Here is a 228550-nt window from a genome sequence, read left to right on the forward strand (position 1 = left end):
GGGCGTCCATGTCGCCGTGGAAGATGTGCAGGTCGGTGCCGCAGATACCGACGTAGGCGGGGGCGAGTACCACCTCGCCCGGGCCCGGCTCCACGCTCAATGCGGGAGCCGTGTCCAGGGTGCGGGCAGCCGTGTAGCGGACGGCGAGGGTCATCGTGTTCTCCAAATTCCTCTCGGCACGAGCGCCGTACGTCAGCCGCGGACGGGGAGGCGGTAGAAGGCGGTCGCGGTGCCGGCGAGGAGCGCGTCGATCTCGCTCTCCCCGCAGTCGGTGAGCAGTTCGTCCACGGTGGCGGCCCAGCGGTTCCAGCCGCCCGCGAGGTTGGCGACCGGCCAGTCGGAGCCGAACATCAGCCGGTCCGGGCCGAAGGACGTGAGCAACTCGTCCCAGACCGGGCGGATGTCGGAGGTGGTCCAGCTGTCGTGGTCGGCCTCGGTGATCAGTCCCGACAGCTTGCAGACCACGTGCTCGTGCGCGGCCAGCCGTCGTACCTGTTCTCGCCACGTCGCGAGTCCGCGCCCTGCGATGTCCGGCTTGCCCGCGTGGTTCAGCACCTGAGGCAGGTCGGGGAAGCGTTCGGCCAGCCGGATCGCCTGGTCGAGCTGGTGGCTGCGGACCAGGACGTCGTAGGAGAGCCCCCGGTCCCTCGCCGCCGCCAACCCTCGTTCGACATCGGGGCGTTGCAGCCAGGCCGGTTCCGTCTCGCCCTGGACGAGGTGGCGCAGGGAACGCAGACAGGTGCCGCCCGGTCCGGCGAGCAGTCGGTCGAGCGTGTCGCCGATCGCCGGCGATGTGAGGTCGGCCCAGCCGACCACCGCCTCGATCAGTGGCTCCCGCTCCGCGAGGGCGAGCAGGTCCTCCGTCTCGGGCACCTCCGGCACGCACTGCACGGCCACCGTGCCGTGGAGGTGACGGCCCGCGACGGGGCGGGTCGCGGTGGAGCGCAGGTCGTCGGGGGTGAAGGTGCGGCGGATCGACGTCAGGTCGGGGTCGTCGAGCCAGGGCTGCGGGCGCTGGTCGAGGTCCCACAGATGGTGGTGCGCGTCGATGAGAACGGGGGTGGGGGCGGAGGTCATGGCGGTTCCAAGTCGGGTCGGTCCGGCGCGGTCCGTGTCAGACGGTGGCGTCCTCGTCGGGCGGGCCGAGGTGCCAGATCTCGGTCAGTTCCGTCCACTGGCGGGAGTCGCCCCGGTCGGGCCAGGGCTCCTGGCAGGGGTCGGTGAGCTTCCACCACTCCCGCGTCTCGGGGTCGGCTTCGAGGACAGCCATGTCGCCCTCGAAGTCGTCGCCGTGGTACTCGAGGTAGCCGAACAGCACGTCACCGTGGAGGAAGATGCCGAAGTTGCGGATGTTCGCCCGGTGCAGGGCGGCCTCCACCCCGGGCCAGACGGCGGAGTGCAGTTCGAGGTACCTCTCCCGGTGCTCGGGCCTGAGCCTGATGGTCTGGGCGATGCGCTTCACGCCGTGCTCTCCTCCGTGCCGGGGGCGGGCTCGCCCGCGTCGGTGTCGAACGGGGTGCGGTAGCTGGGGGTGTTGGCGCGCAGGTCCAGTCGCAGGACGAGCTTGATCCGGGTGGACGCGGGGAGCCGGACGGTCAGGAAGGGGCTGTCGCAGGACAGCTCTTCCTCGGTGACGACCGGCTCGGTGTGGCCGTAGTCGTACATGTCGCCGATCCAGCCGTCGTCCCGGCAGGTGGTGTACCGGACGGACGTGATGGTGTGCTCGGCGAAGGCGCCGGCCTGGACGATCACCGTGCGCTCGGTCTCGGGGGAGAGGTTCACCAGTTCGACGGTGGTCGCCTCCGGGTCGATGGAGGTGACCAGCGCGGCGACCTCCGGCGGCAGACCGGCGCGGCGGGCCTCGGCGTCGTGGTAGCGCAGCCGGGCCTGCTGCAGGCCGCCGTTGTAGAGCACCTGGGGGCCGCCCCAGGTCAGCTGGACGAGGGCTTCGGTGGCCACGGGGTTCGACTGCTGCCAGACGTGGATGTCGGCCTCGGGCACGTCCAGGTCGCGGTAGCGGTCGACGCGGCGCAGGCGGTGGCGGATCTGGGCCTGGGCGGTGGCGAGGATGCGCTCGGGGTAGTCGGGGTCGTCGCCGGCGAGGAAGGCGAACCACGCCTTCTCGTGGCCGGACTCCTCCTTGGCGCGGAACGGCCGCAGGGTGCGCCAGTCGATCGCCTCGGCCTCGCGCAGGTTCTCCAGTCGCTCGCGGTCGGCGTCGGAGGCCGTGTGGTGCCACAGGGCCACCGGTACGGGCGGGGTGGTCGGGTTGTAGTCGAACCAGCCGGTGTCGTTGTGCCGGAACGGCACGTGGAGCGTGGGGATGTCGGCATCCGGGCCGAGTTCGACCGCCCACTTGGCGGGCAGGCTGGAGTCCGCCTCGGTGTGCGGCATCACCTTGCCGCGGGCGATGAGCGAGTCGAGCGTGGTGCGGACCATGGACAGGAAGTCGTCGTCCCCGGTGACCGTCGCCGCCGCGAGCGCCGCCACACAGGCCGCGGTTCCGACGCTGTGCCAGCCGTGGGGCCAGGACCAGCCGTAGTGGCCGCCGTACCAGCGGCCTTCGAGGAGGCCGCCGACGACTCCGTCCGGGCTGACGTTGTCGGGGATGACACCGCCGTTCGCCTCGGTGCGCTCCCGCCACGCGCCGACGTACTCGACGATCCAGTCGCGGTAGCGCTCGTCGCCGGTCAGGATCCAGGCGTTGAGGACCAGACCGGTGGCGCCGAGGTTGAGCGCGGTGTCTCCGACGCCCATCCGGTCGCGCATCTGCGCGCCGAGACGCGGGTCGGAGGAGAGCGGGAACGGCCCGCCCTGCGCCTCGGGGATCCACTCGAGCGGGTACCCGTAGGTGTCGGCCTCCTTCTGGAGCCAGGGGTAGACGTCGCCGTCGAAGAGGCCCGTGCGGTCGGGGTCGCTGCCGTTGTGCGGGCGGGTGATGATGCGGTGCTCGGGGTCGTAGTTGCCCTTGGCCGGGTCGACGTACAACTCGGCGAAGCGCAGGGCGCGTTCCGACCAGCGCTTGGGGTCGGCCATGCACAGGAAGAAGAGCAGCAGCAGGCTCTCGCCCTGGTGGAACCAGTCGTAGCCGCGCTCGAACTCGTCACGCAGCATGCCGAGTTCGGTGAGCTGCTTGGTCACGCCCTCCCAGTGCTTCTCGCTGGCGGGCAGCAGGTCGTCGGCGCCGCCGAGGAGGTAGAGCTGGGGCCAGTTGAAGAACACCTCGTAGAAGTCGTCCACACCGTCGCGGGTGGTCAGCTCCCCGGTGTAGTTCAGTCGTCCGTCCGGGCCGGTGAAGTCGCGGGCGAAGCGCCGCCAGGCGTGGTCGAGCAGGTCGAACAGCGCACGCTGCGACACGGCCCAGCCGGGCGGTTCGAGTACCGGCACCCCCGCCTCGATCTCGGGTTGCGGGACGGGCTGCCCGGAGACCGGGGTGTCCGCGTTCGAGGTGGGGCCGGAAGAGGTGAAGGGCATGGGACGGAGCTCCGTTCGCGGGGTGGCGGGGTGCGTGCGCCGGGGACGACGGTCGGGCGGACGACGCCGGATCGGGTATCAGGCTCGGGGCCGGCAGGCCGGGGCCTACTCCTTGGTGGCGCCGGCGAGCATCCCGCTGACCAGGAAACGCTGGGCGAAGAGGAAGACGACCAGTACGGGCGTGATGGCCACGAGCGTCGCCAGCGCCAGCTGCGGCCGCTCGATCGCGAGGGCGCCGACGGCGGGATTGAAGGACGGCACATTGCTGAGCAGGGTCCCGACCCCCACCTGGATGGGCATCTGGCCGCTCTCGGGCAGCATCACATAGGGCAGGAAGTAGTTGGTCCAGTTGGCGACGAAGCTGAAGAACCCGACGAGTGCGACGACCGGTGTCGCCAGCGGCAGCGCGATGTGCCGGAAGACGCCGAACTCCGAGCAGCCGTCCATCCGTGCCGCCGCCAGCAGGTCCTTCGGTACCGCGGTGGTGAAGTAGATGTACGTCAGATACACGCCGAACGGGTAGAACGAGTACGGCAGGATGATCGACCACATCGTGCCGATCAGACCGACCGCGTTGATCTCCAGGAACAGCGGCACCACCAGCGTGGCGGTCGGCATGAGCATCACGACCAGGGTCGAGACGAGCAGGGTGTGCCGTCCGCGGAACTCGGTCATGGCCAGCGCGTAGCCCGCCGGGACGGCCACACCGAGGGTGATGACCAGCGAGATCAGCGCGTACAGCGTCGAGTTGCCGAGCCACTGCAGGACGGCGTTGTCCTGGAACGCGGTGAGGGCGTCCCAGTTCGCCTTGAAGGTGTGCCAGGAGCCGAAGGAGAGCGGGCTGCCGTGGACGAGCTGCTGATCGGTCTTGGTCGCCGCGAGGACGAGCCACAGTACCGGCAGCACGAAGAACACCAGGAAGACGAGCAGGACGGAGCCGGTCAGCAGACGGGGCACGAGGCGGCGCGGGGAACTAGTCGGCATCGAAGAACCCCGATCGTGCGACGAAGACGGCGGCGGCCGACACACTGACGACCAGGAGCTCCACGGAGACCGCGGCGGCGCCGTTGACGTTGTTCATCTGGAAGGCGAAGTCGTACGTCAGCTGGTTCAGCGAGTAGTCGCGTCCGGCCACGCCCACACTGGCGAGGGACAGCAGCTGCGGCTCCACGAAGAGCTGCGCACCGCCCGCGAAGGCCAGGATCACCATGTACACGATCCACTTGCGGAGCATGGGGATCTGGATGTGCCAGGCGGTCTGCCAGGCGCCCGCGCCGTCGATGCGCGCGGCTTCCATGACGTCGGTGGGGATGTTGTTGAGCGCGCCGTAGATGACGACGATCCAGCCGCCCGCGCCGGTCCAGAACGCGATGACCGTGAACAGCAGGGGCAGGTTGCCGGGCGCGATCACCTCGCCGAAGGTGCCGTACCCCAGCATGCCCAGGAGCGAACTGACCGGGCTCACCGTCGGGTCGAGCATGAACAGCCACACCAGCACACTCGCGGCGCCGGCGAGCGCTCCGGGGATGTAGAAGAGGAAGCGCAGGGACTTGCTGAGGGCGCCGGAGGCGAGGCGGTGCAGCAGCAGCGCCAGGCTCACCACGAACACCACGAGGGAGACCAGCCAGAACAGCAGGTACAGCGCGACATGGCCGACGGCGTCCATGAAGCGGAAGTCCTGTGCGGTGGTGACGAAGTTGCTGAAGCCGGTGAACGTGCCCCCGGCGTCGGTGAACGCGAAGTAGACGGCGTACCCGGTCGGCAGGATGCCGAACGCGATCAGGAGCAGTACGTAGGTCGCGACGAAGGCGATGCCGGCCCGGCTCTGCCGGTCGGTGCCGCTGGGGCGCCGACCGGCAGAGCCGGACGGGGAGTGGCTGAGGGTCACTGCTCGACCTTGTATCCGTTGGACTTGGCGTGCTTGACGATGGAGTCCTGCCAGGCTGGCAGCATCGAGACGATGGACTTGCCCTGGGTCAGGCCCGGCTTGACGGTGGCCGCCCAGATCGCCTCCTGGCTGAACTGGCCCGAGCCCCACTCCGGCCACACCTGGGAGGCGGCGGCGGTGAGCGCGCTCAGGTCGCTGGCGAAGTAGCCGGAGGCGTCCTGCTGCTTCAGCCATGCCTCGGCCGCCGGCGCGTAGGCCGGGAAGCCGGGCGACTTCTCCGCCTGGTAGGCGTTGTCGGTGGTGACCCACTTCAGGAAGTCGGTGGCTGCCTTGAGGTGGGTGGAGTGCTGGGACAGCAGCCAGGTGCCGCCGCCGACGTTGCCGGTGGACGTCTCGGAGTCGCCCTGCCACTGCGGCATGGGCGCCGCCCCGATCTGCTGGGCGGGGACCTTGAGGGTGTCCTTGAAGACCGCGCCGCCGTACCAGGCCGGGCCCGGCATGAGCAGGACCTTGTCGGCCTTGTTCTTGCCGAAGTCGGTGCTGAAGACGCCGCTGATGGACATGGACTTGTTCTTGATGAGTACATCCAGGAGCTTGGCCATCTTGGTGCAGGCCTCGCTGGTGGTGTTCACCGACACGGACTTGGGGCCGGTGATGTGGTTGGCGCCGCACTTGCTCGCCCACAGATAGATCTCGGGGGTGAAGGAGTCACCCGCGTCACCGACGAGATAGCCCGGCTGCTCCTTGGCCACCTTCGTGCCGAGCTTCTGGTACTCCTCCCACGTCGTCGGCACCGTGTAGCCGAACTTCTTCATCAGCGGGGCGTTGTACCAGAGCACCGCCTGGGAGAGGTCGTTGCGCAGACAGTAGACGGTGCCGTCGACCGTGCAGACGTCGTTGGCGCCCTTGGCGAACTTCCCCAGGGTCGACTCGGGGATCAGGCCCTTGTTGAGCGGAGCGGCGAAGCCCGCGTCGACCGCCCAGGAGGTCTCGTTGTTCTGGGAGCTGAACACGACGTCCGGCCAGCCCTTGCCGGTGCGGTTGAACAACTGGACCTTCGTCTGGAGGTAGTTGGACCCGTTGGCGTTGCCGTCGTAGCTGACGATGTCCAGCTTCACCTCCGGGTGCAGCTGCTGGTACAGCTTCGCGGCGTCCATCCGGGTCGCGTCCACCCAGACGGTCAACGCCCCGTCCTTCTGCGGCGCCTGGGCGAAGCCGTCCTTGGTGGTCTTGCCGGCGGTGCCGCCGCCACAGGCCGTCACGGTCAGCAGCACCGTGACCGCGCATCCGGCCAGCGATGCCGCTCGCTTCCTGCCGAGGGCTCTCTTCGGGCGGGACGAGGACTGGTTGACCGTCATGAGTGACTCCACTGGGTGTGCGGGTGCCCCGAGCAGAGGGGGCAGGCGGCGCGAGCAGACGGGCGAGTGGCGCGAGCCGGGACGGGTGGGTGGCCCGGAAACGCGACGGAAACGGAAGAGGCGGTGTGCTGCAATCAGCGTGGAAAAAATTAGCCGCCTTATCGAGCGGCACGTCAAGGGTGCGTGCAGCGCTTCTTTGCTTGATTTCCGGAGGCGGGCGAGCAGTTGCGCCATCTATGACCGATAAAGGCTCTTTACGCGCACGGGTGTCCATGGTTCTCTCCAAGGATCTTGGCCAGAATGAGTACGACTTATCTCTCCTGTGCGCTACGATGATGCGGCTCCACCGCGATCAGTCGCGTGAGCAGACGTCACCCGGGAGGCAGCACAGATGGACGACACGCCAGCGATCGAAGCGGCCCTGCCGGCTCAAGTCCCTGCCGCCGCGCCCGCGCGGGTGGTCGGCCCGGACGAGCGGCGTGACTACCGCCCCGGGTACGAGATCGTGGCGGAGCGGATCCTCGCGTACATCGCCGAGGAGCGACTGGTGCCGGGTGACCGGCTGCCCACGGAGATCGACCTCGCCCGGACGCTGGACACCAGCAGGGCGGTGGTGCGGGAAGCCGTCAAGATCCTTTCGGCGCTGGGTCGGGTGCGGGCGCACAAGGGGCGGGGTCTGTTCGTCGCGGACGACGAGGGCATGCTCATCACCAGCCGGTGGGGAGGCTTCTTCCGCCCCGTCGACATCGACCACGTACTGATGCTGTTCGAGTTCCGCAGGGTTCAGGAGATGGCCGCCAGCAGCCTGGCGGCCACCCGCGCCACCCCGTCGGAACTGCGCAGCATCGAAGTCGCCATGGAGCAGTGCCGGCACGGGTTCGCCCAGGGCCAGGTCGATGTGTTCAACCAGGCTGACGAGGACTTCCATATGGCTGTGTCGGCGGCCTCGCACAACACGTTCCTCGTCAGCGCCGTGCGGGACGCCCGACGCCTGCAGCGCCAGTCCAGCGCCATCGGTATCCACGACTCGTTCGGGGAGAACACCGAGGCGGCCATCGAGGAGCACGGGGCGATCTACCGGGCCATCCGTGACGGCCGCCCCGAGGAAGCGGCGCAGGCCACCGCGGCACACCTCGACCGAACCCTGGAGGACTACCGGCGCGAGATCCAGCGCCGTCTGTTCGGCTGACGTCGTCTGTTCTGTTCGGCCGACGCCGCCCGTCGGTGCGCTGTGCGCGCCCTGTCCCGGCCGCCGCACGTCTCGGGAAAACGCGGACGATCCGTTGACTTCCGTGCGGCCGGGCCTCTAACTTCGGCGTCGATCGGTTCGACAAACCGATAATCGTTCGATATATCGACCAACCGTCGTTCCGTCCTCGGTCGTCGCGTGTCCCAAAGGACCCGTTGCCCAGGCGTCCAGGGGGCCTCCGCCATGCAGCCAACCCCCGCACACCGCGGGTGAGGGGCGTCAGCCCGCTGGGACGCGGCGCGCCCGACGCGAAGGCCGTGTTTCTTCCACGTTCTCCCTCCCGCGTTCTCCTCGCGGTGTCCACCCCACGCTCCCCGCACCTGATGACCTCCAGCCAAGGACTGCATCGTGGACCTCACCAGAAGACAACTCGGCCGGCTCGCCGCGGTCGGTACCGGCGCCCTCCTCCTCCCGGGCCTGCTCCCGTCGAGCACGGCGGCGGCAGACTCGTTTCCGTCCGCGAAGTGGGGTGACCAGGGCGACGGCACCTACGCCAACCCGATCGTCCCCGCCGACCTCAGCGACTGGGACTGCATCCGGGTCGGCGACGACTACTACGGCATCACCAGCACGTTCGGGTACTCGCCCGGCATGGCCGTCCTGCACTCGAAGGACCTGGTCAACTGGCGCCCGATCGGCGGCTCGGTCAACGACGTCACCCGCATCGGACCGGAGCTGAACTGGGACCGGATGAACCGCTACGGCCGCGGCGTGTGGGCCGGGGCCATCCGCTTCCACGCGGGGCGGTACTGGGTGTACTTCAACACGCCCGACGAGGGCTTCTTCATGACGTCGGCCCCGTCGCCGGAAGGGCCCTGGGAGCCGCTGCACTCGATGTGGCGGACCTCCGGCTGGAACGACGTGTGCCCCTTCTGGGACGACGACGGCCAGGGCTACCTGGTCACCACGCACTACTCGGACAGCTACAAGATCCACCTGTACAAGCTGTCCGAGGACGGCAAGTCGCTGATCGGCCCGGCCCCGGTGATCCACCAGTCGAACCGCAGCGAGGCCAGCAAGCTGTACAAGATCGACGGTGTCTACTACCACCTGTTCAGCGAGGTGAAGCCCGAAGGCCGGGTTCTCATGATGAACCGCGGCTCCAGCCTCTTCGGCCCCTTCGAGACCCGGCAGCTGCTGCATGTCAACACCTCGGTCGACCGCGAGCCCAACCAGGGCGGGCTGGTGCAGACCCCGGGTGGCGACTGGTACTTCGTGACCCACCACGGCCACGGCGACTGGGAGGGGCGCGTGCTGTCCCTGCTGCCGGTGACCTGGGTGGACGGCTGGCCGATCATCGGCACGGTCGGCTCGGACGGCATCGGCAAGATGGCGTGGACGGGCCAGTTGCCCGCCATCGGCACTCCCGGCCTTCCCGTCGACGCGCTGCCCGCCGTCGTGACCAGCGACACGTTCACCGACACCCGCCTCAAGCCGCAGTGGGAGTGGTACTACCAACCCCGCGCGGGCTACTGGTCGTTGACCGAGCGCCCCGGCTATCTGCGGCTGAAGGCGTTCGCACCGCTGGCCGGGGACAACCTGATGAAGGTGGGCAACACCCTCACCCAACGAGTGCTGCGCACCGCGGGCGGCGCCACGGTGACCGTCCGTCTCGAACTTGCCGGCCTCGCCGACGGTCAGCACGCAGGGCTGTGCCACTACGCCGCCACCTACGCCGGACTGGGTGTCCGACGCTCAGGGACCACCACCACGATCGAGCACAACGCGGGCGGCACCCTGACCAGCGGCGCGGCCATCACGCAGAACGCCGTGTGGCTGCGCACCACATGGGACGTGAACGGGGTCAGCCGCTTCTCCTACAGCCTCGACGGGAGCACGTTCACCCAGGTCGGTGGCACCTACCAGCTCACCTGGGGCGGCTACCGCGGCGACCGGATCGGCCTCTACACCTACAACGCGGGCGGCACCGGTCACATCGACGTGGACTCGGTGCAGTACACCATCGCCCCCGCGCGGACGTACACCTGTGTCAGCGTACGCAGCGGCAAGGTGGCCGAAGTCTCCGGTGGGTCCGGCGCGGACGGCGCCGCCGTGATCCAGTGGACCGACACCGGCGCGACGAACCAGCAGTGGGCCTTCCAGTCCACGGCCGACGGCTACCACACCATCACCTGCGTCCGCAGCGGCAAGGTGCTCGACGTGGCCGGATCCTCCACGGCGGACGGCGCGCGGGTCGTACAGGCGACCCCCGACGGCAGGACCAGCCAGCAGTGGCAGCTGCGCCCGCTGTCCGGCGGTGTGTTCCAGGTGGTCAACCGCAACAGCGGCAAGGTGCTCGACGTCAGCTCCGGGAGCTCGGCCGACGGCGCCGCGCTGATCCAGTACACCAACCGGGGCAGCACCAACCAGCAGTGGAGGTTCCGCCGGGTCACCGGCTAGACGCACACGGATCCCGCCCGCCGGCTGATGCGAGCCGGTGCGGCCACGGCCCGGCTCGACGGCTCCTTCGCCGTGGGGCCGGGCCGTCGTGCGTGGAGCACGGGCGCCTCTATTGCTGCTAGCGTGCAGTTGCACATCAGTGGCAATAGTGTCGGAGGATGTTGGACATGGCGGTGTACACGCTCCCGGAGCTTCCCTACGACTACGCGGCGCTCGAACCGGTCATCAACCCGCAGATCATCGAGCTGCACCACGACAAGCACCACGCGGCGTACGTCAAGGGCGCGAACGACACGCTGGAGCAGCTGGCGGAGGCGCGGGACAAGGAGCAGTGGGGTTCGATCAACGGCCTGGAGAAGAACCTGGCCTTCCACCTCTCCGGCCACATCCTGCACTCCATCTACTGGCACAACATGACCGGTGACGGCGGCGGCGAGCCCCTGGAGAAGGACGGCGTGGGCGAGCTGGCGGACGCCATCGCCGAGTCCTTCGGCTCGTTCGCGGCCTTCAAGGCGCAGCTGACCAAGGCGTCGGCGACGACGCAGGGTTCCGGCTGGGGCGTACTCGCGTACGAACCGCTCAGCGGTCGCCTCATCGTCGAGCAGGTCTACGACCACCAGGGCAACGTCGGCCAGGGTTCCACCCCCATCCTGGTCTTCGACGCCTGGGAGCACGCCTTCTACCTCCAGTACAAGAACCAGAAGGTCGACTTCATCGACGCCATGTGGGCCGTCGTCAACTGGCAGGACGTGGCGCGCCGTTACGCCGCCGCCAAGGAGCGCGGCGACAGTCTGCTGCTCGCCCCCTGAACGTGATGGCGCATGACGCCGCGACCGTGGCGGCGTCCGCACCGACGTCCTGCTCGTGATCGTCTTCTCAACCTTCACCGGCAGGCGGTAGGAGGAAGGGCTCCCGCGAGGACGTGACTCGCGGGAGCCCTTCTGTCACCCGGCCGCCGGCAGGACATGGTCGCCGACCTTGTCGGTGCTCAGGCACAGCGAGCACACGACGGCGTCACGGGCCTGACACGCGGCCAGATCGGGCCGCTGTCAGGGCTGATGACAGACGTGGCAGTCGTAGGTCACGCCGCTCGGGTTGCCGTCCCCGTCGAGCATCGGCTCGTCGATACCGTCGGCGGTAGGGCGCGGCCCGGATCTCGGGGATCAGCCGCGCTCGGCGTGGAGGACGGTTCGCGTGCGCACACGGCCTCGCGTCCATGACACATGACGTTGGGCAGCGGTCGTAATCCCTGAACGCGCCCCGGGTGAACCCGATGTTCCGGAAGGCTCTCGGGCCTGTCCCTTCCGCACCGGCGCGCCGTGCCCGCTTCACCCGGCCGTCATCGCACAACCATCCACCGTTTCCGGGTGTCTTGGAGGTGAGTCACACCCGTGCGAGGCGTCTCGATGTCGCTCGCGCCTTGAGGAGGAGCAGTGGGAATCCGCCGACCTGCCGTATCGACCGCCGTGGCCGCCGCCCTGATCGGGTCGTTCGGCGTGCCGCTCGTCGCGGGCACCGCGTCTGCGAAGGACGGCGTCGTGACCGTGCGCGAGGACTTCAACGGCGACGGCTACCAGGATGTCGCAGTCGCCGCCCCGGGCGCGAGCGTCGGCGGCCATGCCCGCGCCGGCTACATCGCGGTCAGCTACGGCTCCCCGCAGGGCCTCGACCCCAAGCGCACCAGGGTCATCACCCAGGACACCACCCACGTGCCCGGCGCCTCCGGCGACAACCACGTCTTCGGCTACGCGATGGTCTCCCGCGACCTGGACGGCGACGGCCTGACCGACCTGGCCGTGGTCGCCCGCGACTACCGGCCGGAGAGCAACGTCAACGGGTCGGTGACCGTCCTGTGGGGCCGGAAGACCGGCCTGTCCGGCGACGGTGCCGTCCGCGTCGGCGCACCGGCGAACGCCCAGGTCGGCGACGACCTCACCGCCGGCGACTTCGACGGCGACGGGTACACGGACCTGTTCATGGGCAACGGGGACGAGTACGACTTCCACGACGTCCTCTACGGCCCCTTCGGCCGCAACGGCGCCCCCACCCGCACACAGCAGGTGCAGGTGTACAGCACCGACAACTCCATCAACTCCACGGCCACGGGTGACTTCGACGGCGACGGCGTCGAGGACCTCGCGACGTTCTACGTCTACGAGAACCACGCCGAGGGCGGCAAGCTGTGGCTCGGCTCCAAGGCCGGCCTGTCCACGGTCCCGCAGCGGCTGAACTCCGCGGCCGGCACCGCCGTCGCCGACTTCGACCGCGACGGCTACGCCGACCTCGCCACCCGCGTCTTCATCAACGGCGACACCGAGGGCACCGAGGAGGACCCGGGCACCGTCAAGATCTACTACGGTTCCGCGTCCGGCCCCAGCCAGACCCGTACGCAGACGATCACCCAGAACACGGCGGGTGTGCCCGGTGTGAGCGAGAAGGGCGACCAGTTCGGCGGACGGTTGCACGCGGGCGACGCGAACGGCGACGGATACCCCGACCTGGCCGTCGGCGTCCCCGGCGAGGCGATCGGCTCCAAGGCCGGGGCCGGTGCCGTGGTGCTGCTCAAGGGCGCCAAGGGCGGGCTCACCGGCAAGGGCGCGCAGGCGTTCCACCAGGACACGACGGGAGTTCCGGGTGCCGCGGAGTCCGGCGACGTGTTCGGCGCGGCGCTGCGACTGCTCGACATGACGGGTGACGGCAAGGCGGACCTGGTCGCGGGCGCGCCGGGCGAGAATCTGGGCAGCGTCGTGAACGGCGGCGCGGTGTGGCTGCTGCCTGGCACGGCCTCCGGCGTGACCGCCTCCAAGTCGGTCGCGGAGAACCCGACGGACATCGGGGCCCCGGCGCCGAGGGCGTTGTTCGGCGCGAACCTGAGCGGCGACAACGGGGCGGGAGTCGTGATCCGGTAGCGGAGGCGCGCTGCCGAGGAGCATTGCCGAGGAGCGGACCTACGAGACGGGGACGGACCTACGAGATGGGGGGCACCGGACGCACGCTCAGTACTGTGACGTCGCATGACCGACACGGACACCGGCACTGACAGCCGCAGCGACACCGGCACCGGGATCGAGATCACCGCGGACCTGGTCCGCGACCTGCTGCAGGAACAGCATCCGGACCTCGCGGGCCTGGCCGTCCGTGAGGTGGCGGGCGGCTGGGGCAACCAGATGTGGCGCCTCGGGGACGAGTTGGCCGTTCGCATGCAGCGCATGGACCCCACTCCGGAGCTTCAGCTGAAGGAGCGGCGGTGGCTGCCGGTGCTGGCCCCGCGCCTGCCGCTCCCGGTGCCGCGCCCGGTCCGGTTCGGCGCACCGTCCGAGCGCTTCCCCAAGCACTGGACCGTGATGACGTGGGTTCCCGGCGAGCCGCTGGACCATGGCACGATCAGCCGTGGCGACCACGCGGCCGACCGGCTTGCGGCCTTCCTCCGGGCGCTCCATGTGGAGGCGCCCGCAGAGGCGCCGGTCTCCGCGGACTTCGGTGCCCACCCCAGGAACTGCACGGACGGCTTCGAGCACTTCTTCGAGGCCGTCGTCCCCGACGACATCGCCCCCGACGTCCGGGCTGTCTGGGACGACGCCGTCGCGGCCCACGCGTGGGAGGGCCCGCCGGTGTGGGTGCACGGCGACCTCCACCCCGCGAACGTCGTCGTCTCGGACGGAACGCTCACGGGCGTCGTCGACTTCGGCGCCCTGTCCGCCGGCGATCCGGCATGGGACCTCGCCGCCGCATGGGTCCTGCTCCCCGCGGGCACGGCCTCACGTTTCTTCGACACGTACGCGGAGGCGGACGAGGCGGCGATCCGCCGCGCCCGCGGGCTGGCCGCCATGAAAAGCCTGTTCCTGATGCTCATGGGCCAGAACGGAGACCGCGGCCTCCCCGGCGGCAAGCCCCACTGGGGACCCGCGGGCCGAGCGGCACTGGACCGTGTCCTGAAGGGCGTGTGACGTGGTGCGACCTCCTGCGTGGTCCTCCCACCCCTCCGGCAACCGAAGTTAATTGCCAGTAACACAAGTTGATGGTGTGTCAGGCGAGAAGGGGGGTAGCCGCGAAACGGAATCGCTCCCAACGGTTCTGTTCCACTCGATCACCGCCTTGGAAGGACGACGCATGCGCAGATCACGGAGAGTGCTGATCCGGCTGGCCACGGGTTTGATGGCCCTCGCGGTGCTGGGAGGTGTGGCGACGCCGGCTTCCGCGGACGAACCGGCCTCGTCGCAGACGGGAACGCGGCAGTACGGCGCGGACGACGACTACTTCGCCGTCTGGTCCCGTGCCGACGCGTTGAAGCTCCGGCAGGACAAGACCAACACCGCCCCTCGTGTGTCGCCCGACTTCCCGGTGATGACCGACAAGGTGTGGGTGTGGGACACCTGGCCGCTCACCAAGCTCGACACGCGGACCGCCACCTACAAGGGCTGGCACGTCATCTTCTCGCTGACGGCACCGCGCTCCGTGCCGTTCGGCGACCGGCACTGGTACGCGAAGATCGGCTACTTCTACTCGCGTGACGCCAAGAGCTGGAAGTACGGCGGTGACCTGTTCCGGCCCGGCACCTCGTTCGGCTCCCGTGAGTGGGCCGGCTCGGCGGCACTCGTCGGCGACAAGGTGTACTCCTTCTACACCGCGTCCGGGCGCGACAACGGTGGGGTCGACCCCAACGACGCCCTGCAGCGTCTGGCCCAGGCGACCGGCAAGATCCACGCGGACAGGAACCGCGTGTGGTTCAGCGGCTTCCGGGACCACCGCATCATCGCCGAGGCCGACGGCAAGCTGTACCAGACCCTGGAACAGTCCCAGGCGGGCCCGATCATCTACGCCTTCCGTGACCCGTTCGTCTTCCGGGACCCCCGGGACCGCAAGATCCACCTCTTGTTCGAGGGCAACACGGGCGGTGTCGCCGGCACGTACCGGTGCACCAAGCGCGACATAGGTGACGTCCCGGCCGGCCATGAGGTGCCGGAGGACGCGAAGTACTACACGGGCAACATCGGGCTCGCCACGGCTGCCGGCGGAAGCATGAACACATGGCGACTGCAACCCCCGCTGCTGTCGGCCAACTGTGTGAACCAGCAGACGGAACGGCCCCACCTGGTCATCCGTAACGGCAAGTACTACCTGTTCACCATCAGCCACAAATTCACGTTCGCGCCGGGCCTGAGCGGCTGGGACGGCCTCTACGGCTTCGTCGGTTCGTCCCTGCGCAGCGACTACAAGCCGCTCAACGGCAGCGCACTGGTCCTGGGCAACCCGGAGGACGCCCCGACGCAGCAGTACTCGCACTACGTGATGCCCAACGGCCTGGTGGAGAGCTTCATCGACACGGTCCCGACCGCCGACGGCGGGACCCGCTTCGGAGGCACCCTGGCCCGCACGCTCCTGGTGTCCCTGAAGGGCGACAGGACCAAGCTCATCAAGCAGTTGGACTACGGCTTCATCCCGTGACCGACCCACAGTCGAACAACCCGCCGTGGGGCCAGGCCACATCATGGCCCCACGGCGGGGGTGTCCCGAAGTCGCCGAGTCGTACGGGCAGCCGAGGTCCACGGTGCGGGGCCCGGCTGGAACAGGCTGCACATCGGCGTGAATCCGCCCAGTCGGAACTCGCCGCCCTCACCGCGTCCACCACGGACACCGTCCACAAGGCACTCGCCCGGTTGCGGAAGGAAAAGATCATCACCACGGGCTCCCGACAGACCGACGTCCTGGACATGCGCCGTCTGCGCGCAGCGGCCCGCCGAGTGTGCGACGGCGCGCATCGCCGCGCACCACAACATCTCCGTGCGCCACCTGCACACCGTCCGTCCGACGGCACCGGCAGCACCCTGGAACAGTGGATCATGATGGAGCGGTTCGGGGCAGCATGGGCAGTCGGGCTGCCGGTCACCGATGCCGGTGGCGCCGCTCCTGGAGCTTCCTCATCTGCTCCTCGATGCGATGAGCACGCCCTTGGTCCTTGCGCCGAGACTTGCCGCTCTGCCCGGTCTGGCTCATGTGGCGCAGCTTGTCAGCCATGTCTTTGGCCCGCTGCATCATCCCTTCAGAACCCATGACCACACCTCCCCGCATCATGTTTTGTCCTTCCGTCCAGACTGCCATCCGGTCAAGGACCTCGCATCTGGCAGGCAGGCACACGCCCGCTCCAGCTGGGCCAAGAGCTGCAGCACCGAACTCGACGACCAGCTCGTCGAACGGCCATGGGACGGCCGCGCGGGAGTGGGAGGGCCGGTATCTGCGCGTATCGGCCCTCCCGCCGCTTTATGCGTTCAGGCGGGCGAAGTTCTGGTCAGCCGGCGAGTGACAGTGGCGCCGGAGCGGTCGACGGCCGCCTTGCCCGTAGCGAAGATCGCGCCTTTCTGCTGGGGGCGAGCAGAACCTCGCGCCGCGAGCGGTCTTCGTCAGCGCGCTTCCGCAGGCATGCCGCTTACGATGCCCGGCGACAGACCGGCTGACTTGCGATCATTGACGTCCGCAACCTGGGTCACCCGTTGCGGCGACGGCAGGCCAGCCATGCCACGACGGCGACGCCGGCCGCGGCCAGCAGCAGGTTGCGGTTGTCCCGTACCAGTTGCGTGCCCCGGGCCGTCTTGTGTCGCATCGGTTCTGGTGCCTTGTCCTGCCAGATCTGGCCGGCCTGGGCCACCTTGGCCCGGGCCTGCTCGGTGGCCTGGGCGGCCTTGTCCTTGACCTGGTCGGGCATCTTGTCGTGCGCATGGTGGGCCAGTTCGGCGGCTTTGGCCTTCAGCTCCCCGGCCTTGAGGGCGGTTTGCGACTTCAGCTCGCCAGCCTTCGCGGTGGCCTGTTCCCTGACTTCGGCGGCCTTGTCGTGGGCGCGTGTTTTGACGTCGGTCTTGGCCGCCAGCGCCTCGACCGTCTGCCCGAGCTCTTCGCGGGTCTGCTCGACCTGCTCGCGCAGCTCCTCGGGGCTGGTAGCGGTGGGCTCGTCGTGGGGCGGCTGGGTCATCGCTGGGCACTCTCCTTGATCTCGGCCACGTCGGCCTTCACGTTCTCGATCGTCTGCTCGGGTGTGGGCGGCGCGGCCTGCTCGACCTGCTTCTTCCCACTCATAGCCATGGTCCCGGTGATCACACCCAGGACTGCGGTGACAATCAGCGCCGCCGCCCACACCGGCAGCGGCACCGCCAGTGCCGCGATCGCGGTCGCGACCAGCGCCTGCAGCGTCAGGAAACCGACGACGCCGGCGCCCCCGAACAGCCCACCGCCCTTGCCGTAGCGTTTTCCTTTCTCCTTCATCTCCGCCTGCGCCAGCCTCAGTTCGCCGCGCACCAGCTCGGTCAGCTGCTGCGAGGCGCGCTGCACCAGCTCGCCCACCGGCTCCTGCCCTGAGCGGTCCGTAGCGCGGGTGTCGTGCGACTGCGTGTTCGTCACGGCGGTCACCTCCCGTCGGTGTTAGGTCCTGCCGGCCGGGCTGCATCACGCCCCCGGCCCTTCGATGAGCGCGCGAGTACCCCGAACAGGCGAGTTCAGGGTGGGCGGCACAACGATGTGGTGATCATGGTCAATCGGACGGTGCTGGCGCATCGGCTGTTCACGGGGATCTTCCGGCGTCATCTCGCGTGCCTGGTTCCGGAGTTGGCGGTGCCGTGGCAGGCCGGAGTCGAGGGTCGCCGTCATGCTGTGCGATGCGGAGCCACGAAGCGGGCCGCGGGGGCCGGCGCCCGCCACCAGCTGGTGTTCGTCGACCGGCTGCTGGCCACACTGAGCCATCTGCGGCACGCCCTGCCGCACGCGGTGCTGTGACTGCTGTTCGGTGTCGACCGCTCCACCGTCACCCGCGCGATCGCAGAAGTACGCACGCTTCTGGCCGAGCGGGGGTGCGCGGTCCCCGACCGCCCCGGCCTGCGATTGCGGACGCTGCCGGATGTGTTCGCCTACGCCCAGGCCGAGGGCGTCGAGCTGCGCCTGGACGCCACCGAGATCCAGGTCCGCCGGCCACCGGCCGGACGTGGTGGCCGGCGCGTTCGTCCCGGGGAAGAAGAAACGGCCGCCCGCAATGAAGGCATCACGATCACACCGCCCAGAAAACCGCGTCCGGGAGCACTGCCCGGCAGAGTCCAGCAGGGGGAACGCGACCGCCACCGGCACTCCTCCGACCGCATCACCGTCGAACACGCCCTCGCCGACCACAAACGCTGGAAGCAACTGATCCGCTTCACCCACCGCCGCGACCGCCTGCCCGACACCTACCGCGCCATCGCCGACCTCGTATCCGACCGCGCCATCGCGAGCACGTATCCGACCGCACCATCAACGCCTGAAGACAAGCCGCGACCAGGCCAAACACGCCTCACCCGCTATCACGCACCAACTCGTTAGAGTGGTGGTGTGTCCTCAGGAAATGATGTGGTCGCACGGAATGTGCGGCTTCTGAGAGAGCAGAGGGGTCTCTCTCTCGCCGAGCTGGCCCGTCGGGCCGGGCTCGCCAAGCAGACGTTGTCCAAACTGGAGCAGGGTGCGGGCAATCCCACCGTGGACACCTTGTTTTCGATCTCGACGGCGTTGGGCGTGCCGGTGACCCGGCTGGTGGCGGAACGGGAGCAGGTGATGACGGTCCAGCGTGGTGCTGACGTCGTCTGGAACGAACGCGACGGGTACGCCTCCCGGGCCCTCGACCACGTCTACGGCTCCGGCGTCATCGAGAACTACCTGCTGCGCATCAAGGAACGAGGCGGTGCGAACCAGTCCGTCGCGTCGCACCAGGTGGGCACGCTGGAGCACCTCTACGTCATCAGCGGCCGGGTGCGGGTCGGGCCCGCCGACAGTCCGGTGGAGCTGTCCGCGGGTGACTTCGTGCGCTACCCGGCCGACCGGCCACACGTGTTCGAGGCCCTGGAGGGGGAGAGCCTGGTGCACGTCGTCGTCAGCGTGCCCCGCGCGCACCCGGGGACGTCGACCTCCCAGCGCACCCACTCAGACGCTCCGCGCTGACCGGCCCCGCTTCGCTCAGACCAGGGCCGTGCTCCGCTGTGCCCTGGTGAGCGCCGCGACGGCCCGCGTTGCCTCGTAGGCCACGCGGCGCAGCGCGGGGGCGAAGCGGGCCCGGTCGAAGCGGTGCTCGGCACCCGCGACGGAGAACGCGGCGACCGGCCGGCCGGCGGGCCCCATGATCGGTACGGCGACGCAGGTGAGGCCGTGGGCGGCTTCCTGACGGTCGTAGGCGATGCCGGTGCGCCGAATGTGGCCCAGCTCGGCACGGAAGGTGGCGGGGTCGGTGATGGTGTACTCGGTGAGCTGCGGCAGCCCCGCCAGGATGGCGGCCTCCGTGGCGTCGTGGTCGAAGGCCAGCAGTGCCTTGCCGACGGCGGTGCAGTAGGCGGGCAGTCGGGCACCGATGCGGGAGGGGGAGCGGGTCGCGCGGTGCCCATGGATCTTGTTGACGTACACGATGTCCGTGTCGTGCATCACCGCGAGGTGCACGGTCTCCTGAGTCAGCACGTACAGGTCCGCGAGGTGCGGCAGCAACCTTTCCCGCAGCTGAAGGGAGACCGGGCCGTACACCCGGGCGCCGATGTCGAAGAGCCGGGTGCCGAGCCGGTAGTCGCTGCCGACGCGCTCGACCATGTCGTTGCGCTGGAGTATGCCGAGCAGCCGGAAGGCCGTCGACTTGGTGAGGCCGCTGCGGCGGGCCAGTTCGCTCACGCCGACCTCCCCGTCCTGGTCGGCGAGCGACTTGAGGAGGACGAGCGCCTTGTCCACTGCGGTCTGTTGGTCGGACAGGACCGTGGCAGGGGCGTTGGCGGGTGCGGGGGCAGGGCGCTCGGACGTGGGGGAGTGAACAGACATGGGGGGCTCCCGGACTGTGCAGACGTTGCTATCAAAATGGACGCGCGTCCAACATAGAAGACCGTTTTGGGCTTGTAAACGGGCCGGAGGAAGCACGATCGGACATCTCGGCGTGCCGCACCCTGGCACGCCGACTGGGCTGGGCGCCCCCACCCGGCGTCTCCTGTGGCGGTGCCGGATTCGGCTCGCCCGCCCGAGCCCGCCCGAACGTCCCCTCGACCACGAACGAACAGAACGGAAAGCCGCCGTGCGACCGAGCCGATCGCTCCGCCGCCTCGACCCGACCCACGCCGAGGAGTTCCACCGATGACATCGACGCCAGCGCGGCCGATGGATCGTCTCGCCCGCGTTCCGCACCCATCGGTCGACGTGAGCGCGCACTTCGACCTGGACAACGGGCTCGTCGACCGCACCATCTTCAGCGACCCGTCCCTGTACCAGCAGGAACTGCGCCGCGTCTTCGCACCGAGTTGGCTGTTCCTCGCCCACGAGAGCCAGTTCAAGCGCCCTGGCGACTTCTTCACCACGTACATGGGCGAGGACCCGGTCATCGTCGCCCTGGGCCGCGACCGCAAAATTCGCGCCTTCCTCAACGCCTGCCGTCACCGCGGTATGCGGGTCTGCCGCGCCGACGCGGGCGCCACCAAGGCGTTCACGTGCAGCTACCACGGCTGGTCGTACGACACCTCGGGCAAGCTCGTCAACGTACCCAACCAGGGCGACTATCCGGACCACTTCGAGCAGGACCGCTGGGGTCTGGTCGAGGTCGCGCGGCTCGACACCTACAAGGGCCTGATCTTCGCCACCTGGAACCCCGAGGCGCCCCCGCTCTCCGAGGCGCTCGGCGGCATGACCTGGTACATGGACGCCATGCTCGACCGCGACCCGGAGGGAACCGAGGTCGTCGGCGGTGTCCACAAGTGGGTGCTGGAGGGCAACTGGAAGCTCGCCGCCGAGCAGTTCGCCTCCGACTGGTACCACGTCAACATCTCGCACGCCTCCGCGCTGATGGTCATGTCCCCGAACGGCAAGGGCCCCAAGGACGAGATCGTGCAGACCCCGGGCCGGCAGTACACCGATCCGCTCGGACACGGCCACGGCTTCCCTACCCACCCCAAGAGCCGTTTCGACGACCGGGTCGTGCACGAGTGGTACGACTACGACGCGCTGCGCGAACGGCTGGGCGACGCCCGGGTCGAGGGGCCGATGACGACCGGCCACGCCACCGTCTTCCCCAACTTCTCCTACCTTCCCGTCAACGGCTCCATCCGGGTCTGGCACCCCAAGGGGCCGGACCGGATGGAGGTCTGGGCCTGGACCCTCGTCGACAGGTCGATGTCGGACGAGGTCAAGGACGCCCAACGGCTCTACAACCTGCGGACGTTCGGACCCACCGGCATCTTCGAGCAGGACGACGGCGAGAACTGGTCGGAGTGCCAGGCCACCGCCCACGGCTTCATGTCCGGTTCCATGACCCTCAACTACCAGATGGGACTGGACCTTCAGGACAAGGACGGCGTCCACCCCGGCACCACCGGGCGCCTCTACTCCGACGGCGCCGCCCGCGGCTTCTACACCCGCTGGCGCGACCTGATGAACACCCCCGCCTGGCACGAAAGGCCCGGGAAGGACACCACCTCATGAGCGACACCACCACCGGCATCCAGGTCGCCTCCGTCGGCGACATCGAGGACGGCGAGGGGCTGCGCGTGCCCGCCGCGACCACCGGACACGGCGCCGACATCGCCGTCTTCCACGACGGTGGCGCCTACTACGCCCTCGACGACACCTGCTCCCACGGGCAGGCGTCGCTGGCGGAGGGCTGGGTGGAGAACGGCGAGGTCGAATGCCCGCTGCACGCCGCCCGCTTCTGCCTGAAGTCCGGCGAGCCGCAGTGCATGCCCGCCACCCTCCCCGTCGCCGCCCACCGCGTCGAGGTCCGCGACGACGCCATCTGGGTGTATCCCGGTCAGGGGGCCACCGGATGAACACGCCCCGCCGGATCGCCGTCGTCGGCGCCGGCCTCGCGGCTGTCTCCGCCTGCGACGCCCTGCGCGCCCACGGCTACGACGGCGACCTGGCGCTGTACTCCGCCGAGCACGGCCTGCCGTACGACCGCCCACCGCTCAGCAAGGACGTCCTGCTCGGCAAGGTCCGCCGCGAGGACGTGCTGCTGCGCCCCGAGCAGTGGTACGACGACCAGCGCGTCGGGCTCCGTGAAGGCGCCGTCGTCCAGGCGATCCGTCCGCAGCCGGGGGGCGTCGAACTGGCCGGCGGCGTGATCGAGACGGCCGACCGGATCGTGCTGGCCACCGGCGGCACGCCCCGCACACTGCCCGTACCCGGCGGTGCGGACCCGGAGATCTGCCTGCTCCGCACCTGGGAGGACTCCCAGCGGCTGCGTGAACGGCTGCTGCCCGGCGCCCGGGTGGCCGTCGTCGGCGCCGGGCTGATCGGCGCCGAGACCGCCGCCGTGGCCGTGACGCTCGGCTGCCGGGTCACCCTCGTCGACCCGGTCGGCGTGCCGCTCACCGCGGTGGTCGGCGACGCCGTCGCGACCGCGCTGCACGACCGCCACCGCGCCGAGGGCATCGACGTGATCACCTCGGCCGTCGAACGCGTCGAGCGCCGACGGGGGCGGTTCCTGCTCGGCCTGGCCGGGTACGGCGGAGCGGTGGCGGTCGACACGATCGTCGTCGGCATCGGCATCCACCCCGCCACGCAACTGGCTCAGGCGGCCGGACTGCGGGTGGACAACGGCATCCTCGTCGACATGAACCGGCGCACCTCGAACCCCGCCGTCTACGCCATCGGCGACGTCGCCCGCGGAGTCGGCCGACGGACACGCCACGAACACTGGGAGGCCGCCCAGCGGGACGGCGAGGCCGCCGGGCGCGGCATCCTCTCCCTACCCGGTACGGACGCGGGCGCGCCCTGGTTCTGGTCCGACCGGTACGGCACCCGGCTGGAGGCGATCGGCACCATGGCGGACGCCGAGCGGACCGTGCTGCGCGGAACCGTCGAAAGCGGCGCCTTCCTCTCCTTCGGCCTGCGCGGCGATCGAGTGGTCGCCGCCGCGGCGATCGACCGCACCCGGGACATCAAGGCGGTCCGCAGGATCGTCGACCGCGGCATCGCCGTCGACCCGGCCGAACTGGCCGACGAGAGCAGCGATCTGCGGAGCCTGCTCAAACGCTGACACCCCGGCAGCGCCGGGGCCTGTCCCCCGGACCGGCCGGTTCCGGCCGCCGGGAAGAGGCCGGGGAGTGTGCGCCGGGCTCCCGACACCGGTACGAGCCGGAGATTCCCCCCGGCTCGTACCGATCGTCGGTACGAGCCCGGCGGAGCGCTGTGCCGAGTGCCGGCACGCCGCACGATCCGGCACCCCCGCCGTGCCGTCCACCGGCACACCCGCTCCCCGCACCACGTACCCCGCGCTGGAATTGAGCCCACCCGGCGCGGCCCGCAGGAGGACCAACCGATGAGCACCCACACCCAGGAGCCGACAGCGGAGGCGTCCGGCGCGTACGACGACGTCCGGCTCCACTTCGAAGCGCAGCGCCTCTACAGTCGCGAGGCGCAACTCCTCGACCAGCACCGTTACGCGGACTGGCTGGAGCTGTTCGCCGACGACCTCCACTACTGGGCGCCGGTGCGCACCAACCGGCTGCGCCGCCAGCAGGCCCTCGCCGACGGGGTGCCGGGCGAAGTGGCGATCTTCGACGAGACGAAGGCGAGCCTGGCCTGGCGGATACGCCGGTTCGACTCCGGCATGGCCTGGGCGGAGGACCCGCCGTCGCGGACCCGGCACCTGATCACCAACGTCATGGTCCGCGCCGCCGACGAACCGGGGGAGTACATCGCCGAGTCGGCCTTCCTCTGCTACCGCAACCGCCTGGAACGCGAGGTCGACCTCTACGCGGGCGGCCGCACCGACCTGCTGCGCCGTGCCCCGGACGACGGGCGCCTGCTGATCGCCCGCCGCACGATCCTGCTCGACCAGAACGTCCTGCTCGCCAAGAACATCAGCACCTTCCTGTGAACCGGAGAACCCACGTGTCTGCTACCGAGACCGAAGAACCCAAGCTGGTCGAGCACCTGGTGCACACCCCGCTCGGGGACATCGCGGTCAGCGAGAGCGGCGCCGGCCCGGCGCTCGTCATGCTGCACGGCGGCGGCCCCGGCGCGAGCGCGGTCGCCAACTACCACCAGAACCTGCCCGCGCTCACCCCCCACTTCCGGGTGATCCTCCCCGACCAGCCCGGCTTCGGCGGCAGCTACCGGCCCACCGAGGAGGACCTGGACGCCCGAAGCATCACCGAGATCACCGTCGACGCGCTGGTGCGGACCCTGGACGCGCTCGGCATCGGCACCTTCCACCTGCTGGGCAACAGCCTCGGCGGCGCCGCTGCCATCGCCACCGCGCTCAAGGTCCCGGACCGGGTGGAGAAGCTGGTCCTCATGGCACCGGGCGGCGGCTGGCTCCCCTTCGGCCCCACCCCCACCGAGGGCCAGAAGGCGATGTTCCGCTACTACAACGGCGAGGGCCCGACGCTGAAGAAGATGCGGGACTTCATCGGTGTGATGACCGCCGAGCCGCGCCGCTGGGCGGACACCGCCCAGGCCCGCTACGAGGCGTCGCTCGACGAATCCCACATCGCCTTCTACCACCGTTACAACGCGGCCTTCGCGAAACGGCACGGCATGGACCCGCTCTGGCAGCAGGTCCACCGGATCAAGGCGCCGACCCTCTTGCTCTGGGGGCGCGACGACAGGACGATCACTCTGGACGGCGCGCAGCTGATGCTCAAGCAGATCCGCGATGTACAGCTGCACGTGTTCGGCGGCTGCGGCCACTGGGTGCAGTTGGAGCGGCAGGCCGAGTTCGAGCGGCTGGTCACCGACTTCCTGAGGGAGGACCGACCGTGAGCAGGGGCTGGCTGGAGGGCGACGTCGCCCTCGTCACCGGAGGAGGCTCCGGCATCGGCCGCGCCGTCACCCTGCGCTACCTGGCCGAAGGCGCCCGCGTCGCCGTCCTGGGCCGGGGCGCCACGCAGTTGGAGGAGGTGGTGAGCGCCGCCGGTGAGCTCGGCGACCGCATCCTGCCCCTCACCGGAGACGTACGCAGTCCCGAGGACATGCACCGGGCGGTCGACGCCACGGTGGAACACTTCGGCAAGCTGGACGTCCTGGTGCCCAACGCGGGCATCTGGGACTACCACCGCAGCGTCACCCGCCTGAACGGCAAGGAACTGGCCGAAGCGTTCGACGAACTCTTCGCCATCAACGTCAAGGGATACCTGCTGGCCGTCGAGGCCGCCTGGCGCGAACTGGTCGCCACCCGCGGAAGTATCGTGATGACCCTGTCCAACGCCTCCTTCCACACCGACGGCGGCGGCTCCCTCTACACCGCGAGCAAGCACGCCTGCCTCGGGCTGCTGCGCCAGCTCGCCTTCGAACTCGCACCGAAGGTGCGGGTGAACGGGGTGGCCGTCGGCGGGATGCGCACCCAACTGCGCGGTCCCGCGAGCCTCGGCCTGGAGAACCGTACCCTCGCCGCGTCCTTCGCGAAGAACGAGGCCGCCGAGGCGGCATCGGGCGAGCGGACGCCGCCGCTGATCCCGCTGTACGACTCCAGCGTCGAGCCGGAGGACTTCACCGGTCCCTACGTCCTGCTGGCCTCCCGCACCGACAGCGCCACCATCACCGGCGCCGTCATCCCCGCCGACGGCGGCATCGCCGTACGCGGTTTCCGCTCACCCGCCGGCGGTTCGGGTCTGTGACCCGGCTCCGGCGCACCCCCACCCCGAAGCCCTCGTAAGGAGCCGACGCCATGGCCGCCGTCGACATCAGTCCCGCTGCCGCGCTCTACAGAAGAGCCCTGTACCCCGGACCCGCCGCCGTGATCTACGAGGGCCACGAGATCTCCGCAGCCGAAATCGGCCGTACGGTACGGGAGTTCGCCGCCGGACTGTCCGAGCGCGGGCTCCGGCGCGGAGACCGCATCGCCTACCTCGGCTTCAACAGCACGACGTTCCTGGAGACCCTGTTCGCCGCGGCCCACCTGGGCGCGGTCTTCGTCCCCCTCAACTTCCGGCTGGCCGCCGACGAGGTCCGGCACATCCTGAACGACTGCGGCGCCCACACCGTGGTCGTCGAGGAGGGGCACCGCGAACTCGTCATGTCCGTGCGGGCGGACATATCCGCCCGCAGCCTGCTGCTGGTCGACACCGACCCCGAGTGCCCCGCCACCGGGGAGCCGGGCCCCGAGTGGACGCCGCTGTCCACGCTGCGCGGCGCGCACCGCCCCGTACGCGAACCCGTCGTCCTGCACGAGGGCGACCTCGCGGCTCTGATGTACACCTCCGGAACCACCGGGCGGCCCAAGGGCGTCATGCTCACCCACGGCAACCTGTGGTGGAACGCGGTCAACGTCGACGCCGTCGTGGACACCCGCGCCGACGACGTGAACCTGGCCCTCGCCCCCCTGTTCCACATCGGCGGCCTCAACGCCCTGACCCTGCGCACGCTGGTGCGCGGCGGCACGGTGATCCTGCGCCGGAGCTTCGACCCCGTCCGCTGCCTGGAGGACCTCGTCCGGCACCGGGTGAACACCTTCTTCGCCGTCCCCGCCATGTTCACGGCACTCGCCCGGACGCCCGGGTTCGCCGAGGCGGACCTGAGCGCCCTGCGCTCCCCGATCGTCGCCGGTGCCCCGGTGCCACCGCAGTTGATCCGGGACTACGGTGCGACGGGCCTGCTGCTCCAGCAGGCGTGGGGGCTGACCGAGACGGCCCCGTTCGCGACGTATCTGCCGGCCCGGCTGACGCAGGAGAAGACCGGATCGGCCGGAATCCCGATGCCCTACACCGAGATCCGCCTGATCCACCCGGTCACCGGCGCCGAGATCGACGAACCGGACACCCAGGGCGAGATCTGTGTCCGCGGGCCCAACGTGGCCGCCGGCTACTGGGACAACCCGGACGCCACGCGGGCCGCGTTCGACGACCGGGGCTGGTTCCGCACCGGCGACATCGCCTACCGGGACAAGGACGGCTTCTACTACATCGTCGACCGGCTCAAGGACATGATCATCAGCGGCGGCGAGAACATCTACCCCGCGGAGGTCGAACGGGTCCTCGTGGAGCACCCTGACGTCCTGGAGGCCGCCGTCGTGGGCGTGCCGGACCCCAAGTGGGGCGAGACGGTCCTGGCGGTCCTGACCTGCGCGCCCGGCGCGGAACTCACGGTCGAGGAGGTCCGCGGGTTCGCCGGCCGCCACCTGGCCCGCTACAAGCTCCCCACCCGGGTGCTGGTCGTCGAACAACTGCCGCGCAACGCCAGCGGAAAGCTGGACAAGCGTGAACTGCGGCGCTCGGTGACCGCACAGACGACGGCCGCCACCATCGCCTGACCCCCAGCCCACCCCACCCGGCCCCGCACACGGTGCGGGGGCCGCCGAACCGCGATCCGAGGAGCGGCACCGTGGACCTACTCTCCGACACCGCGCCGGTGCCCCCCGTGCCCGCCCTCGACGGTGGCTGGGCCCTGCGGCGAATCTGCGGACCGTCCGGTCCGGGCCCGCACGGATATGCGGCCTCCCGCGGCGACGGACCGGGGGAAGTCCTCGTGCGCGTCCAGCGCGTCTGGCAGCACCCGCTGCGAGCCGCCTACCCCATGGGCGCACACGACATCGCCGTATGGCTCGACCGGTCCGCGCCGGACCTCGCCGCCGGCCTGCTGCGCGCGCTCACCCCCGCCCTCTTCGCGGCCGACCCGCGCTGCCGTCGTGTCGTCGCCGCGCCGGACGCGGACGACCTGCGCGGCCAGCGCGCCCTGGAGGACGGCGGCTTCCGCCGGATCGCCGAGGCGGATCTGCCCGGCGGCCCGGTCGTGCTGTTCGCCGCCGAGCCCCCCGACATCGCAGGGGTGTCCACGGCCCTCGACGACATGCCCCACTGAGCCGGTCCCCGTGGCACGGCCACAGCGGGCCGGGAGCCACGGTCCACCGCGGCTCCCGGCCCGCTGCCGCGTGCGGGCGCAGGACTTGCCGTGCTGCCCAGCGGCACACCTGCTAGGGCAGGTGGGCGGCCGCGGGCGACGGTTGACGTGTGCTTGCTGCAACCGCCATTTCCCAGAGCGCCACCGACCCGTTGTCGGGGCTGGTGCTGCGCGACGTACCCGAACCCGCCCCGCGGCCCGGCTGGTCACGCGTCCGCGTGGTGGCCTCGTCGCTGAACATGCACGACCTGTGGACGCTGCGAGGGGTGGGGCACCCCCCCGACCGGCTGCCGATCGTCCTCGGCTGCGACGCGGCCGGCTACGACGACGACGGCAACGAGGTCATCGTCCACCCGGTGATCGGCGACCCCGACGCGGGCCGCGGCGACGAGACGCTCGACCCGGACCGCGCGCTGCTGTCCGAGCGCCACGACGGGGCGTTCGCGGAGTACCTGATCGTCCCCACCCGCAATCTGGTGCCGAAGCCGGCCTGGCTCTCCTTCGACGAGGCCGCCTGTCTGCCGGTCGCCTGGACCACGGCCTACCGCATGCTGTTCACCCAGGCCCGCACCGCCGCCGGTGACCGGGTGCTCGTGCAGGGCGCGGGCGGCGGCGTCGCCTCCGCCGCGATCCGGCTCGCGGTGGCCGCCGGGGCCGTCGTCTACGCCACCAGCCGCAGCGCCGACAAGCGCGCGGAGGCCGTCTCCTGGGGGGCCCGCGCCGCCGTGGCACCCGGCGAGCGGCTGCCCGAGCGGGTGGACGTGGTGATCGAGACCGTCGGCGAGGCCACCTGGGCGCACTCGCTGAAGGCACTGCGCCCCGGCGGCACGGTCGTCATCGCCGGCGCGACCAGCGGCATGAACCCGCCCGCCGACCTCGGCCGGATCTTCTACCTCCAGCAGCGCGTCCTCGGCTCGACCGGCGCCACCCGGTCCGAACACGTCGCGATGCTGCGCCTGATGGAGGCCACGGGTGTCCGTCCGGTGATCGACCGCACGCTCCCGCTCACCGAGATCCACAAGGGCTTCCAGCTCATGATCGACGGTGCTCTCACCGGGAAGCTCGTCATCCACCCGTCCGGCCCGGCTCGCCCGGAATTTCGTCAGAAGTAGGGAGCGACCATGACCGCAGCAGCCGTAGGGCTGTCCCACTCACCCCTCATCGGCAAGAACGACCCCGCTCCCGACGTCCTGGCCCGCGTCGACCAAGCGCTCGAGAACGCCCGGGAGTTCATCCGCGCCTACGACCCGGAGCTGGTCGTCCTCTACGCCCCCGACCACTACAACGGCTTCTTCTACAAGGAGATGCCGCCGTTCTGCCTGGCCACCGAGGCCCACGCGGTGGGTGACTTCGGCACGACGGCAGGCCCGCTGTCCGTCGACACCGCCGCCGCGAAGGCGCTGGCCCAGGGCGCCCTGGACCGGGGGATCGACCTCACCGTCTCGGCCCGGATGACCGTCGACCACGGCTTCGCCCAGCCGCTGGAAGTGCTCTTCGGCGGGATCGACCGGGTGCCGGTCGTGCCCGTCTTCGTCAACGGTGTGGCCACGCCGCTGGGCCCTGTGGCCCGCATCCGGGCGCTCGGCACCGCGCTCGGCGAGGCCGCCGCCGAACTGGACCGCAGGACGCTGTTCCTGGCCTCCGGCGGCCTCTCCCACGACCCTCCCGTACCCGTGCTGGACGGTGCGCCCCCCAGGGTCGCCGACGCACTCGTCGAAGGCCACCCGCCGACCCCCGAACAGCGCGCCAAGGGCGAGCAGCGGGTGGTCCGGGCCGGCCAGGAGTACGCCGCCGGCACCGCCTCGATGATCCCGATCAACCCCGCCTGGGACAACCGGCTCCTCGACCACCTGGAGAAGGGCGAACTCGCGGAGTTCGACTCCTGGACCGTCGCGGCGATGGCCGAGGAGGGCGGCGGCTCCGCCCACGAGGTCCGCGCCTGGATCGCCGCCTACGCCTCGCTCGCGGCCACCGGGCCGTACGAGATGACCTCACGCTTCTACGAGCCGATCCCCGCGTGGATCGCCGGATTCGCCGTGACCACGGCGCAGGGACGGTGACCGGCATGACAGTCGACCCGCACGCGGTCGCACAGGCCGCCGCCCGGCTGATCACCGCGTCGGACGAGGGCCGTCCCGTGGCCCCGGTCCGCGACCTGCTGGGCGAGCGGGACATCGACGCCGCCTACGCCGTCCAGCAGGAGCTGACCCGGCACAGGCTGGCCGCGGGCGCGGTCGTCGTCGGCCGCAAGATCGGCCTGACCTCGCCCGCGGTGCAGCGCCAACTCGGCGTCGACCAGCCGGACTTCGGTGTCCTCTTCGCCGACATGGACGTCTCGGCCGAGGCGGAGATACCCTCCGACCGGCTGCTCCAGCCGAAGGCCGAGGCCGAGATCGCGTTCGTGCTGGGCCAGGACCTGGCCGACGGCGTACTCGACGCCGCACGGGTCCGCGCCGCCGTGGAGTACGCCGTCGCGGCCATCGAGATCGTGGACAGCCGGGTCGCCGACTGGGACATCCGGCTCACCGACACCATCGCGGACAACGCCTCCAGCGGCCTGTACGTCCTGGCCGACCACCGCCTCACCCTCGACGCGTTCGAGCCGCGCGAGGTCACGATGCGGATGTACGCCGAGGGCGAGCCGGTCTCCGAGGGCGAGGGCTCCGCCTGCCTAGGTGACCCGCTCGACGCGCTCGCCTGGCTGGCCCGTACGGCCCAGGCGTACGGCGACCCGCTGCGTGCCGGGCAGGTCGTCCTGTCGGGTGCGCTGGGCCCGATGGTCCCGGCACCGCCCGGAAGCCGAATCCACGCCGACATCGGACCGTTGGGCACGGTCACCGCCGCATTCTCCGAGAAGTCCGAGAAGGGGGACGAGTGAAGACAACCAAGGTCGCCGTCATCGGGTCCGGCAACATCGGCACCGACCTGATGATCAAGATCCTGCGCCTGTCGGACACCCTGGATATGGGCGCCATGGTCGGCATCGACCCCGACTCCGACGGGCTCGCCCGCGCCGCCCGGCTGGGGGTCCCCACCACCCACGAGGGCGTCGACGGCCTCATCGCGCTGCCCGGCTTCGCCGACATCGACGTCGTCTTCGACGCCACCTCCGCCAGGGCGCACATCGCCAACGCCGCCAAGCTGGCCCCGTACGGCAAGCGGCTCATCGATCTGACCCCCGCCGCGATCGGGCCGTTCGTCGTGCCGCCGGTCAACGGGGACGCCCACCTCGACGCCCCGAACGTCAACATGGTGACGTGCGGCGGCCAGGCCACCATCCCCATGGTGGCGGCCGTCTCGGCGGTGACCCCGGTCCACTACGCGGAGATCGTGGCCTCCATCGCCTCCCGGTCGGCCGGCCCCGGTACCCGGGCCAACATCGACGAGTTCACCGAGACCACCTCCCACGCCATCGAGAGCGTCGGCGGCGCGGCCCGCGGCAAGGCGATCATCGTCCTCAACCCGGCGGAGCCGCCGCTGATCATGCGGGACACGGTGTTCTGCCTCATCGGGGAGGCCGACCACGACGCCGTCCGCGAGTCGATCACGGCCATGGCGGAGCGCGTCGCCCGCTACGTCCCCGGCTACCGGCTCAAGCAGGAGGTGCAGTTCACCCCGGTGGACCCCACCGAACCGGCGCACACGCTGCTGCCGCCGCACGCCGGCCCCGCCGTCACCCGGGTCTCGGTGTTCCTCGAAGTCGAGGGAGCCGCCCACTACCTGCCCGCCTACGCCGGAAACCTCGACATCATGACGTCCGCCGCCCTCCAGGTCGCCGAGTCGATCGCCCGGCGCGACGCAGCCCTCGCAAAGGCCCGCCCATGACCCGCAACCTGTACATCCAGGACGTCACCCTGCGTGATGGCATGCATGCCATCCGGCACCGCATCGCCCCGGCCGACGTCGGCCGTATCGCCGCCGCCCTCGACGCCGCCGGCGTCGACGCCATCGAGGTCGCCCACGGCGACGGCCTGGCCGGCGGCTCCGTCAACTACGGGCCGGGCAGCCACACCGACTGGGAGTGGATCGAGGCCGCCGCCGCACACCTCACCCGCGCCACCCTCACCACCCTCCTCCTGCCCGGCATCGGCACCATCGCCGAACTGGAGCGGGCCCACGCCCTCGGCGTCCGCTCGGTGCGCATCGCCACCCACTGCACCGAGGCCGACATCTCCGCGCAGCACATCGCCAAGGCCCGCGACCTCGGCATGGACGTCTCCGGCTTCCTGATGATGAGCCACATGGCCCCCGCCGCCGAACTCGCCGCTCAGGCCCGGCTGATGGAGTCCTACGGCGCACACTGCGTGTACGTCACCGACTCCGGCGGCCGGCTCACCCTGGACGGTGTGCGCGAGCGGGTCCGGGCCTACCGCGACGTCCTGGCCCCTGACACCGAAGTCGGCATCCACGCGCACGAGAACCTCTCCCTCTCGGTCGCCAACAGCGTGATCGCCGTACAGGAGGGCGTCACCCGGGTCGACGCATCCCTCGCGGGCCAGGGCGCCGGCGCGGGCAACTGCCCCATCGAGGCGTTCGTCGCGGTCGCCAACCTCCAGGGCTGGAAACACGGCTGCGATCTGTTCGCCCTCCAGGACGCCGCCGACGACCTCGTACGGCCGCTGCGGGACCGTCCCGTCCAGGTCGACCGGGAGACGCTCACCCTCGGCTACGCGGGCGCGTACTCCTCGTTCCTGCGCCACGCCGAGACCGCCGCCGCGCGGTACGGGGTCGACGCGCGCACGCTTCTCCTGGAGGTGGGCCGGCGGGGGCTCGTCGGCGGCCAGGAGGACATGATCGTCGACATCGCGCTCGACCTGGTGGCGGGGGAGCAGGGCTGACAGGCCGTCCGCGTGCTTCGTCCCGCTCGCTGTGACAAGGGACGAAGCACGCGGAAAAACATGCATGTTACAGGTGCGCGTCCCCGCCCATCGCGGGCTCCGGGCCACGTGCCACGGGGCGGCACAAGAATGCGCCGACCGGTTTCCGGCCACCTACAGTCCTGCGCACAGACCCCACTGTGGTCCGGATCACGTCATGATCCGACCAATCGGAGGTGAGCCGCTCCATGTCCCAGACCAGCCGCGACGAAGCAGCCGTCGGCACCGTCACCGCCCCCGAACCACCGCCCGAGGCCAGGAAGGGCGCCTCGCGGGTCGCCGCCGCGAGTCTCATCGGCACCACCATCGAGTACTACGACTTCGCCGTGTACGGCACGGCCGCCGCGCTCGTCCTGGGCCCGGCCTTCTTCCCGTCCGGCAGTTCCACCGTCTCGACCCTGGCGGCGTTCCTCACCTTCGCCGTCGCGTTCCTCGCCCGCCCCGTCGGCGTCATGCTGTTCGGGACGATCGGCGACCGGCGTGGCCGCAAGGGGGCCCTGGTGCTCTCCCTGGTCCTGATGGGCGTGGCCACCGTCGGGGTCGGGCTGCTGCCGACCTACGACACGGCGGGCGTCGTCGCCCCGGTGCTCCTGGTCGCGCTCCGGCTCCTCCAGGGCGTGAGCATGGGTGGCGAGTGGGGCGGCGCCGTGCTCCTCGCGGCCGAGCACGCCCCACCGGGGCGCAGAGCGGTGTACGCGTCCGTCCCCCAGATAGGCCCGCTGCTCGGCTTCCTGCTCTCCAGCGCCGTCATCCTGCCCACGATCGGGATCACCGGCCGGGAGGCCTTCACCGACTGGGCCTGGCGGGTGCCGTTCCTCCTCAGCACACTGCTGATCGCCGTCGGATTCTGGGTGCGCACCCGGGTCGAGGAGTCCCCGGTGTTCGACAGGCCGGCCACGGCCCGGCCGGCCGCCCCGCGCTTTCCGCTGGGCGCCCTGGTCAAGGAGTATCCGGGGCGGCTGTTGCTCGGCATCGGTGCGGCGGTGGGCGGTTCGGCCGTCTACTACCTGGTGATCGTCTACAGCCTGTCGTACGGGCCGAAGGCGCTGGGCATCCCGCAGAACACGATGCTGGCCGCCGCCAGCGTGGCCGCCGGTGCCGCCGCGGCCGTGGTGATCCCGGTCGCCCGGCTGGCCGACCGGGTGGGCCGGCGGCCGGTGATCCTGGCCGGGGCCGTCGGGTCCGTGCTGTGGGCGCTGCCCATGTTCGGCTCCCTCGACACCGGTGACGGGCTCCTCATCGGCGGCGCCTTCACGGTCGGGCTGGTCCTGTTCATGCTGATGTTCGGTCCGATCGCGGTCTTCCTGCCCGAACTGTTCCCGGCCCGGCTGCGCTACACGGGAGCCTCGGCGACCTTCATCCTCGCCAACACCCTCGGCGGCGGCTTCGCCCCCCTGGTGGCGACCTGGTTGAACTCCCACTGGGGGTCACCGCTCGTCCTGGGTGCCTACGCGGGCACCCTCTGCCTGATCAGCCTGGCCTGTGTGCTCGCCCTGCCCGAGACCCGCGACAAGGAGTTCGGCCTCTGACGACCGCGTCGGGGAGGAGTTCGATGCGGTGCGGGGGGCCGGCCCGCACGGGCCGGCCCCCCGCAAGCGGTGACCGGGTGTCAGGTCGTCCTCGGCAGGGCCGGGGCGTCGAAGACCATCTCGAGTGACTGGAAACGCCGCAGCACCGCGCCCGGGAAGAGGTCGGGCTCGAAGCCGGGCTTGACCCGGAGGTCGGGCAGCCGCTTGTACAACTTCACGGTGGCGACCTGTATTTCGAGCCGGGCCAGGTTCATGCCGACGCAGAAGTGGATGCCCTGACCGAACGGCAGGTCCGTCGGCAGATTCGCCCAGTCACGCTCGATGATGAACTCGTCCGGCCGGTCGAAGACCCGCGGATCGTGATTCCCGGCGCTGATGACCGCGAAGGCCTTCTCGCCCGGCTTGACATCGAGGTCCCCGAGCCTGGTCGGCCTGGTGCAGGTGCGCCACAGACCCGAGATGGGCCCCTCGAACCGCAGTGACTCCGCAGCCAGGGAGCGTGACAGCCCCTCGGGGTCGGACAGGAACCGGGCCTTCTGCTCGGGGTACCGGTCCAACAGGTAGGCGGTGTTGCCGATCGCCGCGATCGTCGTGCCGATCCCCGCCACGTTCAGCAGCTGGATCACCCGGGCGATCTCGCCGACGTCGAAGTAGTCGCCGTCCACCTGGGCGAAGGACAGCTGGGTGATCAGGTCGTCGCTGCCCGGCCCGGCCGCCCGCTTCGCCCGGATCATCTCGCCGAGGTGGTCCAGCCACTCGTTGAGCTCGGTGTTGTACCCGCCCTCCGCCCGGCCGTCCATGGTGGCGGTGACCAGCTCCTCCATCCGCTGCGCCGCCCGTGTGTAGTCGTCGCGTTCGCTCTCCGGGATGCCCAGCAGCTCGCAGATGTGACCGGCGGCCATCCGAGCCGCGAAGTCGCCGTACATCTCGAAGGATCCCCGGTCGGAGAGCTCGTCGACGAGGTCGTCCGTGAAGCGTTCGCTGAACGCGCGCATGTTCTCGATACGGGACGCCGACAATGCCTTGACCAGCAGCTTGCGCTGGCGGGTGTGACGCGGCGGGTCGGTCCAGCCGAGCACCTGCTCCTCGGGCGGCAGCGGCTCCTCCAGCGGCCAGATGTTTCCGAGCGCGCTGGACCACGTCTGGTGTCCGGACAGTACCTCCTTGACGCCCTCGTAGGTGGTGACCTGCACCGCGTCCAGCTCGGGGTTGCGGGCGACGGGGCAGCGGGCACGGTCGTGGGCGAGCTCCTCCCAGGGCTCACTGGTCTTGGCCGTGTACGGCCTGTACCGGGGCTGGACGTCCTCTACCAGTGCGTCCGCGGGCCGACGGGTCATGTCGCTCTTCCTCTCAGTCGTCCTCGCCCGGCGTGAAGGTGATCGCCGACCTCGGGCAGAGGGGGTGAACTCCACCGCGTGGGGAGCCGGTTGGGGAAAACGTGCCCCTGTCCGTCCGCGCTCCGCCTCCCTGCGTGCCGTTCTCCGGCACGAGGCGATGACAGGGCGACTTCCCAGGCATCTACTGGCGGCGGCCCGGTGGCACCTTCTCCCCGCGGACACGGCAGCGAGGCCTACGGCCCCCGCGGAGCACGGCGCCGCCGGCCGTCCTGTCGATCCGAGCCGGCCGAAATTCTCCAGCCGCCTCCTCCAAGACCGCGGCTCGAAACAACGACACGTAACGGGATGGCCTATGGACGAGATCATCGGCGCTCTCCTCTCCGAGGACGTCACATCGCGAGATGTGGCCGGGCTGCGCCTGCCGGAGTACTACCGGGGCAATGTGGTGCGCCGGGAGGAAACCTCGATGTTCGAGGGGATGGACTCGAAGGAGAAGGACCCCCGCAAGTCCCTGCGGGTGCAGGAGGTCCCGACACCGCAGCCGGGACCGGGCGAGGCCCTGATCGCCGTGATGGCGAGCGCGATCAACTACAACACGGTGTGGTCCTCGATCTTCGAACCCCTGCCGACGTTCGGCTTCCTGGAGCGCTACGGACGCCTCAGCGAGCAGGCCCGGCGCCACGACCTGCCGTACCACGTGCTGGGCTCGGACCTGTCGGGAGTGGTGCTGCGCACCGGCCCCGGCGTGAACCGGTGGCGCCCGGGCGACCGGGTCGTGGCGCACTGCCTCTCCGTGGAGTTGGAGAGCCCCGACGGCCACGACGACACGATGCTCGACCCCGAGCAGCGCATCTGGGGCTTCGAGACCAACTTCGGTGGTCTGGCCGAGCTGGCGCTGGTGAAGTCCAACCAGCTGATGCCCAAGCCGGAGCACCTGACCTGGGAGGAGGCCGCCTCCCCGGGGCTGGTGAACTCGACCGCCTACCGACAGCTGGTCTCCCGCAACGGCGCACAGCTCAAGCAGGGGGACAACGTGCTGATCTGGGGCGCGAGCGGCGGACTCGGCAGTTACGCCACCCAGCTGGTGCTCGCCGGGGGAGCGAACCCCATCTGTGTGGTCTCGTCGCCGCGGAAGGCGGCCCTCTGCCGCTCCCTGGGAGCCGAAGCGGTCATCGACCGCAACGCCGAGGGCTACCGGTTCTGGAAGGACGAACGCACCCAGGACCCCAAGGAGTGGAAGCGCTTCGGCAGGCGCATCCGCGAGCTGACCGGAGGCGAGGACGTCGACGTCGTCTTCGAGCATCCGGGCCGGGAGACGTTCGGCGCCTCGGTGTACGTGGCGAGGAAGGGCGGCGCCGTGGTGACCTGCGCGTCCACGTCCGGGTACGTGCACGAGTTCGACAACCGATACCTGTGGATGTCCCTGAAGCGGATCGTCGGCTCGCACTTCGCCAACTACCGCGAGGCGTGGGAGGCCAACCGCCTCGTCGCCAAGGGCAGGATCCACCCGACGCTGTCGAAGGTCTACCCGCTGGAACAGGCCGGGCAGGCCGCGTACGAGGTCCACGCCAACCTCCACCAGGGCAAGGTCGGCATCCTCTGCCTGACCCCGCGGGAGGGCCTCGGCGTCCGCGACCACGCACTGCGCGGCAGGCACATCGACGCCATCAACCGCTTCCGCGAGCGGAAGGTCTGAGGAGGAACGCCATGACGACCGATCCCCGCCCCCGCACCGGCATCGTCGGCCTCGGCACGGTCGGTGAGGCGTTCCTGCGCCTGGCGCACCAGGCCGGCCATCGCATCGTGGCGGTCGACACCGACCCCGACGTACTCGCCCGGGTCGGCAACCGCCTGAAGGCGCTCCCCACGGATACGGCGGAGTCCGTCGTCCTCACGCACGAGGTGGCGCGACTCGCCGATGCCGACGTGGTGATCGAGGCCGTGCCCGACGACCTGGCCGTCAAGACGGACGTACTGCGCCGCATCGGCGAGGTCTCGCAGGCTCCTGTCCTCACGACGACCGCCACCCTCTCCGTCCCCCACCTCGCCATCGCGTCCGGACGCCCGGAGGCGGTCGCGGGCCTGCGCTTCCTCGTCCCGCCCGGCCCCGCGGGCGCGGTGGAGCCGGTCTCCACCGCGCTCACCTCCGCGGCCGCCGAGAGCGCCGTCGACGCGCTGATCGACGGGCTGGGTCTGACCCGGGTCGAGATCGGCGCCGGACCGGCGGCGGACGCCACCGCGCTCGTGATGGCCTACTTGAACCAGTCCGTGGCCTTCCTCGACGCCGGCCACGCCACCCGCGACGACATCGACACGGCGATGCGCCTCGGCTGCGGTCTGCCGGCCGGGCCGCTGCGCCTGCTGGACACCATCGGGCTGGACACGGCCCACGCGACCCTGACGAGACTGCACCGGCAGACGAGCGACGACTCCTTCGCCCCGGCCCCGCTGCTGACCCGCATGGTCGAGTCCGGCCGTCTGGGACGAAAGACGGGTGAGGGCTTCCACCCGTACGACGACGACGGCGCCAGTGCGGGCGACAAGCCCGTGGACCGCGCCGCCACCGGCCGCCCGGTGCGTACGGTCGCCGTCGTCGGCTCCGGTGTCATGGCCCGCGGTATCGCGGAGGCCGCGGTGACCGGGGGGCACCCCACCGTGCTGGTGGCGCGCAGCGAGGAGAAGGCCGAGGCCGCCCTCGCGGCGGTCGCCGAATCCCTGACGCGAGCCGTCCGCCGCGGCAGGATCAGCGCCCGGCGGAAGGCGGCGGCCCTGCCGCTGCTCACCCCCGCCACGGACCTGCGCGCAGCCGCGGACCGCGATCTGATCATCGAAGCGGTGGCGGAGGACTTCGACGTCAAGCGCCCGCTCTTCTCCCGACTCGGCGCGCTGGCCAAACCGGGAGCCATCCTGGCGACCACCACGTCCAGCCTGTCGGTGACCGACTGCGCGCGGGCCAGCGGACGGCCCGGCGACGTCGTCGGCCTGCACTTCTTCAACCCGGCACCAGTCCTGCGGCTCGTCGAACTGATCCGCACCGACGACACGGCCGACGACGTGTTCGCCGGCGCCCGGACATTCGCCGCCGGTCTGGGGAAGACCACGGTCGCCTGCCCCGACCGCACCGGCTTCATCGTCAACTGCCTTCTCTTCCCCTTCCTCGGCGCGGCGGTCAACCTGCTGCAACGCCCCGGCACCTGCATCGAGGCCACGGACGCCGCCGTCCAGAACGGATACGGCCACCCCATGGGCCCCTTCGCCCTGCTCGACACGATCGGCCTCGATGTCTCGCTGGCCATCCAGCACCGCCTGTACGACCGACTCGCCCAGCCGGAACAGAAACCGGCACCCCTCCTGGAAGCCCTCGTCGCCACCGGCGCACTGGGCCGCAAGAACCGACGAGGTTTCCGCACCGCGGAGCGGCGCTGATCCACCACGGCCCCGGCCGGGCCCGGCGGGACGGGCGGTGAGCCAGGGCCGGGTGCCCGATCGGGGAGGGGCGTGCCGCCTTGCGGCACAAGCGGATGACCGCGAAGTTACAAGCTCATTTACTGGTGGCGGTTCCCATGCCTCACGTCGGCGCAGGTCCGTGCTTCTGTCACCCCCGACGCGCTGCCGTCCCACCCTCCCGGCGCGGGTTCGCAGACGCTCCTTCGTCAGTCCACAGCGCATCCGCCTGCCCGCCCTGCGGGCGAGCCCGGTGCCCCGACCAGTTGGATAGGAAGAGACGCGATGAACAAACAGCTCGCACGGGGTTCCGCCCGACCCGGGGTCGCCGTCGTGACCGACGTGGTCGTCGTCGACGCCGAACGCGGCGGCCCGACGAGCATGCCGCGTCAGACCGTGACGGTCGGGGCCGGACCGCTCTCCTTCACCCACGTCGCCGCCGTCGCCAGGGACGGCGCGACGGTCCGTCTCGGCGACGACGCCTTCTCGGCGCTGGAGAAGGGCCGGGCCGTGGTGGAGGACCTCGCTTCGGCGTCGAAACCGTCGTACGGGATCTCCACCGGATTCGGCGCGCTGGCGACCCAGCACATCCAGCCGGAGCTGCGGACCCGGCTCCAGCGGTCCCTGGTCCGCTCCCACGCCGTCGGCTCCGGGGCCGAGGTCGAACGGGAGGTCGTGCGCGCCATGATGCTGCTGCGGCTCTCCACGCTCGCGACCGGACACACCGGCGTGCGCGCCGAGACCGCGGCGCGGCTCGCCGCCATGCTGTCGGCCGGGATCACCCCGGTGGTCCGCGAGTACGGCTCCCTCGGCTGCTCCGGTGACCTGGCGCCGCTCGCCCACTGCGCGCTGGCGCTGATGGGGGAGGGCGAGGTGCGCGACGCGTCGGGCACCCTCATGCCCGCCGCCGAAGCGCTCGCCGCCGCCGGCCTCGACCCGGCCGAGCTGCACGAGAAGGAGGGCCTCGCCCTCATCAACGGCACCGACGGCATGCTGGCCCAACTCGTCCTCGCGATCACCGATCTGCGGCGGCTGCTCAAGACCCTCGACGTCGCCGCCGCCATGTCCGTGGAAGCGCTGCTCGGGACCGACAAGGCGTTCGCGCCCGAGATCCAGGCCCTGCGCCCCCACCCCGGCCAGGCCGCCTCCGCGGCCAACCTGGTCGCGATCCTGGCCGGTTCGGATGTGGTCGCCTCCCACAACGGGCCGCACTGCACCCGCGTGCAGGACGCCTACTCCCTGCGCTGCTCGCCCCAGGTGCACGGGGCCGCCCGCGACACCGTCGAACACGCCGCCACGGTGGCCGGGCGCGAGCTGGCCGCGGCCGTCGACAACCCGGCCGTGCTCCACAGCGACGGACGCGTGGCGTCGAACGGCAACTTCCACGGCGCACCCGTCGCCTACGCACTCGACTTCCTGGCCATCGCGACCGCCGACGTCGCCTCGATCAGCGAACGCCGTACCGACCGGTTCCTGGACAGCGCCCGCAACCACGGCCTGCCGGCGTTCCTCGCCGACGACCCCGGCGTGGACAGCGGCTACATGATCGTCCAGTACACCCAGGCCGCGATCGTCGCCGAGCTCAAGCGCCTGGCCGCACCCGCGTCGGTCGACTCCATACCGACCAGCGCCATGGCGGAGGACCACGTGTCCATGGGCTGGGGTGCCGCCCGCAAACTGCGGCGTGCCGTCGACGGCCTCACCCGCGTCGTCGCCATCGAGATCCTCACCGCCGCCCGCGCGCTCGACCTGCGCGCCCCGCTCACACCCGCGGCCGCCACCGGTGCGGTCGTGGCGCTGCTGAGGTCCTCCGGCGCGGGCGGTCCCGGTCCGGACCGGTATCTGGCGCCCGAGGTCGACCGCGCCGTCGAACTCGTCGCCTCGGGCGCGGTTCTCGACGCCGTCGAGTCCGTGTTGGGAGCGCTCTCATGACCGCCTCGCGAGAAAGGGCGGACATGTCCGCGACCGACCACGCCGACCTGATCCGCCCGCTGCCCGAGCTGCTGCGCGCCCACGCGGCACTGCGCGGCACCAAGGTCGCCTACTCCGACGTACGGCGGGAGGTGACCTACACGGAGCTGGAACGGCGCACCGCCCGGCTCGGAGGCCACCTGGTCGCCCTCGGCCTGCCCCGGGGCGCCCGGGTGGCGATCCTGCTGGGCAACCGCGTGGAGATGGTGGAGAGCTACCTGGCCGTCAACCGCGCCGGCGGCGTCGGCGTGCCGGTCAACCCGCACTCCTCCGACGCGGAACTGCTGCACGTGCTCACCGACAGCGACGCCCAGGTGGTGATCACCGACCCCGCGCATGCCGAGCAGGTGCGTGCGCTGCTGCCGTCCGGACCGCGCCACCTCGTCGTGGCCGGCGACGCCCCGGACACGCTGTCGTACGAGGACCTGGCCACCCGCGAGCCGGACGTCCCGGCCCGCGACGACCTCGGCGTGGACGAGCCGGCGTTCCTGCTGTACACCTCGGGCACCACAGGCCGCCCCAAGGGCGTGCTGTCCACCCAGCGCGCCGCGCTGTGGAACGTCGCCAACTGCTATGTCCCGATGGTCGAACTGTCCCCGGCGGACACGCTGCTGTTTCCGCTGCCGCTGTTCCACACCCTCGGCCACCACCTGTGCGTGGTCGGCGTGACCGCGGTCGGCGCCTCGGCGCACCTGATGCCGGGACTCTCCGCCGCCGAGGTCCTCGACGAACTGCGCTCCCGGCCCTACACCTTCCTGGTCGGCGTCCCGACGATCTACCACAACCTCGTCCAGGCCGCCGGCGCGGAAGGACTCACGCTGCCCGCGCTGCGGGTGTGCTTCATCGCGGGCGCGGTCAGCACACCCGCGCTCGCCGACGCGTTCGAGGCCGCCTTCGGGGTCCGGCTCAGCGACAGCTACGGCAGTACCGAGACGAGCGGGACGATGACGGCCACGCGGCCGGACGGCGAGCGGGTGCCCGGCTCGTGCGGTCAGCCGGTGCCCGGCCTCGACCTGCGCGTGGTGGACCCGGACACCGGCGCCGAGGTGCCCGTCGGCGAGGAGGGCGAGATCTGGGTCAGCGGCCCGAACGTGATGCTGGGCTACCACAACCGGCCGGAGGCCACCGCGGAGGTCCTGCGCGACGGCTGGTACCGCACCGGTGACCTGGCCCGCCGCAACGACGCCGGCTACCTCTGGATCACCGGCCGGCGCGACGACGTCATCATCCGGGGCGGGGAGAACGTCCACCCCACCGAGATCGAGGCCGTGCTGACCCGGGTGCCCGGCATCCGGGACGTGGCGGTGACGGCAGCGGCGGACGAGGAGTTCGGCCAGGTCCCGGTGGCGCTGGTGGTCCCCGAAGGCGACGGCCTCGACTGCGCGGAGCTGTTCGCGCGGTGCCGCAGGGACCTCGCCTACTTCAAGGTGCCGGTGGAGGTCCGGGCCGTGGCCGCGGTGCCGAGGACGGCCACGGGCAAGATCGCGCGCAAGGCGCTCACCGAACTGCCCGGCCGGCTGCTCGCGGTCGCCGGCCCTCACCCCGGCCTGCACCTCATGGGCGCCGACGGTCAACCGAACCCGGTTCCGGGTACCGCGGCACCCACCGGAGTGGGCCCGCTCGCCGGTCGTGACGTGGTCCTGGCAGGAGACGCCGGGGACCTCGCGGACTTGATAGCCCGTCACCTCGTGGCCGGTCACGGGGCCCGGCTCGGTGACCCGGCCGGCTCGGAGCCAGGTGCCACCGTCACGGTCACCGGTACGACCGTGACGCTCGCCGTCGCAGGGGCCGCCCCCACCACGCTGGTGCTGGCCGAGGGGCTCACCGACCACCGCGTCCGCAACGCCGTGGACGTCGCGCTGACCAGGCCGGGCAGCACCCTGGTCGCGTCCGCACGGTCGGAGCCCGCCACCCCGTCGGACCGGCTGCCGGCCAGGGCGGACCTGACCGGGGTCACCGGCAGCGACCTCACCAGAACGCTCGTCGACCTCGTCGCGCGCGAGGTCGGCGAGGTCATGGGCGGCATCGACGGCATCGAGCCGGACCGGGCCCTTCGCGACTACGGGCTCACCTCGGCGGACGCGGTCCGGCTGCGGGACCGGATCGCCGCCGCCGCGGGGCTGCGTCTGCCCACGACACTCGCTTTCGAGTACCCGTCAGTGCGGGCGATCGCCGGGTACCTGCAAGCCGAGCTCACCGGTTCCCGTGAGCTCACCGGCCCGTCCGAGCCGCAGGCCGCGAGCGCCGACGACGACCCCATCGTGCTGGTGGGCATGGCCTGCCGCTATCCCGGCGGGGTCGCCTCCCCCGACGAACTGTGGCGGCTGGTCGCCGACGGCGTCGACGCCACCTCAGAGTTCCCCGACGACCGGGGCTGGGACCTCGACCGGCTGTTCGACCCCGAACCTGGCCGCAGGGGCACCTCCCGCACCCGGCGGGGCGGATTCCTCCGCGACATGGCCGACTTCGACCCCGAGTTCTTCGGGATCTCGCCGCGCGAGGCGCTGGCGATGGACCCGCAGCACCGGCTGCTGCTGGAGACCTCCTGGGAAGCGCTGGAGCACGCAGGCATCGACCCGACCTCCCTGCGCGGCGCGCGGGCCGGGGTGTACGCCGGGCTGATCTACCACGACTACGTCATCGATCCCGACCGGGTGCCCGCCGAGTCGGAGGGCTACCTCGGCACCGGCACGGTCGGCGCCGCCGCCTCCGGGCGGATCTCCTACGTGCTGGGGCTGCACGGTCCCGCGCTCACCGTCGACACCGCATGCTCCTCGTCCCTGGTGGCCATTCACCTCGCGGCGCAGTCGATCCGCCGGGGCGAGTGCGAACTCGCCCTGGCCGGCGGGGTGGCCGTCATGGCGACGCCGCAGACGTTCGTCGAGTACAGCAGGCAGGGCGCGCTGTCCGTGGACGGCCGGGCCAAGGCGTTCGCCGCCACGGCGGACGGCACCGGCTGGGCGGAGGGCGTCGGGATGGTCGTACTGGAACGGCTGTCCGCCGCCCGTCGCGCCGGGCACCAGGTGCTGGCCGTGCTGCGGGGCTCCGCGGTGAACCAGGACGGCGCGTCCAACGGTCTGACGGCGCCCAGCGGCACGGCACAGCAGCAGGTGATCCGGCTCGCCCTCGAGGACGCCGGTCTGACCCCGTCCGACGTGGACGCGGTCGAGGCCCACGGCACCGGCACCCGGCTCGGCGACCCGATCGAGGCCGGCGCGCTGCTGGCCGCCTACGGGCAGGGGCGCGAGAACCCGCTGTGGCTCGGCTCGCTGAAATCCAACATCGGGCACACCCAGGCCGCCGCCGGGGTCGGCGGCGTGATCAAGATGGTCCAGGCCCTGCGGCACCGCACCCTGCCGAAGACCCTGCACGTGGACGAGCCGTCGCCGCACGTCGACTGGGCGTCGGGAGACGTCCGGCTGCTCACCGAGAGCATGCCGTGGCCGGAGCTGAACCGGCCGCCGCGCGCGGCCGTCTCCTCGTTCGGGGTCAGCGGCACCAACGCCCACCTGATCCTGGAGGCGCCGCCGGAGGAATCCGCACCGACGCCCGCCACCGCATCGCACGTCGTCGCCTGGACGCTGTCCGGCAAGACCCCCGAGCGGCTGCGGGACTGGGCCGCCCGGCTGCTCCCGGTCGCCCAGCAGGAGGCGCCGGCGGACCTCGCGCACGCCCTGGCGGCCACCCGCGGTCACTTCGCCCACCGTGCCGTCGTGGTCGGCGGCGACCGCGACGAACTGCTCGCCGGGCTGCGGGCCGTCGCCGAGGGGAAGCCCGCGCAGAACGTCGTCGCGGGAGTGTCCGACGTGGACGGAAAGGTGGCGTTCGTCTTCCCCGGGCAGGGCACGCAGTGGGTGGGCATGGCCGCCCAGCTGATGAACGAACCCGTGTTCGCCGAATCGATCCACGCCTGCGAACGCGCCCTCAAACCCCACGTGGACTGGTCGCTCACCGAGCTGCTGGCCGGTGACGAGCCGCTGGAACGGGTGGATCGCATCCACCCCGCGCTGTTCTCGGTGATGGTGTCGCTGGCCGCCCTGTGGCGCTCCCGCGGTGTCGAACCCGACGTGGTGCTCGGCCACTCCATGGGCGAGGTGGCCGCCGCGTACGTCGCGGGCGCGCTGTCGCTGGAGGAGGCCGCCCGCGTCGTCGTGGTGCGCAGCCAGGTCATCGCGGAACTCGCCCCCGGCGCCGGCATGGCGTCGGTGTCCGCGTCGCGCGCGCAGCTGGAGTGGCTGCTGGAGCGCTGGCCGGACCGGCTCTGGATCTCCGCGCTCAACGGGCCGTCGTCCAGCGTGGTCTCCGGTGACGACCTGGCGATCAGAGGACTGCTCACCGAGTGCGCGCTGGACGGTCTGCACGCCCGCCGCATCCGCGTCGACGTCGCCTCGCACTGCCCGATGATGGAGCCGCTGCGCGAGGAGCTGATGGCCCGCCTCAAAGAGGTGCGCACCGGCGCGCCTTCGGTGCCGATGTACTCCACCGTGGACCTGGACTGGGTCGGCGCCTCCACGCTGACCGGCGAGTACTGGTTCCGCAACCTTCGGCAGCCGGTGCTGTTCCAGCCGGCCGTCGAGCACCTCGTCGAGCAGGGGTTCCGCGTCTTCGTGGAGCCCAGCCCGCATCCGGTGCTGACGTCCGGGATCGAACAGACACTGCAGGAGAGCGGCGGGACCGGCGTCGTGACCGGAACCCTGCGCCGCAACGAAGGCGGTCCCGCACGGTTCCTGATGTCCGCCGCGGAACTGTACACGCGCGGCACACACGGGGTGCGCCTCACCGCCGGCACCGGGCGGCCGATCCCCCTGCCGACCACCCCGTTCCGGCGGCGGCGGTTCTGGTTCACGACCACCGCCACGCGCACGGCGGGGACCGGCCACCCGCTCCTCGGCACGCCGGTCGAGTCCGCCCGCAGCGGCGAACTCGTGGCCGGCAGCCGCGTCTCGCCGGCCGACCAGCCGTGGCTGGCCGACCACGCGGTGAACGGCACCTGCATCCTGCCCGGCACCGCGCTGCTGGACCTCGCGTTGCGCGCCGCGCACGCCGGCGGCGGCACCGGACTCGCCGAACTGGTCATCGAGGCACCCCTGGCCCTGTCCCGGCAGGGCACGACGGAGCTCCAGGTCGTGGCGGACCCGGCCCGGCGCACGGTGGAGGTGTTCAGCAGGCCCGAGCAGCCGGGCAGCCCGTGGCGGCGGCACGCCCAGGGCACGATCGACGACACCTCCGACGAGCCGTCCGCCGGAGCGTTGCCTCCGGCCGACGCCGAGGAGATCGCCGTCGACTACGCGTCGCTGGCCGGGCGCGGCAACGAGTACGGTCCGGCGTTCCGGGCCTTGCGCAGGCTGTGGCGGCGCGACGGGCAACTCTTCGCCGAACTGCGGCTGCCCGAGGAGGCCCCCGGCAGGTTCGCCGGTCCCGGACTGCACGCCGTGCTCGGCGATGCCGCCCTGCACGCCCTCGCCCTGACCCAGCCGGTCCCGGACGGCCACATAGCGCTGCCGTTCGTGTGGCGCGACGTGTGGGCCGGCGACCGTCACGCCGGCCACGCCCACGCCCATCTGGTGCCCGCCGGCCAGGACGAGTTCACCGTGACCCTCACCGATGCCGAGGGCGAACCGCTGTTCCGCGGAACGCTCGGCACCCGCACGGTGGCCCTGCGCGAGCTGACGGGAGCACTGCCGACGGACTCGGTGTTCCGGACGCGGTGGAGTGACCTCTCCGGCACGGGGGCATCCGCACCGAAGTGGGCCCTGCTGGGCACCGACCACCTTGGGGTCACCGCCGACCTCGTGGACCTCGCCGACGCCGACGCCGTCCTGTGCACCCCGGCGCCCGGCGACGTCCGCGAGGCGACGCTGGACGCACTGTCCCACGTCCAGCACTGGCTGGCGGCCGATCACCCGGCCGACGTCCCCCTCGTCGTGCTGACCCGCAGCGACGACCTGGCGCACGCGGCGGCCCGCGGCCTGGTGCGGTCGGCGCAGTCCGAACACCCCGGACGCCTCCTCCAGATCGAGACGGACGACGACCCCCGCTCCTCGGCACGGCTCGCCGACGCGTTGGCCTCCGGACGGCCGCACGTGCGGATCAGCGCGGGACGGCTCCAGACACCGGAACTGCAGCGGGTCACCCCGGGGCGCGCCGCCCGGCCGGACCTCAGCGGCGGCACCGTGCTGATCACCGGCGGCACCGGCACGCTCGGCTCGCTGCTGGCACGGCACCTGGTGACCGAGTACGGCGTCCGCAGTCTCCTGCTCACCAGCCGCAGGGGCGCGCAGGGCGCCGCGCCACTCATCGCGGAGCTGACCGGACTGGGCGCCGAGGTCGCCGTCGCCGCCTGTGACGTCGCCGACCTCGACAGTCTCGCCGCCGCCCTCGACCTGGTGCCCGACGCGCACCCCCTGGTCGCCGTCGTGCACGCGGCCGGGGTGCTCGCGGACGGGGTGGTGACCGGGATGACCCCCGACCAGGTGGAGCAGGTGCTGCGCCCCAAGCTCGACGGCACGCTGAACCTGCACGAGCTGACGAAGGGCACCGACCTGGCCGCCTTCGTCCTGTTCTCCTCGCTGGCCGGTGTGCTCGGCAGCCCGGGACAGGGCAACTACGCCGCCGCGAACGCGTTCCTGGACGCCTTCGCCGAACGACGCAGAGCCGACGGGCTGCCCACGCAGTCGCAGGCGTGGGGCCTGTGGGAGGAGGCGTCCGGCATGACCACCGTGCTGCGCGAGCGCGACCGGGACGGCACCCTCCCGGACTCCACCGTGCCCATGCCCACCACGTTCGCCCTGGCCCTCTTCGACGAGGCGCTGCGGCAGGACGACGCCGCACTCGCCCTCGCCCGGTTCGACGTCGCCAAGCTGCGCACCCGCGGGGCACCCCCGCTGCTGCGCGGCCTCGTGCCCGCCGGAGCGGCCCCCTCCGCACCAGCCGTACACCTGCGCGACCTGCCCCCCGCCGAGCGGGCCGAACGACTGCTCGCCGAAGTGCGCGCGGCCGCCGCCGAACTCCTCGGTCACCAGGACGCCGAGGCCGTTCCCCCGGACCGGAGTCTGCACGACGTCGGTCTGGACTCGCTGACCGCGGTCGAACTGCGTAACCGGCTGAGCGCCCTGACCGGTCTACGGCTGCCCGCCAGGCTGGTGTTCGACCACCCCGCGCCGCAGGCCCTGGCCGATCACCTCCACCAGGTGCTGGCCACCCCGGCGGAGCCGGGCGCCTGAAGGCAGGCGTGACGGGTGCGGTCCCCGGGCGCGGGGCCGCACCCGTCACCCCACCGACCTGCGGGTGATGCCCCGCCAAAGCCCAGAAGCTCTCCACGGAGGTTGTGATGTCTCAAGACACGATGGACCTGAGCGGCCTGCGGGTCCTGGTGACCGGGGCGGCCGGGGGCCTCGGCCGGGCCCTCGCCGAGGCCCTGCACGCGGCGGGCGCGCACCTCGTGCTCACCACGCGGACCGCCGACTCGACTCCCGGCGCCGCCGCCGGGCTCGACGGTGGCCCCGAGGTCGTCACAGCCGTCGCCGACGTCACCAACGACGCCGAACTGACCGCGGCCGTCAAGCTGGCCACCGAACGGCTCGGCGGCATCGACGTCCTGGTCAACAACGCAGGTGTGGCCGGACCGGTCGGACCGGCCTGGGAGAACTCCCCGGCCGAGTGGCGGCACACCCTGGAGGTCAACCTGGAGGGCCCACTGGCTGCCTGCCGGGCGGTGCTGCCCGGCATGATCGAGCGTGGCCACGGGCGGGTCGTCACGATCTCCAGCCACGCGGGGCACACCCGCTGGCCGTACGTCAGCGCCTACTCCGTCTCCAAGGCGGCGGTCAACAAGCTCACCGAGAACCTTGCCATCGAACTGCTGCCGCACGGGATCACTGCGTTCAGCTACCACCCGGGGATGGTGACGGTCGGCCTCGGAGCACCCGCACCCGACACCCTGGACAGTGACAACCTCTGGGAGCGCCGCCTCTCGTCCTGGTTCGAAGCACAGCGCGAGGCCGGCCGCTACGTCCCGCTCGACGAGGCCATCGCCAACCTGCTGCGCCTGATCCGAGGCGACGCCGACCCACTCACCGGCCGCTACCTGACCTACGAGGACGACATCCCGGCCCTCGCCGCAGCCACAGGAAACGCCTGACGCCGTGCCGGGCGGCTGCCCCTCGCCCCAGCCGCCCACCGCACCCCGCAGGGGAGCGGAGTGGTCCCTCCCCCAGTGGTTGCTCAGAGCCAATCACGCCGCTTGAAGATGACGTACAACCGACACAAACCGCAGCCATGAGGGCGATGGCAAAGGGGTTGGCGGAACCAGCGTCCGCGGCGCCGCGTGGGCGGCCGGCCCCGGCCTCGCAGGTGTCATCGCGTGGTGGGTGCGCACCTCGTAGCCGTCCACAGGGCTCGGGTGCGGGCTCCCGTCCCGGCCCGCGCCCGTGCCACCAGCCCCTTCGAGACACGGCCGCTGTCAGGGCTTGCGGCTCCTGGGGTCCGCACGCCGACGGGGTCGTCGTCACGGCCGACGACATCCTGGCCGGATGAGGAAGAGTCCTCGAGGAGAGCTCGCAGAAGTAGGTCGTGGTGGAAGACGTACACGGGGCCGACTTGGCGCAGGACACCGCGGCATGCTGCGTCGTCGAGGAAGTCCACCACCGGCCAGGGCAGCCGGCCGGTCAGAGCGAAGTACGGTCGCGTCACGAGGCAGAACCTGCCGTAGGCGGTCGACAGCACGGTGGTTGCGCCAGTCGCAGCGGGGCGGCGAAAGCGACAACCGCCAGTGTCCACTGCGTCCACTGCGCGGAATGGAAGACTGTCACGGCAACGGCGCCGAGGCCGAGTGCGGTCGAGGTGAGCGCGATGGCCGAGTTCAGCAGACCGAAGAACAAAGAGGCACCCCGTCTTCAGCACCGGCTCGCTGCGTTCCGCCTCACGCTACCGCTGTGCGACGGGGACGCCGAAAGGATGGATGACGTTGCCGTCCGCGTAGGGAATTCCAGGGCGGCGTCGGCGGGGCGGGGTTTCCTTGAGGGCCTGGCCGTCGGTGAACAACTCGTCCAGGTGGAAGGCCAGGGCGTGCAGGGGGCCGCTTGTGCCGTCGGCGGGGTCGGGCCAGACCAGCGGCAGGCGCACCCGCCAGACGCGGGCCCGGTAGGACATGAGCAGGTCGGCCGTGTCGTAGGCGGGAGAGGTCTCGCAGCCCAGGAGTACGGGCAGGTCGCCCTGGGCGCCGGCGAAGCGGCACGTCTGTTTCAGGGACCAGGCGAGGTGCACGTGCGCGGGTGCGGCGGCGGGCGGCGGGCACGCGGCGTCATACCAGTCACCGGCGGGTGGAGCGGGCGGGGCGGGCGGGGCGGGCCGGGCAGGCGGGGTGAAGTCGGCGCGGCGTTCGCTGATGTCGAGCAGGCGCAGGCGCCGCCCCTCAGGGCCTGCCGCGTGCACCTTGTCGGCGCTCTCGGCTGTGAAGGCGATGGCCTGGATTTCCTCGAGTGTGGCGGTGACCGGCTGCTTGCGGCCCTCCTCAAGGCGCCGGTAGGGGAGCAGGGCCGTGCGCAGCCCCGCCAAGTCTTCGGCGGTACGGGGGGCGGGGGCGAGTTCGCCGGGCGCGTACCCGCCGCTGCTGTCTTCGAAGTCGACGAGGACTTCGTCATGAGCGGTGATCATGACGACCTGGCCCACGAGGTCGCCTGGGGTGTCGGTGGGGACGGTGGAAACCACCCAGTCCCCTTCCTGCCACGGATTCACCCCTCGCCCCCTTGCCTGGTCAGCCCTTCTTGCAGCCCTTCCAGCCTACGTGCCCCTTGACCCAATAGGCGGTCCAGATGCCCGTCAGGCCGTAGTTCTTGCCGTCGAGCTTGAGGTCACGTCCCATCGTGACCACGCACATGGTGCGCTTCTTCTTCCCGCGCCCGTACTTGTAGGTATGGGTGGTGGACACCTTGTTGACGTGGCCCTTGCTGCCCTTGGCGAAGTTGTTGATGGCCTTGTCCCACAGGCGCATCGCGTAGCCGTTGTAGGGGTGGTTGGCCTTGTTGCCGGTGGAGCCGCCACGCTTGATGTGCTCAAGCCCGTACTTGCGGTTGCCCACGCGTATCAGGGTGTCCTCGAAGTCCCCGAGGTACCAGCGGTAGACCTTCGCCGATCCCGGCCCGCTGCGGGTGTTCTTGGTACATGCGTCGTCGAAGCCGCAGTTCCACGACTTGGGCTTGGCCTTGTGGATGGATGCGTTGGCGGGGGCCGCGGTGAGCAGGACGGCCGCCGCCGCGGTGGTTGCCGTGGCTGTGGTGATGAGACGTTTTCTCATGGGGCGCACGGTACGGAAGGCGAATGGGGGTGTGAATTGTCCTTCAGGGCATACGCAATTGGGCGCCGGTGGTGCGACCGGTGCACCAGGTGAGCGTAACCATCAGCACCCCGTGGTTTGGTGCCCTTCTTGTGATGGTCGGGTCGGCTCTACGCCTCGCCGGTGGCGAGGACTCTGCCCACGTCATGACGGATGGCCGGGCGGCGGTTTCGAAACCGGCAGCCGGCCAGACCCGGAACGAGACCGGTTCGTTGTGTGACACCTGCACGTAAGGGGGCCACCTCGAACGCCTCACGCCAACGCGCGGGATCTATGCTGTGGCCTGCGGCCAACGTCGCTTCGTGAGTCCACACAACTCACGATGATCAACGGTGGCCGCACCTGCGGTGTCGCCTGTCAGTCCCGGACGAGACAGAACGGGTGTCCTGCCGGATCCGCGAAGATACGCCAGCTCCGCCCGCCATCACCCTCATCAAGCAGCGTGGCGCCCAGCTTGAGGACGTCTTCCTGAGCGTGCCCCAGGTCCTTGACCCCCAGGTCGAGGTGGAACTGCTGGGGCCGAGCAGGGTCGGGCCACCGTGGTGGCTGATGGTCTTCCACCCGCTGGAAGGCCAGCACCAACCCACCGCCGGTGTGGAGCGTCGCCCAGCCGTCGCCGAGCGACCACCGCGGATCCGGCTGGTTCACCACGCCGCCGAGAAGCGACTGGTAGAACCGGGACAGCTCAACAACATCGGCACAGTCCAGCACCACACACTGCAGCTTGGCGAGCTTGCAGGGCAGCGTAGAGCACCACCGCACATCAGGCTCGGACGAGCCTGATCACGATCTACAGCTGGAGTAGTAAGGGGTCCTTTCAGAATGCTGGATTCTTTGGGGCGAGGGTCAGGCGAGCTGGAGGAAGGCGTCGTGCATGTCGTCGCGCGCTTCCCAGCGGATCCGCAGTCGGCGGGGGCCGTGGAGCCAGGCGATGGCCGACTCGGCAACCCATCGAACTCGCCCCAGGCCGGAGCCGTGCGGCTCGCCGCGCAGGGTGATCTCGGGTGTGATGCCGCGCTCGCGCAGTCGGCGGCGGTAGATGTCGTGGTCGTAGCCGCGGTCGGCGTATGACGTGCGGGGCTTGCGCCGGGGCCGGCCCCGCTTGCCGCGTCCGGCGGCAGCCCGTCGACTAGGGGCAGGAGCTGGGTGACGTCCTTGCGTTGACCGCCGGTCAGGGACACGCGCAACGGGGGTGCCGCAGGCGTTAGTCAGCATGTGGCGCTTCGAGCCCGGCCGTGCACAGTCAACCGGGCTCGGACCGACTTTTGGGCTGCCCTCGCCCCCTCTTGGCCTGCACGTGCGAGACGTTGATCGTGGCACGGGAGAAGTCGAGGCGGTCCGCTGCCCGAAGCCGGTCCAGCAGCACCCGCTGGAGTTCCTCCCATACTCCGGCCCGCTGCCACTCGGCCAGACGCCGCCAGCAGGTGGGACCCGAACCGAACCCGGTCCGCACGAACCGCTACTCGGTCCCCATCCGGCTGATCGGCAAGCGGGTGAGCGTCATCCTTCACGCCTCTCACCTGGTGTGTCGTCCATGCCCTCAGCATGTCGGCCCGCCTGTCCGCCGTACGCCGGGACATCCCCGCGAAGCCCGCCGGAGGTCGAAGCCCTGGAGCCGGCCGAGCCGCCGCGCCCGGTCCGGCCGCCGTCAACCCGTGCATCGACCGTGCCGTGCTCGCGCAGCAGATCGCCCACCAGGAACAGCAGCGCCGCACCCTGGGCCGGTTCATCGGCCGGTGGGGTGCGGCGGCTGAGGGCCGTAGAAGCGCTGAACGGGGGCACGGGCGGTCCACGCCGGTTGTAGCTCGCGGGCGGGCATGAGCGAGGCGACTGCCGTACCGGGCAGCCGCCTCACATTCAGTTCTCTCCCGCCCGCTCAGCCGCGGGTGATGTTCTGCGCCTGCGGGCCCTTCTGGCCCTGGCCGATGTCGAAGGTGACGTGCTCGCCCTCCTGCAGCTCGCGGTACCCGTTGCCGTTGATCTCGGAGTAGTGGGCGAAGACATCCGGGCCTCCGCCGTCCTGCTCGATGAAGCCGAAGCCCTTTTCGGCGTTGAACCACTTCACGGTGCCGCTGGCCATGCTGGTCGATCCTTCGTGTCATACCCGGGAACAGCCCTTTCGCCGGGCATGCTCCGGCCCGCGCGTTCTCGCGAGCCAACAGCCGTTCTACCCCCAAGCCCGCCGCTTATCCGGCCGACGACACGACAGGCGAGGCCCGGCCCGCCGTACTACCGGGACGGGCGTCCGGTGTGGACGCTGGGGTTGTCGGTGAGGGCGATGCGGGCGGTGTCCTGCATCTCCATGAGCCCTTGCCCTCCCGTACTGCGACTGCGTCAGCGCCCTGATTCTGCTGCTCCGGGATCAAGGCGAGGCCGCGCATGCCGGCCTCGCCTTCTCCTTCCGTGAGCAGACGGCCGGGGTGAGGGGCAGGGACACCGCTGCGCCTGGCAGGGGTCAGTGGTGATGCCTGTCGATTGCCCGGAAGCTGCCGACGAGCGCGAACGGCACCGCGGCTCCATCGAAAACCGTTGTTCCGGGGATTGCGTTGCTGGAGTCTCCGCGCCCGATGGTCGCAATTGCCGCACCGTTGTCGCACGTAATCCCGGTGAAGAATTCTACCCTGTTGTCGGTTTCGTTCCGGACGTTGAAGCTGGTCGCCGGACTACTGATTACAGCGATGCACTCACCCCCCTCGACCGAATACGTTCGCTCGTTGACATAGACCCGTCCGTGATCGTCCGAACGGTCGCCGTACCTCGCCCGCCCGTTCCCTCCCGCCTGGCCGTTCCCTCCCGCCTGGCCGTTCCCTCCCGTCTGGCCGTCGCCTCCCGTCTGGCCGTCGCCTCCCGTCTGGCCGTTTCCTCCCATGTCTCCTCCTTGCGGCAAGGAGGCAGCAACCTCTTGCACCGACGGGGCGGACGCGGAATTTGAAGCCGACGCATAGTCCACGGTGGTTACAGCCACGACGGTGACGCCCACCGACAATGCGATCCCGACCGCGGTACGCGTTCGCATTCCGCTTCTTCCTCTCGCAGGCATTTCGCTTCTCCATCTCTCAGGGATGCCAGCCGACCCGGCCGCCTAAGAATGAACCTACTCACGCCGAATTCTGTCGCCACTTCAGAAATCCATGGGGGACACCAGAAAGGGGCCGATCGGGCGTTAAAGAGTCCGGAACGGGGCATGTGACGAGTCGTCACAAAGCGGGAATGGAAGCGACTTGGCTACAAGACTGGGCCATAAGGGGGCACCACTGACACCCCGTCACACTTCTGCGCGCGTGTCGGGCATTGACTGCTCCGCACGACGACAAGGACGCCACTGCCGGACACCGGGATCTGGCCTGGTCAGCGCCTCACAGCAGGAAGCCTGGCGGGCGCACACGCTCGCCAGGGGACAGACTTGCCGAAGCCCGCCGCAGAAGGACCGGAACGCGGCCGGTTCCTGGACTACTACACCCACTTCATGCCGGAGGCTGGCGGTAAGGGACGTGGTGCCATCGACGCCCTGCTGGGCCGTGCTTCCGAGGCCGCTGTGGCCGTGTAGGAGAGACGATTCCTCGAGCCGCGAGAAAGGGGGGCGCAGCATCGCTGCGTCCCTCCTTGGTGTTCCGTCGTCCGGCAGGCCGCTTACTCTGTGTGACGATCCGTGCTTCCAGTGGCTGGGGTTGCGTGAAGACTGATCGAGGCTGGTGCTGCCAGCGGGGGAGGGAACGGCGAAACGGAGCGCGTTTCATTCTCCCCAGATTCTCGCCAGCGTCGTCAGGGGCGTTCGAGACGGCCACGATCGGGGGTCTCCAGCCTGTGGTGTGGGTCCTCACTCGATGGTTGCTCAGAGCCAATCTCGCCGCTTGAAGATGACGTACAAACTGGCACAAACCGCAGCCATGAGGGCGATGGCAAAGGGGTATCCGAATACCCAGTGCAACTCCGGCATGTGCTCGAAGTTCATCCCGTAGACCGTCCCGACCAGCGTCGGAGCGAAGAGAATGGCCGCCCAGGAAGAGATCTTCTTGATCTCCTCGTTCTGTTCGAAGCCCGCTTCCGCCAGGGCCCGCATCTCCGCGTTCTGCTGCTGGGTCACCAGCGTCGCGTTCACCGTGAGGATGTCCGTGAGGGCCTGGCGGAAGCCGTCGACGCGTTCGCTGGTGTGGGTGACGTGGTCGGCTACGTCGCGGAGGTAGCTCTGGAGTTCGTCGTCCGTCTCGTACTTGGTGAAACCGGCCATCAGGCCGTGCAGCATCCCGACCAGGGGGCGGGTGGCCCGCTGGAACTCGACCACCTCACGGGAGAGTTCGTAGATGCGACGGGACACCTCCGGATCGCCCCCGAACACCTCGGTCTCGATCTCGTCGATGTCGTTCTGTACGCCGGCGACGACCGGTACGTAGTCGTCCACCACCGCGTCGAGGATGGCGTACAGCACCGCCTCCGGGCCCAGCTTCAGCAGTTCCGGGGTCTCCTCCATGCGGCGGCGCACCGCCGACAGGTCCGGCGCCGCGCCATGGCGGACCGTGATGACGAAGTCCGGCCCCACGAACACGTGCAGCTCGCCGAAGTCGACCTCCTCCGGCGCGTCGAGATAGCGGGCCGCGCGCAGCACGACGAACAGGGTGTCGCCGTAGCGCTCCAGCTTGGGGCGCTGATGGGCCTCCATCGCGTCCTCGACGGCGAGTGGATGGAGGTCGAACTCCGTCGCCAGCGAGATCAGTTCACCCTCGGTGGGACGGGCCAGCCCGATCCATGCCATGCCCGACGGGGCCTCCCGCAGTGCGCGGAAGGTCTCGGCGAGCGTCGCGGGCGCGGCGACCCGTACGCCGTCCTCGTACAGGACCGCCTGCACGACACTGGCCGCCCGGTCCGGCCGATCCGGATCCGCCGGTCCGGGCCGGGGTGCCGGTGGTCGGCCCGCCGGCGGCGCGGGCGGGGTCAGCGCGCGGCGCCAGACCGACCCCCTGGCGCTCTTCGAGGCTGGGCGGGCACGTCGTTCGGCCATCGGTTCGCCTCCGGAGTCGCACATCTGTCTGTGTGATCTTCGAGCAGGATATCCGGGGCAAACCGTGGCACGGGCCCCGGGAGTTCCGATCCCGCCGGGCGCCCGCTTCTGCCCGTCCCGCCGTGCGTCGCGGACGCTCTCTGTCCGTCCCGCCGTGCGTCGCGGACAGAAGCTGTCCGCAAGGGCCGTTAGCGTTCCCTCATGACGAAGAAGGCGACCTCGACCGCACCCCTGCTCGGCGCGCGCGCCCTCAACCGCGCCACCCTCGCCCGGCAACTGCTGCTGCGCCGCGCGCCGGTGGCCGAGATGTCGGTGAGCGGTGCCGTCGAGCATCTGCTCGGGCTCCAGGCACAGAACGTCAAACCGCCGTACTACGCCCTCGCCGCCCGCTTGGAGGGCTTCGCCCCCGAGCAGTTGTCGACGCTGATGGCGGAGCGCGCCGTCGTCCGGATCGTCACCATGCGGTCCACCATCCACACCCACACCGCCGAGGACTGCCTCACCCTGCGGCCCCTCGTGCAGCCCGCCCGCGAACGGGAACTGCAGCTGTTCCGCAAGGGCCTCGTCGGCGTCGACCTCGACCGGCTCACCTCCCTGGCCCGGGAGCTGGTGGAGGAGGAGCCGCGCACCCTCAAGCAACTGCGCGAGGCCCTGCTCGTCGAGTGGCCCGACGCCGATCCGCTCGCCCTCGGCATCGCCGCGCGCTGCCGACTGCCGCTGGTGCAGGTCACCCCGCGCGGACTGTGGGGCAGGAGCGGCCAGGTCGCGCTGACCACCGCCGAGCACTGGCTGGGCCGTCCCGCAGCACCCGCCCCGGCGCCCGAGACGGTCGTACGCCGCTATCTCGCCGCCTTCGGACCCGCCTCCGTCAAGGACATGCAGACCTGGGCCGGGCTGACCCGGCTGCGCGAGGCGTTCGAGCGGCTGCGCCCGGAGCTGGTCACCTTCCGCGACGAGAGCGGTGTCGAACTCTTCGACCTGCCCGACGCGCCCCGTCCCGACCCGGAGACCCCGGCGCCGCCCCGTCTGCTGCCCGAGTTCGACAACCTGCTCCTCTCGCACGCCGACCGCTCGCGTGTCGTACCGCCCGACCTCAAGGGCCGCAGCTGGCAGGGCAATCAGGCGTACCGGACCTTCCTCGTCGACGGATTCCTCGCGGGAATCTGGAAGTTCGACGGGCCCGCCGTCGTCCTCGAGCCGTTCGTTCGCCTCACCGCGGAGCAGCGGACGGACCTCGTCGCGGAGGCCGAGCGAACCCTCCGGACGCTCCCCGGTGAGGGCGAGGGTGAGGGCGGCGGCCCGTACGACATCCGCTTCGGCACCGTCGCGAACTGACGCGACCGGGACGTGACCGAGAAGTGGCGGACGCTGCGGACGTGGAGAGGGGGCGCTGCGAACCGCTCGTGGCAGGTTCGCAACGCCCCCTGACATCACCTGAGGACGTGCCTCAGGAGCTCACGGGCCGACCCGTTCCGCTCAGGAGTTGACCTGCGCGGCCACCGTGCTGGAGAAGGTGGTCAGCCGGGTGTAGATACCGGGGTACTGCGCGTCGGCGCAGCCGTAACCCCAGGAAGTAATACCTGCCAGGACGCCCCCGATGATCAGGGGACCGCCGCTGTCGCCCTGGCAGGTGTCCACGCCGCCGGACGTGTAACCGGCGCACACCATGTCGCTCGCGATGAACGCGGAGCCGTAGGAACTGGAGCTGCCGCAGACCGAGTTGGCCACGGTCGGCACGGTCGCGGTGCGCAGCTGGTTGGAGGAGGAGCCGCCCGAGGAGGTGGTGCCCCAGCCGAGGATGCGAGCGGTGGTGCCGGCCGCGTAGACGCCGGTCTGCGACGAGGTGACGTAAGAGACCGGGGTGTACGGCATCGACGACGACAGCGTCAGGACGGCGACGTCCTTGCCCGACTCGGCGGAGGTGTAGCTCGGGTGGATCCAGATGCGGCTGACCGTCCGGACGGTGCCGTCCGTGCCGTTGCGGTAGGTGCGGCCGCCGACGACACGGGTGTTGCTGGTCGTTCTGCCGTCGACACAGTGGGCCGCGGTGATCACCTTGGTCGCGGACACCAGGGTGCCGCCGCAGAACTGGCTCTGCGAGGCGTTCGTGATCTGCATGACGTACGGGTAGGCGCTCGCGGTGGTGGTCGTACCGCCGACGATGGGCTGGGGAGCGGCGACGGCGCCGGGGGCGGCCAGCAGAGCGGCCGCGGAGGCCGCGGCGGTCGCCGCGGCGGCGACGATCGTCTTCCTGGCACGGTTGAACCCGAACATGGTTCTCCTCATGGGGGGAGGGTTGCCGGTGGGGGACGCGCGGGTGGGGGTGGTGCACAGGAGCCCTGCGGGTACCGCCCCCGCTCGGGGGAGCCGAGCGGGGGCGGTGGGCCGGTCTGTGTGCCCTGGCGTGCGGCACGGCGTAAAACGTATGGCCGCTTGTGAACGCTCCCCAATGGGGGATCCCCCTAAGGGAGTTGGGGAGGGAAAACCCTCGATGACCCGGGGCGTGGGGTGAGCCTAGGCTGGAGCCGGAAGGGCTTCGGACCAGGGCAGGCAGGACCGGCCCCGGCCAGGGCATGGCAGGGCAGGGCCGCGTCGGGGCCGACGTGAAGCCTTCGCACACGGGTCCCCGGGAGGGGTCGTACACCGGTCCCGGGGAGGTCAGTTCGTACGGTGTCCCGCCGCCAGTCGCACGATGTCCACACGCGACCGGATCCCCAGCTTCCGGTAGACCCGGGTGAGCGTCGCCTCGACCGTCTTCACGCTGATGTACAGCTTCCCGGCGATCTCCCGGTTGGTGGCGCCCTCCATCACCAGCTCGGCGACCTGCCGTTCCGTCGCCGCGAGCCCGGCGAGGGCGTCCAGAGCCGACGGGGCGATCGCGGGCTGCGGCACGGGCGCCGGGGCGGCCGAGAGCTGCTCGACCTGACGCAGCCAGGGCAGGGCGCGGCAGCGGCGGAACAGCCGGGACGCCTCGTCGTACGCGGCCGGACCGGGTACGGGGGCCACCCCTGGGCGCGGAGCGACACCGAGTGCCCGGGGCATGGCGCGCAGACACGCCAGGGCGTACGCGGCCCGTGCCTCCTCCAGCCCGCAGCCCAGCTTGGCCAGCCGGTCCTGAGCCGACGTCAACTGCCGTACGGCGGCGTCGTGTTCACCGCGCGCCGCGCGGACGAGGGCTTCGGCCCGGTCGAGGGCCGCGAGGATGCTCTCGCGGCCCAGACGCATCGCCCGCTGCCGGGTGACGTCGATGACGTCCTGCGCCTCGGCGATCTCCCCTACCCGCACCAGCGCCTCGGCGAGGTCGGCCTGCCAGCGGCCGCGGGCCGGGTCGGTGACCCCCAGCCCCTCCTCCAACTCCCGTACCCGGCGCAGCGACCGCACGGTGCCCGCGGCGTCCCCGGACACCAACTGGGCGTGGCCGAGGGCGCCCAGGGCGCGCGAGAGGTACATCAGGTCGCCGTCCTGCTCGGCGTGCTCGGCGGCCTCCCGGGCCAGCGCCCGCGCCCGCTCCACATCGCCGCCGGCGGCCTCGGCGAGCGAGGTGAGCATGGCGGAGGCGCCCTCGCCGATGCCGGAGTCGCGGGCGAGCCCGTACCCCTCACGGGCGAGGTCGAGGGCCCGGCCGCAGTGTCCGGTGCGCAGTTCGATCTCGGCGAGGAAGCGCACGTAGTGCACCTCGCTCTCGACCATGCCGCGGCGCCGCACCTCGCGCAGCAGCGCGGTGGCTGTGGCCCGGGCGTCGCCGAACTGGTCGCTCATCATCAGCCAGCGGAAGCGGGTCGCGCCCGCCCCGTTGTGGTGGCAGGCCAGCTGCGGGTCCTGCGGCTCCTTCAGCGCCTTCTTGATCGTCGCGGGCGCGTCCGGGTGCCCCATCAACGTCTCGACCTGCGCCTGGTGGGCGAGCGCGAGCAGTTCGGTACGGCGGTCCCCGGCCCTCGCGGCCAGTTCCGCGGAGCGCGCGGCCTCCTCGCGGCCCGCCGCGAAGTCGCCGTCGATGACCAGTGCCCGCCAGGCCAGCTGGTAGTGGACCAGGGCGAGCAGCCGGGGGTCGTCGCCCGCGTCGGCGAGGGCCTGCGGGTACACGGCGTCGACCTCGGCGATCGACTGGCCGGCCGCCTCGATCACCACCATCCAGGCGCGGACGCGTTCGGCGGGCTCGGTGGCCCGGCTCAGCACCTCGCGGGCGATGTCCCGGGCGAGGTCGTTCTCGCCGGCGGTCAGCGCGTCCTCGGCGGCCTGGAGCCTCCGCTCGTCCGGCGACGGCGTCGCGTCGGCCGGGGTGTGCCGGGCCGCGAGCAGACCCAGCTCGGCGGCGACCGAGGGCGCGCCCCGGTCCCGGGCCACCGCGGCGGCCTCACCGAGCCGGGCGGCGACCTGCGGATCGGCGCCGGTGGTGGCCAGCGCCAGATGCCGGGCCCGCTCGATGGGGTCGACGGCGGCGGTGGACAGCGCGGCGTGGGCGGCCCGCCGCTCCTGGGCGGTGGCCTCCGCGTACAGCGCGGCCGACACCAGGGGGTGCGCGAAGCGCACGCCGGGGCTCTCCCGCTCCGGTGCGAGCAGGCCCAGCTCGACGGCGCGCGCGGTCTCCGCCTCGGCGTTCTCCCGTCCGGCGGCACGCAGCAGGGCCAGGGTGGGCCGGGCACCGGCGCTGGCCACGAGCAGGGTGCGGCGGGCCTCCGCCGGGAGCATGTCCAGCCGGTTCAGTACGAGGGTCCGCAGCGAGGTCGGCACCGGCAGCGGCTCGCCCGGACGGGGCGGGGTGGGGCTGTCGGCGAGGGCGCGGCCCAGCTCCAGCGCGAACAGGGGGTTGCCGCCGCTGGTGCGGTGGATGTCCCGCACGGTGGAGCGGGGCAGTCCGGTGTAGCCGCGGTTCTCCAGCAGCTCGGCGACATGCGCCCGGGACAGCGGGTTGACCCTGAGGGCCAGGGTGTCCGACGGGGACGCGCGTAGATACCTGTCCTGCTCGTGACCATGGGGGTCCGTCGAGGTGCGGACGGCGCACAGCATGCGGACCGGCATCTCGCCGAGGCGGCGGGCGGCGAACCCGAGCAGCTCGACACTGGCCGGATCCAGCCACTGGAGGTCGTCCGCGACGATCAGGACGGGGCCCTTCGCGGCCAGGGCGCGCAGGGTCGACAGGACGGCGAGACGCAGGGCGAGACCGTCACGTTGGAGCGTGGACTCCCCACGTCCGGTGAGCGCGGATTCCAGGGCCGTGCGCTGCGGGGCGGGCAACTGGTCGGAGACCTCGTCGACGACGAGGCCCAGCAGATCGGTCAGGGCCAGGAACGGCAGGTGCGACTCGGACTCGGTCGCCGAGCACCGCAGGACCGTACGGGCCGTCGTGTCGTATTCAGCGGCCAGTGCGCGCAGAACGGTCGATTTACCGATACCGGCCGAGCCGTGCACGAGGACGCTGCCGCCACGCGCGAGTTGCTCCCGCGCCGCGGTGAACAGCTCCTCCCTGCCTATGACCAGGTCGGGGCGGGGTCTCCCAGGCTCCTTGAAGTCCCGATGCACGGGCCACCGCTCCCCTCTGTGTCGTGTCCGGGCCAATATTAGGCAACCAGTCCTTGAATTTCGGAACGCAGCGTGGTGAGGGAAATAACAGGAAGGGTACGGCATAAGGAATTTCACACGCCCGAAACATGAATCCCGAACCATCGCCCGGTCTCCCTCACCGCCCCGCGCGACCGATGCGCGCCGGCCATGACCGACCGACTCGGCCCCGCGAGGGCCGACGACGGCCCCCGTCCGCCCCTGAGGGCTGACGGCGGACGCCGCTCCACCACCATCCTCCCTCCGCCCCGGTATGCGGCGAGCGCCTGCGCAGTCCTACGGCCCCGGCACGCGGCGAGCGCCTGCGGAGTCCTACGGCAGCAACCCCGCCCGGCGGGCCGCCACCACCGCCTCCAGGCGGGTGTGGGCCTCCAGCTTGCGCATGGCGGAACGGAGGTAGCCCTTGACCGTCTCGGGGCGCAGGCCGAGGCGGTCGGCGGTGGTGGCGTTGGTCGCCCCGAGCGCCACGCAGGACAGGACATCCAGCTCGCGGGGGGTGAGGGCGACCCGCGGCCCGGCGGGCGGGGCGGGCGGGGCGGGCGCGTCGGGACGGGGGGTGTCCGCGGCGGCGGCACCGGCCAGCCGGCCGCACACCTGGAGGAGCTCCCGCCGGAGCTCCGGGTCGACGATGCGGGGGGCCAGCGCCCGCAGCGCCCCATGTGCCTCCCGGATCTCCTCCCACGCCCCCGGTGACCCGTCCTCCGGCGGCCGGGCCGCCGCCAGCAGGTTCCGTGCCTCGTCCCGCACCACCAGGGCCTGCTCCATGTCCCGCGCGGCCTCCATCGCCGCCCCGACCGTGCGGTCGCCCAGCGGCTGGGGCGCGCGCAGGGCGCCGTACAGCACTCCGCGCACCCGGCGCCGTACGACGATGGGGACGGCGAGGACCGAGCGGATGCCCTCGGCGGCGACGGCGGCGTCGTACTCGTGGCTGATCTGCCGGGACGAGGAGTAGTCGGTCACCCAGCAGGGGCGGGCCAGCGCCACCGCCTTGCCGCCCAGCCCGTTCCCGGAGTGCACGGACAGCCCGCTGAGCGAGGTCGTCCGGTTGCCCTGGAGTTCACTGATGCGCAGTTGCCCGGGGCCGGGCTCGACGAGCCCGGCGAAGGCCAGCGGCAGCCCGGTGGCCAGCCTCAAGCGGTTCAGCGCGCCGCGCATGTCCGCCGAACCGGATGAAGCAGGATCGACGGGACCGAAGGAATCCACTGCCACGAACTCGCCCTTTCCGCGCGGCGCACCCCCGTTCGGGGGTAGTGAGACGCGTATCACGCATTACACGATGTCAGGCGACGGTCCGGCAATGAGGAGGACACATGTCGGCGAGGACGAGCGCCACGGAGGAGTTCCGGGCGGCCAGGGACTTCCTGCTGGCCCACCGGGAGGACTACGCCACGGCCTGCGAGGGCTTCACGTGGCCGCGCCCCGACTTCTTCAACTGGGCACTCGACTGGTTCGACGAGATCGCACGCGGGAACGACCGGACGGCCCTGCACATCGTCGAGGAGGACGGCACCGAGACCCGGCTGACCTTCGCCGAGATGTCCGAGCGTTCCTCCCGCGTCGCGAACTGGCTGCGCGTCCAGGGCGTACGGGCCGACCACCGGGTCCTCGTCATGCTCGGCAACCAAGTGGAGCTGTGGGAGACCGCCCTCGCCGCGATGAAGCTGCGCGCCGTCGTCATCCCCGCCACCCCGCTGCTCGGCCCCGCCGACCTGCGTGACCGCGTCGAGCGGGGCCGGGTCCGGCATGTGATCGCGCGGGCCGAGGACGCAGCCAAGTTCGACGAGGTGCCCGGCCGCTACACCAGGGTCGCCGTCGGTGGCACCGCGGACGGCTGGCGCCCCTACGAGGACGCCTACGCCGCACCCGCAGACTTCACGCCGGACGGCGAGACCAACGCCTCCGACCCGCTGATGCTGTACTTCACCTCGGGCACCACCGCCCGGCCGAAACTGGTCGAGCACACCCATGTGTCGTACCCCGTGGGCCACTTGGCGACGATGTACTGGATCGGCCTGAAACCCGGGGACGTCCACCTCAACATCTCCTCGCCGGGCTGGGCCAAGCACGCCTGGTCCAACCTCTTCGCCCCGTGGAACGCGGAGGCGACCGTCTTCATCCACAACTACACCCGCTTCGACCCGGCCCGGCTGCTGTCGGAGATGGAACGCGCGGGCGTCACCAGCTTCTGCGCCCCGCCGACGGTGTGGCGGATGCTGATCCAGGCCGACCTCACCCAGCTGCGCACCCCGCCCCGCGAGGTCGTCGCGGCCGGCGAGCCGCTCAACCCCGAGGTCATCGAGCAGGTGCGCCGGGCCTGGGGCGTCACCATCCGGGACGGCTTCGGCCAGACCGAGACCGCCGTGCAGGTCTCCAACAGCCCCGGCCAGGAGCTGAAGACCGGCTCGATGGGCCGGCCCAGCCCCGGTTTCAAGGTCGTCCTCCTCGACCCCGTCTCGGGCGCCCCCGACGTCGACGAGGGCGAGATCGCGCTCGACCTGTCCACCCGCCCCGTGGGCGTGATGACCGGCTACCACGGCGACCCCGACCGCACGGCGGAGGCCATGGCGGGCGGTTACTACCGCACCGGCGACATCGGCTCCCGCGACCAGGACGGCTACATCACCTATGTGGGCCGCGCCGACGACGTGTTCAAGGCGAGCGACTACAAGATCAGCCCGTTCGAGCTGGAGAGCGCCCTGCTGGAGCACGAGGCGGTCGCGGAGGCGGCCGTCGTGCCCGCGCCGGACGAACTGCGGCTCGCCGTGCCGAAGGCGTACATCGTGCCGGCGGCGGGCTGGGAGCCGGGCCCCGACACCGCGAAGATCCTCTTCGAGCACTCCCGGACCGTCCTCGCGCCGTACAAGCGGGTCCGCCGGCTGGAGTTCGCCGACCTGCCGAAGACCGTGTCGGGCAAGATCCGCCGTATCGAGCTGCGCGAGGCCACCGCCGAGGGCTCGGACGCCGAGTACCGCGAGGAGGACTTCCGGTGAGCGGCAGCGGCGGGCCCACGGGAGCGCCGTCGTACGCGCACGGGACGAGCGGCACGGCCCTCCTCGGCGACACCATCGGCGCCAACCTCGACCGCGCGGTGGCCGCCTGGCCGGACCGCGAGGTCCTCGTCGACGTGCCGTCCGGGCGGCGCTGGACCTACGCCCGGTTCGCGGCGGACGTCGACCGGCTGGCGTACGGGCTGGTCGCGAGCGGGATCGCCAAGGGCGACCGGGTGGGCATCTGGGCGGTCAACTGCCCGGAGTGGGTGCTCGTCCAGTACGCCACCGCGCGCATCGGCGCGATCATGGTGAACATCAACCCGGCCTACCGCACCCATGAGGTCGAGTACGTCCTCAACCAGGCCGGGGTGTCGCTGCTGTTCGCCTCGCTCAGCCACAGGACGAGCGACTACCGGGCGATGGTGGAGCAGGTGCGCGGGAACTGCCCGCGGCTGCGGGAGACCGTGTACATCGGCGACCCGAGCTGGGACGCGCTGATCGCGCGTGGCACCCCCGTCCCGTTCGAGGAGCTGTCCTGCGACGACCCGATCAACATCCAGTACACGTCGGGCACCACGGGCTTCCCCAAGGGGGCGACCCTCTCCCACCACAACATCCTCAACAACGGCTACTTCGTGGGCGAGTCGATCGCCTACACCGAGCAGGACCGGGTGTGCGTCCCCGTGCCCTTCTACCACTGCTTCGGCATGGTCATGGGAAACCTGGCGGCCACCTCGCACGGCGCCTGCGTCGTCATCCCGGCCCCGTCCTTCGACCCGAAGGCCACCCTGGAGGCCGTCCAGCGGGAGCGCTGCACGGCCCTGTACGGCGTGCCGACGATGTTCATCGCGGAGCTGAACCTCCCCGACTTCGCGTCCTACGACCTGTCGTCCCTGCGCACCGGCATCATGGCGGGCTCGCCCTGCCCGGTGGAGGTGATGAAGCGGGTCGTCGCCGACATGCACATGGCAGAGGTGTCCATCTGCTACGGCATGACGGAGACCTCGCCCGTCTCCACCCAGACCCGGCGCGACGACGACCTGGAGCACCGCACCGGCACCGTCGGCCGGGTCCTCCCGCACATCGAGGTGAAGATCGTCGACCCGGCCACCGGCGTCACCCGACCGAGGGGCACCGCGGGGGAGCTGTGCACCCGCGGCTACAGCGTGATGCTCGGCTACTGGGAGGAGCCCGAGAAGACCGCCGAGGCCGTCGACGCGGGCCGGTGGATGCACACCGGGGACCTCGCGGTGATGCGCGAGGACGGGTATGTCGAGATCGTCGGCCGGATCAAGGACATGATCATCCGAGGTGGCGAGAACATCTACCCGCGGGAGATCGAGGAGTTCCTGTACGGCCACCCGGGGATCGCCGACGTGCAGGTGGTCGGCGTGCCGCACGAGCGGTACGGCGAGGAGGTCCTCGCCTGCGTCATCCCGCGCGACCCCGCGCGGCCGCCCAGCCTGGAGGAGCTGCGGGCCTTCTGCGACGGACAGTTGGCGCACTACAAGATCCCGAGCGCGCTGCGCATCCTGGACGCCTTCCCGATGACGGTCTCGGGGAAGGTCCGCAAGATCGAACTGCGGGAGCGGTACGCGACCGGATAGGCGGCCTCCCGAGCTCAGGGCCCCCGGCCGGTCGCGCGCGGGGGCCCGGGTGCGGCCCACGTGTCCGTCGCCGTCGCCGTGTGCCGAACCGTCCGCCGTCGTGTCCGAACCGCCCGCCCCGAGTGCCCAACCGTTCGGGTCGGCCGCCGATCATGTTCCCGCGCCGGTCGCGACCAGCTCCACCGCGGCCGCGTTCACCGGCTGCGGGGTGCCCGTGAGGTCCAGGACGAACAGGGCGACGCCCAGAGCGTCGGCGCGGTCCCGGGCGTCGTCCGTGTATCCGGCGAGCGAGAAGCAGACACAGTCGCAGGACTCGGCCATCGCGGACAGCCACAGGCATTCGACGTCGCGGGGCGCGGCCGGCTGGACCAGCGGGTGCACCTGCGCCAGGACGCCGCGCGCGGCGAGCCCGACGCCGTGCGGCTGGCGCTGGTCGGCCCGGCGGATGTCCCTGTAGCCCAGCCAGCGCAGATAGAGAGCGACGGCGGTGACGGCGTCGCGCGCGGTGCGAATAGTGACGGGCTGGAAGGTGGCCCGCGCCGCGACGGGCGGTTCCACGGGCGGTTCGGCCGGGTCGCCGCCCCCGGTGCCCGACGGCTGGGCGGCGGCTGTGACGGGCACGCGCAGCACGGTCCCGCACGAGCAGCCCAGCTCCGGATGGGGCCACTGGTCCGCGCGTCCGCAGCTCCCGCAGCGGACGGTGACCCAGTCCTCGTCCCAGGTGCGGTGGGTGATGGGGACGGGGGCGGCGCGCCAGTTCAGGGGCGGCGCGACCGGGGTGCCGCACGCGCAGGGGTAGGCGGGCGCGGCGTACCGGTGCTCCCGCCCGCACTCCGGGCAGCGCACCGCCATGGTCTCGCTCATGTCCCACCCCACCACCGAGCTCACCGGGTCCGTCGCGACAGCCCCCTCATCGTCCTCCAGCCGGGCGCGCGCCGGCAGGGGAACACCACGACAGGCGCGGACGATCGGCGGTCCCGCCCTTGACGCCCCTCCCAGCGACTCCCACGCGGTACGCCGCGCCCGCCTGCCCCTGCGGCACCCCGGTCGCGCCGCCAAACGTCAATTCGCCCGAGCCGGGTGTCTACGGCGTCGACCACGTCAAGGGCGCCGAGGGCCTCGGCTGCAAGACGATCCGCGTGACCGACCCGGCCGACCTGGGCGCCGCCTTCGAGGAGGCGAAGAAGCTCGCGGCGCGGTACCGGACGCTGAAGGTCTGAGAGGGGTTGGTCTCCAACGTGGGCGGGGGCCGTGCGCCGGTGTGACCTCGCATGATGCGAGCCGCTTTGTCACACCGCCGCACGGCCCCCGTTTCCCCCGTGCCCCCCGTTTCCCCAGATCCCGCGAACCTCTGTCCCCCGTTCGCCGAACCCGCGATCCCACGGACCCCCGTTTCCCCCGTGCCCGCGAGAACGCGCTCCCCCGTACCCATGACGGAGCTTTCTCCCCGTCGAGGCCCGCCGCCCCCGTGCCGGCGGGCCTCGTGTGTTGAGGATGTGCCCGCACCCAGGGGCAGTTGAAGCCCTTCGACGGTGGTTCAGAGGTTGATTTGAGGGTTCCGTAGGCGCTCTACGCCCCGTTGCGTAGACAGACGGGTCCGGAGCGCGCCGGCCCCGGGACCGCGGCGGCGCACGACGGCGTCGGCCCGCGCCCCCGGTGCGCCTGGTTCATGGAGTTCATCAAGTTCATCGAGTTCGTCGGGGGTTCCGGACCGCGGTGGCGCCTGGGCGCGACAGGACAGATGTCGGCGTCGCCGCGGACCGGAAGTTCGGGGAGGCTTTGGCCGCCCTCGGAAGCCTCAGAGCCGGGCGCCGGAGAGGCGCTCCACGGCCCGCAGCAGCGCCGAGCGGTCCAGGCCGCCGTCGCCCTGCGCGCGCAGCGACGCCGCCAGTTGGGCCACCACGACGCCGACGGGGAGCGCGGCCCCGACGGTGCGGGCGGCGTCGGCGACGATGCCCATGTCCTTGTGGTGCAGGTCGATCCGGAAGCCCGGCGTGAAGTCCCGGTTCAGGAAGTTGTCCTTCTCGCGGGTCAACACGGTCGAGCCGGCGAGTCCGCCGTGGAGGACCTCCGGCGCGGCCCCCAGGTCCCCACCCCTCGCCGGGGATCGACAGGGCGCCGAGGTCCGGGCCCGGCAGCCGGCCGGCGTAGAAGTTGAGTCCCGTCAGCCGGACACCGGCGCCGTCGAGCGCGTGCGCTCCAGGAGCGGGAGCTCCGTGACGAGGATCGACAGGTTGACGTTGAAGCGCTGCGCCGCGAATCCCATGGGGCCTCAGACGCTCCCTTCCATGCCGCTACCCAGTACTTCCCCGGCGCCTATTTTTCCATAAGGTGGAATCTATTTTCTGCCTAATGGAAGCTGACTGTTCGGGGTTCGGGCTTGTCAAGAGGGTGCGGCAAAGCCGACGCGCCGGACGTCCCCTCGAACGGCTCAGTCCGCTCGGCCGGAGGAGGCGGGAGAGCGTGAGCGGTGTGACGGTGGTGGAAGGGATGAGCCGGCACACGAGCAGAAGGAGGGCGCGATGGCGTACGGACCGGTCGACAGCGGCACGGTGTGCCCGGCCACGGGCATGGACACCGGCCTGCCGCCGGACCCGTCCCTCGGCGTCTTCGAGCAGATCACCGCCGTCGCCGACGCCGTCCTCTACGAGGGTTACCTCCTCTACCCCTACCGGCGGTCGTCCGCGAAGAACCGCGTCCGCTGGCAGTTCGGGGTGCTGTTCCCCCGGCAGTGGGTGGAGGCGGACGGCCCCGTGGTCCCCGGTGTCTCCGGCTCCGCCGACTCCTGGTACCAGCGGACCGAGTGCCTGCTGCGCGTCCGGCGGCCCGGCGCGAACGTCCGGGTGAGGCTCCGTCACCTGCAGACGCAGCACAAGCAGGTCGAGGAAGTCGGCCCTGACGGCGGCCACCGCCCGGTCGCGTCGCTGCGGACCGACGACGGCACGGTCCATCTGACCTTCGACGAGGCGGTGCCGCGCGAGACCGAGATCGTCGTTGCGCTGGACGACCTGCTGGGCGGCGAGAGCACCGTCCCGGTGGAGGCGGCGGCCGGCGAGGACATCGAGCCCCTGCCGGGTCGCGCGGGGCGGGTGGTGCGGCGCCGGGAGGAGGTGAGGGCGAACGTCACCCTGACGGCCGAGCGACTCGCGAACGACGTGTTCCGGCTCCGCGTACGCACCGCGAACGCCGTGGACGGCCTGGAGCCCCGAGCGCCTCGTGACGAGGCGCTGCGGCGGGCGCTCATCGCCACCCACACCCTCATCGGCGGGGTCGGCGTGGAGTTCGTCTCGCTGATCGACCCGCCGGGGGAACTGGCCGATCAGGCGCGGGCCTGCCGGAACGAGTTCACCTTCCCCGTCCTCGCCGACGAGCCCCCCGCCGGCGCCGTCGTGCTCTCCGCGCCGATCATCCTGCCCGACCACCCCCAGGTGGCCCCGGAGAGCCCGGGAGACCTGCACGACGCGGCGGAGATCGACGAGATCCTCACGCTGCGCACCATGCTGCTGACCGACGAGGAGAAGCGGGAGGCGCGAGCGACCGACCCGCGCGCCGCCGCGATCCTCGACCGGGTCGACACCATGCCCCCGGAGGTCTTCGCCCGCCTCCACGGCGCGGTCCGCTCCCTGAACCCGGTCACCGCCGCATCTGCGGCCACGACTTCGGTCTCCGCCGCTTCCGCAGCCATGCCCCCGGTCCCCGCCGCTCCCGGGGCCATGCCCCCGGTCACCGCCGCTCCCACAACCACGACTTCGGCCACCGCCCCGTCGGTCCCCGCCACCGTCCTGTCGACCACCCACGCCACCGCCCCGTCAACCCCCACCACCGCCCCGGTCGCTGCCGCGCAGGCCCCCGGCCCGGCCCCGTACACCGACCCGGCCGGCCTGTTTCCGGTCGCCACCACCCCGGCACCCGCGCCCCCCTGCGCCGCTCCCGCGGTGGCCGCGGCGGTCGCGTCCGAGCGGCCCGTCTGGTGGCAGGAGGGGGCCGACGACGGGCTCTCGCCGACCACCGAGACCGTGCTCGTCGACGGGGTGCCGGTCGGCGGCGGCAGCCGGGTACGGCTGCGGCCCCGCAGGAGCGCCGACGCCCAGGACATGTTCCTGGCCGGGCGCACCGCGGAGGTGGCCGCCGTCTTCCACGACGTCGACGGCAGCGTGCATCTCGCCGTCACCCTCGACGACGACCCCGCGTCCGAACTGCACACCTGGTACGGCCGCTTCCTCTACTTCCGGCCCGACGAGCTCGAACCACTGGAGCCCGCCACACCGCCGGACGAGCCGTCGAAACCGGCTCCCGCCGCAGCTTCGGCGCGGCACTCGACAACCGACTCCGAGACCCGCCGCAGCGGAGGCCGATGACATGACCACCAGCAGCAGTACCACCGAAGTCAGCGAGGAACCCAGCCGGGCCGAGGACCGAGAGGGCTTCGACGAGATCACGATCCTGTGGATCTCCGAGGGCATGAGCTGTGACGGCGACACCGTCTCGCTGACCGCCGCGGGCCAGCCCTCCATCGAGGACCTGGTCCTCGGGCTGATCCCCGGCCTGCCGAAGGTCAACCTCGTCAACAAGGTGCTGTCCCCCAGCCTGGGCGGTGAGGACTTCCTCGCTCCCTACCGGGCGGCGGCACGCGGCGACCTGGCCCCCTTCATCCTCGTCATCGAGGGCTCGATCCCCAACCAGAACATCATCGAGGGCGACGGCTACTGGACGTCCTTCGGTAACGACCCGGAGACCGGTGAGCCGCAGACCCTCAACTGGTGGATCGACCAACTCGCCCCCAAGGCCTGGGCCGTGGTCGCCGCCGGCACCTGCGCCACCTTCGGCGGCATCCACGCCATGTCCGGCAACCCGACCGGCTGCATGGGCCTCGCCGACTACCTGGGCTGGGACTACACCTCCCAGGGCGGGCTGCCCGTGGTCAACGTGCCCGGCTGCCCCATCCAGCCCGAGAACTTCATGGAGACCCTCGTCTGGGTCCTCTACCACGCGGCCGGTTCCGCGCCCCCGCCGCCGCTGGACCACATGCTGCGCCCGCAGTGGCTGTTCGGCAAGACGGTCCACGAGGGCTGCGACCGGGGCTCGTACTACGAGCAGGCCGGGTTCGCCAAGGACTACAACTCGCCCAAGTGCCTGGTGAAGACAGGATGTTGGGGACCCGTGGTCAACTGCAACGTGCCCAAGCGCGGCTGGATGGCCGGCATCGGCGGCTGCCCGAACGTCGGCGGCATCTGCATCGGCTGCACCATGCCCGGCTTCCCCGACGCGTTCATGCCGTTCATGGACGAGCCGCCGGGCGGCACCCTGTCGTCGCTCGCCATCAAGCCGTACGGCGCGGTCATCCGCCGGCTGCGCGGCATGACCAACGAACTGGTGAACCACGAGCCGAGGTGGCGCCACAACAAGCGCAAGCTCACCAGCGGCTACAACCCGCGCTACCGCCCCTGACGCCGCGGCACCGCGTCCCGGTGCCGCGGGACCGACCACCCGCGCCACCCCCACACCCCCAGGCACCACCCACACCCCCAGGCACCACCCAGCCCCCCAAGCACCACCAGCCCCCCCCAAGCACCACCAGCCATATCCCCAAGAACCACGAGATCCCCAAGCACCACCAGACCCCCACCCACACCACGCCGACAGCGAGGGGCAGCACCGCACATGACCACCACCGAGGCCCGGCCCACCGAGCGCAAGCCGCCACAACTCGTGGACATGTCCTGGGATCCGATCACCCGGATCATCGGGAACCTGGGCATCTACACGAAGATCGACTTCGCCAACAGGGAAGTCGTGGAATGCCACAGCACCTCGTCGCTGTTCCGCGGCTACTCGGTGTTCATGAAGGGCAAGGACCCCCGCGACGCGGGCTTCATCACGTCCCGGATCTGCGGCATCTGCGGCGACAACCACACCACCTGCTCCGACTACGCCCAGCAGATGGCCTACGGCGTCAAGCCGCCCCCGCTGGCCGACTACATCGTCAACCTCGGCGAGGCGGCGGAGTACATCTTCGACCACACGATCTTCCAGGACAACCTGGTCTTCGTGGACTTCTGCGAGGCGATGGTCAAGTCCACCAACCCCGGTGTGCTGGCCCGCGCCGAGGCCACCTCGGCACCCCGCGGCGACATCCACGGCTACCGCACGATCGCCGACATCATGCGGGCCTTCAACCCCTTCGAGGGCGAGGTCTACAAGGAGGCCCTGAAGGTCAGCCGCATCACCCGCGAGATGTTCTGCCTCATGGAGGGGCGGCACGTCCACCCGTCCACGCTGTACCCGGGCGGCGTCGGCACGATGCCGCAGCCGACCACCTTCACCGACTACCTCAGCCGGCTCATGCGGGTCATCGACTTCGTGAAGAAGGCCGTCGCCATGAACGACGACGTCTTCGACTTCTTCTACGAGGCGCTGCCCGGCTACGAGGAGGTCGGCCGCCGCCGTGTCCTGCTGGGCTGCTGGGGCGCCTTCCAGGACCCCATGACCGTCGACTACCGCTACGAGACGATGAACACCTGGGGCAAGCAGATGTACGTCACCCCGGGCGTCATCGTCGACGGTGAGCTCGTCACCAACAACCTCATCGACATCAACCTCGGCCTGCGCATCATGCTGGGCAGTTCGTACTACGAAGACTGGGTCAACGAGAAGCCGTTCGTCACCCACGACCCGCTCGGCAACCCCGTCGACATGCGCCACCCGTGGAACCAGACCACCGTCCCGGTGCCGCAGAAGCGGAACTTCGACGACAAGTACAGCTGGGTCATGAGCCCCCGCTGGCTCGACCCGCGCACCGGGGACCACCTCGCCCTCGACACCGGCGGCGGCCCCCTCGCCCGCCTGTGGTCGACCGCGCTGAGCGGCCTCGTCGACACCCCGTACGTCAAGGCCACCGGCCACAGCGTGCGGATCTCCCTGCCCAAGGGCGAGAAGCTCCCGGAGACGACGTTCGAGTGGCGCATCCCGCAGTGGAGCAACACCATCGAACGCGACCGCGCCCGGCCGTACTTCGTCGCCTACGCGGCCGCGATGGCCCTCCAGTTCCTGGAGGAGGCCATGGGGCTGGTGCGGGCCGGCGAGACCAAGGTGTTCGAGAACTTTGAGGTGCCCGACGAGGCGATCGGCTGCGGCTTCCACGAGGCCGTGCGCGGCGTCCTCTCCCACCACCTGGTGATCAAGGACAAGAAGATCGCCAACTACCACCCGTACCCGCCCACCCCGTGGAACGCCAGCCCCCGCGACAAGTTCGGCACCCCCGGCCCGTACGAGGACGCCGTCCAGGGCCAGCCGATCTTCGAGGAGAACGGGCCCGACGACTTCAAGGGCATCGACATCATGCGCACCGTGCGCAGCTTCGACCCCTGTCTGCCGTGCGGCGTCCACATGTACGTCGGCAAGGGCAAGACGCTGACCACCCTCCACTCGCCGACGTACGGGGCGAACCATGGCTGAGGCCGCCGCCCCCGCACGGCTCACGGCCCCCGACGTCGAGGCCCGGCTGGCCCGCCTCGACGAGCTGCTGGAGGAGGTCGAGTCCGCGCCCGGCCCCGCCGCCCGCGCGGCGACCGACGCGGTACGGCTGCTCACCGAGGTCTACGGTGAGGCCCTGGCCCGCGTCCTGGACCAGGCGGACGCGCCCCTCGCCGAACGCCTCGCCGACGACGAACTGCTCGGCCACCTGCTGGTGCTGCACGACATCCACCCCGAGCCCCCCGAGCGGCGGGCGGTCCGCGCGGTCGAACGCCTGCGGCCCGCCGTGCGGGAACGCGGCGGCGACGTCGAATGGGCCGGCGTGGCCGGGGACGTGGCCCGGGTACGGCTGACGTCGGGCGGCGGCTGCGGATCCGGGTGCGGCGGCGGAGGGGGCGGCGGCGACGTGAGTGCCGCCGTCCGCGAAGCGGTGCTCGCCATGGCTCCGGAGCTGACGGCGGTGGAGCCGGTTCCGGAGGCCCCGGCCCCCGCCTTCGTGCCGCTGACCACGCTCAAGCGCCGGGGTGCCCCATGACCACCGAGGGGGCGCTGGCCCGCCTCATCCGGTCCTCGGCCGACCGCGCCGCGGCGGCCGGGGCGGAGGTCTGCGACCTGTGCGCCGCACCGGTCGCCGACGAGCACGCCCACCTCTACGACACCGGGCAGGCGGAGGTGCGCTGCGTGTGCGGCCCCTGCTCGGTGCTGTTCGCCGACGCCAAGGCGGCGGAGGGCTACCACCGGCTCGTGCCCCGGCGCCGGGTGCGGCTGCCCCACCTGGACACCGCCGTCCTCGGGGTGCCGGTCGGCCTGGTGTTCTTCGTGCCCCGGACCGACGGCACGGTCACCGCCGAGGGCCCGAGCCCCGCGGGCGCCATGCGGTGGGAGGTGGAGGCCTCGGCCTGGAAGGAGCTGACCGGGACGTGTCCGCCGCTCGCCGGCATGGAACCCGATGTGGAGGCCCTCCTGGTGAACACCGTCCACGGCCTCGACCACCACTGGATCGTGCCGATCGACGACTGCTACCGCATGGTCGCCCTCGTACGCCGCGAGTGGCGCGGCCTGTCCGGCGGCGGCCGGGTCTGGCCGGCCGTCGAGGAATTCTTCGAGGACCTCACCGAGCGGTCATGACCACGCACTCCGCAGGTCGGAGGCGAGGAAGGAGCACACCTCATGGGCAGCATCAGAGTGGGCCGGGCCCAGGCCAGGCCCGACACGCCCCGGCACGTCATGGGCATGCACCAGGGCAACCGGGGACCGTACAAGGACCAGAAGGGACACCACGAGGACGGCACCGCCGACGCGCGCCGTTCCACCGGGATCCACTGGAAGCGGCATGACACCCTCGCGGAGGCCATGCCGAACATCTCACCGGGATGAGACAGCAGGGAGTCGCCGCAATGATGACGTACATGCGTGCACGAAGGCCCGCCGCCGCCCACCGCGGACGGAGCGGGATGACCGGACAGCGGGTCCTGATGGCCGAGGCCGCCATGGTCGGCGGTGTGGCCCTGGCGCTGCTCCTGTGGGAGTTGCCCAGCCTGCGCCGCGAGGCGCGGATCTGGCGGATGGCCGGTGGCTTCCGCGCCGGCCACCGGTATCCGTGAGCCGACCGTGCACGAACTGTCGATCGCGACCGCGATCATCGAACGGGCCGATGAGATGGCCCGTGCGGACGGCACGGACTCCGTCTCGGCGGTGACCGTCCGGGTCGGGGAGCTGGCGGGCGTCGTCCCCGACGCCCTCGGCTTCGCCTTCGAGGTGGCCCGGGACGGCACCGCCCTCGCCGGGGCCCGGCTCCAGGTCGAGCAGGTCCCCGCACTGGCCTGGTGCGGCCCGTGTGCGGAGGAGTTCGCGGTGGGCATGCCGCCGTTCTTCTGGTGCCCGCGCTGCGACCGGCCCTCCACCGAGCTGCGCAGCGGCCGGGAACTGGAGATCGCCGCGATCGAGCCGGCACCGGCCACCGCGTAGTACGGGGGCCGACACCGGCCACCGTACGACCCGGGGGTCGGCACCGGCCACCCGCACAGCCCGAGGGCCCCGCCGGCGTACCGGCGGGGCCCTCGGACGTCCTCCTCAGCAGATGCGCGGCAACTGCTCGCCGAGCGGCAGGTCCACCACCCGCGTGCCGCCGAGACCCGTGGCGACCACGACCATCCCCGGATGGTCGGCGACGCACTCGCCGATCAACGTGGCCCCGGCGCCCTGCGGATGGGCGCGCATCGCCGCGAGCACCTCCTCCGCCGCCGACGGCGGCACGAAGGCCACCAGGCGGCCCTCGTTGGCGACGTAGAGCGGGTCGAGCCCGAGGAAGCCGCAGGCGTTGGCCACCGCGTCCGGCACCGGAATCGCGCGCTCCCGGAGGCGGACGCCGGTCCCGGAGGCACGGGCGATCTCGTTCAGGGACGCCGCGAGACCGCCCCTGGTGGGATCGCGCAGCACATGGACGTCGGGGGTGACGGCCAGCATCGCCGCGACCAGATCCGCGAGCGGCGCCGTGTCGCTGGCGACGTCCACCCCGAACTCCAGCCCCTCCCGCACGCTCATGATCGCCACCCCGTGCAGACCGATCGGCCCGCTGACGATGACCGCGTCGCCCGGCCGGGCCCGCTGCGGCCGGATGTCCACGCCGTCCGGGACGAGGCCCACACCGGCAGTGGTGACGTACACCCCGTCGCCGTGCCCGGACTCCACCACCTTGGTGTCCCCCGTGGCGACCATGACACCGGCGGCCCCGGCCGCCGCTCCCATGGCGCGCGCGATCCGCTCCACGACTGCCAGCTCCACGCCCTCCTCCAGCACGAAGGCGGCGGACAGGTACGCGGGCCGGGCACCGCTCATCGCCAGGTCGTTGACGGTGCCGTTGACCGCGAGGTCACCCAGGCAGCCGCCGGGGAAGAACAGCGGCCGGACCACATAGGAGTCGGTGGAGAACGCCAACCGCGCGCCTCCCAGTTCGAGGACGGCGGAGTCGGCGAGCGAGGCCAGGACGGCGTTGCCGTAGGCGGGCGCGAAGACCTGCTCCACCAGTTCCGCCGACAGCGCGCCGCCCCCGCCGTGCCCCATGACCACGACCGGCTGGTCGCGCAGCGGGGCGGGACAGGTCCAGGCGGACGGATCGACCACATCGGCGAGTTGTTCAGGCAACGGGGTTCATCTCCTCCCGCGCGACCGGAGCGGCCTGCGGTGTCGGGCCGTCGTTCATCCGGCGGTACAGGTAGTACGCCGCGCAGGCACCCTCGCTGGACACCATGGTGGCGCCGAGCGGGGTGCGCGGGGTGCAGGTGGCGCCGAACGCGGCGCACTCCGTGGGCTTGATCAGCCCCTGCAGCACCTCGCCGCTGCGGCACTCGGCCGGCTCCTCGGTACGGATCCCGGTGACGTCGAAGCGGTGCTCGGCGTCGAACGCGCGGAACGCGTCGGTGAGCCGCCAGCCACTCGCGGGGATGCGGCCGATGCCCCGCCAGTTGCGGTCGGTGACCTCGAACACCTCCTCGATCATGCGGACGGCGGCCGGGTTGCCCTCGTCGCGCACGGCACGCGCGTAGGCGTTCTCCACCCGGTGCTCACCGCGCTCCAGCTGGCGGACCGCGCGGCGGATGCCCTCCAGGATGTCCAGCGGTTCGAAGCCGGTCACCACGATCGGGACGCCGTACCGCTCGGCGAGTTCCGGGTACTCGGCCGTGCCCATCACGCTGCACACGTGCCCGGCGGCCAGGAAGCCCTGCACCCGGCAGGCGGGCGCCGTCATGATGGCCTCGACGGCCGGGGGCACCCGCACGTGCGACACCAGCAGGCTGAAGTTGGTCAGGCCCAGGCGGCGCGCCTGGTGCACGGCCATCGCGTTGGCCGGGGCCGTGGTCTCGAAGCCGATGGCGAAGAAGACCACCTCCCGGTCCGGGTTGCGGCGGGCCAGCTCCAGCGCGTCGAGCGGCGAGTACACCACGCGGACGTCGCCGCCCCCGCCCTTGACCCGGAACAGGTCGCGGTCGGTGCCGGGCACCCGGAGCATGTCCCCGAAGGAGCAGAAGATCACCCCGGGACGGGCGGCGATCTCCAGCGCCTTGTCGATGACCTCCAGCGGCGTCACGCACACCGGGCAGCCGGGGCCGTGGATCAGCTCCACCTCGTCGGGGAGCAGACGGTCGATGCCGTGCCGGACGATCGAGTGGGTCTGCCCGCCGCACACCTCCATCAGCGCCCACGGCCGGGTGGCGGTGGCACGGATCTCGTCCAGCAGCCTCCGCGCCAGAGCGGGGTCGTTGAACTCGTCGATGTACTTCACGGGGTTCCCGCCTCCTTCGCCGCCTGCTCCCAGGCGTCGCCGAACTCCTCCTCCAGCAGCCCCAGTTCCTCGAAGAGCTTCAAGGACGCCAGGGCCGACTCCTCGTCCAGGCGCTGGAGCGCGAACCCGACGTGCACGATGACGTACTCACCGACGCGCACGTCGGGCACGTACTCCAGACACGCCTGCTTCTGCACACCGCCGAAGTCGATCAGCCCGGTGAGGGGGTCGGCGCTGTCGTCGATGGCCACGACCTTGCCGGGCACTGCCAAACACATGGGTCACTCCTCTTGTCGTCGGTGAGCCGCGACCACCAGTTGGCCGAGGGCCAGCCCGCCGTCGTTCGGCGGGACCTCGCCGTGCCGCAGCGCCGTGAAGCCCGCCCCGGCCAGCAGCCGCGCGCACTCCTCCTCCAGCAGGGCGTTGGCGAAGACGCCGCCGCTCAGGGCGACGACGGCAAGGCCGGTGTCCCGGCGTGCCCGTCCGCAGAGCTCCAAGACGGCCCGCGCGACACCCCGGTGGAAGCGCGCCGCGAGGACCGCGGACGGGGTGCCCCGGCGCAGATCGGCGACGAGCGCGCCCAGCACGGGCGCGGGGTCCCACACGCCGTCGCCGATGCCGAAGGCGTACGCCGAGGTGTCCGCGTCCCAGGCCGAGGCCGCGGCGGCCTCCAGCTCCAGAGCGGCCTGCGCCTCGTACCCCGCGCGGTGGCACACACCGGCGAGGGACGACACGGCGTCGAAGAGACGGCCCATGCTGGAGGTCGCCACACAGGCCAGCCCACGCGTCAACTGACGCTCCAGCAAGTGGAGTTCATCGCTGGTGCAGGCGGCCGTGCAGGGCAGGTCGGGGTCCCACGGCAGGCCCGCCGCCCACAGCCGGGCCAGCGCGAGGCGGCAGGGGTTCGCCACGCCCGCGTCGCCGCCCGGCAGCGGGGCCGGGGTCAGATGGGCGAGGCGCCGGTGGCCCGCGTAGTCGGCGAGCAGGATCTCACCACCCCAGACGGTGCCGTCGTCGCCGTAGCCCGTGCCGTCGAACGCGACGCCGATGACGGGCGTCGTGCCGTCGAGGCCGTGCTCGGCCATCGCCGACGCGATGTGCGCGTGGTGGTGCTGGACCAGCACGGGGCTGCCCCCGGCCAGCCGGGCGGCCCACCGGGTGGAGTGGTATCCGGGGTGCCGGTCCGCGGCGACCAGCTCGGGGCTGACGCCGGTCAGGCTCCGCATCCGTGTCTCCGCCCGCCGGGCCGCCTCCAGGGTGGTCAGGTCGCCCATGTCGCCGATGTGCGGGCCGAACCACGCCTGGTCGCCCTCGCCGACGCACAGGGCGTTCTTCAGGTCGCCGCCCACGGCGAGCGCGGGCCGCACCGCCACCGGCAGGCGCAGGGGGCGGGGCACGTACCCGCGGGAGCGGCGCAGCACCTGTTCGGTGCCGTCGGCGCGCACCCGCAGCAGGGAGTCGTCGCAGGGCGCGGCGACCTCCCGGTCATGGGCGAGCCAGGCGTCCGCGAGCCCCGCCAGCCTGGTCAGTGCCTCGTCGTCGTCCGTGACGATCGGTTCCCCCGAGCGGTTGCCGCTCGTCATCACCAGCACGCGCGGACCCGGCGGATCGCCGGGCAGCCCGAACAGCAGGGTGTGCAGCGGGGTGTACGGAAGCATCACGCCGAGGTGCGGGCTGCCGGGGCACACTCCGGACGTGAGGACCCCCTGTCCGACGCGCGGACGCAGCAGGACGATGGGACGCCGGGGGCCGGTGAGCGTGGCGGACTCGGCCGCGGAGACGGTGGCGATCCGCCGTACGGTGTCGAGGTCCGCGCACATCACCGCGAACGGCTTGCCGCCGCGTGCCTTGCGGGCGCGCAGGGTGTCGACGGCGGTGGCGTCGCCGGCGTCGCACGCAAGGTGGTAGCCGCCGAGGCCCTTGACGGCGACGATCCGCCCGGCGGCCAGCAGCGCGCGGGCCGCCGCGAGGGCGTCGGCGCCGAGGGCGGGCCGGGCAGCGCCGTCCGGCGCGGGCACCAGCCGCAGCCGGGGTCCGCAGTCGGGGCAGGCGACGGGCTGGGCGTGGAAGCGGCGGTCGCCGGGGTCGCCGTACTCGCGGGCGCACGCCGGACACAGCGGGAAGCCGGCCATGGTGGTGACCGCCCGGTCATAGGGCATCCCGGTGGCGATGGTGAAGCGGGGTCCGCAGTGGGTGCAGGTGACGAAGGGGTGCCGGTGCCTGCGGTCGGCCGGGTCGGCCAGCTCCCGCAGACAGTCCCCGCAGGTCGCCACGTCCGGCGGGAGCAGGGTGCGGCCCGAGGAGCGGTCGGTGGAACGGATCGTGAAGGCGTCGTCGTTACCGGTGACGGCCAGTTCCTCGACCCCGACGGCGGTGACGGTGGCCAACGGCGGCGGCTCGGCGGCCAGTCGGTCGCAGAAGAGGGTGACGCCGTCGGGCGGGCCCTCCACCTCGATGAGCACGCCGTCCGCCGTGTTGCCCACGAACCCGGCCAGTTCCAGGCCGGTGGCCAGACGGTGGACGAACGGGCGGAAGCCGACGCCCTGCACGGTTCCGCGGACGGTGACGCGTCGGCGCACCGTCCGGGCGTCGGCGGTGCCGCGCGGGGTGCGGGTGGCGGGCGCCGTCACGAGACGCGGCCGGCCGTGAGGCCGGACGCGGCGTCGTCATGGCGGTGCGGGCGCGGCGCCAGGGGAGGCCGGTGCACGGGCGCCCCGTCCCGCACGGCGAGCACCCGCTCCAGGACGGTGTCGACGCCCTCGCCGTCACGGGCGCAGGACCGCACCACCTCCACGCCCGGGTTGACCCGCTGGACATGGGCGAGGAAGGCGGACTGGTCGAACCCGGCGGCCTCGGCGAGGTCGGTCTTGGTGAGCACGACGAGCTGGGCGGAGCCGAAGGCCGTGGGGTACTTCAGCGGCTTGTCCTCGCCCTCCGTCACCGCCATCAGGACGATCCGCAGGCTCTCCCCGAGGTCGTAGGAGGCCGGGCAGACGAGGTTGCCGACGTTCTCCACGAACAGCAGCGAGGTGCCGGCGGGCAGCCAGCTCTCCACGTGGCCGCGCAGCTGCCGGGCCTCCAGATGGCACAGTCCGTCGGTCAGCAGCTGCTTCACCGGTGCCCCCGAGCGGGCGAGCCGGTGGGCGTCGTTCTCGGTCGCCAGGTCCGCGGTCAGCGCGGCCACCGGCACCCCCCGCTCCACGGCCCGGGCCAGCACCCGGCCGAGCAGTTCGGTCTTGCCGCTGCCCGGGCTGGAGAGCAGGTTGACCACGCTCACCCCGCGGCCGGTGAGTTCGTCGCGCAGGCTCGCGGCCAGCCCGTCGTTCTTCGCCAGGACGGCCTGGGTGACGTCGTCCATGGACTCGCACATGGGCACAGCTCCTCGCGGGTTTTCGGGTGCGTCGGACCGCTGCCGATCCTCCGCGCCCCCGGCCGCCGGACCGGGGAGACGGGCCGCGGGCGGGCCCTCGGATTCCTCCGGGCGGCTCAACCGGGGATCGCGGCCCGAGTCAGCGGCGGCGTCGCCGCCGGGTCGGCGAGCAGCGCCGGGACCAGGGTGTGCAGCGCGGTGACGGCCCGCGCGACGGCGTCGCGCACCGTCGCGCTGACGCCGGGCGCGATGTCCTCGTCGCCCCGCGGCAGCACCTGCGGTTCGCAGGCGAGGACGAGGACGCGGGGGAGCGGCTCGTCGCCGAGATGGGCGGCCAGGGCGAGGACCTTCGCCGGGTCCATGCCGTGCGCCTCGGGCGGGGGGCCGCCGGTGGCGCGGTCGGGGAGTTCCGGTTCGATCAGCGACAGGGTGCCGGGCCGGTGGCCGCGCGGGGAGGCGTCGACCAGGACGGCGGTGTCGTAGCCGCCGAGCAGTTCGTAGGCGAGGTCCATGCCGCGGATGCCGAAGTCCCGCACCCGTGCCTCGGGCGGCAGCGGGCGCCCTTCGAGGGCGCGGATCACCTCGGGGCCGAAGGCGTCGTCCGCGAGGAAGATGTTGCCGACGCCCGCCACCAGCAGCCGCGCGCTCATCGTGCGTCTCCCGTCGCCAGGGGCCGGGCGGAGCCGTGCGGGAGCTTGCGGACGAACGCCGAGCGCAGGGCGTGGTACGGGGCCTGGGGATCGAAGAAGACGGCGTGCATCCGGGCGAGTTCGTCCCGCCGGTGATCGGCGAGCGGCCTGCGCTCCTCGTCCGCCCGCCGGGCCGCCGCCTTCGCGGCGATCCGCGACGCGAGGTCCGGGGCGTCGGCCAGCGCCGCCGCCGTCCGGGCGACCTCGGCGGTGAAGCCCTGGGGCGGGACCGGCACCGGGCGGTCCACCAGCCCGATCCGCGCGGCGCTCACGGCGCTCACCGGCAGCGCCTCGCCCGTGAGTCGCTCGGCCGCCTCCGCCCCGACGCGGCGGGGAAGCGTGTACGTCCAGTACTCCGACCCGTACAGGCCCATGCGCCGGTAGTGCGGGTTGAGGACGGCGCCCTCGCGGCACCACACCTCGTCGGCGGCCAGGGCGAGCATGACGCCGCCGGCCGCCGCGTTGCCGCCGAGTGCCGCGACCACCAGGCGGTCGGTGGTGCGCAGCACCGCCTCGACCAGGTCGTTCATGGCGTCGAGGTTGGCCCAGGACTCGGCCGCCGGGTCGGCCGACGCCTCGATGACGCCCAGGTGGATGCCGTTGGAGAAGAAGTCGCGGGACCCGCCGAGCACCAGTACCGGGGTGGGGCGGGCGAGCGCGTACCGGTAGGCGTCGAGGAGGCGGCGGCAGTGGTCGGTGCTCATGGCTCCGCCGGGGAACGAGAAGTCCAGGAACCCGACGGCGCCCTGCCGCCGGTAGCGGATGTCGGTGAAGGTGCGCCGGTCCGGGGGCAGTTCGAGCGGGACGGTGCTCTCCGGCAGCCGGTGCGGGCGCTCGTCGCCGCCGGACGTCCCCCGGTCGGTGCCGGGCGGGGCGGGGAAGCCGGCGAGGACCGACGCGGCGGGGCGGCGGAACGGCGCCGGGTCGCCGGAACTCTTGCGGGGGCGCAGCTCCGGAATCCACACCGCGCCGTCCCGGGTGGCCCGGCAGACCGCGCCGGCCCGGGTCGCCAGCAGTTCGCCGGGAGCGCCCCGGAGCCGGTCCTCGGCGTGCCCGCCGTGCAGGAACACCTCCCGGCCGAGGAGCTCGTCGAGGACGCCCGGCTGCGAGTCGGCCGCGCGGAGCTTCCCCAGCACCGTCTCCGTGCTGTCGTTCTCCCAGTCGATGCCGCGCCGCTCCTGGCGGAAGAAGTCGCGCCACACCACCCGGATCCCGGGATCGCTCTGCGGCCGTGGTTTGAAGGACCCTTCGGCGTACCGCTGGACGGCCAGCAGCACGGCGGCCGAGGCGGCGTCGGCGACCTCGCCCCGGTACAGGTCGCTCTTGCCGACCTGCGGCACCGGGAAGGACACGGCGGCCCAGACGTCACCGGCGTCCATCCCCGCCTCCGCCTGGAGCACCGTCACACCCCACTGCGCCGCGCCCTCGGCGATCGCCCAGTCCAGGGAGGACGGGCCGCGGTCGCCGGGCGGTCCCGGGTGCACGATGAGGCAGGTGTGCTCCCGCCACACCTCCTCGGGCAGCGCCGTCCTCAGCATCGGCGCGACGATCAGTTCCGGGCGCGCCTCGCGCACGGCGGCCAGGACCGCGTCGGTGCCGTGCGAGGCCAGAACGACGTCGACCCGGTGACCCCGGTCGGACAGTTCCGCGTACACCCGCTGGGAGAGGCTGTTGAACGCGCTGGCTACGAGCAGGATGTCCATGATGGGGAATGTTGGCCCGTTACGGGAGGGGCGCGAAGGACCACGGCGGCGTTTCGCCGGGCACACCTCCCGACGCGGGCGTCCTCGGCGGGACCCGGTCGCCGTTAAGGTCGTGTCGCGACGGCTGGGCACACCGTCGGTGTGATGACAGAACGCGCGGGTCGGATCCGAGGTCATGGGGGCGTAGTGCGATTGAGAGTGGAGTTCACCACCGAGCCGTTCGACCTGGACGAGCCGCCCCGGCACGCGCTGGTCGCCCGCGACGTCATCGAGGCCGCCGAGCTGGACGCGGTCGACGTGGGCCCCTTCGGCAACACCGCCGAGGGCGGCTCCGAGGCCGTCCTCGGCGCGGTCGACGCCCTGCTGCGCCAGGCGCTGGAGGCGGGCGCCACCCGGGTCTCGCTCCAGGTCAACGTGATCGGCGAGCCAGCGGAGTCCGGGGAGGGGCAGGGGTGACCGCCGCCGGGGACGACCCCTTCGTCGCGGCCGTCAAGCCGCTGGTCGACGCCATGGGCGGGGTCCTGCTGCCGCCGGGCGAGGCCGGTCCCGACGACGTCGTGCTCTCCTGGCAGGGCGCCGACGTCGTCGCCGTCCGACTGCCGCAGCTCGCCGAGTCGCTGGACCACATCCTCGCCGCGCTGGAGCGCCGGCACGGAAAGCCCCTCGCCGACCTCGACCGGAAGACCAAGCAGGAGATCGTGCGGACGCTGGAGGCGCGCGGCGCGTTCTCCGTGCGGCACGGCGTGGAGACCGTCGCCGGCGCGCTCGGCGTCAGCCGCTTCACCGTCTACAACTACCTGAACAGGGAGAACGCGGCCAAGGGCCGGTGACGGGCCGCCCCGACGGTCGAAGGGTCCACCCCTGTTTTTCAACAAACTGTTGACGTGGTGTCGTCGCGGGGCGTTAGCTTGCCGTAGCCAGTCCAGCATCACGGCCACGGAGGCTCCCGTGACTTCGCGTTCCTCGACGCCGGGCCTCGCCCGGTTCAACACCCTGGAGAAGCAAGCCGCCGTCGCCGCGCTCCACGAGGCGTGCGCCTCGGCGGAATGGGGGCGCAGACTCCTCGCCGGCCGACCGTACGCCACCGTGGACGACCTGCTCGCCGCCAGTGACGCCGCCATGGCCGCACTGACCGCCGAGGACCTGGCGGAGGCGATGGCCGGACACCCGCCGATCGGCCGCCCCAAGCCGGGTGACCCGACCTCCGCCCGGGAACAGTCCGGCATGGCCGGCGCCTCCGACGCCCTGAGGGCGGAGATGCTCGAACTGAACCTGGCCTACCAGGAGAAGTTCGGCCATGTCTTCCTGATCTGCGCCACCGGCCGCACCGGTGAGCAGATGCGGGACGCGGTCAGGGAACGCATCGGCAACACGCCGGAGGAGGAACGGGAGATCGTCCGCGTCGAACTGGGCAAGATCAACCGCATCCGCCTGACCCGACTGGTCGAAGAGGACTGAGAGCAGCATGAGCACCAGCACCACGGCCTCCGTGTCCACGCACATCCTGGACACCAGCGTCGGCCGCCCCGCCACCGGGGTCGCCGTCCGCCTCGCCGCCCGTCCGGGACGCGACGCCGACTGGCGGGCCCTGGGCGGTTCCGCGACCGACGCCGACGGCCGGTGCAAGGACCTCCCGGCGCTGCCGGAAGGGACGACCCACGTACGGCTCGACTTCGCCGTGGAGCCGTACTTCCGGGCCAGGCAGGCCCAGCAGGCCGAGACCCAGCAAGCCGAGGCACAGCAGGACGCCCCCGCGCATCGGGACAGCGGTGTGTTCTTCCCCGAGGTGGTCGTCACGTTCGCCGTCGAGGGCGGCGAGCACTACCACGTACCGCTGCTGCTCAACCCGTTCGGCTACTCCGTATACCGAGGGAGTTAGCACCCATGCCCATCCTTGGACAGAACCAGTACGGCAAGGCCGAGAACCGCGTCGTACGCATCACGCGGGACGGCGCCACCCACCACATCAAGGACCTGAACGTCTCCGTGTCCCTCTCCGGCGACATGGACGAGGTCCACCTCTCCGGCTCCAACGCCAACGTCCTGCCGACGGACACCACCAAGAACACGGTGTACGCCTTCGCCAAGGAGCACGGCATCGAGTCCGCCGAGCAGTTCGGCATCCATCTCGCCCGCCACTTCGTGACCTCCCAGCCGGCCATCCACCGGGCCCGCATCCGCATCGAGGAGTACTCCTGGGAGCGCATCGAGCACTCCGGGAAGGGCGCGCACTCGTTCGTCCGCACGGGCCAGGAGACCCGGCTCGCGCAGATCACCTACGACGGCTCGGCGTGGGAGGTCGTCTCCGGCCTCAAGGACCTCACCGTCATGAACTCGACGGACTCCGAGTTCTGGGGGTACGTCAAGGACGAGTACACGACCCTCCCCGAGGCGCACGACCGCATCCTCGCCACCGACGTCTCCGCCCGCTGGCGGTTCAACTGGACCGACGACGAGCGGCCGGCGCCCGCCTGGGACACGTCGTACGCGCAGGTCAAGCGGCACATGCTGGAGGCCTTCGCCGAGACGTACTCGCTGTCGCTCCAGCAGACCCTCTACGCGATGGGCGCCCGGATCATCGACCACCGGAGCGAGATCGACGAGGTCCGCTTCTCCCTGCCGAACAAGCACCACTTCCTGGTGGACCTCGCCCCGTTCGGCCTCGAGAACGACAACGAGGTGTACTTCGCCGCCGACCGCCCCTACGGCCTCATCGAGGCGACCGTCCTGCGGGACGGCGTCGAGGCGCGCATCCCGGCCGATCTCACCAACCTCTGACGCGGACCCGGTACGTGCACCGGGAGTTGGGACGAACAACGATGGCACAGCGCATCGTCATCGAGAACGCGGCGATCGCGACCGTGGACGCGCGGGACACCGAGTACCCGTCGGGCCATGTGGTGGTCGCGGACGACGTGATCGAGTCGGTCGGCGCGGGCCGGGCTCCCGAGGGCCTGACGGACGTCGTACGCCGGATCGACGCCACCGGACACCTGGTGACCCCCGGCCTGGTCAACACCCACCACCACTTCTACCAGTGGATCACCCGGGGCCTCGCCACCGACCACAACCTCTTCAACTGGCTCGTCGCGCTGTACCCGACCTGGGCCCGCATCGACGAGCGGATGACGTACGCGGCGGCCCAGGGCTCCCTCGCGATGATGGCCCGCGGCGGTGTGACGACCGCGATGGACCACCACTACGTCTTCCCGAAGGGTTCCGGCGACCTGTCGGGCGCCATCATCCGCGCGGCCCGTGAGACGGGCGTCCGCTTCACCCTCGCCCGCGGCTCCATGGACCGCAGCGAGAAGGACGGCGGCCTGCCCCCGGACTTCGCGGTCGAGACCCTCGACGGGGCGCTCGCCGCCACCGAGGCCACCGTGAACGAGCACCACGACGCCTCCTTCGGCGCGATGACCCAGGTGGCCGTGGCCCCCTGCTCCCCGTTCTCCGTGTCGACCGAACTCCTCAGGCAGGGTGCCGAGTTGGCCCGCCGTCTCGGGGTGCGACTGCACACGCACGGCTCGGAGACGGTCGAGGAGGAGAAGTTCTGCCACGAGCTGTTCGGCATGGGCCCCACCGACTACTTCGAGTCGACGGGCTGGCTCGGCGAGGACGTGTGGATGGCGCACTGCGTCCACATGAACGACCCCGACATCGACGCCTTCGCCCGGACGAGGACCGGAGTCGCCCACTGCCCGTCCTCCAACGCCCGCCTCGCCGCCGGTATCGCCCGCGTCCCCGACATGCTGGCGGCCGGCGTCCCGGTCGGCCTCGGCGTCGACGGCACCGCCTCCAACGAGTCCGGCGAACTCCACACCGAGCTGCGCAACGCGCTCCTCGTCAACCGCCTCGGCCCCCACCGCGAAGCCGCCCTCGACGCCCGCCAGGCGCTGCGCCTCGGCACCTACGGCGGTGCCCAGGTCCTCGGCCGGGCGGCCGAGATCGGCTCCCTGGAGCCCGGAAAGCTCGCCGACCTGGTCCTGTGGAAGCTGGACACCCTCGCCCACGCGTCCATCGCCGACCCGGTGACCGCGCTGGTCTTCGGCGCGGCGGCCCCGGTGACCCTGTCGCTGGTGGGCGGCCGGGCCGTCGTGGAGGACGGCCGCCTGCTGCACGTGGACGAGGACGCGATCGCCCGCTCGACACGGGACGAGGCCCGGCGACTGGCCCGGATCGCGGCCGGGGACTGACCCCGCCGCCGCACGCCGACGCGGTGGCGGCAACCCGCCCGTGCCGTACGGCGCCCCGACTCCGGTCGAGGGGGACGGCCCTGGCCGGAAGCGGTGGACCCGAGCGGGGTCCACGGCGGCCGTCTCCGGGGCGCACAGCGACCGTGCGCCCCGGAACGGTGCGACTGACCCCGTGGCGGCCGGGCTCGGACCGGCGTGCTCGGCCTCGACAGACGGGCCTGGCCTCTCAGGAGAGCGCTGTGAGCCGCTCCCACACCTGTGTGGCCACCGTGTACGTGTCGCCGGTCGGCTCGGTGGTGAGCGGTCCCGGGTTCCGGGTCCAGTGGTCCTCCAGCGCGAACCAGTCGATCTTCTTCGGCGCCCGCCCCTCGGCGAGCGCGGCCCGCAGCTCCTCGAAGTACGTCGACCAGCGCAGCCGGTACAGCCCGCCGACCAGGCCCGCCCACTCCCGGTTCGCGTAGTCGCGCAGCCCCGCGTCCGCGCCCGCACGGGTGCCCCACACGGTCAGCAGCGACAGATTGTCGTACGCCAGCCGCTCCCGCTCGGCGTCGCCCGCCCCCCAGGCGCGCGCGTCCGCGACCCAACGGCCCAGCAGATGGCGGGAGTCGGTGGCCAGCAGCCGGTCCAGCAGATCCATCAGGGACAGCCACACCTCCGCCAGCTCCTTCAGCCCGGCGGCGTCCCGCGCGTCGTACGCCTCCTTGATCCGCGGCAGCAGGACGCGGCTGCGGTTGGAGAGGGTCTGGCGGGCCACGTCGAGCAGGTCCCGCCGGTAGGCGGACGAGGCGCGCAACGCGGACCGCACGCGCAGCAGTTCACCCAGGGCGGGCTCCAGGTCCGCCGCCGCGTACCGGAGTTGCTTGGGCGACCAGCGGGCCGCCCGGACGACGGTGAGCGCCGGGCGGGCACCGAACAGGCCGTCGGCGCCCTCGCTCCACCCGTCGGCGCGCGTGGTGCCGTAGACGGTGCGGCGCAGGATGTCCCAGGCGGCCTCGGCATGCGGATCACGGGCGCCGTAGCGCGCGTGCGCCCAGTCGGCGAACCACCTCTGAAGGTCCAGCTCGCCCTCGCGCCAGGCGAGTTCGGAGAAGAGGGCGAAGGCCGCCGGGTTGTTGTCCGCGGCCTCCGGCAGCAGCGCGATCCCGCGCAGCGCGCTGCCGGGCTTGGTGCGCCACGTCTCGTACAGCTCAGCCCAGTCACGGGTGTTGGCGCCGAGCACGGTGTGGCCGCCGAAGTTCCAGATCGAGCCGAACGCGTACGGGGCGCCGCCCCAGTCGGCCTCGCGGTCGGTGACCGTCGGGAAGCGGTCGGAGAGGCCGTCGACGACGAGCATGTGCTCCTTGTCGACGGCGTCGACGATCGCGCGCGGCGGGTTGTGCTGCCAGCCGAGGATCACCCAGGTGGCATCGGGGTGGGCCCGCCGCAGCGCCCGCTCGACGCCCTTCGCCGCGTCGCCCACGGGCACGTCGCCCGGGTCGCCGCCCTCGTGCAGCAGGTCCATCTTGTACAGGGTCGACGCCCCGCCGAACATCTCGTCCTGGGTGCGGTAGAAGGCGGCCGCGACCCGCGCGAAGGCGTCCGTGCGCGGGTCCAGCCAGTCCGGGCGGGCGAAACCCATCCATGTGCCCTGCGGGACCGTCCGCGCTCCCGGGACGCGCTCGGCGAAGCCCGGCGGGACCGTCCCGAAGTAGCCGGGGAACACCGGCGTCATGCCCAGCTCGCGCACCCGGTCGGCGATCCGGCGGCCGAGCGCGGCGCGGGCGTCGAGGAGCTGCCGGGAGACGGGGGAGGGGAACGCGGACAGGTTCTGCAGCAGCCACCACGGCTGGTGCGCGGGCCCCGGGACCCACGCCCGCAGCTCCTCCTCCCCGTACCCGAACTCCTGGAACACCCGGTGGTAGAGGGCGTCCGCGCCCGCGTAGACGAGGATCTCGTTGTAGCCGTGCAGCGCCAGCACGTCCAGCTCGCGCTCCCAGTACGACCAGTCGAGGTAGGCGCCCGTGTAGCCGTCGTTGGTGTCGTTCAGGGCGAAGCGATGGGGGACGTTCGCGCGTCGGGTGACGGTGCCGTCGAGGCCCGGCAGGGCGCGGGGGAGATCGGTCTGCTCGCCCGCCCAGTTGATCTCGGCGTACGCGATGTGCCGCAAGTACCAGTTCAGACCGGTGAGCCGGGTCGCCGGGGTGTCGCCGGTGACGGTGATGCGCCCGGTGCCGCCCGCGACGTGGAAGGTGTCCCGCTCGGTCCCCTCGGCGAACGTGATCTGCCGCCAGTGGTCCGGCAACAACCGCCGGGCCGCCGCCGCGGCCGCCGTTTCCGCCGCCCGGTCCGCGCGGGGCGCGTCGTCGGAGGGGTTCGCGCGGGAGGGGGCGCAGGCGACCGCCGCCCCCGCCGAACCGGCGGCGAGGACGGCGAGCAGAGCACGGCGGGCGAGCGGCATGATGCCTCCGGGTGCGGGTGGGGGTACGCCGTGGCAGCAATACCCACCGACACGGTCCTTCCGCACCGACACACGGCCACAAGGGGGAGAATCCGGCGTGAACGGCCGTAATCCCGCCCCCCCGCCGCCGACCCGGCCGTCCCGTACGCCCCTCGTACGCCTTTCGCTCGATCCGCCGTACGTCGATCTGCGCCGGATGTGCCGACGGGGAAACTCTCGCCGGACGCGACACGTTGTCGGGAAACAGGGATTCATCCGAAATGATCGCTTCGCGTCCGGTGGGGGCAGGAAGATCCGGGAGGAACCGGTACGTCCGGTTGTGGCCGGTCGCGGAGTCCGGGGGACAGAACGGGGACACACATGGTGCGTCGACACCATCGCGAGAGCTACTACGTCGTCGACGAGGGCAGGATCCTGGAGTTCGAGAAGGGAGACGCCGTCGCGCGCGTACCGAGCGCCGCCGAGCAGCAACTCGCCTTCCGCTTCTCCAGGTTCGGCGAGAAGGGGGTGCAACTCGACGAGGCGCTGCGGGCGAAGCTCGCGGCGGCCATGACCACGGTCGGCACGGGCGGCGACGACCCGGACTCGGGGAGGCCGGGGACACCGGTTCCGGCCGGGTTCACCTACCTCGGCCAGTTCGTCGACCACGACCTGACGTTGGACCGCACCCAGGTCGGGCTCGGCGAGCCCGTCCCGGTCGAGGAGCTGCTCCAGGGGCGCAGCCCCGCCCTCGACCTCGACTCGCTGTACGGCATGGGCCCGCACCACTCGGGCAGCGCCCGGTTCTACGAGGCCGACGGCCGCCTCAAGACGGGCACGACCCTCGGTGTGGGCTTCCCGCCCGAGCTGCCGCCCGCCAACACCGACCAGAAGGGCTTCGACCTGCCCCGCGCCGGTGAGACGGCCGGCGGCACCCGCGCCGACATGCGCGCCCCGCTCATCCCGGACGCGCGCAACGACGAGAACCTGGCCGTCGGCCAGCTCCACCTGGCGTTCATCCGCTTCCACAACCGCGTCATCGACCTGCTCGCCGACCGGGGAGTGCCCGAGCGCCGACTGTTCCAGGCGGCCCGGGAGATCGTCGTCAAGCACTACCAGTGGGTCCTGCGCACGGACTTCCTGCCGCGCGTCGTCGACCCGGAGATCGTCGAGCGCGTCTTCACCCGGGGGCGGCGGCACTTCGAGGTGCCCGGGTACACCCGGCCCGGCGACCTGCCGACGATGCCCATCGAGTTCTCCGTCGCCGCCTACCGGCTCGGGCACAGCATGGTGCGGACGGCGTACCAGTGGAACAGGGTGTTCCGTGCGGGCGGCCCCGGTCCGATCGCCTCGCTGGGTCTGCTCTTCCGGTTCAGCGGCACGGCGGGCAACCTCACGCCGGGACCGGACGACCTGAGCGACCTCGACGACCCGAACGCGGGGGAGAACCTGCGGCTGCCGAGCAACTGGATCGTCGACTTCCGCCGGCTGTTCGACTTCGGCGAGGCCGGCCGGGACGATCTGGTGGTGCCCAAGGGCGAGTTCAACCTCGCCAAGCGGCTCGACACCCTGCTCGTCGACCCGCTGGCCGCCCTGCCCACCGGCACCTTCGACGGCCGGGGCCGCCCGGCGCCGCCGCCGATCCACCGCAACCTCGCGTTCCGCAACCTCACGCGCGCCGCGATGGTCGAACTGGCCACCGGCCCGCAGCTGGCCGCGCAGATGGGCATCAAGGGGCTGACCGAGGACCAGATCCTGCGGGGCGCAGGCGGAGCCGTCCTGGAGGGCCTCACCGACGCCGAGCGCGCCCAGGTCGTGGAGCACACCCCGCTGTGGTTCTACGTCCTGCGCGAGGCCGAGGTGAACGGACGCCACCCCGGCCGCCTCACCGGCGTCGGCGGCACGCTCGTCGCCGAGGTCTTCCACCGGGCGATGGAGGGCAGCCGGGTCTCGATCGTGAAGCACCCGGGCTGGCGCCCGAGCCTCCCGGCCCACCGCAAGGGCCGCTTCACGATGACGGACCTGCTGCTCTTCGCCTTCGAGGACGACCCCGCGCTGCTCAACCCGCTGGGCTGACCTACGGGACGACGCTCAACCGCTGTTCGGGCCGTGGGCCGCGCTCACAGCCCGAACAGCGTGGGGCGGCGGGTCGCGCTCACAGCCCGAACAGCTTCGGGTCGTCCGCCGGCTCCCTGAAGTACGTGCCCGGGTCGGCGACCAGCCTGCGCGCCTTGAGGTCCATCAGGCCGCCCACACCGGTGATCTCGGCGGCCACCGTGCCGTCGGTCCTGCTGATCGTCTGCTCGATCCGGAAGGTCTTGCCCTCGCCCCAGACGACGACACACGTCACCTCGACCTCGTCACCGGCGAGCAGCTCGCGCCGGTAAACGGATCGTCGTCTCCAGTGCCACGGGTCCGACGCCCCTCGCCATCAGATCGGCCCGGCGGATCCCGGCGGCCTGGAGCAGCGACCAGCGCGCGTGCTCCCCGTACCGGAGGTACACGCTCTGGTTGAGGTGCCCCTGTACGTCGGTCTCGTACCGTTCCTCACGACTGAGCGGGAGTGGGTCCTGTTGCCAGGACCCATGCTCAGCCGGACGCCCCGAACGGTGGTGGGTGTCCTGGTCGCCCGCTTTCGCTCCGCGTCCGGCGCGCACGGATCGTGTCCGTGGTCCGTGGTCCGTGGTCCGGGAACGCGGGGGCGGGGTCCCTCACACGGGGCCTGGACGGTCCGATGGCCCTGCTCATCACTCCGGTGAGCAGGGGGCGGTGCCGTCCGTCGCCGGACCGGGTGTCCCAGGGCGCGCCTTCCCGCCCCGCACCCCGTGCACGACCCCGGCCTCCCAGTCCGCACAGCTCGTCCTCCGCCGTCAGCTGCCTGAGCCGGTCGCGGACCGCCACACCGGACGGGCCGACGGCGACGAACGGCGCCGCCAACTCCCGCAGCCCACGCCGGCGCCCCTGCTGCCGGCGCCTCCCGGTCACACCTTCCTGGGGGAGGCCAGCAGATACCGCTCCCGCGTCCGCGGGTCCGTGTGCTCGCTCGGCTGCCAGCCCGCCTGCCGCAGGGTCTCGGCGCAGCCGCGCAGCGCCGCCGTGTCCGGCTCGTGCACGGCGACGGCCTCCGGCTGCGGGGTGGTCCGCACCCGGTAGCCGCCGCGCTCCGCCTCCGGGCCCGCCGGGCGGTGGCCCGCCGCTTCGAGGGCGAGCGCGGCGGCCCGTACGAGATGCGCGCGCTCCCAGCCGCACGGGCGGTCGGTGGCGCCGCCCGGGTTCGTCATCCGGCGCAGTTCCAGCAGCCCCTGCCAGGCGCTGTGCACCTCACGGGCCCGCGCCGGTCCGTCCCCGGCGCTGTCCTCGCCGCCCACGCGGGCCGCGAACCCGCCCGACTCGGCGGGGGCGGCGCTCGGCGCCGGGGCCGCCGCCTCGGGCGGGCCGGCCTCCCTCACGCGGTGCCCCGCCGGGGTCAGGAAGTGATCGTGCGGCGGGCGCGGGTGGCGGAACGCCAGCCCTCGCTTCACCAGCGCCGCCAGCTGGGTCTCCGTACCCGTGAGGCGTCCGGTCACGGGCTCGGCGGCGTCGATGATCCGCCGCTGGACGGCGGTCGGCGGTCGGGTCACGACGACCTCCTTTCGCGGAGTGCTGTCACTCGGGGACGGCGTCAACCCACTCGAAGACTACGAGGAGGGTCTGACATTCCACGCCGCGAGCACCGGGCGGCCGTGCTCCGTGCCGAGCCGGCAGACCGTGCCCGTGGCGAGCTGGAACAGCGCCCCGGCGGACGCGGGCAGTCCGAGATACCGCGCGGTGAGGACGCGGAGGAAGTGGCCGTGCGCCACGAGCACCACACAGCCCTCCGTGTTGCCGAGCGCCGCGTGCGCCTTCGCCAGTATCCGGTCGGCGCGCGCCCCGACGTCCTCCGGGCCTTCCCCGGGGTGCTCGGGCGGTCCCGGCGCCACCCCGTCGGTGAACAGGAACCAGTCGGGCCGCGTCCGGTGGATCTCCTGGGTCGTCACCCCCTCGTACGCCCCGTAGTCCCACTCGGAGAGATCCGCGTCCACCCGCGCCCCGGTCAGCCCGGCCAGTTCCGCGGTCTGGCGGGCCCGCTTCATCGGACTGACGAACACGGCCCCGATCCGGTGCGAGGTCAGCAACGGCGCCAGCCCGCGCGCCTGTTCCCGCCCCCGGTCGGTCAGCGGAAGGTCCGTCCAGCTGGTGTGCTGCCCGGACAGCGACCACTCGGTCTCCCCGTGCCGCACCAGAAAAAGATCACCCATGTCTCACAGGCTACGAGCCCACCGCTCCAGTTCCTCGAACTCCGGCTCGCCGAGCCCCCGGCGGGGGTCGATCCGCAGCAGCAGGGCGGGTGTGTCGTGGTGCCGGGCGACATGGCGGACGTCGAGGTCGGTGATCATGTCGTCGACCCAGACGAAGGGCCGGCCGGCCGCCCACTCCAGGACCCGGCGGGTCTTCCAGTACAGGCCGTCGGGGTCGCGCGCGAACATGTCGGTGAACTCGATGACCGGCAGGTCGGCGGGGAGGCCGATCACCGGGCCGATCATCTCGTTCGCGTCGTGCATCCAGGTCGTCGCCCAGGCCAGGTCGTACGGCAGGGCGAGCAGGCGCTGCCCGTGCGCGGGGTTGAGGCGGATCCGCAGGCCCCGGCGGAGCCTGCGGGAGCCGGGCCTCTGGCGGGCGGACCAGACGGTGGGGTGCACCCGGCGGGTGACGTAGCCGCGCGGTCGCCACAGACGGGCGCCGAACGGGTTGAGGGGGCCGTCGACATCCAGGAGGAGGAGCGGTCGCTCAGTCATGGAGAGGGTCTACCCAGGTGTCCGGGGCGATCCGCAGGCGTCATCGACTGCTCTCGGTGCCGCAACTGATCATGCGTGGCCCTCGTGATCGACCCGGCCCAGCGGGAGGACGTGATCCCCCACCAGACGAAGAACCCGCTCGTCCTCCGCCGTCAGCTGCTTGAGCCGGTCACGGACCGCCACACCGGACGGGCCGACCGCGACGAACGGCGCCGCCAGCTCCCGCAGGCCACCCATCCCCGATCACCCGCCCCCCGCACCGGCCGAACCCTCACCGCTGTCAAACAGTGGTTCTCCGCTATTGCCGGTAGCCACTCAGGAACCGTCCGATACGGCTGATCGCCGCGTCCAGGTCGTCCGCGTGGGGCAGGGTGAGGATGCGGAAGTGGTCGGGGGTGGGCCAGTTGAAGCCCGTGCCCTGGACGACCTGGATCTTCTCGCGCAGCAGCAGGTCGAGGACGAACTTCTCGTCGTCGTGGATCTTGTGGACCTTGGGGTCGAGACGCGGGAACGCGTACAGCGCGCCCTTGGGCTTCACGCACGACACGCCGGGGATCTCGTTGAGCTTCTCCCACGCCACGTTCCGCTGCTCGTGCAGCCGCCCGCCCGGCGCGGTCAGGTCCCGGATGGACTGGCGGCCGCCGAGCGCGGCCTGGATGGCGTACTGGGCGGGGGCGTTGGCGCACAGCCGCATGGAGGCCAGCATCGTCAGGCCCTCCAGGTAATTGCGGGCGTGCTGCTTGGGGCCGGTGACGACCAGCCAACCGGAGCGGAATCCCGCCACGCGGTACGTCTTGGACAGGCCGCAGAAGGTGAGGACGACCAGGTCGGGGGCGAGCGCGGCGGCCGAGTGGTGCACGGCGTCGTCGTACAGGATCTGGTCGTAGATCTCGTCGGCGAACACCATCAGGCCGTGGCGGCGTGCGAGGTCGAGGATGCCCTCGATGATCTCCTTGGGGTAGACCGCGCCGGTGGGGTTGTTGGGGTTGATGATGACGACGGCCCTGGTGCGGTCGGTGATCTTCGACGCCATGTCGTCGAGGTCCGGGTACCAGTCGGCCTGCTCGTCGCACAGGTAGTGGACCGCCTTGCCGCCGGCGAGCGTCGTCACGGCGGTCCAGAGCGGGAAGTCGGGCGCGGGGACGAGGATCTCGTCGCCGTCCTCGATCAGCGCCTGCACGGCCATGGAGACCAGCTCGGAGACGCCGTTGCCGAGGAAGACGTCGTCGACGTCGACCTCCAGGCCGAGGGTCTGGTAGCGCTGGGCGACCGCGCGGCGGGCGGAGAGTACGCCGCGTGAGTCCGTGTAGCCATGGGCCCGTGGCAGCATCCGGATCATGTCCTGGAGGATCTCCTCCGGTGCCTCGAAGCCGAAGAGAGCGGGGTTGCCGGTGTTCAGGCGCAGCACGCTGTGGCCCGCCTCCTCCAGCGCGTTGGCGTGCTCGATCACGGGGCCGCGGATCTCGTAACAGACCTCGCTGAGCTTGCTCGACTGCCGGAACTCCATGCGCTCTCGCCCTCCGGTTCGTTGTGTTGCTTGGTTTTACCAAGTGGGTGCTTGGAAAGTCCAACGACATGTCTAGACTGCGTCGCATGTCACCTCGCCGAAGCTACGACCAGTACTGCTCCGCCGCCCGGGCGCTCGACCTCGTCGGTGACCGCTGGACCCTGCTGATCGTGCGCGAACTGCTCGCCGGGCCGCGCCGCTACACGGACCTGCACGCGGACCTGCCCGGCGTCAGCACGGACGTCCTCGCCTCACGGCTGAAGGACATGGAGCGTGACGGTCTGTCGACCCGGCGCCGACTGCCGCCGCCGGGGGCCGCGTACGTCTACGAACTCACCGGCCGCGGACGGGACCTGCTCCCGGTGCTGCAGGCGCTGGGGGAGTGGGGCGAGGGCGTGCTGGGGGAGCGCCGGCCGACGGACGCCGTACGGGCGCACTGGTCCGCCCTGCCGCTGCTGCGGAACCTCGACGGCTGCGCCGCCGGGCTCGTCGAAGTCCGCCTGGAGGAAGGGACGTTCCACCTGTGGACCGGCGCCGAGGACGGCCCGGTCTACGGCGACGGCCCCGCCCCGGGCGAGCCGGACGCCCGGCTCACCCTCGACGAGGAGACCTGCGAGGCGGTCCGCCGCGGCGAACTGTCCCTCAGGGACGCCGTACGGGCGGGCCGGGTCGAGGTGTCGGGGGAGGGGGCCCTGGCGAAGGAGTTGCGGGAGGGGTGAGGGCCGGTCCACGCCGAAGGCCCGCCGGACCCGGATGAATTCCAGGGTTCGGCGGGCCTTCACGGGGGTGTCAGGCGCCCGGCGGGGGCACCCTCGTCGGGCGGCCCGAGCCGCGGGTGAGGCAGTAGCCGCCGATGCCCGCGAGGGCGGCGAGTACCGCGCCGAGCGCGGTCCAGACCCAGCGGTCGCTCCACCAGCCCGACGCCCAGCCGTCGTCGGGTTCGAGGGAGGACAGGACGGCCTCGGCCGAGGAGTCCTCGTCGTCCTGCTTCGAGGTCACCGCTATGCCGGGGACGAGCGGCTGCGCCAGCGAGCCGTCGACCGCCGCCGCACCGCCGATGTCCTTCGACTCGGCCCGGACCTCGACCCCGACCGGCAGCCCGAGGTCGCCTGTGGCCAGCCGCGTCGTCGTCAGCCGGACGTAGTACGTGCCCGGCAGCGGGTCCTCGGACCACGGCTCCGACCAGGCGCGGACCGTGCGCAGCGTGCAGGACAGCTCCACGGAGGCCGCCCCCGCGTCGGCCGTGCGCGTCTGCGCCCCGTACTGGCAGGCCTGGCGGCGCCGCAGCCCGTCGTACACGTCGAGCTGCCACGTCGAGGCGGACTCGGCCGCCTCCGGCAGCTTCACCGTCGCTTTGACAGTGGGGCGCCCGCCGGCGTCCGCGGGGAACGACCAGTACAGGTAGTCGCCGGTCGAGGCGCTCGCCGTCGCGGTCTCCCCCTGCTCGAACTCCGCCGCCGTACGGAAGGAGGTGCCCGCCTCGGTGGGCGCGTCACCGTTCTCCGACGGGCTCGCGGAGGGAGAGGAGTCCGCGGCCGCCGGGGAGACGGCCAGGGCCAGCATCAGCAGGGCGGCGCCCCACACACGTGTGATCCGCATCAGTTGGTCCTCCAGACCGCGACCCGCCAGCGCGAGAGCCAGCCCCACAGCACACCCGCCAGGAACCCGACGAGCACCAGCACACCGAGCAGCCACCAGCCGCGGCCGAGACCGAACGACGCCACGTCCTTCGCCGGATCCGGACCCTCCACGACGTCGACGGTGATCTCCAGCGGCAGACCGGGCGTGGTCTTCACCCCGCCGGCGGCCGCGTACGAGTGGGTCACCTGGAGGCACACGGTCTCGGCGACGTCCTCGTCCTCCTCGTCCTCGGCCTCCGCCTTCGGATAGCGCAGACCCGTCGAGATGACGTCCGTACGGCCGGTGCCGGCCGCCTCGCCGCGCACGATCTCCCGGTTCTTGACGGTGACCGCGCGCAGCAACACCCCGTAGTGCGGGTTGACGTCACGGTCCGCCGCGACGCTCACCGAGGCCCGCAGCTCCTGGCCCGGCTTCACATCCACCCGGTACCAGCGCTGCTGGTTGAACTCCTCACGGTCGGTGAACAGCCCCGAGGTGAGCGTGGGCGCCCCGGCACACGCGTCGGCGCCCTCGACGGCCTTCGGGACGACCACCGGGTCGGCCGCGCGGTCCACCAACTGGTTGACCCGGTCGGTGAGTTCGTCCCGGTGCTCGATCGAGGTGTACGTGCCGCCGGTCGCCTCGGCGATGCAGCTGAGCTGGACGCGCATCTTGGCGTTCGGGACCAGGCCGAGCGTGTCGATGGTCAGGCCGATGCCCTTGGCGGCGATCTCGCGGGCCACCTCGCACGGGTCGAGCGGGGCGCAGGTGTCCTCGCCGTCGCTGATCAGGACGATGCGCTTGGTGCCCTCGCCGCCCTCCAGGTCGTCGGCCGCCTTCAGCAGCGCGGGGCCGATCGGGGTCCAGCCGGTCGGGGTGAGCGTGGCGACGGCCGTCTTCGCCTCGGTGCGGTCCAGCGGGCCCACCGGGTACAGCTGCGCGGTGTCCTTGCAGCCCGTCTTGCGGTCGTCGCCGGGGTAGTTGGCGCCCAGCGTACGGATGCCGAGCTGGACCTCCTCGGGCGTGGCGTCCAGGACCTCGTTGAACGCCTGCTTCGCCGCGGCCATCCGGGACTGCCCGTCGATGTCCTTCGCCCGCATCGAACCGCTGACGTCCAGCAGGAGGTTGACCTTCGGCGCGGTGGCCGTTACCTCGTCGGCGACGGCCGTCGACGGGACGGCGATCCCGGCCGTCAGGGCGGCGAGCAGGGCGAACACCCCTGCTGCCAGCCGTTGTCTTGTGATCATCGGCGGATCCTATTGATCAGGTGGCCCGCGCTTCAAAACGAGACCGCCCGTTCACCCGTCGGCCAACGGCACCCGCCGCGCGCCCCGAGGACGCGGAGAACCGCGGGTGTTCACCCCGGCCGCCGGGCCGGCGCCCGGCCGGGTGAGCAGCCCCCGACCGGACGGGGCGACAAGTTCCGCACGAGGACCGCCGGACGTGCCTCACCGCAGCGGAGTCGGCAGTTCCGCCCAGATGTCACCCGGCCGCTCCGGCGAAAGGCGCATCGTCGTCAACGCCTTCGTCGGTACCGGCCCCTGCGTCAACGTGGCCAGATCGGCGGTCGGCGGCATGTCCCGTACGGCCGCAGCGAGCGCCTCGCGCAGCACGGGCGTCGAACCCGCCGTCGCCCCGAGCGTGCCCGTGATCAGCGCGCCGAACAGCTTGCGCCGCAGGGTCGTCTCGTCGTCCGTGATGATGCGGCCGGTCATCGCGGGCGCCGCGACGCCGTGGCGGGCCAGCCGGGCCGGGCTCACCCTGATGTCCGCGAGGTCGCGGTAGACGAGCCGCACGGGGGCACCCGACGGCGAGAGCACCACCAGGAGGTTCTGGCCGTGTGCCTCCAGGGCCACCCCCAGGTCGAGCAGCCGGAGGCAGACCGTGAGCGCGAGTCGGCTGAAATCCGCCAGCCACGACGGCGACCCGGGCAGTCCGGTCGCCGCCAGCGCGGCCACGGGGACGACCCGCTCACCGGCGGCCGTGTCCGCGTACCTCTCCGGTGACTCCCGCAGCACCGCCGCCAGATCCGGGGACCCTGCGGTGACCGCGCCGAGCGTACGGGTCACGTGCAGCAGACCGTCCGTGCGGGAGGCGACCTCCGCCATGAAGTCCGACACGATCGCCGACGTCTCGATCGAGTAGACCGAGATGTCCCGCACGGAGGACGTCAGCCGGGCGCTCAACGCCGTCTTCACATGCGCCCCGCCGTCCGCGAGGGCGAGGGTGCGCAACGACATCAGCGGATGCGCCTCGACCACCTCGCCGAGAGGGCACTTGAGCACATGCGCCGCCTGCCACGGATGGACCGGCACCAGCACCCGACCGCCGTCCCGAAACCGCTCCGGCCACTCCCCGACCACCAGCGCCTCGTCCACGGGCGCCAGCCCCAGCCGCACGACCGGCCGGTGCTCGGGCCCGTACGCGAGCTGATCGGCGGCGGAGAACCCGGGCCGGGAACGGCAGTTGGGGTGGAAGGGATGCCCGTCGACCATCGACTGCTCCCACTCCCGGCTCGTCTCCGGCGCCCGGGCCACCGCCGGCCGTCCGGCCCGCGACAGCGCCAACGAGGCCGCACTGTGGTCGAGTTCGGCGGCGAAGGCGGCGCTGTGCGGCACCGCCAGCGCGCTCATCAGCCGCGCCGGACGGTCGTACGGCCGCCCGTCCAGCCACACCTGCTCGACCGGCGCGTCCGTGGCGTACGGGTCGACCGCCGGGCCGTGCAGCCGGCGGCCGTCCGTCATCAGGAGGGTCACGCCGTCGCCCCCGGCCCTCTCCCGGCGCGCCACCCAGGGCAGCGGCTCGTGGGTGAGGCCCCGCCACAGCCGGGCCAGCACGGCCGCCCGGGCGCCGGGGAGCGCCGCCGCGTACGGCAGCGCCAGATCGGGGCGTACGGCGCCCAGCTCGGCGCCGAGCGCCGCCTCGGCATCGGACATCGGGTGTGGGTCCACGGACGGGCTCCTAGGGTGCGGGAACGGTGACGGGCGGGTACGGGCACCGCGTCGACAACGGCGTACGGCCACTGCCCGCCCGTCTCCGCGGCGACGCGGGACGGCGGCGGGACACGCCACCACGGGCAGACATACTGATCACACATGCACCGTATGTGGAACGAATGGACCCCGTGGACGCCAACCCGCCCCGCGCCGACGTCGGCACCGCCGCCGACGCCCATGCCGCCGCGCCGCTGCTCAACTGCCTCCTGCGGGAGGCGGGGGAGCCCGTCGGACCCGGTGTGCACCGCCTCGCGGCGAGCGGCCGCCTCCTGCGCGTCCGGGGCACCCGCCGCCCCACCGACCCCGAGCTGCTCACCGACGGCACCCGGCGTCGGCTGACCCACGCCGAGCTCGTCGACCTCACCGCCGACGAACTCCAGCTCCGCACCGGCCTCGCCAACCCCGAGCTGCCCGCCGAGATGCTCGACAGCCGCGCGGCCGTGGCCGCCTTCCTCACGGCGCGCGCCCAGGCGACGCCACCGGGGGACCCGTACCGGCGGTCCGAGCAGTCGCTGATCACCGGGCACCCGTACCACCCCGCCCCCAAGGCGCGCGGCGGCGGTCCGGCCGCCGCCTGGCTGCCCTACGCGCCGGAGGCGTACGCCGGCTTCCCGCTGACGCTGCTCGGGATCCGCGAGGACACCGTCGTCGAGGAGGGCGACACCACCGCCCTCGACACCCTGGGCACGGCCCCGCCCGGCTACCGGCTCCTGCCCGCCCACCCCTGGCAACTCCACCTGGCGGGGAAGGAGTTGGCCGAGGCCTTCGCCGACGGCCGGCTGATACGGCTGGGGCACACGACGGGCGAGGTGTGGCCGACGGCCGCGATCCGCACGGTGTACGTATCCGGGAAGGCCCTGCGGGGGCACCCCGGCGGGGCCGGGGCGACGACCCCCGAGCCGGGCCCCTGCGACCCGGACCTCTTCCTCAAGTTCAGTCTGGACGTGCGGATCACCAACGACGTGCGGCGTCTGTGGCGGCACGACCTGCTCAAGCTGCGCCGCACCGACGCGGCGGCCCGCGCGGCCTTCGCCGCGCTGCCGGACGGCGCCTGGCTGAGCGACCGCGGCTACCGCACCGCCGCGTTCGCGTTCGAGGAGCTCGCGGTCCTGGTCCGCGACGGACTGGCCGGGCACCTGGCCCCCGGGACGACCGCCGTCCTCGGCGCCGCGCTCACCGAGGACACCGCGGCGTTCCCGGACAACCCGCTGGTCCGCACCGCCACCCCCGACACATGGTGGACGGCGTATCTGCGGGCGGTCGTGCCCCCGGCCCTCGGCGCGTTCCACCACCACGGCGTCGTCCTGGAGGCCCACCTCCAGAACACCCTCGTCGCCTGCGACACCGCCGGCACCCCCGTCCAGGTCCTCTACCGGGACGCCGAGGGCGTGAAGCTCCTGCCGGACGTGACCCGCGAGGCGGGCTGGGAGCGGCTGGTGTACTGCCTGTTCGTCAACAACGTCCTGGAGGTCGCGGCGGCCGTGGCCGAACACCACCCCGGAGTCGACGTGTGGGCCGCCGTACGCGGGGAATTGGCGCGGCACCGCGAGGTGCCCGGCGTCGAGGACCTCCTGCACGCGCCGACGCTGCCGGGCAAGACGAACCTGCTGCTGCGCTGGACGCGGGCCGACGGCGCGGACGCCCGCTACCTCCCGCTGCCCAACCCGTTCCGGCATGCCGACCGCTCCGGGGCGGCGTAACGTCCTGCGTGAGGGCACTCGGGTACTCCGGCCTGCCGTGCCGCACCCGAGGGGAGCCGGCGGCCCGTCCACGGCCGCCCGGCCGTGGCCCGCGACGCTGGAGGTGCCTCGTGACCGGCACGAGTGATCCGGCCACCGCCGCCGATGCGCTGGACGCCGCGTTCGCGGAGACCGTGCGGGGCATCGGCGCGTCCATCGGCGCCCTCTATCTGCTCGCACCGGACGAGGAACTGCTGCGCCTGCATCTGCTGTGCGGCGCGCCGGCCGAGTTCGCCGCACCCTGGACGCGCGTCCCGGTCGCCGCGCCGGCCCCCGTGGCGGTCGCCGCCCGCGAGGGCCGCCTGGTGTGGGTGGGCAGCCAGGAGGAGATGGCCCGCTCCTTCCCGCGCACCGCGATGGTCCTGCCGTACCCGCTGGCCCTGGCGGCCGCCCCGGTCACCGGCGCCCGGCGCTGGGGGACGCTGCTGCTGATGTGGCCGACCGGCCGCCCCCCGTACATGACGGGTCGCGAGCGGGGCCACATCGAGTCCCGGTGCCGACGTCTGGCCCGGCTGCTGGAGGAGGCGGAGGAGCGGGACGGCGCGCCGGTGCCCGCCGACCTCCCCCGTGTCGTCCCCGCCGGGGCCGGCCGCCCGTCCGCCAGTGAGGAGATGGCCCTGGCGGACTTCGTGGAGCGCCTGCCCGGCGGCAGCTGCGCCCTGGACCTGGAGGGCCGGTTCACCTACGTCAGCCGCGGCGCCGGCGAGCTGTTCGGCCGGGAACCCGAACAACTGCTGGGTACCCTGCCGTGGCAGGCGCTGCGCTGGCTCGACGAACCCCTCCACGAGGACCGCTACCGGGCCGCGGTGATCACACGGGAACCCGTGTCGTTCTCGGCGTGCCGACCGCCCGGCCAGTGGCTCGACTTCCACCTCTACCCCGACACCAGCGGCATCAGCGTCCGGGTCGTGCCGCGCGGCACCGCGCCCCCGCCCGTGCCGGGGCACCCCCGGTCCACGAGCACCGTGACGCCGTCCCGCGCGGGCCGGCTGTACCAGCTCACCCACCTGGCCGCCGCCCTCACCGAGGTCGTCGGTGTGCAGGACGTCGTCGACGTGGTCGCCGACCAGATCATGCCCGCCTTCGGCGCCCACGGGCTCGTGCTGTCCGCCGCCGAGGCCGGGAAGCTGCGCATCATCGGCTACCGGGGCTATCCCCCCGAGGCCATCTCCCGTCTCGACGGCCTCCCCCTCGACACCGCGTTCACCCCGGCCGGGCGCGCCCTGAGCAGCGGGGTCCCCGCGTTCTACAGCGAACCCGCGGAGATGGAGCGCCTCTACCCCGAGGCGCCCGTCGCCAGCGGAAAGCAGGCCTGGGCGTTCCTGCCGCTGATCATCACCGGCCGTCTGGTGGGCATCTGCGTCCTCTCCTACGACAGTCCCCACGAGTTCGAGGCAGAGGAGCGGGCCGTGATGACGTCGCTCGCCGGGCTCATCGCCCAGGCCCTCGACCGCGCCCGCCTCTACGACACCAAGCTCGAACTCGCCCACGGCCTCCAGCAGGCGCTGCTCCCGCGCACCCTGCCCACGGTCCCCGGTCTGCGCATCGCCGCCCGCTATCTGCCCGCCACCCGCGGCATGGAGATCGGGGGGGACTTCTACGACCTGATCCGGTTCGGCGACACCGCCGTCGCGGCCGTCATCGGCGACGTCCAGGGCCACAACGTGGCCGCCGCCGCGCTCATGGGCCAGGTCCGCACCGGCGTCTACGCCCACGCCACCCTCGGCACACCCCCCGGCGAGGTGCTCGCCCGGACCAACCGGCTCCTCACCGACCTCGCCCCAGACCTGTTCACCAGCTGCCTCTACGCCCACCTCGACCTCGGCGACGGCCGGGTGACCCTCGCCAGCGCCGGACACCCGCCGCCCCTGCTACGCCTGCCCGACGGCGACACCCGGCCCCTCGCGGTCCCGCCCGGACCCCTCCTCGGCATCGACCCGGATGCCGTCTACCCGGTGACGGAGATGCCGCTCACCCCGGGGATGACGCTCGCCTTCTACACCGACGGTCTCGTGGAGAGACCCGGCGTCGACCTGGACGACTGCATCGCCCGCCTCGCAGGGCACCTCGCGCGCGCCGACACCCGGGACCTGGACGTGCTCATCGACGAGCTGGTCGAGAAGGCCGGCCCGGCAGGTCGGCGCACGGACGACATCGCGCTGCTCCTGCTGCACCACGGAGGACAGCACGGAAACAGCGGTTGACACCACAGGGAACCCTGCGGTGTCAGAGAATCCGGTGCGCCTCCGGTGCGCCTGTACGCCGGTGGGCGCCGGTCCGCTTCGAGGGAGCCCGCGCGTCAGCCGACCTTCTGCTCGCGCTGGTCACGCAGTTCGTGGACGGTGGCGGTCAGGGTGCCGTCCTGCTGCTCGTAGTGCGACAGGGCGAGGCCGAGGCCGAAGAAGGTGGGCGCCCACTCGCCGACGAACAGGCCCCAGCGGTCCGCGCGGGCCAGCCCGGTGCCGGGCTCCATCTTGAGTGACCCCGCCCAGGCGACGACGGTCAGGCCGATGGACGCCATGGCGGCGATGTAGGCGTGCTCACTGCGGATTCCCATGTCGTGCATCTTCTTGATGACCATGATCGACTCCTCGTGGGTGGGGGATGTCCGCTCGGCGGGCGAGTGCCCGTGACCGGGACACCTATGCGTCGATTGACCGTAAATGCCCGTTATTTGCCATTCAAAAAGCGGCGGTCAGTCCGCGACATGGCGTTCGATCCAGTCGGCCGCGGTGCGGCGGAAGACCCGCCGGCTGTCCGCGCGCAGGAAGTCGTGGCCCTCGTTGCGCAACAGCAGCAACTCGGCCTCCAGACCCCGCTCGCGGGCCGCGCGCACGAACTGCTCGGACTCACCGAGCGGCACGTTCGTGTCGTGCTCGCCGTGGACGGTGAGCACCGGTACCCGCAGCGCGTCGATCCGGGTCATCGGGGACAGCGAGTGCAGCAACTCCCGGTCGCGTTCCGGATGGCCGTACTTGTGCGCGGCCGACTCCGCGATCCACGGCTCGGTCCCGGCGTAGAACGTCGCGAAGTCGGACATGCCGCACGCCGCGACACCCGTGCGGAACAACTCCGGGTGCCACACGAGCGAGGCCATCACCAGATAGCCGCCGTACGAGCGGCCCATGACGGCCAGCCGCCGCGGATCGGCGAGCCCCGCCTCCACGATGTGCGCCGCGCAGTCGGCGACGTCCTCGATCGCGGCGAACCGCCCCGTGCCGAGATCGGCGTCGACGAACGACCGGCCGTGCCCGGAGGAACCGCGCACGTCCGGCGCGAAGATGTCGAGCCCCCGGCCCGACAGCTCGTGGTACAGCGGGTTGAACACGGGCCGTTCCTGCTCCTCGGGACCGCCGTGCAGATGGATCACACACGGCGCCGGCTGCCCCGGGGCCCGGCCCGGCGCCCGGTAGTACCAGCCGCTCAGCGGCAGCCCGTCCCGCGCGACCGGCCGCAGGGGCACGGGACGCACGGGCGAGCGGCCCGGTGGTACGGCGTCCTCGTCGCGCGAGGACCACGTGGTGCGCCGTGGGGCGCCCTCGGAGAGCCACCACATCCCGGGCCGCCGCTGCGACCCGGACAGCGCCAGCACCAGCTCCGAACCCCCGCCGGCCCGCGCCATCCGCGTCACCACCTCGTGCGGCAGCGACACGGACCGCCGCACCCCCACCGAGGCGATGCCCGCGGCGCCCGAGACGGTGGTGACCTCCAGCTCGGTGGCCCCCCGCACGTTCCACGCCAGGGCCGCCGTGGACCCGTCGCGGCCGAACGCCAGCAGTTCCAGACCGCACCCCTCGCGCTCCGCAGTGACGGTGATGCCCTGCTGCTCGCCCCCGGGCGCCAGCCGTACGGCGAACAGCGCGGCGAACTCGCGGGCCGCGTCGCTGCGCAGCCACAGCGTCGTGGCGTCGGGGGAGAACCGGCCGATCCACGGGTCACCGTCCGCGACCGGCAGCGCGAACGTGGTCCGCAGGTCGGAGGTGCGCACGACGAGGGCCTCGCGGCGGCCGCGGGGGCCTCGGCGCACCAGGGCGAGCCGTCCGTCCCGGCTGAGGTCGCACACCCGCAGCGTGGCGGCGCCGCGTTCCACCGCCAGCAACGCGGGTGCCGCCGCGCCCGTGGGGTCGACGAGGTAGGCGGCGAGGCCACCCGCGGCCTCCTGGTCGCTCTCCTGGTCGTGGTCGCGGGCGGTCCCCCCCTCGCGTTCCGCGAGATGGGCGGCCGGCCCGGCGTCGCCGTAGCGCGGGCCGCCCAGCAGCACGGCCCGGCCGTCCCGCACGGCCCAGCCCGGCGGACGGGCCGGCGTGTACGTGTGCGGGTCGGCGAGGCCCGGCTCCGCGCGGGCGGGCGACTCGTCCGTGTCGCCCCCGGCCGGCAGGAGCACCGGCTCGGCGACGGTGACGGCGACCGCCGACCCGTCGTGCTGCCAGCAGCCGAGGTACGCCGAGCTGCCGGGCTCGGCACCGGCGAGGACGCGCCGCCCGGTGCCGTCGGGCCGTACGCACAGTACCCGGGTGTGCTCGCCGCCTCCGGGGGCGGTGGTGTAGGCGATCCAGCGGCCGTCCGGCGACCAGGCCACCTCCTTGACCGGGTGGGGATCGGAGTCCAGCAGATGGACCTCGTCCCCGTCGACGGGCCCGGTCCACAGCTGCGGCACCCCGCCCCGGTCGCAGATGAACGCGACCTGTCTGCCGCTGGGGTCGACGGAGGGGTACCAGCAGCCGTGGGACCGCAGCGGCTGGGGCGTGTCCCGTGTTCCGGCGGTCTCCGGCAGCGGCACCGGTACGGGGGCCGTCGACGCCGGGGGCGCCAGGGCGGTCGCCCCGGACCACGCGGCGGCCGGGGCGACCCCGACCGCGGCCGGGGGCGCGGTGCCGTGGTCCAGGGGCAGCCACGGCACCCCGTCGACGACGTCCTCACCGGCCTGGACGCCGAAGGGGGGCGCTGCCGGCGGGTCCGACGGGGCTGCCGTGGCCGGGCGCGGGGATCGGCTCCCCTGCACCCCGGTCAGCTGATTCCGTGCGTTTGCAGCCATATCTCCAGCAAAGCTACCTGCCACAGGGCGTTCGCCCCACGCCTGGTGCGGTGCTCGTCCGGCGCCGACAGCAGCTTGGCCACGTACGCGTCCTCGAAGACACCGCGCGACGTGGCCTCGGGAGCCGTCAGGGCCTCGGTCACCCGGTCGAGTACCGGACCCGCCATGTGCATGATGGCGGGGACCGGAAAGTAGCCCTTGGGCCGGTCGACGACCTCCGTGGGCAGGACCTTCCGGCCGGCGGCCTTGAGGACTCCCTTGCCCCCGTCGGCGAGCTTCAGCTCCGGCGGGCAGAGGGCGGCCAGCTCCACGAGTTCGTGGTCGAGGAACGGCACCCGTGCCTCCAGCCCCCAGTCCATCGTCATGTTGTCGACCCGCTTGACCGGGTCGTCGACCAGCATCACCTCGGCGTCCAGCCGCAGCGCCGCGTCGAGGGCGGTCTCGGCGCCCGGGCGGGCCATGTGCTCCCGTACGAAGCGGCCGGACACGTCGTGGTCGGGCAGCATGTGCGGCCGGACGATCCCGGTGAGGTCGCCGTGCGAGCGGTCGAAGTACGTCTCCACGTACGCCTCGGGGGCCCGCTCCCTGGGGACGGCGGCCATGTCCGGGTACCAGTGGTAGCCGGCGAAGACCTCGTCGGCGCCCTGGCCGCTCTGGACGACCTTGACCTCCTTCGCCACCTGCTCGGACAGCAGATGGAAGGCGACCACGTCATGGCTGATCATCGGCTCGCTCATCGCCTCGACCGCCGCGTCCAGCGCCGTCGACACCCGGTCGGAGGGCACCATCAGCTGGTGGTGGTCCGTGCCGAAGTGCCGGGCGACCAGATCGGAGTAGTGGAACTCGTCGCCCTCGACACCGCCCTCCGACTCGAACCCCACGCTGAACGTCGCGAGGTCGGTCTGCCCCTCGTCGGCCAGCAGCGCCACGATCAGACTGGAGTCCAGGCCGCCCGACAGCAGGACGCCCACGGGCACGTCGGCGACCATGCGGCGGCGTACGGCGGTGCGCAGCGCGTCGAGCACCGCGTCACGCCAGTCGTCCGCGCCGAGCCCCGCGTGCTCCGGCACGCGGCTGTACGACGGCTGCCAGTAGCGGATGTCCCGCTCACGGCCGTCGGGCTCCACGACCCGCACGGTGGCGGCGGGCAGCTTCCGCACCCCGTTCAGGACGGTGCGGGGCGCGGCCACCGTGGCGTGCCAGCTCATGTACTGGTGCAGCGCGACGGGGTCGAGGGAGGTGTCGACGCCGCCGCCCGCCAGCAGGGCCGGCAGCGAGGAGGCGAAGCGCAGCCGCCCCGGCGACCGGGCCAGGTACAGCGGCTTGATGCCGAGCCGGTCCCGGCCGAGGACGACCCGCCCGGTGTCCTGGTCGACGATGACGAAGGCGAACATGCCGTAGAAGTGGTCGACGCAGTCGGTGCCCCACTGCTGGTACGCCTTGAGCACGACCTCGGTGTCGGAGTCGGAGAAGAAGCGGTGGCCGAGTCCGCGGAGTTCCTCTCGGAGTTCCTTGTAGTTGTAGACGCAGCCGTTGAAGACACCGGTGATCCGGCCGGCGGAGTCGGCCATCGGCTGAGCCCCGCACTCGGACAGGTCGATGATCTTCAGCCGTCGGTGGCCCAGGGCGACGGCGCCCTGCGACCACACACCCCTGCCGTCCGGTCCACGGGCGGCCAGCCGGTCGGTCATGCGTTCCACGGCCGCCAGGTCCGGCCGTCCGCCGTCGAAACGGATCTCTCCGCTGAGACCGCACATCAGGCCGCACCCCCTCGCGGAGTGACGCCGGTCGTGCCCGGCGACGAGTGGGCGCCCGGCGGGCACCACCCGGTCTGATCGTTGTCGGTCCTGCTGGTGGGCATGTCGAACTCTCCTTGATCGAGGCGGCACCGGCGCCGAGGAGCGGACCACGACCGCTCCTGGTGGGGGCGCCCCTGTCGTGGGGCGCTGACCGGTGACCGTCTTTCCGCATGGCTGTGCGGTTCAGCCCCCGATGGCTTCCACTGGGCCCGATGCCACGGGCCCCCGCACCGTCGTCGTCGCGGCCGCCGCGACGGGCCGCCGCACCGGGGCGGGCGCGGGGCGCGCGCTTCGGTCGCCCCGGGTCTCGGCGACGACCGTGTCCACGGCGGCGCGCAGGCCGTGGACCTCGGCGATCCGGCGCAGCCGGTGGGCGGCGCTGCCCCGGGCGAGGGTCTCCGTCATGAGCAGGCGCACCGTGTCCCAGTCGCCGCAGGCCTCCAGGGCCGGGCGCAGCCGCCGGAGCATGCCGCGCAGGACGACGGGGGCGGGCGCGGCCAGCCGGGTGTCCGGATCGACCAGGGGGCCCTCCAGCCCCGTCCGGGCCGCCCGCCACGCCGCGGCCCGGAGCCACTCGTGCCGGCCGTCGCAGATCTGGTCCCCCCGCTCCAGGCGGAGCCGCGCGTCCTCGACGAGGGCCCGGAACAGCCCGGCGACGAGGACGACCGTCTCGGTGCGCGGGCAGGCGTCGCAGATCCGCAGTTCCAGGGTCCGCTGGTGGTCGGAGGGCCGCAGGTCGTAGTAGATCATTCCCGGGTCGCTGATCGCTCCGCCGCGGATCATGTCCGCGACGGCGGCGTCGTAGTCGGCGGCCGAGGGGAAGCAGCCGACCGGCCCGGCGGTGGGCCAGCGCTGCCACAGCATGGTGCGCCAGCTGGCATACCCGGTGTCGGCGCCCATCCAGAACGGGGAGCTGGCGGAGAGCGCCAGCAGCGGGGGCAGCCAGGGCGAGACGGCGCACATGATCCGGACGGCCGTGTCGCGGTCGGGTATGTCGACGTGGACCTGGGCGCTGCACACGAGGTGCTCGTCGGAGACCCGCCGGTACTCCTCGGCCATGGTCCGGTACCGGGGGTCCGGGGTGGGGTCACCCGGCGTCAGCCGCGCGAACGGCACGGTGCCTGCGGCGGCGACGGCCAGCCCCAGAGGGGAGGCCGCCGCGTCCAGCCGTCGCCGGGCCTCGGCCAGGTCGGCGCGCAGGGCCTCCAGCGAGGTGTGCACCCGGCTGTTCCACTCGACGGCCGACCGTTGGAGCTCCGGCTTGAAGCCAGGTCTGCGCAGACGACCGAGAACCGCGTCCGCCCCCGGGACGAGTCGCCCGCTCTCCAGGTCCAGCACATGGAACTCTTCCTCGACGCCTACCTGAACGGTCACGATCTCTCCCTCGTCCGTTCCCGAGATCGCCCGCCGGGCAGGAGACCCGCGGCGACCGTTGCGCCATGCGAGTTCCCGGCAAAAGCATAAATAAGCCTCAAGATCTTGCACGTCTGTCGTGTGCGCTGTGCACATGAGCGGGCGCGGCGGGGATTCGTACGGCCCCAGGACCGGCTCCGTCAGCGGAAGGAGACAGACGCGAGCGCCCCGAGTCCGGTGGCGCAGACGAGGAGGGCGCACGCGCAGGCGGCGTGGCGTCTGAGGAGTGAGCGCCGGAGGGTGGCGTACACGGTCTCGTACTCCTCCCGCAGCTGCCCGGCCCGCTCCACGGTGAGCAGCAGCATGTGGCGGGTGAGCTCCATGCGCCGGTGGAGGTAGTGGTCGGTGACGTCCTCCGCCTGGGCGGTGGTCAGCCACGGCATCCGGGCGCACAGGTCCTCCGCCTCGCGCCGGGCCTGCTCGCGGTGGGTGCGGGCGAGGAGGTACCCCTCGACCGTCGCCGCCGACCCGCCGTCGTACCCGGTGTCGTCTCCCCTGACGCCCCCGCTGTCGTACCCGCCCTCGAACCCGCCGTGCGGCGGTGTCCGCCGCTCGCGCCTCACCGCGGCTCGCCCTTGTGGCTCTCGGCGTCGACGGCGTCCCGCCTGCCCTCGTTCGCCCGCTGCTCGATCTGCGCGAGCCGCGGGTGGTGCAGGTCGAAGGCGGGGGACTCGGAGCGGATCCGGGGCAGGGTGACGAAGTTGTGCCGCGGGGGCGGGCAGGAGGTCGCCCATTCCAGGGAGCGGCCGTAGCCCCAGGGGTCGTCGACCTCGACCTTCTTGCCGATCTTGGCGGTCTTCCAGACGTTGTAGAGGAACGGCAGGGTCGACAGGCCCAGCAGGAAGGAGCCGATGGAGGAGAGGGTGTTGAGGGCCGTGAAGCCGTCGGCGGCGAGGTAGTCGGCGTACCGGCGGGGCATGCCCTCGGCGCCCAGCCAGTGCTGGACGAGGAAAGTGGTGTGGAAGCCCACGAAGAGGGTCCAGAAGTGGATCTTTTCCAGCCGGTGGTCGAGCATGGTGCCGGTCATCTTCGGCCACCAGAAACTGAAGCCGCCGAACATCGCGAAGACGATCGTGCCGAAGAGCACGTAGTGGAAGTGCGCCACGACGAAGTAGCTGTCGGTGACGTGGAAGTCCAGCGGGGGCGAGCCGAGGATCACGCCGGTCAGACCGCCGAAGAGGAACGTGACCAGGAAGCCCGCCGCCCACAGCATCGGTGGTTCGAACGACAGCGAGCCCTTCCACATCGTGCCGATCCAGTTGAAGAACTTCACTCCCGTGGGGACGGCGATCAGATACGTCATGAAGGAGAAGAACGGCAGCAGCACCGCCCCCGTCGCGAACATGTGGTGCGCCCACACGGTCACCGACAGGCCGGTGATGGCGATGGTGGCGCCGACCAGGCCCATGTACCCGAAGATCGGCTTGCGGGCGAAGACCGGGATGATCTCGGTGATCACCCCGAAGAACGGCAGCGCCAGGATGTAGACCTCGGGATGGCCGAAGAACCAGAACAGGTGCTGCCAGAGGAGCGCCCCACCGTTCTCGGGATCGAACACCTGCGCGCCGAACTTGCGGTCCGCCTCCAGTACCAGCAGCGCGGCGGCCAGCACCGGGAAGGCCAACAGCACCAGAACCGACGTCAGCAGGACGTTCCAGGTGAAGATCGGCATCCGGAACATCGTCATGCCGGGGGCGCGCATGCAGATGATGGTCGTGATGAAGTTGACCGCGCCGAGGATCGTCCCGAACCCGGACAGCGCCAGCCCCATGACCCACATGTCCCCGCCGACGTACGGGGTTCGCTCGCCGCCGCTGAGCGGGGTGTAGGCGGTCCAGCCGAAGTCGGCGGTGCCGTTGGTGGTGAAGACACCGCTGATGACGATCAGGCCGCCGAGGAGGAACAGCCAGTACGAGAGCATGTTCAGCCGCGGGAACGCCACGTCGGGCGCGCCGATCTGGAGCGGCATCACCGCATTGGCGAAACCGGCGAACGTGGGCGTCGCGAACAGCAGCAGCATCACCGTGCCGTGCAGGGTGAACGCCTGGTTGTACTGCTCGGCGGAGAGGATCTGCAACCCGGGCCGGGCCAGCTCCGCGCGGATCGCCATCGCGAGCACCCCGCCGATCAGGAAGAACCCGAACGACGTGATCAGATACAGGTGCCCGATCTTCTTGTGATCGGTGGTGGTCAGCCAGGAGACGATCACCTGTCCCCTGCTGCGGCGCTCCACCGCGGGGACCGGGGCGACCGGTTCGGTGTGTGTGGCCATCGGATCCCTCAATCGGCGGTCGGGGGGGCTTCGGGGGCGGCGGGACAGGCCCCTGCGAAGGCCGGTCGTTGTCACTCCGCGCGTAACCGGCCCAGCGGAAAGTAGTCGTGCCGTTCCGCACCCGCGCCCCCGAAAGGCCCGTCAACGGGCCAAATGGCCGAATGATCCATCCCTTCGGGTGGATTCCGCCGCGACCGCCCGCGGGGGCACTTCGCCGGATCGCGGCGACTGCCCGGACCGACGCCCCCGGATCGTGGCGGTGGCGGTGATGGCGAGGCCCAGACCGTTGCCGCCGCGGGTGCGGGAGCGGGTGCGGGTGCGGGTGCGGGTACGGGAGCGGGCCTCGTCGACCCGGTAGAACCGGTCGAAGACGTTCGGGGCCGCCTCCAGCGGCACGCCGGGTCAGGGCACCATGAGCCTGGTCACCGCCCTGTTCTGGACCACCCTCGGCTCCCGTCGGACTTCGACCGCACCGAACGCTGGTTCCTCCGGCACGGAACGAAGGCGGTCTTCTACGGCCGGATGGTGCCCCTGTTGTTACGCAGCCTCGTCTCCCTGCCGGCCGGCGTCGAGCGGATGCGGATGGCGCAGTTCCTTTCTCTGACCGCCCTCGGCAGCCTGATCTGGAACTCCGGCTTCGTCACACTGACCGCGTCGTGTTCGTGGCGGTCCGGCTGCGCGAACGGAGGCGGGGCGCCCCGTAGGCGCGAGCGGCGTCCGGCCGCCGCTCGCACACCGTGCGGCCCATGAGAGTCTGACCCCTGATCAGGATCGATGAGAGCGATGCCGATCATCGTGTCGAACACGGGGGCGAGCCATGACCATCCAGCGGCCGGGACTGCCCGGCGACCTTCCGCCGGCCGAGGTGCTGTGGGCGCGCTGGTCGCTCGTCGCCGTGCTGGAGGCCACCACGGCGGACGAGCGGGAGGGCCATCACCGCACGGGGACCTGGGTGGACGACGAGGGACTCCACCTCGACGACTCCGGCTGCACCTGGTGGACCCTCGAACAGCGGGGCGAGGGGCGGTACGTGCTCTTCGGCGAGGACGAGTCGAGCGGGATCAAGTGGCACGAACCGCCGGTCGACATGCTCGCCGGCGCCCCCGACTGGCTCCCGCACGAGTCGCTCCGGGACCTGCTGAAGGGCTGGCAGCTCGGCTGCGTCTACTGGTACGAGAACGGCACCTGGGCACGTGCCCCGTACCCGGCGACCCTGCACGACGACGGACTCGACTGCGGCATGAGCCGCTTCGTCGACCGGAAGGACGTGCTGAGGACGATCGCCGACGAGGACCACGGCGCCATGCCGGCCCACGACGCCGAGACCCTGCTGACCCACGCCGAGACCCACCGGCTCACCCCCGACCTGCTGATGTCCCTCGTCAACGAACCCGACTGGCGCGAGCTGGACCGACCCGCCATGACCAGGGCACTGGAGCGCGCCGGTCTTGATCGGACACCGTAGCGATCACCCAGGCTGCTTCGTCACCGTCGACGATGGTCTGCGCGCCGTGCCGGCGAACCCCATGCGGTGAGTTCGAGGCCGTGCGACGAGACTCGATCTTCTCCGCCGAGAACGCCCTGGCCCCCACGCCGTGCGTCGACCGCTACTCGGAGAGGTGACTCTCCAGGTCGCCGAGCACCTCGTCGGCGGCGGTCACACCGAGGCCGAGGTACCACGTCTCGTCCGGGACGTCGTGGGCGTGGCCCGCCTTGACGGCGGAGAGGTTCTTCCACAGCGGGTTGCCCTGGGCCTTGGACTTGTCCGTGGCCTTCGGGTCGCCGTACACGCCGGTGAAGATGTAGTCCGCGTCGGCCTGGTCGATGTTCTCGGCGCTGATCTCGGCGGCGAGGTCCTCGATGTCCTGGTTCTTCGGGCGGGGCACGCCGACGTCCTTGAGGATGGTGCCGATGAACGAGGCGTTGGCGTAGAGGCGGACGACGCCGTCCGGCATGTAACGGACCATCGAGACCGTCGGCTTGTCGACACCGAGCCTCTTGCCCAGCGCGTCGGCCTTCGCCTCGTACGACGCCAGTTTGTCCTTCGCCTCGGCCGTCTTGTCGAGGGCCGCCGCGTTGAGGAGGTAGTTCTCCTTCCAGGTGAAGCCGGGGCGGACGGAGAACACGGTCGGCGCGATCTTGGACAGCTCGTCGTACTTGTCGGCGGCGCGCAGTTGGCTGCCGAGGATCAGGTCGGGCTTCAGCGCGGCGATCGCCTCCAGGTTGAGGCTGTTGATGGTGCCCACGTTCTTCGGGTTGCCCGCGTCCTTCTTCAGGTACGACGGCAGCTCGGGGGAGCCCTCGGTGGGGGCGAGGCCGACGGGCTTGACGCCCAGCGAAACAACGTTGTCGAGCTCACCGACGTCGAGGACGACCACGCGCTTCGGCTGGGTCTCGATCTTCGTCTCGCCCATGGCGTGCTCGACGGTGCGCGGCCATTCGCCGGCCTTGGCGTCGGTGCCCATCGCGGCTGTCTTCCTCGCCGCGTCCGCGAAGTCCTTGCCGCCCTTGGCAACGTCCTTCTTCCCGGCGGCCCCCTTGGAGGGCCCGGCGCCCGACCTCTCGCCGCCGGAGGAACCCCCGCACGCGGTCAGGGTCAGCGCGGAGGCGAGGGCGAGGGCTGCGGCGGCGGTGCCGCGGCGGCGGAGGTACATGGGAGAGCTCCCGTCGTTGAACTTAGGTCTCCCTTACTTTATGGGTTGTCTGTGGGCCGGGAGCCCGCGGGGCGTGTGCTTTCGGACACCGGGCGGGCCCGGCACCACGAGCGGACCACCCGTCACGGGGTCCGGTACGACGACCGAGGCGAGGCCGAAGACCTCCTGGACGAGGTCGGCCGTGACGGTGTCGGCGGGCGGGCCCTGCGCCACGATCCGGCCCGCCCGCATGGCGATCAGATGGTCGGCGTAGCGGGCGGCCTGGTTGAGGTCGTGCAGCACCGCGACCACCGTACGGCTGCGCTCCTTGTTCAACTGCCGTACGAGGTCGAGGACTTCGACCTGGTGGGCGATGTCGAGGTAGGTGGTCGGCTCGTCGAGCAGCAGCAGGTCGGTGTCCTGGGCGAGGGCCATGGCGATCCACACGCGCTGGCGCTGACCGCCGGACAGTTCGTCGACCGGACGCTCGGCGAGGTCCGTGGTGCCCGTGCGTTCCATGGCGTGGGCGACGGCCGCCTCGTCGGAGTCGGACCACTGCCTCCACCACTTCTGGTGCGGCTGCCGTCCCCGCGAGACCAGGTCGGCGACCGTGATCCCCTCCGGCGGCATCGGCGTCTGCGGCAGCAGCCCTATCACCTGGGCGATCCGCCGGGTGGGTACCTGCGCCAGTTCGGCGCCGTCGAGCAGCACGGCGCCCCGACGCGGTTTCAGCAGCCGGCCGAGGGCCCGCAACAGCGTCGACTTGCCGCACGCGTTCGGCCCGACGATGACCGTGACCTTCCCGTCCGGCACCTCCAGGTCCAGATCCTCGACGACCGTACGGTCCTCGTAGGCGAGGGTGAGTCCGCGGGCGGCCAACCGGTTGCCGACGGGGCCTTGAGCGGGAACGGCGTCCTGAGCGGGCGTGAGCTCGGTGGGGCGGTCGTCGGTCAAGCGGTTCCTCCGGAGCGGTTGCCGCGGGTGCGGACGATCAGCCACATCAGACAGGGGGCGCCCACGAGGGCGGTGAAGACGCCGACCGGCAGTTCCAGCGGCGAGAGGAGCTTGCGGGCCAGCACGTCCGCGACGACCACGATCAGCGCGCCCGTCAACGCGGAGCACACCAGCGGGGTCTGCGGGGTGCGGGTCAGGCGTCGGGCGATCTGTGGGGCGAGCAACGCCACGAAGTCGACGGGACCGGCGGCCCCGGTCGCGGCGGAGGCGAGGACGACACCCAGGACGCTCAGCCCCAGCCGTACCCGGCCGAGCCGGATGCCCAGCGCGGTGGCGGTGTCCTCGTCGAACGCCGCGCTCCGCTGCGCGCGGGCCGCCCACAGCAGGAGCGGCACGAGCAGCAGCAGGACCGTGGCGAGCGGGGCCGCCTGGTCGTAGCCGCGGCCGTTGAGCGACCCGGTGAGCCACACCTTGGCCTGCTGGGCGACCAGATAGTCCCCCTTGGTGACCAGCAGCCGGGTCAGGGAGCCGAGCGCCACGGAGATGCCGATGCCGACGAGCACGAAACGGGAGGCGGAGAGCCCTCCCCGCCAGGCGAGCAGATAGACGAGGAGGGCGGCCAGCAGCCCGCCCGCGACGGAGACGTACGGCAGGACGGCGTAGGAGGTGAGGCCGAACGTCATCGCGGCGACCGTCGCCGCGCCCGCGCCGTGTGTCACACCGATGACGTCGGGACTGGCGAGCGCGTTGCGGGCCATGGTCTGGATCAGCGCCCCGGACAGCCCGAACGCGGCCCCCACCAGCAGCCCGGTCACCAGTCGCGGCAACCGCAGTGTGCCGACGACCAGTTCGTCCGGGCTCGGCAGCCCGAGCAGCACCCGCACGACCTCGGCCGGCGGGACGAACGCCTCCCCGACACACAACGACACGACCACAGCCGCCGCGAGGAGCACGGCCAGCACGACGGCCACGGCGAGCGCCCGCCGGTGCACCAGGAAACTGCTTCCTCGCCCGGCCCGCACGACAGCGTGCCCGGCGGGACGAACAGGGAGGGAAACGCGTGGTTCATCGACGGACGTCATACGGCCGCCACCGCCTTCCGCCGCACCAGCACGATCAGGAACGGCACGCCCGCGAGCGCGGTCATGACGGCCACCGGCACCTCGGAGGGCCGTACGACGACCCGGCCGAGGATGTCGGCGAGGAGCACCATGACGGGACCGAGCAGCGCGGCCATGGGCAGCAGCAGGCGGTGGCCGGGACCGACGAGGGCGCGGGCGATGTGCGGTACGGCGAGGCCGACGAAGGCGATGGGGCCGGCTGCGGCGACGGCGGCGCCCGTGAGGACGGTCGCGCCCAGGGCGCCGGTGGCCCGCAGCAGAGCGACGTTGCGGCCGAGCCCGCGGGCGATGTCGTCGCCGAGCGCGAGCGCGTCCAGGCCGCGGGCCATGGCCAGCACCAGCAGCAGACCGGCGAGCAGGAACGGCCAGACCTGGCCGGCGATCGTCGCGTCCCGCCCGCTGATCGAGCCGACGTCCCAGAAGCGGAACTCGTCCAGCGCCCGTGCGTTGGTGGTGAGGATCGCCGAGACGACGGAGGCGAGGAACGCGTTCATCGCCGCCCCGGCCAGCGCCAGCTTCACCGGCGACGCCCCTCCACGCCCGCCACTGGCGACGGCGTAGATGCAGACCGCCGCGGTTCCGGCACCGGCGAAGGCGTACCAGACGTACCCGGTCAGTGTGTGCACGTGGAGGAAGGCGATGGCGCAGACGACGCCGAGCGAGGCGCCCTGGCTGATGCCGAGGATGCCGGGCTCGGCGATCGGGTTACGGGTGATGCCCTGCAGGACCGTGCCGGCGACGGCCAGCGCGATGCCGACGAGCACACCGATGACCGTGCGCGGCACCCGCAACGACCGGACGACCTGGGCGTCATCGGTCGTGCCGCCGTGTGCCAGCGCGTCCCACACCGCCGACGGCGGGATCGTACGGCTGCCGACCGCGAGGCTCAGCAACACGGCCAGCGACAACAGGAGAAGGGCGGCGGCCAGTCGGCCGACACGGTGTCCTACGACTCCCGACATGCACCCTTCTCCATCACTTCCCCGCCCCCAGGCAGCTAAGGCTCACCTAAGAGTACGGTGTCGGAGAAGGGGGCCCGCCAGGGACCGCCTGCGCCGCCCGCGAGGCCGGTCTCCACCGGCCGGAGGCGGACAAGCAGCGGAGGAGGTCCTCCCTACGCCTCGGTCCTGCTGGAGGCGGGGGAGTCCGTGGTGACGCCGGCACGATGGCTCGGGCACGCCTCCCCTGCTGTCACGCTTGGTTACTATGCTCACTTCATGCCGGAGGCCGGAGGCCGGAAGCAAGGGGCGCACCGCCATTGACGGACTGCTGGGGAGAGCGGGAGACGAGCATGTCAGCCGAAACTCCCGGGATTCTCCCCAGCGCTGAACGGGGTTGAAGATGCTGAGAGAGGTCACCGCGACCCGCTACGTCACGCCCCTGCGGTCCGGCGGTTCCGTCCCCGGTGTCGTCGAGGCCGACGACCTGGGGACGTACGTCGTTAAGTTCACCGGCTCCGCGCAGGGCCGCAAGGCGCTGGTCGCCGAGGTGATCGTGGGGGAGCTGGCGCGAGCGCTCGGGCTGCGGTTCCCGGAGTTGGTCCTCGTCCACTTCGACCCGGCGATCGCCGACGACGAGCCCCACCAGGAGGTGCGGGAGCTGCACGGGGCGAGCGCGGGACTCAACCTCGGCATGGACTACCTGCCGGGCGCGAAGGACTTCACCCCCGAGGTCGCCAAGGCGTTCCCCGTGGATCCGGCCGAGGCGGGCCGGATCGTCTGGCTCGACGCCCTCACCGTCAACGTCGACCGCACGGTCCACAGCTCGAACCTCATGGTCTGGCCCACCCTCGGCACCGTCCCCCCGCGGCTGTGGCTCATCGACCACGGCGCCGCACTCGTCTTCCACCACCGCTGGGACGCCTCGGACCCCGCGAAGGCGTACGACTTCCGCCACCACGCCCTCGGCCACTACGCACCCGACGTCCGCGCCGCCGACGCCGAGCTGGCGCCGAAGGTCACCGAGAGCCTGCTGCGGCGGATCGTGGCGGAGGTCCCCGACGCCTGGCTGGCCGCCGAGGACGGCTTCGCGACGCCCGACGCGGCGCGCACGGCGTACGTCGACTACCTCCATGCGCGCGTGCGGGCCTCCGCGGCCTGGCTCCCCACGGACTTCCCCTCCCGGGAGGAACTCGCCGCCGAGGAGGCGCTCCGCGCGGCGAGAACACAGCGAGGCCGCCCGGACTGGCTCAAGAGGGTCCCCGATCTCCACGGCAAACCGGCGGCGGAACAGGATTGGTCGGTGCATCTCGGATGACGGACAGTACGGACAGTACGGACATGGTGGACGCGGCGACCGGCACGTCCCCCGCCCCCCGGCGCGTGTCGATCGAGTACTGCACCCAGTGCCGCTGGCTGCCCCGCGCCGCCTGGCTCGCCCAGGAACTGCTCACGACGTTCGAGGCCGAGCTGACGGAGCTGTCCCTCAGGCCGGGCACCGGTGGCGTCTTCGTCGTCCGGGTCGACGACGAGGTCGTCTGGGACCGCCGTGAGCAGGGCTTCCCCGAGCCGACGGCGGTGAAGAAGCTCGTACGCGACCGAGTGGCCCCGGGGAAGACCCTGGGCCACTCGGAGCGGTGAGGTCCGGCGGGCCTCAGCCGCGCAGCCGCTCGTACGCCGGCAGCGTCAGGAAGTCCGCGTAGTCCTCGTCGAGGGCGACCTGGAGGAGCAGGTCGTGGGCCTGCTGCCAGTGGCCGGCGGCGAAGGCCTCCTCGCCGATCTCGGCGCGGACGGCGGCCAGTTCCTCGGCGGCGACCTTGCGGGCCAGCTCGGGCGTGGCCTTCTCGCCGTTCTCGAACTCGACACCCGCGTTGATCCACTGCCAGATCTGGGAGCGGGAGATCTCCGCGGTGGCCGCGTCCTCCATCAGGTTGAAGATCGCCACTGCGCCGAGGCCGCGCAGCCACGCCTCGATGTAGCGGATGCCGACCTGGACGGCGTTGACGAGGCCGCCGTACGTGGGCCTGGCGTCGAGCGAGTCGATCGCGATCAGGTCGGCGGCCTCGACGTGGACGTCCTCGCGCAGCCGGTGCTTCTGGTTCGGCCTGTCGCCGAGGACCTTGTCGAAGGACTCCATGGCGATCGGCACGAGGTCGGGGTGGGCCACCCAGGAGCCGTCGAAGCCGTCGTTCGCCTCGCGGTCCTTGTCGGCGCGGACCTTCTCGAACGCGACCTTGTTGACCTCGGGGTCCCTGCGGGACGGGATGAACGCCGCCATGCCGCCGATCGCGTGCGCGCCGCGCTTGTGGCAGGTGCGGACGAGGAGTTCGGTGTACGCCCGCATGAACGGGGCGGTCATCGTGACCGCGTTGCGGTCCGGGAGGACGAACCGGGCGCCGCCGTCACGGAAGTTCTTCACGATGGAGAACAGATAGTCCCAGCGGCCCGCGTTCAACCCGGAGGCGTGGTCGCGGAGTTCGTAGAGGATCTCCTCCATCTCGTACGCGGCCGTGATCGTCTCGATCAGCACCGTGGCCCGGATCGTGCCCTGCGGGATGCCGACGTGTTCCTGCGCGAAGACGAAGACGTCGTTCCACAGGCGGGCCTCCAGGTGCGACTCCGTCTTCGGGAGATAGAAGTAGGGGCCCTTGCCGAGGTCGAGCAGCCGCTGGGCGTTGTGGAAGAAGTACAGGCCGAAGTCGACGAGCGCGCCGGGCACGGGCGTGCCGCCGGCGTCGACGAGGTGACGCTCGTTCAGATGCCAGCCGCGCGGGCGCATGACGACCGTCGCCAGCTCCTCGTTCGGGCGCAGCGCATACGACTTGCCGGTGCGCTCGTCGGTGAAGTCGATGTTCCGGGTGTACGCGTCGGCCATGTTCACCTGACCCAGGACGACGTTCTCCCAGGTCGGGGCGGAGGCGTCCTCGAAGTCCGCGAGCCACACCCGGGCGCCCGAGTTGAGCGCGTTGATGGTCATCTTGCGGTCGGTGGGGCCGGTGATCTCGACCCGGCGGTCCTCCAGGGCGGCGGGCGACGGGGCCACCTTCCACGAGTCGTCGGCGCGGATCGCGGCCGTCTCCGGGAGGAAGTCGAGCGTGGAGGTGCGGGCGATCTCCGCGCGGCGCTCGGCGCGGCGGGCGAGCAACTCGTCACGCCGGGGCGTGAACCGGCGGTGCAGCTCGGCCACGAAGGCGAGGGCCGCGTCGGTGAGGATCTCTTCCTGGCGGGGCAGGGGCTCGGCGTCGACGATGGCCAGCGGGGACGGCGCTGGTGCGGACATGAGCTGTCACTTCCTTCAGCGGGCGTGGCACCGGGTGTCGGTCGACCCGGGTGAGGCTGGGAGCGCCCTCGGGTTCAGGGGAGCGCTTCTGGAACGTGGATACTAGTTTCCTCATGGTGGAAGTTCAATGTTTTGTTGATGCCGGGATTCTCCGGGTCGAGGCAGGGTGACGCAGAGTGCCACTCCGCTCAGTACGCGCCGCTCATTCGAGACGGGTGAGGTCGGCTCATTCGAGACGGGTGAGGTCGTCCTCGGTGTCGATGTCGTACGGCCGCGCCACGTCCCCGCACTCGACGAGCGTGATGTCCTCCGTGTGCGCCTTCAGGTAGGCGCGTGCCCCCCGATCGCCGGTGGCAGTCGCCGCGATGCCCGCCCAGTGCTCGGCGCCGAAGAGGACGGGGTGGCCCCGTTCGCCGCCGTAGGCGGCGGCCACGAGCGACTTGCCCGCGCCGGCCGGCTCGTACGCGGCGAGCACCCGGGCAACGGCCTCCGGTCCGATGCCCGGCTGGTCCACGAGCATCACGAGCGCCGCCTCGGCGCCCGTACCGGCGAGCGACTCCAGTCCCGCGCGCAGCGACGAGCCCATGCCGTCGGACCACCGCGGGTTGTCCACCAGGACGCACTCGGGCAGTTCGGCCCGGGCGCGTACGGTCGCCGCCTCCGCCCCGAGGACCACATGGATCCGCGAACAGCCGGCCGCCCGCAGCACCGCGGCCGCGTGTTCGACCAGGGGGCGCCCACGGTGGGGGAGCAGCGCCTTGGGGCGCCCCCCGAGACGCCGCCCGCCGCCCGCGGCGAGCAGCAGCGCGGCGACACGAGGCGACGGGCCGCCGCCCTGCGCGCCCCGGCTGTCGCCGTGTGCGCCCTGACCTGCGGTCTCCGTATCGTCTCGGCCTGCGGGCCGTCGGTGGTCGTGTGTCATGCGCCCTGCATACCCGAACCGGCGTGCCGGTGCCCGTGAACCGGGGGTCGATGGCGTCCGTCGGCGGAGAATCCTTGGGGCTGAATTTCGGTCCTCGGTGTGGCGCTCGCCATACCGTTGGCGTTTACTGGCCCGCGCCACCCCCGGCGGACGACCTACGGCCAGGGGCGGCCGGTCGTGCGACGGGGCGCGGCCGGGTCTCGCGCGCGACGGTGTGCGTGAGGGGGGAGAGCTGGGTTGCGGAGCTTGGGGCAGAGGCCAGTGACCGGCAGTGGCGAGGATGCGAGGGTGGTGGAGCTGCGGTCCGCCGTGTCCCGGTTGCGTCGTGAACTCGCCGCGCATCCCGCCGAGTTCCCGGACCGGGGGATCGCGGAGGACGAGTTGGCCGCGCTGGCGGCGATGGTCGTGAGCGGCATGCCCGAGGTGCCCCGGTTGCGGCGGTCCCTGCTGTTGATCGCGGGGGCGATCGGCTCGGTCAGCGCGCTCGCGCGAGGGCTGGCGGAGGTCCGCACGGCGGTCGACCTGTTCGGTGAACCGCCGGGCCGGTGACCGCCGGGCCGGTGAGCGTCTGGCCGGTGACCGCAGGGGGTTTCGCCCCCGCCGCCCAGCACTCTCACCGGTGAGTCGCCGCCTCCTGGTCGGTTACTCCTCCGGTTCCCAGGCGCGGAGCAGATCGAACAGCCCTGCGTCCCCGTCGATCCGCACGGCGTCCGCCGAGATGCGGTCGTACATGAAGAGGATCAGCTCACCGGCCGTGCCGTGGACGGAGACGCCGGCCGCGTCCGGGCCCTCGCCGGCGGCGGTGACGGGCAGGCGGTCGGAGCGTGCGCCGTCCCCGTCGACCGTGAGGCGCCAGGAGGAACCCTCGGTGGCGTGGAAGTCGAAGGCCGTGGGCTTGTGCGGCCAGGCGGCCGTCGTCGCGCAGCAGGTGGACAGGAACTCGTCGACGCCGTCGAGCGCCACCGCGTCCGGCAGGGGCCGCGGAGCCCCCAGGGTGAGCTGGACGTCGTAGGTGTGCACGGCGGTCTCCTGGACCCGGTGCCGGGCGACGCCACCGGAGGTGGGCGGCGACTGCGACGCACTCCACCACGTCCAGCAACCGGCGTCCGGTCCGGCCTCTCGCAGCGCGCCCAGCAGCAGCTCGGTCGACTCGGTCAACCAGGCCGACAGGGCCTCGGGCTCCCGTGGCGCGACCAGGGCGGCGCGCTCGGCGACGGCCTCGGCCGCCGGAGCGTCGGCGGGGCCGGCGGCGACGAGGGCGGCCCAGAAGCGGTCGCCTCCGCCCAGGTGCTGTGCCAGGTCGAACAGCGTCCACTCGGGACAGGTCGGCACCCGCGCGTCGAGGTCGGACGCGGCGGCGACCGCGCCCCGGAACGCGATCGACCGTTCGTCGATCAGCCGCAGCAGGTCGGAGAACTCAAGTGTCGTGGCCACACCGGGTATCTATCACCGCACCCCGGCGACCGGACAGCGAATTTCGGCACCCACCGGCGGCCGCCGACGAAAGGGCACCCCTGAGCCGAGACGCGCCCGGTTCTCATCCCCCCGAGTTGGCGAGCGCTTCCGACAACTCCGCCGCCACCTGCTGCAGCACCGGCACGATCCGTTCCGTCGCCGCCTCGGTGACCCGGCCCGCCGGACCGGAGATGGAGATCGCGGCGGCGGTGGGGGAATTGGGGACGGAGACGGCGAGGCAGCGGACACCGATCTCCTGCTCGTTGTCGTCGACGGCGTAGCCCAGGTCGCGCACCTCGGCGAGCGCGGCGAGGAAACCGTCGGGTGTCGTGATCGTCTTCTCCGTCGCGGCGGGCATCCCGGTACGGGACAGCAGGGCCCGGACCTCGTCGGCGGGCAGATCGGCGAGCAGGGCCTTGCCGACGCCCGTGGAATGGGGCAGCACGCGGCGGCCGACCTCGGTGAACATCCGCATGGAGTGCTTGGACGGCACCTGCGCCACGTACACGATCTCGTCGCCGTCGAGCAGTGCCATGTTCGCCGTCTCGCCCGTCTCCTCGACCAGCCGCGCCAGATAGGGGCGGGCCCAGGTGCCGAGCAGCCGGGACGCCGACTCGCCGAGGCGGATCAGGCGCGGGCCGAGGGCATACCGCCGGTTGGGCTGCTGGCGCACATAGCCGCACACCACCAGCGTGCGCATCAGCCGGTGGATCGTGGGCAGCGGCAGCCCGCTGCTCGCGGACAGCTCGCTGAGGCCGACCTCGCCGCCGGCGTCCGCCATCCGCTCCAGCAGGTCGAAGGCGCGCTCGAGGGACTGGACGCCGCCGCTGGACGAGGACGACCTGGTGGAGTCGGTGGTGCTGGCGCTGGACGTCGGCACGGCGCGGGTCCTTTCACGAAGGCAGGCGAAGTCGCAGCCTACCGGGCAGTTCGTTGACTGCTCGCTTGCATGTCACTATGTTCTGCCTGACGGAATTTTCATTCCGGTTTGTGAAAATGTCCAGAGTGGCGGGGTGAGGAGCAGAGTGGGGGAGGGGGCTCTTGACGCGGCCCGACCTGGAGTGAAGACTCCTTCAACAGAACGTTGAATTCCGTTACGTGGAAGTAAAACCGGCGGACGCGGAAGAGAAACGACGGCAGGGCGAGAGGGGTCCGGGTGTCCGACGCTGAACTGGTGCTGCGCTCGACGCGGGTCATCACGCCCGAGGGATCGCGCCCCGCCGCGGTCGCGGTCGCGGACGGCCGGATCACGGCCGTCCTCCCGTACGACGCCGACCTGCCCCCCGGCGCCCGCCTGGAGGAGCTCGGCGACGACGTCCTGCTGCCGGGGCTGGTCGACACCCATGTGCACGTCAACGATCCGGGCCGTACCCACTGGGAGGGCTTCTGGACCGCGACGCGGGCCGCGGCCGCCGGCGGCATCACCACCCTCGTCGACATGCCCCTCAACTCCCTGCCGCCGACCACGACCGTCGACCACCTCCGTACGAAGCGGGAGGTCGCCGCCGACCAGGCGCACATCGACGTCGGCTTCTGGGGCGGCGCGCTGCCCGACAACGTCAAGGACCTGCGCCCGCTGCACGACGCCGGGGTCTTCGGCTTCAAGGCGTTCCTGTCCCCGTCCGGCGTCGACGAGTTCCCGCACCTGGACCAGGAGCGGCTCGCCCGCTCCCTGGCCGAGATCGCGGGCTTCGGGGGGCTGCTCATCGTGCACGCCGAGGACCCGCACCACCTCGACACCGCCCCCCAGCGCGGCGGCCCCCGGTACGCCGACTTCCTCGCCTCCCGCCCGCGCGGCGCCGAGGACAGCGCCATCGCGGCCCTCATCGACCAGGCCCGACGACTCGACGCCCGCGTGCACGTCCTGCATCTGTCCTCCAGCGACGCGCTGCCGCTGATCGCCGCCGCCAAGGCCGACGGCGTACGGATCACCGTGGAGACGTGCCCCCACTACCTCACCCTGACCGCCGAGGAGGTCCCGGACGGGGCGAGCGAGTTCAAGTGCTGCCCGCCGATCCGCGAGTCCGCCAACCAGGACCTGCTGTGGCGGGCGCTCGCCGACGGCACGATCGACTGCGTGGTCACCGACCACTCCCCGTCCACGGCCGATCTGAAGACCGACGACTTCGCCACCGCCTGGGGCGGCATCTCGGGTCTCCAACTGAGCCTCGCCGCGGTCTGGACGGCGGCCCGCGGACGCGGCCACACACTGGAGGACGTGGTCCGCTGGATGTCGACCCGCACGGCGAGCCTCGTCGGCCTCGACCACAAGGGCGCCATCGAGGCGGGCCGCGACGCCGACTTCGCGGTGCTCGCCCCGGACGAGACGTTCACGGTCGACCCGGCGGCCCTCCAGCACCGCAACCGGGTGACGGCGTACGCGGGCAGGACGCTGTACGGCGTCGTCAGGTCCACCTGGCTGCGCGGCGAACGCATCGTCGCCGACGGCGAGTTCACCGCGCCGAAGGGAAGGCTCCTCACCCGCACCCCCTGAACCGCTCCCGCACCCGCGGCGGCCCACAACCGAGAGGCAGACCTGATCATCGTGACGGCGATCGTGCACTTCACCGGCGACGCGAACCCGTACGGCGGCGGTGACCCGTACGCGGACTACCGCACCGCCGACCTCCCCTTCGCCCACTACACCGACCTCGCCGACCGCAGGCTCGGCGCCGGTGTCATCGCCGCCAACGACGAGTTCTTCGCCCAGCGGGAGAACCTGCTGCTGCCGGAGCGGGCCGAGTTCGACCCGGAGCACTTCGGGCACAAGGGCAAGATCATGGACGGCTGGGAGACCCGGCGCCGCCGGGGCGCCTCGGCCGACCACCCCTGGCCGACCGCCGAGGACCACGACTGGGCGCTGGTCCGCCTGGGCGCGCCCGGCGTCGTCCGGGGCATCGTCGTCGACACCGCCCACTTCCGCGGCAACTACCCGCAGGCGGTCTCGGTCGAGGCCACCTCGGTGCCGGGCACCCCCTCGCCCGAGGACCTCCTCGCCTCCGACGTGAAGTGGACGACCCTCGTACCGCGCACCCCCGTCGGCGGCCACGCGGCGAACGGCTTCGCCGTCTCCGTCGAACAGCGCTTCACCCACCTGCGTGTCAACCAGCACCCCGACGGCGGTATCGCCCGTCTGCGGGTGTACGGCGAGGTCGTCCCGGACCCCGCGTGGCTGGACGTCCTCGGCACCTTCGACGTGGTCGCCCTGGAGAACGGCGGCCTGGCGGAGGACGCCTCCAACCTCTTCTACTCACCGGCCACCAACACCATCCAGCCCGGCCGCGCCCGGGTCATGCACGAGTGCTGGGAGACCCGTCGTCGCCGTGACCAGGGCAACGACTGGATCCGCTACCGCCTGGCCGCGCAGGCCGAGATCCGTGCCCTGGAGATCGACACGGCCTGTCTGAAGGGCAACGCGGCGGGCTGGGCGAGTGTCTCGGTCCGGGACGGCGAGGACGGCACCTGGACGGAGATCCTCCCGCGCACCCGCCTCCAGCCCGACACCAACCACCGCTTCGTGCTCCCCGAGCCCGCGGTGGCCACCCACGCCCGCATCGACATCTACCCGGACGGCGGCATCTCCCGCCTGCGCCTCCACGGCTCCCTGACGGACGAGGGCAGGGCGCGGCTGGCGGCACGCTTCCAGGAACTCGGCGCCTGACAGCATCCGTCCCGGCCGCACCGATGAGTTGCGGGCCCCCGCGGGGTCTGAGGTGATGACAACAGACCCCGCACCAGGAAGCAGGCGATCGCCATGGGCAAGCTCGTCTCGACCGTCTTCGTCACCCTCGACGGCGTATACCAGGCCCCCGGCGGCCCCGAGGAGGACACCCGCGGCGGCTTCGAGCACGGCGGCTGGAGCTTTCCGTACGCCGACGACGACTTCGGGAAGTTCGTCGACGAGAGCTTCGGCAGGGTCGGCGCGTTCCTCCTCGGCCGCCGCACGTACGACATCTTCGCCTCGTACTGGCCGAAGGTGACCGACCCGGCCGACCCCGTCGCCGGCAAGTTGAACACACTGCCGAAGTACGTCGTCTCCACGACCCTCACCGACCCCGAGTGGTCCGGCACCACGGTCATCGGCGGCGACCTCGCCGACCAGGTCACCGCCCTCAAGGAGCGCACCGACGGCGAACTCCAGGTGCACGGCAGTGGGGCGCTGGTCGGTTCCCTGATCGACCTCGGCCTCCTCGACACCCTGCACCTGCTGACCTTCCCGGTGGCGCTCGGCTCCGGCCTCCGGCTGTTCCGGGAAGGAGCCGTGCCGACCGCCTTCCGGCACGCGGGAGGCCGGATCACCGGCAAGGGCGTCTCGATCCAGACCTACGAGCGGGAGGGGCGCCCCACCTACGGCAGTTTCGCCCTGCCCGAGGACGCCTGACGGGGCGTCGTATGTGAAGGAGGACGGGCCGTCCGTGAACTCCGGTTAACTCCCGGAAAACTTCACGGACGGGCCCGCTGAATCCTCGGACTTGTCATTGACATGTCATCGTCTACGCGCGTCATCATGAGGCATGCGATTCCCCCCACGCACTGCGCGCGCCACGCGTCTCGGCGCCACCGCCGCCCTGCTGTCCGCCCTCCTCATGGGCGGCACCGTCACCGCCAACGCCGCGGACACCTCGGCCGCCGCGGTCGGCAGCATCTGCCACAGCCGCCTGCCGTCGCAGGCGTACACCACGCTGAACCTCATCGAGCGGGGAGGCCCGTTCCCCTACAGGCAGGACGGGAGCGTCTTCCAGAACCGGGAGCGCGTCCTGCCCTCGCGGTCGAGCGGCTACTACCACGAGTACACGGTGAAGACACCCGGTTCCTCGACCCGCGGCGCCCGCCGCATCGTCACCGGGCAGCAGCACCAGGAGGACTACTACACCGCCGACCACTACGCGTCCTTCGACCTGATCGACCACGACTGCTGATCACCGTCGGGACACCCGCCGGGCCGTCCGCCCTCCCCCCACCGGAGCGGACGGCCCGACGGGCCCCGGTCATCCGGCCTTCCGGCTGTCGGCCGCCGCGAACAGGGCGAGCCCCAGCACGATCAGCGCGATGCTCACATAGATCTCGTAGCCGTCCAGCACGGCCCACCGCTGGGTCACCCCCCACCGCAGCTTGCCGGTGAGCTCGTAGACCAGACCACCCGAGCCCTGCAGGAGGGCGAGGAACCCGAGGAACTCCAAGAACTGCTTCATGGCAGGGATCCTCGTGCCGCGGACCCCTCCCACCCATCGGCCGCGTGGCCCTGCCCGGCCGACCTCGGTACCGATCCGTACGGCGCCGGGCCGCCGAAAGTCCACGAGGTCACGACTTTGGTCGCGATCCCCGGCGGAAGGGCGCCGACGGGGGCCGACTCTGCATAGATTTGTCGACTGTGAGTGGTGACCGACCGGTGCCCGAACCATCGGCCTTTCCCGGGCGGCGCTGGCTGTTGCCGTCCGCCGTCCTCGACCCCGCCCAGGACCCCGGCACCGGGCGGCCGGAGCGGCGACCCCGGCGCACCGCGCGCGACTGGGCCGTCGACTTCACCTGCTTCCTGCTGGCGGTGGGCATCGGCCTCCTCGCCCTGGACACGGTGAACAAGGAGGTCGGTCTCCCCGACACCTACGCAGCCCTCGACCAGGTGCTGGGCGCGCTCGCCTGCGCCGCGGTCTGGCTGCGCCGACGCTGGCCGACCGGGCTCGCCGTCGCGATGGTCCCGGTCTGCTTCGTGTCCGCGACCGCGGGCGGCGCCGGCCTCGTCGCCCTCTTCACCCTCACCGTCCACCGGCCCTTCCGGTACGTGGCCGGGGTGGCCGGCGTCTCCGCGCTGCTGAACCCGGTCTTCTACTGGCTGCGCCCCGACCCCGACGTCAGCTACCCCTGGGCGGTCTTCCTCTCCGTCCTGCTCACCGGCGCCATCGTCGGCTGGGGCATGTTCGTGCGCTCCAAGCGACAGCTGATGCTGAGCTTCCGGGACCGCGCCCGACGGGCCGAGACGGAGGCGGCCCTGCGGGCCGAGAAGGCGCAGCGCCTGGCCCGCGAGGCCATCGCCCGCGAGATGCACGACGTCCTCGCCCACCGGCTGACCCTGCTCAGCGTGCACGCGGGCGCCCTGGAGTTCCGGCCCGACGCGCCCCGCGCGGAGATCGTCCGCGCGGCGGGCGTCATCCGGGAGAGCGCCCACGAGGCGCTCCAGGACCTGCGGGAGATCATCGGCGTGTTGCGCGCGGGCGACTCCGACGACGCCGGACGCCCCCAGCCGACGCTCGCCGGGCTGGACGGCCTGGTCGCCGAGTCCCGCGTGGCCGGCATGAAGGTCGTCCTCGACAGCCACGTCATCGACCCCGCCGCCGTCCCCGCCTCCGTGGGCCGCACCGCCTACCGCATCGCCCAGGAGTGCCTCACCAACGCCCGCAAGCACGCGCCCGGCGCCGAGGTCACCGTCACGGTCTCGGGAGCCCCGACCGACGGACTCACCGTCCGCGTCCGCAATCCCGCCCCGCCGGGGGAGGTCCCGCCGGTCCCCGGCTCCGGACAGGGGCTGATCGGCCTGACGGAGCGGGCGACCCTCGCCGGTGGCCGCCTGGAGCACGGCCCCGAGGCGGACGGCGGCTTCGAGGTGCGGGCCTGGCTGCCCTGGTCCTGAGAACGGGTGTGCGCGGAGCCGGGGAGTCGACCATGATGGCCAGTCGACGCGTTCGGCACCGGGCACCTCGGAGGGGACAGCAGCGTGAGTTTCGGGGGACACGATCCGTACCAGCCGCTCCGGCCGCCGAACGGAGGACCGCACCCCCCGCCGCCGTACCCCGGCCCGTACGTGCCGCCCCAGCCCGGCCCGTCGCCCTACGGACCGCCGTTCCCCCACCCGCACGTGGCGCGGCGCCCGCCCTCCCTGTGGCAGCGGATGCGGGAGGACGACTGGCCGCCGCTGGGGGAGTTCCTGAGCGGACTCCGGCTGCACGGCTGTCTGTGGGCGCTGGCCGCGCTGTGCGCGTGGCCCCTGGTCGTCGGGGTGCTGGCGGGCTACCCGCTGGCCCGCTCCGCCCGCCGCCGGGCCCGGCGGCTGTTCCCCTCCGGGGCCCGCCACCGCGTCTTCGACCCGGGCGTGGCACGGGTGCAGCAGACCAGGGCGTGGACGGCCACCGCGATGTCCCTGCTGATCCTCGCCGTGTACGGCAGGCCGGAGGACGTGGACCAGGCGCAGGAACAGTTCATGATGCGGATCACGATCACCCCGTGGCTGCTGCTCCTGAGCGCACCGGTCGTCGTGGCGGTCCTCTTCCGCCGCTCCTCGCCCGCCGCCCGTCGCGCGATGCGCGCGCCGCTGCGGACCGCCGGCAGAACGGCCCTGTGGTACTTCGGCGGTTTCACCGCGGTGCCGCTCATGGTCGCCGCGATCCTCTACGCCAAGGACCGCATGGGCCCGGACGCGGGCCGCTGGGTGCCGCTCGCCCTCCTCGTGCCGCTGGTGTGGATGCTGCTGTTCCTCGCCTTCGCGACCGGCCCCGCCGTACGCACCGCCTTCAACACCGCCGACGTGCACGCGGCACTCCCGGCGCTGCTCACCGGCGTCCTGGTGTGGGAGCTCGCGGCGATCGGGCTGGCGATGGGCGGGATGCCGCCGGGGCCGCCGGTGGTGCGGTTCGCCGCGCTGGTGGGTGGGCCGTTGTCGGTGACGGCGGTGGCGGGGTGGGAGATCCGCCGGTTGCGGGTCCGGTACGGGGTGGGGTTGCGGGGCGCCTTGTAGCTCGGGGGTGCGCGGTTCCTTGGCGGGTGCGGGTTCGTCGTGGTTTCTCGCGCAGTTCCCCGCGCCCCTGGGGGACGGGCCTGCGGCCGGCCCTCCCCCTGAAAAGCACGGGGCGCAGCCCCGGGCGCCTCTCAGGGGCGCGGGGAACTGCGCGATCAGCCCCCACTCACCCGCAGCCGCCGACGAACCCGCACCCCCGAGCTATGAGGCGCCCCGGCCCCACTCCCGCGGCACCACCCGTTGGCCCGCCGAGCCGTACACCCAGGCCGACGCTTCGTCGATGAAGTCGCCGGGGAAGCCGAGACGGAAGCCGGTCGTGTCCTCCAGACGGGCCAGGACCTCCTCCGGCAGGACCAGCCGCGCCGCGCCCAGGTTGTCCGTGAGCTGTTCGGCCCGGCGGGCGCCCAAGATGGGGTGGACGGCGGGGGAGTGCGCCATGGTCCAGGCGATGGCGACCTGCGCGGGCGTGGCACCGAGCTCGTCCGCGGCGGACTGCACGGCCTGCGCGACCGCCCGCTCCCGCCGCCCGATGGTCTCCGCGGACAGCCGGGTCGCCGTACCGGGCTCCGGCCCGCCCGCCCGCGTGTACTTGCCGGACAGGATGCCGTTCTGCAGCGGGCTCCACGCCGCGACCGACATCCCGAACGCCTCCGCCATCGGCAGCAGCTCACGCTCGATGTCCCGGTTCAGGAGGCTGTACGGCACCTGGAGCGCCGACAGCGGGGACCAACCCCGCCACTCCGCGAGCGTGTTGGCCCGGGCCACCACCCACGCCGGGGCGTCCGAGATCCCGACGTACAGCACCTTCCCCGACCGTACGGCGTCGTCCAGCGCGCGCATCGTCTCCTCGACAGGGGTGTTCCGGTCCCAGATGTGCACCCAGTACAGGTCGATGTAGTCGGTCCCCAGGCGCCGCAGACTGGTCTCCAGCGACAGGGCCAGGTTCTTGCGGTGGTTGCCCGCCGCGTTGGGGTCGGTGCCGTCGCGCGAGACGGTGTACTTCGTGGACAGCACGAACCGGTCCCGCTGCCCCTTGAGCAGCTCGCCGACGATGCGCTCGCTTTCCCCGCCCCGGTAGTTGACGGCCGTGTCGATCACATTGCCGCCGGCCTCCGCGTACACGTCGAGGATGCGCGCGCACTCCGCCCGGGGCGCCCCCACCCCGCCCTGCTCGCCGAACGTCATGGCGCCGAGGAACAGCTCGGAGACACGGAGCCCGGTCCGGCCCAGGAGTCGGTAACGCACCCAAAACCTCCGTCAGTTGAATGCCGTACCGGCCGACACTAACGGGTCGCCCCCGCGGAAGGCGTCGGTCCGTGACGCGGCGTCATTACGGTAGGTCCATGACCGACATCCGAACGGCGCGCCGATGACCCCCATCCGACTGCTCCTCGTCGACGACGACCCCCTCGTCCGCGCCGGGCTCTCCTTCATGCTGGGCGGCGCCGACGACATCGAGATCGTGGGCGAGGCCGCCGACGGCGCCGACGTGGACGCCCTGGTCGACCGTGCCCGCCCCGACGTCGTCCTCATGGACATCCGGATGCCCACCGTCGACGGCCTCTCGGCCACCGAACGGCTCCGCCGCCGCGCGGACGCCCCCCAGGTGGTCGTCCTCACCACCTTCCACGCCGACGACCAGGTCCTGCGGGCCCTGCGCGCGGGCGCCGCCGGGTTCGTACTGAAGGACACCCCGCCCGCCGAGATCGTCGACGCGGTACGCCGGGTCGCCGCCGGTGATCCCGTCCTGTCGCCCGCCGTCACCCGTCAGCTGATGGAGCACGCGGCGGGCGGCGCCCCCGACACCCGCCGCACGACGGCCCGTTCCCGGGTCGCCGCCCTCAACGACCGGGAACGCGAGGTCGCCGTCGCGGTCGGCCGGGGCGTCTCCAACGCCGAGATCGCCGCCGAACTCTTCATGAGCGTCGCCACCGTCAAGACCCACGTCTCCCGCATCCTCGCCAAGCTCGACCTCAACAACCGGGTGCAGATCGCCCTGTTGACGTACGACGCCGGGCTGCTGGAGGAGGACGGACGCTAGCGCCGGCCGCCAGGGCGGGGAGCCCCGACCGGGGGCGGTCGCCCGGTGGGCGGGGAATCCGGTGCCTGGCGCGGGCACTCGCGCGGGGGCCCGTGCGTTGTGCGGGTGAGGGGGGATTCATGGGGAACACGCATGTGATCGATCTGAGGGAGTACGGGGCCCGGTTCACCGAGGACCCGTATCCCGTGTACGCCGAGCTGCGCGCGCTCGGCCCGGTGCACCGGGTCCGGCTGCCCGGACCCGACGCGCACCACGAGGCGTGGCTGGTCGTGGGGTACGAGGAGGCGCGGGCGGCGCTCGCCGACCCCCGGCTGTCGAAGGACGCCTCGAAGATCGGTGTCACCTTCCTCGACGAGGAGCTGATCGGCAAGTACCTGCTGGTCTCCGACCCGCCGCAGCACACACGGCTGCGGGGGCTCATCACCCGCGAGTTCACCGCCCGCCGTGTGGAGCGACTCCGGCCCCGGATCCAGCAGATCACCGACGACCTGCTCGATGCGGTGCTGCCGCTCGGACGCGCCGACCTCGTGGAGTCCTTCGCCTATCCGCTGCCGCTCACCGTCATCTGCGAACTGCTCGGCGTGCCCGAGTTGGACCGCGCAGCCTTCCGCGAGATGTCGACGGAGACGGTGGCCCCCACCAGCGCGGAGAGCGAGTACGACGCCTTCGTCCGACTCGCCGCGTACCTGGGCGAGCTGATCGAGGACAAGCGGTGCTCCCCGCCCGCCGACGACCTGCTCAGCGCGCTGATCCGCACGACCGACGAGGACGGCGACCGGCTGTCGCCGGACGAGCTGCGCGGCATGGCCTTCATCCTGCTCATCGCCGGCCACGAGACCACGGTCAACCTCATCGGCAACGCCGTGCGCACCCTGCTCGCCCACCCCGGCCAACTCGCCGAGGTACGCGCCGACATGAGCCTGGTGGACGCGGTGGTGGAGGAGACCCTGCGCTACGAGGGCCCCGTGGAGAACGCGACGTTCCGCTTCGCCGCCGAGCCCCTCGTCATCGCCGGCACACCCATCGAGGCGGGCGATTCCGTGCTGGTCGGCCTGGCCGCCGCCGACCGCGACGACAGCCGCTGCCCCGTCGCCGACCGCTTCGACATCCACCGCGACACCCGGGGCCACCTCGCCTTCGGGCACGGCATCCACTACTGCCTGGGCGCGCCTCTGGCCCGGCTGGAGGCCCGCGTCGCCCTCCGCACGCTCCTCGACCGCTGCCCCGACCTCGCCCTCGACGGAACGCCGGGCCCCTGGCTGCCGGGCATGCTGATACGCGGCGTACGGAGCCTGCCGGTCCGCTGGTGAGTACGCTCTCCTCGCCCGCGCATGCCGCCCCCGAGCCCCCGCAGGAGAACCCGACCATGCTGCGCACCGCGGAGATCACGGCGGCCCTCACCCGGCCGCCGGGCGGCAAGGAGAGCCATCAGCTGTACTGGGGGCCCACCCTGGAGTTCAGCCTGGACTGCTTCGTCTGCGAGCGCCTCGGCCGCACCACGTTCTTCGAGCGGGGCGCGGAGAAGGCCCTGTGCTCCGGTACCCGCAGCGGCCTCGGCCGCCATCACGCGCCGGCCCGCATCGCCGCGTTCGACAGCACCTCCGGCGACGAACGGCTCGCGGTGCGGATCCTGGTCGACTTCTGGTGGGCGCCCTTCGAGGACGGCCGTGACGGCCGCCGCTCCGCGGCCCCGACCAGCCACCCCTGGGTGCGACTGCACCTCGGGTACTACTGCCACGAGACCAGGGAGTCCGGCAAGCCCAGCATCCAGACCAACGTGAGCCGCCCGTGGGACCTCCGCTGCGGCGACTGCGACCAGATCCTGGCCACCGACACGGAGACCCCGGCGGTACGGCTGCTCGTGTGACCCGCGCGCACGGACACACCGGCGGTACGGCCGCCGGGCGGCTCAGTCGCGGCCGCCCGGGATCTCTCCGAGGTTCACCGGCCGGTGCTCCCGGCGGGACAGCTCGCAGGCCTCGGCGACGCGCAACGCCTGCAGCGCCTCACGGCCGTCGCAGGGGTTGGCCCGCTCACCGCGCACCACTTCGACGAACGCGGCGACCTCGGCCTCGTACGCGGCGGCGAAACGCTCCAGGAAACCGGTCCACGGCTTGTCGGCGGGCGGCGGCCCGGCCGGCTCGGTGGACGCGACCGGCGTACGGTCGTCCAGCCCGACCACCACGGTGTCCAGCTCACCGGCCAGCTCCATGCGGACGTCGTAGCCCGCCCCGTTCACCCGCGCCGCCGTCGCCGTGACGAGGGTGCCGTCCTCCAGCGTCAGCACGGCGGCCGCCGTGTCCACGTCGTGCGCCTCCCGGAACATCGGGTTCCCGGTGTCCGACCCCGTGGCGTACACGGTGACGACCTCGCGCCCCGTCACCCAGCGCACGGCGTCCAGATCGTGGATCATGCAGTCCCGGAAGATCCCCCCGGAGACCGTCAGGTACCCGGCGGGTGGCGGCGCCTGGTCGGCGCTCAGCGCCCGCACGGTGTGCAGCCGCCCCAGCCGGCCCGAGCGCACGGCCTCACGGGCGCTGACATAGCCGGAGTCGAAGCGACGCTGGAAGCCCATCTGCAGCACGGTTCCGGCGGCGTCGACCTCGGCGAGCGCGTTTAAGGTGCCCTGCATGTCCACGGCGATGGGTTTCTCGCAGAACACCGGGAGTCCCGAGCGTGCTGCCCGACCGATCAGTTCGCCGTGGGCCGATGTGGCGGCCGTGATGACCACGGCGTCCACACCCCAGGTGAAGATCTCGTCCACTCCCGGTGCGACCGTCTCGCCCAGGCGGTCCGCGAGGTCATGGGCCCGCGCCGTGTCGACGTCCGTGATGATCAGGGAGCCGACGTCGCGGTGACGGCTGAGCGCGGTCGCGTGAATCGTCCCGATTCGACCCGCTCCGATAAGTCCGATGCGCATGAGAAACAAAGTGCGGGCGTACCCGCCGCCGTGTCAATGCTTTGTCCGGACAACCGAACGACGCGGCTTCCCGTCATCCGGCACCGGGGCTACGCTCGGCCCGTGCCGAAACCAGAAGTGGATCCGACCGTGTCGCTCCAGCTCAGCGTCGACCGCAGCAGCCCGGTCCCGCTCTACTTCCAGCTGTCGCAGCAACTGGAGGCCGCGATCGAGCACGGCGCGCTGACCCCGGGCAGCCTGCTGGGCAACGAGATCGAGCTGGCCGCCCGCCTCGGCCTGTCCCGCCCCACCGTCCGCCAGGCCATCCAGTCCCTCGTCGACAAGGGCCTCCTCGTCCGCCGCCGCGGCGTGGGCACGCAGGTCGTCCACAGCCAGGTCAAGCGCCCCCTGGAGCTCAGCAGCCTCTACGACGACCTGGAGGCCGCCGGCCAGCGCCCCGAGACCCGGGTCCTGCTCAACACCACGGTCCCCGCCTCCGCCGAGGTCGCCGCCGCCCTCGCCGTCGCGGAGGGCGGAGAGGTCCACCGGATCGAGCGACTCCGTCTGGCCCACGGCGAGCCCATGGCCGCCCTGTGCAACTACCTCCCGACCGGCCTGCTGGACCTCGACTCGCCCCAACTGGAGTCGACGGGCCTGTACCGCCTGATGCGCTCCGCGGGCATCACCCTGCACAGCGCCCGCCAGACGATCGGTGCGAGAACGGCCACACCGGAGGAAGCCGAACGCCTGACCGAACCCGACGGCGCCCCGCTCCTGACCATGCAACGCACCACCTTCGACGACACGGGCAGAGCGGTCGAATACGGCACCCACATCTACCGAGCCTCCCGCTACTCGTTCGACTTCCAACTCCTGGTGAGGGCATAGGCGACTTCCCGTCCCCTCGATGGCGGCGCGGCCGCCGAATGGGGGCGCGGGGAACTGCGCGACCGGCCCCCACCGGACCCCGCACCCGAAAAACAACCCATGGCACCCCCCGCCCCCACGCCGCACCAAGCGGAGCGCTAAGGCAGAATCGGCCCGATGAGCACTTACCGCGACTTCACCCACCGCGGCTCCGCGCGGGCCACCGTCCTGCGTACCGTCGGCACGCGCGAGCGCCGCTCGCACCTGACGGCGCCCCGCGTCCCCACCGTCGGCATCGACATCGGCGGGACGAAGGTCATGGCGGGCGTCGTGGACGCCGACGGCAACATCCTGGAGAAGCTCCGCACGGAGACCCCGGACAAGTCCAAGAGCCCCCAGGTCGTCGAGGACACGATCGTGGAGCTGGTGCTGGACCTCTCCGACCGGCACGACGTGCACGCCGTCGGCATCGGTGCCGCCGGCTGGGTCGACGCGGACCGCAACCGCGTGCTGTTCGCCCCGCACCTGTCCTGGCGCAACGAACCACTGCGCGACCGGCTCGCCGGCCGCCTCGCCGTGCCCGTGCTGGTCGACAACGACGCCAACGCCGCCGCCTGGGCCGAGTGGCGCTTCGGCGCCGGCCGTGACGAGGACCACCTGGTCATGATCACGCTCGGTACCGGCATCGGCGGCGCGATCCTGGAGGACGGTCAGGTCAAGCGCGGAAAGTTCGGGGTCGCCGGGGAGTTCGGCCATATGCAGGTCGTGCCCGGCGGACACCGCTGCCCGTGCGGCAACCGCGGCTGCTGGGAGCAGTACAGCTCCGGGAACGCGCTGGTCAGAGAGGCCCGCGAGCTGGCCGCGGCGGACTCCCCGGTCGCGTACGGGATCATCGAGCACGTCAAGGGCAACATCGGCGACATCACCGGGCCGATGATCACCGAGCTGGCCCGTGAGGGCGACGCGATGTGCATCGAGCTGCTCCAGGACATCGGCCAGTGGCTCGGCGTCGGCATCGCCAACCTGGCTGCCGCCCTCGACCCGTCCTGCTTCGTGATCGGCGGCGGTGTCTCGGCCGCCGACGACCTCCTCATCGGCCCCGCCCGCGACGCCTTCCGCCGCCATCTCACCGGCCGCGGCTACCGCCCCGAGGCCCGTATCGCCCGCGCCCAGCTCGGCCCCGAGGCCGGGATGGTGGGCGCCGCCGACCTCGCCCGCCTCGTCGCCCGCCGCTTCCGCCGCGCCAACCGCCGCCGGGTCGAGCGCTACGAGCGGTACGCGCGGTACGTGGAGGCCCGCCGCACCACCCAGGACTCCGCATGACCGCCTCCGTGCCCCGCCAGGGCACCTCACCCGAGGAACCCGAGCAGCCCGCCGAGGACCGCCGCCACAAGATCCGCCGGCGCGCGCTCACCCTGGCGATCATCGTGCTGCTCATCGGCGTCCCCGCCGGATATCTGGTGATCTCCGCGAACCAGAGCCGGGACAGCGGCAAGGACAAGGAGGAGAAGTACTCGGCGACCGGCCTCACCGCGCACTGGCCCTCCCGGCTCCAGCAGCGCCTCTACGACGTCCCGATCCCGCCGTACTCGAAGCACCTCGCGTACTACGAGACCAACAACTGGCGGACCAGCCGTCTGTACGTGCAGTTCTACACGAGCAACGAGGGCCTCGAACGCTTCCTCGACCAGATCGGCACCAGCACGGCGGCACTGAAGAAGGGCGAGCTGGCCGTCCACGCCCGCGACCGGCGGATCGTCGGCTGGGACTTCAGCGGCCCCGGCCCCTGGTACGGCCTCGTCAACAAGCGGAAGAGTCCCGCGCCCACCCACGACATCGTCGTGAACCGGTCCAACCCGGACCATCCGATGGTGTACCTGGTGTCCCGAACCGTGCCCTGACCTGTGCGTATCCGGGCCCGCGCGGGCTCCCGCACGGTCGGCGGGACCGATTGTCAGACCCCGCCCGTAGAGTCGGAGACAGCTGATCGGAGCCGGAGACGGCTCATCCGACCATGGGCGGGGAGGTGACCGTACGCATGCGGGACATGGCTGCTGCCGAGGCCGACCCGGCCGTTCACGGGGCCGTCACGGCCGTGCCCGTGACACCGGTCGTCACCGATCCCCTGAGCGTCCCGGTGCGGCTGGCCGCCGTCTTCCTGCCGGCGCCCCTGCCCCGCCACGGCCGGGTCGCGTTCTGGGACCCGGACAGCGACAAACCACCGCCCGGCACCCCCGAGGACCTCACCGTCGTCCGACGGCACGGCGCCACCGGCGTCCGCAGAGGGACCGTCCCCGCCCTGTCCCTGCCCGTCGCCGCCGCCCTGCCCCTGCTCGCCCGGGCCCGCCGCGACCCCGCCGCCCACCCCGCCACGGCCTGCTGGGGCGCCGCCGCCCTGCACGCGCTGCGGCTCGTCGCCCGGGGACGCCTGCTGCCGGGGCTCACCGCCGACGGGTTCGACGCCTGGCGCGCCGGACCGCTCGACCCGGACGACATCGCCCACCTCAGGGCCGTCGCCGCGGCCCTGCCGTACGAGGGCCACGCCGTTCCGCTGCCCGGCAAGGGCCCCCTCCGGCTGCCCGAACCGGAAGCGCTGATGCGCTCCTTCCTGGACGCCGTCGCCGACACCCTGCCCCGCGGCCCGGCCGCGCCGTACGTCTCCGGCAAGCCCTTCGCGGCGAGCACCGGCCAGCGGCTTCCCGGCGCCCGCGACTGGGCCGCCGAGGTCGCCGCCGGCATGGACGCGGGTGTACGGATCTCCCTGCGCCTCGACCTGTCGGCGTACGACCTGTTCGACGACAGCGAAGGGGGCCGCCGGGCCGGCGCGGCCGTCGTCCAGGTGCACAGCCTCGCCGACCCCACGCTGGTCGTCGACGCGGCGGCGCTGTGGGCGGGCGACGCGGACGAGGCGTTCGGGCCCCGCGCCCGGGTGGACGCCGCCCTCGCCGTGCGCCGCGCGGCCCGCGTCTGGCCGCCCCTGGACCGGCTCGCCGACCAGGACGTCCCTGACGTCCTCGCGCTCTCCGAGGACGAGCTGTCCGACCTCCTCGGCGTGGCCGCGACCCGGCTGGCGGCGGCCGGGGTCGCCGTGCACTGGCCCCGCGACCTCGCCCAGGACCTGAGCGCCCGGGCCGAGGTGCGCCCGGCGCCCGGCTCGGCCACGGACGGCACCGGCTTCTTCGAGAGCGAGGAACTGCTCAGCTTCCGCTGGCAGTTGGCGCTCGGCGGCGACCCGCTCACCGACGCCGAGATGGACGCCCTGGCCGAGGCCCACCGCCCGGTCGTCCGGCTGCGCGACCAGTGGGTCCTCGTCGACCCGGCTCTCGTCCGCAAGGCCCGCCGACGCGAACTGGGCCTGCTCGACCCGGTGGACGCCCTGTCCGCCGCCCTGACCGGCACGGCCGACGTGGACGGCGAGACCGTGGAGGCGGTCCCGGTGGGCGCGCTGGCCGCGCTCCGCGACCGGCTGACGGCCGGCGTCGGCCCGGTCGACCCGCCCCCGGGCCTCGCGGCCACCCTCCGTGACTACCAGCTCCGGGGCCTGGCCTGGCTGGACCTCATGACCTCCCTCGGCCTCGGCGGCTGCCTCGCCGACGACATGGGCCTCGGCAAGACCATCACCGTCATCGCCCTGCATCTGCGCCGGGCCCGCCCCGAGCCCACCCTCGTCGTCTGCCCCGCCTCCCTGCTGGGCAACTGGCAGCGGGAGATCACCCGATTCGCCCCCGGTGTGCCCGTCCGCCGCTTCCACGGCCCCGACCGCTCCCTGGACGACCTCGGCCCCGGTTTCGTCCTCACCACCTACGGCACGATGCGCTCGACGGCACCCCGACTCGCCGAGCAGCGATGGGGGATGGTCGTCGCCGACGAGGCCCAGCACGTCAAGAACCCCTACTCGGCGACGGCGAAGGCCCTGCGCACCATCCCGACGCCCGCCCGGGTCGCCCTCACCGGCACCCCCGTGGAGAACAACCTCTCCGAGCTGTGGGCCCTGCTCGACTGGACCACCCCCGGCCTCCTCGGCCCCCTCAAGTCCTTCCGCGCCCGCCACGCCCGCGCCGTGGAGAACGGCGAGGACGAGGAGGCCGTGACCCGACTCGCCCGGCTGGTCCGCCCCTTCCTGCTCCGCCGCAAGAAGTCCGACCCCGGTATCGTCCCCGAACTCCCGCCCAAGACCGAGACCGACCACCCCGTCCCCCTCACCCGGGAACAGGCCGCGCTCTACGAGGCCGTCGTCCGCGAGTCGCTGCTGGCCATCGAGACGGCGAAGGGCATCGCCCGCCGGGGTCTGGTCCTGAAACTGCTGGGCGCCCTCAAACAGATCTGCGACCACCCGGCGCTGTACCTGAAGGAGGACGCGGCCGGCCACGGCGACCGCCTGTCCGCCCGCTCCGGCAAACTCGCCCTCCTCGACGAACTGGTCGACACCCTGCTCTCCGAGGACGGCTCGGCCCTGGTCTTCACCCAGTACGTGGGCATGGCCCGCCTGATCACCGCGCACCTCGCCGCCCGCGCGATCCCCGTCGAACTGCTCCACGGCGGCACCCCCGTCAAGGACCGCGAGGACATGGTGGACCGCTTCCAGAGCGGGGCGACCCCTGTCCTCGTCCTGTCCCTCAAGGCGGCCGGCACCGGCCTGAACCTCACCCGGGCCGGCCATGTCATCCACTTCGACCGCTGGTGGAACCCCGCGGTCGAGGAACAGGCCACCGACCGGGCCTACCGCATCGGCCAGACCCAGCCCGTCCAGGTCCACCGCCTCATCACCGAGGGCACCATCGAGGACCGCATCGCCGAGATGCTCGAAGCGAAGCGGGCCCTCTCCGACGCCATCCTCGGCTCCGGCGAGGCGGCCCTCACGGAACTGACCGACCGCGAACTGACCGACCTCGTCTCGCTGCGGAGGTCGACATGAGCGCCCCCGACCACCCCGCGCCCCGCCCCGCGGACGCGGCCCGCCAGGCACTGCGCGCGGCCCGCGAACGGGCCCTGCGCGGCGCGGACCAGGAGGAGACCGCGACGCCACCGACGCCGACCGACTGGGGTTCGGCGACCGGCGGTACCGAGGGGGCGCAGGGCGCGGAGGGGACGAGCGACTCGGGCGGCGCCGAGAGCATGTCTGGTGGGGCTGCTGGAAGGTCCGACCGTGCTGGTGCTGGTGCTGGTGCTGGTGCTGGTGCCTCGGACTCGGAGGGTGCTGCGTCCGGCGGAGCCCGTGGGGCCGGTGAGACGTCGGGGCGGGGCGTGGAGATGACGTCCGGGCGTGGCAGTGCGGTGCCGCAAAGCCTTGGTGACGAGTCGGAGGGCGGGGGTACGGCCGCCGCGTCGGCCCGGAGTGAGACCCAAGGGACGCGGGGTGCCCGGCCGGGTGATGTGGCCCGGGCGGCGCTGTGGCGGGCCGCGGGCGCCAGGGCGGCAGCCCCGCCGGAGGAGCCGTCAGGGGAGCGTGCGTCACGCACCCCCGAGGCCCCGCGTGCCGGTGGGACCGCCGCACCGGGCGGTGCCCGGCCCGGTGACATCGCCCGTGCCGCGCTGCGCGCCGCTCGGAGCGCGGCGGAGCGGGCCCGCGCGGAGGCCGAGGCGGAATCCAAGGCCAAGGCTGATGCCAAGGGCAGGACCGATGCTGATGCCGGGGCCAAGGCCAGGATCGGTGCTGATGCCGGTGCCGGGGGAGCCGCACCTGAGGCATCGGCGGCACCGGCAGCAGCCGATGCCGGGCGCCGGGCTGTGCCCTCGCGCCGTCCGGCGGATCAGGCCCCGAGCCGCCGCAGCGGGGGGCAGGAAGGGAGGGGACACAGCGCTGACCGGGGTGAGGGCGCTGACCGGAGTGAGGGGCCCCGCCCGGTCCGGGACCTACGCGCCTTGCTCGCCGGTGCGTTCGAGCTGCCCTCGGAGGACCTTGCGCCGACGCACGGCCTCACCGCCGCCGAGCCTCCGCAGGGCGACTCCCGTGATACGGCGAGAGCCGAAGCCCGTAACCGAGCCGAACCGCTAGCCCGAGGCGAAGCCGAAGCTCCCCTCGGCGACCGGGCTGTCGGCCGTGCCGTCGACCACCCCGCAGATGCCCGGTCCGCAGGCGGCGGCGCCACGCCCCGTGTCCCCCGCACCATGGCCGCCCCCTCCCGTGACGGCGAACTCCGGCGTACCTTCCGGGCCTTTCCGCCCCGGACCTCGGGCGGAGAGGCGTTCGCGGAGAGCTGGTGGGGGAACGCGTGGGTGACCGCGTTGGAGGAGGGCGCCCTGGACGCGGCCCGGCTCGTGCGGGGGCGGGCGTACGCCGACAAGGGTTACGTGGACGCGATCACGGTCACGCCGGGGCTGGTGCTGGCGTACGTCCACGGCAGCCGGCCCCGGCCCTACCGGGTGCAGGTCCGGCTGCGGACACTGGACGACGACGAGTGGGACCGTTTCCTGGACACGGCGGCCGAACGCCCCGCAGACATCGCCGCCCTGCTCGACAAGGAACTCCCGCAGTCCCTCGCCGGTGCCGGTGTTGGTGCCGCGCCTGCGTCCGGCGGCCGGAGCCCTCGCGGTACGCGATTGCTGCCCGGACCGGGTGAGCTGGAGTCCCACTGCAGCTGCCCGGACCGAGGGCACCCCTGCAAGCACGCGGCGGCGCTCTGCTACCAGACGGCACGGCTGCTGGACGAGGACCCGTTCGTCCTGCTGCTGCTGCGCGGCCGGGGCGAGCGGGAGTTGCTCGACGCGTTGTCGCGGCGCAACGCCGCGCGGGCGGCGCGTGCCGCGCAGGAGCAGCGGCCCGCGGCACTCCCCGGTGTCCGGGCGAGCGAGGCCCTCGTCCCGCGCACGCTTCCGCCGCTGCCCGCACCGCTGCCCCCGCCCCCGCACCCGGAGCAGCCCCCGGTGTATCCGGGGGCGCCGGGCGGCCCGGACCCGTTCGCGCTGGACCAGTTGGCCACCGACGCGGCGGCCCGGGCGCACGCGCTGCTCACCACCGGACGGGACCCGGTCGCCGAGCTGACGCTCTGGCAGGACGCGGTACGGCTGGCCGCGGCCCGCCCCGGCTCCGGTCTGACCGCCACCACCCGCGCCCTGTACTCGTCGCTGGCCGCCGCCACCGGCCGCACCCCGGCCGACCTGGCCCGCGCGGTCGCCGCCTGGCGTCAGGGCGGCCTCGAAGGGCTCGCCGTCCTGGAGGAGCCGTGGGACCCGCCGGCGGGCCGCTTCGACCGTGCCCGCCCGCTGCTCCTCGCCGCCGACCTGCCGGCGTTCCGTCCCTGGCACAACCACCTCACCCACCCCCTCGGCCACGTCCAACTGCGCCTGGGCAGGGACGGCCTGTGGTACGCCTACGAGTCCGAACCGGGCCACGACGACTGGTGGCCGAGAGGCACACCCGACCTCGACCCGGTGGGAGCCCTGACGGGCCTGGGCTCGACCGACGACCACTGACCCTCACGGACGCGGAGACCCCCAACCCCGACGGCGCGCCGGGGGCGCCCGCAGCGCACGACACGCTGGGAACTTTGTTCGACGGATGGTCCGTCGTCGTGCTCCGTTCCCGCGCCCGGGGCGTGACCTGCGCTTCGGTGAAGACCGTGTGGAAGTTGCCCGTCGATGTTCGGGAGCCGCACGGGCGGATTCCGGTCCCCGGGACGGAGCACCGAGGGCGGGACGTTAGCGTGGAGCGGTGAGTGAGACGACGACCCCTGCCCTCCAGTACCGCTTCGACGGGCCGGACGACGCCCCGGTCCTCATCCTCGGGCCCTCGCTCGGTACGACATGGCACATGTGGGACAGGCAGATCCCCGAACTGACCAGGCAGTGGCGGGTCTTCCGGTTCGACCTGCCGGGCCACGGCGGTGCGCCCGCGTACCCCGGCGGCTCGGTCTCCGAGCTGGCCGCCCGGCTGCTGGCCACACTGGACGCGGTCGGTGTGCAGCGCTTCGGCTACGCGGGCTGCGCGCTCGGCGGCGCCATCGGCGCGGAGCTCGCGCTGCGCCATCCCGACCGCATCGCCTCGCTCGCGCTGATCGCCGCCTCGCCGCGCTTCGGCACGGCCGACGAGTTCCGCCAGCGCGGCGTGATCGTACGGACGAACGGTCTCGACCCGATCGCGCGTACGGCCCCGGACCGCTGGTTCACCGCCGGGTTCGCGGCGGCGCAGCCCGCGATCACCGAGTGGGCCGTGCAGATGGTCCGCACCACCGACCCCGGCTGCTACATCGCCGCCTGCGAGGCCCTCGCCTCGTTCGACGTCCGCGCCGAGCTGGGCCGTATCGGGGTTCCCACCCTGGTCCTCGTCGGCTCCGACGACCAGGTCACCGGGCCCGCCGAGGCCCGTACGCTCGTCGCGGGCATCCCGGACGCCCGGCTCGCCGTCGTCCCCAGCGCCTCGCACCTGGTGCCCGTCGAGCAGCCCGCCGCGGTCACCGACCTCCTCGTCCGGCACTTCTCGACGGCCTGGCAGCCGGTCTACGACTCGACCACCGGTCAGATCGCCATCCCGGCGGCGCCCGCCAAGCCGGCCCTCGCGGTCGCCGTGCCGCAGCAGAGCGGTCCCGTCGCCGAGATCGCCCCGGCCGCCGTCCAACCGGAGGCGACGGGCAGACCGGACCCGTACGACGCCGGGCTCAAGGTCCGCCGCGAGGTGCTCGGCGACGCGCACGTCGACCGGGCGCTGGCCACGGCGGACGAGTTCTCCGGGGACTTCCAGGAGTTCATCACCCGCTACGCCTGGGGCGAGATCTGGGACCGGCCGGGCCTCGACCGCCGCTCCCGCAGCTGCGTCACGCTCACCGCCCTCGTCGCCGGCGGACACCTCGACGAACTCGCCTTCCACACCCGGGCCGCCCTGCGCAACGGGCTCACCCCGAACGAGATCAAGGAAGTCCTCCTGCAGGCCGCCGTCTACTGCGGCGTCCCGGCCGCGAACAGCGCCTTCAAGGTCGCCCAGCAGATCATCCGGGAGGAGACCACCCCCGAGGAATGACCCCGGCAGCCGGCCCGCACAGGCCGGGAGCTGGTGCGGGAAACCGGCGAGCGGGCCCTCGGGCGCCCAGCGGGGGCAGGATGGACTCATGACCATGAAGCTCACGAAGAAGTCGCACGCCTGCGTCCGTCTGGAGAAGGGCGGACGCACGCTCGTCATCGACCCCGGCGGGTTCAGCGAGGAGGACGCGGCGGTCGGCGCGGACGCGGTCCTGGTCACGCACGAGCACCCCGACCACTTCGACGAGGGACGGCTGCGCGCGGCCCTGGAGGGCAACCCGGCCGCCGAGATCTGGACCCTGCGCTCCGTCGCCGAGCAGATCTCCGCCGCGTTCCCCGGCCGGGTGCACACCGTCGGCCACGGCGACACGTTCACCGCCGCGGGCTTCGACATCCAGGTGCACGGCGAGCTGCACGCCGTCATCCACCCAGAGATCCCCCGCATCACCAACGTCGGCTACCTCGTCGACGGCGGCCGGGTCTTCCACCCCGGTGACGCCCTGACCGTCCCCGACCACGCCGTGGAGACGCTGATGCTCCCCGTGATGGCCCCCTGGAGCAAGATCTCCGAGGTCATCGACTACGTCCGCGAGGTCAAGCCGCAACGCGCCTACGACATCCACGACGCCCTCCTCACCGACCTGGCCCGCCCGATCTACGACCGCCAGATCGGCGCCCTGGGCGGCGCCGAACACCTCCGCCTCGCCCCCGGGACCTCGGCGGACCTGTAGGGGAACGGGGCGGGGGACCGGGCGGGACGGCGTTGTCGGACCCGCCCGGTAAGTTGTGGGGCATGCGTATCGCCACCTGGAACGTGAACTCGATCACTGCCCGCCTCCCGCGGCTCCTCGCCTGGCTGGAGACCAGCGGCACGGACGTGCTGTGCCTCCAGGAGGCCAAGATCGCCGAGGACGCCTTCCCCTTCGACGCGCTGCGCGAGCGGGGCTACGAGGCCGCGGTGCACGCCACCGGCCGGTGGAACGGCGTGGCGGTGATCTCCCGCGTCGGCCTGGAGGACGTCGTCAAGGGCCTGCCCGGCGACCCCGGCTACGACGGCTTGGTGGAGCCCCGCGCGATCTCCGCCACCTGCGGCCCGGTCCGCGTCTGGTCGGTGTACGTGCCGAACGGCCGCGAGGTCGACCACCCGCACTACGCGTACAAGCTCCAGTGGTTCGAGGCGCTCAAGGCCGCCGTCGCCGGTGACGCCGCAGGCAGCCGCCCCTTCGCCGTCATGGGCGACTACAACGTGGCCCCCACGGACGACGACGTGTTCGACGTCGCCGCCTTCGAGGGCGCCACCCATGTCACCCCCGCCGAGCGCGCCGCCCTCGCCTCCCTCCGCGAGGCCGGCCTCTCCGACATCGTCCCGCGCCCCCTCAAGTACGAGCACCCCTTCACGTACTGGGACTACCGCCAGCTGTGCTTCCCCAAGAACCGCGGCATGCGCATCGACCTGGTCTACGGCAACGAACCGTTCGGGAAGGCCGTGAAGGACGCGTACGTGGACCGCGAGGAGCGCAAGGGCAAGGGCGCCTCGGACCACGCGCCGGTGGTGGTGGACCTGGACGTGTAGCGGCCCCGCGGACCGCGCCTCAGAGCAGCCGCAGATCCACCGACTCGGCCAGCGCGGCGAGCCCCGCCTCGCCCGGATGCAGATGGTCCCCGCTGTCGTATGCGGGAAGCATCCGCGCCGGCCGGTCGGGGTCGCGCAGCACCCGGTCGAAGTCCAGCACCCCGTCGAACGTGTCGTTGCCGCGGATCCACTCGTTGATCGCGACACGGTGGGCGTCGGCGGCCGCCGTGCAGCGGGCCTCGCCCTCGCAGGGCGCGATCGTCGCCACCAGCATCCGCAGACCGCGTGCGTGGCCCCGGGCGGCGATCTCCCGCAGCCCGTCCACGACCTGGTCCGCCGTGCCGCCCCAGCGGACGTCGTTGACGCCCTGGAAGACGACGGCGGTACGGGCGGACGTCTGGGCGAGGACATCGCGGTCGAGGCGGTGGAGGGCGCTGACCCCGCCCGTGTCGGTTGAGACACCGTCGCCGGGATAGCGGTCGGTGACCACCCGGTTCGCGGAGATCCCCTGGTTGAGGACCCCGTAACGGGGGACCAGGCGCTGCTGTCGCAGCCGGTCCGCCAGGACGTCCGGCCAGCGGCGGTTCGCGCCCACCGTCGTCCGCTCCCCGTCGGTGATCGAGTCGCCGAGGAGGACGACCGACCCCGGCCCGCCTCCCACGTCGACGCCCGTGAGCAGCGGCCAGGTCGTGATCGTCGACGTGTAGGGCGCAGCCGACCCGTCCCCCGCGTGATCGCCCGGCTCGCTGACGTACGAGGTCTGCTGGGCCAGCCGGTGCACGGGCGCGGCCGGCACCACGCCGGGCAGATGGAAGCTGACCAGCAGATCCGTGTCCGGTGGCACCTCGAAGCCCAGCGGATCACTGAACGCCTGCGCGCCCGCCGGGATCTCGGTGCCCGCCCGGCCCCCGAACGCCAGCGGAACCGGAGTCCCGAGGGCGGCGGCCCCCTCCGCCCGCAGGGCCACCGTCGCGCTGCCGACCCGCACGGGCGCCGACGCGAACGTGTTGTCGAGCCGGATCCGCACCCGGGGCCCGCCCGCCGAGGTGTGCACGACCAGCCGCAGGGTGCGGTCGGTCCACGGGCCGACGGCGGTGTAGCCCGAGGTGGAGGCCGCCCAACTGCCGGTCCAGCCCCGTGACTCGGGCCGCACCGACAGGGCGAACACATGCAGGTCCCGGTCGCGCGGCAGCGTCACGGAAGCCACCTGCCGGCCCCGTACCAGCGGCACGGTGACGACGTACAGCCGGGCCTTCTCGGCGAGTTGACCGCCGGGCGTGTTGATGTGGGGGAGGGCGACGGCCTTGGTGGCGAGCGGGCCGGTGCGCCAGTCGGGGGCGGTCAGCCGATACGAGGAGCGTGCGCCGCCGGTGTAGCGGACCGTCCCCGTGCCGCTCGCGTCGGCGCCGCCCGTCGCGGCGACCAGGAAGGCGAGGGCGTCACCCCGGCCCCGTGCCCGCACGGACTGGCCGTCGGCCCGTACGTTGTCCGCCTCGCCCGGGGCACGGTCCGGCCAGGTCAGGCGGGCGCCCTGGACGGTCAGTGCGCCGCCCGGAGTCCAGCCCGCCGCCGTCAGGTCCCGTGCCGAGAGCGAACCGCCCGAGCCGTCGAAGTCGGCCTCACCGGGCCGGGCGTCGTCACTGACCGCCCGGTTGTCGAACAGCCGTGCAAGCGGGACCGGTTCGCCCGCCCCGCCGGTGGCGGCACGGGCCGACGCGACGGGGGCGACCCCCGCCAACAGGCCCAGTACGACAGCCGTTCCCCAGACGCGTCGGCGCACGCGCGACCCTCCCGTTCCCCTGATGACGACGGATGCGCCACGAAACTAAAGAGGCGTCAGGGACCCGTCAATGAGGCAGGCGCGAACCGGGCGCGAACTCCGGGCGAACAGGCGATCTCCGCGCGCCTGTGGTGCGAAGGGCGGTGCGAATGACACGCTGACCGCATGAACATCCCTTTCCTGGGCAACTGGCGCAAGAAGCGTGGTCCCGCCCTGGGAGTCGCGGTGATATCCGCCGACGAGAACGAGGGGGACGACAACGGTCAGGAACGCCACGAGCGCATCGCCGGACTCCTCTCCGAATGCGAGCTGCTGCGCGCGCAGGCCCAGCAGGCAGGGGTCGAACTCGACGACTCGGCGGACTCGTTGGAGGCGCTCGACCAGCTGGTGCCGCGCTGGCGCGACGACGAGGAGACCGCCACCTGGCTGGGCAACGACGCCGGGCTCTACCTCGGAACCGTCGTCGTCCGCACCGTTCCGGGCGCCCGCTGGGAGATCTGGCCCAATGGACAACCCGTGGTGCGGCTGGCCTCCGGACGGGAGATCCACGTGGTCGAGGCCGGACACGAATGGGCCGACAACGGAGCACCGGAGCTGTCGCAGCTGTACGCCGAGATCGCGGAGGGGTGAGCGTTCCTGACAATACGGCTAATCCCCGACGGTGCGTGTCGCGTGTGGAGCCACCTCGCGTGCGGATAGTTTGCGGCACCTGCGACACGACACGGCCGAGAGCGAACAGGGCGGGCAGGGCATGGCTGTCGATCCGCTGATCGAACTGCATGGTGTGAACAAGTACTTCGGGGAGCTGCATGTCCTCCAGGACATCGAGCTCACCGTCGGCAGGGGGGAGGTGGTCGTGGTCATCGGCCCCTCGGGGTCGGGGAAGTCGACGCTCTGCCGGGCCATCAACCGGCTGGAGGCCATCCACTCCGGGGAGATCCTGCTCGACGGGCAGCCGCTGCCCGCGGAGGGCAAGGCCCTCGCGGCGCTCCGCGCGGACGTGGGCATGGTCTTCCAGTCCTTCAACCTCTTCGCGCACAAGACGGTCCTGCAGAACGTGTCGCTGGGTCAGGTGAAGGTCCGGAAAAGGAAGAAGGAGGACGCCGACGAGCGCTCCCGCGCCCTCCTCGACCGGGTCGGCCTGGCCGATCAGGCGCCGAAGTACCCGGCACAGCTCTCGGGCGGCCAGCAGCAGCGTGTGGCGATCGCGCGGGCGCTGGCGATGGAACCGAAGGTCATGCTCTTCGACGAGCCCACCTCCGCCCTCGACCCCGAGATGATCAACGAAGTCCTCGAAGTCATGCAGCAGTTGGCGCGTGAGGGGATGACCATGGTGGTCGTCACCCACGAGATGGGCTTCGCCCGTTCCGCCGCCAACCGTGTCGTCTTCATGTCCGACGGGCGCATCGTCGAGGACCGCACGCCCGACGAGTTCTTCACGAATCCGAACAGCGACCGCGCCAAGGACTTCCTCTCCAAGATCCTCAAGCACTGACCGCCGCCGCTGGACCGGGCGCGGGCCTCGACTACGATGAGCGGTTCCTCCACTTGGGGGTGACGAGGCCGAGGACTCCATCCCGGTCGCACAAGGGGACGCTGCTGCCAGGCGCGCAGTAGCCAGGGGCCAGGCCCGCCCGGCGGCAGCCGGAGATCACTGCTCGCGCAGCGGGATCGACACGTACGACGGGTCGTTCGGCGGCGAGGAGAAGGTCAGCTGCGCGCCGGACGGGTTGTGCTCGATGTAGAGCGGGTCGACCGTGTCGACGACCAGGGCGAGACGGTGGCCCGCCGGAACGTCGTAGGCCGTGGAGAACAACTCCAGGTCCACGCCGAACGGCTTGCCGGGCGTCTCGCCGTGGAAGGTGTACGGCGCGTGGCTGACCAGCTTGCCGAGGCCGAGCGGGCCCACGTCGTACAGATAGGCGACGAGGGTGCCGCTCTCCTTGGTGGCCGTCACCGTGGTGTGCAGTTTCGCGGTGCCCCGCACCTGCTGCGTCGTCCGGTACTTCTCCGACTGCCACACGGCCGCCCAGCGGCGCGGAAGCAGGGGCATGGAGGCCACGGGCGGCAGTTGGACGACCTGGTCGAGGACGCTGGACAGGAAGACCACCCCGCCGTTCGCGCCCGAGTCGACGTTCGCGTGGATCGTGGTGCCACTCGCGAGGGCGATCTTCTTGCGGGTGGCGGTGACCGACTTCCAGTCCGGATAGCCCTCGAAGGCGCCGCCGGTACGGGACTTCAGCCGCACGGGTTGCTCGGCGTCGATGCCGTTGGCCTGGCCCCGAAGATAGTGGTCGAACCACCGCCGGGTGTCCGTCCACACGTCGTTGGGCAGCCCGAACAGGCCCGTCAGCTCGGTGGTGGCGTGGTCGCCGGGCCGCAGTTCCAGGCGCTTGGGGCCGGTGAGCTTCTCGTAGAAGTCGGCGTACTGGTTGGGCGGGAAGATCGAGTCGCCCCAGCCGTTGGCGAGCATGACGGCTGTGCCGTTGGTGTTGAGGGCGTCCACATATGTCTCGGGGGAACGTTTCTTCCCCCACTCGATCATGTCCTGTTCCTTGGTCAGGTCGGACGCGTAGAGGTTCTTGAAGATCTCCTGGAGCTCGGGGCTCTGACGCCCCGTGATCCGGCCGGCGCCGTCGAGCACCCCCGCCGCCTGGAGGTGCTGGGTGCGCCCGGAGTAGATGGAGTCGATGAGGTCGGCCCAGCCGCTGAGCGCGGCGACCGCCTTGACCCGCTTGTCGTGCGCTGCGGTGAGCAGGCTGATGCCCGCGCCGTACGACAGCCCGGCCATGCCTACGCGGCGCGCGTCGGCCGGGGTGTGGGCGAGTGCCCAGTCGATGACCTTCGAGGCGTCGGCTATGTCCGGTGGCCCGGCGACTTCTATGTACCCGCCGGACTCCCAGAAGCCCCGTACGTTGTAACTGACCACGACGTAACCGGCCTTGGCGAGCTGCTGCGCCTGGGCCAGGTACTCGACCTGCGGCAGCCCCCAGCTCGTGGGGAGCACGAGCAGCGGGTAGCTGCGGGAGGCGTCGGCGGGGGCGACGACATTGGCCTTGAGGACCGTGCCGTCGGCACCCGTGATGTCGACGAAGCGGGTGGTGGGGGAGTCCGCCGAGGCCGCCTGGGCGGTGGGGGCGAGTCCGAGGGCCGTACCGGCGACCAGGGTGGCCGACACGGCCCCCACGGTCGTCGTGCGCAGGGCCTTCGCCGTGCGCGATGTGGTGCCGTGCGGGTGTCTCACGGGTCGCTCCTCACTCGTGTCAGTGCAAAGTGACCCGACGGTAACCGCCGCGGCTTACCAGAGGTAACTCCTCGGTAAGTTACGTGACGGTAACAGTTGGCGTGAACGCGTCGGCGGGGCTCGCCCGTCCCGTTCTGCGAGCCTGTCCTGCGAACCTGCCCTACGAGGCCCGGTGCGTGGCCTTGGCGGGGAGCGCCGCCGGTGGGGTCTGAGCGGCGCGGGTGACGTCCGCGACCAGTTCGACGACATCGGGGCCGTACGCCTGGGAGTTGATGACCTTCAGCAGGAGGACGAAGCTGCCGGTGCCGTACTTGCGGTGGAGCCGCTCGTGGTGGCGGGCGAGGTAACGGGTGGCCGCCTGGTTGGTGATGGCCCGCTGGCCGCAGAACAGGAAGACGGGCCGGGCCTGGTGGGGCTGGCCCGTGGTGAGCCGGGCCAGCAGGACGTGCTCGGTGACACCGGGCTCCAGTCGGTAGGTGTCGTCGCCGACCAGGAAGGCCGCCCGGTCGGGGCCGGGCTCGGGATCGGTGTTGAAACGTATGCCCGGCAGCATGGCCCCGATGTGCGCGGCCATCCGGCGGTTGGAGACGGGCCCGCCCACACAGAACTCGGTGCGTTCGCCGAAGCCCTGCTGGGCCGCGTCCTGGGTGATCATCTGGGCGTGCGCACCGCAGTCCTTGATCAGGGCGGAAAGCTCCAGCAGCGCGAACACGTCGAAGCGGTGCACCGCCATGTCCGCGCTGGACGGATCGCGGTTGACCACCAGCAGAGACTCGGAGTTCTCGGGCAGCCCGAAGAACGCCTGCTTGCGGCGGAGCTTGCGCTTCCACAGGTAGGTCCGGACGAACCAGCCCAGCGAGGCACTGATGCCCGCCGCGATCACGCCGAGGACGATATTGCGCACGTCGTCATTCATGGCCGCGCATGGTAGCGGGCGCGACCGAACACTGTCCGAATCCGTGTCCGATTCCTTGACCGGCTCCACCCGGCCGCCCGCTCGGTCACCTGTGCGGATCCTCCCGTACGACGTCCCGTCGCGGGCGAATGAAGGGGCGGCCAGTTGGCCGAGACGCCGCTGACGGCGGGACGGCGGCCACGTTAGTCTGCGCGAACGGTCGTTGACTGGAGGTACGGATGCGTCTGCGTCGCCCTGTCGCGCGGAAACTGACGGTTCTTGCGGCGGTGTCCGCCGTGGTGTCGGTGGGGGCGGCGGCGCCGCCGACGTCCGCCGCGACGGAGCCCGTCGAGAAGGTGCCGGTCGCCGTCGGTTACGGCGGTGCCGTCGCGAGCGTCGACCCCGACGCCTCGGCCGCCGGGATCGAGGTCCTCAGGAAGGGCGGCAACGCCGTGGACGCGGCCGTCGCGACCGCCGCCGCCCTCGGCGTCACCGAGCCGTACTCGGCGGGCATCGGTGGAGGCGGCTACTTCGTCTACTACGACGCCGCGAGCCGCGAGGTGCACACCGTCGACGGCCGTGAGACGGCGCCGCTCAGCGCCGACGAGAGCCTCTTCCTGGAGAACGGCACGCCCATCCCGTTCGCCGAGGCCGTGACGAGCGGACTGAGCGTCGGCACGCCGGGCACGCCCGCCACCTGGCGGACCGCGCTGCGCAACTGGGGCAGCAAGCCGCTCGCCAAGCTGCTCAGGCCCGCCGAGAGGCTCGCCCGCGACGGCTTCACCGTCGACGCCACCTTCCGCGCTCAGACCGCCGCCAACGAGGCCCGGTTCCGCAACTTCCCCGCGACGGCCGACCTCTATCTGCCCGGCGGACAACTGCCCGTGGTCGGCTCGACGCTGAAGAACCCCGATCTGGCCCGCACCTACGCCGAGTTGGGCCGCGAGGGCGTCGGGGCGCTCTACAAGGGCGACATCGCCCGGGACATCGTCGCCACCGTCAACAAGCCGCCCGTCGACCCCGCGTCGGGCTACAACGCCCGCCCCGGCGACCTGACCACCGCCGACCTCGCCGCCTACCGCACCAAGAACCAGGCGCCCACCAAGGCGTCGTACCGCGGACTCGACGTGTACGGCATGGCTCCCTCCTCCTCCGGAGGCACCACCGTCGCCGAGGCGCTCAACATCCTGGAGCGGACCGACCTGTCGAAGGCGAGCGACGTCCAGTACCTGCACCACCTCATCGAGGCGAGCCGTGTGTCGTTCGCCGACCGGGGCCGCTGGGTGGGCGACCCCGCCTTCGAGGACGTACCGACGAAGGAACTGCTGTCGCAGCGGTACGCCGACTCCCGCGGCTGCCTGATCAAGGACGACGCGGTGCTCACCAGCCCCGTCGCCCCCGGCGACCCGCGCCACCCGGCGGCCTGCCCCACGGGCGGCACCGCCGCGCCCACGACGTACGAGGGCGACAGCACGACCCACCTCACCGTCGCCGACAGGTGGGGCAACGTCGTCTCCTACACCCTCACCATCGAGCAGACCGGCGGCAGCGGCATCACCGTGCCCGGCCGTGGCTTCCTGCTCAACAACGAGCTGACGGACTTCTCCTTCACCCCCGCCAACCCGGCCGTGCACGACCCGAACCTGCCGGGGCCGGGCAAGCGGCCGCGCTCGTCCATGTCACCGACGATCGTGCTCGACAAGCACGGCAGGCCCGTGGTGGCGCTCGGCTCGCCCGGCGGCGCGACCATCATCACCACCGTGCTGCAGACCCTGACCGGGTTCCTCGACCGGGGCCTGCCGCTGGTCGACGCCATCGCCGCGCCCCGCGCCAGCCAGCGCAACCAGACCACCACCGAACTCGAACCGGGCCTGTGGAACAGCCCCCTGAAGGGAAAGCTCGAAGCCATCGGGCACGCCTTCCGGCAGAACCCCGAGATCGGCGCGGTCGCCGGTGTCCAGCGACTGCCCAACGGCAAGTGGCTGGCCGCCGCCGAGACGGTACGCCGCGGCGGCGGCTCGGCCATGGTGGTGCACCCGACGCACTAGTCCGCGTCAGCCCACCTCAGCCCACGTCTGATCCCTCCGGAGCGGGCGGCGTCGTCGTGCGGAAGGCGAGCCGCCCGTCCTCCGTCTCCACCCGCACCCGGCTGCCGGACGGCAGCCGGCTGTCGAGGAGCAACCGGGACAGGGGGTTGTCGACCTCCCGCTGGATAGTGCGGCGCAGCGGCCGGGCCCCGTACTCGGGCTGGTGGCCGTGGCGGGCGAGCCAGTCGACGGCCTCGTCGGTGAACTCGATGCCGATGCCCCGCGCGTGCAGCCGCTCCCGGGTCCGTTCGAGCAACAGGTCCGTGATGCGCCGTAGTTGCTCTGCCGTGAGCTGCCGGAACACGACGATCTCGTCGACGCGGTTGAGGAACTCGGGCCGGAAGTGCTCCCGCAGCGGCCTGAGGATCCGCTCACGCCGGTCCTCCTCGGCCGCCTCGGCACCGCCCGCCCCGAAGCCCAGCCCGGCCCCGCGGCGCGTGATCGCGTCCGAGCCCAGATTGCTCGTCATGACGATCACCGTGTGGGTGAAGTCGACCGTGCGGCCCTGGGAGTCGGTGAGCCGGCCGTCGTCGAGGACCTGGAGCAGGACGTTGAACACATCCGGGTGGGCCTTCTCCACCTCGTCCAGCAACAGCAGCGCGTACGGGTGCCGCCGTACGGTCTCGGTGAGCTGACCGGCCTCCTCGTGGCCCACATAACCGGGCGGCGCGCCCACCAGCCGGCTGACCGTGTGCCGCTCCTGGTACTCGCTCATGTCGAGGCGGACCATCCGGTCCTCGCTGCCGAAGAGGGCCTCCGCCAGCGCCCTGGCCAGCTCCGTCTTACCGACGCCGGTCGGGCCGAGGAAGAGGAAGCTGCCGATGGGCCGGTCGGGGCTGGCCAGCCCGGCGCGCGAGCGCAGCACCGCGTCGGCGACGACGCCCACCGCCTCGTCCTGCCCGACGACCCGCTGGTGCAGATGCTCCTCCAGCCCGAGCAGCCGTTCCTTCTCCTCCTGGGTGAGGCTGCTGACCGGGATGCCGGTCTGCCGGGACACCACCTCGGCGATGTCCTCGGCGGTGACCCCCAGGCTCTGCCCGTCGTCGGCCAGGTCGCTCTCACGGCCCTCGGCGACCCGCTCGTTCAACTCGGCGATCCGGTCGCGCAACCGCGTCGCCTGCTCGTACTGCTCACTCGCGACCGCCTGGTCCTTGTCACGGGTCAGCTGCTCGATCTCCCGCTCCAGAACCCGCAGATCCGTGCCCTTCGTGCGGGAACGCAGCCGCACCCGGGCGCCCGCCTGGTCCATCAGGTCGATGGCCTTGTCGGGCAGCCGCCGGTCGGTGAGGTACCGGTCGGACAGGTCCACGGCCGCCGCCAGCGCCTCGTCGGTGTAGCGGACCTGGTGGTGGGCCTCGTACCGGTCGCGCAGCCCACGCAGGATCTCCAGCGCGTCGGCGGCGGACGGCTCGGAGACCAGCACCGGCTGGAACCGGCGGGCCAGCGCCGCGTCCTTCTCGATCCTGCGGTACTCCTCCAGGGTCGTCGCGCCCACGATGTTCAGCTCGCCGCGCGCCAGCGCCGGCTTGAGGATGTTGCCCGCGTCCATCGCGCCGCTCTCGCCGGAACCGGCGCCCACGACGGTGTGCAGCTCGTCGATGAAGACGACCAGCTCCTCGGAGTGCGTCCGTATCTCGTCGACGATGGTGGTCAGCCGCTCCTCGAAGTCGCCCCGGTAGCGGGTACCGGCGACCACCCCCGACAGGTCCAGGGCGACCACGCGGCGCCCGGCCAGCACATCGGGCACGTCGCCCTCGGCGACGCGCTGCGCCAGCCCCTCCACGATCGCCGTCTTGCCGACGCCCGCCTCGCCGATGAGGACCGGGTTGTTCTTGCCCCGCCGCGACAGCACCTCGACGGTCTGCTCGATCTCCTCGTCCCGCCCGATCACCGGATCGATACGGCCCTGGCGCGCCTGCTCGGTCAGATCGCGCCCGTACTTGTCGAGGGTCGGCGTGGCCGCGCGGCGCGGCAGCTCCGACTGCGGGTACAGGGGACGCGGCAGTCCGGGCTGGGTGCCGTTCGGCGGTGGCTCGGACGCCTCGGGCGGCAGCGACGCGGCCGACAGGCGCGCGGCGTTCAGGATGTGCCCGGCGGCCGAGTCCGGGTTGCCGGCGAGGGCGCTCAGGACGTGTTCGGGGCCGATGTAACCGGAGCCGGCGGCACGGGCCAGCTCATGGGCGTCCAGCAGGGCCCGTTTGACCGCCGGCGTCAGGGCGAGTGACGCGGGCGCCGGCCCCTGGCCGGGTTTGTGCCGGGCCGGGCCCGACCGCTCGTCGATCTCCCCGGCGAGCGCGTCCGGATCGGCGCCCGCGCGGGCCACCAGACTCCGGGTCGGCTCGGCGGTGAGCGCGGCGCGCAGCAGATGCTGGGTGTCCAGGTCGCTGCTGCCGTGCTGCGCCGCGTACGCCGCCGCGTCCGCCACCAACTGCCGGGCCTGGCCGCTCATCAGTCGCCCGATCTCGATGCGCTGGGGGCGGGGTCCGCCGAAGAAGCGTGCGAAGAACTCACTGAAGGGGTCCGGACCGTAGCCCTCGGGCCCCGGGAATCCGCTGTTCATTGGCACGCGAGTGCCCTGTCGCTGCGCGGCTACACCCGGGGGCGTCGTCGGGGTGGGCGTGCGTGGGCGGGTGCGGGTTCGTTGTGGTTGCTCGCGCAGTTCCCCGCGCCCCTGAAAAGCGACCGGGGCTGCGCCCCGTGCTTTTCCTCGCCCACCCGCACCCGGCATCGCACCGGTGGGCCCGTGGCGCTCTACCGTGCGGTCAGCACCCTCGGCCCCGCGTCCGTGATGGCCACCGTGTGTTCCACGTGGGCCGCGCGGGAACCGTCGTCCGTGCGCAGGGTCCAGCCGTCCGGGGCCGCGTGGTACCCGTCCTTGCCGCCGCCGGTCAGCATCGGCTCGATCGCGAGCACCAGGCCGTGCCGCAGCGGGAGCCCCCGTCCCGGCCGGCCCTCGTTCGGGACGGACGGGTCCTCGTGCATGTGGCGGCCGATGCCGTGGCCGCCGAAGCCGTCGGGGACGCCGTACCCGGCGGCACGGCACACCGAGCCGATGGCATGGGCGATGTCGCCGATGCGGTTGCCGACGACGGCGGCCTCGATGCCCGCCTCCAGCGCCCGCTCCGCGGTCTCGATCAGCCGCAGGTCGGCCGGGCGCGGCTCGCCCACGACGAAGCTGATCGCCGAGTCACCGGCCCAGCCGGCCAGATGGGCGCCGCAGTCGATGGAGACGAGGTCGCCGTCCCGGAGCCGGTAGGAGGTCGGGATGCCGTGCACGATCGCGTCGTTCACCGAGGCGCAGATCACCGCCGGGAACGGGGTCGGCGCGAACGAGGGCCGGTAACCGAGGAACGGCGACGTGGCGCCCGCCTCGCGCAGCACCTCGCGCGCCACCTCGTCCAGTTCGAGCAGGGACACACCCACGTCGGCGGCCTTCCGCACCGCGCTGAGCGCACGCCCCACGACCTGCCCGGCCTCGTACATCGCGTCCATGGACGCGTCCGTCTTCAGTTCCACCATGCCAATTACTATACCGGTCAACTTCCAATTCTAATACCGCTTCCCCGAGGGGGGTCGGTATTAGAATGGGCGCATGGTGCGCACCCCTCTGACCCCCGAAGAGCGCGAACGCGGCGAGCGGCTCGGCCGGTTGCTGCGGGAGGCCCGCGGCGGTCGCAGCATGGCGGAGATCGCCGCCGGCGCGGGCATCTCCGCGGAGACGCTCCGCAAGATCGAGACCGGCCGCGCCCCCACCCCGGCCTTCTTCACGATCGCCGCCCTGGCCCGCACGCTCGGCCTCTCCATGGACGAGCTCGCCGGACGCTGCACACCGCTGGAGGCCGCGCCGCCGGCGGCGGTGGCCTGAGCGGGCGGAGGGGCGCCCTCCGTACGGGAACTGGCCGGAGCCCGTCGTCGCATGGCCTGAATCCCTTGCGCACAGCCGCCGGATCGGCCCGCACAGGACACTGCGTCCGGGCCGAAAACTCGGCGTAGCCCTCCTGTAACACGGCTGGTGTTTTCTGGCGGACCGGGGCACTCCAGTCTGCCGGGGAGCGTGGGATGGCTGTGGATCAACTCCCGGGCGAGGTCCGGGAGTTCGCTGGTTACCTGAACAAGCTGATGACGAAGTTGGACCAGGGCGGCGGTTGGTGCGCCGTCTTCTGGCGGCGCGACCCGGACGGCATGCGGGCCTGCCTCGACGGCCTGGAGGTTCCGCCGTGGGACGTCGTGGAAGCGCTCATGCACGACCTCCACACCGCGTACGGTCCCGCGGTCGCCGCCCAGGAGACCGAGCGGGCCCGCGCCCTGCACGGCGCCTCGCTCGCCGCGTACGACGCCCTGCCCGGCGGCCGGGACGCCCTCGGCGACCAGTTCGACGTCATGCTCCGCGAGCAGCGGTACGCCGCCGAGCGCACCGCCGAACTCAACCGCCGCCTCCGTACCGCCACCACCCGGGAGGAGGCCGAGTCCCTCCGTCTCGACCTGGCCTGGGCCCACGACGACCACGAACGGGCCACAGCCCGCTGCGCCGAACTGCGCGCCCGGATGGAGAACCTCGACCGTCGCGCCCCGCACCTGCCTGTGCGGGGCGCGACGCGCTTCCCGGACGACCCCGCCAGTGCCTTCTCCCGGGCGCCGGACGCGGAAGGGCGCGGGCAGGAGGCGGCGACACCCGGCGGCCGCACCGGCCGTACGTACACGGGCCCGGAGGGCGACGCCCACACGGTCGGCCGCGAGGCCCAGCTCCAGGCCCAGAGCCATGAGATCGCGTACGACGCCCGGACTGTCCACGCGGGCGTGCGCGACGTGCAGACGGTCCACGCGGGCGCGCACGACGCCCGCACCGCCCACGCGGGCGCGCACGACCCCCACGGCTCCGCGCCCGAGGCCGCCGCATCGGAGACCGAGGCGGTGGCGTCCAAGAAGCGGGCCAAGCGGCGTCCCCGGGGTGGAGCCCGCTTCGCCGGTGCCGTGGAGGCGGAGGAGGCGCCCGTCGTCGTGCCCGAGAGCGCGCCCGCGCAGGCGGCCGCGCCCCAGGCGCGTGCGCGCCGGGGCGCTCGCTACGCGGGGGTCGCCGAGGAGACCGTGCCGCCGCAGCGGACGGAGCGGCCGGCCCGGCAGGCCCTGGACGACCAGGCGCGGCGGGAGGTCGCCGGGACCGTCGAGCGGCTGCTGCGGCTGCGCAAGGAGGGGCGCAGCGGGGAGGCACACGCCCTGCTCGTGGAGGTCGCCCAGTGGCCCGCCGCCCGTTTCCCGCTGCTCGCGGCTGACATGCACCGGGCAGGACTGGGTGCCGACTGGGCGACCCTGCTGTGGGAGACCGCCTCGCTGCCCGTGGACCGGCTGGTCGCCGTCGTCGACGCCCTGAACGCCGTGGGGCGCGGCACCGACGGGGAGCAGATGCTGCGGCAGGGCATCGCGCGGCCCGCCGAGGAGATCGGCGAGGCGGTGCTCGGCCTCACCGAGGAGGGGCGCGAGCGACAGGCGCGTGCGCTGCTCGACGCGTATGTACGCACGCGTACGCCCGAGGAGGCGGCGCGCGTCGCGGAGGCGCACCCGCAGCGGCTGACCCGTATGGTCGTGGAAGCGGCCCGTGCCGTGTCGGAGGACCGCCACCGGGACGTGGCGCACGCCCTGCGCGTCGCCGGACTCGCCTGACGGCCCAACCGGGAGCCGCGACCGGCCCGCCGCGCGCGGACGCGGGGGCACAAGGAGGCGATCACCCACTGGAGTGCGAAACGTGATCGACTCGGCCGGTTAACGGCGATGGTCTTGCCCAGCCCGTCGGCGAGGCTTACTTTCAAGCCTCTACGGCCTGTTTCTACGGGCGTAGAGGCTCTCTGACTTTCCCGGTCGAAGGAGCAGCTGACATGGCCAACGTCGTACGAGCCGCCCTCGTCCAGGCGACCTGGACCGGCGACACCGAGTCCATGGTCGCCAAGCACGTCGAGCACGCCCGCGAGGCGGCCCGGCAGGGCGCCAAGGTGATCGGCTTCCAAGAGGTCTTCAACGCGCCGTACTTCTGCCAGGTGCAGGAGCCGGAGCACTACGCCTGGGCGGAACCCGTGCCCGACGGGCCGACCGTCACGCGGATGCGGGAGCTGGCCCGCGAGACCGGCATGGTGATCGTCGTCCCGGTCTTCGAGGTCGAGCAGTCCGGCTTCTACTACAACACCGCCGCCGTGATCGACTCCGACGGCACCTACCTCGGCAAGTACCGCAAGCACCACATCCCCCAGGTCAAGGGTTTCTGGGAGAAGTACTACTTCAAGCCCGGGAACCTCGGCTGGCCGGTCTTCGACACCGCCGTCGGCAAGGTCGGCGTCTACATCTGCTACGACCGCCACTTTCCGGAGGGCTGGCGCCAGCTCGGCCTGAACGGCGCCCAGCTCGTCTACAACCCCTCGGCCACGCACCGCGGCCTCTCGTCCCACCTGTGGCGGCTCGAACAGCCCGCGGCGGCCGTCGCCAACGAGTACTTCGTCGCCGCGATCAACCGCGTCGGCGTGGAGGAGTACGGCGACAACGACTTCTACGGCACCTCGTACTTCGTCGACCCGCGCGGCCAGTTCGTCGGCGACACCGCGAGCGACCAGGACGAGGAACTCGTCGTACGGGACCTCGACTTCGACCTGATCGAGAACGTACGCACGCAGTGGGCGTTCTATCGGGACCGCAGGCCGGACGCGTACGAAGGACTCGTACAGCCCTGACGTAGGCACGTACAGCCCTGACACGCCGCACCCGTACCGCAGTGAAAGGAGTGGTGCAGCCGTGACCGACGAACTGCTCGGCCGCCACAAGGCCGTGCTGCCCGACTGGCTCGCGCTCTACTACGCGGACCCCCTGGAGATCACCCACGGCGAGGGCCGCCACGTCTGGGACGCCGCCGGCAACAGGTACCTCGACTTCTTCGGCGGCATCCTCACCACGATGACGGCGCACGCGCTGCCCGAGGTCACCAAGGCGGTGAGCGAGCAGGCCGGGCGGATCATCCACTCCTCCACGCTCTACCTCAACCGGCCCATGGTGGAACTGGCCGAACGCATCGCCCAGATGTCCGGCATCCCCGACGCCCGGGTCTTCTTCACCACCTCCGGCACCGAGGCCAACGACACCGCCCTGCTGCTGGCGACGACGTACCGGCGGAGCAACCAGATCCTGGCGATGCGCAACAGCTACCACGGCCGCTCCTTCAGCGCGGTCGGCATCACCGGCAACAAGGGCTGGTCACCGACGTCGCTGTCCCCGCTCCAAACGCTGTACGTGCACGGCGGCGTCCGCACCCGAGGCCCCTACGCCGACCTGAGCGACGCCGACTTCATCGCGGCCTGCGTCGCCGACCTGGAGGACCTCCTTGGCCACGTCCGGCCGCCCGCCGCGCTGATCGCCGAGCCGATCCAGGGCGTCGGCGGCTTCACCTCACCGCCGGACGGCCTGTACGCGGCCTTCCGCGAGGTGCTCCAGCGGCACGGCGTGCTGTGGATCGCCGACGAGGTGCAGACCGGCTGGGGCCGCACCGGCGACAACTTCTGGGGCTGGCAGGCACACGGGCAGAACGGGCCGCCCGACATCCTGACCTTCGCCAAGGGCATCGGCAACGGCATGTCCATCGGCGGTGTCGTCGCCCGCTCCGAGGTCATGAACTGCCTCGACAGCAACTCCATCTCCACCTTCGGCGGCACCCAGATCACCATGGCCGCCGGCCTCGCCAACCTCAACTACCTGGTCGAGCACGACCTCCAGGGCAACGCGCGCCGCGTCGGCGGGCTGCTCATCGAGCGGCTCCGCGCGATCACGGCGCAGGTCCCGGAGGTGAAGGAGGTCCGCGGCCGGGGCCTGATGATCGGTGTCGAGCTGGTGAAGCCGGGCACCGAGGAGGCCAACCCGGACGCGGTCGCCGCCGTCCTCGAAGCCGCCCGCCGGGAGGGCCTGCTGATCGGCAAGGGCGGCGGCCACAACACCAGCGCCCTGCGCATCGCGCCCCCGCTCTCCCTCACCGTCGCCGAGGCGGAGGAGGGTGCCGACGCCCTCGAACGTGCTCTGAGGAGCATTCGGTAGCACCACCGGAGCAGATCTGAGGAACGCCCCATGACCACCGCCCTGGAACCCGCCCTGTCGGTACGCCAGGTCCTCACCCTGGACCGGGTCCTCGCCGGAGAGCCCGAGGTGGTGGCCGGGGCCGGCCAGCTCGACCGGCCCGTGCGCTGGGTGCATGTGGCCGAGGCCCCCGACGTGGGCGTCATGCTCACCGGCGGCGAGATGGTCCTCACCACCGGGGTCCTCCTGGCTGGCGACGAGGAGGCGCAGGCCGAGTACATCCGCTCCTTGCACCGAGCCGAGGCCGCGGCCGTCGTCCTCGGCCTCGGCCGCGCCTTCCCGACGCCGCCCGACGTGATGCGCCGGGCGGCGGAGCGCTGCGGACTGCCCATGGTGGTGCTGCACCGGCCGTTCCCCTTCGCCGAGTTGACGGAGGAGGTCCAGTCCCGGCTCGTCCGGCGGAAGTTCGCCGCCGTGAGCCTCTCCGAGGCCGTACGGACCGCGCTGACCGGCCTCATCACGGCCGGCGCCCCGCTGCAACGGCTGCTCGACGAGATCGCCCAGCACGCGGGCTGTCCGCTCGTCGTCACCAACCTCGCCCACCGCGTCCTCGCCACGGCGGGGGAGCGGCCCGCCGTCGACGACGTCCTGCGCGACTGGGAGCGCATCTCACGGCAGGCGGGCGGCACCGAGGGCGACGGCTGGATCCGCGCCGAACTGGGCGGACGCGGCGAGCGCTGGGGCCGGATCGTGCTGTGCGGCTACCGCGGGGACACCGCCACCGGGCGGCTCCTCGCCGACCGGGCCGCCGAGGCGCTCGTCCTGCACCGCATGCTCGGCGGGACCGCGCACAGCTGGGAGGAGCAGTCCGCGCAGAGCCTGCTGACCGACCTGGTCTCCGGTGTCGTACCGGCCCGGCAACTGCTGCCCAGGGCGCGGGCGGCCGGGCTGCCCGTCAACCGCCGGACGTTCGTGCCGCTCGTCGTACGCGACGGAGACCCGGCCCAACTCGACCGGGTGCTGCGGATGCTGGGGCTCTCCGGCCTCGTCGCCGAACTCGCCGAGGGCGCCACCGCCGTGCTGCTGAGCCTCGCCCGGGACCAGGACGCGCAGGCCCTCACCGCGCACTTCGCGACCCGGCTGCGCTCGGAGTCCGGGGTGCGCCGGACGGTCGTGGCGGCGGCCGAGCCGCGCATCACCTGGGAGGAGGTCCCGGCGGGACTGCGCGAAGCGCGGCACGTGGCCGACGCCGTAGCCCAGTCGGCGACCGGGCTCGACCTGCCCGCCGTCGTACGGCTGCGCGACGTCCATCTGCGCGGCCTGATCCGGTTGCTGAGGGACGACCCGCACGTCCAGGCCTTCGCCGAGCGGGAGCTGGACGGGCTGCTGTGCGGCGACCGCCACGCCGAGCAGGATCTGCTGCCGGTCCTGCGGACGTATCTCGCCACCGGCCGCAACAAGTCGCACACCGCCCAGCTGCACCACGTCAGCCGGCCCGCCCTGTACCGCCGTCTCGAAGCCATAGAGGCCCGGCTGGGCGTCGACCTCGACGACTTCGAGCAGGCCGCGTCCGTGCACATCGCCCTCCTCGCGCACGACGCGCAACAGGGCTGAAACATGCCGGGACCTGGGAAAACGGCGGTGAAACATGCGTCCACGAAGAGGTGACACGGTGGAACGCCGAGCGGCTCCAGACGTGACACCGTGCAACTCAAACCCGACCTTCGGGCTTCCTAGTCTCGCTTCACACCGAGTGACCGGAGGTCCCGATGAGCAGAGTCATCCGCGCAGCCATCTTCCAGACGGCCTGGACCGGCGACAAGGAATCGATGATCCAGGTCCACGAGCAGGCGGCCCGCGACGCGGCGGCACAGGGCGCCCAGGTCATGTGCTTCCAGGAACTGTTCTACGGCCCCTATTTCTGCCAGGTCCAGGACAAGGCGTTCTACGAGTACGCGGAAGCAATCCCCGACGGCCCGATCGTCAAGCGCTTCCAGGCGCTCGCCAAGGAGCTGAACCTCGTCCTGGTGCTGCCGATGTACGAGGAGGAGCAGCCGGGAGTCCTCTACAACACGGCCGCCGTGATCGACGCGGACGGCAAGTACCTCGGCAAGTACCGCAAGCACCACATCCCGCAGGTGCCCGGCTTCTGGGAGAAGTTCTACTTCCGCCCCGGCAACGCCGGCTGGCCCGTCTTCGACACGGCGGTCGGGAAGATCGGCGTCTACATCTGCTACGACCGTCACTTCCCGGAGGGCTGGCGGGCGTTGGGCCTCGGCGGAGCGGAGATCGTCTTCAACCCGTCGGCGACCTCGCGCGGTCTGTCCCGCTACCTCTGGCAGCTGGAGCAGCCGGCGTCGGCCGTCGCCAACGAGTACTTCATCGGCGCGATCAACCGGGTCGGCGTCGAGGACCTCGGCGACAACGACTTCTACGGCACGTCCTACTTCGTCGACCCGGAGGCCCAGTTCGTCGGCGAGGTGGCGAGCGACAAGGAGACGGAACTGGTCGTCCGCGACCTCGACCTCGCCAAGCTCCGCGAGGTACGCGACCGCTGGCAGTTCTTCCGCGACCGCCGCCCGGACGCGTACGGCCCGCTGACGGCGCCGTAGCACGCCTCCCCGCGACCCCGATCGTCGAAGGGTCGCGGGGCAGTGCCTGACATGCGGCTTCCGCCGCGATGGGGGCCCCTCCCGCTCGAGCGGAGTCGAGAGTGGGGGAGCGACCCGCCACGAACGACCGGCACTTTCCCGACAACCGAACGGAGCGTGACCGAATGAGCGGCCGTACTCTGATCCGCGGCGGTCTCGTCATCACCGCGTCAGACGAACTGCACGCCGACGTCCTGATCGAAGACGGCCGAGTCGCCGCTCTGGCGGCCGGCGGTACGGCCACCGCGGCGGCCTGGACCGCCGACCGCACCCTCGACGCCACCGGCAAGTACGTCATCCCGGGCGGTGTCGACGCCCACACCCACATGGAGCTGCCCTTCGGCGGCACGTTCGCCTCCGACACCTTCGAGACCGGCACCCGGGCCGCCGCCTGGGGCGGCACCACGACCATCGTCGACTTCGCGGTGCAGAGCGTGGGCCACACCCTCCGCGAGGGCCTCGACGCCTGGCACGCCAAGGCGGAGGGCAACTGCGCCATCGACTACGGCTTCCACATGATCGTCTCCGATGTGAACCAGGAGACGCTCAAGGAGATGGACCTGCTGGTGGAGGAGGGCGTCACCTCCTTCAAGCAGTTCATGGCCTACCCGGGCGTCTTCTACAGCGACGACGGCCAGATCCTGCGCGCCATGCAGCGCTCCGCCGACAACGGCGGCCTGATCATGATGCACGCGGAGAACGGCATCGCCATCGACGTCCTGGTCGAGCAGGCGCTGGCGCGCGGCGAGACCGACCCCCGCTACCACGGCGAGGTCCGCAAGGCGCTCCTCGAAGCGGAGGCCACCCACCGGGCCATCAAGCTCGCCCAGGTCGCCGGGGCGCCCCTGTACGTCGTGCACGTCTCGGCGATGGAGGCGGTCGCCGAGCTGGCCAGGGCACGCGACGAAGGGCTCAACGTCTTCGGCGAGACCTGCCCGCAGTATCTGTTCCTGTCCACCGACAACCTCGCGGAGCCGGACTTCGAGGGCGCCAAGTACGTGTGCTCCACCCCGCTGAGGCCCAGGGAGCACCAGGCCAAGCTGTGGCAGGGTCTGCGCACCAACGACCTCCAGGTCGTCTCCACCGACCACTGCCCGTTCTGCTTCGTCGGGCAGAAGGAACTCGGCCGCGGTGACTTCTCCAAGATCCCCAACGGTCTGCCGGGCGTCGAGAACCGGATGGACCTGCTGCACCAGGCCGTTGTCGACGGGCACATCTCGCGCCGCCGCTGGATCGAGATCGCCTGCGCGACCCCGGCCCGCATGTTCGGCATGTACCCCAAGAAGGGCACGATCGCGCCTGGAGCCGACGCGGACATCGTCATCTACGACCCGCACGCAGAGCAGGTCATGTCCGCCGAGACCCACCACATGAACGTCGACTACTCGGCGTACGAGGGCAAGCGCACCACCGGCCGGGTCGAGACGGTCCTCTCGCGCGGCGAACTCGTCATCAGCGAGCGGGAGTACACCGGTCACGCCGGGCACGGCGTCTACACCCCCCGCTCCACCTGTCAGTACCTCAACTAGGAGCGGAGCAGATGGACTTCGGACTCGTCCTGCAGACCGACCCGCCGGCCTCGCGTGTCATCGAGCTGATGAAGCGCGCCGAGGACAACGGCTTCACCTACGGCTGGACCTTCGACTCCGCCGTGCTGTGGCAGGAGCCGTTCGTCATCTACAGCCAGATCCTGTCGAACACCACGAGACTGAAGGTCGGCCCGATGGTCACCAACCCGGGCACGCGCACCTGGGAGGTGACCGCCTCGACCTTCGCCACGCTGAACGACATGTTCGGCAACCGCACCGTCTGCGGCATCGGCCGCGGCGACTCCGCGATGCGCGTCGCGGGCCGCAAGCCCAACACGCTGGCCCGGATCAGCGAAGCCATGAAGGTCATCCGTTCGCTGGGCAGCGGGGGAGAGGCCGACCTCGGCGGCACCGTGATCCGCTTCCCCTGGATCAAGGAGGACGCCGAACTCCCGGTCTGGATGGCCGCGTACGGCCCCAAGGCCCTGAAGATGACGGGGGAGGAGGCCGACGGCTTCATCCTCCAGCTCTCCGACCTGTACCTCACCGAGTACATGGTCAAGGCGGTCAAGGACGCGGCCGTCGCCGTCGGGCGCGACCCGTCCGAGGTGAGGATCTGCGTGGCCGCCCCCGCGTACATCACCGAGGACGACTCGCCGGAGGCGCTCGCCCACGCCCGTGAGCAGTGCCGCTGGTTCGGCGGCATGGTCGGCAACCACGTCGCCGACCTGGTCTCCAAGTACGGCGAGCACTCCGCGGCCGTACCGGAGGAGCTCACGGACTACATCAAGGCCCGCGAGGGGTACGACTACTCCCACCACGGACGGGCCGACAACCCCGACACGGCGTTCGTCCCCGACGAGATCGTCGACCGGTTCTGCGTCATCGGCACCCCCGAGATGCACATCGCGAAGCTGAACGCGCTGCGGGACCTGGGCGTCGACCAGTTCGCCGTGTACGACATGCACGACGCGCAGGAGCGGGTGATCGACGTGTACGGCTCCACGGTCATCCCCGCCATCACCGGCTGACCAGGGGATTCCCTCCCGGGTCGGCTCCTGCCACAATCCGGAACGCTCCCCTCCATCACGACCCCCCACACCTTGACTCCCTCCCCGCTCCCCCGGGGAGGGGCCCAAGGCCCCGCACGGCCTTTCTCTCCCGTCCCGCCTCCTTGATTGGCCTGCCCATGACCGAAACAGTCCCCCCGGGGTCGCCGATGGCCCAGTCCGTCGACTCGTCCGGCCGGATCGAACTGGCCCCAGGGGCCTTCCCCGCCGACAGTCCCTTCGCCAACGAGGACCTGCGTCCCGTACCCGTCTCCGCACGCAAGTGGACGACGTACAACTTCGCCGCGCTGTGGATCTCCATGGCCCACTGCATCCCCAGCTGGACCCTGGCCTCCGGCCTGGTCGCCCTCGGCATGGACTGGAAGCAGGCCGTCTTCACCATCGCCCTGGCCAACGTCATCGTGCTGCTGCCGATGCTGGCCACCGGGCACGCCGGACCCAAGTACGGCATCCCGTTCCCGGTGCTCGCCCGCGCCTCGTTCGGTCTGCGCGGGGCGAACATACCGGCCATGATCCGCGCGGCCGTGGCCTGCGGCTGGTTCGGCATCCAGACCTGGATCGGCGGCAGCGGCATCTTCGCCCTCGGCTCCAAGCTCACCGGCGGTCAGTGGGAGACCGCCGGGAAGATCGCCGGCAACCCCTGGCCGCTGTGGCTCTGCTTCATCCTCTTCTGGGCGCTCCAGATCGCGATCATCTACCGGGGCATGGACTTCCTGCGGCACTTCGAGAACTGGGCCGCGCCCTTCGTGATCGTCGGCGCCTTCGTGCTGCTGATCTGGATCGCGGTCAAGGCCGACGGGTTCGGCGCGCTGCTGGACCAGCCGTCCAAGCTGGGCTGGGGCGCCGACTTCTGGCCGGTCTTCTTCCCCTCCCTCATGGGCATGATCGGCTTCTGGGCCACCCTCTCGCTGAACATCCCCGACTTCACCCGCTTCGGCGCCAGCCAGAAGGCGCAGACCTGGGGCCAGTCCCTCGGTCTGCCCACGACGATGACGCTCTTCGCGATCCTCGCCGTCCTCGTCACCTCCGGCTCCGAGGCCGTCTACGGCGAGGCCATCTGGGACCCGGTCACCCTCGCCGCCAAGGCCGACAACACCTTCGGTCTGCTCTTCGCCCTGATCACCGTGCTGATCGCGACCATCTCCGTGAACATCGCGGCGAACGTGGTCTCGCCGGCGTACGACCTCGCGAACCTCGCGCCGAAGCTCATCAACTTCCGCACGGGCGCCCTGATCACCGGCGTCCTCGGCATCCTGATCTTCCCGTGGAAGCTCATCTCCACGCCCGAGTTCTACATCTTCACGTGGCTCGGCGTGGTCGGCGGACTGCTCGGCACGGTCGCGGGCATCCTCATCGCCGACTACTGGATCATCCGCCGCACGGTCCTGCACCTCGCGGACCTGTACACGGCGGGCGGCCGCTACTGGTACTCGGCCGGCTGGAACTGGCGGGCCATCGCCGCGTTCCTGGTGGGCGGCGTCCTCGCGGTCGGCGGCTCCTACTCGACCGTGAACGCGGAGGGGGTCTCCTCGGGGCCGTTCCCGCAGGACGGCCTCATCCCGTTCCTCAAGCCGCTCGCCGACTACGGCTGGGCGGTGGGCCTCGCCGTCTCGACGCTGGTGTACGTGGCGCTGATGGCGGGGGAGCGGGAGAAGGCGAGGGCGACCGTCTGAGCCTGAGCCGACGGTCCTGACCGTGGTGGCGGTGGCCGTGCCGGCGGCGTGCCCCTACTGGGCGCCCTCCAGCACGGCCACCGCCTCCTTCGCCGCCTTGATGGCCCCCTTGTTGATCTCGTCGGTGCCGGGGGCCTTCTGCGACTCGAAGTCGCTGCCGTTGTAGGTGACGACCACCAGGGCGTTGGCCACGCGCGCGTACACCACACCCTCGCGGGTCTGCTGCTTGTCCTCGGTGGTGAGGTTCACGACGGAGTAGGCCGCGTCACCGAGACCGGGCACCGCGCCGCCGCCGCTCTTCTGTGATATCCGCTCCTTGTAGGTGGTTTCGGCCTTCGCGTCCGTTTGGTGAATCTCGTACGAGATGTCCAGCCAGCGGTAGTCGTAGCCCTTGAGGGCGTTCCAGGAGCAGGTGCGGCGCACGGACTCGTCGGTCGACGCTATTTCCTTGCCGGCCGTCTTGGCGCCCGGAACAAGGGATTTGACCGATTTCGCCGCGATGGCCCCGCAGGGTGAGGGGGCCTTCGCATATGTCTTGGTCGCGGCGGACGTGGCCGGCGCGGACTCGGAGGTGGAGATGGGCCCGGACGCGGTCTCCTGCGCGGACTCCTTCCCCGCCGGGCTCGTGTCCGACGAACCGGACGACAACGCCCAGCCTGCCGTGGCGAGTACGGCGACCGGAAGCAGACGCACGGTGAGGGCGAGCGGCAGAGGGAGATCACGCACAGCGCACTTCTCGGGGTCGTGGCGGCGGTACCGCCGGTCGGTGGGGTACGTCAGTGTCACACGACTGCCTGTGGGGCGGAAAGTGCGACCTCGCTCTGTGTATACGTGGTGACCGGCCCTCACCGTTCAGTCGTGACAGCGACTTTCCGGAGTCCCGCCTTCCGCCGGGAGCGCGTGTCAGGATCGGATCCATGATCCCGACACCCCGCCGCACCGCCTCCCGTGTGTTCCTGGCCGCCGCGCTGGTCCTGGCCGTCGGCGGCTGCGGACTCGGGGCGGAGATCGACCGCGAGGTGAACCCCGACCGCGACCTCCCCTCGACATCGGTCTCGTCCGCGGGAACCGAACGACCGGGAGGCGTGCACGCCGACGAACTGCCCGAGGGAGTGCCCTCGGGCCTGGACGCGCGGCCCACGCAGGCACCCTCGGCCGATCCCACGGACGCCTGCCCGTCCTCCGGGGCGCGGATGCTGCCGGGTCTCGTGGAGGCCGCGACGGGACTGCGCGCGATGACGGTGACGCTCACCAACTGCGGCACGAAGCCGTACACCGTGAACGGCTATCCCTCGGTCCAGGTGCTCGACGAGGATCGCGAACCCGTCGACGTGCGCGTCCTGCGCGGCCCGCGGCAGATCACCACGGGTGTGCCCGACCCGGGCCCGCACGAGGTGACGTTGCAGCCGGGCGAGTCCGCGACCACCTCGCTGGTCTGGCGCAACACCGTCACCGAGGCGGACGCCCCCGCCGTCAACGCCCCCTACCTGCGCGTCGCCACGGCGAAGGGCCGCCCCGCACAGGTACTCGCCCCCGACGGCGGCCTGGACCTGGGCACCACCGGCCGCCTCGGCACCGGTGCCTGGACCAAGGCGCGGGGCTCTTAACCGGTTGCACCGCGTTCGCGGCGATCAGCACCCTTGACGCATGACCCGGTTACCTTCCCCAGCGTCCGGAACCCCTTCCCTGCGCGAGGAGATCCTCGCCTACTACGAGCGGGGCGGCGAGAACACCCGCCTCACCGAAGGCGCCGGACGACTGGAGTTCTGGCGCACCCAGGAGCTGCTCCGGCGGTTCCTGCCGGATGCCCCCGCGCGCGTGCTCGACGTCGGCGGCGGCACGGGCGTCCACGCGGCGTGGCTCGCGGGGGACGGACACGAGGTCGAGGTCGTCGACCCCGTACCGATGCACGTCGAACGGTCGGGCCTGCTGCCCGGTGTCACCGCCCGGCTCGGGGACGCCCGCACACTGCCCGCCGAGGACGCCGCGTACGACGTCGTCCTCCTCCTCGGGCCGCTCTACCATCTGCCCGAACGCCCGGAGCGGGTGCGGGCGCTGGTGGAGGCCCGTCGTGCCGTCCGGCCCGGTGGTGTGGTGGTCGCGGCCACGATCAACCGGTACGCGGGCCTCAACGACACGCTCCGGCAGGGGAACTACTTCCTCCCGGAGCGGCGTGCGCGCACCGACGCCGTCTTGACGGACGGGCGCCACATGCCCTCGGCGGACGACCCCGCCTTCACCACCGCCTACTTCGCCGACCCCGCCGAGGTGCCGGGCGAGTTCGACGCGGCAGGGCTGGTCTGTGAGGGCCAGTACGGCGTGGAGGGCGTCGCCTGGCTGATGGGCGACGTGGACGAGTGGCTCGACGACCCCGAGCGGCGGGAGGCCGTTCTGGCGGCGACCCGGTGTATCGAGTCGGAGCCGTCGCTGCTGGGTACGAGCGGGCATGTGCTGACCGTGGGGCGGCGCCAGTGAGGCGGGCTGTGGGCGGCCCGTGTCACCGCGGGGCCGAGGGCGACTGAGGGCGCTGCGTACGATCGGCGGACGATCGTCGCGCTTGAGGAGTCCGCCCGTGTTCACCACTCGACCGACGCTCCAGGGGACCTTCGGCATGGTGTCCTCCACGCACTGGCTCGCGTCGCAGTCCGCGATGGCCGTCCTGGAGGACGGCGGCAACGCCTACGACGCGGCCGTCGCCGCCGGGTTCGTGCTGCACGTCGTCGAGCCGCACCTCAACGGGCCCGCCGGGGAGGTCCCCCTCGTTCTGGCGACGGCGGACGGCGAGGTCCGGGTCCTGTGCGGACAGGGCGTGGCGCCGGCCGGGGCGACGATCGAGCACTATCGGGGACTCGGACTGGACCTCGTCCCCGGCACGGGCCCCCTGGCCGCAGCCGTGCCCGGCGCGTTCGACGCGTGGATGCTCCTGCTGCGCGACTACGGCACCAAGGACCTCGCCGACGTCCTGAAGTACGCCATCGGGTACGCGGAGGACGGGCACGCGCCCGTGGAGAACGTCGGCGCGACCGTCGAGTCGGTGCGCGACCTCTTCGAGCAGGAGTGGGTGTCGTCGGCGGAGGTCTACCTGCCCGGCGGCCGGGCGCCCCGCCCCGGCGAACTGTTCCGCAACCCCGCCCTGGCCGCGACCTGGCGGCGGCTGCTCGCCGAGGTCGAGGGAGCGGGCGACCGCGAGGCCCGCATCGAGGCGGCACGGGAGGTGTGGCGCTCGGGCTTCATCGCCGAGGCCCTGGTACGGCAGGCCGGGCGACCCACCCTGGACACCAGCGGCGAACGGCACACCGGCACCCTCACCGCGGCCGACCTCGCCTCCTGGTCCGCTTCCTACGAGTCCCCGGCGACCTACGACTGGAACGGCTGGACCCTGTGCAAGGCCCGGCCCTGGAGCCAGGGCCCGGTTTTCCTCCAGCAACTCGCGCTGCTGCCGGACGAACTGCCCGCGTACGGGTCGGCCGACTACGTGCACCTGCTGATCGAGGGCTGCAAGCTCGCCATGGCGGACCGCGAGGCCTGGTACGGCGACGCGGCCCCGGTGCCGTTGACCGAGCTGCTGTCCGACGCTTACAACGCCGAGCGGCGGACCCTCATCGGCGACACGGCCTCGTACGACCTGCGGCCCGGCAGCCCCGGGGGACGCACCCCCCGCCTGAGCGCCCACGCGCGCGTGGTGGCCACCGACCAACCCGGCTTCAACCCCATGGGGGCCGGGGAGCCCACGGTCGGCGGCGCCCGCGCCATCGGCGAACCCACGGTCGCCAAGAGCCCCCGTTCCCCGGTGCCGGGGGAGCCCGAGGTCGGGGCGGACGGGAGCACGCGGGGCGACACCTGCCATCTGGACGTCGTCGACCGCTGGGGCAACATGGTCGCGGCCACGCCCAGCGGGGGCTGGCTCCAGTCCAACCCCGTCGTGCCCGAGCTGGGTTTCCCGCTCGGCACCCGGTTGCAGATGACCTGGCTGGACGAGGGGCTGCCGAACTCGCTCACCCCCGGCCGCCGGCCCCGCACCACGCTCACCCCCTCACTCGCGCTGCGCGACGGGGTGCCCGTGATGGCGTTCGGCACGCCCGGCGGAGACCAGCAGGACCAGTGGCAGCTCCACTTCTTCCTCGGCGTCGCCCTGCGCCCACCGGCCCGGGGCGGCCTCGACCTCCAGGGCGCCATCGACGCCCCGAACTGGCACAACGACGCTTTCCCCGGCTCCTTCTTCCCGCGCGGCATGCGCCCCGGCAGCGTCACCGTCGAGTCCCGCATGCCCGCGGAGGTCGTCGCGGAGCTCCGCCGCCGCGGCCATGACCTCACCGTCGGCGAACCGTGGTCCGAGGGCCGCCTCTGCGCGGTCGCGCGCGACCCCGCGACCGGCGTGCTCTCGGCGGCGGCCAACCCGCGGGGCATGCAGGGGTACGCGGTCGGACGCTGAGCGGGAGCCGCCGCCCGGCCGCGGCGGACCCGCTGTTCATGGTGATTCCATGCGGAGTGCACCCTTCCGGTGGGGATTGTCAGTGGTGCGTGCTGTGATGGAGGCATGATCGAAGACAGCGAAACCATCGACGAGTTTCTCGCCCGGCGCGCCTCCGACGTCGAAGAAGCCATCCGCAAGGCGGCGGCCGCCGAGATCATGCCGCGCTGGCGGCAGCTCGCCGAGCACGAGGTCGACCAGAAGAACGGCCCCCACGACCTCGTCACCGACGCCGACCGCAAGGCCGAGCTGTATCTGACCGAGGCGCTGCCCGCGCTGCTGCCCGGCTCCGTCGTCGTCGGCGAGGAGGCGGTCCACGCCAACCCCGCGTCCTACGAGGCGATCCGCGGCGACGCGCCGGTCTGGATCGTCGACCCGGTCGACGGCACCCGGCAGTTCGTGCACGGGGAGCCCGGCTTCTGCACGCTCGTGGCCCTCGCCCTGGACGGCGTGGTGCGCGCCTCCTGGACGTACGCGCCCGCGCTCGACCGGCTCGCCGTGGCGATACGGGGCCGGGGTGCCACGCTGGACGGCGAGCCGCTGCACGCCGGTTCCCCCGAGCCCGGCCGCGACCTCGACGTGGCCACCTCCCACCCGGACTACACCACGGAGGAGCAGAAGGCGGCGCTGCTCGGCCTGTGGACGGAGGGCGTCGCCCCACGCCCGTGCGGGTCGGCGGGGCTGGAGTATCTCGCCATCGCCCGAGGGCGGCTGGACGCGGTCGCGTTCTCCTGGGAGGCGGCCTGGGACCACGCGGCAGGCCTCCTCCTCGTCGAGGAGTCCGGCGGAGCCCATCTGACCCTCGCGGACGAGCCCTTCCGGATAACCGGCGGCAACACCCTGCCGTTCACGGCGGCGCGGGACGCGGCCACGGCTCGCCGGGTGCGGGGGTTGCTGTCGGCCGGAGCCTGAGCTGCAGTCCCGGGCAGGTGCCTGGTTCCAGGTAGAAGCGGATGGTGACCACCTCGAACTCGGTCACGGTGCCCACCGCAGGCCAGTCCTGGGCCTCCCTGGGGAGGTGGAGCACATCCACGAAGGCTCCCACGGGCCGCCCGATGTCCACGACCATGCCGGTCAGCCCCGGCCCCCAGGGCAGCGCGGACACCGTGCCCATGAGCCGGGCGCCCTCGGGGAGCGGCCCCGTGTCGTAACGGCTGAAGTGCCGGTCCCGCAGAGCCACCCTCCACGCCTGTTCGAACGCCTTCTCCGTGACGGGCACCGCCTCCGGCGGCTCCTCGACGGGCCCCTCGTCGAGGACGCCGTACACGGCCTCGTAGAGCTGACCGGCGAGCGGACCGTGTTCCTCGCGTGTCGCGGTCAGGTACGCCCGCGAGGCGGCGACCGACGCGGCGCCGGACGTCTCGTCCGGGCGTTTCGTGAGCCGTCCGGGCAGCGGGGGCAGCTCCCGCCGGCCGTCGAAGGTCGCCTGCCGCAGTACCCGCCCGTCTTCCCCCACCTCGAACCAGTGCCGGAGCTCCTGCTCGGGGTCGGTGCGGCGGAACCGGCGCGTCATGCGGCGCAGCCTACCCATGCCGTGGCTGTCGGTGGCCGGGCATATCCTGAGCGCAGGTTCGCCGCCGGGCGGAAACCCGTTCGCGGCGCTCGATGACCATCGACTGACGAAGGGGTCCGAACGTGCCGGCGATGCTCGACGCGGTGGTGGTGGGGGCGGGGCCGAACGGCCTGACGGCTGCCGTGGAGCTGGCCCGCCGCGGCTTCTCCGTGGCGGTCTTCGAGGTCAAGGACACGGTCGGCGGCGGTGCCCGCACCGCGGAGCTGACCCTGCCCGGCTTCCGGCACGACCCCTGTTCGGCGGCCCACCCCCTGGGCGTCAACTCGCCCGCGTTCAAGGGAATGCCGCTCGCCCGCTACGGCCTGGAGTGGCTGCACGCCGAGCTGCCCATGGCGCACCCGTTCCTGGACGGCTCGGCGGCGGTGCTGTCGCGCTCCGTGGGGGAGACGGCCGCCTCGTTCGGGCCGCGGGACGCGGGCGCGTACCGCAGACTGATCGAGCCGTTCCTGCCCAAGTGGGACACCCTGGTGCGGGATTTCATGTCGCTGCCACTGTCGGCGCTGCCCCGCGACCCGGTCACCCTCGCCCGCTTCGGCCTCGCCGGACTGCCCCCCTCCACCTGGCTGATGCGCCGCTTCAAGGACGAGAAGGCCAAGGCGCTGTTCTCCGGGCTGGTCGCGCATGTCATCGCCCCGCTCGGCGGCCTCGCCACCGGCGCCGTGGGCCTGGTCTTCGCACTGGCCGCGCACGCCGCCGGCTGGCCCGTCGCCCGCGGCGGCTCCCAGGCCGTCTCGGACGCGCTCACCGCCTACCTCGAGGACCTCGGCGGCACCGTCCACACCGACTACGAGGTCAAGCGGCTCGACGATCTGCCGCCCGCGCGCGCCTACGTCTTCGACACCTCGCCCACCGCCCTGGCCCGGATCGCCGGCTTCGGCAGCTTCTACGAGTCGTACCGGTACGGCGCGAGCGTCTTCAAGGTCGACTACGCGCTGGACGGTCCCGTGCCCTGGACCGCCGAGGAGGCGCGCGCCGCGGGCACGGTCCAGGTCGGGGCGAGCAAGGCGGAGATCAGCACCGCCCTGGACGCCGCCGCCCGGCACGGCCACGCCCCCGACCGGCCGTTCCTGATCACCGTGCAGCCCAGCCTCGTGGACCCCACCCGCGCCCCCGAGGGCAAGCACGTCTTCTGGGCGTACGGCCACGTGCCGAACGGCTGGACCGGAGACTTGACCGACGTCGTGGAGCGCCAACTGGAGCGCTTCGCACCCGGGTTCCGCGACCTGGTCCTCGCCCGCGCCACCGCCGGCCCGCCCGAACTCGCCGCGCACAACCCCAACTACGTCGGCGGTGACATCGCCTGCGGCGCCGCCTCCGGCCTGCAGCTGCTGCTCCGTCCCAAGCTCACGTTCCAGCCGTACCGCACCCCGCATCCGGCCGTGTTCATCTGCTCGTCGGCCACCCCGCCCGGCCCCGGAGTGCACGGAATGTCGGGGCACAACGCGGCCAAGGCGGTGTGGCGGAGACTGCGTCAGGAACTCTGACGGTCATTAGCATGCAGATGCGTTCATCGGTAGGCAGTATCAAGTCACGAAATGAAAAAGGTCTTCACGCTTTCTTTGCATGAATGCCCAAGTGGCAGGGGTAAGTTGCCGCCATGAAAGCTCGGAGATGGGATGTCCGCTCCGGCTCGCGGCAAGCCGTGCGCCTCGCGGATCTCTCTCAACTCGTACGTGCGCCAGCCGCGTTGAGCGTGCCGGGTGACATCCTCGCGGGGGCCGCAGCCGCAGGACGCCCGCTCAGCGGACCGACGCTGGGAGCCATGGGATCATCCGTCTGCCTCTACTGGGCCGGCATGGCTCTCAACGACTACGCCGACGCCACGATCGACGCCGTCGAACGCCCCGAGCGGCCCGTCCCCTCGGGCCGCGTCCCCCGCGACACCGCCCTCGCCGTCGCCGGAGCGCTCACCGCCGCCGGCCTGGGGCTCGCCGCCGCGTCGGGCGGCCGCCGCAGCCTGCTGGCGGCGCTGCCGCTGACCGGCGTGATCTGGGCCTACGACCTGAAGCTCAAGTCCACCCCCGCGGGAGCGGCCGCCATGGCCTCGGCCCGGACCCTGGACGTCCTCGCCGGCGCGCTGGCCGCCGCCCGCCCGGGCGGAACCGGCAGGGCACTGCTGCGTGGCGCCGCCCCGGCCGCGCTCGTCGGCGCCCACACGTACACACTGTCCGCCCTCAGCCGCCACGAGATCTCCGGCGCCCCCGCCCGCGTGCCCGCCTCGACCCTCGCCGCCGCCACGACCACCGCCCTCGCGACGGCGCTGCCCGCCGTCCGCACGGTGATCGTCTCCGCACGGGCCGGCACGGCGGCACCGTCCCCGGGGCGCACGGCCGCGTCCGCCGCCCAGCGGTACCTCGGCAGCCATCCCACCACTCGGTCGGCCGTCACCCGGGCCGCCCTCGTCGGCGCCGGAGCCCTCGCCTACCTCGGCACCTACGGCACGGCCCAGATCCGCGCCGTACGGGAGCCGTCGGGCGAGAACGTACGGCGAGCCGTGGGGGCCGGGATCCTCGGGTTCCTGCCACTCCAGACGGCGCTGACAGCGCGCAGCGGCGCCACGGTCGCGGCGGCCGCCCTCGGCGTCGCCCACCCCCTGGCCCGGCGGCTCGCCCGGCGTGTCTCCCCCACCTGAACCACCCCCTCGACCAGCACAGACCTCCGCAGGAGGAATGCCGGCATGACCGTGCCCCCCACCCCCCTCCGATTCGGTTACGGCACCAACGGCTTCACCAACCACCGGTTGGGCGACGTCCTCACCGTCCTCGCCGACCTCGGCTACGACGGTGTCGCCCTCACCCTCGATCACGGACACCTCGACCCGTACGCCCCCGACCTGCCCCGACGAGTCGCCGAGATCGCCCGGGACCTCGACCGGCACGACCTCGACGTGACCCTGGAGACCGGCGCGCCCTACCTCCTCGACCCCTGGGGCAAGCACCAGCCGACCCTGATGTCCGACGCGGCCGAACACCGGATCGACCTGCTGCGGCGCGCCGTACGCATAGCCGCCGACCTGGGCTCGCCCACCGTCCACCTGTGCAGCGGACCCGCACCGCACGACGGACTCCCGGCGGGGGACGCCTGGAAGCGGCTCGCGGCGGGCGTGGAGACCGTCCTGGAGACCGCCGAGGAGTACGGCGTCTCCCTGGCGTTCGAGCCGGAGCCGTACATGTTCGTCGACACCGTCGAGCGATGTCTCGAACTGGCCGAACTCATCGGCGGGCACGACCTGTTCGGGATCACCCTCGATGTGGGGCACGCCCACTGCGTGGAGGAGCGGACCGTCCTGGAGTGCGTGCGGCTCGCCGCGCCGCGCCTGCTCAACGTGCAGATCGAGGACATGCGGCGCGGAGTCCACCAGCACCTCGAATTCGGCGCGGGCGAGATCGACTTCCCGCCCGTGCTCGCCGCCCTGCGGGACCTCGGCCACCGCGGACTGGTCTCCGTGGAGATCCAGGGCGGCTCCCTCGACGCCCCCGACGTGGCCCGCCGCTCCATCGAGTTCCTGCGCTCGGCAGCGGCCTGACCCCCTGAGACAGCTCCTTCCATCTCCCTCCACCTCCTCCGCCTTCCCGTCGCTCTCCCTCCCTCCGCTTCCTCTCGCCTCCCTCCTCTTCCTCCCTCTTCCCTTCCTCTCGTGTTTCGCTCCCTCCACCCCCCACCGGAGGCTGTTCCGCCATGGCGTCCCTCGGCATGCCCGCATCCGTGCCCCCCGATCCCCGGACCGCCCTCTCCCGCCATCCACTCGAACCGGCCGCCCGCTCCTGGCTCGCCCACGCGGAAGCGCGGATCGCCGCGCGGCCCGCCGCCGTGCGGGCCCTGTTCCCCGCAGCCCGCAGACACTGCGGACGCGCCCCGCTGGACGCCCATTGGACCGCCGACGAGGCCGCCCGTGCCGTCCTGCTCACCGCCCTGCCCCTGACCGGCGAACCCCTCGCCGCCGAACTGGCGAGCCTCTTCCGCCACGGCGACCCGGCCGAACAACGGGCCGTCCTACGAGCCCTGCCCCTCCTCGACGCCTCCACCGAGGCCGGCGGCGAGCCCCTCGCCGACCTCGCCCTCCCTCTCGTCCGCGAGGCGCTGCGCGGCAACGAGAGCCATGTCGTCGAAGCCGCCCTCGGACCGTACGGCGCGGCCCGGCTCCCGGACGCCGAGTACCGGCAGGCCGTGCTCAAGTGCGTCTTCCAGGAGATCCCGCTCGACCGGATCGCCGGGCTCGACACCCGTGCGGACGCCGAACTCGCCCGTATGCTCGCCGACTTCGCGCATGAGCGGGTCGCCGCCGGCCGGAACGTCCCGCACGACATCTGGCCCGTCGTCCGGGCCCACCCCGCCCGCGCCGACCTCGTCGAGCGGCTCACCGCCGAGACACGGGCCGCCGCGCCCGAACGCCGCGAGGCCGCCGTACGCGCGCTGAAGGAACTCCAGTAGTCCCACGGGACCCCACCGAAAACGCCCCGCTCCCCGAAGAACCCGAGGAAGACCAGAACGTGCGTATCTTCGACCCCCACATCCACATGACCTCCCGGACCACCGACGACTACGAGGCGATGCACGCGGCCGGGGTCCGCGCGGTCGTCGAGCCGGCCTTCTGGCTCGGCCAGCCCCGCACCTCCCCCGAGAGCTTCTACGACTACTTCGACGCGCTGCTCGGCTGGGAGCCGTACCGGGCCGCCCAGTTCGGCATCCAGCACTTCTGCACCATCGCGCTCAACCCGAAGGAGGCCAACGACCCGCGCTGCCGGCCCGTCCTGGACGAACTGCCCCGCTACCTCGCCAAGGACAGGGTGGTCGCGGTCGGCGAGATCGGCTACGACTCCATGACACCGGAGGAGGACGAGGCACTCGCCCGCCAACTGCAACTCGCCGTGGAACACGGCTTACCGGCGCTCGTGCACACCCCGCACCGCGACAAGGCCACCGGCACCCGCCGCACCCTGGACGTCGTACGGGAGTCGGGTATCGACCCCGAACTCGTCGTCCTCGACCACCTCAACGAGCTGACCGTCGGCATGGTCCTAGACAGCGGCTGCTGGGCCGGGTTCTCGGTCTACCCGAGGACCAAGATGAGCGAGGACCGCATGGTCGCCATCCTCCAGGAGCACGGCACCGACCGCGTCCTCGTCAACTCGGCCGCCGACTGGGGGCGCTCGGACCCGCTCAAGACCCGCAGGACCGCCGACGCGATGCTCGCCGCCGGCTTCGACGACGACACCGTGGACAAGGTCCTCTGGCGCAACCCCGTCGGCTTCTACGGACGGAGCGGCCGACTCGACCTCGACGAGCCCAAGCCCGACGAGGAGTCGAGCTTCCAGGGCAACTCCGTCCGCCGCGGCGGAGAGTGAGCGCCCGGCCATGCGATTCCGGCACCCCGACGGCAGCCCCGTCCACCTCGGCTACTGCAGCAACGTCCACCAGGCGGAGGACCTCGACGGAGTCATCGGCCAGCTCGCCGCGTACGCCGAACCCGTGCGGGAACGCCTCGGCGTCGACCGGCTGGGCATCGGCCTCTGGCTCGCCCGTGACACGGTGACCCGGCTCGTCGACGACGAGGACGAGGTCAAGCGCCTCAAGGGCGAACTCGCCGCCCGCGGGCTGGAGACGGTCACCCTCAACGCCTTCCCCTACGCCGGGTTCCACCGCGAGGTGGTCAAGAAGGACGTCTACCTGCCCGACTGGGCCGACGAGGCCCGGCTGCGGCACACCCTCGACTGCGCCCGCGTGCTCGCCGCGCTCCTCCCCGACGACGTCGCCCGGGGGAGCGTCTCCACCCTGCCGCTGGCCTGGCGCACCCCCTGGCCCCCGGACCGCGCCGAGACCGCCCGCCGTGCCCTGGACCGGCTCGCCGCCGGACTCGCCGCGATCGAGTCCGACACCGGGCGCCGCGTCCGCGTCGGCTTCGAACCGGAGCCCGGCTGCGTCGTGGAGACCACCGCCCAGGCCGTACGGGAGCTGCGCGGACTCGACCCCGAGCGGCTCGGCGTCTGCCTCGACGCCTGCCATCTCGCCGTGCAGTTCGAGGACCCCGTGGCCGCCCTCGCCCGCCTCGCGGACGCCGGGCTCGCGGTCGTCAAGCTCCAGGCGTCCTGCGCCGTCGAGGCCACCGACCCCGCCGATCCCGCCGCCCGCGCGGCCCTGCGGCGCCTCGCGGAGCCACGGTTCCTGCACCAGACCCGTACGGCGTCCGCGCCCGAGGCCCCCGTCCACGCCGTCGACGACCTGCCGGACGCCCTCGACGGCGGCCTGCCCACCAGCACCGGGCCCTGGCGCGTCCACTTCCACGCCCCGCTGCACGCCGACCCCGAGCCGCCGCTGCGCACCACCGCCGACCAGCTGACCGCCGTCCTCGCGGGACTGCTCGGCGGCACCTCCGTCCACTGCGACCACATCGAGGTCGAGACCTACACCTGGTCCGTCCTCCCCGAGCCGCCCGCCGACCTGGCCGGGGGCATCGCCGCCGAACTCGCCTGGGCCCGCGACCGGATGACCGGCCTCGGCCTCAAGGAGGACCACCAGTGAGCACTCCACCGCCGAGCACCCCACCCACGAGCACACCGTCCGCAAGTACACCGGCTGTGAGTACACCGTCCGTGAGGTCTGCGTCAGCGAGCACGCCGGCCGTGAGTATCGCGCCGGCGGGCACGCGGCCTGCGGGTGCACCGCCCGCGCGCCGGCTCGTCGTCCTCGACATCGTCGGCCTCACCCCCAAGCTGCTACGGCACATGCCCGCCGTCGCCGCCCTCGGCGAACGCGGCTTCCGGGCCCGTCTCGACCCCGTCCTGCCCGCCGTGACCTGCACGGTCCAGTCCACTTTCCTCACCGGCGAACCCCCGGCCGGGCACGGCGCGGTGGGCAACGGCTGGTACTTCCGCGACCTCGGCGAGGTCCTGCTGTGGCGGCAGCACAACGCGCTCGTCGGCGGCGAGAAGATCTGGGACACGGCCCGCAGGACCGCCCCCGGCTACAAGGTCGCCAACATCTGCTGGTGGTACGCGATGGGCGCGGACGTCGACCTCACCGTCACCCCCCGCCCCGTCTACTACTCCGACGGCCGCAAGGAACCCGACTGCTACACCTGGCCGCCGTCCCTGCACGACGAACTCGCCGACCGGCTCGGCCCGTTCCCGCTGTTCACCTACTGGGGCCCCAACGCCGGAATGCCCTCCACCCAGTGGATCCTCGGCGCCGCCCGCCAGGTCTTCGACGAACACCGGCCCGACCTCACCCTCGTGTACGTCCCCCAACTCGACTACGAGCCCCAGCGGTCCGGGCCCGACTCGCCCACGACCGCCGAGAGCGCCCGTCGGCTCGACGAGGCGCTGCGCCCGCTGATCGACCACTTCCTGCGCGAGGGCGCCACGGTCGTCGCGCTCAGCGAGTACGGCATCACCCCAGCCTCCCGCCCCGTCGACATCAACCGCGCACTGCGCCGCGCCGGGCTCCTCGACGTGTACACGCAGGACGGCATGGAGTACCTGGACCCGTGGACCTCACGGGCCTTCGCGGTCGCCGACCACCAGATCGCCCACGTCTATGTCCGCGACCCCGCCGGCACCGCCGAGGTAGCCAAGCTCCTCGCCGAACTCGACGGCGTCGACGAGGTGCTGGACGCCGAGGGCAAGAAGGCCCACGGCCTGGACCACGAGCGTTCCGGCGAACTCGTCGCGGTCGCCGACCCCGACGCCTGGTTCACGTACTACTACTGGCTCGACGACGCGCACGCCCCCGACTTCGCCCGCCAGGTCGAGATCCACCGCAAGCCCGGCTACGACCCCGCGGAGCTTCTGTACGACGACAGCGTCCCCGCGGTGAAGCTCCGCGCGATCGGCCAGGTGGCCCGCAAGAAGCTCGGGTTGCGCTACCGCGTCAGCACCGTCCCGCTGGACCCCTCCGGCGTCAGCGGCAGCCACGGCCGACTGCCCGCCGACCCGGACGACGGCCCTGTCCTGCTGTGCTCCGCACCGGACGAGGCACGCGAGGCGTACGCCGCGACCGAGGTCAAGCAACTGCTGCTGACCCTCGCGGGCCTCCCCACGGCCGACGCCCCCCACCCAGACACCGACGCGAACTAGGAACGGCACACCGCGATGACCACGCACCCCCCGCTCCCCACCGCCCGCCCCCTGCTCGACCCCGCCCCCGAGTACGCCAAGTGGCAGGCCGAGGAGCCCATCCGCCGCGTGGCGCTGTGGGGCGACAACAGCCCCTGGGTGATCACCCGGCACGAGCACGCCCGCACGGTGCTCTCCGACGCCCGCTTCAGCTCCGACGGCACCCGTGACGGCTACCCGACCATGCGCCCCCAGCCCACACCGCGCACCCCCGGCCAGATCTTCATGATGGACGGCCCCGACCACAACCGACTGCGGCGCATGCTCATCAGCGACTTCACCCATCGCCGGGTCGAAGCGCTGCACCCCTCCGTCACCCGGCACGTCGGGAACCTGATCGACACCATGACGGCCGACGGGGCCACCGAGGCGGACCTCGTCGAGGCGTACGCCCTGCCGCTGCCGTCGCTGGTGATCTGCGAACTGCTCGGCGTGCCCTACGAGGACCACGCGTTCTTCCAGCACCAGGCCCGGACCTTCCTCACCATCGCCACCAGCCCCCAGGAGGCGATGGCCGCCCGCGCCCGTCTGTACGACTACCTCGGTGAACTGCTCGCCCGACGGACCGAGGAACCCGCCGACGACCTGCTCTCCCGGCTCGCGACGGAACGGGTGGCCACCGGCCAGGCCACGGTCGAGGAGGCCGTCGGCGTCTCGTTCGTGCTGCTCCTCGGGGGCCACGAGACCACCGCGAACATGATCGCCCTGTCGACCGTGGCCCTGCTGCGCGACCCGGCGCAGCTCGCCGCGCTGCGCGCCGACCCCGCGCTGTGGCCGGGCGCGGTGGACGAACTGCTGCGGTACCTGACGGTGGTGCACTCGGGCATGCGCAGGGTCGCCACCGAGGACGTGGAGGTGGGCGGCGTGCTCATCCGCGCCGGCGAGGGCGTCATCGTGCCCCTCCAGGCGGCCAACCGCGACCCGGACGTCTACCCCGACCCGGACCGGCTGGACGTCACCCGGGACGCGTCCCGGCACCTCGCGTTCGGGCACGGGGCCCACCACTGCGTCGGCGAGTCCCTCGCCCGCGCCGAACTGGGCATCGCCCTGCCCGCCCTCTTCGACCGGCTGCCCGGCCTGCGCCTGACCGCCGACCCCGAGGACTTCGCGCAGCCGCTGAGCCCGGTGCACGGGGTGCGGTCACTGCCGGTCGCCTGGTGACCGACGGATGGCCCGGCGACCGGGTGGAGGGCTGACGACTGCTGCTATAGAGGTGGTCATGACCACCATCACCCTCGTCCAGGGGGACATCACCCAGCAGTCCGTCGACGCCATCGTGAACGCCGCGAACTCCTCCCTCCTCGGTGGGGGAGGAGTGGACGGCGCGATCCACCGGCGCGGCGGCCCCGCCATCCTGGAGGACTGCCGCAGGCTCCGCGCCTCGCACTACGGCAGGGGCCTGCCGACGGGGCAGGCGGTGGCCACCACGGCCGGAGCGCTGGACGCCCGATGGGTCATCCACACGGTGGGCCCGGTCCACAGCCAAAGCCTGGACCGGTCCGCCCTCCTCGCCTCCTGCTACCGCGAATCCCTCCGAGTGGCCGACGAGTTGGGCGCCCGCACGGTCGCCTTCCCCGCCGTCTCCGCCGGCATCTACGGCTGGCCCATGGACGACGCCGCCCGCATCGCCGTCGAGACGGTCCGCTCCACCGAAACGGCGGTGGAGGAGGTCAGGTTCGTCCTGTTCGACGACCGAGCGTACGAGGCGTTCGCGTCCCAGGTCGGCTGACGGGGCCCGCCCCGCGCCCGCTCGCCTCCTGCCCGCGCCGCCGCCTCGACGCGGCGGTCCCGGACGGTGGAACGGGCGAGGGGCCCCTAAAGTCGTTGCCGTGTGCGCCCTCCGGCCCGTCCGCCGCGCCCGGCCGCTCAGTCCCCCTCGGGCGCGTCGCTGATCCCCAGCCGCAGGTGCTCCACGTGGTACACGGCCTGGTCCAGCAGCTCGGCGACATGATGGTCGTGCAGCGCGTACACCACCGAACGGCCCCGGCGCTCGCCCACCACGAGCCCCAGGTTCCGCAGCAGGCGCAGCTGGTGGGAGCACGCGGACTGTTCCATGCCGACCTCGGCGGCCAACTCGGTCGCCGGGAGCGGGCCTTCGCGCAGCCGGGCCAGGATCAGCAGCCGGGAGGGCGTGGACAGGGCCTGGAGGGTGGTGGCCACCTTCGCGACGTTGCCCGCGTCCAGACGTACGCGGGGGGTGGCGTCCTGCGCGGTGGCGGTTACGGCTCCATGACCCATGGCGAGTATCTTACTCACCGCACATGAAGGCATGAATGAGTCTTCATGTGTTCCTGTATGGTGGGCCGGGTGTCTGCCACTCTCGCCCCGTCACCGGTCCGCCGTACGCCCCCGTCGACGGCCCCCCGCCGCCGCACCCGCCTCCTCGCCCTCCCCGAGGCGCGCTGGGCCCTGGCGTCGACCGTCGCCTTCCTCATCGCCTTCCCGCTGGACCTCGCCGGCGCCTCCGCCTGGCTGTACGGCCCGCTCTACGTCGTCGCGTACGCGGCCGGCGGCTGGGAGCCCGCGCTCGAAGGGCTGCGGGCGCTGCGTGAGAAGAGCCTCGACGTCGATCTGCTGATGATCGTCGCGGCGCTCGGCGCCGCCGCGATCGGCCAGGTCCTCGACGGCGCCCTCCTGATCGTCATCTTCGCCACCTCCGGCGCCCTGGAGGCCCTCGCCACCGCCCGTACCGCCGACTCCGTACGCGGCCTGCTCGACCTCGCGCCCACCACGGCCACCCGGCTGTCACCGGACGGCACCGAGGAGACCGTGCCGACCGACCGGCTCGCCGTCGGCGACACGGTGCTGGTCCGCCCCGGCGAACGCATCGGCGCCGACGGCCGGGTCCTGGAGGGCGAGAGCGAGGCCGACCAGGCGACCATCACCGGTGAACCCCTGCCCGTGCCCAAGGCGCCGGGCGACGAGGTCTTCGCCGGCACCCTCAACGGCAACGGCGCGCTGCGCGTCCGCGTGGAACGCGACCCCGCCGACTCCGTCATCGCCCGCATCGTCGGCCTCGTCGAGGAGGCGTCCCGCACCAAGGCGCCCACCCAGCTGTTCATCGAGAAGGTCGAACAGCGGTACGCCGTCGGAGTCGTCGTCGCGACCCTCGCCGTCTTCGGCATCCCGCTGGCCTTCGGCGAGGACCTCACCGAGGCCCTGCTCCGGGCCATGACCTTCATGATCGTCGCCTCGCCCTGCGCGGTCGTGCTGGCCACCATGCCGCCACTGCTCTCCGCCATCGCCAACGCCGGCCGGCACGGCGTCCTCGTCAAGTCGGCCGTCGCCATGGAGCGGTTGGGCGAGGTCGACGTCACCGCGCTCGACAAGACCGGCACCCTCACCGAGGGCACGCCCGAGGTCACCGCCGTACGGCCGCTGCCGGGCTCCGGGCTCGACGAGGACGGGCTGCTGGCGCTGGCCGCGGCCGCCGAGCACCCGAGCGAGCACCCGCTGGCCCGCGCGGTGGTCGCCGCCGCCGGTGCGCGAGGGCTGCGCCCGGCCACCGCCGAGGAGTTCGTGGCCACGCCGGGGCGGGGCGTGCGCGCCACTGTCGAGGGGTCCGTGGTCACCGTGGGCCGACCGGACGAGTACGGCGCCTCCGACGGCGAAGCCCTCGACGGTGACGTCACCGGCGGCGACCTCGTCGGCCGTCAGGATTCCGGAGGGACGACCGTTCTCGTCGCGCGGGACGGGGTCGCCGTCGGACTGCTGACCCTCACGGACCGTGTGCGTCACGACGCGTCCGCCGCCGTCGCGGGGCTCACCGCGGTGACCGGCAGCGCGCCCGTGCTGCTGACCGGGGACAATCCGCGGACCGCCGCCCGGGTGGCCGCCGACACCGGGATCACCGACGTCCGGGCCGGGCTGCTGCCCCAGGACAAGGTGACGGCCGTACGGGAGCTGCAGGGCGGCGAGGGCCGCAAGGTGCTGTTCGTCGGCGACGGGGTCAACGACGCGCCCGCGCTGGCCGCCGCGCACTCCGGGGTGGCGATGGGCCGGGCCGGGTCCGACCTGGCGCTGGAGACGGCGGACGCGGTGGTCGTGCGGGACGAGCTGGTCGCGATCCCGGCGGTGGTGCGGTTGTCGCGGGCGGCCCGGCGGCTGGTGGTGCAGAACCTGGTGATCGCGGGGGTGTGCATCGCCGTGCTGGTGGTGTGGGACCTGGTGGGGCATCTGCCGTTGCCGCTCGGCGTCGCCGGGCACGAGGGATCCACCGTGATCGTGGGCCTCAACGGGCTGCGGCTGCTGCGGGAGAGCGCCTGGCGACGGGCCGTCGGGTAGCCGCACCCGACGGGGGCCACCCGACGGGGGCGTCCGCGGCTCGTCCCGTGGTGCGGCCGTCCCCCGAGGCCCATGGCCGTGCCGAGGTCGCCCCCACCTCGATGTCGGATTCTCGCCAGCCCGGCCCCCTCCCGTGCTCGATGCTTGAGCCATGCGGAACGGGATGTACAGGGACGTGGAGCGGTGTGTGCGGGCCGTGCAGTCGAAGGACGCGCGGTTCGACGGGTGGGTGTTCACCGCCGTGCTGACCACGCGGATCTACTGCCGGCCGAGCTGTCCCGCGGTGCCGCCGAAGCCGCGGAACATGACGTTCTATCCGAGCGCGGCGGCCTGCCAGCAGGCCGGGTACCGGGCGTGCAAGCGGTGCCGGCCCGACACGAGCCCGGGATCACCGGAATGGGACCAGCGGGCCGACCTCGTGGCCCGGGCGATGCGGCTCGTGGCGGACGGCGTCGTCGACCGGGAGGGTGTGCCGGGGCTGGCCCGGCGGCTCGGGTACAGCACCCGGCAGGTCGAGCGGCAGCTGCTGGCGGAGCTGGGGGCGGGGCCGCTGGCCCTCGCCCGGGCGCAGCGGGCGCAGACCGCGCGGCTGCTGATCGAGACCACCGCGCTGCCCATGGCGGAGATCGCGTTCGCCGCCGGCTTCGCCTCGATCCGGACGTTCAACGACACCGTGCGGGAGGTGTTCGCGCTCTCACCCAGCGAGCTGCGGGACCGGGCCGCGAAGCGGGCCGGGATCCCGGTCGTGGCGCCCGGCGGCCCCGCCGGGACACCGGGTGTCCTGGCCCTGCGGCTCCCCTTCCGGGCCCCGCTCAACCCCGACAACCTCTTCGGGCACCTCGCCGCGACCGCCGTGCCCGGCGTGGAGGAGTGGCGCGACGGCGCGTACCGGCGCACGCTCCGGCTGCCGTACGGACACGGCATCGTCGGCCTCACCCCGCGCCCCGACCACATCGCCTGCCGGCTCACCCTCAGCGACCTGCGCGACCTGCCCGTCGCCATCAGCCGCTGCCGCCGCATGCTGGACCTCGACGCCGACCCGGTCGCGGTGGACGAGCAGTTGCGGGAGGACCCGGTGCTGGCGCCGCTGGTCGACAAGGCGCCCGGCCGCCGGGTGCCGCGCACCGTAGACGAGGCCGAGTTCGCCGTACGGGCGGTGCTCGGCCAGCAGGTCTCCACGGCCGCCGCCCGCACCCACGCGGGCCGCCTGGTCCTCGCCCACGGCGACCCCGTCGACGACCCCGAGGGCGGCCTCACCCATCTCTTCCCCTCACCCGAGGCGCTCGCCGCCGTCGACCCCGCGACCCTGGCGATGCCCCGCACCCGCCGGGCGACCCTCACCACGCTCGTCGGCCGGCTCGCCGGGGGCGAGCTGCACCTGGGGGTGGACAGCGACTGGGCAGAGACCCGCGCCCGCCTCCTCGACCTGCCCGGCTTCGGCCCCTGGACCGCCGACGTCATCGCCATGCGCGCCCTCGGCGACCCCGACGCCTTCCTCCCCACCGACCTCGGCGTCCGGCGCGCCGCCTCGGAACTGGGCCTGCCGTCCACCCCGGCCGCGCTCACCGCCCGCGCTGCGGCCTGGCGGCCCTGGCGGGCGTACGCCGTCCAGTACCTGTGGGCGACGGACAGCCACCCCATCAACTTCCTTCCCGCATGAGCCCTTTGAAGGACACGGCATGAAGCAGCACACAGTGACCGACAGCCCCTACGGCCCCCTCACCCTCGTCGCCGACGACGGCGTGCTCTGCGGCCTCTACATGACCGGGCAGCGCCACCGCCCGCCGCAGGAGCACTTCGGCCCGCGCGACGACACCCTCCTCGCCGACGCGAAGGAGCAGCTGGCCGCCTACTTCGCGGGCGAGCTGCGGCAGTTCACCCTCACACTGCGTCTGCACGGCACCCCGTTCCAGCGCGGCGTGTGGGAGCAGCTCGCACGGATCCCCTTCGGGGAGACCCGCTCGTACGGCGAACTCGCCGACTCCTTGGGCAGTCCCAAGGCGTCCCGGGCGGTCGGCCTCGCCAACGGCAAGAACCCCGTCGGGATCATCGTGCCCTGCCATCGCGTGGTCGGCTCCGACGGCAGCCTCACCGGGTACGGCGGTGGCCTGGACCGCAAGCGGCGCCTGCTCGACTTCGAACAGGGCACAGCGCTGTTCTGATCGCCCGCCGCCGGCCGCCCGGCTCCCGGCCGCTCAGCCGTCCACGGCACCGACCCTGCGCAGCAGTTCCGGCAGCGCGGTGCCGATCGGATCTCGTACGACCTCGTCGGCCAGCTCGTCGTACGGAGTGGGCTCGGCGTTCACGATGATCAGCCGGGCCCCGTGGTCGGCGGCGACCCCGGCGAGCCCGGCGGCGGGCTGCACCTGGAGGCTGGTGCCGACGGCTATGAACACCTCGCACGCCTTCGCGACGGAGACGGCCTCGCCGAGCACCACCGGGTCGAGGCGCTCACCGAACATCACCGTCGCCGACTTCAGCACGCCCCCGCACTCCAGGCACGGCGGGTCGTCCTCACCGGCGTCGAGACGGGCGAGCGCGTCCTCCATCGGCGTACGGGCATGACACTCGGTGCACACCACGGACCGGGCCGTGCCGTGCAGTTCGAGGACCTTGCGGGCCGGCATCCCGGCCAGCTGGTGGAGCCCGTCCACGTTCTGCGTGATCACCCGTACCGGCACCCCGGACCGCTCCAGCTCGGCGATCGCCAGGTGGGCCGCGTTCGGCTCGGCGTTCAGCGTCTCGCTCTCCCGCCGCATCCGCCACGAGCGTCGGCGGATCTCCGGATCACCCATGTAGTACTCGTACGTCACCAGCTTCTCGGCCTCCGGGTCCGTACGCCACAGCCCGTTCGGACCGCGGTAGTCGGGGATACCGGAGTCGGTGGAGACACCGGCGCCGCTGAGCAGGGCGACGAGGGGCTTCTTCATGGGGCCGAGGGTAGGTCGCCCGGCAGCGCGGGACCAGCGGATATCGGAGTGCGCCCAGGGCGCCAAGGGCCAAGGGGCCGCTGGAGCCGGGGCGGTCAGGGGGCGGGGATGCCGTAGGCGCGGTCGTAGTGCTGGGCGACCAGGACGCCGGAGTGGTCGTAGGCGAGCTGCCAGTCGTTGACGCCGGTCTCCACGCCGTCGGTGAAGTGCCACAGCAGCCGGCCGCGGGCGGCGTCGATGGCGTAGAAGCCGTTCCTGTTCTTGTAGGCGGGCACATAGACCGCGCTCGGCCCGGTGGTCACCGGCAGGCCGCCGTTGAGCGGCGGGGTGGGGCAGAACCAGCGCCGGGAGCCGGTCGCGGCGTTGAAGGCGTGGACGCCGGAGGGGTTGGTGGCGGTGACGTACACGGTGTTGCCGTAGACGCCGAGGGAGGCGAACTGGCCGTCGTCGGGGCTCACCCGCCAGCGCACCTTGCCCGTGGCGAGGTTGAGGGCCTTGAGTTCCTGGCCGATGGCGAACACGGTCCGGTCGAGGACGGCGAGACCCGGCCGGAGGTCGTAGCCGACGGGGTGCCGCCACAGGACGCCGGAGCCGTCGGTGTCGCGGGCCGTCACATTGCGCAGGCCGTCGGCGTAGACGAAGTAGCCGGGGACGATCACCGGGGCCAGTCGGATGCCGACGTCCTCCGGGCTGATGGGGATGACCTCGGCGCGGCGGCGCGCGAGGTCGACGCCGAAGACGGTGTCCGTGGACGTCGCGACGCCCTGCTCCTCGGACTCCCGCTGGAGCCGGACGCCGATGACGGAGATGTAGCGGGCGTCGACGACACCGAGCAGCGTGGTGAACCGGAAGTCCGGTCCGAAGTCGATGGTGAACCGCTCCGAGCCGTCGGCCGGGTCCACGCCGATCACCGTCGAGCCCTCGCCCAGCGCGACCGCCGCGCCGAAGGTCAGCACCACCGGGGTGGGGGACTGGCTGATGCCGCGGTAGACCCACTTGGGCCGGGTGCCGTTCTTGAGGTCGAGACTGAGCAGGTCACCCGGCCGGGTCTTCACCAGGGCCGCCCCCTTGTGGAACACGGCCGGCGCCTGGAGCAGCGGGTCGCCCCGGTACACCCAGAGCGGCTCGGGGGCCGGGCCGAGCGGCGTCGTCCTCCGCCCGGCGGGCTTGTCCCGCCGGGACAGGAACACGGCACCCCCGATGGCGGCCGCGGTGGTGGAGGCGGCCGACGCGGCGAGCACCGTACGCCGGGACGGTCCCGACCGTTCGGGCACCCGGCGATGACCGGGCGAGCTCCCGCGATAGGGCTCCGGCTGCCCGGGGGAGCCGCCGGGGTGGGCGCCGGGAGCCTCGGCGCCGGGCGACTCGACGGTGTCCGCCACCCCGTCCGGGTGGGCGGAGTGGTCACAGCCCTCCGCCGCGCACGGCACCGGCGTCGCGGAGGCGTACGGGGCGGGCTCGCAAGCGTAGGGCGCCGGATCGGACGCGTACGCGGACCGGCCCGAGGTGGACGGCGCCGGGGCGGGACCGTACGGTGCCCGGCCCTCGGCGTGGGGCGCCCGGTCCTGCTCCTGGACGCCGCCCGCCGCGTCCCGGCGATGGGGGGACGGCTCGGGGACGTCCCAGGACACTGGGCCGGGGCGGACGTCGTCCGGCGCGGTGGCGAACGTCGCGACGGCCGCCACGCGCAGGGCGATCGAGGCGGTCACCGACGGCGGCAGCCAGCCGTCGCCCGTCACCTGCTCCACCCCGCCCGGCGCGCAGGCGGCGGCCAGCTTGTCCGGAGTGATCCGCAGCCGCGGGTCCTTGGTGAGACAGAGACTGATGATCTTGTCGAGCGGGTCCGGTACGCCCGACAGATCGGGCTCGCTGTGCACGACCTGGTAGAGGAGCGTGGCCGCCGCCGTCCCGCTGAACGGGGCGTGTCCGGACGCGGCGTACGTGAGCACGGACCCTAGGGAGAAGACGTCGCCCTCGGGGCCCAGTGGCTCGCCCGTGGCCTGCTCGGGACACATGTACTCGAAGGACCCGAACAGCGCTCCCGAGCGGGTGAGGTCGTAGCCGTCGGTGGCGCGGACGATGCCGAAGTCGATGACCCGCGGACCGTCGGCCGCCAGCAGGACGTTGGACGGCTTCAGATCGCGGTGCACCAGCCCGGCCGCCTGCACCGAGATCAGCGCCTCGGCGATCCCGGCGCCCAGCGCCAGCACAGACTCCACCGGCAGCGGCCCGTGCTCCAGGACGGCCTCGGCCAGGGTGGGGCCGGCGATGTAGTCGGTGGCCAGCCACGGGATCGGGCCGTCCGGGTCGGCGTCCACCACGGGCGCCGTGTACCGGCCGCCCAGGGCCCCCGCCGCCTCCACCTCGCGCCGGAAACGAATCCGGAAGTTCCGGTCGCCCACCAGCTCGGGGCGGATGGCCTTGACCGCGACGAACCGCCCCTGGGGGGAGCGCGCCAGGTAGACCCGCCCCATCCCGCCCGCGCCGAGCCGGGCCGCGAGCCGGTGGGGACCCAGTACCTCGGGATCGTCAGGGTCAAGTGGTTCCATGACCTCAGCTGCCTGTTCTCGGTCAAGCCGGGCGGGAAACGGCCCGCGCGGGTGGGGGGAGACCGGCGTGTCCGGGGGATCCCGTACGACCGCTCCCCAGAGCCCCGCAATCCTGCCGAAGCCGCGGCCCGCGCCCGGGATGCCGGTCCAGGGATCCCGAGTGCCGCCCCGGTACCGGAGCGGGCGAGCGCAGGGCGATCGCTCGGACGGGGTCTGCGGTCAGCCTAGAGGCTGGAGTGACCAGTGGGCAGCGTTTTCAGCCAACGCTTTAATTTTCATCAACGATGGCGGACACCTTTTCACCATCCGTACAAGGGCACTTGACCGTAGGTCAGCTGACTCCTGTCAATGGCCGACCCCCGCGACAGCGGGTAGCCGTGGCGCATTGTCGACGGTCCTCAGCCGACCCGGATCCCGTTCTCCAACTCCACCGGACCGGTGCCGTCCGCCAGCGCGTCGAGCGCGGCGAGCACACGGCGACCCAGAGCCTCCGGCAGGTACCCGGTCAGTTCGGCCCGCGGCACGAGCCGCCACGACAGCAACTCCTCCTCCTGCAACCGGATGCGGGACAGCTCGCCCTCACCGATCACCCCGCCGTCGTACAGGTACGCCACCAGCGGCGGCCGCCCCACGCCGTGCACCCAGTCCACGGCGAGCAACCGCCCGGGCTCGATGTCGAGGCCGATCTCCTCGGCGGTCTCGCGCCGCGCGCCCTGCCGGGGCGTCTCCCCGTCGTCCGACTCGATCGTCCCGCCCGGCAACGCCCACCCCTCGCGGTAGTTGGGCTCCACGAGCAGGACCCGCCCCTCGGCGTCACGGAGGATCGCGGCGGCGCCGGCGAGGACCTTCGGGAGGCTCGCGATGTACGCGGCGAAGTCTTGAGTGGTCATCCAGGAAGGGTAGACGGCGCCCACCCTCACACCGAGGTCCGCGCCAACCGCACCGTCCGCTCCGCGAGTTCGCTGATCCGCACCCCGTCGAAGCCGAACACGGCGCTGCGCACGGTGTCCTCCAGCGGGTCCTTCCACCGGTCCGGGATCGCCGCCGCCCCGCACAGCACCCCCGCCACCGAACCGGCGGTCGCGCCGTTCGAGTCGGTGTCCAGGCCGCCGCGCACGGTCAGCGCGACGGTGCGGGTGAAGTCACCGTCGCCGTACAGGAGCCCGGCGGTGATCACCGCCGCGTTCGGGATCGTGTGGATCCAGTGCGCCCCCGCGGTCTCCTCCGCCACCGTCGTGAGCGTGTCGTCCCAGGTCATCCCCGTCTCGTGCAGCGAGGCGACCCGCCGCACGGTCCGCGCGAGCCGGCTGCTCGCCGGGATCACCGTCAGCGCCTGCTCCACGGCCTCGCGCACGGTGCCCGCCGTGAACGCCGCCGAGACCAGCGCCGCCGCCCACATCGCCCCGTACACGCCGTTGCCGGTGTGCGACAGGACCGCGTCACGGCGGGCCAGCGAGGCCGCGCGCCGGGGCGCGCCCGGGCTGGTCCAGCCGTGGACGTCGGCGCGGATGAGGGCACCGATCCACTCCTGGTACGGATTGTCGTACGTGGCGGTCAACGGGGGCTTCAGACCATTGGCCAGATTGCGGTAGGCCGCCCGCTCCGCCGTGAACGTCTGGAGATACGGCAACCGCAGCAGCCACAGATCGCCGACCTGCTCGGTGGTGAAGTCGAAACCGTGCGTCTCCAGCAGGTGCAGCCCGAGGACCGCGTAGTCGACGTCGTCGTCGCGGCAACTGCCGTGGACGCGGCCGCGCACGCACTCCCGCCACTCGGGACGCAGTGCGAGCCGGTCGCCCTCGTCGGCCGGCTCCGGCAGGTAGTCGGTGAGGGGCAGCGCGTCGGCGCGGCGCAGATAGCGGTCGATGCGCTCCCGCGTCCAGTGGTCGCCCTGCTCGACCGGCTTGCCGAGCATGTTGCCCGCGATCCGGCCCAGCCAGCCTCCGAGTACACGGTCGGCGAGTTCGCTGCCCACAGGGGTCATGGCTGAAGGTCTACCCAATTCCGCGGATCGGCGCTCGGTGAACGGGCGGGTACGCGGCGTGTCGCGCTCGATGGGCGGGACGGGGCATGACGGAGCCGCCCCGGTGAGGTTAAGGTCACAGCGGCGCGACTGCCCTGACATGCGCAAGGCCCGATGAGCGAGGGGAACGCAAGGTGGCGAACGCCGCAGTGGACGGGACCGACACCGGCACGGCGACCCCGCGGGTGTTGATCGCCGCGGACAAGTTCAAGGGCACGCTCACCGCCGTCCAGGTCGCCGCGCGGGTGACGGCGGGCCTGCGCCGGGTCCTGCCGGACCTGGAGGTCGAGGCGCTGCCGGTGGCCGACGGGGGAGACGGCACGGTGGCCGCCGCGGTCGCCGCCGGATTCACCCGCCACGAGGTACGGGTGACCGGCCCGCTGGGCGAGCCCGTGACCGCCGCGTACGCGCTGCGCGGCGACACCGCCGTGGTCGAGATGGCCGAGGCGAGCGGGTTGCAGCTGCTGCCCGCGGGGGTCTTCGCGCCGCTCACCGCCTCCACGTACGGCTCCGGGGAGCTGTTGCGTGCCGCGCTCGACGCGGGTGCCCGCACGATCGTGTTCGGGGTGGGCGGCAGCGCCACGACGGACGGCGGCGCGGGCATGCTCGCCGCCCTGGGCGCGCGCTTCCTGGACGCGGCGGGCGAGCCCGTCGGGCCGGGCGGTGGCGGACTGCGGGACCTGGTGACGGCGGACCTGTCGGACCTGGACCCCAGGTTCGCCTCGGTCGACCTCGTCCTGGCGAGCGACGTCGACAACCCGCTGACGGGCCCCAAGGGGGCGCCCGCGGTGTACGGCCCGCAGAAGGGCGCGAGCCCCGCGGACGTGGCGGTTCTCGACGCGGCGCTCGCCCACTTCGCGGCCGTTCTGGAGAAGTCGCTCGGCGGCCGGGCCGCCGAGCACGCGCTCGCCCCCGGCGCGGGCGCCGCGGGCGGCATCGGCTACGGCGCCCTCGTCCTCGGCGCCCGCTTCCGCCCCGGCATCGAGGTGATGCTCGACGTCCTGGGCTTCGCGCGGGCGCTGGAGGAGGCCACGCTGGTGATCACCGGCGAGGGCTCCCTGGACGAGCAGACGCTGCACGGCAAAGCGCCCGCGGGGGTCGCCGCGGCCGCGCGGGCCGCGGGCAAGGAGGTCGTGGCGGTCTGCGGCCGCCTGGCCCTGCCCCCGGAGGCGCTGGGCCGCGCCGGCATCCGCAGGGCGTACCCGCTGACGGAGGTCGAGCCGGACGTGGCCCGCTGCCTCGCCGACCCGGGCCCGATCCTGGAGCGGGTGGCCGAGGGAATCGCCCGGGACTTCCTGACCTGATCGGTCAGGGGCAGCTCGATGCTCGGACCGGATGAACTGGACCACCGACCCGAACTCCGCCCAGTCGCTCAGCGAGTCGCCCAGCTCGGTCTTGTACTGGGGCGGGCAGGGCGCCGGGATGGTGCGGGGCACCAGGACCGATGGCTGCTGGGCCGGGTTCGTGTGGCACGGGTCGTCCATCTGCCTCGGGCGGATCGACCTGCCGGAGCCCTGGAGATCACAGGATGAAGACGTCGTAACCGGCCTGCGCCAGATCCTTTGAACGCGAAACAGGTGTGGCCCGAGCCGGGAGGGCTCGGGCCACACCTGTCGGTGCTGCTGTGGGTCAGGGCAGCTGGGCCGCCCGCGCCTCGCGCCGGTTGTCGCGGAAGGTGTTCACCCGGCGGGCCGTGGCGAACAGCGGGATGACCGCGCCCATGACGAGCTGCAGGGCGCAGCCGGCCTGGAGCAGGAACTGCCCGCCGGGGGCCGCGAAGGCCCAGGCCGCCAGGAGCCCCATGGACAGGACGATCCAGGAGAGCATCGCGACCGCGAGGACACCCCGCGGCTTCGGGTACTCGACCCGGCTCACCATCAGCCACGCCGTGCCGAGGATCGCCAGGAGCGTCGCCTCGAAGGGCAGCTCCAGCAGCACGATCGACACCACGGTCAGCGCGCCGAACGGCGACGGCATGCCCTGGAAGGTGCCGTCCTTCACGGTCACGCAGGAGAATCTGGCGAGCCTCAGCACCACCGCCAGAAGCACGACGATCGCACCCACCGCGGCCACCCGCTGGTGCGCGTCGTTCGCGACCATGCCGTAGACGAGGACGAAGTACGCGGGCGCCAGACCGAAGCTGATCAGGTCGGAGAGGTTGTCCAGCTCCGCGCCCATCGGCGAGGAGCGGAGCTTGCGCGCCACCAGCCCGTCGAACAGGTCGAAGATGGCCGCGCAGAGCATCAGGATGACCGCCGTGGCCGCGCTGTGGCGGGCCATGCCCGTCTCCTGGCTGCCCGTGATGTGCGGGATGAGGATGCCCGTGGTGGTGAAGTACACCGCCATGAAGCCGCACGTCGCGTTGCCCAGCGTCAGCGTGTCCGCTATCGACAGGCGCAGCGACAGCGGCATCTCCTCCGCGTCGTCCTCCGTCTCGTCGACGTCCGGCATCCAGTCGGTCGCCGGGCCGGTCTTCCCGGCCTGTGTATCAGGATCAATCACGGTCAATGCGAGTCACCCCAGCCACGGTCTTCTGACCCACCTCGACGTCGACCTCCACGCCCTCGGGCAGGTAGATGTCGACCCGCGAACCGAAGCGGATCAGCCCGATCCGGTCACCCTGCTCGACCTTGGTGCCCTCGGGAACGTACGGAACGATGCGGCGAGCCACGGCGCCGGCGATCTGGATCATCTCGATGTCACCGAGTTCGGTGTCGAAGTGCCAGACGACGCGCTCGTTGTTCTCGCTCTCCTTGTTGAACGCCGGGACGAACCCGCCCGGGATGTGCTCGACGGACGTCACCGTGCCGGAGAGCGGCGCGCGGTTCACATGCACGTTGAGCGGGCTCATGAAGATCGCGACGCGGGTCCGGCCGTCCTTCCACGGCATGATGCTCTGCACCACTCCGTCGGCGGGCGAGATGACCCGGCCCTGGGCGATCTCACGCTCGGGGTCGCGGAAGAACCACAGCATGCCCGCCGCCAGCGCGGTGGCGGGTACGGCCACGGCCCGCGCGGCGCCGGAGCGGCGCGAGCGGGCGAGGCTGAGTGCTGCGGTGGCGACGGTCGGGAGAAGCCACGGCGATGCTCCGCGCGCGAGCCGTACGCCAGCGAGGCTGTCGCGAGGTGCAGAGGTTTGGCTGTGGGGCATGGATGACCTTCGTAGCGGATGATGCCGCGCGGTGACAGGGGACGGCGGCTTTCCGGGGATCGTACCGGTCGCGGCCCGCAACTGGGCAAGCCAGGAAGCCGAGTCGGCGGCCGAACACTGCTGACGGGGTGTGATCTTCTTCTCGAAGAAAACACCCCGAACCAGACATTCGACCCTGGACTAGCCCTGGAATCGATACTCCTCGAGTAGCCGGCGACCGATGATCATTTTCTGGATTTCGGCGGTACCTTCACCGATGAGCAGCATCGGGGCCTCCCTGTAGAGGCGCTCGATCTCGTACTCCTTGGAGAAGCCGTAGCCGCCGTGGATCCGGAAAGCGTCCTCGACGACTTCTTTGCAGTATTCGGAGGCGAGGTACTTCGCCATCCCTGCTTCGAGGTCGTTTCGTTCGCCCGAGTCCTTTTTGCGTGCTGCGTTCACCATCATGGCATGAGCGGCCTCGACCTTGGTAGCCATCTCGGCCAGCTTGAACTGGATGGCCTGGTGCTGGGCGATCTGCTTGCCGAAGGTGTGGCGCTGCTGGGCGTACTGCACACCCAGCTCGAATGCACGCTGCGCGACACCGCAGCCACGCGCCGCCACATTCACGCGGCCCACCTCGACACCGTCCATCATTTGGTAAAACCCTCGGCCGGTGACGCCGCCGAGTACACGATTGGCCGGAATGCGCAGTCCGTCCATGATGAGTTCGGTCGTGTCGACGCCCTTGTAGCCCATCTTGTCGATCTTCCCGGGAATGGTGAGGCCGGGCCGGACCTCTCCGAAGCCGGGCTCCTTCTCGACCAGGAAGGTCGTCATCGACTTGTGGGGTGCCGTGCCCTCGGGGTGTCCTTCGTCACTTCGGACGAGAACGGCGACGAGGGTTGACGTCCCGCCGTTCGTCAGCCACATCTTCTGACCGTTCAGGACGTACTCGTCGCCGTCCTTGACCGCCTTCGATGTGATCGCCGACACATCCGAGCCGAGCCCCGGCTCCGACATCGAGAAGGCACCGCGGACGTCGCCGGCCGCCATCCGCGGCAGGAAGTACTCCTTCTGCTCCTCGGTGCCGTGCTGCTTGAGCATGTACGCCACGATGAAGTGCGTGTTGATGATCCCGGACACGGACATCCAGCCGCGGGCGATCTCCTCCACGCACAGCGCGTAGGTGAGGAGGGACTCGCCCAGACCGCCGTACTCCTCGGGGATCATCAGACCGAACAGACCCAGCTCCTTGAGTCCGTCGACGATCGCTTGCGGGTACTCGTCGCGGTGCTCCAGCTCGGTCGCGACCGGGATGATCTCCTTGTCCACGAAGTCGCGGACGGTGGAGAGGATCTCCCGCTGGATGTCCGTGAGGCCGTGGGTCTGGGCGAGTCGCGCCATGGCTACTTCTCCTGTGCCTTCAGCTCCGGGCGGCCGGGCTGCTCGCCGCCGCGCTCCTTGATGTACGTCTCGGTGGGCACCATCACCTTGCGGCGGAAGACGCACACGAGGGTGCCGTCCTGCTTGTAGCCCTTGGTCTCGACATGGACGATGCCGCGGTCGTTCTTCGACTTCGACGGCCACTTGTCCAGCACCGTCGTCTCGCCGTAGATCGTGTCGCCGTGGAAGGTCGGCGCCACGTGCCGCAGCGACTCGATCTCCAGGTTCGCGATCGCCTTGCCGGAGACGTCCGGGACGGACATGCCGAGCAGCAGCGAGTAGACGTAGTTGCCGACGACGACGTTCTTGCCGAAGTCCGTCGTGCTCTCGGCGTAGTTCGCGTCCATGTGGAGCGGGTGGTGGTTCATGGTGAGGAGACAGAAGAGGTGGTCGTCGTACTCCGTGACCGTCTTCCCGGGCCAGTGCTTGTAGACCGCCCCGACCTCGAACTCCTCGTACGTGCGTCCGAACTGCATCGCGCTCAGGCCTCCGGGATCTCGAACTTGGACGTGCGCTGCATGCCCGCCGCACGGCCCTTGCCGGAGATGACCAGCGCCATCTTGCGGCTGGCCTCGTCGATCATCTCGTCGCCGAGCATCGCGGAGCCCTTCTTGCCGCCCGCCTCGGACGTGTAGTAGTCGTACGCGTCCAGGATCAGCTCCGCGTGGTCGTAGTCCTCCTGCGACGGCGAGAAGATCTCGTTGGACGCCTCGACCTGGCCCGGGTGCAGCACCCACTTGCCGTCGAACCCGAGGGCCGCGGCGCGCTGTGCGACCTCGCGGTAGCCGTCGATGTTGCGGATCTGGAGGTAGGGGCCGTCGATCGCCTGGAGGTTGTTGGCGCGGGCGGCCATCAGGATCTTCATCAGGATGTAGTGGTAGGCGTCCGCCGGGTAGCCGGGCGGCTGCTCGCCCACGACCAGCGACTTCATGTTGATCGACGCCATGAAGTCGGCCGGACCGAAGATGATCGTCTCGACGCGCGGAGAGGCCTGCGCGATCTCGTTGACGTTGTTGAGGCCCTGCGCGTTCTCGATCTGCGCCTCGATGCCGATCTTGCCGACCTCGAAGCCCATCGTCTTCTCGATCTGGGTGAGCAGCAGGTCCAGCGCGACGACCTGCTGGGCCGTCTGCACCTTCGGCAGCATGATGCAGTCGAGGTTCTGGCCGGCCCCCTCGACCACGGTGACGACATCGCGGTACGTCCACTCCGTCGTCCAGTCGTTGACCCGCACGACCCGCGTCTTGCCGGTCCAGTCGCCCTCGTTGAGGAACTTGACGATGGTGTGCCGCGCCTCGGGCTTGGCGAGCGGGGCGCACGCGTCCTCCAGGTCGAGGAACACCTGGTCCGCCGGGAGGCCCTGCGCCTTCTCCAGGAAGCGGGGGTTGCTTCCCGGTACCGCGAGACACGAGCGGCGGGGACGCAGACGGTTGACGGTCATGCGGGGACCTCCAGGGGGTCGAGCTTGTTGGCCTTGCGGATCTCGTCGACGATACGGCCGATGATCCCGGTGATGTCGAAGTCCTTCGGGGTGAACACGGCGGCCACTCCGGCGGCCCTGAGCTGCTCGGCGTCGGCGTTCGGGATGATCCCGCCGGCGATCACCGGGATGTCGGTCGCGCCGGCGTCCCGCAGCCGCTCCAGGACGTCCGGGACGAGCTGCGCGTGCGAGCCGGAGAGGATGGACAGCCCCACCGCGTGCACGTCCTCGGCGAGGGCCGCGTCCACGATCTGCTCGGGGGTGAGCCGGATGCCCTGGTAGACCACCTCGAACCCGGCGTCACGGGCCCGCACGGCGATCTGCTCGGCCCCGTTGGAATGCCCGTCCAGGCCCGGCTTGCCGACCAGGAAGCGGAGCTTGCCCACACCGAGGTCCCGCGCGGTCAGCTCCACCTTGCGGCGCACCCCGGACAGGGCCGAGCCCTCCTCGGCCGCCACCGCCACCGGGGCGGAGGAGACACCGGTCGGGGCGCGGAACTCCCCGAACACCTCACGGAGGGCACCGGCCCACTCGCCGGTCGTGACCCCGGCGCGGGCGCACTCCAGGGTGGCCTCCATGAGGTTGTCCGTGCCCTTCGCGGCCTCCTTCAGCCGCTCCAGCGCCTTGCACGGGCGCGGGTGGTTGAAGGGCGGCTGGTAGCGCGTGTCCCGCCAGTGCTGGAGCGAGGCGATGACACGGGCCTCGACGGCCGGGTCGACCGTCTGGATCGCCGTGTCCAGGTCGGCGGTCAGCGGGTTCGGCTCGGTCGTCTCGAAGATGTTGACGCCGACGATCTTCTCCTGGCCGGACTCGATCCGCGCCCGGCGCTCGGCGTGCGAGGCGACGAGCTGCGACTTCAGATAGCCGGACTCGACGGCGGCCATCGCGCCGCCCATCTCCTGGATCCGCTCGATCTCGGTGAGCGACTCCTCCACCAGCGCGGCGACCTTCGCCTCGATGACATGGGAGCCCTCGAAGATGTCCGCGTACTCCAGCAGGTCGCTCTCGTGGGCGAGGACCTGCTGGATGCGCAGCGACCACTGCTGGTCCCACGGCCGGGGCAGGCCCAGCGCCTCGTTCCAGGCGGGCAGCTGCACGGCACGCGCGCGTGCGTCCTTGGAGAGGGTCACGGCCAGCATCTCCAGCACGATCCGCTGGACGTTGTTCTCCGGCTGCGCCTCGGTCAGCCCGAGCGAGTTGACCTGGACGCCGTACCGGAAACGGCGCTGCTTGGGGTTCTCGATGCCGTACCGCTCGCGCGTGATCTTGTCCCAGATCCGCCCGAACGCCCGCATCTTGCACATCTCCTCGATGAAGCGGACGCCCGCGTTCACGAAGAAGGAGATACGGGCCACGACGTCCCCGAACTTCTCCTCGGGAACCTGCCCCGAGTCGCGCACGGCGTCGAGAACCGCGATCGCGGTGGACATCGCGTACGCGATCTCCTGGACCGGTGTGGCGCCCGCCTCCTGCAGGTGGTAGCTGCAGATGTTGATCGGGTTCCACTTCGGGATGTGGGAGACCGTGTAAGCGATCATGTCCGTCGTCAGCCGGAGTGAGGGCCCCGGCGGGAAGACATGGGTTCCCCGCGACAGGTATTCCTTGACGATGTCGTTCTGGGTCGTGCCCTGGAGCTGGGTGATGTCCGCACCCTGCTCCTCGGCGACGACCTGGTAGAGCGCCAGCAGCCACATGGCGGTGGCGTTGATGGTCATCGAGGTGTTCATCTGCTCCAGGGGTATGTCCTGGAACAGCCGGCGCATGTCACCGAGGTGCGCGACCGGCACGCCCACCCGGCCGACCTCGCCGCGGGCGAGGATGTGGTCGGAGTCGTACCCGGTCTGCGTCGGCAGGTCGAACGCCACCGACAGACCGGTCTGGCCCTTGGCGAGGTTGCGCCGGTACAGCTCGTTGGACGCCTCCGCCGTGGAGTGGCCGGCGTACGTGCGCATCAGCCACGGCCGGTCCTTCTGGCGCTCAGTCATCTGTGCTCCCGGATGTCTCAGATGTTGCGGAAGCGGTTGATGGCGTCGATGTGCTGGTCCCGCTTGGCCTGGTCGCGCACGCCCAGGCCCTCCTCGGGGGCGAGGCAGAGCACGCCGACCTTGCCCTGGTGGAGGTTGCGGTGCACGTCGTAGGCGGCCTGGCCGGTGTCCTCCAGGGAGTACACCTTCGACAGGGTCGGGTGGATCTTGCCCTTCGCGATGAGCCGGTTGGCCTCCCAGGCCTCGCGGTAGTTGGCGAAGTGCGAGCCGATGATCCGCTTCAGGGACATCCACAGGTAGCGGTTGTCGTACTCGTGCATGTAGCCCGAGGTCGACGCGCAGGTGGTGATGGTGCCGCCCTTGCGGGTGACGTAGACGGAGGCGCCGAAGGTCTCGCGGCCGGGGTGCTCGAAGACGATGTCGATGTCCTCGCCGCCGGTGAGTTCGCGGATGCGCTTGCCGAAGCGCTTCCACTCCTTGGGGTCCTGGGTGGACTCGTCCTTCCAGAACTTGTAGCCCTCGGCGTTGCGGTCGATGATCGCCTCGGCGCCCATGGACCGGCAGATCTCCGCCTTCTGCGGCGAGGAGACGACACAGATCGGGTTGGCGCCGCCGGCGAGCGCGAACTGCGTGGCGTAGGAGCCGAGTCCGCCGCTCGCGCCCCAGATCAGGACGTTGTCGCCCTGCTTCATGGCGGCGCCGTTGCGGGAGACGAGCTGCCGGTAGGCGGTGGAGTTGACCAGGCCCGGCGCGGCGGCCTCCTCCCAGCTGAGGTGGTCCGGCTTCGGCATCAGCTGGTTGGACTTGACCAGCGCGATCTCGGCGAGACCGCCGAAGTTGGTCTCGAAGCCCCAGATGCGCTGCTCGGGGTCGAGCATGGTGTCGTTGTGGCCGTCGCTGGACTCCAGCTCGACGGACAGGCAGTGCGCGACGACCTCGTCACCGGGCTTCCAGGCGTTGACGCCGGGGCCGGTGCGCAGGACGACGCCCGCGAGGTCGGAGCCGATGATGTGGTACGGCAGGTCGTGGCGCTTGGTCAGCTCGCTGAGCCGGCCGTAGCGCTCCAGGAAGCCGAACGTCGACAGCGGTTCGAAGATCGACGTCCACACCGAGTTGTAGTTGACCGACGAGGCCATGACGGCCACCAGGGCCTCGCCCGGGCCGAGCTCGGGCAGGGGGACCTCGTCGAGGTGGATCGACTTGCGGGGGTCCTTGTCGCGGGTCTCGAGGCCCGCGAACATCTCCGTCTCGTCCTTGTGCACGGTGATCGCGCGGTACGACTCGGGGAGCGGCAGAGCGGCGAAGTCGGCGGACGTGGACTCCGGCGACTGGATCGCGTCCAGGATTTCCTTCACGGTGGTGCCTCCGGCGACGAGCGTCCGAGGGAAGACGCTGTTGAGGGTTACGTCGGGGTGCTGCTGATCTGTCTGGGTGATGCCGTCGGTTCGGCGGAGGGGTGGTGCTCTCGGCGGCGCTTTGTGGCGCGGAAGGGTGCCTGTGACGCAGGCGTCCGGACGCGCGGGCACGTGGCTCGCGGGGACAGTCGGCGTACGGAGTTCTCTGTTCGCCGGCCGCCCGGACACCATCAACGTATGGCACGCCGTGTCACCTCGCAAGGCACCGAGTGCCAGAAAGTTCGCTCAGGTGAAATCTTTACGTAACAGTTGAGCGATGATCGATCAGAGGGGGTCGTAAAAGGGCCTCTGACATGCCAAAACGGCCACCCGATGGGGTGGCCGTCATCACAGTTACCGATGAGTAAAGAGGGGCTCCGAAGACCCGCGGGAGCCGTCAACGGTCCCGGAGGGCCTCCTCGATCGTGCGCATGACCTCGTCCAGGGGGGCGTCCGTGCGGGCCACGGTCACCAGGACCTCGCCGTGGGTGGACGCCGTCGCGGCGGCCGGCTCCGGGCTCATGGAACGGCCCGCGCCGATGCCGGTGCCGAAGGTCTTGCGGACGATGGCGAACGCGTGGTCGAGCTGGGTCTCCACGTCGCCCTGACCGCCGGAGCGCAGCCAGCGGCGCAGGACGTGGTTGTGGGCGGTGACGACCGCCGACGCGGCCACCTCGGCGAGCAGCGGGTCGTCGTTGCCGTCGTCGACATGGGCGTGCTCGTCGAAGTGGCCCAGCAGGTAACGGGTGAAGAGGCGCTCGTAGCGGGCGACGGACGCGATCTCCGCCTCCCGCAGGGTGGGGACCTCACGGGTCAGCTTGTAGCGGGCGACCGAGATCTCCGGCCGCGCCGCGTACATCTTCATGACTTCCTTGATGCCCCGGCACACCGTGTCGAGCGGGTGCTCGTGCGCCGGTGCCGCGTTGAGCACGGCCTCCGCGCGGATCAGGGTGTCGTCGTGGTCCGGGAAGATCGCCTCTTCCTTGGAGCGGAAGTGGCGGAAGAAGGTGCGGCGGGCGACACCGGCCGCCGCCGCGATCTCGTCGACGGTGGTCGCCTCGTACCCCTTGGTCGAGAACAGCTCCATGGCCGCGGCCGCCAGTTCCCGGCGCATCTTGAGCCGTTGGGCGGCGGCACGACTGCCCGCGGCACTCTCCGGCGCGTCGGGCGTAGCTGGTGTACGTGAGGACTTGGCGGGCTGGGACATGCCCCGAACGTACTGCATCCGCGCAGGAGAGTGCGCAGGTCCACCGATCCCCCTGCCCCGCGCGGGCGGGGGAGTACGGGTGCCGGAGGGCACGGACCGGCCGCCCGGGGAGAGCAGTCCGCCCCAGTCCGTGCCCTCGTGGAACCAGTCGCCCGGCCGCTCAGCGCTTGGCATATTCGCGGAAGCCGCGGCCGGTCTTGCGGCCGAGGCAGCCCGCGGCCACCAGGTGCTCCAGCAGCGGCGCGGGGGCGAGCCCCGGGTCGCGGAACTCGCGGTGCAGGACCTTCTCGATGGCCAGCGAGACGTCCAGCCCCACCACGTCCAGCAGTTCGAACGGACCCATCGGGTAGCCGCCGCCCAGCCTCATCGCCGCGTCGATGTCGTCCAGCGTCGCGTAGTGCTCCTGCACCATCTTGATCGCGTTGTTCAGGTACGGGAACAGCAGGGCGTTCACGATGAATCCGGCCCGGTCGCCGCAGTCCACCGGGTGCTTGCGAATGGCGCCGCACAGCTCGCGGACGGTGGCGTGGACGTCCTCGGCGGTCAGGACCGTGCGGACCACCTCGACCAGTTTCATCGCCGGCGCCGGGTTGAAGAAGTGCATCCCGATCACGTCCTGCGGGCGCGAGGTCGCGCGGGCGCAGGCCACGACGGGCAGCGAGGACGTGGTGGTGGCGAGGATCGCCCCCGGCTTGCAGACCTTGTCGAAGGTCGCGAACAGCTGCCGCTTGACCTCCAGGTCCTCCGCCACCGCCTCCAGCGCCAGATCGACGTCCGCGAACGCGTCGTACGAGCCCGCAGGGGTGATCCGGTCCAGGGTCTCGGCGGCGGCCTCGACCGTCATCCGGCCCTTGTCCACCGACCGCGAAAGCGACTTGCCGATACGGGCCTTGGCGGCCTGTGCCTTCTCCTCGGTGCGCGCGGCCAGGACGACCTCGTAGCCGGCCTTGGCGAACACCTCGGCGATCCCGGACGCCATGGTCCCGGAGCCCGCCACACCGACCGAGCGGACCGTGCGCCCGGGCACCGTGGCGACCCCCTCCAGCGGCGTCAGAGCGTCCCGCACGACGGTGGCCGAGCCGGGCGCCTCGTAGGTGTAGAAGCCGCGCCCCGACTTGCGGCCCGTCAGGCCCGCCTCGCTGAGCTGCTTGAGGATCGGCGCCGGCGCGTGCAGCCGGTCGTGCGAGGCCGCGTACATGGCGTCCAGGACCGTACGGGCGGTGTCGACGCCGATCAGGTCGAGCAGCGCCAGCGGGCCCATCGGCAGACCGCAGCCGAGCCGCATCGCCGCGTCGATGTCCTCGCGGGAGGCGTACTTGGCCTCGTACATCGCGGCGGCCTGGTTGAGGTAGCCGAACAGCAGCCCGTCGGCGACGAATCCGGGCCGGTCGCCGACCGCGACGGGCTCCTTGCCCAGGTCGAGCGCGAGGTTCGTGACGGCGGTGACCGCCTGCGGCGCGGTCAGCACCGAGGAGACCACCTCGACCAGCTTCATCGCGGGCGCCGGGTTGAAGAAGTGCAGCCCCAGCACCCGCTCCGGGTGCGCGGAGTCGGCGGCCAGCCGGGTGACCGAGAGCGCGTTGGTGCCCGTGGCGAGCACCGTCTCGGGACGCACGATCGCGTCCAGCTCCCGGAAGACCTGCTGCTTGATGTCGTACGACTCGGGGACGACCTCGATCACCAGGTCGGCGTCGGCCGCGGCCCGCAGGTCGGTGAAGGTGCGGAAGCGGGCGAGGGCGTCACCGCGTTCCCGCTCGGTGATCCGCCCGCGTGCCACGGCACGCTCCGTCGAGGACTCCAGCGCCGTGACGGCACGGGCGGCGGCCGCCTCGCTGATGTCGATGCCGATGACCTCGCGGCCGGCCCGGGTCAGCACCTCGGCGATGCCGGTGCCCATGGTGCCGAGGCCGATGACGGCGATCGTGGTGAGAGGGGACTGCGGGGACAGGGGCGAGTCGGAAACGGGAGTGGCCATCGCGGGACTCCAGGGATGAGGGTGACGACTGAGGAAGCGCCCGGGTGCGCCGACGAGGGCGCGACCAGCGCGTGGAGTGCGGGTGCTGCCGGGCTGCGAGCGCACACGCCCGGTGCCGCCGCCGTGGGCGTGCACACGCCCAGGGGGAACGGCTGAACCGACCGGCCCTGTCCCGAGGCCGAGTCGCACTGCGGTACTGCGCGTACCGAACCGACTGCGCTCACGACGGCCGCGTCACCAGACCGTCGAAGCGAATACGAGTGGGTCACTCGCTCGTCTGAGCTTAACCGGTGGGTAACGAGCGCGCCAGCCCCCGTCTTTGTGATGTAGGTCCCTGAAGGGAAGCCCCGCCCGTAATCTCGACGGTATGGACGAAGCGTTGCGATCGCTCACGGAGCGTGTGCGGAACGAGTCGGGCGGATCGGCCGGCTGCGAACGGCTCCTCGCCATCGAGGACACCGACGAGCTGGCCTCCGTGCTCACCGAGCCCGGACAGCCCTTGTGGGCCCGCGAGGTCGCCGCCTTCCGGCTCGGGGTGGCGAGGGACCGGCGGGCCTTCGAGGCGCTCGTCCTGCTCCTCAACCACCGCGACCCGCCCCGCTGCGCCTCGGCCGCACACGCCCTGGCCCGGCTCGGCGACCCGCGCACCGCCCGCGCGGCCGCCGCGCTCGCCACCAACGAGCTGCGCGTCGCCTACGCCCTGCACCCGGTCCGGCTGCTCGTCGAGCTCCGCGCGCCCGAGGCCGTGCCCGCGCTGATCACCACCCTCGAACGCCGGCTCACCCCGCACGACCCCTACCGCCGGGTGGCCCTCGCGTGCGTGGAGGGCCTCGGGGCGCTGGGCGACACCCGGGCCAGACGGGTCCTCAGCGAGGCGCTCGCCCACCCGGCGCTGGCGGAGGCCGCGGTGCGCGCCCTGGCGAGGATCCCGAGACAGCGCTGACGCCCGGGGGTGCCGCCGCCCCCGGCGGGCGCTGACCGGAGGGGGAGACGCACCCGCGTGCGGATCGGCGGGGGCATGGCGTCACGCGCTTGCCCGGACCGGTCAGGGAGTGTGCTCGCCGGGCTCCAGCCGGAGGGCGTACCGCAGTTCCGGTATCTCCACCCCGTCCACCTCGAACGGTTCCTCGGCGCCGTCCGGCGCGAAGCCGTGGTGCTCGTAGAAACGGCGGGCCCGGGCGTTCTCCTTGAGCACCCACAGGAACACCCGGGGGTACCCGGCGGCCCGGCAGCGGTCGAGCGAGGTCCGCAGCAGCGCACCGCCGACGCCGCCGCCGAGACGGCCCGGCCGTACGTAGATCGCGTACAACTCGGCGTCCCCGGTGCGGATGTCGCCGTCCCGGTACGGCCCGTACGCCGCCCAGCCGAGCACCTCCCCGGCGCGCTCGGCGACCAGGTTCACCACCGGGTTGCCTGCCTTGAGGAGCGTCCCGCGCCGCTTCTCGGCGTCCTCGGCCACGTCCAGCCCGTCGAGGTACGCCTGCGGGACGAGCCCCGCGTAGGCCGTGCGCCAGCCGCCGACCCGGATCTCGGCGACGGCACGGCAGTCGGTCAGCGCCATGTGCCGGACACGGAGGTCATGAAGATCATCCATGAGGGCACCTTAGGTGTGCGCCGGCTGGAGGTCCTTTCGATTACTCGCCGAGCACCGCGAACGCCTCGACCTCCAGCAGGAACTCGGGGCGGACGAGCGCGGTCACCTGCACCGCCGACGATGCGGGGAGCCTGTCGTCGGGGATGTGCTCGGCCCTGGCCGAGCGGATCGCCGGGAGGTGCGCCGTGTCCGTGACGAAGTAGGTGAGCTTGACGACGTCGTCGAAGGTCGCCCCGGCCGCGGTCAGACAGCGCCGCAGGTTCTCGAAGACCTGGCGGGCCTGCGCCGCCGGATCGCCCCCGCCGACGAGCTCGCCGTCCTCGTCGAGCGCGACCTGGCCGGACACGGCCACGAAGCGACCCGTGCCCGTCACGACATGCGCGTACTGGGCGGCGGGGGCGACACCGTCGGGGGCGGCGATCCTGGTCAGTTCACTCATGACCCCATCCTGGACCATGGCGGTGGCAGCGCCCCCGACGGGCCGTCAGGGGCGGTTCAACTCCGGAAGCCCAGCAGGCCGTGGAGGGTCGAGCCGCGTGACGGCGCGGACGCGGCCTTGGCCTTCCGCGGCTTGGGGTCGGGCTGCTTCTTGCACACCGCGTCGGCCTCGCCGGTGCCGCGCGGCACCGTGCCGTCGGTCAGATAGGCGGCCAGATGCCGGTCCAGACAGGCGTTGCCGCTCAGCGAGATGCCGTGGTTCCCGCCGCCCTGCTCGACCACCAGGCTGGAGCCGCGCAGCAGGTGATGGGTCATCACACCGCCCTCGTACGGGGTGGCGGCGTCGTTGGTGGCCTGGAGGATCAGGACCGGTGGCAGCGCGTCGTTGGAGACGTCCACGGGGTCGAGGGACGCCGTGGGCCAGAACGCGCACGGCGCGTTGTACCAGGCGTTGTTCCAGGTCATGAAGGGCGCCTTCGCGTACACCCCCCAGTTGTCGTCACGCCACCGGTCCCAGTCCCGCGGCCAGTGCGCGTCACGGCACTGCACCGCGGCGTAGACGCTGTAGCCGTTGGCGCCCGCGGTGTCGACGGCGGCGAAGTTCTCGTACGCCTCGACGAGCGGGTCGTCGTCCTTCTTGTTCACGAACGCCGCGAACGCGGCGGCAAGGTCGGGCCAGTAGCCGTTGTAGTACCCGCCGGGCATGAAGGTGTCCTCCAGCTCGGAGGCGCCCACCTTGCCGTCCGCGGGCTTCCTGGCCAGCGCCGACCGCATCGCGTACCACTTGCCCTCGACCTTCCGCGGATCGGTGCCGAGCCGGTAGGTCCCGTGGTGCTTGGCGATCCAGGCCATCAGCGCCCGGTGACGGTCGTCGAACGCGTGGTCCTGCTGGAGATTGTTCTCGTACCAGACCCCGGTGGGGTCGACGACCGAGTCCAGCACCGCGCGCCGTACCCGGTTCGGGTGGAGCTTGGCGTACACGGCGCCCAGATAGGTGCCGTACGAGTACCCGAAGTAGTTGATCTTCTTCGCGCCGAGCGCGGCGCGGACGGTGTCGATGTCCTCGGCGGCGCTCACCGTGTCGATGTACGGCAGCACGTCCCCGTACTTCGCGGCGCACGCCCGGGCGAAGTCCTCGGCGCGCTTCAGATTCGCCTTCTCCGTCCTGCCGGTGTCCGGCAGGGAGTTGGGGCGCACCGGAGCGAACTGGGTCGGCCGGCAGTTCAGGGCGGGCCTGCTGGCGCCGACGCCGCGGGGGTCGAAGCCGATGACGTCGTACCGCGCGGCCACCTTCTTCGGCAGGGAGGAGGCGACGTAGCCGGCCAGGGTGAGTCCGCTGCCGCCGGGGCCACCGGGGTTGACCAGCAGCGGTCCCTGGTACTTCTTCGCGGTGTGCGGCACGCGCGACAGAGCGAGCGTGATCTTCCTGCCCCGAGGGTCGGCGTGGTTCAGCGGCACCTTCAGGGAGGCGCACTGGAGGGTCGGATACGCGCTGGTGGCGCACTTCTTCCAGGAGAGCTTCGCCACCGGGGCGGCCGCGGAGCCGCCGCTCGCGTCGGCGGGGACCGCCGTGACCATCCCGGCCAGCACAGCGGCGGCACCGCACAGGGCGGTCGCGCGTTTCTTCATCTGTCAGGTCTCCCAGGACGGAGGATGTCGAGCCGTGCACACCACGGCCTTTGGTCGCATCGTCCCGGAATGAGGGCGCGGAAGAACCCGGTCTGTCATATGTTGACCCGATCGGCGATGAAGGAGCGCCCGGATGACCCCGAACCGGTCAGGGATGTGCTGTCAGAGAAGCGTCAGTTGGGTGGGCGTCGTGTCCGGTGCCTGCTCCGCCGGTGCCGGCTCGGCCGGAGCGAGTCTCCTGGGCAGCCCCGCGCGCCGGGGCCCCATGCCGAACTCCTCGGCCAGTTCGTGGACCTGACGGGTCACCTGCCGCTGGTACCACTTCGGGGCGTACGCCCCCTCCGCGTACAGCCGCTCGTAACGCCGCACGAGGTGGGGGTGATGGCGCTCCAGCCAGGCCATGTACCACTCGCGTGCGCCCGGCCGCAGATGCAGCACCAGCGGTGTCACGGAGGTCGCCCCGGAGGCCGCGATCGCCCGGACGGTGTCGCGCAGCCGGTCCGGGTGGTCGCTGAGGAAGGGGAGCACGGGGGCCATCAGCACCCCGCAGCCGATGCCGTGGTCGGCGAAGGCCCGCACGATGTCCAGGCGGCGCTCCGGCGCCGGTGTGCCCGGCTCGACCGTGCGCCACAGCTCCTGGTCGGTGAAGCCGACGGAGACGGAGATGCCCACCTCGGTGACTTCGGCGGCCTGTCGGATGAGGTCCAGGTCGCGCAGGATCAGCGTGCCCTTGGTCAGGATGGAGAAGGGATTCGCGTGGTCGCGCAGGGCGGCGATGATGCCCGGCATCAGCCGGTAGCGGCCCTCCGCGCGCTGGTAACAGTCCACGTTGGTGCCCATCGCGATGTGCTCACCGCGCCAGCGCGGTGAGGCGAGCTGGCGGCGCAGCAGCTCGGGCGCGTTGACCTTCACCACGATCTGGGAGTCGAAGTCGTGGCCCGTGTCCAGGTCCAGATAGCTGTGGGTCCTGCGGGCGAAGCAGTAGACGCACGCGTGCGTGCAGCCCCGATAGGGGTTCACCGTCCACTCGAACGGCATCCGGGAGGCCCCCGGGACCCGGTTCACGATCGATTTCGCCCGGATCTCGTGGAAGGTCATGCCCCGGAACTCGGGTGTGTCGAAGGTGCGCGTCGTCACCGCTTCCGCGCCGAACAGCGCGGCGTCCCGGGCCGTGGCGGGGTTCTCGGCCAGATGGTCCCAGCGCATGGACGCCTCCTCGGTTGCTCTGCCCTCAGAATAGAACAGACGTTCCCATGATCGTGCGAATGGGCTTTCGAACGTCGTGTGAAGGTCTCGCCGGGAGGGATCCCCCGCGGGCCGCCCACCGCCCTCGCGGCCCCCCGATTTGGGCCGTCCGGCCGGGTGGTGGTTGGCTTTCCGCACATCCCCGAGTTACCAAGTGCTGGAGGAAGTGCAATGGCGCAGGTCGAGGCCACGACGGAGCGAGTCGTCGCGGCGGACGCGGAGACGGTGTTCGACACCCTGGCCGACTACAGCGGCACGCGCGGGAAGCTCCTGCCCGAGCACTTCAGCGAGTACGAGGTGCGCGAGGGCGGCGACGGCGAGGGCACCCTCGTCCACTGGCGGCTCCAGGCCACCAGCAAGCGCGTCCGCGACTGCCTTCTGGAGGTCACCGAGCCCTCCGACGGCGAGCTCGTCGAGAAGGACCGCAACTCCTCCATGGTCACCGTCTGGCGGGTCACCCCGGCCGGCGAGGGCAGCTCCCGCGTCGTCGTCACCACCACCTGGCAGGGCGCCGGCGGCATCGGCGGCTTCTTCGAGCGGACCTTCGCCCCCAAGGGCCTCGGCCGGATCTACGACGCCGTCCTCGCGAACCTCGCCGCCGAGGTCGAGAAGTAGGCGCCCCGAAGCACCCCGCCGCCCCCGCGGCCCGGCCCAACGGGCGGCGCACCGGCGCGCCTTGCGCCCCTCACCGGTTCGAGTGGATCTCCGTCGCGCTCCCCGGGACGCCGTAACTCGTGGCCCTTACCGGCAGTTGCCGCCTGACGCGGGAACTGTGCGGTAGGTGCCACGAGGGGAGCGGTACGGATGAGCGCGACCACACTGCTGAAGGACGAACCGGCCAGCGCCCCCGCGCCGTCGCCGCCCGCCGCGCCCCCACCGCTCGGCAACGGCCGCGTCCGCTCGGTGTTCTGCGCCCTCCTGCTGGTGCTGCTCCTCGCCGCCCTGGAGCAGATGACCGTGGCCGTCGCGCTCCCGCGGCTCGCCGGCGAACTGCACGGCCGGGACCGGATGTCCTGGGTGGTCACCGCGTACCTGCTCGCCGCCACCGTCACGCTGCCGGTCCACGGCAGGCTCGGCGAGCTGTACGGCCGCAAGGGCGTCTTCCAGTTCGCGCTCGTCGTCTTCCTCGCCGGCTCGGCCCTCGCCGGCTGGTCCCGCACCATGGACCAGCTCATCGCGTTCCGCGCGCTCCAGGGCGTCGGCGCGGGCGGTCTGATGACCGGCGTCCAGGCGATCGTCGCCGACATCGTGCCGGAGCGGCACCGCGGCCGGTATCTCGGCGCGGTCGGCGCCGTGTTCGGCCTCGCCTCCGTCACCGGCCCGCTCCTCGGCGGCTACCTCACCGACCACCTCTCCTGGCGGTGGTGCTTCCACGCCAACGTGCCCGTCGGGCTGCTGGCCCTCGCCGTCGTCGCCTTCGCCCTGAAGTCGCCGCGCAGGGAGCCCCGCAGGCCCCGGCGGCGGCTCGACGTGGTCGGCGCGCTGCTGCTCGCCGTCGCCTCGACCTGCCTGGTGCTGGCCGCCGGCCTGGGCGGCACGGCCCACGCGTGGGACTCCCGGGTCGTCCTCGGGCTCGGCGCCGGCGCGGTCGCGGCGACCGTCCTCCTCCTCGTCGTCGAACGGTTCGCGGCCCATCCCCTCATCCCCCTGCGGCTGTTCCGCGACCCGGTCTTCGTCGTCACCGGGCTCGTCGGGCCGGTCATCGGCGCCGCGCTCTTCGGGGCGGCCAGTTATCTCCCCGCCTGGCTCCAGCTGGCCGACGGCGCCTCCGCGACCGAGGCGGGCGTCCTCATGCTGCCGATGACGGCCGGCATCGTCGCCGCGTCGGTCGTCTCCGGCCGGCTCATCAGCCTCACCGGGCACTACCGGACCTACCCGGTCCTCGGCAGTGCCCTGGCCGCCGCCGGAATGTGGCTGCTCTCCCGCCTGGAGCCCGACACGCCCCGGCTGCACTTCGGCCTCTGGACGGCCCTGCTGGGCGCGGGCATCGGCATGGTGATGCCGGTCCTGGTCCTCGCCGTGCAGCACTCCGCACGGCCCGAGGACGTCGGCACCGCCACCCACGCGAGCAACTACCTCCGGCAACTCGGTGGAAGCGTGGCCGTCGCCCTCCTCGGCACGCTGCTGACGGCCCGGCTCGCCGACCGCCTGCCCGCCCGCGCGGACGGCGGAACCGACCCCCGGTTCCTCACCGCCGGGCCCGTCCACGAACTGCCCGCCCCGCTGCGCGCCGCCTACGCCGAGGGCTGGGCCGACGTCCTGCCGCGCCTCTTCCTGTACCTGGCGCCGGTGCTCGTCCTCGGGCTCCTCGTCGCCCTCTTCCTCAAGGGCGACCCGCTGGTCCCGCGCGACGAGGTGCCCGAGGAGGCGGCCCCCGACGTACCGGTCCCCGACGCGCCCACGCCTCCCGTCCCCGGTCCGCAGGACCCCTCGGCCCACGACCCCGGCGCCGCCCCGGCCACCCCCGCCGTCTCGCTGTGCGGCACGGTGCGGCACCAGGACGGCACCGTGGTGCCGCGGGCCGCGCTCACCCTCATCGACGCCGTCGGCCGGCCGACGGGGCGCGGCGGCAGCGGCGAGGACGGGACGTACGCGCTGTCCACGCCCGGACCGGGGCCCTACCTGATCATCGCGGCGGCCGGCGGCCACCAGCCGCAGGCGGTGAGCGTGACCGTCGGGGCAGGCCCCGTCGAGGTCGACATCGTGCTCGGCGGCGTCGGGCGGCTCACCGGGACCGTGCGCACGGCGGACGGCCGGCCGGTGGGCGACGCGACCGTCACCCTCACCGATGTGCACGGCGAGGTCGTGGTGACCACCCGCAGCGGCGCGCTGGGCGAGTACGCCGTCAGCGATCTGCCGGCCGGCGAGTACACCCTCGCCGCCGGCGCCCATTCCCACCGCCCCGCCGCGCTGCCCGTCACCGTGCGGGCCGCCGGCGAGACCCGGCAGGACATCGAGCTCGCCGGGGGCGCCGTCCTGAAGGGCACGGTCCGCGCCGATGGCGGCCGCCCCGTCGAGGACGCGCGGGTCACCCTCCTCGACGCCACGGGCAACGTTGTCGAGAAGCTCACCACCGGCGCCGACGGCACCTTCCGGTTCGAGGACCTGTCCGTCGGCGAGTACACCGTGATCGCGACGGGATATCCGCCGGTCGCGACGGTCCTCCGCGTCGCGGGCGGCGACCCGACGGCACGGGACCTGCACCTGGGGCACGCGGACTGAGACGCGGGGCCGACGCAGGGCCTGTGACGCGGGACGGACGCCGACCAGGGCATCGGGGCGTCCGGGCCGGCCGCCCGGACGCGGCGGGTGCGGCGCGCGGGCGGGACGGCGGTCGGCGACTCCGGGCCGGACGGTGCTGGACCCTGTGCCGCAGGGCACGTGTGGCGAAGGGGCGTGCGGTCGAAGGGGCATACGCGTCGAAGGGGCATACGCGTCGAAGGGCGTGCGCGTCGCAGGGGCGCCGAACGCGTGCCCGGTTGTGCGCCGGAGGCTCCGGGTGGTCAATTCCCGTATTGGCACACCTCGCGACGCTACGCCGCCGTACGGTAGTGAAGGCGCAGCAGATCTTGCGAGCCAGCGAGCCGTGGAAGAAAGGGCCTTGGCCATGGACCGTGGCACCGACACGGGCGCGAACACCGGCCACGGAGCGGGGGACGACACGGTGGGGCGGACCGCGGCCGGCCGTGTCCCCCTGGCCGTGGTCGTCGTCGACCGCGGCGGACTCGTGTCGCACTGGAGCACCGGAGCCCGGCGGCTGTTCGGCACCGCCAAGGAGGACGCGGTGGGCCGCCCCGCCCTGGACCTGCTCCCGGTGTCCGGCGCCCTCCCCGAGGAGTACGACACCCCGTCCCACGCCGCGTACGGCCCGTGCGACGGACTCGGCCCCGACCTGGAGTCCTCTCTCGACGGGCAGCTCTGCTACCCGTCGGCCGGACGGGCCCGGCTCACCGTGCCCGAGGGCGACAGCGGCGGGACCAACGCCGCCGAGGCCCCCGAGCAGCGGCACGGCACCCGGATCGACGTCCTGTGGTGGGCCTACCCGCTCGTCGGGCCCGGCCCGGGACGCCTGCTGGTGCTGGCCGCCGACGCCGAGGCGCTGCGGGGACACCACGACGGGGTGGCCGTCGAGCGCATCGCGCCCGGTTTCGCCCTCCACACCGACTTCCCCGGCGCCGAGGAACTCGCCCGCCGCCTCCCCGAGATCCTGCCGAGCATGAGCGTCGGCGACAGCGCCCGCATCGTCGCGCAGGTCCTCGAACTGGGCTACCCCGTCCTGGAGTTCAGCCAGAACGACCGGGTGCCCGTGACCCCCGACTGGGGTGTGCCCCGGCGCGCGGAACGGCGAAGGCGCCGCGAACGCGCCGCGCGCGCCGTCGCCGAGGGGCTGCCGGTACCGGAGGAGCTGAAGGACGAGGGCGAGGACCTCGAGTACGCCGCCGTACGGGAGCGTCTGGAGTTCCTGAACGAGGTGAGCGGACGCATCGGCACCTCCCTCGATCTGTCCCGCACGATCATCGAGGTCAGCAAGGCCGTCGTCCCCCGCTTCACCGATGTCGCCGGCACCTATCTGCGCGAGCAGGTCGTAGCCGGTGAGGGCTTCCCCGAAGGGGTGCCCGACACGACCACCATGTGGCACCGGGTGGCCCTGGAGCACACGGACGAGCCCGGCCGCTGGGACGACGTCGTCCCCGTCGGCGAGGCCATGCCGTTCCCCGCACACACCCCGTTCTTCCAGTGCATGACCACCGGCGAACCCGTCCTCGTCCCCCGGATCAGCGAGCAGATGGGGCACGCCATCGCCGCGCAGTTCGAGAAGCGCGACATCCGGCCGCTGATCACGGGCCGCTCCATGCTGATCGTGCCGCTGAAGGCCCGCAACGTGGTGCTCGGCTTCATGATCCTGCTGCGCCACCCGGAGCGCGAGGTCTTCGACGACATGGACCGCGTCACCGGCGCCGAACTCGCCGCCCGCGCCGGGCTCGTCCTCGACAACGCCCGCATGTACACGTACCAGGAGAACGTCGCCGAGACGCTCCAGGACAGCATGCTGCCCACCATCGAGGCTCACCGGACGGGCTGTGACATCGCCACCCGCTATCTGCCCGGCACCCTGCTCGGCCGGGTCGGCGGCGACTGGTTCGACTCGGTGAAACTCCCCGGCGCCCGCACCGCCCTCGTCGTCGGCGACGTCATGGGGCACGGGCTCAACTCGGCCGCGATGATGGGCCAGTTGCGCACCGCCGTGCAGACCATGGCGGCCCTCGACCTGCCGCCCGCGCAGCTTCTGCGCAACCTCGACGACCTCGCCCAGCGCCTCGGCGACACCTACCTCGCGACCTGTCTGTACGCCGTCTACGACCCGATCGCGGGCGAGCTGCACCTCGCCAACGCGGGCCACATCCCGCCCGTGCTGGTCCGCGCGGTGGACGGCCGCAGCGAACTGCTCGACCTTCCCACCGGCGCGCCCATCGGGGTCGGCGGAGTGCCCTTCGAGGCGGTGCGCGTCCGCGTGGAACCCGGCGACCGGCTCGTGATGTGCACCGACGGTCTGGTGGAGGTGCGCGGCGAGGACATCGGCGTCGGCCTGGCCACGCTCTGCGAGTCCGCCGCGCACCCGGCCGCCTCCATGGACGCGGCCTGCGACACGATCATCCGTGCCCTCAACACCCGGGGCGGCCGCAAGGACGACGTGGCCCTGCTGATGGCCCGCCTCAACGGCGTCGAACCGGAGGACGTCGCCGAGTGGCGTCTCGCCCGCGACCCCGTCGAGGTGGGCCGTGCCCGTGCCGCCGTCCGTGAACAGCTGTACGTCTGGGGGCTGGAGCCGCTCACGGACACCGCCGAGCTGCTGGCCGGCGAGCTGGTCACCAACGCCGTGCGCCATGCGAGGGGCCGTCGCGTCGAACTGCGGCTCGTCCGGGGCGACACCCTGCTGTGCGAGGTCTACGACGAGGACCACACCCTGCCGACGCTCCTCAGCACCGGCCCCGCCGACGAGTACGGCCGGGGACTGCGGGTCCTCAGCACCCTCGCCCGCGAGTGGGGCACGAGCCGGACCGGCGGCGGCAAGACGGTCTGGTTCGAGCTGACCCTCCCGCGCCGCCGCTGACGGACGGCGGGAGGCGCGGACCGCACAGGACCGCCGCGCCGGTGTTCCCCGTGGGGCGCGAGGAGCGCGGGTACGCGCGCGGGGTGTGGCGCGGTGTGGGCGAAACGGATGCGGGGTGAAGGTACGCCCCCGGGTGCTTGTCCCCGCGTGACGGGCGCGGTAGACCGTTCTGGGCCACCCGTCCGGTGGCCCGCGGCCGCATCCAGGGGGGTTGGGCATGAGCGTGACGAGTCGGTACCGGGACGCCTGGGACGGGTTCTGGCGTGAGGCACCGGACGAGGCGGGAGCCGTGTTCTGGGACGCCGAGCCCGCCCGAACCTCCGCCGTCCATCTGGCCCTCTTCGAGCCGCACCTCACCGCTCTGGACCTGCCCATGGTGGACCTCGGCTGCGGCAACGGCACCCAGACCCGCTACCTCGCCGACCGCTTCGCCCGCGTCGTCGGCGCAGACCTCTCGGCCGCCGCCCTCGACCGCGCCCGCCGCGCCGACCCCGACGGCCGGGCCGACTACCGGCTCCTCGACGCGTCCGACAAGGCGGACGCCGACGCCCTGCGCGCGGACCTCGGCGACGCCAACGTCTACCTGCGCGGCGTCCTCCACCAGTGCGAGCCCGAGGACCGACAGCGACTCGTCGAGACCGTCGCCACGCTGGTGGGGGAGCGCGGCCGGGCCTTCCTCGTCGAACTCTCCGAGGCCGCCAAGCCCGTGCTCATGGGCCTGGCCGGCGGTCCCGCGGGCCCGCCCGCGAAGCTCGCCCCCGTCTTCCGCCACGGCATCGCCCCCGCCGAGGTCAGCGACGCCGCGGTGCCCGAGTATCTGCGCACGGCCGGGCTCACGGTCCTCGCCGACGGCGAGCTGCCCCTCGTCACCACCGAGCACACCCCCGACGGCACCCGGATCGAACTGCCGTCGAGGTGGTACGTGGCCGGCCGGGTCTGACGTCCGACGGGGCTCGTCGCCGCGCCCGTGAGGGGCGGCGCGTAACGTGAGGCGTCATGAAGATCCTCATCAGTGCGGACATGGAGGGCGCCACCGGTGTCACCTGGCCCGCCGACGTGCTGCCGGGTACCCCGCAGTGGGAGCGGTGCCGGGCGATGTTCACCTCCGACGTGAACGCCGCCGTGCTCGGCTTCCTCGACGGCGGCGCCGACGAGGTGCTGATCAACGAGGCGCACTGGACGATGCGCAACCTGCTCTTGGAGCAGCTGGACGAGCGGGCGCAGATGCTCACCGGCCGGCACAAGGCGCTGTCCATGGTCGAGGGCGTGCAGCACGGCGACGTCGACGGCATCGCCTTCGTCGGCTACCACGCGGGCGCCGGCATGGAGGGCGTCCTCGCCCACACCTACCTCGCGAACTCCATCACCGGTGTGTGGGTCGACGGCGTACGGGCCAGCGAGGGGCTGCTGAACGCGCGGGTCGTCGCGGAGTTCGGGGTGCCGGTGGTGCTGGTGACAGGTGACGACGTGGCGTGCGAGGACGCCCTGGGGTACGCGCCCGGCGCGCTCAAGGTCGCGGTCAAGGACCATGTGTCCCGGTACGCGGCGGTGTGCCGCACCCCCGCGCGGACCGCCGCCGACATCCGCGCGGCGGCGAAGGAGGCCGCGTCGCTCGCGGTCCGGCACGAACCGGTGCGGGGCGGGCCCTTCACCGTGGCGCTGGAGTTCGACGCCGAGCACCTCGCGATGGCCGCGACCGTCGTACCGGGCGTGACCCGTACGGGCGAACGCAAGATCGCGTACACCAGCCCGACCATGTACGAGGGCATCCGTACCTTCAAGGCGGTCACGACGATCGTCTCGGCCGCGATGGAGGAGACCTATGGCTGAGCAGACGGCACCCGTGGACGAACAGGCGCTCGACGAGGTCGTCCGGTTCACCTCCGACCTCATCCGCATCGACACCACCAACCGCGGGGGCGGCGACTGCCGCGAGCGGCCCGCCGCCGAGTACGCCGCCGCGCGCCTCGCCGAGGCCGGACTGGAACCCACCCTCCTGGAGCGCACCGAGGGCCGTACGAACGTCGTCGCCCGCGTCGAGGGCACCGACCCCTCGGCGGACGCGCTGCTCGTCCACGGTCACCTCGACGTGGTGCCCGCGCGGGCGGAGGACTGGAGCGTGCACCCGTTCTCCGGGGAGGTCCGCGACGGCGTGGTCTGGGGCCGGGGCGCGGTCGACATGAAGAACATGGACGCGATGATCCTCGCCGCAGTACGCCAGTGGGCCCGCCACGGTGTACGGCCCCGCCGCGACATCGTGATCGCGTTCACCGCCGACGAGGAGGCCAGCGCCGAGGACGGCTCCGGGTTCCTCGCCGACAGCCACCCGGGCCTCTTCGAGGGCTGCACCGAGGGCATCAGCGAGTCCGGGGCGTTCACCTTCCACGACGGAGCCGGCCGGCAGCTCTACCCGATCGCCGCCGGGGAACGCGGCACCGGCTGGCTGAAGCTCACCGCGCGCGGCCGGGCCGGTCACGGCTCCAAGGTGAACCGGGACAACGCGGTGACCCGGCTGGCGGCGGCGATCGCCCGGATCGGCGCCCACGAGTGGCCCCTGCGGCTCACCCCGACCGTGCGCGCCGCCCTCACCGAGCTCGCCGCGCTGTACGGCATCGACGCCGCGCTCGACGACCCCGAGGGCGTCGACCGGCTGCTGGAGAAGCTCGGCCCGGCCGCCGCCCTGGTCGAACCGACCGTGCGCAACAGCGCCAACCCGACCATGCTCGACGCCGGCTACAAGATCAATGTGATCCCGGGGGAGGCCGTCGGCCATGTGGACGGGCGGTACGTCCCCGGCGGCGAGGACGAGTTCCGTGAGACCCTGGACCGGCTCACCGGGCCCTATGTCGACTGGGAGTTCGAGCACCGCGAGGTGGCCCTCCAGGCACCGGTCGACTCGGTGACGTACGCGCGGATGCGGGCCGCCGTGGAGGAGTTCGCGCCCGAGGGCCACGTCGTGCCGTACTGCATGCCGGGCGGCACGGACGCCAAGCAGTTCTCGCGCCTCGGGATCACCGGCTACGGCTTCGCCCCGCTGAAGCTCCCCGAGGGCTTCGACTACGCGGCCCTCTTCCACGGCGTCGACGAACGCGTTCCGGTGGAGGCGCTCCACTTCGGTGTCCGGGTACTCGACCGCTTCCTCAGGACGGCGTAGTGACACCGGGCCCGCCCTCGGGCGGACAGCGGGAATGTGACGACAGGGCCTAGGAAGCCGCGGCCCGGGGAAGGCACAGACGGGGGACGAAAGGAGATGGGGGACAAGGTGCAGACCCTGGCGTACGGTTCATGGCCCTCTCCGATCGACGCGGAGCTCGCGGCCGCCCACGACGGGCACCCCGAGTTCGCGGGGTTCGTCGGCGACGAGGCGTGGTGGACCGAACCACGGCCCACCGAGGGCGGCAGACGCACCCTCGTACGGAGGACCTCCGACGGCACGGAGGAGTCGGTGCTGCCCGCGCCGTGGAACGTGCGCAGCCGCGTCATGGAGTACGGCGGCCACCCGTGGGCCGGTATCCCGCGGGACACCGGGCCCCTCGTGGTCTTCGTGAACTTCGCCGACCAGCGCCTCTACCGGTACGAGCCCGGTGGAGAACCGATTCCGCTCACGCCCGTGTCCCCGGTGGGCGGCGGGCTGCGCTGGGCCGATCCGCAGCTCCACCCCGAGCGGGACGAGGTGTGGTGCGTCCTGGAGGAGTTCACCGGGGAGGGGCCCGCCGACGTACGGCGCGTCGTCGCCGCGGTGCCGCTGGACGGTTCGGCGGCCGAGGACCGCGGCGCCGTCCGCGAGCTCTCCGACGGGGCCCACCGGTTCGTCACCGGGCCCCGGATCTCGCCCGACGGCCGACGCGCCGCGTGGCTCGCCTGGGACCATCCGCGCATGCCCTGGGACGGCACCGAACTGATCGTCGCCGACGTCGCCGACGACGGCACGCTGCGCGGCGCGCGGACCGTCGAGGGCGGCCCCGAGGAGTCGATCGCCCAGGTCGAGTGGGCCGCCGACGGCACCCTCGTGCACTCCAGCGACCGCACCGGCTACTGGAACCTGTACCGGCGCGAGCACGACGGCCGCAACACGCCGCTGTGCGCCCGCGAGGAGGAGTTCGGCGGACCGCTGTGGAGGATCGGCCTGCGCTGGTTCGCCCTGCTGGAGAGCGGACTCATCGCCGTCGTGCACGGCCGGGGCGCCACCGCGCTCGGCATCCTCGACCCCGAGACCGGCCAGATCACGGACGCGGCCGGCCCCTGGACCGAGTTCGCCCCGTCGCTCGCCACCCACGGCGGCCGGGTGATCGGCATCGGCGCCAGCCCGCGCAGCGCCTACGAGGTCGTCGAACTCGACACCGGCCCCGCCGACCCCGGCTCCGCCGGCACCCTCGCCGGCCGCGCCCGGGTCGTCGGGGCCGCGCACGACGACCCGGTCGACCCCGCCCACTACCCCGAACCCCAGATCCGCACCTTCCTCGGCCCCGCCGGACGCGAGATCCACGCGCACGTCTACCCGCCCCACAACCCCGGGTGCCTCGCCCCCGGCACCGAACTGCCGCCGTACGTCGTCTGGGCGCACGGCGGACCCACCAGCCGCGCGCCCCTGGTCCTCGACCTGACCATCGCGTACTTCACCTCGCGCGGCATCGGCGTCGCCGAGGTCAACTACGGGGGGTCCACCGGCTACGGGCGCGAGTACCGCAACCGGCTGCGCGAGCAGTGGGGCGTCGTCGACGTCGAGGACTGCGCGGCCGTCGCCCTCGCCCTCGCCGACGAGGGCACAGCCGACCGCTCCCGGCTCGCCATCCGGGGCGGCAGCGCGGGCGGCTGGACCACGGCCGTCTCCCTCACCACGACCGACGTCTACGCCTGCGGAACCATCCTGTACCCGGTGCTCGACCTCACCCAGTGGGCGTCGGGGGAGACCCACGACTTCGAGTCGCGGTACCTGGAGAGCCTCGTCGGGCCGCTCGCCGAGGAGCCGATGCGGTACGCGGAGCGGTCGCCCGCCGAGCACGCCGACCGGATCACCGCGCCCTTCCTGCTGCTCCAGGGCCTCGACGACGTGATCTGCCCGCCCACGCAGTGCGAGCGGTTCCTGGCCAGGATGGAGGGACGGCCGGTGCCGCACGCGTACATCGCCTTCGAGGGCGAGGGGCACGGCTTCCGTCGGGCGGAGACGATGGTGCGGGTGCTGGAGGCGGAGCTTTCGCTGTACGCGCAGGTCTTCGGGTTGAATCCTCCTGGAATCCCTACCCTGGAGCTCGCCAAGTGACCACGCCCCCGCCGACCCGCCCCCCGGCCCCCGCCGTGACCCCGCTGACCCGGCCCGCCCGCCTCGTGCCCGGCGCCCGGGTGGCCGTCGTCGCCCCCAGCGGGCCGGTGCCCGAGGAGCGGCTCAGCGCGGGGCTGGACCTCCTGCGCGGCTGGGACCTCGACCCCGTCGTCGCACCGCACACGCTCGACCGGCATCCCGACTTCGACTACCTCGCGGGCACCGACGCCGACCGGGCCGCCGACTTCCAGGCCGCCTGGTGCGACCCGTCCGTGGCCGCCGTCGTGTGCGCCCGCGGCGGCTACGGAGCGCAGCGGATGGCCGACCTGCTGGACTGGGACGCCCTCCGCGCGGCCGGGCCGAAGATCCTCGTCGGGTTCAGTGACATCACCGCCCTCCACGAGGCCTTCGCCACCCGGGCCGGTCTGGTCACCCTGCACGGTCCGATGGCCGCCGGTGTCGACTTCCTCAAGAACACCCGCGCGCAGGACCATCTGCGGGCGACCCTCTTCGCCCCCGAGTCGGTGCGCAAGATCACCGCCGAGGGCAGCACCGCCCTCGTCCCCGGCCGGGCGCGGGGCGTCCTGCTCGGCGGTTGCCTCTGCCTGCTCGCCGCGGATCTCGGCAACCCGTACGTCCGGCCGGGCGCGCGGGGTGCCCTGGTCTGCCTGGAGGACGTCGGCGAGGAGACCTACCGCCTCGACCGCTATCTGACCCAGCTGCTGCGGGCCGGCTGGTTCGACGGCGTCGCCGGGGTCCTCCTCGGCTCCTGGGCCCAGTGCGAGCCGTACGAGGGGGTCCGGGCCCTGCTCGTGGACCGCCTCGGCGGACTCGGCGTGCCGACGGTGGAGGAGTTCGGTTTCGGCCACTGCGACGGCGCGTTGACCGTCCCGTTCGGTGTGACGGCCGAACTGGACGCGGACGCGGGGACGCTGACTCTGGACGAGCCCGCGCTGGTCTGAGCCGGCGCCGCTGCGAGGCGTTCCCGCCGGGCGGGGAGCGCCGCCGCGTCGCATCCTGGTCGTATGAGCCCGAAGACCACCGCGTCGGACCGAGGTAGGGGCAGGGCACGCGGGCACCGGCAGTGGGGTGACATGCTGACCCCCGGCAGGGTCACCGTCGGCGTGCTCGCCGTGCTCGTCCTCGTCTTCATCTTCGAGAACACCCGGAACACCAAGATCCGGCTGCTGATCCCCGAGGTCACGATGCCGCTGTGGCTGGCGCTGCTCGGGACGGTGCTGATCGG

Annotated in this window: 190 protein-coding genes and 10 pseudogenes (1 of these 200 cut by a window edge); 112 read left to right on the forward strand and 88 right to left on the reverse strand. The window is 72.1% G+C overall.

Annotation, left to right across the window (positions count from 1 at the left end; genetic code table 11):
• The 7 genes and pseudogenes from ACZ4Z3_RS11960 to ACZ4Z3_RS11990 all read right to left on the reverse strand — a co-directional run.
• Positions 1-154 (reverse strand): annotated as a pseudogene (locus tag ACZ4Z3_RS11960) (Zn-dependent alcohol dehydrogenase); the annotation flags it as partial.
• 38 nt (positions 155-192) lie between these two features.
• Positions 193-1077 (reverse strand): amidohydrolase family protein, encoded by an 885-nt coding sequence (locus ACZ4Z3_RS11965; RefSeq protein WP_468500851.1) that lies wholly within the window; start codon positions 1075-1077, stop codon positions 193-195.
• Positions 1078-1114: 37 nt separating this feature from the next.
• The gene (locus ACZ4Z3_RS11970) at positions 1115-1462 is read right to left on the reverse strand and encodes an L-rhamnose mutarotase (RefSeq protein WP_468500852.1); all 348 of its coding nucleotides are present in this window, start codon (positions 1460-1462) and stop codon (positions 1115-1117) included.
• Positions 1459-3474, reverse strand: coding sequence for a DUF8034 domain-containing protein (locus ACZ4Z3_RS11975; protein ID WP_468500853.1), 2016 nt, complete (start codon positions 3472-3474; stop codon positions 1459-1461). Before ACZ4Z3_RS11975 ends, ACZ4Z3_RS11970 begins: the two co-directional genes overlap by 4 nt.
• Positions 3475-3579: 105 nt before the next feature.
• Positions 3580-4458 carry a carbohydrate ABC transporter permease gene (locus tag ACZ4Z3_RS11980; protein WP_468500854.1) on the reverse strand — a complete coding sequence of 293 codons (879 nt, stop codon included), beginning with the start codon at positions 4456-4458 and terminating at the stop codon, positions 3580-3582.
• Positions 4448-5362 carry a carbohydrate ABC transporter permease gene (locus ACZ4Z3_RS11985; protein ID WP_468500855.1) on the reverse strand — a complete coding sequence of 305 codons (915 nt, stop codon included), beginning with the start codon at positions 5360-5362 and terminating at the stop codon, positions 4448-4450. Before ACZ4Z3_RS11985 ends, ACZ4Z3_RS11980 begins: the two co-directional genes overlap by 11 nt.
• On the reverse strand, positions 5359-6720 hold the full coding sequence (locus ACZ4Z3_RS11990) for an ABC transporter substrate-binding protein (RefSeq protein ID WP_468500856.1): 1362 nt from the start codon (positions 6718-6720) through the stop codon (positions 5359-5361). Before ACZ4Z3_RS11990 ends, ACZ4Z3_RS11985 begins: the two co-directional genes overlap by 4 nt.
• Positions 6721-7111: 391 nt before the next feature.
• Here ACZ4Z3_RS11990 and ACZ4Z3_RS11995 point away from each other — a divergent pair, with 391 nt between their 5' ends.
• The 3 genes from ACZ4Z3_RS11995 (at position 7112) to ACZ4Z3_RS12005 (ending at position 11178) form a co-directional block, all read left to right on the forward strand.
• Positions 7112-7909, forward strand: a complete 798-nt coding sequence (locus ACZ4Z3_RS11995) for a FadR/GntR family transcriptional regulator (protein ID WP_468500857.1) — start codon at positions 7112-7114, stop codon at positions 7907-7909.
• A gap of 408 nt (positions 7910-8317) precedes the next feature.
• Positions 8318-10369 carry a family 43 glycosylhydrolase gene (locus tag ACZ4Z3_RS12000; protein WP_468500858.1) on the forward strand — a complete coding sequence of 684 codons (2052 nt, stop codon included), beginning with the start codon at positions 8318-8320 and terminating at the stop codon, positions 10367-10369.
• Positions 10370-10536: 167 nt separating this feature from the next.
• The gene (locus tag ACZ4Z3_RS12005) at positions 10537-11178 is read left to right on the forward strand and encodes a superoxide dismutase (RefSeq protein ID WP_107461204.1); all 642 of its coding nucleotides are present in this window, start codon (positions 10537-10539) and stop codon (positions 11176-11178) included.
• A gap of 135 nt (positions 11179-11313) precedes the next feature.
• On the opposite strand, the pseudogene ACZ4Z3_RS12010 reads toward ACZ4Z3_RS12005, so the two are convergent.
• Positions 11314-11514, reverse strand: a pseudogene (locus tag ACZ4Z3_RS12010) (allantoin permease); the annotation flags it as partial.
• A 288-nt stretch (positions 11515-11802) separates the two neighbouring features.
• On the opposite strand from ACZ4Z3_RS12010, the gene ACZ4Z3_RS12015 reads away from it, so the two are divergent.
• The 4 genes and pseudogenes from ACZ4Z3_RS12015 to ACZ4Z3_RS12030 all read left to right on the forward strand — a co-directional run.
• Complete coding sequence (locus ACZ4Z3_RS12015; RefSeq protein ID WP_468500859.1) at positions 11803-13278, forward strand: FG-GAP and VCBS repeat-containing protein; 1476 nt, start codon at positions 11803-11805, stop codon at positions 13276-13278.
• 105 nt (positions 13279-13383) lie between these two features.
• Entirely contained in the window at positions 13384-14316 is a 933-nt protein-coding gene (locus ACZ4Z3_RS12020) for an aminoglycoside phosphotransferase family protein (protein ID WP_468500860.1), read from the forward strand.
• A gap of 163 nt (positions 14317-14479) precedes the next feature.
• Complete coding sequence (locus tag ACZ4Z3_RS12025; protein WP_468500861.1) at positions 14480-15814, forward strand: glycoside hydrolase family 68 protein; 1335 nt, start codon at positions 14480-14482, stop codon at positions 15812-15814.
• Positions 15811-16086, forward strand: a pseudogene (locus tag ACZ4Z3_RS12030) (hypothetical protein); the annotation flags it as partial. The gene ACZ4Z3_RS12025 and the pseudogene ACZ4Z3_RS12030, both read left to right, overlap by 4 nt.
• Positions 16087-16252: 166 nt before the next feature.
• Here the strand turns inward: ACZ4Z3_RS12030 and ACZ4Z3_RS12035 are convergent.
• From ACZ4Z3_RS12035 to ACZ4Z3_RS12050, 4 genes and pseudogenes are all read right to left on the reverse strand, one after another.
• Positions 16253-16468: a hypothetical protein gene (locus ACZ4Z3_RS12035; RefSeq protein ID WP_468501460.1), complete on the reverse strand. Its 216-nt coding sequence runs from the start codon at positions 16466-16468 to the stop codon at positions 16253-16255.
• Positions 16469-16635: 167 nt separating this feature from the next.
• A pseudogene (locus ACZ4Z3_RS12040) lies at positions 16636-16769 on the reverse strand (DUF4235 domain-containing protein); the annotation flags it as partial.
• 81 nt (positions 16770-16850) lie between these two features.
• Positions 16851-17333, reverse strand: a complete 483-nt coding sequence (locus ACZ4Z3_RS12045; protein ID WP_468500862.1) for a DUF3618 domain-containing protein — start codon at positions 17331-17333, stop codon at positions 16851-16853.
• Positions 17330-17758 carry a phage holin family protein gene (locus ACZ4Z3_RS12050; RefSeq protein ID WP_468500863.1) on the reverse strand — a complete coding sequence of 143 codons (429 nt, stop codon included), beginning with the start codon at positions 17756-17758 and terminating at the stop codon, positions 17330-17332. Before ACZ4Z3_RS12050 ends, ACZ4Z3_RS12045 begins: the two co-directional genes overlap by 4 nt.
• Before the next feature lie 126 nt (positions 17759-17884).
• Here ACZ4Z3_RS12050 and ACZ4Z3_RS12055 point away from each other — a divergent pair.
• Positions 17885-18706 (forward strand): annotated as a pseudogene (locus ACZ4Z3_RS12055) (helix-turn-helix domain-containing protein).
• Between the two features lie 42 nt (positions 18707-18748).
• Positions 18749-19318 carry a helix-turn-helix domain-containing protein gene (locus tag ACZ4Z3_RS12060; protein WP_468501414.1) on the forward strand — a complete coding sequence of 190 codons (570 nt, stop codon included), beginning with the start codon at positions 18749-18751 and terminating at the stop codon, positions 19316-19318.
• A gap of 15 nt (positions 19319-19333) precedes the next feature.
• Here the strand turns inward: ACZ4Z3_RS12060 and ACZ4Z3_RS12065 are convergent, their stop codons facing one another.
• Positions 19334-20173, reverse strand: a complete 840-nt coding sequence (locus tag ACZ4Z3_RS12065; RefSeq protein ID WP_468500864.1) for an IclR family transcriptional regulator — start codon at positions 20171-20173, stop codon at positions 19334-19336.
• A 306-nt stretch (positions 20174-20479) separates the two neighbouring features.
• On the opposite strand from ACZ4Z3_RS12065, the gene ACZ4Z3_RS12070 reads away from it, so the two are divergent.
• The 14 genes from ACZ4Z3_RS12070 (at position 20480) to ACZ4Z3_RS12135 (ending at position 34580) form a co-directional block, all read left to right on the forward strand.
• The gene (locus ACZ4Z3_RS12070) at positions 20480-21817 is read left to right on the forward strand and encodes an aromatic ring-hydroxylating dioxygenase subunit alpha (RefSeq protein ID WP_468500865.1); all 1338 of its coding nucleotides are present in this window, start codon (positions 20480-20482) and stop codon (positions 21815-21817) included.
• Positions 21814-22161 carry a bifunctional 3-phenylpropionate/cinnamic acid dioxygenase ferredoxin subunit gene (locus tag ACZ4Z3_RS12075; protein WP_468500866.1) on the forward strand — a complete coding sequence of 116 codons (348 nt, stop codon included), beginning with the start codon at positions 21814-21816 and terminating at the stop codon, positions 22159-22161. The genes ACZ4Z3_RS12070 and ACZ4Z3_RS12075 overlap by 4 nt, the downstream gene beginning before the upstream one ends.
• Positions 22158-23372, forward strand: a complete 1215-nt coding sequence (locus ACZ4Z3_RS12080; RefSeq protein ID WP_468500867.1) for an NAD(P)/FAD-dependent oxidoreductase — start codon at positions 22158-22160, stop codon at positions 23370-23372. Before ACZ4Z3_RS12075 ends, ACZ4Z3_RS12080 begins: the two co-directional genes overlap by 4 nt.
• 282 nt (positions 23373-23654) lie before the next feature.
• Complete coding sequence (locus ACZ4Z3_RS12085; protein ID WP_468500868.1) at positions 23655-24215, forward strand: 3-phenylpropionate/cinnamic acid dioxygenase subunit beta; 561 nt, start codon at positions 23655-23657, stop codon at positions 24213-24215.
• A 14-nt stretch (positions 24216-24229) separates the two neighbouring features.
• Positions 24230-25102 (forward strand): alpha/beta fold hydrolase, encoded by an 873-nt coding sequence (locus tag ACZ4Z3_RS12090; protein WP_468500869.1) that lies wholly within the window; start codon positions 24230-24232, stop codon positions 25100-25102.
• Complete coding sequence (locus tag ACZ4Z3_RS12095; RefSeq protein WP_468500870.1) at positions 25099-25956, forward strand: SDR family NAD(P)-dependent oxidoreductase; 858 nt, start codon at positions 25099-25101, stop codon at positions 25954-25956. Before ACZ4Z3_RS12090 ends, ACZ4Z3_RS12095 begins: the two co-directional genes overlap by 4 nt.
• 50 nt (positions 25957-26006) lie before the next feature.
• The gene (locus ACZ4Z3_RS12100; RefSeq protein ID WP_468500871.1) at positions 26007-27587 is read left to right on the forward strand and encodes an acyl-CoA synthetase; all 1581 of its coding nucleotides are present in this window, start codon (positions 26007-26009) and stop codon (positions 27585-27587) included.
• A 71-nt stretch (positions 27588-27658) separates the two neighbouring features.
• On the forward strand, positions 27659-28135 hold the full coding sequence (locus ACZ4Z3_RS12105; protein WP_468500872.1) for a GNAT family N-acetyltransferase: 477 nt from the start codon (positions 27659-27661) through the stop codon (positions 28133-28135).
• 149 nt (positions 28136-28284) lie between these two features.
• Positions 28285-29286 carry a zinc-binding dehydrogenase gene (locus ACZ4Z3_RS12110; RefSeq protein WP_468500873.1) on the forward strand — a complete coding sequence of 334 codons (1002 nt, stop codon included), beginning with the start codon at positions 28285-28287 and terminating at the stop codon, positions 29284-29286.
• A 9-nt stretch (positions 29287-29295) separates the two neighbouring features.
• On the forward strand, positions 29296-30234 hold the full coding sequence (locus ACZ4Z3_RS12115; protein ID WP_468500874.1) for a 3-carboxyethylcatechol 2,3-dioxygenase: 939 nt from the start codon (positions 29296-29298) through the stop codon (positions 30232-30234).
• 5 nt (positions 30235-30239) lie between these two features.
• The gene (locus tag ACZ4Z3_RS12120) at positions 30240-31052 is read left to right on the forward strand and encodes a 2-keto-4-pentenoate hydratase (protein WP_468500875.1); all 813 of its coding nucleotides are present in this window, start codon (positions 30240-30242) and stop codon (positions 31050-31052) included.
• Positions 31049-31999, forward strand: a complete 951-nt coding sequence (locus tag ACZ4Z3_RS12125; RefSeq protein WP_468500876.1) for an acetaldehyde dehydrogenase (acetylating) — start codon at positions 31049-31051, stop codon at positions 31997-31999. Before ACZ4Z3_RS12120 ends, ACZ4Z3_RS12125 begins: the two co-directional genes overlap by 4 nt.
• Positions 31996-33012, forward strand: a complete 1017-nt coding sequence (gene dmpG, locus ACZ4Z3_RS12130; protein WP_468500877.1) for a 4-hydroxy-2-oxovalerate aldolase — start codon at positions 31996-31998, stop codon at positions 33010-33012. The genes ACZ4Z3_RS12125 and dmpG overlap by 4 nt, the downstream gene beginning before the upstream one ends.
• A gap of 227 nt (positions 33013-33239) precedes the next feature.
• Positions 33240-34580, forward strand: a complete 1341-nt coding sequence (locus ACZ4Z3_RS12135; protein WP_468500878.1) for an MFS transporter — start codon at positions 33240-33242, stop codon at positions 34578-34580.
• Positions 34581-34660: 80 nt separating this feature from the next.
• On the opposite strand, the gene ACZ4Z3_RS12140 is transcribed toward ACZ4Z3_RS12135, so the two are convergent.
• A complete protein-coding gene (locus ACZ4Z3_RS12140; protein ID WP_468500879.1) occupies positions 34661-35917 on the reverse strand; it encodes a cytochrome P450 in 1257 nt (418 codons plus the stop codon).
• Positions 35918-36269: 352 nt separating this feature from the next.
• Between ACZ4Z3_RS12140 and ccrA (ACZ4Z3_RS12145) the strand changes: the two genes are divergently transcribed.
• From ccrA (ACZ4Z3_RS12145) to ACZ4Z3_RS12165, 5 genes are all read left to right on the forward strand, one after another.
• Positions 36270-37613 carry a crotonyl-CoA carboxylase/reductase gene (gene ccrA, locus ACZ4Z3_RS12145; protein WP_468500880.1) on the forward strand — a complete coding sequence of 448 codons (1344 nt, stop codon included), beginning with the start codon at positions 36270-36272 and terminating at the stop codon, positions 37611-37613.
• Positions 37614-37624: 11 nt separating this feature from the next.
• Positions 37625-39343: a 3-hydroxyacyl-CoA dehydrogenase family protein gene (locus tag ACZ4Z3_RS12150; RefSeq protein ID WP_468500881.1), complete on the forward strand. Its 1719-nt coding sequence runs from the start codon at positions 37625-37627 to the stop codon at positions 39341-39343.
• Between the two features lie 399 nt (positions 39344-39742).
• Entirely contained in the window at positions 39743-41293 is a 1551-nt protein-coding gene (hutH, locus tag ACZ4Z3_RS12155; RefSeq protein ID WP_468501415.1) for a histidine ammonia-lyase, read from the forward strand.
• Positions 41290-48555, forward strand: a complete 7266-nt coding sequence (locus tag ACZ4Z3_RS12160; RefSeq protein ID WP_468500882.1) for an SDR family NAD(P)-dependent oxidoreductase — start codon at positions 41290-41292, stop codon at positions 48553-48555. Before hutH ends, ACZ4Z3_RS12160 begins: the two co-directional genes overlap by 4 nt.
• Before the next feature lie 107 nt (positions 48556-48662).
• Positions 48663-49472: an SDR family oxidoreductase gene (locus ACZ4Z3_RS12165; RefSeq protein WP_468500883.1), complete on the forward strand. Its 810-nt coding sequence runs from the start codon at positions 48663-48665 to the stop codon at positions 49470-49472.
• A 785-nt stretch (positions 49473-50257) separates the two neighbouring features.
• On the opposite strand, the gene ACZ4Z3_RS12170 is transcribed toward ACZ4Z3_RS12165, so the two are convergent.
• The 7 genes from ACZ4Z3_RS12170 to ACZ4Z3_RS12200 all read right to left on the reverse strand — a co-directional run bounded on the left by ACZ4Z3_RS12170 (position 50258) and on the right by ACZ4Z3_RS12200 (position 56661).
• Positions 50258-51040: a hypothetical protein gene (locus ACZ4Z3_RS12170; RefSeq protein WP_468500884.1), complete on the reverse strand. Its 783-nt coding sequence runs from the start codon at positions 51038-51040 to the stop codon at positions 50258-50260.
• 46 nt (positions 51041-51086) lie between these two features.
• Positions 51087-51626: a hypothetical protein gene (locus ACZ4Z3_RS12175; protein ID WP_468500885.1), complete on the reverse strand. Its 540-nt coding sequence runs from the start codon at positions 51624-51626 to the stop codon at positions 51087-51089.
• A 396-nt stretch (positions 51627-52022) separates the two neighbouring features.
• The gene (locus ACZ4Z3_RS12180; protein WP_468500886.1) at positions 52023-52379 is read right to left on the reverse strand and encodes a VOC family protein; all 357 of its coding nucleotides are present in this window, start codon (positions 52377-52379) and stop codon (positions 52023-52025) included.
• Positions 52380-52511: 132 nt separating this feature from the next.
• A complete protein-coding gene (locus tag ACZ4Z3_RS12185) occupies positions 52512-52880 on the reverse strand; it encodes a hypothetical protein (protein WP_468500887.1) in 369 nt (122 codons plus the stop codon).
• A gap of 661 nt (positions 52881-53541) precedes the next feature.
• Entirely contained in the window at positions 53542-53745 is a 204-nt protein-coding gene (locus ACZ4Z3_RS12190; protein ID WP_468500888.1) for a cold-shock protein, read from the reverse strand.
• Between the two features lie 375 nt (positions 53746-54120).
• Positions 54121-54534, reverse strand: coding sequence for a hypothetical protein (locus tag ACZ4Z3_RS12195; protein WP_468500889.1), 414 nt, complete (start codon positions 54532-54534; stop codon positions 54121-54123).
• A 963-nt stretch (positions 54535-55497) separates the two neighbouring features.
• Positions 55498-56661, reverse strand: a complete 1164-nt coding sequence (locus ACZ4Z3_RS12200) for a magnesium and cobalt transport protein CorA (protein WP_468500890.1) — start codon at positions 56659-56661, stop codon at positions 55498-55500.
• 201 nt (positions 56662-56862) lie between these two features.
• On the opposite strand from ACZ4Z3_RS12200, the gene ACZ4Z3_RS12205 reads away from it, so the two are divergent.
• On the forward strand, positions 56863-57996 hold the full coding sequence (locus ACZ4Z3_RS12205) for a winged helix DNA-binding domain-containing protein (RefSeq protein ID WP_468500891.1): 1134 nt from the start codon (positions 56863-56865) through the stop codon (positions 57994-57996).
• 141 nt (positions 57997-58137) lie between these two features.
• Here the strand turns inward: ACZ4Z3_RS12205 and ACZ4Z3_RS12210 are convergent, their stop codons facing one another.
• The 3 genes from ACZ4Z3_RS12210 to ACZ4Z3_RS12220 all read right to left on the reverse strand — a co-directional run bounded on the left by ACZ4Z3_RS12210 (position 58138) and on the right by ACZ4Z3_RS12220 (position 63375).
• Positions 58138-58935 (reverse strand): S1 family peptidase, encoded by a 798-nt coding sequence (locus ACZ4Z3_RS12210; RefSeq protein ID WP_468501416.1) that lies wholly within the window; start codon positions 58933-58935, stop codon positions 58138-58140.
• A gap of 384 nt (positions 58936-59319) precedes the next feature.
• Entirely contained in the window at positions 59320-62181 is a 2862-nt protein-coding gene (locus ACZ4Z3_RS12215; RefSeq protein WP_468500892.1) for a helix-turn-helix transcriptional regulator, read from the reverse strand.
• 351 nt (positions 62182-62532) lie between these two features.
• The gene (locus ACZ4Z3_RS12220; RefSeq protein ID WP_468501417.1) at positions 62533-63375 is read right to left on the reverse strand and encodes a LuxR C-terminal-related transcriptional regulator; all 843 of its coding nucleotides are present in this window, start codon (positions 63373-63375) and stop codon (positions 62533-62535) included.
• Positions 63376-63530: 155 nt separating this feature from the next.
• Between ACZ4Z3_RS12220 and ACZ4Z3_RS12225 the strand changes: the two genes are divergently transcribed.
• Positions 63531-65210: an AMP-binding protein gene (locus ACZ4Z3_RS12225; protein WP_468500893.1), complete on the forward strand. Its 1680-nt coding sequence runs from the start codon at positions 63531-63533 to the stop codon at positions 65208-65210.
• Positions 65207-66817, forward strand: a complete 1611-nt coding sequence (locus ACZ4Z3_RS12230; protein WP_468500894.1) for an AMP-binding protein — start codon at positions 65207-65209, stop codon at positions 66815-66817. Before ACZ4Z3_RS12225 ends, ACZ4Z3_RS12230 begins: the two co-directional genes overlap by 4 nt.
• 150 nt (positions 66818-66967) lie before the next feature.
• Here the strand turns inward: ACZ4Z3_RS12230 and ACZ4Z3_RS12235 are convergent, their stop codons facing one another.
• Entirely contained in the window at positions 66968-67681 is a 714-nt protein-coding gene (locus ACZ4Z3_RS12235; RefSeq protein ID WP_468500895.1) for a hypothetical protein, read from the reverse strand.
• 119 nt (positions 67682-67800) lie between these two features.
• Between ACZ4Z3_RS12235 and ACZ4Z3_RS12240 the strand changes: the two genes are divergently transcribed.
• A complete protein-coding gene (locus ACZ4Z3_RS12240) occupies positions 67801-68037 on the forward strand; it encodes a hypothetical protein (RefSeq protein ID WP_468501461.1) in 237 nt (78 codons plus the stop codon).
• 578 nt (positions 68038-68615) lie between these two features.
• On the opposite strand, the pseudogene ACZ4Z3_RS12245 reads toward ACZ4Z3_RS12240, so the two are convergent.
• Positions 68616-68912: pseudogene (locus ACZ4Z3_RS12245) on the reverse strand (NAD-binding protein); the annotation flags it as partial.
• Position 68913: 1 nt separating this feature from the next.
• Positions 68914-69083 (reverse strand): annotated as a pseudogene (locus ACZ4Z3_RS12250) (hydroxypyruvate isomerase); the annotation flags it as partial.
• Positions 69084-69339: 256 nt separating this feature from the next.
• Here ACZ4Z3_RS12250 and ACZ4Z3_RS12255 point away from each other — a divergent pair.
• The 8 genes from ACZ4Z3_RS12255 (at position 69340) to hypA (ending at position 76258) form a co-directional block, all read left to right on the forward strand.
• Positions 69340-71175 carry a hypothetical protein gene (locus ACZ4Z3_RS12255; RefSeq protein ID WP_468500896.1) on the forward strand — a complete coding sequence of 612 codons (1836 nt, stop codon included), beginning with the start codon at positions 69340-69342 and terminating at the stop codon, positions 71173-71175.
• Position 71176: 1 nt separating this feature from the next.
• The gene (locus tag ACZ4Z3_RS12260) at positions 71177-72265 is read left to right on the forward strand and encodes an NADH-quinone oxidoreductase subunit B family protein (protein ID WP_468500897.1); all 1089 of its coding nucleotides are present in this window, start codon (positions 71177-71179) and stop codon (positions 72263-72265) included.
• A gap of 213 nt (positions 72266-72478) precedes the next feature.
• Positions 72479-74272 carry a nickel-dependent hydrogenase large subunit gene (locus ACZ4Z3_RS12265; RefSeq protein WP_055511628.1) on the forward strand — a complete coding sequence of 598 codons (1794 nt, stop codon included), beginning with the start codon at positions 72479-72481 and terminating at the stop codon, positions 74270-74272.
• Positions 74265-74825 carry a NifU family protein gene (locus ACZ4Z3_RS12270; RefSeq protein WP_468500898.1) on the forward strand — a complete coding sequence of 187 codons (561 nt, stop codon included), beginning with the start codon at positions 74265-74267 and terminating at the stop codon, positions 74823-74825. Before ACZ4Z3_RS12265 ends, ACZ4Z3_RS12270 begins: the two co-directional genes overlap by 8 nt.
• The gene (locus ACZ4Z3_RS12275) at positions 74822-75418 is read left to right on the forward strand and encodes a DUF5947 family protein (protein ID WP_468500899.1); all 597 of its coding nucleotides are present in this window, start codon (positions 74822-74824) and stop codon (positions 75416-75418) included. Before ACZ4Z3_RS12270 ends, ACZ4Z3_RS12275 begins: the two co-directional genes overlap by 4 nt.
• A 42-nt stretch (positions 75419-75460) precedes the next feature.
• On the forward strand, positions 75461-75667 hold the full coding sequence (locus ACZ4Z3_RS12280) for a hypothetical protein (RefSeq protein ID WP_468500900.1): 207 nt from the start codon (positions 75461-75463) through the stop codon (positions 75665-75667).
• 32 nt (positions 75668-75699) lie between these two features.
• Complete coding sequence (locus ACZ4Z3_RS12285) at positions 75700-75894, forward strand: hypothetical protein (protein ID WP_468500901.1); 195 nt, start codon at positions 75700-75702, stop codon at positions 75892-75894.
• A 7-nt stretch (positions 75895-75901) separates the two neighbouring features.
• Positions 75902-76258, forward strand: coding sequence for a hydrogenase maturation nickel metallochaperone HypA (gene hypA / locus ACZ4Z3_RS12290; protein ID WP_468501418.1), 357 nt, complete (start codon positions 75902-75904; stop codon positions 76256-76258).
• A 105-nt stretch (positions 76259-76363) separates the two neighbouring features.
• Here the strand turns inward: hypA and hypE are convergent, their stop codons facing one another.
• From hypE to ACZ4Z3_RS12325, 7 genes are all read right to left on the reverse strand, one after another.
• Positions 76364-77434, reverse strand: coding sequence for a hydrogenase expression/formation protein HypE (hypE, locus tag ACZ4Z3_RS12295; RefSeq protein WP_468500902.1), 1071 nt, complete (start codon positions 77432-77434; stop codon positions 76364-76366).
• A complete protein-coding gene (gene hypD, locus ACZ4Z3_RS12300; protein WP_468500903.1) occupies positions 77427-78572 on the reverse strand; it encodes a hydrogenase formation protein HypD in 1146 nt (381 codons plus the stop codon). Before hypD ends, hypE begins: the two co-directional genes overlap by 8 nt.
• Positions 78569-78850 (reverse strand): HypC/HybG/HupF family hydrogenase formation chaperone, encoded by a 282-nt coding sequence (locus ACZ4Z3_RS12305; RefSeq protein ID WP_055511614.1) that lies wholly within the window; start codon positions 78848-78850, stop codon positions 78569-78571. Before ACZ4Z3_RS12305 ends, hypD begins: the two co-directional genes overlap by 4 nt.
• 3 nt (positions 78851-78853) lie before the next feature.
• Positions 78854-81202, reverse strand: coding sequence for a carbamoyltransferase HypF (gene hypF, locus ACZ4Z3_RS12310; RefSeq protein ID WP_468500904.1), 2349 nt, complete (start codon positions 81200-81202; stop codon positions 78854-78856).
• A complete protein-coding gene (hypB, locus tag ACZ4Z3_RS12315; RefSeq protein WP_468500905.1) occupies positions 81199-81942 on the reverse strand; it encodes a hydrogenase nickel incorporation protein HypB in 744 nt (247 codons plus the stop codon). Before hypB ends, hypF begins: the two co-directional genes overlap by 4 nt.
• 116 nt (positions 81943-82058) lie before the next feature.
• On the reverse strand, positions 82059-82592 hold the full coding sequence (locus tag ACZ4Z3_RS12320; RefSeq protein ID WP_468500906.1) for a hydrogenase maturation protease: 534 nt from the start codon (positions 82590-82592) through the stop codon (positions 82059-82061).
• A complete protein-coding gene (locus ACZ4Z3_RS12325) occupies positions 82589-84334 on the reverse strand; it encodes an enoyl-CoA hydratase-related protein (protein ID WP_468500907.1) in 1746 nt (581 codons plus the stop codon). The genes ACZ4Z3_RS12320 and ACZ4Z3_RS12325 overlap by 4 nt, the downstream gene beginning before the upstream one ends.
• Positions 84335-84520: 186 nt before the next feature.
• Here ACZ4Z3_RS12325 and ACZ4Z3_RS12330 point away from each other — a divergent pair, with 186 nt between their 5' ends.
• From ACZ4Z3_RS12330 to ACZ4Z3_RS12355, 6 genes are all read left to right on the forward strand, one after another.
• Positions 84521-84790, forward strand: a complete 270-nt coding sequence (locus ACZ4Z3_RS12330) for a YkoF family thiamine-binding protein (protein ID WP_468500908.1) — start codon at positions 84521-84523, stop codon at positions 84788-84790.
• Positions 84787-85164, forward strand: coding sequence for a helix-turn-helix domain-containing protein (locus ACZ4Z3_RS12335; protein WP_468500909.1), 378 nt, complete (start codon positions 84787-84789; stop codon positions 85162-85164). The genes ACZ4Z3_RS12330 and ACZ4Z3_RS12335 overlap by 4 nt, the downstream gene beginning before the upstream one ends.
• Positions 85165-85282: 118 nt before the next feature.
• Positions 85283-85792, forward strand: coding sequence for a 2-oxo-4-hydroxy-4-carboxy-5-ureidoimidazoline decarboxylase (uraD, locus tag ACZ4Z3_RS12340; RefSeq protein ID WP_468500910.1), 510 nt, complete (start codon positions 85283-85285; stop codon positions 85790-85792).
• Between the two features lie 7 nt (positions 85793-85799).
• Positions 85800-86213 (forward strand): hydroxyisourate hydrolase, encoded by a 414-nt coding sequence (gene uraH, locus ACZ4Z3_RS12345; protein ID WP_468500911.1) that lies wholly within the window; start codon positions 85800-85802, stop codon positions 86211-86213.
• A gap of 5 nt (positions 86214-86218) precedes the next feature.
• On the forward strand, positions 86219-87112 hold the full coding sequence (pucL, locus tag ACZ4Z3_RS12350) for a factor-independent urate hydroxylase (RefSeq protein ID WP_468500912.1): 894 nt from the start codon (positions 86219-86221) through the stop codon (positions 87110-87112).
• A 41-nt stretch (positions 87113-87153) separates the two neighbouring features.
• On the forward strand, positions 87154-88527 hold the full coding sequence (locus tag ACZ4Z3_RS12355) for an 8-oxoguanine deaminase (protein WP_468500913.1): 1374 nt from the start codon (positions 87154-87156) through the stop codon (positions 88525-88527).
• Positions 88528-88753: 226 nt separating this feature from the next.
• Here ACZ4Z3_RS12355 and ACZ4Z3_RS12360 read toward each other — a convergent pair whose 3' ends face one another.
• Positions 88754-90964, reverse strand: coding sequence for an alpha-N-acetylglucosaminidase (locus ACZ4Z3_RS12360; RefSeq protein WP_468500914.1), 2211 nt, complete (start codon positions 90962-90964; stop codon positions 88754-88756).
• Between the two features lie 360 nt (positions 90965-91324).
• On the opposite strand from ACZ4Z3_RS12360, the gene ACZ4Z3_RS12365 reads away from it, so the two are divergent.
• Positions 91325-93019 carry a peroxidase family protein gene (locus tag ACZ4Z3_RS12365; RefSeq protein WP_468500915.1) on the forward strand — a complete coding sequence of 565 codons (1695 nt, stop codon included), beginning with the start codon at positions 91325-91327 and terminating at the stop codon, positions 93017-93019.
• 79 nt (positions 93020-93098) lie between these two features.
• On the opposite strand, the pseudogene ACZ4Z3_RS12370 reads toward ACZ4Z3_RS12365, so the two are convergent.
• From ACZ4Z3_RS12370 to ACZ4Z3_RS12400, 7 genes and pseudogenes are all read right to left on the reverse strand, one after another.
• A pseudogene (locus ACZ4Z3_RS12370) lies at positions 93099-93447 on the reverse strand (acyl-CoA thioesterase).
• A gap of 48 nt (positions 93448-93495) precedes the next feature.
• A pseudogene (locus tag ACZ4Z3_RS12375) lies at positions 93496-93755 on the reverse strand (IS200/IS605 family accessory protein TnpB-related protein); the annotation flags it as partial.
• A 169-nt stretch (positions 93756-93924) separates the two neighbouring features.
• Positions 93925-94563: a hypothetical protein gene (locus ACZ4Z3_RS12380; RefSeq protein ID WP_468500916.1), complete on the reverse strand. Its 639-nt coding sequence runs from the start codon at positions 94561-94563 to the stop codon at positions 93925-93927.
• Positions 94564-94620: 57 nt separating this feature from the next.
• Positions 94621-95220 (reverse strand): histidine phosphatase family protein, encoded by a 600-nt coding sequence (locus ACZ4Z3_RS12385; protein WP_468500917.1) that lies wholly within the window; start codon positions 95218-95220, stop codon positions 94621-94623.
• 3 nt (positions 95221-95223) lie between these two features.
• Positions 95224-95757, reverse strand: coding sequence for an HAD domain-containing protein (locus ACZ4Z3_RS12390; protein ID WP_468500918.1), 534 nt, complete (start codon positions 95755-95757; stop codon positions 95224-95226).
• Between the two features lie 69 nt (positions 95758-95826).
• The gene (locus tag ACZ4Z3_RS12395; RefSeq protein WP_468501462.1) at positions 95827-95994 is read right to left on the reverse strand and encodes a hypothetical protein; all 168 of its coding nucleotides are present in this window, start codon (positions 95992-95994) and stop codon (positions 95827-95829) included.
• A 61-nt stretch (positions 95995-96055) separates the two neighbouring features.
• Positions 96056-97264, reverse strand: coding sequence for a pyridoxal phosphate-dependent aminotransferase (locus tag ACZ4Z3_RS12400; protein ID WP_468500919.1), 1209 nt, complete (start codon positions 97262-97264; stop codon positions 96056-96058).
• 86 nt (positions 97265-97350) lie between these two features.
• On the opposite strand from ACZ4Z3_RS12400, the gene ACZ4Z3_RS12405 reads away from it, so the two are divergent.
• Entirely contained in the window at positions 97351-97983 is a 633-nt protein-coding gene (locus tag ACZ4Z3_RS12405) for a winged helix-turn-helix transcriptional regulator (protein WP_468500920.1), read from the forward strand.
• A gap of 70 nt (positions 97984-98053) precedes the next feature.
• On the opposite strand, the gene ACZ4Z3_RS12410 is transcribed toward ACZ4Z3_RS12405, so the two are convergent.
• From ACZ4Z3_RS12410 to ACZ4Z3_RS12420, 3 genes are all read right to left on the reverse strand, one after another.
• The gene (locus ACZ4Z3_RS12410) at positions 98054-98863 is read right to left on the reverse strand and encodes a hypothetical protein (RefSeq protein WP_468500921.1); all 810 of its coding nucleotides are present in this window, start codon (positions 98861-98863) and stop codon (positions 98054-98056) included.
• Positions 98863-100131: a VWA domain-containing protein gene (locus ACZ4Z3_RS12415; RefSeq protein WP_468500922.1), complete on the reverse strand. Its 1269-nt coding sequence runs from the start codon at positions 100129-100131 to the stop codon at positions 98863-98865. The genes ACZ4Z3_RS12410 and ACZ4Z3_RS12415 overlap by 1 nt, the downstream gene beginning before the upstream one ends.
• Positions 100132-100332: 201 nt before the next feature.
• Positions 100333-101820: an IucA/IucC family protein gene (locus ACZ4Z3_RS12420; protein ID WP_468500923.1), complete on the reverse strand. Its 1488-nt coding sequence runs from the start codon at positions 101818-101820 to the stop codon at positions 100333-100335.
• A 179-nt stretch (positions 101821-101999) separates the two neighbouring features.
• On the opposite strand from ACZ4Z3_RS12420, the gene ACZ4Z3_RS12425 reads away from it, so the two are divergent.
• Positions 102000-103580, forward strand: a complete 1581-nt coding sequence (locus ACZ4Z3_RS12425; RefSeq protein WP_468500924.1) for an IucA/IucC family protein — start codon at positions 102000-102002, stop codon at positions 103578-103580.
• Positions 103581-103690: 110 nt separating this feature from the next.
• Positions 103691-105823, forward strand: coding sequence for a SpoIIE family protein phosphatase (locus ACZ4Z3_RS12430; RefSeq protein ID WP_468500925.1), 2133 nt, complete (start codon positions 103691-103693; stop codon positions 105821-105823).
• A 95-nt stretch (positions 105824-105918) separates the two neighbouring features.
• Here ACZ4Z3_RS12430 and ACZ4Z3_RS12435 read toward each other — a convergent pair whose 3' ends face one another.
• The 7 genes from ACZ4Z3_RS12435 to ACZ4Z3_RS12465 all read right to left on the reverse strand — a co-directional run bounded on the left by ACZ4Z3_RS12435 (position 105919) and on the right by ACZ4Z3_RS12465 (position 114534).
• A complete protein-coding gene (locus tag ACZ4Z3_RS12435; protein WP_468500926.1) occupies positions 105919-106200 on the reverse strand; it encodes a hypothetical protein in 282 nt (93 codons plus the stop codon).
• Between the two features lie 114 nt (positions 106201-106314).
• Complete coding sequence (locus tag ACZ4Z3_RS12440) at positions 106315-108654, reverse strand: S9 family peptidase (RefSeq protein WP_468500927.1); 2340 nt, start codon at positions 108652-108654, stop codon at positions 106315-106317.
• Positions 108627-110411 (reverse strand): N-acetylglutaminylglutamine amidotransferase, encoded by a 1785-nt coding sequence (locus ACZ4Z3_RS12445; RefSeq protein ID WP_468500928.1) that lies wholly within the window; start codon positions 110409-110411, stop codon positions 108627-108629. The genes ACZ4Z3_RS12440 and ACZ4Z3_RS12445 overlap by 28 nt, the downstream gene beginning before the upstream one ends.
• Before the next feature lie 225 nt (positions 110412-110636).
• Positions 110637-111827, reverse strand: coding sequence for a carboxylate-amine ligase (locus ACZ4Z3_RS12450; protein ID WP_468500929.1), 1191 nt, complete (start codon positions 111825-111827; stop codon positions 110637-110639).
• A gap of 179 nt (positions 111828-112006) precedes the next feature.
• Positions 112007-112429, reverse strand: coding sequence for a hypothetical protein (locus tag ACZ4Z3_RS12455; protein WP_468500930.1), 423 nt, complete (start codon positions 112427-112429; stop codon positions 112007-112009).
• The gene (ctaD, locus tag ACZ4Z3_RS12460) at positions 112426-114138 is read right to left on the reverse strand and encodes an aa3-type cytochrome oxidase subunit I (RefSeq protein ID WP_468500931.1); all 1713 of its coding nucleotides are present in this window, start codon (positions 114136-114138) and stop codon (positions 112426-112428) included. The genes ACZ4Z3_RS12455 and ctaD overlap by 4 nt, the downstream gene beginning before the upstream one ends.
• A gap of 141 nt (positions 114139-114279) precedes the next feature.
• Positions 114280-114534, reverse strand: coding sequence for a hypothetical protein (locus ACZ4Z3_RS12465; protein WP_468501463.1), 255 nt, complete (start codon positions 114532-114534; stop codon positions 114280-114282).
• Positions 114535-114585: 51 nt separating this feature from the next.
• Between ACZ4Z3_RS12465 and ACZ4Z3_RS12470 the strand changes: the two are divergent.
• A pseudogene (locus ACZ4Z3_RS12470) lies at positions 114586-114780 on the forward strand (DedA family protein); the annotation flags it as partial.
• 175 nt (positions 114781-114955) lie between these two features.
• Positions 114956-115603 (forward strand): hypothetical protein, encoded by a 648-nt coding sequence (locus tag ACZ4Z3_RS12475; protein WP_468500932.1) that lies wholly within the window; start codon positions 114956-114958, stop codon positions 115601-115603.
• Positions 115604-115745: 142 nt separating this feature from the next.
• Here the strand turns inward: ACZ4Z3_RS12475 and ACZ4Z3_RS12480 are convergent, their stop codons facing one another.
• From ACZ4Z3_RS12480 to ACZ4Z3_RS12495, 4 genes are all read right to left on the reverse strand, one after another.
• The gene (locus ACZ4Z3_RS12480) at positions 115746-116792 is read right to left on the reverse strand and encodes an ABC transporter substrate-binding protein (RefSeq protein ID WP_468500933.1); all 1047 of its coding nucleotides are present in this window, start codon (positions 116790-116792) and stop codon (positions 115746-115748) included.
• Between the two features lie 33 nt (positions 116793-116825).
• Positions 116826-117650 carry an ABC transporter ATP-binding protein gene (locus ACZ4Z3_RS12485; protein WP_468501419.1) on the reverse strand — a complete coding sequence of 275 codons (825 nt, stop codon included), beginning with the start codon at positions 117648-117650 and terminating at the stop codon, positions 116826-116828.
• A 71-nt stretch (positions 117651-117721) separates the two neighbouring features.
• Positions 117722-118807: a FecCD family ABC transporter permease gene (locus ACZ4Z3_RS12490; protein WP_468500934.1), complete on the reverse strand. Its 1086-nt coding sequence runs from the start codon at positions 118805-118807 to the stop codon at positions 117722-117724.
• The gene (locus ACZ4Z3_RS12495; RefSeq protein WP_468500935.1) at positions 118804-119808 is read right to left on the reverse strand and encodes a FecCD family ABC transporter permease; all 1005 of its coding nucleotides are present in this window, start codon (positions 119806-119808) and stop codon (positions 118804-118806) included. Before ACZ4Z3_RS12495 ends, ACZ4Z3_RS12490 begins: the two co-directional genes overlap by 4 nt.
• 379 nt (positions 119809-120187) lie before the next feature.
• Between ACZ4Z3_RS12495 and ACZ4Z3_RS12500 the strand changes: the two genes are divergently transcribed.
• The gene (locus tag ACZ4Z3_RS12500; RefSeq protein ID WP_468500936.1) at positions 120188-121102 is read left to right on the forward strand and encodes a HipA family kinase; all 915 of its coding nucleotides are present in this window, start codon (positions 120188-120190) and stop codon (positions 121100-121102) included.
• A gap of 23 nt (positions 121103-121125) precedes the next feature.
• The gene (locus tag ACZ4Z3_RS12505) at positions 121126-121425 is read left to right on the forward strand and encodes an Rdx family protein (protein WP_468500937.1); all 300 of its coding nucleotides are present in this window, start codon (positions 121126-121128) and stop codon (positions 121423-121425) included.
• 13 nt (positions 121426-121438) lie between these two features.
• Here ACZ4Z3_RS12505 and aceB read toward each other — a convergent pair whose 3' ends face one another.
• Both aceB and ACZ4Z3_RS12515 read right to left on the reverse strand, forming a co-directional pair.
• Entirely contained in the window at positions 121439-123064 is a 1626-nt protein-coding gene (gene aceB / locus ACZ4Z3_RS12510) for a malate synthase A (protein ID WP_468500938.1), read from the reverse strand.
• Positions 123065-123290: 226 nt separating this feature from the next.
• Complete coding sequence (locus tag ACZ4Z3_RS12515; protein ID WP_468500939.1) at positions 123291-123986, reverse strand: nucleotidyltransferase family protein; 696 nt, start codon at positions 123984-123986, stop codon at positions 123291-123293.
• A gap of 261 nt (positions 123987-124247) precedes the next feature.
• Between ACZ4Z3_RS12515 and ACZ4Z3_RS12520 the strand changes: the two genes are divergently transcribed.
• Entirely contained in the window at positions 124248-124535 is a 288-nt protein-coding gene (locus ACZ4Z3_RS12520; protein WP_468500940.1) for a DUF5955 family protein, read from the forward strand.
• A 93-nt stretch (positions 124536-124628) separates the two neighbouring features.
• On the opposite strand, the gene ACZ4Z3_RS12525 is transcribed toward ACZ4Z3_RS12520, so the two are convergent.
• Together ACZ4Z3_RS12525 and ACZ4Z3_RS12530 are read right to left on the reverse strand one after the other, a co-directional pair.
• Positions 124629-125420, reverse strand: coding sequence for a maleylpyruvate isomerase family mycothiol-dependent enzyme (locus ACZ4Z3_RS12525; protein WP_468500941.1), 792 nt, complete (start codon positions 125418-125420; stop codon positions 124629-124631).
• A 103-nt stretch (positions 125421-125523) separates the two neighbouring features.
• On the reverse strand, positions 125524-126321 hold the full coding sequence (locus tag ACZ4Z3_RS12530) for an IclR family transcriptional regulator (RefSeq protein ID WP_468500942.1): 798 nt from the start codon (positions 126319-126321) through the stop codon (positions 125524-125526).
• Between the two features lie 276 nt (positions 126322-126597).
• On the opposite strand from ACZ4Z3_RS12530, the gene allB reads away from it, so the two are divergent.
• From allB to ACZ4Z3_RS12550, 4 genes are all read left to right on the forward strand, one after another.
• On the forward strand, positions 126598-127935 hold the full coding sequence (gene allB / locus ACZ4Z3_RS12535; protein WP_468500943.1) for an allantoinase AllB: 1338 nt from the start codon (positions 126598-126600) through the stop codon (positions 127933-127935).
• 51 nt (positions 127936-127986) lie between these two features.
• The gene (alc, locus tag ACZ4Z3_RS12540; RefSeq protein ID WP_468500944.1) at positions 127987-129102 is read left to right on the forward strand and encodes an allantoicase; all 1116 of its coding nucleotides are present in this window, start codon (positions 127987-127989) and stop codon (positions 129100-129102) included.
• Between the two features lie 93 nt (positions 129103-129195).
• Positions 129196-129822: a dihydrofolate reductase family protein gene (locus ACZ4Z3_RS12545; protein ID WP_468500945.1), complete on the forward strand. Its 627-nt coding sequence runs from the start codon at positions 129196-129198 to the stop codon at positions 129820-129822.
• A gap of 133 nt (positions 129823-129955) precedes the next feature.
• Entirely contained in the window at positions 129956-130360 is a 405-nt protein-coding gene (locus ACZ4Z3_RS12550; RefSeq protein ID WP_468500946.1) for a guanyl-specific ribonuclease, read from the forward strand.
• 69 nt (positions 130361-130429) lie between these two features.
• Here ACZ4Z3_RS12550 and ACZ4Z3_RS12555 read toward each other — a convergent pair whose 3' ends face one another.
• Positions 130430-130633, reverse strand: a complete 204-nt coding sequence (locus ACZ4Z3_RS12555; RefSeq protein ID WP_055539276.1) for a hypothetical protein — start codon at positions 130631-130633, stop codon at positions 130430-130432.
• Positions 130634-130812: 179 nt separating this feature from the next.
• Between ACZ4Z3_RS12555 and ACZ4Z3_RS12560 the strand changes: the two genes are divergently transcribed.
• Complete coding sequence (locus ACZ4Z3_RS12560) at positions 130813-132066, forward strand: sensor histidine kinase (protein WP_468500947.1); 1254 nt, start codon at positions 130813-130815, stop codon at positions 132064-132066.
• Positions 132067-132150: 84 nt separating this feature from the next.
• Positions 132151-133167: a hypothetical protein gene (locus ACZ4Z3_RS12565; RefSeq protein ID WP_468500948.1), complete on the forward strand. Its 1017-nt coding sequence runs from the start codon at positions 132151-132153 to the stop codon at positions 133165-133167.
• Positions 133168-133368: 201 nt separating this feature from the next.
• On the opposite strand, the gene ACZ4Z3_RS12570 is transcribed toward ACZ4Z3_RS12565, so the two are convergent.
• Positions 133369-134412 carry an aldo/keto reductase gene (locus ACZ4Z3_RS12570; protein ID WP_468500949.1) on the reverse strand — a complete coding sequence of 348 codons (1044 nt, stop codon included), beginning with the start codon at positions 134410-134412 and terminating at the stop codon, positions 133369-133371.
• 124 nt (positions 134413-134536) lie between these two features.
• On the opposite strand from ACZ4Z3_RS12570, the gene ACZ4Z3_RS12575 reads away from it, so the two are divergent.
• From ACZ4Z3_RS12575 to ACZ4Z3_RS12585, 3 genes are all read left to right on the forward strand, one after another.
• Positions 134537-135208, forward strand: coding sequence for a response regulator (locus ACZ4Z3_RS12575; RefSeq protein WP_468500950.1), 672 nt, complete (start codon positions 134537-134539; stop codon positions 135206-135208).
• 119 nt (positions 135209-135327) lie between these two features.
• Positions 135328-136518 (forward strand): cytochrome P450 family protein, encoded by a 1191-nt coding sequence (locus ACZ4Z3_RS12580; RefSeq protein ID WP_468500951.1) that lies wholly within the window; start codon positions 135328-135330, stop codon positions 136516-136518.
• The gene (locus tag ACZ4Z3_RS12585) at positions 136515-137075 is read left to right on the forward strand and encodes a hypothetical protein (RefSeq protein ID WP_468500952.1); all 561 of its coding nucleotides are present in this window, start codon (positions 136515-136517) and stop codon (positions 137073-137075) included. The genes ACZ4Z3_RS12580 and ACZ4Z3_RS12585 overlap by 4 nt, the downstream gene beginning before the upstream one ends.
• A 42-nt stretch (positions 137076-137117) precedes the next feature.
• Here ACZ4Z3_RS12585 and ACZ4Z3_RS12590 read toward each other — a convergent pair whose 3' ends face one another.
• On the reverse strand, positions 137118-138128 hold the full coding sequence (locus tag ACZ4Z3_RS12590; protein WP_468500953.1) for a Gfo/Idh/MocA family oxidoreductase: 1011 nt from the start codon (positions 138126-138128) through the stop codon (positions 137118-137120).
• Between the two features lie 129 nt (positions 138129-138257).
• On the opposite strand from ACZ4Z3_RS12590, the gene ACZ4Z3_RS12595 reads away from it, so the two are divergent.
• From ACZ4Z3_RS12595 to ACZ4Z3_RS12630, 8 genes are all read left to right on the forward strand, one after another.
• Complete coding sequence (locus ACZ4Z3_RS12595) at positions 138258-138995, forward strand: GntR family transcriptional regulator (RefSeq protein WP_468501420.1); 738 nt, start codon at positions 138258-138260, stop codon at positions 138993-138995.
• A 156-nt stretch (positions 138996-139151) separates the two neighbouring features.
• Positions 139152-140297, forward strand: a complete 1146-nt coding sequence (locus ACZ4Z3_RS12600; RefSeq protein ID WP_055538063.1) for an ROK family glucokinase — start codon at positions 139152-139154, stop codon at positions 140295-140297.
• Positions 140294-140875 carry a sugar kinase gene (locus ACZ4Z3_RS12605; protein WP_468500954.1) on the forward strand — a complete coding sequence of 194 codons (582 nt, stop codon included), beginning with the start codon at positions 140294-140296 and terminating at the stop codon, positions 140873-140875. The genes ACZ4Z3_RS12600 and ACZ4Z3_RS12605 overlap by 4 nt, the downstream gene beginning before the upstream one ends.
• A 137-nt stretch (positions 140876-141012) precedes the next feature.
• Positions 141013-143889: a DEAD/DEAH box helicase gene (locus tag ACZ4Z3_RS12610; protein ID WP_468500955.1), complete on the forward strand. Its 2877-nt coding sequence runs from the start codon at positions 141013-141015 to the stop codon at positions 143887-143889.
• Between the two features lie 335 nt (positions 143890-144224).
• A complete protein-coding gene (locus ACZ4Z3_RS12615; RefSeq protein ID WP_468501421.1) occupies positions 144225-146387 on the forward strand; it encodes an SWIM zinc finger family protein in 2163 nt (720 codons plus the stop codon).
• Between the two features lie 238 nt (positions 146388-146625).
• Positions 146626-147927, forward strand: a complete 1302-nt coding sequence (gene pcaDC, locus ACZ4Z3_RS12620; protein ID WP_468500956.1) for a bifunctional 3-oxoadipate enol-lactonase/4-carboxymuconolactone decarboxylase PcaDC — start codon at positions 146626-146628, stop codon at positions 147925-147927.
• 94 nt (positions 147928-148021) lie between these two features.
• Entirely contained in the window at positions 148022-148657 is a 636-nt protein-coding gene (locus ACZ4Z3_RS12625) for an MBL fold metallo-hydrolase (RefSeq protein WP_468501422.1), read from the forward strand.
• Between the two features lie 62 nt (positions 148658-148719).
• Positions 148720-149499, forward strand: coding sequence for an exodeoxyribonuclease III (locus tag ACZ4Z3_RS12630; RefSeq protein WP_468500957.1), 780 nt, complete (start codon positions 148720-148722; stop codon positions 149497-149499).
• A 19-nt stretch (positions 149500-149518) separates the two neighbouring features.
• Here ACZ4Z3_RS12630 and ACZ4Z3_RS12635 read toward each other — a convergent pair whose 3' ends face one another.
• On the reverse strand, positions 149519-151279 hold the full coding sequence (locus ACZ4Z3_RS12635) for an SGNH/GDSL hydrolase family protein (RefSeq protein WP_468500958.1): 1761 nt from the start codon (positions 151277-151279) through the stop codon (positions 149519-149521).
• A 165-nt stretch (positions 151280-151444) separates the two neighbouring features.
• On the opposite strand from ACZ4Z3_RS12635, the gene ACZ4Z3_RS12640 reads away from it, so the two are divergent.
• Together ACZ4Z3_RS12640 and ACZ4Z3_RS12645 are read left to right on the forward strand one after the other, a co-directional pair.
• The gene (locus tag ACZ4Z3_RS12640) at positions 151445-151909 is read left to right on the forward strand and encodes a DUF6278 family protein (RefSeq protein WP_468500959.1); all 465 of its coding nucleotides are present in this window, start codon (positions 151445-151447) and stop codon (positions 151907-151909) included.
• Between the two features lie 121 nt (positions 151910-152030).
• Complete coding sequence (locus ACZ4Z3_RS12645) at positions 152031-152774, forward strand: amino acid ABC transporter ATP-binding protein (protein WP_099968191.1); 744 nt, start codon at positions 152031-152033, stop codon at positions 152772-152774.
• 156 nt (positions 152775-152930) lie between these two features.
• Here the strand turns inward: ACZ4Z3_RS12645 and ACZ4Z3_RS12650 are convergent, their stop codons facing one another.
• Both ACZ4Z3_RS12650 and ACZ4Z3_RS12655 read right to left on the reverse strand, forming a co-directional pair.
• Positions 152931-154523 carry a CocE/NonD family hydrolase gene (locus ACZ4Z3_RS12650; RefSeq protein ID WP_468500960.1) on the reverse strand — a complete coding sequence of 531 codons (1593 nt, stop codon included), beginning with the start codon at positions 154521-154523 and terminating at the stop codon, positions 152931-152933.
• Positions 154524-154683: 160 nt separating this feature from the next.
• Positions 154684-155439, reverse strand: a complete 756-nt coding sequence (locus ACZ4Z3_RS12655; protein ID WP_468500961.1) for a hypothetical protein — start codon at positions 155437-155439, stop codon at positions 154684-154686.
• Positions 155440-155657: 218 nt separating this feature from the next.
• On the opposite strand from ACZ4Z3_RS12655, the gene ggt reads away from it, so the two are divergent.
• Positions 155658-157466 (forward strand): gamma-glutamyltransferase, encoded by a 1809-nt coding sequence (gene ggt / locus ACZ4Z3_RS12660; protein ID WP_468500962.1) that lies wholly within the window; start codon positions 155658-155660, stop codon positions 157464-157466.
• Between the two features lie 16 nt (positions 157467-157482).
• Here ggt and ACZ4Z3_RS12665 read toward each other — a convergent pair whose 3' ends face one another.
• Together ACZ4Z3_RS12665 and map are read right to left on the reverse strand one after the other, a co-directional pair.
• Positions 157483-160065, reverse strand: coding sequence for an ATP-dependent Clp protease ATP-binding subunit (locus ACZ4Z3_RS12665; protein WP_468500963.1), 2583 nt, complete (start codon positions 160063-160065; stop codon positions 157483-157485).
• A 191-nt stretch (positions 160066-160256) separates the two neighbouring features.
• Positions 160257-161024, reverse strand: a complete 768-nt coding sequence (gene map / locus ACZ4Z3_RS12670) for a type I methionyl aminopeptidase (protein ID WP_468500964.1) — start codon at positions 161022-161024, stop codon at positions 160257-160259.
• Between the two features lie 73 nt (positions 161025-161097).
• On the opposite strand from map, the gene ACZ4Z3_RS12675 reads away from it, so the two are divergent.
• From ACZ4Z3_RS12675 to ACZ4Z3_RS12715, 9 genes are all read left to right on the forward strand, one after another.
• Complete coding sequence (locus ACZ4Z3_RS12675) at positions 161098-161370, forward strand: helix-turn-helix domain-containing protein (RefSeq protein ID WP_099967648.1); 273 nt, start codon at positions 161098-161100, stop codon at positions 161368-161370.
• A gap of 194 nt (positions 161371-161564) precedes the next feature.
• A complete protein-coding gene (locus ACZ4Z3_RS12680; RefSeq protein ID WP_468500965.1) occupies positions 161565-163163 on the forward strand; it encodes a hypothetical protein in 1599 nt (532 codons plus the stop codon).
• 212 nt (positions 163164-163375) lie between these two features.
• On the forward strand, positions 163376-164218 hold the full coding sequence (locus ACZ4Z3_RS12685; protein WP_468500966.1) for a nitrilase-related carbon-nitrogen hydrolase: 843 nt from the start codon (positions 163376-163378) through the stop codon (positions 164216-164218).
• 61 nt (positions 164219-164279) lie between these two features.
• Positions 164280-165566, forward strand: a complete 1287-nt coding sequence (locus ACZ4Z3_RS12690; protein WP_468500967.1) for an aspartate aminotransferase family protein — start codon at positions 164280-164282, stop codon at positions 165564-165566.
• Between the two features lie 30 nt (positions 165567-165596).
• Positions 165597-167159, forward strand: a complete 1563-nt coding sequence (locus ACZ4Z3_RS12695; RefSeq protein WP_468500968.1) for a PucR family transcriptional regulator — start codon at positions 165597-165599, stop codon at positions 167157-167159.
• A 155-nt stretch (positions 167160-167314) separates the two neighbouring features.
• Positions 167315-168157 (forward strand): nitrilase-related carbon-nitrogen hydrolase, encoded by an 843-nt coding sequence (locus ACZ4Z3_RS12700; protein ID WP_055715801.1) that lies wholly within the window; start codon positions 167315-167317, stop codon positions 168155-168157.
• 164 nt (positions 168158-168321) lie between these two features.
• Complete coding sequence (gene hydA, locus ACZ4Z3_RS12705; protein ID WP_468500969.1) at positions 168322-169725, forward strand: dihydropyrimidinase; 1404 nt, start codon at positions 168322-168324, stop codon at positions 169723-169725.
• Between the two features lie 11 nt (positions 169726-169736).
• Positions 169737-170756: a TIGR03842 family LLM class F420-dependent oxidoreductase gene (locus tag ACZ4Z3_RS12710; RefSeq protein ID WP_468500970.1), complete on the forward strand. Its 1020-nt coding sequence runs from the start codon at positions 169737-169739 to the stop codon at positions 170754-170756.
• Between the two features lie 158 nt (positions 170757-170914).
• Positions 170915-172468, forward strand: a complete 1554-nt coding sequence (locus tag ACZ4Z3_RS12715) for an NCS1 family nucleobase:cation symporter-1 (RefSeq protein WP_468500971.1) — start codon at positions 170915-170917, stop codon at positions 172466-172468.
• 54 nt (positions 172469-172522) lie between these two features.
• Here the strand turns inward: ACZ4Z3_RS12715 and ACZ4Z3_RS12720 are convergent, their stop codons facing one another.
• Positions 172523-173194 (reverse strand): hypothetical protein, encoded by a 672-nt coding sequence (locus ACZ4Z3_RS12720; RefSeq protein ID WP_468500972.1) that lies wholly within the window; start codon positions 173192-173194, stop codon positions 172523-172525.
• A gap of 191 nt (positions 173195-173385) precedes the next feature.
• Between ACZ4Z3_RS12720 and ACZ4Z3_RS12725 the strand changes: the two genes are divergently transcribed.
• The 4 genes from ACZ4Z3_RS12725 (at position 173386) to ACZ4Z3_RS12740 (ending at position 177851) form a co-directional block, all read left to right on the forward strand.
• Positions 173386-174075 (forward strand): DUF4232 domain-containing protein, encoded by a 690-nt coding sequence (locus ACZ4Z3_RS12725; RefSeq protein ID WP_468500973.1) that lies wholly within the window; start codon positions 173386-173388, stop codon positions 174073-174075.
• A gap of 40 nt (positions 174076-174115) precedes the next feature.
• A complete protein-coding gene (locus tag ACZ4Z3_RS12730; protein WP_468500974.1) occupies positions 174116-174943 on the forward strand; it encodes a class I SAM-dependent methyltransferase in 828 nt (275 codons plus the stop codon).
• 97 nt (positions 174944-175040) lie between these two features.
• Positions 175041-176900: a gamma-glutamyltransferase family protein gene (locus ACZ4Z3_RS12735; RefSeq protein ID WP_468500975.1), complete on the forward strand. Its 1860-nt coding sequence runs from the start codon at positions 175041-175043 to the stop codon at positions 176898-176900.
• Positions 176901-177005: 105 nt separating this feature from the next.
• Entirely contained in the window at positions 177006-177851 is an 846-nt protein-coding gene (locus ACZ4Z3_RS12740; RefSeq protein ID WP_468500976.1) for an inositol monophosphatase family protein, read from the forward strand.
• Here the strand turns inward: ACZ4Z3_RS12740 and ACZ4Z3_RS12745 are convergent.
• On the reverse strand, positions 177787-178452 hold the full coding sequence (locus tag ACZ4Z3_RS12745) for a hypothetical protein (RefSeq protein WP_468500977.1): 666 nt from the start codon (positions 178450-178452) through the stop codon (positions 177787-177789). The two genes, ACZ4Z3_RS12740 and ACZ4Z3_RS12745, sit on opposite strands and share 65 nt — an antisense overlap.
• A 131-nt stretch (positions 178453-178583) precedes the next feature.
• Here ACZ4Z3_RS12745 and ACZ4Z3_RS12750 point away from each other — a divergent pair, with 131 nt between their 5' ends.
• The 9 genes from ACZ4Z3_RS12750 (at position 178584) to ACZ4Z3_RS12790 (ending at position 188352) form a co-directional block, all read left to right on the forward strand.
• A complete protein-coding gene (locus ACZ4Z3_RS12750; protein WP_468501423.1) occupies positions 178584-179996 on the forward strand; it encodes a phytoene desaturase family protein in 1413 nt (470 codons plus the stop codon).
• A 113-nt stretch (positions 179997-180109) separates the two neighbouring features.
• Complete coding sequence (locus ACZ4Z3_RS12755; RefSeq protein WP_468500978.1) at positions 180110-181144, forward strand: SCO3242 family prenyltransferase; 1035 nt, start codon at positions 180110-180112, stop codon at positions 181142-181144.
• 45 nt (positions 181145-181189) lie between these two features.
• The gene (locus tag ACZ4Z3_RS12760) at positions 181190-182038 is read left to right on the forward strand and encodes a sugar phosphate isomerase/epimerase family protein (protein WP_468500979.1); all 849 of its coding nucleotides are present in this window, start codon (positions 181190-181192) and stop codon (positions 182036-182038) included.
• A gap of 152 nt (positions 182039-182190) precedes the next feature.
• On the forward strand, positions 182191-182943 hold the full coding sequence (locus ACZ4Z3_RS12765; protein ID WP_468500980.1) for an EboA domain-containing protein: 753 nt from the start codon (positions 182191-182193) through the stop codon (positions 182941-182943).
• A gap of 59 nt (positions 182944-183002) precedes the next feature.
• Positions 183003-183857 carry a TatD family hydrolase gene (locus ACZ4Z3_RS12770; protein ID WP_468500981.1) on the forward strand — a complete coding sequence of 285 codons (855 nt, stop codon included), beginning with the start codon at positions 183003-183005 and terminating at the stop codon, positions 183855-183857.
• Between the two features lie 10 nt (positions 183858-183867).
• Complete coding sequence (gene eboE, locus ACZ4Z3_RS12775) at positions 183868-185031, forward strand: metabolite traffic protein EboE (RefSeq protein WP_468500982.1); 1164 nt, start codon at positions 183868-183870, stop codon at positions 185029-185031.
• Between the two features lie 203 nt (positions 185032-185234).
• Positions 185235-186584: a nucleotide pyrophosphatase/phosphodiesterase family protein gene (locus ACZ4Z3_RS12780; RefSeq protein ID WP_468501424.1), complete on the forward strand. Its 1350-nt coding sequence runs from the start codon at positions 185235-185237 to the stop codon at positions 186582-186584.
• Positions 186585-186599: 15 nt separating this feature from the next.
• Positions 186600-187784, forward strand: a complete 1185-nt coding sequence (locus tag ACZ4Z3_RS12785) for a cytochrome P450 (RefSeq protein ID WP_468500983.1) — start codon at positions 186600-186602, stop codon at positions 187782-187784.
• 58 nt (positions 187785-187842) lie between these two features.
• Positions 187843-188352 carry an O-acetyl-ADP-ribose deacetylase gene (locus ACZ4Z3_RS12790; protein WP_468500984.1) on the forward strand — a complete coding sequence of 170 codons (510 nt, stop codon included), beginning with the start codon at positions 187843-187845 and terminating at the stop codon, positions 188350-188352.
• A 137-nt stretch (positions 188353-188489) separates the two neighbouring features.
• Here ACZ4Z3_RS12790 and ACZ4Z3_RS12795 read toward each other — a convergent pair whose 3' ends face one another.
• Positions 188490-188861, reverse strand: coding sequence for an ArsR/SmtB family transcription factor (locus ACZ4Z3_RS12795; protein ID WP_055523282.1), 372 nt, complete (start codon positions 188859-188861; stop codon positions 188490-188492).
• A gap of 57 nt (positions 188862-188918) precedes the next feature.
• On the opposite strand from ACZ4Z3_RS12795, the gene ACZ4Z3_RS12800 reads away from it, so the two are divergent.
• The 3 genes from ACZ4Z3_RS12800 to ACZ4Z3_RS12810 all read left to right on the forward strand — a co-directional run bounded on the left by ACZ4Z3_RS12800 (position 188919) and on the right by ACZ4Z3_RS12810 (position 193069).
• Positions 188919-190907, forward strand: a complete 1989-nt coding sequence (locus ACZ4Z3_RS12800; protein WP_468501425.1) for a heavy metal translocating P-type ATPase — start codon at positions 188919-188921, stop codon at positions 190905-190907.
• Between the two features lie 151 nt (positions 190908-191058).
• Positions 191059-192567: an AlkA N-terminal domain-containing protein gene (locus tag ACZ4Z3_RS12805; protein WP_468500985.1), complete on the forward strand. Its 1509-nt coding sequence runs from the start codon at positions 191059-191061 to the stop codon at positions 192565-192567.
• Positions 192568-192586: 19 nt separating this feature from the next.
• Positions 192587-193069 carry a methylated-DNA--[protein]-cysteine S-methyltransferase gene (locus tag ACZ4Z3_RS12810; RefSeq protein WP_468500986.1) on the forward strand — a complete coding sequence of 161 codons (483 nt, stop codon included), beginning with the start codon at positions 192587-192589 and terminating at the stop codon, positions 193067-193069.
• 33 nt (positions 193070-193102) lie between these two features.
• Here the strand turns inward: ACZ4Z3_RS12810 and ACZ4Z3_RS12815 are convergent, their stop codons facing one another.
• The 4 genes from ACZ4Z3_RS12815 to ACZ4Z3_RS12830 all read right to left on the reverse strand — a co-directional run bounded on the left by ACZ4Z3_RS12815 (position 193103) and on the right by ACZ4Z3_RS12830 (position 198370).
• Positions 193103-193837: an SIR2 family NAD-dependent protein deacylase gene (locus ACZ4Z3_RS12815; RefSeq protein ID WP_468500987.1), complete on the reverse strand. Its 735-nt coding sequence runs from the start codon at positions 193835-193837 to the stop codon at positions 193103-193105.
• 95 nt (positions 193838-193932) lie between these two features.
• On the reverse strand, positions 193933-196386 hold the full coding sequence (locus ACZ4Z3_RS12820; protein WP_468500988.1) for a protein kinase domain-containing protein: 2454 nt from the start codon (positions 196384-196386) through the stop codon (positions 193933-193935).
• Between the two features lie 398 nt (positions 196387-196784).
• On the reverse strand, positions 196785-197276 hold the full coding sequence (locus ACZ4Z3_RS12825; RefSeq protein WP_468500989.1) for an NUDIX domain-containing protein: 492 nt from the start codon (positions 197274-197276) through the stop codon (positions 196785-196787).
• A 26-nt stretch (positions 197277-197302) separates the two neighbouring features.
• Positions 197303-198370, reverse strand: a complete 1068-nt coding sequence (locus ACZ4Z3_RS12830) for an ADP-ribosylglycohydrolase family protein (RefSeq protein WP_468500990.1) — start codon at positions 198368-198370, stop codon at positions 197303-197305.
• Positions 198371-198543: 173 nt separating this feature from the next.
• On the opposite strand from ACZ4Z3_RS12830, the gene ACZ4Z3_RS12835 reads away from it, so the two are divergent.
• Together ACZ4Z3_RS12835 and ACZ4Z3_RS12840 are read left to right on the forward strand one after the other, a co-directional pair.
• Entirely contained in the window at positions 198544-199713 is a 1170-nt protein-coding gene (locus tag ACZ4Z3_RS12835) for a glycerate kinase (RefSeq protein WP_468500991.1), read from the forward strand.
• Positions 199714-199744: 31 nt separating this feature from the next.
• Positions 199745-199975: a hypothetical protein gene (locus ACZ4Z3_RS12840; protein ID WP_468500992.1), complete on the forward strand. Its 231-nt coding sequence runs from the start codon at positions 199745-199747 to the stop codon at positions 199973-199975.
• Between the two features lie 63 nt (positions 199976-200038).
• Here the strand turns inward: ACZ4Z3_RS12840 and pssA are convergent, their stop codons facing one another.
• The 9 genes from pssA to ACZ4Z3_RS12885 all read right to left on the reverse strand — a co-directional run bounded on the left by pssA (position 200039) and on the right by ACZ4Z3_RS12885 (position 211026).
• The gene (gene pssA, locus ACZ4Z3_RS12845; protein ID WP_468501426.1) at positions 200039-200860 is read right to left on the reverse strand and encodes a CDP-diacylglycerol--serine O-phosphatidyltransferase; all 822 of its coding nucleotides are present in this window, start codon (positions 200858-200860) and stop codon (positions 200039-200041) included.
• A gap of 43 nt (positions 200861-200903) precedes the next feature.
• Positions 200904-201560, reverse strand: a complete 657-nt coding sequence (locus tag ACZ4Z3_RS12850) for a phosphatidylserine decarboxylase (RefSeq protein ID WP_079049686.1) — start codon at positions 201558-201560, stop codon at positions 200904-200906.
• Between the two features lie 180 nt (positions 201561-201740).
• Entirely contained in the window at positions 201741-202946 is a 1206-nt protein-coding gene (locus tag ACZ4Z3_RS12855) for an acyl-CoA dehydrogenase family protein (RefSeq protein WP_468500993.1), read from the reverse strand.
• 2 nt (positions 202947-202948) lie between these two features.
• Positions 202949-203461 carry a MaoC family dehydratase gene (locus ACZ4Z3_RS12860; protein ID WP_107461406.1) on the reverse strand — a complete coding sequence of 171 codons (513 nt, stop codon included), beginning with the start codon at positions 203459-203461 and terminating at the stop codon, positions 202949-202951.
• Positions 203462-203466: 5 nt separating this feature from the next.
• Complete coding sequence (locus ACZ4Z3_RS12865; protein WP_468500994.1) at positions 203467-204426, reverse strand: HpcH/HpaI aldolase/citrate lyase family protein; 960 nt, start codon at positions 204424-204426, stop codon at positions 203467-203469.
• The gene (locus ACZ4Z3_RS12870) at positions 204423-206450 is read right to left on the reverse strand and encodes a protein meaA (RefSeq protein ID WP_468500995.1); all 2028 of its coding nucleotides are present in this window, start codon (positions 206448-206450) and stop codon (positions 204423-204425) included. Before ACZ4Z3_RS12870 ends, ACZ4Z3_RS12865 begins: the two co-directional genes overlap by 4 nt.
• A 17-nt stretch (positions 206451-206467) precedes the next feature.
• The gene (ccrA, locus tag ACZ4Z3_RS12875; RefSeq protein ID WP_055714912.1) at positions 206468-207805 is read right to left on the reverse strand and encodes a crotonyl-CoA carboxylase/reductase; all 1338 of its coding nucleotides are present in this window, start codon (positions 207803-207805) and stop codon (positions 206468-206470) included.
• Between the two features lie 436 nt (positions 207806-208241).
• Positions 208242-209051, reverse strand: a complete 810-nt coding sequence (locus ACZ4Z3_RS12880) for a TetR family transcriptional regulator (protein WP_468500996.1) — start codon at positions 209049-209051, stop codon at positions 208242-208244.
• Between the two features lie 160 nt (positions 209052-209211).
• On the reverse strand, positions 209212-211026 hold the full coding sequence (locus ACZ4Z3_RS12885; RefSeq protein WP_468500997.1) for a 3-hydroxyacyl-CoA dehydrogenase family protein: 1815 nt from the start codon (positions 211024-211026) through the stop codon (positions 209212-209214).
• A gap of 367 nt (positions 211027-211393) precedes the next feature.
• Here ACZ4Z3_RS12885 and ACZ4Z3_RS12890 point away from each other — a divergent pair, with 367 nt between their 5' ends.
• A complete protein-coding gene (locus ACZ4Z3_RS12890; protein ID WP_468500998.1) occupies positions 211394-211969 on the forward strand; it encodes an adenylosuccinate lyase in 576 nt (191 codons plus the stop codon).
• Between the two features lie 102 nt (positions 211970-212071).
• Here the strand turns inward: ACZ4Z3_RS12890 and ACZ4Z3_RS12895 are convergent, their stop codons facing one another.
• The 4 genes from ACZ4Z3_RS12895 to ACZ4Z3_RS12910 all read right to left on the reverse strand — a co-directional run bounded on the left by ACZ4Z3_RS12895 (position 212072) and on the right by ACZ4Z3_RS12910 (position 215893).
• The gene (locus tag ACZ4Z3_RS12895) at positions 212072-212620 is read right to left on the reverse strand and encodes a GNAT family N-acetyltransferase (RefSeq protein WP_468500999.1); all 549 of its coding nucleotides are present in this window, start codon (positions 212618-212620) and stop codon (positions 212072-212074) included.
• Between the two features lie 40 nt (positions 212621-212660).
• Positions 212661-213059, reverse strand: coding sequence for a RidA family protein (locus ACZ4Z3_RS12900; RefSeq protein WP_468501000.1), 399 nt, complete (start codon positions 213057-213059; stop codon positions 212661-212663).
• Between the two features lie 56 nt (positions 213060-213115).
• The gene (locus ACZ4Z3_RS12905; protein WP_468501001.1) at positions 213116-214687 is read right to left on the reverse strand and encodes an alpha/beta hydrolase; all 1572 of its coding nucleotides are present in this window, start codon (positions 214685-214687) and stop codon (positions 213116-213118) included.
• Positions 214688-214849: 162 nt separating this feature from the next.
• A complete protein-coding gene (locus ACZ4Z3_RS12910) occupies positions 214850-215893 on the reverse strand; it encodes an Rv2578c family radical SAM protein (protein ID WP_468501002.1) in 1044 nt (347 codons plus the stop codon).
• Positions 215894-216103: 210 nt separating this feature from the next.
• Between ACZ4Z3_RS12910 and ACZ4Z3_RS12915 the strand changes: the two genes are divergently transcribed.
• The 9 genes from ACZ4Z3_RS12915 to ACZ4Z3_RS12955 all read left to right on the forward strand — a co-directional run.
• Positions 216104-216547, forward strand: coding sequence for an SRPBCC family protein (locus tag ACZ4Z3_RS12915; RefSeq protein ID WP_055541330.1), 444 nt, complete (start codon positions 216104-216106; stop codon positions 216545-216547).
• 189 nt (positions 216548-216736) lie between these two features.
• Complete coding sequence (locus ACZ4Z3_RS12920) at positions 216737-219154, forward strand: MFS transporter (protein WP_468501003.1); 2418 nt, start codon at positions 216737-216739, stop codon at positions 219152-219154.
• A gap of 385 nt (positions 219155-219539) precedes the next feature.
• The gene (locus ACZ4Z3_RS12925; RefSeq protein WP_468501004.1) at positions 219540-222044 is read left to right on the forward strand and encodes a SpoIIE family protein phosphatase; all 2505 of its coding nucleotides are present in this window, start codon (positions 219540-219542) and stop codon (positions 222042-222044) included.
• A 217-nt stretch (positions 222045-222261) separates the two neighbouring features.
• Positions 222262-222984: a methyltransferase domain-containing protein gene (locus ACZ4Z3_RS12930; RefSeq protein ID WP_468501005.1), complete on the forward strand. Its 723-nt coding sequence runs from the start codon at positions 222262-222264 to the stop codon at positions 222982-222984.
• 56 nt (positions 222985-223040) lie between these two features.
• Positions 223041-223874, forward strand: a complete 834-nt coding sequence (locus ACZ4Z3_RS12935) for a M55 family metallopeptidase (protein ID WP_055513316.1) — start codon at positions 223041-223043, stop codon at positions 223872-223874.
• Positions 223867-225198, forward strand: a complete 1332-nt coding sequence (locus tag ACZ4Z3_RS12940) for a M20/M25/M40 family metallo-hydrolase (protein ID WP_468501006.1) — start codon at positions 223867-223869, stop codon at positions 225196-225198. The genes ACZ4Z3_RS12935 and ACZ4Z3_RS12940 overlap by 8 nt, the downstream gene beginning before the upstream one ends.
• Before the next feature lie 96 nt (positions 225199-225294).
• Positions 225295-227304 (forward strand): prolyl oligopeptidase family serine peptidase, encoded by a 2010-nt coding sequence (locus tag ACZ4Z3_RS12945; RefSeq protein WP_468501007.1) that lies wholly within the window; start codon positions 225295-225297, stop codon positions 227302-227304.
• A gap of 35 nt (positions 227305-227339) precedes the next feature.
• Positions 227340-228266 carry a S66 peptidase family protein gene (locus tag ACZ4Z3_RS12950; RefSeq protein ID WP_468501427.1) on the forward strand — a complete coding sequence of 309 codons (927 nt, stop codon included), beginning with the start codon at positions 227340-227342 and terminating at the stop codon, positions 228264-228266.
• A gap of 63 nt (positions 228267-228329) precedes the next feature.
• Positions 228330-228550: the 5' portion of a LapA family protein gene (locus ACZ4Z3_RS12955; protein WP_468501008.1), read on the forward strand. Its footprint extends 46 nt past the window's final position; 221 of the gene's 267 nt are visible here — the first part of the coding sequence; the start codon lies at positions 228330-228332; its stop codon lies off the right edge, out of view.

This window comes from Streptomyces sp. NPDC030296, from assembly GCF_055572815.1.

What these genes read in the sequence shown, in the direction of transcription:
- ACZ4Z3_RS11965 (WP_468500851.1), bottom strand. Translation starts at nt 1,077, where the DNA reads ATGACCTCCGCCCCCACCCCCGTTCTCATCGACGCGCACCACCATCTG.
- ACZ4Z3_RS11975 (WP_468500853.1), bottom strand. Translation starts at nt 3,474, where the DNA reads ATGCCCTTCACCTCTTCCGGCCCCACCTCGAACGCGGACACCCCGGTC.
- ACZ4Z3_RS11980 (WP_468500854.1), bottom strand. Translation starts at nt 4,458, where the DNA reads ATGCCGACTAGTTCCCCGCGCCGCCTCGTGCCCCGTCTGCTGACCGGC.
- ACZ4Z3_RS11990 (WP_468500856.1), bottom strand. Translation starts at nt 6,720, where the DNA reads ATGACGGTCAACCAGTCCTCGTCCCGCCCGAAGAGAGCCCTCGGCAGG.
- ACZ4Z3_RS11995 (WP_468500857.1), top strand. Translation starts at nt 7,112, where the DNA reads ATGGACGACACGCCAGCGATCGAAGCGGCCCTGCCGGCTCAAGTCCCT.
- ACZ4Z3_RS12005 (WP_107461204.1), top strand. Translation starts at nt 10,537, where the DNA reads ATGGCGGTGTACACGCTCCCGGAGCTTCCCTACGACTACGCGGCGCTC.
- ACZ4Z3_RS12020 (WP_468500860.1), top strand. Translation starts at nt 13,384, where the DNA reads ATGACCGACACGGACACCGGCACTGACAGCCGCAGCGACACCGGCACC.
- ACZ4Z3_RS12025 (WP_468500861.1), top strand. Translation starts at nt 14,480, where the DNA reads ATGCGCAGATCACGGAGAGTGCTGATCCGGCTGGCCACGGGTTTGATG.
- ACZ4Z3_RS12035 (WP_468501460.1), bottom strand. Translation starts at nt 16,468, where the DNA reads ATGGCAGTCTGGACGGAAGGACAAAACATGATGCGGGGAGGTGTGGTC.
- ACZ4Z3_RS12045 (WP_468500862.1), bottom strand. Translation starts at nt 17,333, where the DNA reads ATGACCCAGCCGCCCCACGACGAGCCCACCGCTACCAGCCCCGAGGAG.
- ACZ4Z3_RS12065 (WP_468500864.1), bottom strand. Translation starts at nt 20,173, where the DNA reads ATGTCTGTTCACTCCCCCACGTCCGAGCGCCCTGCCCCCGCACCCGCC.
- ACZ4Z3_RS12070 (WP_468500865.1), top strand. Translation starts at nt 20,480, where the DNA reads ATGACATCGACGCCAGCGCGGCCGATGGATCGTCTCGCCCGCGTTCCG.
- ACZ4Z3_RS12075 (WP_468500866.1), top strand. Translation starts at nt 21,814, where the DNA reads ATGAGCGACACCACCACCGGCATCCAGGTCGCCTCCGTCGGCGACATC.
- ACZ4Z3_RS12080 (WP_468500867.1), top strand. Translation starts at nt 22,158, where the DNA reads ATGAACACGCCCCGCCGGATCGCCGTCGTCGGCGCCGGCCTCGCGGCT.
- ACZ4Z3_RS12085 (WP_468500868.1), top strand. Translation starts at nt 23,655, where the DNA reads ATGAGCACCCACACCCAGGAGCCGACAGCGGAGGCGTCCGGCGCGTAC.
- ACZ4Z3_RS12100 (WP_468500871.1), top strand. Translation starts at nt 26,007, where the DNA reads ATGGCCGCCGTCGACATCAGTCCCGCTGCCGCGCTCTACAGAAGAGCC.
- ACZ4Z3_RS12115 (WP_468500874.1), top strand. Translation starts at nt 29,296, where the DNA reads ATGACCGCAGCAGCCGTAGGGCTGTCCCACTCACCCCTCATCGGCAAG.
- ACZ4Z3_RS12120 (WP_468500875.1), top strand. Translation starts at nt 30,240, where the DNA reads ATGACAGTCGACCCGCACGCGGTCGCACAGGCCGCCGCCCGGCTGATC.
- dmpG (WP_468500877.1), top strand. Translation starts at nt 31,996, where the DNA reads ATGACCCGCAACCTGTACATCCAGGACGTCACCCTGCGTGATGGCATG.
- ACZ4Z3_RS12135 (WP_468500878.1), top strand. Translation starts at nt 33,240, where the DNA reads ATGTCCCAGACCAGCCGCGACGAAGCAGCCGTCGGCACCGTCACCGCC.
- ACZ4Z3_RS12140 (WP_468500879.1), bottom strand. Translation starts at nt 35,917, where the DNA reads ATGACCCGTCGGCCCGCGGACGCACTGGTAGAGGACGTCCAGCCCCGG.
- ccrA (WP_468500880.1), top strand. Translation starts at nt 36,270, where the DNA reads ATGGACGAGATCATCGGCGCTCTCCTCTCCGAGGACGTCACATCGCGA.
- ACZ4Z3_RS12150 (WP_468500881.1), top strand. Translation starts at nt 37,625, where the DNA reads ATGACGACCGATCCCCGCCCCCGCACCGGCATCGTCGGCCTCGGCACG.
- hutH (WP_468501415.1), top strand. Translation starts at nt 39,743, where the DNA reads ATGCCGCGTCAGACCGTGACGGTCGGGGCCGGACCGCTCTCCTTCACC.
- ACZ4Z3_RS12160 (WP_468500882.1), top strand. Translation starts at nt 41,290, where the DNA reads ATGACCGCCTCGCGAGAAAGGGCGGACATGTCCGCGACCGACCACGCC.
- ACZ4Z3_RS12165 (WP_468500883.1), top strand. Translation starts at nt 48,663, where the DNA reads ATGTCTCAAGACACGATGGACCTGAGCGGCCTGCGGGTCCTGGTGACC.
- ACZ4Z3_RS12175 (WP_468500885.1), bottom strand. Translation starts at nt 51,626, where the DNA reads ATGAGAAAACGTCTCATCACCACAGCCACGGCAACCACCGCGGCGGCG.
- ACZ4Z3_RS12185 (WP_468500887.1), bottom strand. Translation starts at nt 52,880, where the DNA reads ATGCTGACTAACGCCTGCGGCACCCCCGTTGCGCGTGTCCCTGACCGG.
- ACZ4Z3_RS12190 (WP_468500888.1), bottom strand. Translation starts at nt 53,745, where the DNA reads ATGGCCAGCGGCACCGTGAAGTGGTTCAACGCCGAAAAGGGCTTCGGC.
- ACZ4Z3_RS12195 (WP_468500889.1), bottom strand. Translation starts at nt 54,534, where the DNA reads ATGGGAGGAAACGGCCAGACGGGAGGCGACGGCCAGACGGGAGGCGAC.
- ACZ4Z3_RS12200 (WP_468500890.1), bottom strand. Translation starts at nt 56,661, where the DNA reads ATGGCCGAACGACGTGCCCGCCCAGCCTCGAAGAGCGCCAGGGGGTCG.
- ACZ4Z3_RS12205 (WP_468500891.1), top strand. Translation starts at nt 56,863, where the DNA reads ATGACGAAGAAGGCGACCTCGACCGCACCCCTGCTCGGCGCGCGCGCC.
- ACZ4Z3_RS12210 (WP_468501416.1), bottom strand. Translation starts at nt 58,935, where the DNA reads ATGTTCGGGTTCAACCGTGCCAGGAAGACGATCGTCGCCGCCGCGGCG.
- ACZ4Z3_RS12220 (WP_468501417.1), bottom strand. Translation starts at nt 63,375, where the DNA reads ATGCGCGGCGCGCTGAACCGCTTGAGGCTGGCCACCGGGCTGCCGCTG.
- ACZ4Z3_RS12225 (WP_468500893.1), top strand. Translation starts at nt 63,531, where the DNA reads ATGTCGGCGAGGACGAGCGCCACGGAGGAGTTCCGGGCGGCCAGGGAC.
- ACZ4Z3_RS12235 (WP_468500895.1), bottom strand. Translation starts at nt 67,681, where the DNA reads ATGAGCGAGACCATGGCGGTGCGCTGCCCGGAGTGCGGGCGGGAGCAC.
- ACZ4Z3_RS12255 (WP_468500896.1), top strand. Translation starts at nt 69,340, where the DNA reads ATGGCGTACGGACCGGTCGACAGCGGCACGGTGTGCCCGGCCACGGGC.
- ACZ4Z3_RS12260 (WP_468500897.1), top strand. Translation starts at nt 71,177, where the DNA reads ATGACCACCAGCAGCAGTACCACCGAAGTCAGCGAGGAACCCAGCCGG.
- ACZ4Z3_RS12265 (WP_055511628.1), top strand. Translation starts at nt 72,479, where the DNA reads ATGACCACCACCGAGGCCCGGCCCACCGAGCGCAAGCCGCCACAACTC.
- ACZ4Z3_RS12270 (WP_468500898.1), top strand. Translation starts at nt 74,265, where the DNA reads ATGGCTGAGGCCGCCGCCCCCGCACGGCTCACGGCCCCCGACGTCGAG.
- ACZ4Z3_RS12275 (WP_468500899.1), top strand. Translation starts at nt 74,822, where the DNA reads ATGACCACCGAGGGGGCGCTGGCCCGCCTCATCCGGTCCTCGGCCGAC.
- ACZ4Z3_RS12280 (WP_468500900.1), top strand. Translation starts at nt 75,461, where the DNA reads ATGGGCAGCATCAGAGTGGGCCGGGCCCAGGCCAGGCCCGACACGCCC.
- ACZ4Z3_RS12285 (WP_468500901.1), top strand. Translation starts at nt 75,700, where the DNA reads ATGCGTGCACGAAGGCCCGCCGCCGCCCACCGCGGACGGAGCGGGATG.
- ACZ4Z3_RS12305 (WP_055511614.1), bottom strand. Translation starts at nt 78,850, where the DNA reads ATGTGTTTGGCAGTGCCCGGCAAGGTCGTGGCCATCGACGACAGCGCC.
- hypB (WP_468500905.1), bottom strand. Translation starts at nt 81,942, where the DNA reads ATGTGCGAGTCCATGGACGACGTCACCCAGGCCGTCCTGGCGAAGAAC.
- ACZ4Z3_RS12320 (WP_468500906.1), bottom strand. Translation starts at nt 82,592, where the DNA reads ATGAGCGCGCGGCTGCTGGTGGCGGGCGTCGGCAACATCTTCCTCGCG.
- ACZ4Z3_RS12325 (WP_468500907.1), bottom strand. Translation starts at nt 84,334, where the DNA reads ATGGACATCCTGCTCGTAGCCAGCGCGTTCAACAGCCTCTCCCAGCGG.
- uraH (WP_468500911.1), top strand. Translation starts at nt 85,800, where the DNA reads ATGAGCACCAGCACCACGGCCTCCGTGTCCACGCACATCCTGGACACC.
- pucL (WP_468500912.1), top strand. Translation starts at nt 86,219, where the DNA reads ATGCCCATCCTTGGACAGAACCAGTACGGCAAGGCCGAGAACCGCGTC.
- ACZ4Z3_RS12355 (WP_468500913.1), top strand. Translation starts at nt 87,154, where the DNA reads ATGGCACAGCGCATCGTCATCGAGAACGCGGCGATCGCGACCGTGGAC.
- ACZ4Z3_RS12360 (WP_468500914.1), bottom strand. Translation starts at nt 90,964, where the DNA reads ATGCCGCTCGCCCGCCGTGCTCTGCTCGCCGTCCTCGCCGCCGGTTCG.
- ACZ4Z3_RS12365 (WP_468500915.1), top strand. Translation starts at nt 91,325, where the DNA reads ATGGTGCGTCGACACCATCGCGAGAGCTACTACGTCGTCGACGAGGGC.
- ACZ4Z3_RS12385 (WP_468500917.1), bottom strand. Translation starts at nt 95,220, where the DNA reads ATGGGTGATCTTTTTCTGGTGCGGCACGGGGAGACCGAGTGGTCGCTG.
- ACZ4Z3_RS12390 (WP_468500918.1), bottom strand. Translation starts at nt 95,757, where the DNA reads ATGACTGAGCGACCGCTCCTCCTCCTGGATGTCGACGGCCCCCTCAAC.
- ACZ4Z3_RS12395 (WP_468501462.1), bottom strand. Translation starts at nt 95,994, where the DNA reads ATGGGTGGCCTGCGGGAGCTGGCGGCGCCGTTCGTCGCGGTCGGCCCG.
- ACZ4Z3_RS12400 (WP_468500919.1), bottom strand. Translation starts at nt 97,264, where the DNA reads ATGGAGTTCCGGCAGTCGAGCAAGCTCAGCGAGGTCTGTTACGAGATC.
- ACZ4Z3_RS12405 (WP_468500920.1), top strand. Translation starts at nt 97,351, where the DNA reads ATGTCACCTCGCCGAAGCTACGACCAGTACTGCTCCGCCGCCCGGGCG.
- ACZ4Z3_RS12410 (WP_468500921.1), bottom strand. Translation starts at nt 98,863, where the DNA reads ATGCGGATCACACGTGTGTGGGGCGCCGCCCTGCTGATGCTGGCCCTG.
- ACZ4Z3_RS12415 (WP_468500922.1), bottom strand. Translation starts at nt 100,131, where the DNA reads ATGATCACAAGACAACGGCTGGCAGCAGGGGTGTTCGCCCTGCTCGCC.
- ACZ4Z3_RS12420 (WP_468500923.1), bottom strand. Translation starts at nt 101,820, where the DNA reads ATGTCCGATGCCGAGGCGGCGCTCGGCGCCGAGCTGGGCGCCGTACGC.
- ACZ4Z3_RS12425 (WP_468500924.1), top strand. Translation starts at nt 102,000, where the DNA reads ATGGACCCCGTGGACGCCAACCCGCCCCGCGCCGACGTCGGCACCGCC.
- ACZ4Z3_RS12435 (WP_468500926.1), bottom strand. Translation starts at nt 106,200, where the DNA reads ATGGTCATCAAGAAGATGCACGACATGGGAATCCGCAGTGAGCACGCC.
- ACZ4Z3_RS12440 (WP_468500927.1), bottom strand. Translation starts at nt 108,654, where the DNA reads ATGGCTGCAAACGCACGGAATCAGCTGACCGGGGTGCAGGGGAGCCGA.
- ACZ4Z3_RS12445 (WP_468500928.1), bottom strand. Translation starts at nt 110,411, where the DNA reads ATGTGCGGTCTCAGCGGAGAGATCCGTTTCGACGGCGGACGGCCGGAC.
- ctaD (WP_468500931.1), bottom strand. Translation starts at nt 114,138, where the DNA reads ATGGCCACACACACCGAACCGGTCGCCCCGGTCCCCGCGGTGGAGCGC.
- ACZ4Z3_RS12475 (WP_468500932.1), top strand. Translation starts at nt 114,956, where the DNA reads ATGACCATCCAGCGGCCGGGACTGCCCGGCGACCTTCCGCCGGCCGAG.
- ACZ4Z3_RS12480 (WP_468500933.1), bottom strand. Translation starts at nt 116,792, where the DNA reads ATGTACCTCCGCCGCCGCGGCACCGCCGCCGCAGCCCTCGCCCTCGCC.
- ACZ4Z3_RS12490 (WP_468500934.1), bottom strand. Translation starts at nt 118,807, where the DNA reads ATGACGTCCGTCGATGAACCACGCGTTTCCCTCCCTGTTCGTCCCGCC.
- ACZ4Z3_RS12495 (WP_468500935.1), bottom strand. Translation starts at nt 119,808, where the DNA reads ATGTCGGGAGTCGTAGGACACCGTGTCGGCCGACTGGCCGCCGCCCTT.
- ACZ4Z3_RS12500 (WP_468500936.1), top strand. Translation starts at nt 120,188, where the DNA reads ATGCTGAGAGAGGTCACCGCGACCCGCTACGTCACGCCCCTGCGGTCC.
- ACZ4Z3_RS12505 (WP_468500937.1), top strand. Translation starts at nt 121,126, where the DNA reads ATGGTGGACGCGGCGACCGGCACGTCCCCCGCCCCCCGGCGCGTGTCG.
- aceB (WP_468500938.1), bottom strand. Translation starts at nt 123,064, where the DNA reads ATGTCCGCACCAGCGCCGTCCCCGCTGGCCATCGTCGACGCCGAGCCC.
- ACZ4Z3_RS12515 (WP_468500939.1), bottom strand. Translation starts at nt 123,986, where the DNA reads ATGACACACGACCACCGACGGCCCGCAGGCCGAGACGATACGGAGACC.
- ACZ4Z3_RS12545 (WP_468500945.1), top strand. Translation starts at nt 129,196, where the DNA reads ATGGGCAAGCTCGTCTCGACCGTCTTCGTCACCCTCGACGGCGTATAC.
- ACZ4Z3_RS12550 (WP_468500946.1), top strand. Translation starts at nt 129,956, where the DNA reads ATGCGATTCCCCCCACGCACTGCGCGCGCCACGCGTCTCGGCGCCACC.
- ACZ4Z3_RS12555 (WP_055539276.1), bottom strand. Translation starts at nt 130,633, where the DNA reads ATGAAGCAGTTCTTGGAGTTCCTCGGGTTCCTCGCCCTCCTGCAGGGC.
- ACZ4Z3_RS12575 (WP_468500950.1), top strand. Translation starts at nt 134,537, where the DNA reads ATGACCCCCATCCGACTGCTCCTCGTCGACGACGACCCCCTCGTCCGC.
- ACZ4Z3_RS12580 (WP_468500951.1), top strand. Translation starts at nt 135,328, where the DNA reads ATGGGGAACACGCATGTGATCGATCTGAGGGAGTACGGGGCCCGGTTC.
- ACZ4Z3_RS12590 (WP_468500953.1), bottom strand. Translation starts at nt 138,128, where the DNA reads ATGCGCATCGGACTTATCGGAGCGGGTCGAATCGGGACGATTCACGCG.
- ACZ4Z3_RS12600 (WP_055538063.1), top strand. Translation starts at nt 139,152, where the DNA reads ATGAGCACTTACCGCGACTTCACCCACCGCGGCTCCGCGCGGGCCACC.
- ACZ4Z3_RS12605 (WP_468500954.1), top strand. Translation starts at nt 140,294, where the DNA reads ATGACCGCCTCCGTGCCCCGCCAGGGCACCTCACCCGAGGAACCCGAG.
- ACZ4Z3_RS12610 (WP_468500955.1), top strand. Translation starts at nt 141,013, where the DNA reads ATGCGGGACATGGCTGCTGCCGAGGCCGACCCGGCCGTTCACGGGGCC.
- ACZ4Z3_RS12615 (WP_468501421.1), top strand. Translation starts at nt 144,225, where the DNA reads ATGACGTCCGGGCGTGGCAGTGCGGTGCCGCAAAGCCTTGGTGACGAG.
- ACZ4Z3_RS12625 (WP_468501422.1), top strand. Translation starts at nt 148,022, where the DNA reads ATGAAGCTCACGAAGAAGTCGCACGCCTGCGTCCGTCTGGAGAAGGGC.
- ACZ4Z3_RS12630 (WP_468500957.1), top strand. Translation starts at nt 148,720, where the DNA reads ATGCGTATCGCCACCTGGAACGTGAACTCGATCACTGCCCGCCTCCCG.
- ACZ4Z3_RS12640 (WP_468500959.1), top strand. Translation starts at nt 151,445, where the DNA reads ATGAACATCCCTTTCCTGGGCAACTGGCGCAAGAAGCGTGGTCCCGCC.
- ACZ4Z3_RS12645 (WP_099968191.1), top strand. Translation starts at nt 152,031, where the DNA reads ATGGCTGTCGATCCGCTGATCGAACTGCATGGTGTGAACAAGTACTTC.
- ACZ4Z3_RS12655 (WP_468500961.1), bottom strand. Translation starts at nt 155,439, where the DNA reads ATGAATGACGACGTGCGCAATATCGTCCTCGGCGTGATCGCGGCGGGC.
- ggt (WP_468500962.1), top strand. Translation starts at nt 155,658, where the DNA reads ATGCGTCTGCGTCGCCCTGTCGCGCGGAAACTGACGGTTCTTGCGGCG.
- ACZ4Z3_RS12665 (WP_468500963.1), bottom strand. Translation starts at nt 160,065, where the DNA reads ATGAACAGCGGATTCCCGGGGCCCGAGGGCTACGGTCCGGACCCCTTC.
- map (WP_468500964.1), bottom strand. Translation starts at nt 161,024, where the DNA reads ATGGTGGAACTGAAGACGGACGCGTCCATGGACGCGATGTACGAGGCC.
- ACZ4Z3_RS12675 (WP_099967648.1), top strand. Translation starts at nt 161,098, where the DNA reads ATGGTGCGCACCCCTCTGACCCCCGAAGAGCGCGAACGCGGCGAGCGG.
- ACZ4Z3_RS12680 (WP_468500965.1), top strand. Translation starts at nt 161,565, where the DNA reads ATGGCTGTGGATCAACTCCCGGGCGAGGTCCGGGAGTTCGCTGGTTAC.
- ACZ4Z3_RS12685 (WP_468500966.1), top strand. Translation starts at nt 163,376, where the DNA reads ATGGCCAACGTCGTACGAGCCGCCCTCGTCCAGGCGACCTGGACCGGC.
- ACZ4Z3_RS12695 (WP_468500968.1), top strand. Translation starts at nt 165,597, where the DNA reads ATGACCACCGCCCTGGAACCCGCCCTGTCGGTACGCCAGGTCCTCACC.
- ACZ4Z3_RS12700 (WP_055715801.1), top strand. Translation starts at nt 167,315, where the DNA reads ATGAGCAGAGTCATCCGCGCAGCCATCTTCCAGACGGCCTGGACCGGC.
- hydA (WP_468500969.1), top strand. Translation starts at nt 168,322, where the DNA reads ATGAGCGGCCGTACTCTGATCCGCGGCGGTCTCGTCATCACCGCGTCA.
- ACZ4Z3_RS12710 (WP_468500970.1), top strand. Translation starts at nt 169,737, where the DNA reads ATGGACTTCGGACTCGTCCTGCAGACCGACCCGCCGGCCTCGCGTGTC.
- ACZ4Z3_RS12715 (WP_468500971.1), top strand. Translation starts at nt 170,915, where the DNA reads ATGACCGAAACAGTCCCCCCGGGGTCGCCGATGGCCCAGTCCGTCGAC.
- ACZ4Z3_RS12725 (WP_468500973.1), top strand. Translation starts at nt 173,386, where the DNA reads ATGATCCCGACACCCCGCCGCACCGCCTCCCGTGTGTTCCTGGCCGCC.
- ACZ4Z3_RS12730 (WP_468500974.1), top strand. Translation starts at nt 174,116, where the DNA reads ATGACCCGGTTACCTTCCCCAGCGTCCGGAACCCCTTCCCTGCGCGAG.
- ACZ4Z3_RS12740 (WP_468500976.1), top strand. Translation starts at nt 177,006, where the DNA reads ATGATCGAAGACAGCGAAACCATCGACGAGTTTCTCGCCCGGCGCGCC.
- ACZ4Z3_RS12745 (WP_468500977.1), bottom strand. Translation starts at nt 178,452, where the DNA reads ATGACGCGCCGGTTCCGCCGCACCGACCCCGAGCAGGAGCTCCGGCAC.
- ACZ4Z3_RS12750 (WP_468501423.1), top strand. Translation starts at nt 178,584, where the DNA reads ATGCTCGACGCGGTGGTGGTGGGGGCGGGGCCGAACGGCCTGACGGCT.
- ACZ4Z3_RS12755 (WP_468500978.1), top strand. Translation starts at nt 180,110, where the DNA reads ATGAAAGCTCGGAGATGGGATGTCCGCTCCGGCTCGCGGCAAGCCGTG.
- ACZ4Z3_RS12760 (WP_468500979.1), top strand. Translation starts at nt 181,190, where the DNA reads ATGACCGTGCCCCCCACCCCCCTCCGATTCGGTTACGGCACCAACGGC.
- ACZ4Z3_RS12765 (WP_468500980.1), top strand. Translation starts at nt 182,191, where the DNA reads ATGGCGTCCCTCGGCATGCCCGCATCCGTGCCCCCCGATCCCCGGACC.
- eboE (WP_468500982.1), top strand. Translation starts at nt 183,868, where the DNA reads ATGCGATTCCGGCACCCCGACGGCAGCCCCGTCCACCTCGGCTACTGC.
- ACZ4Z3_RS12780 (WP_468501424.1), top strand. Translation starts at nt 185,235, where the DNA reads ATGCCCGCCGTCGCCGCCCTCGGCGAACGCGGCTTCCGGGCCCGTCTC.
- ACZ4Z3_RS12785 (WP_468500983.1), top strand. Translation starts at nt 186,600, where the DNA reads ATGACCACGCACCCCCCGCTCCCCACCGCCCGCCCCCTGCTCGACCCC.
- ACZ4Z3_RS12790 (WP_468500984.1), top strand. Translation starts at nt 187,843, where the DNA reads ATGACCACCATCACCCTCGTCCAGGGGGACATCACCCAGCAGTCCGTC.
- ACZ4Z3_RS12795 (WP_055523282.1), bottom strand. Translation starts at nt 188,861, where the DNA reads ATGGGTCATGGAGCCGTAACCGCCACCGCGCAGGACGCCACCCCCCGC.
- ACZ4Z3_RS12800 (WP_468501425.1), top strand. Translation starts at nt 188,919, where the DNA reads ATGGTGGGCCGGGTGTCTGCCACTCTCGCCCCGTCACCGGTCCGCCGT.
- ACZ4Z3_RS12805 (WP_468500985.1), top strand. Translation starts at nt 191,059, where the DNA reads ATGCGGAACGGGATGTACAGGGACGTGGAGCGGTGTGTGCGGGCCGTG.
- ACZ4Z3_RS12810 (WP_468500986.1), top strand. Translation starts at nt 192,587, where the DNA reads ATGAAGCAGCACACAGTGACCGACAGCCCCTACGGCCCCCTCACCCTC.
- ACZ4Z3_RS12815 (WP_468500987.1), bottom strand. Translation starts at nt 193,837, where the DNA reads ATGAAGAAGCCCCTCGTCGCCCTGCTCAGCGGCGCCGGTGTCTCCACC.
- ACZ4Z3_RS12820 (WP_468500988.1), bottom strand. Translation starts at nt 196,386, where the DNA reads ATGGAACCACTTGACCCTGACGATCCCGAGGTACTGGGTCCCCACCGG.
- ACZ4Z3_RS12825 (WP_468500989.1), bottom strand. Translation starts at nt 197,276, where the DNA reads ATGACCACTCAAGACTTCGCCGCGTACATCGCGAGCCTCCCGAAGGTC.
- ACZ4Z3_RS12830 (WP_468500990.1), bottom strand. Translation starts at nt 198,370, where the DNA reads ATGACCCCTGTGGGCAGCGAACTCGCCGACCGTGTACTCGGAGGCTGG.
- ACZ4Z3_RS12840 (WP_468500992.1), top strand. Translation starts at nt 199,745, where the DNA reads ATGAACTGGACCACCGACCCGAACTCCGCCCAGTCGCTCAGCGAGTCG.
- pssA (WP_468501426.1), bottom strand. Translation starts at nt 200,860, where the DNA reads ATGCCGGACGTCGACGAGACGGAGGACGACGCGGAGGAGATGCCGCTG.
- ACZ4Z3_RS12850 (WP_079049686.1), bottom strand. Translation starts at nt 201,560, where the DNA reads ATGCCCCACAGCCAAACCTCTGCACCTCGCGACAGCCTCGCTGGCGTA.
- ACZ4Z3_RS12855 (WP_468500993.1), bottom strand. Translation starts at nt 202,946, where the DNA reads ATGGCGCGACTCGCCCAGACCCACGGCCTCACGGACATCCAGCGGGAG.
- ACZ4Z3_RS12860 (WP_107461406.1), bottom strand. Translation starts at nt 203,461, where the DNA reads ATGCAGTTCGGACGCACGTACGAGGAGTTCGAGGTCGGGGCGGTCTAC.
- ACZ4Z3_RS12865 (WP_468500994.1), bottom strand. Translation starts at nt 204,426, where the DNA reads ATGACCGTCAACCGTCTGCGTCCCCGCCGCTCGTGTCTCGCGGTACCG.
- ACZ4Z3_RS12870 (WP_468500995.1), bottom strand. Translation starts at nt 206,450, where the DNA reads ATGACTGAGCGCCAGAAGGACCGGCCGTGGCTGATGCGCACGTACGCC.
- ACZ4Z3_RS12880 (WP_468500996.1), bottom strand. Translation starts at nt 209,051, where the DNA reads ATGTCCCAGCCCGCCAAGTCCTCACGTACACCAGCTACGCCCGACGCG.
- ACZ4Z3_RS12885 (WP_468500997.1), bottom strand. Translation starts at nt 211,026, where the DNA reads ATGGCCACTCCCGTTTCCGACTCGCCCCTGTCCCCGCAGTCCCCTCTC.
- ACZ4Z3_RS12890 (WP_468500998.1), top strand. Translation starts at nt 211,394, where the DNA reads ATGGACGAAGCGTTGCGATCGCTCACGGAGCGTGTGCGGAACGAGTCG.
- ACZ4Z3_RS12895 (WP_468500999.1), bottom strand. Translation starts at nt 212,620, where the DNA reads ATGGATGATCTTCATGACCTCCGTGTCCGGCACATGGCGCTGACCGAC.
- ACZ4Z3_RS12900 (WP_468501000.1), bottom strand. Translation starts at nt 213,059, where the DNA reads ATGAGTGAACTGACCAGGATCGCCGCCCCCGACGGTGTCGCCCCCGCC.
- ACZ4Z3_RS12905 (WP_468501001.1), bottom strand. Translation starts at nt 214,687, where the DNA reads ATGAAGAAACGCGCGACCGCCCTGTGCGGTGCCGCCGCTGTGCTGGCC.
- ACZ4Z3_RS12910 (WP_468501002.1), bottom strand. Translation starts at nt 215,893, where the DNA reads ATGCGCTGGGACCATCTGGCCGAGAACCCCGCCACGGCCCGGGACGCC.
- ACZ4Z3_RS12915 (WP_055541330.1), top strand. Translation starts at nt 216,104, where the DNA reads ATGGCGCAGGTCGAGGCCACGACGGAGCGAGTCGTCGCGGCGGACGCG.
- ACZ4Z3_RS12920 (WP_468501003.1), top strand. Translation starts at nt 216,737, where the DNA reads ATGAGCGCGACCACACTGCTGAAGGACGAACCGGCCAGCGCCCCCGCG.
- ACZ4Z3_RS12925 (WP_468501004.1), top strand. Translation starts at nt 219,540, where the DNA reads ATGGACCGTGGCACCGACACGGGCGCGAACACCGGCCACGGAGCGGGG.
- ACZ4Z3_RS12930 (WP_468501005.1), top strand. Translation starts at nt 222,262, where the DNA reads ATGAGCGTGACGAGTCGGTACCGGGACGCCTGGGACGGGTTCTGGCGT.
- ACZ4Z3_RS12935 (WP_055513316.1), top strand. Translation starts at nt 223,041, where the DNA reads ATGAAGATCCTCATCAGTGCGGACATGGAGGGCGCCACCGGTGTCACC.
- ACZ4Z3_RS12940 (WP_468501006.1), top strand. Translation starts at nt 223,867, where the DNA reads ATGGCTGAGCAGACGGCACCCGTGGACGAACAGGCGCTCGACGAGGTC.
- ACZ4Z3_RS12945 (WP_468501007.1), top strand. Translation starts at nt 225,295, where the DNA reads ATGGGGGACAAGGTGCAGACCCTGGCGTACGGTTCATGGCCCTCTCCG.